This window comes from Arthrobacter sp. N1 (genome assembly GCF_048288285.1).
In the GTDB taxonomy this organism is placed as follows: domain Bacteria; phylum Actinomycetota; class Actinomycetes; order Actinomycetales; family Micrococcaceae; genus Arthrobacter_D.
Map to the genome: position 1 here is coordinate 451,120 of NZ_CP102608.1, position 228,036 is coordinate 679,155.

General features: G+C 69.2%; 194 protein-coding genes, 2 tRNA genes, 6 rRNA genes, 2 pseudogenes and 2 riboswitches (2 of these 206 cut by a window edge). Of the genes and pseudogenes, 119 read left to right on the forward strand and 85 right to left on the reverse strand.

Annotated features, from left to right (window positions below):
* The 12 genes from treS to NVV32_RS02230 form a co-directional block, all read left to right on the forward strand.
* Positions 1–185, forward strand: partial view of a maltose alpha-D-glucosyltransferase gene (gene treS, locus NVV32_RS02175; protein WP_055765119.1) — the end only. Its footprint begins 1,585 nt before the window's first position; only the last 185 of its 1,770 coding nucleotides appear in the window; the start codon falls outside the window, past its left edge; the stop codon is at positions 183–185.
* The gene (glgB, locus tag NVV32_RS02180; protein ID WP_422391212.1) at positions 182–4,003 is read left to right on the forward strand and encodes a 1,4-alpha-glucan branching protein GlgB; all 3,822 of its coding nucleotides are present in this window, start codon (positions 182–184) and stop codon (positions 4,001–4,003) included. The genes treS and glgB overlap by 4 nt, the downstream gene beginning before the upstream one ends.
* Before the next feature lie 463 nt (positions 4,004–4,466).
* Positions 4,467–6,003: ribosomal RNA gene (locus NVV32_RS02185) — 16S ribosomal RNA — on the forward strand.
* Between the two features lie 657 nt (positions 6,004–6,660).
* Positions 6,661–9,937, forward strand: a 23S ribosomal RNA gene (locus tag NVV32_RS02190).
* Between the two features lie 266 nt (positions 9,938–10,203).
* Positions 10,204–10,320: ribosomal RNA gene (rrf, locus tag NVV32_RS02195) — 5S ribosomal RNA — on the forward strand.
* The 16S, 23S and 5S rRNA genes sit together here, the layout of an rRNA operon.
* A 1,731-nt stretch (positions 10,321–12,051) precedes the next feature.
* Positions 12,052–12,453: a hypothetical protein gene (locus tag NVV32_RS02200; RefSeq protein ID WP_422391213.1), complete on the forward strand. Its 402-nt coding sequence runs from the start codon at positions 12,052–12,054 to the stop codon at positions 12,451–12,453.
* A 1,006-nt stretch (positions 12,454–13,459) separates the two neighbouring features.
* A 16S ribosomal RNA gene (locus NVV32_RS02205) occupies positions 13,460–14,994 on the forward strand.
* A 657-nt stretch (positions 14,995–15,651) separates the two neighbouring features.
* Positions 15,652–18,806, forward strand: a 23S ribosomal RNA gene (locus NVV32_RS02210).
* A gap of 269 nt (positions 18,807–19,075) precedes the next feature.
* Positions 19,076–19,192, forward strand: a 5S ribosomal RNA gene (gene rrf, locus NVV32_RS02215).
* Positions 19,193–19,482: 290 nt separating this feature from the next.
* Positions 19,483–20,049 carry a hypothetical protein gene (locus NVV32_RS02220; protein WP_422391214.1) on the forward strand — a complete coding sequence of 189 codons (567 nt, stop codon included), beginning with the start codon at positions 19,483–19,485 and terminating at the stop codon, positions 20,047–20,049.
* Positions 20,046–21,416 (forward strand): FAD-binding oxidoreductase, encoded by a 1,371-nt coding sequence (locus NVV32_RS02225; RefSeq protein WP_422391215.1) that lies wholly within the window; start codon positions 20,046–20,048, stop codon positions 21,414–21,416. Before NVV32_RS02220 ends, NVV32_RS02225 begins: the two co-directional genes overlap by 4 nt.
* Before the next feature lie 99 nt (positions 21,417–21,515).
* Positions 21,516–22,046 carry a hypothetical protein gene (locus tag NVV32_RS02230; RefSeq protein ID WP_422391216.1) on the forward strand — a complete coding sequence of 177 codons (531 nt, stop codon included), beginning with the start codon at positions 21,516–21,518 and terminating at the stop codon, positions 22,044–22,046.
* Between the two features lie 56 nt (positions 22,047–22,102).
* Here NVV32_RS02230 and NVV32_RS02235 read toward each other — a convergent pair whose 3' ends face one another.
* The 4 genes from NVV32_RS02235 to NVV32_RS02250 form a co-directional block, all read right to left on the reverse strand.
* Positions 22,103–23,464 (reverse strand): DUF4032 domain-containing protein, encoded by a 1,362-nt coding sequence (locus tag NVV32_RS02235; RefSeq protein WP_422391217.1) that lies wholly within the window; start codon positions 23,462–23,464, stop codon positions 22,103–22,105.
* A gap of 139 nt (positions 23,465–23,603) precedes the next feature.
* Positions 23,604–24,692, reverse strand: coding sequence for an ABC transporter ATP-binding protein (locus NVV32_RS02240; RefSeq protein ID WP_055769448.1), 1,089 nt, complete (start codon positions 24,690–24,692; stop codon positions 23,604–23,606).
* A gap of 130 nt (positions 24,693–24,822) precedes the next feature.
* Positions 24,823–25,605: a trehalose-phosphatase gene (otsB, locus tag NVV32_RS02245; protein ID WP_422391218.1), complete on the reverse strand. Its 783-nt coding sequence runs from the start codon at positions 25,603–25,605 to the stop codon at positions 24,823–24,825.
* Positions 25,595–27,094, reverse strand: a complete 1,500-nt coding sequence (locus tag NVV32_RS02250; RefSeq protein ID WP_082471370.1) for an alpha,alpha-trehalose-phosphate synthase (UDP-forming) — start codon at positions 27,092–27,094, stop codon at positions 25,595–25,597. The genes otsB and NVV32_RS02250 overlap by 11 nt, the downstream gene beginning before the upstream one ends.
* Positions 27,095–27,221: 127 nt before the next feature.
* Here NVV32_RS02250 and NVV32_RS02255 point away from each other — a divergent pair, with 127 nt between their 5' ends.
* Entirely contained in the window at positions 27,222–28,082 is an 861-nt protein-coding gene (locus NVV32_RS02255) for a DsbA family protein (protein ID WP_422391219.1), read from the forward strand.
* 90 nt (positions 28,083–28,172) lie between these two features.
* Positions 28,173–28,249, forward strand: a tRNA-Thr gene (locus NVV32_RS02260).
* A gap of 238 nt (positions 28,250–28,487) precedes the next feature.
* On the opposite strand, the pseudogene rsgA reads toward NVV32_RS02260, so the two are convergent.
* The 4 genes and pseudogenes from rsgA to NVV32_RS02280 form a co-directional block, all read right to left on the reverse strand.
* Positions 28,488–29,258, reverse strand: a pseudogene (gene rsgA, locus NVV32_RS02265) (ribosome small subunit-dependent GTPase A); the annotation flags it as partial.
* Positions 29,259–29,563: 305 nt separating this feature from the next.
* Positions 29,564–29,767 carry a hypothetical protein gene (locus NVV32_RS02270; RefSeq protein ID WP_422391220.1) on the reverse strand — a complete coding sequence of 68 codons (204 nt, stop codon included), beginning with the start codon at positions 29,765–29,767 and terminating at the stop codon, positions 29,564–29,566.
* Between the two features lie 118 nt (positions 29,768–29,885).
* Complete coding sequence (locus tag NVV32_RS02275; RefSeq protein ID WP_422391221.1) at positions 29,886–30,125, reverse strand: hypothetical protein; 240 nt, start codon at positions 30,123–30,125, stop codon at positions 29,886–29,888.
* Between the two features lie 94 nt (positions 30,126–30,219).
* A complete protein-coding gene (locus NVV32_RS02280) occupies positions 30,220–30,723 on the reverse strand; it encodes a metallophosphoesterase family protein (protein WP_422391222.1) in 504 nt (167 codons plus the stop codon).
* Positions 30,724–30,840: 117 nt separating this feature from the next.
* Here NVV32_RS02280 and NVV32_RS02285 point away from each other — a divergent pair, with 117 nt between their 5' ends.
* Genes NVV32_RS02285 through NVV32_RS02295 form a run of 3 tightly spaced genes read left to right on the forward strand, consistent with a single transcriptional unit; the run spans position 30,841 to position 32,594 of the window.
* Complete coding sequence (locus NVV32_RS02285; RefSeq protein WP_422391223.1) at positions 30,841–31,077, forward strand: hypothetical protein; 237 nt, start codon at positions 30,841–30,843, stop codon at positions 31,075–31,077.
* The gene (locus NVV32_RS02290; protein ID WP_422391224.1) at positions 31,077–31,454 is read left to right on the forward strand and encodes a hypothetical protein; all 378 of its coding nucleotides are present in this window, start codon (positions 31,077–31,079) and stop codon (positions 31,452–31,454) included. Before NVV32_RS02285 ends, NVV32_RS02290 begins: the two co-directional genes overlap by 1 nt.
* 24 nt (positions 31,455–31,478) lie before the next feature.
* Positions 31,479–32,594: an SDR family NAD(P)-dependent oxidoreductase gene (locus NVV32_RS02295; protein ID WP_422391225.1), complete on the forward strand. Its 1,116-nt coding sequence runs from the start codon at positions 31,479–31,481 to the stop codon at positions 32,592–32,594.
* Here NVV32_RS02295 and NVV32_RS02300 read toward each other — a convergent pair.
* From NVV32_RS02300 to NVV32_RS02310, 3 genes are all read right to left on the reverse strand, one after another.
* Positions 32,536–34,197 carry a catalase gene (locus NVV32_RS02300; RefSeq protein ID WP_422391226.1) on the reverse strand — a complete coding sequence of 554 codons (1,662 nt, stop codon included), beginning with the start codon at positions 34,195–34,197 and terminating at the stop codon, positions 32,536–32,538. The two genes, NVV32_RS02295 and NVV32_RS02300, sit on opposite strands and share 59 nt — an antisense overlap.
* A gap of 105 nt (positions 34,198–34,302) precedes the next feature.
* Positions 34,303–36,120: a thiamine pyrophosphate-requiring protein gene (locus tag NVV32_RS02305; protein WP_422391227.1), complete on the reverse strand. Its 1,818-nt coding sequence runs from the start codon at positions 36,118–36,120 to the stop codon at positions 34,303–34,305.
* Between the two features lie 4 nt (positions 36,121–36,124).
* Entirely contained in the window at positions 36,125–37,279 is a 1,155-nt protein-coding gene (locus NVV32_RS02310; RefSeq protein WP_422391228.1) for a Vms1/Ankzf1 family peptidyl-tRNA hydrolase, read from the reverse strand.
* A 166-nt stretch (positions 37,280–37,445) separates the two neighbouring features.
* On the opposite strand from NVV32_RS02310, the gene NVV32_RS02315 reads away from it, so the two are divergent.
* Complete coding sequence (locus tag NVV32_RS02315; RefSeq protein WP_055769480.1) at positions 37,446–37,655, forward strand: hypothetical protein; 210 nt, start codon at positions 37,446–37,448, stop codon at positions 37,653–37,655.
* Positions 37,656–37,783: 128 nt separating this feature from the next.
* Here NVV32_RS02315 and NVV32_RS02320 read toward each other — a convergent pair whose 3' ends face one another.
* On the reverse strand, positions 37,784–37,933 hold the full coding sequence (locus NVV32_RS02320) for a hypothetical protein (protein ID WP_422391229.1): 150 nt from the start codon (positions 37,931–37,933) through the stop codon (positions 37,784–37,786).
* 124 nt (positions 37,934–38,057) lie between these two features.
* On the opposite strand from NVV32_RS02320, the gene NVV32_RS02325 reads away from it, so the two are divergent.
* On the forward strand, positions 38,058–38,651 hold the full coding sequence (locus NVV32_RS02325) for a hypothetical protein (protein WP_422391230.1): 594 nt from the start codon (positions 38,058–38,060) through the stop codon (positions 38,649–38,651).
* Positions 38,652–38,766: 115 nt separating this feature from the next.
* Here NVV32_RS02325 and NVV32_RS02330 read toward each other — a convergent pair whose 3' ends face one another.
* Positions 38,767–39,801 carry an alkene reductase gene (locus NVV32_RS02330; protein WP_422391987.1) on the reverse strand — a complete coding sequence of 345 codons (1,035 nt, stop codon included), beginning with the start codon at positions 39,799–39,801 and terminating at the stop codon, positions 38,767–38,769.
* Between the two features lie 279 nt (positions 39,802–40,080).
* Between NVV32_RS02330 and NVV32_RS02335 the strand changes: the two genes are divergently transcribed.
* Positions 40,081–41,565: an MFS transporter gene (locus tag NVV32_RS02335; protein WP_422391231.1), complete on the forward strand. Its 1,485-nt coding sequence runs from the start codon at positions 40,081–40,083 to the stop codon at positions 41,563–41,565.
* A 110-nt stretch (positions 41,566–41,675) separates the two neighbouring features.
* On the opposite strand, the gene NVV32_RS02340 is transcribed toward NVV32_RS02335, so the two are convergent.
* The 3 genes from NVV32_RS02340 to NVV32_RS02350 all read right to left on the reverse strand — a co-directional run bounded on the left by NVV32_RS02340 (position 41,676) and on the right by NVV32_RS02350 (position 44,090).
* Positions 41,676–42,128 (reverse strand): hypothetical protein, encoded by a 453-nt coding sequence (locus tag NVV32_RS02340; protein ID WP_422391232.1) that lies wholly within the window; start codon positions 42,126–42,128, stop codon positions 41,676–41,678.
* Between the two features lie 103 nt (positions 42,129–42,231).
* Positions 42,232–43,086 carry an NAD-dependent epimerase/dehydratase family protein gene (locus NVV32_RS02345; protein ID WP_422391233.1) on the reverse strand — a complete coding sequence of 285 codons (855 nt, stop codon included), beginning with the start codon at positions 43,084–43,086 and terminating at the stop codon, positions 42,232–42,234.
* Positions 43,086–44,090, reverse strand: a complete 1,005-nt coding sequence (locus NVV32_RS02350; RefSeq protein WP_422391234.1) for an aldo/keto reductase family protein — start codon at positions 44,088–44,090, stop codon at positions 43,086–43,088. Before NVV32_RS02350 ends, NVV32_RS02345 begins: the two co-directional genes overlap by 1 nt.
* Positions 44,091–44,237: 147 nt before the next feature.
* On the opposite strand from NVV32_RS02350, the gene NVV32_RS02355 reads away from it, so the two are divergent.
* On the forward strand, positions 44,238–45,311 hold the full coding sequence (locus NVV32_RS02355; protein ID WP_422391235.1) for a lipid II:glycine glycyltransferase FemX: 1,074 nt from the start codon (positions 44,238–44,240) through the stop codon (positions 45,309–45,311).
* 45 nt (positions 45,312–45,356) lie between these two features.
* Positions 45,357–47,087 (forward strand): threonine/serine ThrE exporter family protein, encoded by a 1,731-nt coding sequence (locus NVV32_RS02360; protein WP_422391236.1) that lies wholly within the window; start codon positions 45,357–45,359, stop codon positions 47,085–47,087.
* Positions 47,088–47,105: 18 nt separating this feature from the next.
* Here the strand turns inward: NVV32_RS02360 and NVV32_RS02365 are convergent, their stop codons facing one another.
* Positions 47,106–47,936 carry a uracil-DNA glycosylase gene (locus NVV32_RS02365; protein ID WP_082471371.1) on the reverse strand — a complete coding sequence of 277 codons (831 nt, stop codon included), beginning with the start codon at positions 47,934–47,936 and terminating at the stop codon, positions 47,106–47,108.
* A 110-nt stretch (positions 47,937–48,046) separates the two neighbouring features.
* Between NVV32_RS02365 and NVV32_RS02370 the strand changes: the two genes are divergently transcribed.
* A complete protein-coding gene (locus tag NVV32_RS02370) occupies positions 48,047–48,349 on the forward strand; it encodes a DUF3263 domain-containing protein (RefSeq protein ID WP_055769498.1) in 303 nt (100 codons plus the stop codon).
* Between the two features lie 38 nt (positions 48,350–48,387).
* On the forward strand, positions 48,388–49,011 hold the full coding sequence (locus NVV32_RS02375; protein WP_055769500.1) for a LytR C-terminal domain-containing protein: 624 nt from the start codon (positions 48,388–48,390) through the stop codon (positions 49,009–49,011).
* 123 nt (positions 49,012–49,134) lie between these two features.
* Here NVV32_RS02375 and NVV32_RS02380 read toward each other — a convergent pair whose 3' ends face one another.
* Positions 49,135–49,764, reverse strand: coding sequence for a TM2 domain-containing protein (locus NVV32_RS02380; RefSeq protein ID WP_235498721.1), 630 nt, complete (start codon positions 49,762–49,764; stop codon positions 49,135–49,137).
* 352 nt (positions 49,765–50,116) lie between these two features.
* Between NVV32_RS02380 and groL the strand changes: the two genes are divergently transcribed.
* Positions 50,117–51,751, forward strand: coding sequence for a chaperonin GroEL (gene groL / locus NVV32_RS02385; protein ID WP_055769505.1), 1,635 nt, complete (start codon positions 50,117–50,119; stop codon positions 51,749–51,751).
* Positions 51,752–51,870: 119 nt separating this feature from the next.
* Here groL and NVV32_RS02390 read toward each other — a convergent pair whose 3' ends face one another.
* From NVV32_RS02390 to NVV32_RS02415, 6 genes are all read right to left on the reverse strand, one after another.
* Positions 51,871–52,161, reverse strand: a complete 291-nt coding sequence (locus tag NVV32_RS02390) for a WXG100 family type VII secretion target (RefSeq protein ID WP_055769507.1) — start codon at positions 52,159–52,161, stop codon at positions 51,871–51,873.
* 63 nt (positions 52,162–52,224) lie between these two features.
* Positions 52,225–53,766 (reverse strand): sensor histidine kinase, encoded by a 1,542-nt coding sequence (locus NVV32_RS02395; protein WP_422391237.1) that lies wholly within the window; start codon positions 53,764–53,766, stop codon positions 52,225–52,227.
* 51 nt (positions 53,767–53,817) lie between these two features.
* Positions 53,818–54,528 (reverse strand): response regulator transcription factor, encoded by a 711-nt coding sequence (locus tag NVV32_RS02400; protein WP_422391238.1) that lies wholly within the window; start codon positions 54,526–54,528, stop codon positions 53,818–53,820.
* Between the two features lie 59 nt (positions 54,529–54,587).
* A complete protein-coding gene (locus NVV32_RS02405; RefSeq protein ID WP_055769511.1) occupies positions 54,588–56,243 on the reverse strand; it encodes a DNA repair helicase XPB in 1,656 nt (551 codons plus the stop codon).
* The gene (locus tag NVV32_RS02410; RefSeq protein ID WP_422391239.1) at positions 56,236–58,650 is read right to left on the reverse strand and encodes a helicase-associated domain-containing protein; all 2,415 of its coding nucleotides are present in this window, start codon (positions 58,648–58,650) and stop codon (positions 56,236–56,238) included. The genes NVV32_RS02405 and NVV32_RS02410 overlap by 8 nt, the downstream gene beginning before the upstream one ends.
* Positions 58,651–58,748: 98 nt before the next feature.
* Positions 58,749–59,048, reverse strand: coding sequence for a hypothetical protein (locus NVV32_RS02415; RefSeq protein WP_055769515.1), 300 nt, complete (start codon positions 59,046–59,048; stop codon positions 58,749–58,751).
* 172 nt (positions 59,049–59,220) lie between these two features.
* On the opposite strand from NVV32_RS02415, the gene NVV32_RS02420 reads away from it, so the two are divergent.
* Genes NVV32_RS02420 through NVV32_RS02430 form a run of 3 tightly spaced genes read left to right on the forward strand, consistent with a single transcriptional unit; the run spans position 59,221 to position 61,618 of the window.
* Complete coding sequence (locus tag NVV32_RS02420) at positions 59,221–59,604, forward strand: cold-shock protein (protein ID WP_055769517.1); 384 nt, start codon at positions 59,221–59,223, stop codon at positions 59,602–59,604.
* Between the two features lie 9 nt (positions 59,605–59,613).
* Entirely contained in the window at positions 59,614–60,306 is a 693-nt protein-coding gene (locus NVV32_RS02425; protein ID WP_422391240.1) for a DUF3027 domain-containing protein, read from the forward strand.
* 34 nt (positions 60,307–60,340) lie between these two features.
* Positions 60,341–61,618 (forward strand): MFS transporter, encoded by a 1,278-nt coding sequence (locus tag NVV32_RS02430; protein WP_422391241.1) that lies wholly within the window; start codon positions 60,341–60,343, stop codon positions 61,616–61,618.
* 112 nt (positions 61,619–61,730) lie between these two features.
* Here the strand turns inward: NVV32_RS02430 and serC are convergent, their stop codons facing one another.
* A complete protein-coding gene (gene serC, locus NVV32_RS02435; RefSeq protein WP_055770660.1) occupies positions 61,731–62,855 on the reverse strand; it encodes a phosphoserine transaminase in 1,125 nt (374 codons plus the stop codon).
* Positions 62,856–63,104: 249 nt separating this feature from the next.
* Here serC and NVV32_RS02440 point away from each other — a divergent pair, with 249 nt between their 5' ends.
* From NVV32_RS02440 to NVV32_RS02470, 7 genes are all read left to right on the forward strand, one after another.
* Positions 63,105–63,803, forward strand: coding sequence for a metal-dependent transcriptional regulator (locus tag NVV32_RS02440; protein ID WP_055769523.1), 699 nt, complete (start codon positions 63,105–63,107; stop codon positions 63,801–63,803).
* Positions 63,804–64,146: 343 nt separating this feature from the next.
* A riboswitch (cyclic di-AMP (ydaO/yuaA leader) is annotated at positions 64,147–64,315 on the forward strand.
* 5 nt (positions 64,316–64,320) lie between these two features.
* Complete coding sequence (locus NVV32_RS02445; protein WP_422391242.1) at positions 64,321–65,187, forward strand: NlpC/P60 family protein; 867 nt, start codon at positions 64,321–64,323, stop codon at positions 65,185–65,187.
* 23 nt (positions 65,188–65,210) lie between these two features.
* Positions 65,211–66,113 (forward strand): NlpC/P60 family protein, encoded by a 903-nt coding sequence (locus NVV32_RS02450; protein ID WP_422391243.1) that lies wholly within the window; start codon positions 65,211–65,213, stop codon positions 66,111–66,113.
* A 227-nt stretch (positions 66,114–66,340) separates the two neighbouring features.
* Complete coding sequence (locus NVV32_RS02455) at positions 66,341–66,838, forward strand: HNH endonuclease (protein ID WP_055769529.1); 498 nt, start codon at positions 66,341–66,343, stop codon at positions 66,836–66,838.
* Positions 66,835–67,440, forward strand: coding sequence for a molybdenum cofactor guanylyltransferase (gene mobA / locus NVV32_RS02460; RefSeq protein ID WP_422391244.1), 606 nt, complete (start codon positions 66,835–66,837; stop codon positions 67,438–67,440). Before NVV32_RS02455 ends, mobA begins: the two co-directional genes overlap by 4 nt.
* Positions 67,441–67,456: 16 nt before the next feature.
* Complete coding sequence (locus NVV32_RS02465; protein WP_055769533.1) at positions 67,457–67,741, forward strand: DUF6457 domain-containing protein; 285 nt, start codon at positions 67,457–67,459, stop codon at positions 67,739–67,741.
* Positions 67,738–68,997 (forward strand): molybdopterin molybdotransferase MoeA, encoded by a 1,260-nt coding sequence (locus NVV32_RS02470; protein WP_422391245.1) that lies wholly within the window; start codon positions 67,738–67,740, stop codon positions 68,995–68,997. The genes NVV32_RS02465 and NVV32_RS02470 overlap by 4 nt, the downstream gene beginning before the upstream one ends.
* 75 nt (positions 68,998–69,072) lie before the next feature.
* Here NVV32_RS02470 and NVV32_RS02475 read toward each other — a convergent pair whose 3' ends face one another.
* On the reverse strand, positions 69,073–71,397 hold the full coding sequence (locus NVV32_RS02475; RefSeq protein WP_055769536.1) for an FdhF/YdeP family oxidoreductase: 2,325 nt from the start codon (positions 71,395–71,397) through the stop codon (positions 69,073–69,075).
* A gap of 88 nt (positions 71,398–71,485) precedes the next feature.
* Here NVV32_RS02475 and fdhD point away from each other — a divergent pair, with 88 nt between their 5' ends.
* Positions 71,486–72,313: a formate dehydrogenase accessory sulfurtransferase FdhD gene (gene fdhD, locus NVV32_RS02480; protein WP_055769538.1), complete on the forward strand. Its 828-nt coding sequence runs from the start codon at positions 71,486–71,488 to the stop codon at positions 72,311–72,313.
* Positions 72,314–72,427: 114 nt separating this feature from the next.
* Here the strand turns inward: fdhD and NVV32_RS02485 are convergent, their stop codons facing one another.
* Genes NVV32_RS02485 through NVV32_RS02495 form a run of 3 tightly spaced genes read right to left on the reverse strand, consistent with a single transcriptional unit; the run spans position 72,428 to position 74,715 of the window.
* Positions 72,428–73,192 carry an amino acid ABC transporter ATP-binding protein gene (locus NVV32_RS02485; RefSeq protein WP_422391246.1) on the reverse strand — a complete coding sequence of 255 codons (765 nt, stop codon included), beginning with the start codon at positions 73,190–73,192 and terminating at the stop codon, positions 72,428–72,430.
* Entirely contained in the window at positions 73,179–73,838 is a 660-nt protein-coding gene (locus NVV32_RS02490; protein ID WP_422391247.1) for an amino acid ABC transporter permease, read from the reverse strand. The genes NVV32_RS02485 and NVV32_RS02490 overlap by 14 nt, the downstream gene beginning before the upstream one ends.
* Positions 73,839–73,893: 55 nt before the next feature.
* Positions 73,894–74,715 (reverse strand): amino acid ABC transporter substrate-binding protein, encoded by an 822-nt coding sequence (locus NVV32_RS02495; RefSeq protein WP_422391248.1) that lies wholly within the window; start codon positions 74,713–74,715, stop codon positions 73,894–73,896.
* 218 nt (positions 74,716–74,933) lie between these two features.
* Here NVV32_RS02495 and NVV32_RS02500 point away from each other — a divergent pair, with 218 nt between their 5' ends.
* Positions 74,934–76,841: an ABC transporter ATP-binding protein gene (locus NVV32_RS02500; protein ID WP_422391249.1), complete on the forward strand. Its 1,908-nt coding sequence runs from the start codon at positions 74,934–74,936 to the stop codon at positions 76,839–76,841.
* Between the two features lie 3 nt (positions 76,842–76,844).
* Here NVV32_RS02500 and NVV32_RS02505 read toward each other — a convergent pair whose 3' ends face one another.
* The 3 genes from NVV32_RS02505 to NVV32_RS02515 all read right to left on the reverse strand — a co-directional run bounded on the left by NVV32_RS02505 (position 76,845) and on the right by NVV32_RS02515 (position 78,052).
* Positions 76,845–77,249: an NUDIX hydrolase gene (locus NVV32_RS02505; protein WP_422391250.1), complete on the reverse strand. Its 405-nt coding sequence runs from the start codon at positions 77,247–77,249 to the stop codon at positions 76,845–76,847.
* A gap of 66 nt (positions 77,250–77,315) precedes the next feature.
* Positions 77,316–77,392, reverse strand: a tRNA-Arg gene (locus tag NVV32_RS02510).
* 36 nt (positions 77,393–77,428) lie between these two features.
* On the reverse strand, positions 77,429–78,052 hold the full coding sequence (locus NVV32_RS02515) for a hypothetical protein (protein WP_422391251.1): 624 nt from the start codon (positions 78,050–78,052) through the stop codon (positions 77,429–77,431).
* A gap of 139 nt (positions 78,053–78,191) precedes the next feature.
* Between NVV32_RS02515 and NVV32_RS02520 the strand changes: the two genes are divergently transcribed.
* The 7 genes from NVV32_RS02520 (at position 78,192) to NVV32_RS02550 (ending at position 88,105) form a co-directional block, all read left to right on the forward strand.
* Positions 78,192–79,757 (forward strand): alanine/glycine:cation symporter family protein, encoded by a 1,566-nt coding sequence (locus tag NVV32_RS02520; protein WP_422391252.1) that lies wholly within the window; start codon positions 78,192–78,194, stop codon positions 79,755–79,757.
* Positions 79,758–79,874: 117 nt separating this feature from the next.
* The gene (gene pcrA / locus NVV32_RS02525) at positions 79,875–82,364 is read left to right on the forward strand and encodes a DNA helicase PcrA (protein ID WP_422391253.1); all 2,490 of its coding nucleotides are present in this window, start codon (positions 79,875–79,877) and stop codon (positions 82,362–82,364) included.
* Between the two features lie 166 nt (positions 82,365–82,530).
* The gene (gene sucC, locus NVV32_RS02530) at positions 82,531–83,697 is read left to right on the forward strand and encodes an ADP-forming succinate--CoA ligase subunit beta (protein ID WP_422391254.1); all 1,167 of its coding nucleotides are present in this window, start codon (positions 82,531–82,533) and stop codon (positions 83,695–83,697) included.
* A 10-nt stretch (positions 83,698–83,707) separates the two neighbouring features.
* Complete coding sequence (gene sucD, locus NVV32_RS02535; RefSeq protein ID WP_055769554.1) at positions 83,708–84,610, forward strand: succinate--CoA ligase subunit alpha; 903 nt, start codon at positions 83,708–83,710, stop codon at positions 84,608–84,610.
* Positions 84,611–84,957: 347 nt separating this feature from the next.
* Positions 84,958–86,385, forward strand: a complete 1,428-nt coding sequence (locus NVV32_RS02540; protein WP_422391255.1) for a sugar porter family MFS transporter — start codon at positions 84,958–84,960, stop codon at positions 86,383–86,385.
* 75 nt (positions 86,386–86,460) lie between these two features.
* Positions 86,461–87,516 carry a zinc-dependent alcohol dehydrogenase family protein gene (locus NVV32_RS02545; RefSeq protein WP_422391256.1) on the forward strand — a complete coding sequence of 352 codons (1,056 nt, stop codon included), beginning with the start codon at positions 86,461–86,463 and terminating at the stop codon, positions 87,514–87,516.
* Positions 87,517–87,649: 133 nt separating this feature from the next.
* The gene (locus NVV32_RS02550; RefSeq protein WP_152816841.1) at positions 87,650–88,105 is read left to right on the forward strand and encodes an SRPBCC family protein; all 456 of its coding nucleotides are present in this window, start codon (positions 87,650–87,652) and stop codon (positions 88,103–88,105) included.
* Between the two features lie 45 nt (positions 88,106–88,150).
* Here the strand turns inward: NVV32_RS02550 and NVV32_RS02555 are convergent, their stop codons facing one another.
* Positions 88,151–89,248, reverse strand: coding sequence for a VIT1/CCC1 transporter family protein (locus NVV32_RS02555; protein WP_422391257.1), 1,098 nt, complete (start codon positions 89,246–89,248; stop codon positions 88,151–88,153).
* A gap of 425 nt (positions 89,249–89,673) precedes the next feature.
* Between NVV32_RS02555 and NVV32_RS02560 the strand changes: the two genes are divergently transcribed.
* Positions 89,674–91,401, forward strand: coding sequence for a long-chain-fatty-acid--CoA ligase (locus NVV32_RS02560; RefSeq protein WP_422391258.1), 1,728 nt, complete (start codon positions 89,674–89,676; stop codon positions 91,399–91,401).
* Complete coding sequence (locus NVV32_RS02565; RefSeq protein ID WP_422391259.1) at positions 91,398–92,927, forward strand: AI-2E family transporter; 1,530 nt, start codon at positions 91,398–91,400, stop codon at positions 92,925–92,927. Before NVV32_RS02560 ends, NVV32_RS02565 begins: the two co-directional genes overlap by 4 nt.
* Before the next feature lie 172 nt (positions 92,928–93,099).
* On the opposite strand, the gene NVV32_RS02570 is transcribed toward NVV32_RS02565, so the two are convergent.
* Positions 93,100–94,638 (reverse strand): sodium:solute symporter, encoded by a 1,539-nt coding sequence (locus NVV32_RS02570; protein ID WP_422391260.1) that lies wholly within the window; start codon positions 94,636–94,638, stop codon positions 93,100–93,102.
* A 165-nt stretch (positions 94,639–94,803) separates the two neighbouring features.
* Here NVV32_RS02570 and NVV32_RS02575 point away from each other — a divergent pair, with 165 nt between their 5' ends.
* On the forward strand, positions 94,804–95,382 hold the full coding sequence (locus NVV32_RS02575) for a cupin domain-containing protein (protein ID WP_152816845.1): 579 nt from the start codon (positions 94,804–94,806) through the stop codon (positions 95,380–95,382).
* 5 nt (positions 95,383–95,387) lie between these two features.
* On the opposite strand, the gene NVV32_RS02580 is transcribed toward NVV32_RS02575, so the two are convergent.
* Complete coding sequence (locus NVV32_RS02580; RefSeq protein ID WP_422391988.1) at positions 95,388–97,196, reverse strand: amino acid transporter; 1,809 nt, start codon at positions 97,194–97,196, stop codon at positions 95,388–95,390.
* A gap of 397 nt (positions 97,197–97,593) precedes the next feature.
* On the opposite strand from NVV32_RS02580, the gene NVV32_RS02585 reads away from it, so the two are divergent.
* The 4 genes from NVV32_RS02585 to NVV32_RS02600 all read left to right on the forward strand — a co-directional run bounded on the left by NVV32_RS02585 (position 97,594) and on the right by NVV32_RS02600 (position 101,546).
* Positions 97,594–98,439 (forward strand): hypothetical protein, encoded by an 846-nt coding sequence (locus tag NVV32_RS02585; protein WP_422391261.1) that lies wholly within the window; start codon positions 97,594–97,596, stop codon positions 98,437–98,439.
* A 138-nt stretch (positions 98,440–98,577) separates the two neighbouring features.
* The gene (gene speB / locus NVV32_RS02590) at positions 98,578–99,579 is read left to right on the forward strand and encodes an agmatinase (protein ID WP_422391262.1); all 1,002 of its coding nucleotides are present in this window, start codon (positions 98,578–98,580) and stop codon (positions 99,577–99,579) included.
* Positions 99,579–101,270: a thiamine pyrophosphate-binding protein gene (locus tag NVV32_RS02595; protein WP_422391263.1), complete on the forward strand. Its 1,692-nt coding sequence runs from the start codon at positions 99,579–99,581 to the stop codon at positions 101,268–101,270. The genes speB and NVV32_RS02595 overlap by 1 nt, the downstream gene beginning before the upstream one ends.
* 72 nt (positions 101,271–101,342) lie before the next feature.
* Positions 101,343–101,546, forward strand: a complete 204-nt coding sequence (locus NVV32_RS02600; protein WP_422391264.1) for a DUF2945 domain-containing protein — start codon at positions 101,343–101,345, stop codon at positions 101,544–101,546.
* 52 nt (positions 101,547–101,598) lie between these two features.
* On the opposite strand, the gene NVV32_RS02605 is transcribed toward NVV32_RS02600, so the two are convergent.
* Complete coding sequence (locus tag NVV32_RS02605; protein ID WP_422391265.1) at positions 101,599–101,943, reverse strand: DUF3140 domain-containing protein; 345 nt, start codon at positions 101,941–101,943, stop codon at positions 101,599–101,601.
* A 137-nt stretch (positions 101,944–102,080) separates the two neighbouring features.
* On the opposite strand from NVV32_RS02605, the gene NVV32_RS02610 reads away from it, so the two are divergent.
* Positions 102,081–102,620 (forward strand): hypothetical protein, encoded by a 540-nt coding sequence (locus NVV32_RS02610; RefSeq protein ID WP_055769579.1) that lies wholly within the window; start codon positions 102,081–102,083, stop codon positions 102,618–102,620.
* Between the two features lie 112 nt (positions 102,621–102,732).
* Here NVV32_RS02610 and NVV32_RS02615 read toward each other — a convergent pair whose 3' ends face one another.
* From NVV32_RS02615 to NVV32_RS02625, 3 genes are read right to left on the reverse strand one after another with little or no spacing between them, the layout of a single operon-like run.
* Positions 102,733–103,869 (reverse strand): FAD-dependent oxidoreductase, encoded by a 1,137-nt coding sequence (locus NVV32_RS02615; protein WP_422391266.1) that lies wholly within the window; start codon positions 103,867–103,869, stop codon positions 102,733–102,735.
* Positions 103,862–104,593 carry a class I SAM-dependent methyltransferase gene (locus NVV32_RS02620; RefSeq protein WP_422391267.1) on the reverse strand — a complete coding sequence of 244 codons (732 nt, stop codon included), beginning with the start codon at positions 104,591–104,593 and terminating at the stop codon, positions 103,862–103,864. Before NVV32_RS02620 ends, NVV32_RS02615 begins: the two co-directional genes overlap by 8 nt.
* Complete coding sequence (locus NVV32_RS02625) at positions 104,590–105,834, reverse strand: type III polyketide synthase (RefSeq protein ID WP_422391268.1); 1,245 nt, start codon at positions 105,832–105,834, stop codon at positions 104,590–104,592. Before NVV32_RS02625 ends, NVV32_RS02620 begins: the two co-directional genes overlap by 4 nt.
* A gap of 35 nt (positions 105,835–105,869) precedes the next feature.
* Between NVV32_RS02625 and NVV32_RS02630 the strand changes: the two genes are divergently transcribed.
* Positions 105,870–106,817, forward strand: coding sequence for an SDR family oxidoreductase (locus NVV32_RS02630; RefSeq protein WP_422391269.1), 948 nt, complete (start codon positions 105,870–105,872; stop codon positions 106,815–106,817).
* Between the two features lie 122 nt (positions 106,818–106,939).
* Positions 106,940–107,614 carry a hypothetical protein gene (locus tag NVV32_RS02635; RefSeq protein ID WP_422391270.1) on the forward strand — a complete coding sequence of 225 codons (675 nt, stop codon included), beginning with the start codon at positions 106,940–106,942 and terminating at the stop codon, positions 107,612–107,614.
* 107 nt (positions 107,615–107,721) lie between these two features.
* Here NVV32_RS02635 and NVV32_RS02640 read toward each other — a convergent pair whose 3' ends face one another.
* The gene (locus tag NVV32_RS02640) at positions 107,722–108,420 is read right to left on the reverse strand and encodes a transglycosylase family protein (protein WP_422391271.1); all 699 of its coding nucleotides are present in this window, start codon (positions 108,418–108,420) and stop codon (positions 107,722–107,724) included.
* Between the two features lie 398 nt (positions 108,421–108,818).
* On the reverse strand, positions 108,819–110,036 hold the full coding sequence (gene fdhA, locus NVV32_RS02645; protein ID WP_055769592.1) for a formaldehyde dehydrogenase, glutathione-independent: 1,218 nt from the start codon (positions 110,034–110,036) through the stop codon (positions 108,819–108,821).
* Between the two features lie 207 nt (positions 110,037–110,243).
* Between fdhA and NVV32_RS02650 the strand changes: the two genes are divergently transcribed.
* Positions 110,244–111,035 carry an SDR family NAD(P)-dependent oxidoreductase gene (locus tag NVV32_RS02650; protein ID WP_055769594.1) on the forward strand — a complete coding sequence of 264 codons (792 nt, stop codon included), beginning with the start codon at positions 110,244–110,246 and terminating at the stop codon, positions 111,033–111,035.
* 17 nt (positions 111,036–111,052) lie between these two features.
* On the opposite strand, the gene NVV32_RS02655 is transcribed toward NVV32_RS02650, so the two are convergent.
* Complete coding sequence (locus NVV32_RS02655) at positions 111,053–111,529, reverse strand: hypothetical protein (RefSeq protein ID WP_422391272.1); 477 nt, start codon at positions 111,527–111,529, stop codon at positions 111,053–111,055.
* 225 nt (positions 111,530–111,754) lie between these two features.
* Between NVV32_RS02655 and NVV32_RS02660 the strand changes: the two genes are divergently transcribed.
* The 8 genes from NVV32_RS02660 (at position 111,755) to NVV32_RS02695 (ending at position 121,068) form a co-directional block, all read left to right on the forward strand.
* A complete protein-coding gene (locus NVV32_RS02660) occupies positions 111,755–112,018 on the forward strand; it encodes a YegP family protein (protein ID WP_235498725.1) in 264 nt (87 codons plus the stop codon).
* A gap of 151 nt (positions 112,019–112,169) precedes the next feature.
* Entirely contained in the window at positions 112,170–115,010 is a 2,841-nt protein-coding gene (locus NVV32_RS02665; protein WP_422391273.1) for an aconitate hydratase, read from the forward strand.
* 113 nt (positions 115,011–115,123) lie between these two features.
* Positions 115,124–115,789, forward strand: a complete 666-nt coding sequence (locus NVV32_RS02670) for a GntR family transcriptional regulator (RefSeq protein ID WP_055769601.1) — start codon at positions 115,124–115,126, stop codon at positions 115,787–115,789.
* Between the two features lie 77 nt (positions 115,790–115,866).
* Positions 115,867–116,835: a nucleoside hydrolase gene (locus NVV32_RS02675; RefSeq protein WP_055770677.1), complete on the forward strand. Its 969-nt coding sequence runs from the start codon at positions 115,867–115,869 to the stop codon at positions 116,833–116,835.
* 173 nt (positions 116,836–117,008) lie between these two features.
* Positions 117,009–117,848 carry an ECF transporter S component gene (locus NVV32_RS02680; protein WP_321166890.1) on the forward strand — a complete coding sequence of 280 codons (840 nt, stop codon included), beginning with the start codon at positions 117,009–117,011 and terminating at the stop codon, positions 117,846–117,848.
* A 2-nt stretch (positions 117,849–117,850) separates the two neighbouring features.
* Entirely contained in the window at positions 117,851–118,606 is a 756-nt protein-coding gene (locus NVV32_RS02685) for an energy-coupling factor transporter transmembrane component T (RefSeq protein WP_422391274.1), read from the forward strand.
* Positions 118,603–120,153 (forward strand): ABC transporter ATP-binding protein, encoded by a 1,551-nt coding sequence (locus NVV32_RS02690; protein ID WP_422391275.1) that lies wholly within the window; start codon positions 118,603–118,605, stop codon positions 120,151–120,153. Before NVV32_RS02685 ends, NVV32_RS02690 begins: the two co-directional genes overlap by 4 nt.
* A 54-nt stretch (positions 120,154–120,207) precedes the next feature.
* Positions 120,208–121,068: an alpha/beta fold hydrolase gene (locus NVV32_RS02695; RefSeq protein ID WP_422391276.1), complete on the forward strand. Its 861-nt coding sequence runs from the start codon at positions 120,208–120,210 to the stop codon at positions 121,066–121,068.
* A gap of 18 nt (positions 121,069–121,086) precedes the next feature.
* On the opposite strand, the gene NVV32_RS02700 is transcribed toward NVV32_RS02695, so the two are convergent.
* Entirely contained in the window at positions 121,087–124,386 is a 3,300-nt protein-coding gene (locus NVV32_RS02700; RefSeq protein ID WP_422391277.1) for an SNF2-related protein, read from the reverse strand.
* A gap of 161 nt (positions 124,387–124,547) precedes the next feature.
* Here NVV32_RS02700 and NVV32_RS02705 point away from each other — a divergent pair, with 161 nt between their 5' ends.
* Positions 124,548–125,849, forward strand: a complete 1,302-nt coding sequence (locus NVV32_RS02705; protein ID WP_422391278.1) for a cation:proton antiporter — start codon at positions 124,548–124,550, stop codon at positions 125,847–125,849.
* A 1-nt stretch (position 125,850) separates the two neighbouring features.
* Here NVV32_RS02705 and NVV32_RS02710 read toward each other — a convergent pair whose 3' ends face one another.
* Positions 125,851–127,041, reverse strand: a complete 1,191-nt coding sequence (locus NVV32_RS02710; RefSeq protein WP_055769616.1) for a benzoate/H(+) symporter BenE family transporter — start codon at positions 127,039–127,041, stop codon at positions 125,851–125,853.
* Between the two features lie 85 nt (positions 127,042–127,126).
* Between NVV32_RS02710 and NVV32_RS02715 the strand changes: the two genes are divergently transcribed.
* A complete protein-coding gene (locus NVV32_RS02715; RefSeq protein ID WP_055769618.1) occupies positions 127,127–127,678 on the forward strand; it encodes a helix-turn-helix domain-containing protein in 552 nt (183 codons plus the stop codon).
* Positions 127,679–127,723: 45 nt separating this feature from the next.
* Here NVV32_RS02715 and NVV32_RS02720 read toward each other — a convergent pair whose 3' ends face one another.
* Together NVV32_RS02720 and NVV32_RS02725 are read right to left on the reverse strand one after the other, a co-directional pair.
* On the reverse strand, positions 127,724–127,900 hold the full coding sequence (locus tag NVV32_RS02720; protein ID WP_235498926.1) for a hypothetical protein: 177 nt from the start codon (positions 127,898–127,900) through the stop codon (positions 127,724–127,726).
* Between the two features lie 57 nt (positions 127,901–127,957).
* Positions 127,958–128,274 (reverse strand): annotated as a pseudogene (locus NVV32_RS02725) (SDR family oxidoreductase); the annotation flags it as partial.
* 275 nt (positions 128,275–128,549) lie between these two features.
* Between NVV32_RS02725 and NVV32_RS02730 the strand changes: the two are divergent.
* Entirely contained in the window at positions 128,550–129,539 is a 990-nt protein-coding gene (locus NVV32_RS02730) for an LLM class flavin-dependent oxidoreductase (protein WP_055769620.1), read from the forward strand.
* 222 nt (positions 129,540–129,761) lie between these two features.
* The gene (locus tag NVV32_RS02735) at positions 129,762–129,965 is read left to right on the forward strand and encodes a cold-shock protein (protein ID WP_026533290.1); all 204 of its coding nucleotides are present in this window, start codon (positions 129,762–129,764) and stop codon (positions 129,963–129,965) included.
* Positions 129,966–130,068: 103 nt separating this feature from the next.
* Here the strand turns inward: NVV32_RS02735 and NVV32_RS02740 are convergent, their stop codons facing one another.
* Entirely contained in the window at positions 130,069–133,698 is a 3,630-nt protein-coding gene (locus NVV32_RS02740) for a TM0106 family RecB-like putative nuclease (protein ID WP_422391989.1), read from the reverse strand.
* 155 nt (positions 133,699–133,853) lie between these two features.
* Here NVV32_RS02740 and NVV32_RS02745 point away from each other — a divergent pair, with 155 nt between their 5' ends.
* From NVV32_RS02745 to NVV32_RS02785, 9 genes are all read left to right on the forward strand, one after another.
* Positions 133,854–134,327, forward strand: coding sequence for an Asp23/Gls24 family envelope stress response protein (locus tag NVV32_RS02745; RefSeq protein WP_055769630.1), 474 nt, complete (start codon positions 133,854–133,856; stop codon positions 134,325–134,327).
* Between the two features lie 88 nt (positions 134,328–134,415).
* Positions 134,416–134,598 carry a DUF2273 domain-containing protein gene (locus tag NVV32_RS02750; RefSeq protein WP_055769632.1) on the forward strand — a complete coding sequence of 61 codons (183 nt, stop codon included), beginning with the start codon at positions 134,416–134,418 and terminating at the stop codon, positions 134,596–134,598.
* Between the two features lie 5 nt (positions 134,599–134,603).
* A complete protein-coding gene (locus tag NVV32_RS02755; protein WP_422391279.1) occupies positions 134,604–135,023 on the forward strand; it encodes an Asp23/Gls24 family envelope stress response protein in 420 nt (139 codons plus the stop codon).
* The gene (locus NVV32_RS02760) at positions 135,020–135,580 is read left to right on the forward strand and encodes a DUF6286 domain-containing protein (RefSeq protein WP_422391280.1); all 561 of its coding nucleotides are present in this window, start codon (positions 135,020–135,022) and stop codon (positions 135,578–135,580) included. The genes NVV32_RS02755 and NVV32_RS02760 overlap by 4 nt, the downstream gene beginning before the upstream one ends.
* A gap of 57 nt (positions 135,581–135,637) precedes the next feature.
* Positions 135,638–136,243, forward strand: coding sequence for a hypothetical protein (locus NVV32_RS02765; RefSeq protein WP_055769638.1), 606 nt, complete (start codon positions 135,638–135,640; stop codon positions 136,241–136,243).
* Positions 136,244–136,304: 61 nt separating this feature from the next.
* Complete coding sequence (locus tag NVV32_RS02770) at positions 136,305–136,499, forward strand: CsbD family protein (protein ID WP_055769639.1); 195 nt, start codon at positions 136,305–136,307, stop codon at positions 136,497–136,499.
* A 117-nt stretch (positions 136,500–136,616) separates the two neighbouring features.
* Positions 136,617–137,075, forward strand: coding sequence for a DUF3817 domain-containing protein (locus NVV32_RS02775; RefSeq protein ID WP_422391281.1), 459 nt, complete (start codon positions 136,617–136,619; stop codon positions 137,073–137,075).
* 7 nt (positions 137,076–137,082) lie between these two features.
* The gene (locus tag NVV32_RS02780; protein ID WP_422391282.1) at positions 137,083–137,562 is read left to right on the forward strand and encodes a 2-polyprenylphenol hydroxylase; all 480 of its coding nucleotides are present in this window, start codon (positions 137,083–137,085) and stop codon (positions 137,560–137,562) included.
* Complete coding sequence (locus NVV32_RS02785) at positions 137,555–137,824, forward strand: DUF3253 domain-containing protein (RefSeq protein WP_422391283.1); 270 nt, start codon at positions 137,555–137,557, stop codon at positions 137,822–137,824. Before NVV32_RS02780 ends, NVV32_RS02785 begins: the two co-directional genes overlap by 8 nt.
* A gap of 104 nt (positions 137,825–137,928) precedes the next feature.
* Here the strand turns inward: NVV32_RS02785 and NVV32_RS02790 are convergent, their stop codons facing one another.
* The 5 genes from NVV32_RS02790 to NVV32_RS02810 all read right to left on the reverse strand — a co-directional run bounded on the left by NVV32_RS02790 (position 137,929) and on the right by NVV32_RS02810 (position 142,463).
* On the reverse strand, positions 137,929–138,075 hold the full coding sequence (locus tag NVV32_RS02790) for a hypothetical protein (protein ID WP_422391284.1): 147 nt from the start codon (positions 138,073–138,075) through the stop codon (positions 137,929–137,931).
* A gap of 215 nt (positions 138,076–138,290) precedes the next feature.
* Positions 138,291–139,283, reverse strand: coding sequence for a glycoside hydrolase family 43 protein (locus NVV32_RS02795; RefSeq protein WP_422391285.1), 993 nt, complete (start codon positions 139,281–139,283; stop codon positions 138,291–138,293).
* Positions 139,280–140,170: a carbohydrate ABC transporter permease gene (locus tag NVV32_RS02800; RefSeq protein WP_082471376.1), complete on the reverse strand. Its 891-nt coding sequence runs from the start codon at positions 140,168–140,170 to the stop codon at positions 139,280–139,282. The genes NVV32_RS02795 and NVV32_RS02800 overlap by 4 nt, the downstream gene beginning before the upstream one ends.
* Complete coding sequence (locus NVV32_RS02805) at positions 140,167–141,144, reverse strand: carbohydrate ABC transporter permease (RefSeq protein WP_422391286.1); 978 nt, start codon at positions 141,142–141,144, stop codon at positions 140,167–140,169. The genes NVV32_RS02800 and NVV32_RS02805 overlap by 4 nt, the downstream gene beginning before the upstream one ends.
* Before the next feature lie 5 nt (positions 141,145–141,149).
* Positions 141,150–142,463, reverse strand: a complete 1,314-nt coding sequence (locus NVV32_RS02810; RefSeq protein WP_422391287.1) for an ABC transporter substrate-binding protein — start codon at positions 142,461–142,463, stop codon at positions 141,150–141,152.
* A gap of 170 nt (positions 142,464–142,633) precedes the next feature.
* On the opposite strand from NVV32_RS02810, the gene NVV32_RS02815 reads away from it, so the two are divergent.
* Genes NVV32_RS02815 through NVV32_RS02825 form a run of 3 tightly spaced genes read left to right on the forward strand, consistent with a single transcriptional unit; the run spans position 142,634 to position 146,403 of the window.
* Positions 142,634–143,662 (forward strand): LacI family DNA-binding transcriptional regulator, encoded by a 1,029-nt coding sequence (locus NVV32_RS02815; RefSeq protein ID WP_422391288.1) that lies wholly within the window; start codon positions 142,634–142,636, stop codon positions 143,660–143,662.
* A gap of 42 nt (positions 143,663–143,704) precedes the next feature.
* Positions 143,705–145,540 (forward strand): glycoside hydrolase family 2 protein, encoded by a 1,836-nt coding sequence (locus NVV32_RS02820; protein WP_422391289.1) that lies wholly within the window; start codon positions 143,705–143,707, stop codon positions 145,538–145,540.
* Positions 145,537–146,403, forward strand: a complete 867-nt coding sequence (locus NVV32_RS02825) for a phytanoyl-CoA dioxygenase family protein (RefSeq protein ID WP_422391290.1) — start codon at positions 145,537–145,539, stop codon at positions 146,401–146,403. Before NVV32_RS02820 ends, NVV32_RS02825 begins: the two co-directional genes overlap by 4 nt.
* A gap of 109 nt (positions 146,404–146,512) precedes the next feature.
* On the opposite strand, the gene NVV32_RS02830 is transcribed toward NVV32_RS02825, so the two are convergent.
* Genes NVV32_RS02830 through NVV32_RS02840 form a run of 3 tightly spaced genes read right to left on the reverse strand, consistent with a single transcriptional unit; the run spans position 146,513 to position 148,666 of the window.
* Positions 146,513–147,541, reverse strand: a complete 1,029-nt coding sequence (locus NVV32_RS02830; RefSeq protein WP_055769655.1) for an isopenicillin N synthase family dioxygenase — start codon at positions 147,539–147,541, stop codon at positions 146,513–146,515.
* Between the two features lie 44 nt (positions 147,542–147,585).
* The gene (locus tag NVV32_RS02835; RefSeq protein ID WP_422391291.1) at positions 147,586–148,020 is read right to left on the reverse strand and encodes a YkvA family protein; all 435 of its coding nucleotides are present in this window, start codon (positions 148,018–148,020) and stop codon (positions 147,586–147,588) included.
* A 4-nt stretch (positions 148,021–148,024) separates the two neighbouring features.
* The gene (locus tag NVV32_RS02840; RefSeq protein ID WP_055769659.1) at positions 148,025–148,666 is read right to left on the reverse strand and encodes a TetR/AcrR family transcriptional regulator; all 642 of its coding nucleotides are present in this window, start codon (positions 148,664–148,666) and stop codon (positions 148,025–148,027) included.
* Positions 148,667–148,732: 66 nt separating this feature from the next.
* On the opposite strand from NVV32_RS02840, the gene NVV32_RS02845 reads away from it, so the two are divergent.
* From NVV32_RS02845 to NVV32_RS02855, 3 genes are all read left to right on the forward strand, one after another.
* The gene (locus NVV32_RS02845) at positions 148,733–149,608 is read left to right on the forward strand and encodes an ATP-binding cassette domain-containing protein (protein ID WP_422391292.1); all 876 of its coding nucleotides are present in this window, start codon (positions 148,733–148,735) and stop codon (positions 149,606–149,608) included.
* A gap of 3 nt (positions 149,609–149,611) precedes the next feature.
* Complete coding sequence (locus NVV32_RS02850) at positions 149,612–151,954, forward strand: YhgE/Pip family protein (RefSeq protein WP_422391293.1); 2,343 nt, start codon at positions 149,612–149,614, stop codon at positions 151,952–151,954.
* Between the two features lie 105 nt (positions 151,955–152,059).
* A complete protein-coding gene (locus NVV32_RS02855) occupies positions 152,060–152,380 on the forward strand; it encodes a putative quinol monooxygenase (RefSeq protein ID WP_055769665.1) in 321 nt (106 codons plus the stop codon).
* A 10-nt stretch (positions 152,381–152,390) separates the two neighbouring features.
* Here NVV32_RS02855 and NVV32_RS02860 read toward each other — a convergent pair whose 3' ends face one another.
* A complete protein-coding gene (locus NVV32_RS02860) occupies positions 152,391–152,945 on the reverse strand; it encodes a GNAT family N-acetyltransferase (RefSeq protein ID WP_422391294.1) in 555 nt (184 codons plus the stop codon).
* A gap of 149 nt (positions 152,946–153,094) precedes the next feature.
* Complete coding sequence (locus NVV32_RS02865) at positions 153,095–154,900, reverse strand: bifunctional metallophosphatase/5'-nucleotidase (RefSeq protein ID WP_422391295.1); 1,806 nt, start codon at positions 154,898–154,900, stop codon at positions 153,095–153,097.
* Positions 154,901–155,060: 160 nt separating this feature from the next.
* Here NVV32_RS02865 and NVV32_RS02870 point away from each other — a divergent pair, with 160 nt between their 5' ends.
* Positions 155,061–156,050, forward strand: a complete 990-nt coding sequence (locus NVV32_RS02870) for an alpha/beta hydrolase (RefSeq protein ID WP_422391296.1) — start codon at positions 155,061–155,063, stop codon at positions 156,048–156,050.
* A gap of 89 nt (positions 156,051–156,139) precedes the next feature.
* On the opposite strand, the gene NVV32_RS02875 is transcribed toward NVV32_RS02870, so the two are convergent.
* From NVV32_RS02875 to NVV32_RS02895, 5 genes are all read right to left on the reverse strand, one after another.
* The gene (locus NVV32_RS02875) at positions 156,140–156,520 is read right to left on the reverse strand and encodes a hypothetical protein (RefSeq protein WP_422391297.1); all 381 of its coding nucleotides are present in this window, start codon (positions 156,518–156,520) and stop codon (positions 156,140–156,142) included.
* A 165-nt stretch (positions 156,521–156,685) separates the two neighbouring features.
* Entirely contained in the window at positions 156,686–157,249 is a 564-nt protein-coding gene (locus NVV32_RS02880) for a dihydrofolate reductase family protein (protein ID WP_055769674.1), read from the reverse strand.
* Positions 157,250–157,492: 243 nt separating this feature from the next.
* Complete coding sequence (locus NVV32_RS02885; RefSeq protein WP_422391298.1) at positions 157,493–158,380, reverse strand: alpha/beta fold hydrolase; 888 nt, start codon at positions 158,378–158,380, stop codon at positions 157,493–157,495.
* Positions 158,377–159,228: an SDR family NAD(P)-dependent oxidoreductase gene (locus NVV32_RS02890; RefSeq protein ID WP_422391299.1), complete on the reverse strand. Its 852-nt coding sequence runs from the start codon at positions 159,226–159,228 to the stop codon at positions 158,377–158,379. The genes NVV32_RS02885 and NVV32_RS02890 overlap by 4 nt, the downstream gene beginning before the upstream one ends.
* Positions 159,225–160,739, reverse strand: a complete 1,515-nt coding sequence (locus NVV32_RS02895) for a flavin-containing monooxygenase (RefSeq protein WP_422391300.1) — start codon at positions 160,737–160,739, stop codon at positions 159,225–159,227. The genes NVV32_RS02890 and NVV32_RS02895 overlap by 4 nt, the downstream gene beginning before the upstream one ends.
* A 69-nt stretch (positions 160,740–160,808) precedes the next feature.
* Between NVV32_RS02895 and NVV32_RS02900 the strand changes: the two genes are divergently transcribed.
* Both NVV32_RS02900 and NVV32_RS02905 read left to right on the forward strand, forming a co-directional pair.
* Positions 160,809–161,894: an AraC family transcriptional regulator gene (locus NVV32_RS02900; RefSeq protein WP_422391301.1), complete on the forward strand. Its 1,086-nt coding sequence runs from the start codon at positions 160,809–160,811 to the stop codon at positions 161,892–161,894.
* Positions 161,872–162,852 (forward strand): LacI family DNA-binding transcriptional regulator, encoded by a 981-nt coding sequence (locus NVV32_RS02905; RefSeq protein ID WP_422391302.1) that lies wholly within the window; start codon positions 161,872–161,874, stop codon positions 162,850–162,852. The genes NVV32_RS02900 and NVV32_RS02905 overlap by 23 nt, the downstream gene beginning before the upstream one ends.
* A 130-nt stretch (positions 162,853–162,982) precedes the next feature.
* Here the strand turns inward: NVV32_RS02905 and NVV32_RS02910 are convergent, their stop codons facing one another.
* Complete coding sequence (locus NVV32_RS02910; protein WP_422391303.1) at positions 162,983–164,890, reverse strand: adenylyl cyclase; 1,908 nt, start codon at positions 164,888–164,890, stop codon at positions 162,983–162,985.
* A 233-nt stretch (positions 164,891–165,123) separates the two neighbouring features.
* Here NVV32_RS02910 and NVV32_RS02915 point away from each other — a divergent pair, with 233 nt between their 5' ends.
* Both NVV32_RS02915 and NVV32_RS02920 read left to right on the forward strand, forming a co-directional pair.
* Positions 165,124–165,438, forward strand: a complete 315-nt coding sequence (locus NVV32_RS02915) for a DUF6457 domain-containing protein (protein ID WP_055769682.1) — start codon at positions 165,124–165,126, stop codon at positions 165,436–165,438.
* On the forward strand, positions 165,435–165,830 hold the full coding sequence (locus tag NVV32_RS02920) for a pyridoxal-phosphate dependent enzyme (protein WP_422391304.1): 396 nt from the start codon (positions 165,435–165,437) through the stop codon (positions 165,828–165,830). The genes NVV32_RS02915 and NVV32_RS02920 overlap by 4 nt, the downstream gene beginning before the upstream one ends.
* Before the next feature lie 25 nt (positions 165,831–165,855).
* Here NVV32_RS02920 and NVV32_RS02925 read toward each other — a convergent pair whose 3' ends face one another.
* Together NVV32_RS02925 and NVV32_RS02930 are read right to left on the reverse strand one after the other, a co-directional pair.
* Positions 165,856–167,160, reverse strand: a complete 1,305-nt coding sequence (locus NVV32_RS02925) for an MFS transporter (RefSeq protein ID WP_422391305.1) — start codon at positions 167,158–167,160, stop codon at positions 165,856–165,858.
* 257 nt (positions 167,161–167,417) lie between these two features.
* Positions 167,418–169,832, reverse strand: a complete 2,415-nt coding sequence (locus NVV32_RS02930) for an FdhF/YdeP family oxidoreductase (RefSeq protein ID WP_422391306.1) — start codon at positions 169,830–169,832, stop codon at positions 167,418–167,420.
* 249 nt (positions 169,833–170,081) lie between these two features.
* Here NVV32_RS02930 and NVV32_RS02935 point away from each other — a divergent pair, with 249 nt between their 5' ends.
* From NVV32_RS02935 to NVV32_RS02970, 8 genes are all read left to right on the forward strand, one after another.
* Positions 170,082–170,657 (forward strand): MarR family winged helix-turn-helix transcriptional regulator, encoded by a 576-nt coding sequence (locus NVV32_RS02935; RefSeq protein ID WP_422391307.1) that lies wholly within the window; start codon positions 170,082–170,084, stop codon positions 170,655–170,657.
* A complete protein-coding gene (locus NVV32_RS02940) occupies positions 170,657–172,612 on the forward strand; it encodes an MFS transporter (RefSeq protein ID WP_422391308.1) in 1,956 nt (651 codons plus the stop codon). Before NVV32_RS02935 ends, NVV32_RS02940 begins: the two co-directional genes overlap by 1 nt.
* A gap of 197 nt (positions 172,613–172,809) precedes the next feature.
* Positions 172,810–173,826 (forward strand): LacI family DNA-binding transcriptional regulator, encoded by a 1,017-nt coding sequence (locus NVV32_RS02945; RefSeq protein ID WP_422391309.1) that lies wholly within the window; start codon positions 172,810–172,812, stop codon positions 173,824–173,826.
* A gap of 114 nt (positions 173,827–173,940) precedes the next feature.
* Complete coding sequence (locus NVV32_RS02950) at positions 173,941–175,248, forward strand: ABC transporter substrate-binding protein (protein ID WP_422391310.1); 1,308 nt, start codon at positions 173,941–173,943, stop codon at positions 175,246–175,248.
* 90 nt (positions 175,249–175,338) lie between these two features.
* Positions 175,339–176,295 (forward strand): carbohydrate ABC transporter permease, encoded by a 957-nt coding sequence (locus tag NVV32_RS02955; protein WP_422391311.1) that lies wholly within the window; start codon positions 175,339–175,341, stop codon positions 176,293–176,295.
* Positions 176,295–177,203 (forward strand): carbohydrate ABC transporter permease, encoded by a 909-nt coding sequence (locus tag NVV32_RS02960; protein ID WP_422391312.1) that lies wholly within the window; start codon positions 176,295–176,297, stop codon positions 177,201–177,203. The genes NVV32_RS02955 and NVV32_RS02960 overlap by 1 nt, the downstream gene beginning before the upstream one ends.
* A gap of 2 nt (positions 177,204–177,205) precedes the next feature.
* Complete coding sequence (gene yicI, locus NVV32_RS02965; protein WP_422391313.1) at positions 177,206–179,539, forward strand: alpha-xylosidase; 2,334 nt, start codon at positions 177,206–177,208, stop codon at positions 179,537–179,539.
* Positions 179,540–179,608: 69 nt separating this feature from the next.
* Positions 179,609–180,343, forward strand: a complete 735-nt coding sequence (locus tag NVV32_RS02970) for a glutamine amidotransferase (protein WP_422391314.1) — start codon at positions 179,609–179,611, stop codon at positions 180,341–180,343.
* Positions 180,344–180,355: 12 nt separating this feature from the next.
* Here the strand turns inward: NVV32_RS02970 and NVV32_RS02975 are convergent, their stop codons facing one another.
* The 3 genes from NVV32_RS02975 to NVV32_RS02985 form a co-directional block, all read right to left on the reverse strand.
* Positions 180,356–181,360, reverse strand: a complete 1,005-nt coding sequence (locus NVV32_RS02975) for a class C sortase (protein ID WP_422391315.1) — start codon at positions 181,358–181,360, stop codon at positions 180,356–180,358.
* 9 nt (positions 181,361–181,369) lie between these two features.
* Positions 181,370–182,860, reverse strand: a complete 1,491-nt coding sequence (locus NVV32_RS02980) for a SpaH/EbpB family LPXTG-anchored major pilin (RefSeq protein WP_422391316.1) — start codon at positions 182,858–182,860, stop codon at positions 181,370–181,372.
* 98 nt (positions 182,861–182,958) lie between these two features.
* Entirely contained in the window at positions 182,959–187,341 is a 4,383-nt protein-coding gene (locus NVV32_RS02985) for a prealbumin-like fold domain-containing protein (RefSeq protein WP_422391317.1), read from the reverse strand.
* Positions 187,342–187,784: 443 nt separating this feature from the next.
* Here NVV32_RS02985 and NVV32_RS02990 point away from each other — a divergent pair, with 443 nt between their 5' ends.
* From NVV32_RS02990 to NVV32_RS03005, 4 genes are all read left to right on the forward strand, one after another.
* Positions 187,785–189,086 (forward strand): CapA family protein, encoded by a 1,302-nt coding sequence (locus NVV32_RS02990; RefSeq protein ID WP_422391318.1) that lies wholly within the window; start codon positions 187,785–187,787, stop codon positions 189,084–189,086.
* A 484-nt stretch (positions 189,087–189,570) separates the two neighbouring features.
* Positions 189,571–189,756: a hypothetical protein gene (locus NVV32_RS02995; RefSeq protein WP_157365817.1), complete on the forward strand. Its 186-nt coding sequence runs from the start codon at positions 189,571–189,573 to the stop codon at positions 189,754–189,756.
* A gap of 132 nt (positions 189,757–189,888) precedes the next feature.
* Positions 189,889–191,103, forward strand: coding sequence for an NAD(P)/FAD-dependent oxidoreductase (locus tag NVV32_RS03000; RefSeq protein ID WP_422391319.1), 1,215 nt, complete (start codon positions 189,889–189,891; stop codon positions 191,101–191,103).
* Between the two features lie 102 nt (positions 191,104–191,205).
* Entirely contained in the window at positions 191,206–191,442 is a 237-nt protein-coding gene (locus NVV32_RS03005; protein ID WP_422391320.1) for a hypothetical protein, read from the forward strand.
* Positions 191,443–191,511: 69 nt separating this feature from the next.
* On the opposite strand, the gene NVV32_RS03010 is transcribed toward NVV32_RS03005, so the two are convergent.
* Positions 191,512–192,411, reverse strand: a complete 900-nt coding sequence (locus NVV32_RS03010) for a serine hydrolase (RefSeq protein WP_422391321.1) — start codon at positions 192,409–192,411, stop codon at positions 191,512–191,514.
* A 254-nt stretch (positions 192,412–192,665) separates the two neighbouring features.
* Between NVV32_RS03010 and NVV32_RS03015 the strand changes: the two genes are divergently transcribed.
* The 3 genes from NVV32_RS03015 to NVV32_RS03025 all read left to right on the forward strand — a co-directional run bounded on the left by NVV32_RS03015 (position 192,666) and on the right by NVV32_RS03025 (position 195,907).
* A complete protein-coding gene (locus tag NVV32_RS03015; protein WP_422391322.1) occupies positions 192,666–193,955 on the forward strand; it encodes a glycerophosphodiester phosphodiesterase family protein in 1,290 nt (429 codons plus the stop codon).
* Between the two features lie 138 nt (positions 193,956–194,093).
* On the forward strand, positions 194,094–195,095 hold the full coding sequence (locus NVV32_RS03020) for an acetamidase/formamidase family protein (protein WP_422391323.1): 1,002 nt from the start codon (positions 194,094–194,096) through the stop codon (positions 195,093–195,095).
* Between the two features lie 50 nt (positions 195,096–195,145).
* Entirely contained in the window at positions 195,146–195,907 is a 762-nt protein-coding gene (locus tag NVV32_RS03025) for an SDR family NAD(P)-dependent oxidoreductase (protein ID WP_422391324.1), read from the forward strand.
* Positions 195,908–196,046: 139 nt separating this feature from the next.
* On the opposite strand, the gene NVV32_RS03030 is transcribed toward NVV32_RS03025, so the two are convergent.
* On the reverse strand, positions 196,047–196,880 hold the full coding sequence (locus NVV32_RS03030) for an alpha/beta fold hydrolase (RefSeq protein WP_422391325.1): 834 nt from the start codon (positions 196,878–196,880) through the stop codon (positions 196,047–196,049).
* A gap of 96 nt (positions 196,881–196,976) precedes the next feature.
* Here NVV32_RS03030 and NVV32_RS03035 point away from each other — a divergent pair, with 96 nt between their 5' ends.
* Positions 196,977–197,555 carry a TetR/AcrR family transcriptional regulator gene (locus tag NVV32_RS03035; protein WP_422391326.1) on the forward strand — a complete coding sequence of 193 codons (579 nt, stop codon included), beginning with the start codon at positions 196,977–196,979 and terminating at the stop codon, positions 197,553–197,555.
* Here the strand turns inward: NVV32_RS03035 and NVV32_RS03040 are convergent, their stop codons facing one another.
* The gene (locus tag NVV32_RS03040; protein ID WP_152816910.1) at positions 197,556–197,849 is read right to left on the reverse strand and encodes a GNAT family N-acetyltransferase; all 294 of its coding nucleotides are present in this window, start codon (positions 197,847–197,849) and stop codon (positions 197,556–197,558) included.
* An 81-nt stretch (positions 197,850–197,930) separates the two neighbouring features.
* Positions 197,931–198,290, reverse strand: a complete 360-nt coding sequence (locus tag NVV32_RS03045) for an STAS/SEC14 domain-containing protein (RefSeq protein ID WP_152816911.1) — start codon at positions 198,288–198,290, stop codon at positions 197,931–197,933.
* Positions 198,291–198,420: 130 nt separating this feature from the next.
* Here NVV32_RS03045 and NVV32_RS03050 point away from each other — a divergent pair, with 130 nt between their 5' ends.
* The 6 genes from NVV32_RS03050 to NVV32_RS03075 all read left to right on the forward strand — a co-directional run bounded on the left by NVV32_RS03050 (position 198,421) and on the right by NVV32_RS03075 (position 204,552).
* On the forward strand, positions 198,421–199,179 hold the full coding sequence (locus NVV32_RS03050; RefSeq protein ID WP_422391327.1) for an SDR family NAD(P)-dependent oxidoreductase: 759 nt from the start codon (positions 198,421–198,423) through the stop codon (positions 199,177–199,179).
* Between the two features lie 97 nt (positions 199,180–199,276).
* A riboswitch (SAM riboswitch) is annotated at positions 199,277–199,390 on the forward strand.
* A 36-nt stretch (positions 199,391–199,426) separates the two neighbouring features.
* On the forward strand, positions 199,427–200,815 hold the full coding sequence (locus NVV32_RS03055) for an LLM class flavin-dependent oxidoreductase (RefSeq protein ID WP_422391328.1): 1,389 nt from the start codon (positions 199,427–199,429) through the stop codon (positions 200,813–200,815).
* A gap of 137 nt (positions 200,816–200,952) precedes the next feature.
* The gene (locus tag NVV32_RS03060) at positions 200,953–201,996 is read left to right on the forward strand and encodes a methionine ABC transporter ATP-binding protein (protein WP_082471384.1); all 1,044 of its coding nucleotides are present in this window, start codon (positions 200,953–200,955) and stop codon (positions 201,994–201,996) included.
* Positions 201,993–202,697, forward strand: a complete 705-nt coding sequence (locus NVV32_RS03065) for a methionine ABC transporter permease (RefSeq protein ID WP_422391329.1) — start codon at positions 201,993–201,995, stop codon at positions 202,695–202,697. The genes NVV32_RS03060 and NVV32_RS03065 overlap by 4 nt, the downstream gene beginning before the upstream one ends.
* A 98-nt stretch (positions 202,698–202,795) precedes the next feature.
* Positions 202,796–203,722, forward strand: a complete 927-nt coding sequence (locus tag NVV32_RS03070; RefSeq protein WP_055769715.1) for a MetQ/NlpA family ABC transporter substrate-binding protein — start codon at positions 202,796–202,798, stop codon at positions 203,720–203,722.
* A 176-nt stretch (positions 203,723–203,898) separates the two neighbouring features.
* Complete coding sequence (locus NVV32_RS03075) at positions 203,899–204,552, forward strand: SDR family oxidoreductase (RefSeq protein ID WP_422391330.1); 654 nt, start codon at positions 203,899–203,901, stop codon at positions 204,550–204,552.
* Positions 204,553–204,980: 428 nt separating this feature from the next.
* On the opposite strand, the gene NVV32_RS03080 is transcribed toward NVV32_RS03075, so the two are convergent.
* The 3 genes from NVV32_RS03080 to NVV32_RS03090 form a co-directional block, all read right to left on the reverse strand.
* The gene (locus NVV32_RS03080; RefSeq protein WP_055769719.1) at positions 204,981–205,526 is read right to left on the reverse strand and encodes a heme-degrading domain-containing protein; all 546 of its coding nucleotides are present in this window, start codon (positions 205,524–205,526) and stop codon (positions 204,981–204,983) included.
* 114 nt (positions 205,527–205,640) lie between these two features.
* The gene (locus tag NVV32_RS03085) at positions 205,641–206,633 is read right to left on the reverse strand and encodes a peptidase (protein ID WP_157365818.1); all 993 of its coding nucleotides are present in this window, start codon (positions 206,631–206,633) and stop codon (positions 205,641–205,643) included.
* 214 nt (positions 206,634–206,847) lie between these two features.
* Positions 206,848–207,804 carry a glycosidase gene (locus NVV32_RS03090; RefSeq protein ID WP_422391331.1) on the reverse strand — a complete coding sequence of 319 codons (957 nt, stop codon included), beginning with the start codon at positions 207,802–207,804 and terminating at the stop codon, positions 206,848–206,850.
* 236 nt (positions 207,805–208,040) lie between these two features.
* Between NVV32_RS03090 and NVV32_RS03095 the strand changes: the two genes are divergently transcribed.
* Together NVV32_RS03095 and NVV32_RS03100 are read left to right on the forward strand one after the other, a co-directional pair.
* Entirely contained in the window at positions 208,041–208,550 is a 510-nt protein-coding gene (locus NVV32_RS03095) for a hypothetical protein (RefSeq protein WP_422391332.1), read from the forward strand.
* A gap of 110 nt (positions 208,551–208,660) precedes the next feature.
* The gene (locus NVV32_RS03100; protein ID WP_422391333.1) at positions 208,661–209,530 is read left to right on the forward strand and encodes a Rieske 2Fe-2S domain-containing protein; all 870 of its coding nucleotides are present in this window, start codon (positions 208,661–208,663) and stop codon (positions 209,528–209,530) included.
* A gap of 64 nt (positions 209,531–209,594) precedes the next feature.
* Here NVV32_RS03100 and NVV32_RS03105 read toward each other — a convergent pair whose 3' ends face one another.
* Both NVV32_RS03105 and NVV32_RS03110 read right to left on the reverse strand, forming a co-directional pair.
* Positions 209,595–210,830, reverse strand: a complete 1,236-nt coding sequence (locus NVV32_RS03105; protein ID WP_422391334.1) for a saccharopine dehydrogenase family protein — start codon at positions 210,828–210,830, stop codon at positions 209,595–209,597.
* A complete protein-coding gene (locus tag NVV32_RS03110) occupies positions 210,830–212,389 on the reverse strand; it encodes an APC family permease (RefSeq protein WP_422391335.1) in 1,560 nt (519 codons plus the stop codon). The genes NVV32_RS03105 and NVV32_RS03110 overlap by 1 nt, the downstream gene beginning before the upstream one ends.
* Positions 212,390–212,488: 99 nt before the next feature.
* Between NVV32_RS03110 and NVV32_RS03115 the strand changes: the two genes are divergently transcribed.
* Positions 212,489–213,031 (forward strand): TetR/AcrR family transcriptional regulator, encoded by a 543-nt coding sequence (locus NVV32_RS03115; protein ID WP_422391336.1) that lies wholly within the window; start codon positions 212,489–212,491, stop codon positions 213,029–213,031.
* Between the two features lie 142 nt (positions 213,032–213,173).
* The gene (locus NVV32_RS03120) at positions 213,174–213,557 is read left to right on the forward strand and encodes a hypothetical protein (protein ID WP_422391337.1); all 384 of its coding nucleotides are present in this window, start codon (positions 213,174–213,176) and stop codon (positions 213,555–213,557) included.
* Between the two features lie 234 nt (positions 213,558–213,791).
* Here the strand turns inward: NVV32_RS03120 and NVV32_RS03125 are convergent, their stop codons facing one another.
* Together NVV32_RS03125 and NVV32_RS03130 are read right to left on the reverse strand one after the other, a co-directional pair.
* A complete protein-coding gene (locus NVV32_RS03125) occupies positions 213,792–213,968 on the reverse strand; it encodes an LPXTG cell wall anchor domain-containing protein (protein WP_422391338.1) in 177 nt (58 codons plus the stop codon).
* A 109-nt stretch (positions 213,969–214,077) separates the two neighbouring features.
* Positions 214,078–214,401, reverse strand: a complete 324-nt coding sequence (locus tag NVV32_RS03130; protein WP_422391339.1) for an NIPSNAP family protein — start codon at positions 214,399–214,401, stop codon at positions 214,078–214,080.
* Between the two features lie 252 nt (positions 214,402–214,653).
* Here NVV32_RS03130 and NVV32_RS03135 point away from each other — a divergent pair, with 252 nt between their 5' ends.
* Positions 214,654–214,950 carry a hypothetical protein gene (locus NVV32_RS03135; RefSeq protein WP_422391340.1) on the forward strand — a complete coding sequence of 99 codons (297 nt, stop codon included), beginning with the start codon at positions 214,654–214,656 and terminating at the stop codon, positions 214,948–214,950.
* Between the two features lie 77 nt (positions 214,951–215,027).
* On the opposite strand, the gene NVV32_RS03140 is transcribed toward NVV32_RS03135, so the two are convergent.
* The 3 genes from NVV32_RS03140 to NVV32_RS03150 all read right to left on the reverse strand — a co-directional run bounded on the left by NVV32_RS03140 (position 215,028) and on the right by NVV32_RS03150 (position 217,991).
* Positions 215,028–215,717, reverse strand: a complete 690-nt coding sequence (locus NVV32_RS03140) for a GntR family transcriptional regulator (RefSeq protein WP_422391341.1) — start codon at positions 215,715–215,717, stop codon at positions 215,028–215,030.
* Between the two features lie 5 nt (positions 215,718–215,722).
* A complete protein-coding gene (locus tag NVV32_RS03145; RefSeq protein ID WP_422391342.1) occupies positions 215,723–216,676 on the reverse strand; it encodes a hydroxymethylglutaryl-CoA lyase in 954 nt (317 codons plus the stop codon).
* An 82-nt stretch (positions 216,677–216,758) separates the two neighbouring features.
* On the reverse strand, positions 216,759–217,991 hold the full coding sequence (locus tag NVV32_RS03150) for a CaiB/BaiF CoA transferase family protein (protein WP_422391343.1): 1,233 nt from the start codon (positions 217,989–217,991) through the stop codon (positions 216,759–216,761).
* Positions 217,992–218,339: 348 nt separating this feature from the next.
* On the opposite strand from NVV32_RS03150, the gene NVV32_RS03155 reads away from it, so the two are divergent.
* The 3 genes from NVV32_RS03155 to NVV32_RS03165 are packed head-to-tail and all read left to right on the forward strand — an operon-like array spanning position 218,340 to position 223,072.
* On the forward strand, positions 218,340–220,436 hold the full coding sequence (locus NVV32_RS03155) for a hydantoinase/oxoprolinase family protein (protein WP_422391344.1): 2,097 nt from the start codon (positions 218,340–218,342) through the stop codon (positions 220,434–220,436).
* A 3-nt stretch (positions 220,437–220,439) separates the two neighbouring features.
* Entirely contained in the window at positions 220,440–222,311 is a 1,872-nt protein-coding gene (locus NVV32_RS03160; RefSeq protein ID WP_422391345.1) for a hydantoinase B/oxoprolinase family protein, read from the forward strand.
* Positions 222,311–223,072, forward strand: coding sequence for an isochorismatase family protein (locus tag NVV32_RS03165; RefSeq protein ID WP_422391346.1), 762 nt, complete (start codon positions 222,311–222,313; stop codon positions 223,070–223,072). Before NVV32_RS03160 ends, NVV32_RS03165 begins: the two co-directional genes overlap by 1 nt.
* Before the next feature lie 53 nt (positions 223,073–223,125).
* On the opposite strand, the gene NVV32_RS03170 is transcribed toward NVV32_RS03165, so the two are convergent.
* The 3 genes from NVV32_RS03170 to NVV32_RS03180 all read right to left on the reverse strand — a co-directional run bounded on the left by NVV32_RS03170 (position 223,126) and on the right by NVV32_RS03180 (position 227,439).
* Positions 223,126–224,679 carry an LTA synthase family protein gene (locus NVV32_RS03170; protein WP_055769751.1) on the reverse strand — a complete coding sequence of 518 codons (1,554 nt, stop codon included), beginning with the start codon at positions 224,677–224,679 and terminating at the stop codon, positions 223,126–223,128.
* Positions 224,680–224,878: 199 nt separating this feature from the next.
* Positions 224,879–226,432, reverse strand: coding sequence for a sulfatase-like hydrolase/transferase (locus NVV32_RS03175; protein WP_422391347.1), 1,554 nt, complete (start codon positions 226,430–226,432; stop codon positions 224,879–224,881).
* Positions 226,433–226,641: 209 nt separating this feature from the next.
* On the reverse strand, positions 226,642–227,439 hold the full coding sequence (locus tag NVV32_RS03180; RefSeq protein ID WP_422391348.1) for a nitrilase-related carbon-nitrogen hydrolase: 798 nt from the start codon (positions 227,437–227,439) through the stop codon (positions 226,642–226,644).
* A gap of 135 nt (positions 227,440–227,574) precedes the next feature.
* Here NVV32_RS03180 and NVV32_RS03185 point away from each other — a divergent pair, with 135 nt between their 5' ends.
* Positions 227,575–227,748: a hypothetical protein gene (locus tag NVV32_RS03185; RefSeq protein ID WP_422391349.1), complete on the forward strand. Its 174-nt coding sequence runs from the start codon at positions 227,575–227,577 to the stop codon at positions 227,746–227,748.
* Between the two features lie 26 nt (positions 227,749–227,774).
* A protein-coding gene (locus NVV32_RS03190) for a purine-cytosine permease family protein (protein ID WP_422391350.1) crosses the window boundary here: on the forward strand, positions 227,775–228,036 show its 5' portion. The gene runs 1,172 nt beyond the window's last position; the window shows 262 of its 1,434 coding nt (coding positions 1–262); its start codon is at positions 227,775–227,777; its stop codon lies beyond the right edge, outside the window.

A 228,036-nucleotide genomic window follows, 5' to 3' on the forward strand; every position in this document is an offset into this window, starting at 1 on the left:
GCGGCCTGCGCGATCTCTTCGGCGGAGCGATCTTCCCGGCCTTCGCCGAGGACGGGGAGATCACCCTGACGCTCGGCAGCCACGACTTCTTCTGGCTGCGTGTCCGGTCGGCACACTCCAACACCTCCTCGCCGCACACGCAGGCGATGCCTGTCATCCCCCTCCCGGAGGCCATCCGCTCATGACGACGCACACCCCCTTCATCCCGGAGATCCTGACCGAGTGGCTCCCGTCCCAGCGGTGGTTCCCCGCGAAGGGGCGGTCCGTCGAGGTGACCGTCGTCGGCGGTACCGTGCTGGAGGACCCGTCCGGCGACGCCGGGTTCGAGGTGCACTTCTTCGCGGTCGAGTCCGGCCCCCGCACCGACGTCGTCAGCGTGCCGATCAGCTACCGCGCCACGCCGCTGGACGATGCCGCCGCCGGGCTCATCGGCCAGGTGGAGCACCCCGCCCTCGGGACCCGCTGGGCCTACGACGCCACCCACGACGCGGACTTCGTCCGGCTCTGGGTCGACTTCATCCTGGCCTCGCGCTCGACGCCCGACGGGCGCCTCGACGGCGTCGTCGTCAAGGCGCCCGAGCACCAGGAACCCGGGGTCGCCCAGCCGGTGAAGGTGCTCCAGGGTGAGCAGTCCAACACGTCGGTGGTCTACGGCTCCGGCGCCGGCTCCATGATCGTCAAGTTCTTCCGGGTCCTGGCCGCCGGCGAGAGCCCGGATGTGCAGATCAGCGCACAGCTCACCGCCGGCGGATCCACGGACACCCCGGACACCTTCGGGTGGGTCACGGGGACGTGGCAGAAGGCGCACGGCGAGCCCGGCCGCCACGTCACGGGTCATGTCAGTGTCCTCCGGGATTTCGTGGAGGGCAGCACCGACGCCTGGCGGACCGCCTCGCTCGCGGCGGCCGAGGCCGCCGACTTCTCGGCGGAGGCGCGCGGCCTGGGCCAGGCCGTCGCCCGCATCCACCGCCAGCTCGACAGCGCCTTCGGCAGCCGCACCGCCACCCCCACCGAGGAGCAGGAGTTCAAGGACGCCCTCGTGCAGCGGATCCGCTGGGCCTGGGACGAGGCGGGCGACGCCGTCGGACCGCTGGCTGCCGAGGTCGACGCCGTCATCCGCGACGTCCGGAACCTCTCGGACATCCCGCCCCTCCAGCGCATCCACGCCGATCTCCACCTCGGCCAGGTGCTCCAGGCTCCGGACGGCACGTGGCTCGTGATCGACTTCGAGGGTGAGCCCCTGCGGCCGACCGCCGAGCGGAGCGTCCCCGACGTGCCGATCCGCGACGTCGTCGGCATGGTGCGCTCACTCGAGTACGCGGCCGCCTCCCGCGGGGCGGCCCCCGTCGGGTCCCCCGAAGCGCTCGAGACCGAGCAGTGGTCCTACGCCGCACGGCACGCCTTCCTCGAGGGGTATGCGCTGGAGAGCGGTGCGCCCGTCGAGACCGACGGCCCCCTGTTCCGAGCACTCTGGCTTGACAAGGCCCTCTACGAAGTGGTCTACGAAATCCGCAACAGGCCGGACTGGGTCGAGATGCCCGTCCGCGACGTCCGACGCGCCCTGGGTGCACAGCCCGGCGCGGACGCTACGAAAGCAGCTGACATGAAATCCTCGAAGAAGACAGGCCCCGAGAAGGGCGCCGGTGGCAAGAACCTGGCCGCGAAGGCCGCCAAGGCCGCGGAGGCCGTCGCCGGCACCGCGAAGGCCGTCGCGGACAAGGCCAAGGATGCGACGGCGGGTATCGCCGAGAAGGCGAAGGAGTCCGGCAACACGCCATCCACGCCATCCTCGCCTGCCGCCGGCGCTCCACCGGCGGTCGTCGAGCCCGTGGGTGTCGATACCGCCACCCTCCAGCAGGTGTCGGAGGGTGTCCACCACCAGCCTCACGCCGTCCTCGGCGCGCACCTCAGCGAGGACGGCGTCGTCACCATCCGGACACTGCGGCGTCTCGCCCGCTCCGTCGTCGTCGTCACCGGCACGGGACGCACGGAACTGACCCATGAGCACAACGGCATCTGGGTCGGCGCCCTGCCCGCGGAGAACCCGGGCCACGTGCCGGACTACCGGCTCGAGGTCACCTACGAGGGCGAGCCGGTCACGGTCGACGACCCCTACCGTTTCCTGCCCACCCTGGGCGAGATCGACATGCACCTCATCGGCGAAGGCCGCCACGAGACGCTGTGGACCGCGCTCGGCGCCCATGTCCGCCACTACTCGTCGGTGCTGGGCGACATCGAGGGCGTGTCGTTCGCCGTCTGGGCGCCGAATGCCCGATCGGTGCAGGTGATGGGTGATTTCAACGGTTGGGACGGCAGCGTCAACGCCATGCGCGCCCTCGGGAGTTCGGGGATCTGGGAGATCTTCATCCCCGGGGCCGGTGCGGGTACCTGCTACAAGTTCCACATCCTCGGCAGCGACGGGCAGTGGCGCGAGAAGGCGGACCCCATGGCGCGCGGCACCGAGATCCCGCCGCTCACCGGGTCCAAGGTGGTCGAGTCGACCTACAGCTTCGGCGACGACGAGTGGATGACGGCCCGTGCGGCGAACGATCCCCACAACGGCCCGATGAGCGTCTACGAGGTGCACCTCGGGTCCTGGCGCCAGGGCCTGAGCTACCGCGAGCTCGCGAAGCAGCTGGTGGAGTACGTGACCTGGCAGGGCTTCACGCACGTGGAGCTCATGCCGGTGGCGGAGCACCCCTTCGGCGGTTCCTGGGGCTACCAGGTCACCTCCTACTTCGCCCCGACCTCGCGCTTCGGCTCGCCCGACGACTTCAAGTACCTGATCGATGCGCTGCACCAGGCCGGTATCGGCGTCATCATGGACTGGGTCCCGGCGCACTTCCCGAAGGATGCGTGGGCGCTCGCGAAGTTCGACGGCGGCACCCTCTACGAGCACGGCGATCCGTTCCTCGGAGAGCACCAGGACTGGGGGACCCTGATCTTCGACTTCGGTCGTCGCGAGGTCCGCAACTTCCTCGTCGCCAACGCCCTCTATTGGCTCGAGGAGTTCCACATCGACGGTCTGCGCGTGGACGCGGTCGCCTCCATGCTCTACCTGGACTACTCCCGCGAGGAAGGGCAGTGGCGTCCGAACAAGTTCGGGGGCCGCGAGAACCTCGAGGCCATCTCCTTCCTGCAGGAGGTCAACGCCACGGCCTACAAGCGGGCCCCCGGCATCGTCATGGTCGCCGAGGAATCGACGGCGTTCGACGGGGTCACCCGTCCCACCAGCAGCGGCGGACTCGGCTTCGGGATCAAGTGGAACATGGGCTGGATGCACGACACCCTCCAGTACATCTCCGAGGACCCGATCAATCGGGTGCACCACCATGGCAAGGCCACGTTCTCGATGGTCTACGCCTACACCGAGAACTTCATGCTGCCCATCAGTCACGACGAGGTGGTGCACGGAAAGGGCTCGCTCCTGCGCAAGATGCCGGGCGACCGCTGGCAGCAGCTCGCCAATGTTCGCGCCTACCTCGCCTTCCAGTGGGCGCACCCCGGCAAGCAGCTGATCTTCATGGGCTCCGAGTTCGCCCAGGAAGCCGAATGGGCCGAGCATCACAGCCTCGACTGGTGGCTGACGGAGACGCCGTCCCACAAGGGTGTCCAGGAACTCGTGCGATCGCTCAACACGGTCTACAAGGACACCCCGGCACTGTACGCACGCGACAACGAGCCGGCCGGTTTCCAGTGGATCGACGAGAACGACGGCGAGCACAACACCCTGTCCTTCATCCGCTGGGACCATCAGGGCAATCCGCTGGTGTGCGTAGCGAACTTCGCCGGGGGTCCGCACGAGGGGTTCCGCGTGGGGCTGCCCTGGGCGGGGGAGTGGACCGAGGTCCTCAACACCGACTCGGAGGAGTTCGGCGGATCGGGCGTCGGGAACGACGGCTCCGTCACCGCGCACGAGGGTGCCCACAACGGCCAGCCGGCGTACGGAGACGTCCGCGTGCCGCCGCTCGGAGTGCTGTACCTGAAGCCGGCCACCGCCTAACCGGGGTTCGGCAGGGCAGCGGCGGATCATCTCGAGGGAGACGATCCGCCGCTGTTGTACTTCCTGACGATCCGGTGTTAGTGTTTATATCCGCGCTGATGAAGTCATCTGGTCGGCCGACAACCACAGAACCGAGGATCTCGTTCTTTCCGCATGGAATGGACCAGGGACGCGGGGAAAACGGGAACCGGCCGATTTGGAGAAACGGAAGCGGTGTGGGTAAGCTTGAAAAGTTGCTTCGGAGCGATAATGCAGCGGTTTGGTTGTGTTTGGTGCCGGTAGCTCCTGTTGTTTGAGAACTCAATAGTGTGCCAAGTTTGTTGATACCGATTGTTTTTTGATTGGTTGAATTTGCTGGTTGTCGCGCATTCCGTGTGTGGTGGCTGGTTTTTTTGGCTGGTTTCGAATTTTGTGCAGCGTGGTTCCTCGTTTTCCCGGGGTTCCGTGTTGTGTCTGTGAATCATTTACGGAGAGTTTGATCCTGGCTCAGGATGAACGCTGGCGGCGTGCTTAACACATGCAAGTCGAACGATGAACCTCACTTGTGGGGGGATTAGTGGCGAACGGGTGAGTAACACGTGAGTAACCTGCCCTTGACTCTGGGATAAGCCTGGGAAACCGGGTCTAATACTGGATACGACCTTCTGGCGCATGCCATGTTGGTGGAAAGCTTTTGTGGTTTTGGATGGACTCGCGGCCTATCAGCTTGTTGGTGGGGTAATGGCCTACCAAGGCGACGACGGGTAGCCGGCCTGAGAGGGTGACCGGCCACACTGGGACTGAGACACGGCCCAGACTCCTACGGGAGGCGAAAGAGTGGGGAATATTGCACAATGGGCGCAAGCCTGATGCAGCGACGCCGCGTGAGGGATGAAGGCCTTCGGGTTGTAAACCTCTTTCAGTAGGGAAGAAGCTGGCCTTTCGGGGTTGGTGACGGTACCTGCAGAAGAAGCGCCGGCTAACTACGTGCCAGCAGCCGCGGTAATACGTAGGGCGCAAGCGTTATCCGGAATTATTGGGCGTAAAGAGCTCGTAGGCGGTTTGTCGCGTCTGCCGTGAAAGTCCGGGGCTTAACTCCGGATCTGCGGTGGGTACGGGCAGACTAGAGTGCAGTAGGGGAGACTGGAATTCCTGGTGTAGCGGTGAAATGCGCAGATATCAGGAGGAACACCGATGGCGAAGGCAGGTCTCTGGGCTGTAACTGACGCTGAGGAGCGAAAGCATGGGGAGCGAACAGGATTAGATACCCTGGTAGTCCATGCCGTAAACGTTGGGCACTAGGTGTGGGGGACATTCCACGTTTTCCGCGCCGTAGCTAACGCATTAAGTGCCCCGCCTGGGGAGTACGGCCGCAAGGCTAAAACTCAAAGGAATTGACGGGGGCCCGCACAAGCGGCGGAGCATGCGGATTAATTCGATGCAACGCGAAGAACCTTACCAAGGCTTGACATGAACCGGAATGATGCAGAGATGTGTCAGCCACTTGTGGCCGGTTTACAGGTGGTGCATGGTTGTCGTCAGCTCGTGTCGTGAGATGTTGGGTTAAGTCCCGCAACGAGCGCAACCCTCGTTCCATGTTGCCAGCGGGTTATGCCGGGGACTCATGGGAGACTGCCGGGGTCAACTCGGAGGAAGGTGGGGACGACGTCAAATCATCATGCCCCTTATGTCTTGGGCTTCACGCATGCTACAATGGCCGGTACAAAGGGTTGCGATACTGTGAGGTGGAGCTAATCCCAAAAAGCCGGTCTCAGTTCGGATTGAGGTCTGCAACTCGACCTCATGAAGTTGGAGTCGCTAGTAATCGCAGATCAGCAACGCTGCGGTGAATACGTTCCCGGGCCTTGTACACACCGCCCGTCAAGTCACGAAAGTTGGTAACACCCGAAGCCGGTGGCCTAACCCCTTGTGGGAGGGAGCCGTCGAAGGTGGGACCGGCGATTGGGACTAAGTCGTAACAAGGTAGCCGTACCGGAAGGTGCGGCTGGATCACCTCCTTTCTAAGGAGCGCCTCGAATGTCCGTCCTCGTCCTGTGTGGTGGGGGTGGTGTTCGCAGGAGTCAGCCCATAGCGCGGGCGTTTGTTCCGCGGTGGGTGCTCATGGGTGGAATATCAACGGATAGGTGCCTGGTGGTGCCTGCTTAGCTGGTGAGTACGGATTGGTTCGTTCATGGTCTTGTTCTGGGGTTTCGGCTTCGGGGTGGGGTTCGTGGGTGTTCTGGTTGTGGAAAGCTCAGGTTGGTGGGTGGTATCGGGTTGATCGTTTGGCACACTGTTGGGTCCTGAGATAACAGGGCTCTTATCTGTCGTGGTGTTGTGTCCTTTGGTGGGCGTGGCCTTGGTGGTGGTTGTCTGTATGCGCTTCGGTGTGTGTGGGTGGCTGGTTGCTGGGGGTGTGTCTGGTGGGGGGTGTGGTGCCGGCGGGTGGGGGTTTGGTTGTTTCTGGTTTTCCTGCGCATGCCGTGCTTGTCCCTTGGTTGGGGTGGGTGTGGGTGTGTTGGGGTTGTTGGTTGAGAACTGCATAGTGGACGCGAGCATCTTAAAAAGAAGCAATTTCTAAGATAAATCTGGTTTCGAGTGGATGCGTGGTCTTTCCTTTTGGGGGAGGGTGCGTGTGTGTTCGGGCCTGGTTTTCTCGATATGTTTTTGATCTTAGTGGTCAAGTTTTTAAGGGCACACGGTGGATGCCTTGGCATCAGGAGCCGAAGAAGGACGTGGGAATCTGCGATAAGCCTGGGGGAGTTGATAACCGAACTTTGATCCCAGGATGTCCGAATGGGGAAACCCCGCCCGGCGCGCGAGTGACCGGGTGACCCGTATCTGAACACATAGGGTACGTGGAGGGAACGTGGGGAAGTGAAACATCTCAGTACCCACAGGAAGAGAAAACAATAGTGATTCCGTTAGTAGTGGCGAGCGAACGCGGAACAGGCTAAACCAGTGGTGTGTGATAGCCGGCGGGCGTTGCATCACTGGGGTTGTGGGACTTTCCGTTCCAGTTCTGCCGGACTGGTGAAATGAGTGCATGCGTATAGGTGAACGGGTTTGAAAGCCCGGCCGGAGAGGGTGTTAGTCCCGTAACCGTAATGCGTGATGCCGTTTGGAGAGGATCCCAAGTAGCACGGGGCCCGAGAAATCCCGTGCGAATCTGCCAGGACCACCTGGTAAGCCTAAATACTCCCTGATGACCGATAGCGGACCAGTACCGTGAGGGAAAGGTGAAAAGTACCCCGGGAGGGGAGTGAAATAGTACCTGAAACCGTGTGCCTACAAACCGTCGGAGCAGACTTGTTTCTGTGACGGCGTGCCTTTTGAAGAATGAGCCTGCGAGTTAGTGTTACGTCGCGAGGTTAACCCGTGTGGGGAAGCCGTAGCGAAAGCGAGTCTGAATAGGGCGACCAGAGTGGCGTGATCTAGACCCGAAGCGAAGTGATCTACCCATGGCCAGGTTGAAGCGACGGTAAGACGTCGTGGAGGACCGAACCCACTTCAGTTGAAAATGGAGGGGATGAGCTGTGGGTAGGGGTGAAAGGCCAATCAAACTTCGTGATAGCTGGTTCTCCCCGAAATGCATTTAGGTGCAGCGTTGCGTGTTTCTTATCGGAGGTAGAGCTACTGGATGGCTAATGGGCCCTACAAGGTTACTGACGTCAGCCAAACTCCGAATGCCGGTAAGTGAGAGCGCAGCAGTGAGACTGTGGGGGATAAGCTTCATAGTCGAGAGGGAAACAGCCCAGACCACCAACTAAGGCCCCTAAGCGTGTGCTAAGTGGGAAAGGATGTGGAGTTGCCCAGACAACCAGGAGGTTGGCTTAGAAGCAGCCACCCTTGAAAGAGTGCGTAATAGCTCACTGGTCAAGTGATTCCGCGCCGACAATGTAGCGGGGCTCAAGTACACCGCCGAAGTTGTGGCATTCACATATATCCCAAGCCGGAGACTTGTTCTCTTGGTTCAAGGGTGTGGATGGGTAGGGGAGCGTCGTGTGGGCAGTGAAGTCGCGGTGTAAACCAGCGGTGGAGCCTACACGAGTGAGAATGCAGGCATGAGTAGCGAAAGACGGGTGAGAAACCCGTCCGCCGAATGATCAAGGGTTCCAGGGTCAAGCTAATCTGCCCTGGGTAAGTCGGGACCTAAGGCGAGGCCGACAGGCGTAGTCGATGGACAACGGGTTGATATTCCCGTACCGGCGAAGAACCGCCAATACTGATCGAGGGATACTAACCGCCAGAAGCATGACCGCCCACCCTTGTGGTGACGTGGTTTTTTGTGGATCGCGGGACCTGATCTCGGGAGGTAAGCGTATTAACAGGTGTGACGCAGGAAGGTAGCCGAGCCGGGCGATGGTAGTCCCGGTCTAAGGATGTAGGGCGAACCATAGGCAAATCCGTGGTTCTGGTTTAGATACCGTGCTTGAGATCTGATGGGACCCCCGTATGGGGGAATTCGGTGATCCTATCTTTGCCTAGAAAAGCATCGGCGCGAGGTTCTAGCCGCCCGTACCCCAAACCGACACAGGTGATCAGGTAGAGAATACTAAGGCGATCGAGAGAATTATGGTTAAGGAACTCGGCAAAATGCCCCCGTAACTTCGGGAGAAGGGGGGCCCCAACTGTGATGGTGACTAGCTCACCGGAGCGGATCAGGGCCGCAGAGACCAGGGGGAAGCGACTGTTTACTAAAAACACAGGTCCGTGCGAAGTCGCAAGACGATGTATACGGACTGACTCCTGCCCGGTGCTGGAAGGTTAAGAGGACCGGTTAGTTTCACGCTTGCGTGGGACGAAGCTGGGAATTTAAGCCCCAGTAAACGGCGGTGGTAACTATAACCATCCTAAGGTAGCGAAATTCCTTGTCGGGTAAGTTCCGACCTGCACGAATGGAGTAACGACTTCCCCGCTGTCTCAACCATAAACTCGGCGAAATTGCAGTACGAGTAAAGATGCTCGTTACGCGCAGCAGGACGGAAAGACCCCGAGACCTTCACTATAGTTTGGTATTGGTGTTCGGTGTGGCTTGTGTAGGATAGGTGGGAGACTGTGAAGCGTGGACGCCAGTTCACGTGGAGTCATCGTTGAAATACCACTCTGGTCACTCTGGATATCTAACTTCGGCCCGTAATCCGGGTCAGGGACAGTGCCTGATGGGTAGTTTAACTGGGGCGGTTGCCTCCTAAAAAGTAACGGAGGCGCCCAAAGGTTCCCTCAGCCTGGTTGGCAATCAGGTGGCGAGTGTAAGTGCACAAGGGAGCTTGACTGTGAGAGAGACATCTCGAGCAGGGACGAAAGTCGGGACTAGTGATCCGGCGGCACATTGTGGAATGGCCGTCGCTCAACGGATAAAAGGTACCTCCCCCCCCCCCCCCCCCCCCCCCCCCCCCCCCCCCCCCCCCCCCCCCCCCCCCCCCCCCCCCCCCCCCCCCCCCCCCCCCCCCCCCCCCCCCCCCCCCCCCCCCCCCCCCCCCCCCCCCCCCGGGGATAACAGGCTGATCTTGCCCAAGAGTCCATATCGACGGCATGGTTTGGCACCTCGATGTCGGCTCGTCGCATCCTGGGGCTGGAGTAGGTCCCAAGGGTTGGGCTGTTCGCCCATTAAAGCGGTACGCGAGCTGGGTTTAGAACGTCGTGAGACAGTTCGGTCCCTATCGCCGCGCGCGCAGGAAATTTGAGAAGGGCTGTCCTTAGTACGAGAGGACCGGGACGGACGAACCTCTGGTGTGTCAGTTGTACTGCCAAGTGCACCGCTGATTAGCTACGTTCGGATGGGATAACCGCTGAAAGCATCTAAGCGGGAAGCCTGCTTCAAGATGAGATTTCCATACACCTAGAGTGTGAGAGGCCCCCAGCCAGACCACTGGGTTGATAGGCCGGATGTGGAAGCAGGGACTACAGACCTGTGAAGCTGACCGGTACTAATAAGCCGACAACTTACACCACACACCCCCCCACCCCGTGACCAGCAATGATCACAGGATGACCAAGGGGGTGAGTGAAGATCAAACATGCTACGCGTCCACTATGCGGTTCCCAACCAACAACAGGAACCACCACCACAACTCCATACAGCACAGTTGTCACAGTTGTAACCACAGACTTACCACCACCAACACCACCCGGACCACACCACCCCACACCCCTCACGGGCACCAAAGGGGGTGACACGGACCCCGGGCAGGACACTGGACGGACACGGTAAACAAAGTTACGGCGGTCATAGCGTGGGGGAAACGCCCGGTCCCATTCCGAACCCGGAAGCTAAGACCCACAGCGCCGATGGTACTGCACCCGAGAGAGTGTGGGAGAGTAGGACACCGCCGGACAACACTTCACAGGCTGAGGCCCCACACCACCAGGTGCGGGGCCTCACCCCATTAACCCCACACCCCCACAACCCCAACACCCACCCGGCCAGGCCAGGTTCGAAGGCCCACAGCCAGCCAGCCTGGCCGGCCGACCCGGGCACAGGCGCAACCGATCGCCCCGGGCACAGGCGCAACCGATCGACCCGGGCACAGGCGCAACCGATCGCCCCGACGCGGCCATGCCCTGACGCACGACGACGACACCACCACTACCCGCCCGGCCGCCTGCCGGCCCCATCGCTCGCCCGTCGAGTGACAGCACTGACGATCCGCAGGGTGCCGAGCCAGACCCGACCAACCGGCGGGAGGCCGACAGCGTCGAACCAGGAGTGGACTGACGATCCATAGGAGGCCGCCCCAGTCCGGACCAGCCGGCCCGTTCCCCGTCGGGAGATGCGGTCCGAGGTCACCAAGCGGCGGTAGGCGAAGCACTCGGTCGACCCGCTGCTGGTGCCCAGCCGCTCCTCGCTCGAGCCGGGGATTTGTCGTGAGCGTAGGCGCGCAGACGGCGGCTCATAGCCCGGGCAGGAGTGCGGCCAAGCGCGGTGTCACCACAGGTCACCACCGCTCGGCCAGCGTGCGGGCAGACCTCAACTGCGCGGACTGCTCACTGTTCAGCGGAGCTCCAGAGGTACCTGGCGCTCATTGATGCCGGCAAGCACCGATCAGCACCGAGGCACAGCCATGCTCCAGACCTTGCGCCTACCCGCAGTGCCGGTACTACCCTCCAGCCCGTGTTCGTCGCCGCTGAGCTACAACCTGTCCACGTCCAGCCGTCGAAGGCAGCACTACACTTATGGCGCCAACGCTCGGGAGGAACAGTCGACCTTTGGCTTGCGCAGCCGGCACAGCCGGCTATCGTCAGCATCGAGCCCCGTCGCAGCGTCCTGATCCTGGGAGACGTGGGCAGAAGTCGACAGACGACGTCACCAGGCGCCGAGCCGGCCCGCAAGCCGATCGAGCGCCGTTCGGAATCCACAGGCTGTGTTGGCGCTCACCGTCCATGCTCAAAGGTAGGCCGTCGGACATGGCAGCATCCTCGAGGAGCCCGGACGACAGTCCTCAATGTTGCGACGAGCTCTTCCTCATGTCGTGTTGCCAGGAAGACCCGGGGCATAGGCCCGTACGCCCTCGCCGCGGGGCGAGGGCGAACGTGGCGTTCGATCGCCTGCAATGCCACCGCAACATCATCTGCTTTCCCTCGTAGCGTGATGCAGATTCGGGGGTGTGGACGGCGAGGCCCATCGTCAAGGGTCAGCTCGACATCGAACAACCAGCGCGCATCCTGGGGCGACGACGACCCCACGACGCCATGGCGCAATTCGAAGGCTCAGAACGCCTGGATGTGGGTTTCAGGGGCGCTACGCTTCGCTCCTCGGACGCGAGAAGCATGCTCGTGCTGGGAGTCGACCTCGACGGGCTCGCCATCGACAGCGATGACCTGTTCTTCAAACGACTCATGGTGAGTGGGGTCGACGTCGCGCCGTTGGTCGCCGCAGATCTGCATTAGAAGTTCCTCGAGCGTGAACTCCAGAAGGCTCGGAGGCCTGGAGGGTTGCAGGACGGCTGGTGCAGTCATACCTCCTGGGCGAGTGATGATGACCGATACGCCGCAGTGCAGGGTCGACGCGCATGTGCAGGAAGAATGTTCACTCGCTGAGACCGTGCGTCATCTGATCCTGGCCAGCGATGCCTGGGCTTCGTAAGAGCGTCCTCGGCGTCGATCAACCATCTCGCGAGATCGAACTGATGTTCGCGGGAGCGGAGGAATCAGGTCTCGACATGTCGACCCTTGGCGACGGGGAGCCGACCTACGAGGAGGTGCCCGATGTCAGATCTGATCGACAACGACAGATCACGGAATTCCTCGCGCCAGCTGCGGCCGGGGTGCTCGACGAGGAGCTGAGCAACCCGCGGGGTGACGATTCGTGGATCCCGACAGCCGGCGATCGTCTTCGGGACATCCAGGACGAGGAGGAGGAGTGGGCGCATCTGCGGCACATCGGACGAGACCTGACTCAGCTCGGACAACCCTCCAGTACGGAGTGCGGCAGTTCTTCGTCCTGCGATCTCCCAAGAGGTCGAGACTGATGCGGATGCTCGGGCAACGATGGCGCGCAAGCGATCGTGCCGCACCATCCGACGCACGTCGACGCAGCGCTCCGTGGTGCCCTCGACGCGCCCTTGGCGATCCGAGCTGCGGCCACAGTGCTGCTCCGCTGCGACAACGGAGGCAGGTGAACACTCGCCTCTGCCTCCGGATAGGCGCCCCTTGCGCAGCCGGCGCCCACACCTGATGTCGGCGGGACGACGGGGTCTGCGGTATCGAGCATCATCTCCGAAAATGATGACGGGACGACGTGCCCCTGGACCAAGGGTGGTTAGTCGTCACACAGGATCGATCGCATACGCTCTCAGAGCCTGACTCGTGGGCGGCTGAACCTCGACAAAAGGCGCAGAAGTCTCGGTCGTGGTCCCAAGCCGGAGCCGGCTGGGAATGCGTCCGCTAGCGATCAGTGGGACGAAGGCACTCCACTGCCCACTCCTGGTGGCTGGTCATCGGGTACCCCTGGCCGAGGGAGCCCTTGAGTCCTTGAGTCCTTGAGTCCTTGAGTCCGTGATGCAGCTAACCCCAACCCGGTTTGCTCGACTGCCGGACGGCGTGTAATGTTTCATGAGTTGCCCCGGTGAGGGCAATCAACCCCTACAAAATGTGCGGTCGGTTCGCGCGCTCCAAATGGAGAACGAATTCGATCACTATTTGTCATGGGATTGCCGAGTCATATCCGTATTTGCAGGCAATAAGCCAAAGCGAAGGATTTGACAAGGGAAAAGAGAATGAAATAGGCTGTGAACACAACGGCGAAGGAAAGCGGATAGAGGCCGGAAACGGTATATCTCGCAAGTAATCGTACGTTCCTGTTGTTTGAGAACTCAATAGTGTGCCAAGTTTGTTGATACCGATTGTTTTTTGATTGGTTGAATTTGCTGGTTGTCGCGCATTCCGTGTGTGGTGGCTGGTTTTTTTGGCTGGTTTCGAATTTTGTGCAGCGTGGTTCCTCGTTTTCCCGGGGTTCCGTGTTGTGTCTGTGAATCATTTACGGAGAGTTTGATCCTGGCTCAGGATGAACGCTGGCGGCGTGCTTAACACATGCAAGTCGAACGATGAACCTCACTTGTGGGGGGATTAGTGGCGAACGGGTGAGTAACACGTGAGTAACCTGCCCTTGACTCTGGGATAAGCCTGGGAAACCGGGTCTAATACTGGATACGACCTTCTGGCGCATGCCATGTTGGTGGAAAGCTTTTGTGGTTTTGGATGGACTCGCGGCCTATCAGCTTGTTGGTGGGGTAATGGCCTACCAAGGCGACGACGGGTAGCCGGCCTGAGAGGGTGACCGGCCACACTGGGACTGAGACACGGCCCAGACTCCTACGGGAGGCAGCAGTGGGGAATATTGCACAATGGGCGCAAGCCTGATGCGCCGACGCCGCGTGAGGGATGAAGGCCTTCGGGTTGTAAACCTCTTTCAGTAGGGAAGAAGCTGGCCTTTCGGGGTTGGTGACGGTACCTGCAGAAGAAGCGCCGGCTAACTACGTGCCAGCGACCGCGGTAATACGTAGGGCGCAAGCGTTATCCGGAATTATTGGGCGTAAAGAGCTCGTAGGCGGTTTGTCGCGTCTGCCGTGAAAGTCCGGGGCTTAACTCCGGATCTGCGGTGGGTACGGGCAGACTAGAGTGCAGTAGGGGAGACTGGAATTCCTGGTGTAGCGGTGAAATGCGCAGATATCAGGAGGAACACCGATGGCGAAGGCAGGTCTCTGGGCTGTAACTGACGCTGAGGAGCGAAAGCATGGGGAGCGAACAGGATTAGATACCCTGGTAGTCCATGCCGTAAACGTTGGGCACTAGGTGTGGGGGACATTCCACGTTTTCCGCGCCGTAGCTAACGCATTAAGTGCCCCGCCTGGGGAGTACGGCCGCAAGGCTAAAACTCAAAGGAATTGACGGGGGCCCGCACAAGCGGCGGAGCATGCGGATTAATTCGATGCAACGCGAAGAACCTTACCAAGGCTTGACATGAACCGGAATGATGCAGAGATGTGTCAGCCACTTGTGGCCGGTTTACAGGTGGTGCATGGTTGTCGTCAGCTCGTGTCGTGAGATGTTGGGTTAAGTCCCGCAACGAGCGCAACCCTCGTTCCATGTTGCCAGCGGGTTATGCCGGGGACTCATGGGAGACTGCCGGGGTCAACTCGGAGGAAGGTGGGGACGACGTCAAATCATCATGCCCCTTATGTCTTGGGCTTCACGCATGCTACAATGGCCGGTACAAAGGGTTGCGATACTGTGAGGTGGAGCTAATCCCAAAAAGCCGGTCTCAGTTCGGATTGAGGTCTGCAACTCGACCTCATGAAGTTGGAGTCGCTAGTAATCGCAGATCAGCAACGTCGCGGTGAATACGTTCCCGGGCCTTGTACACACCGCCCGTCAAGTCACGAAAGTTGGTAACACCCGAAGCCGGTGGCCTAACCCCTTGTGGGAGGGAGCCGTCGAAGGTGGGACCGGCGATTGGGACTAAGTCGTAACAAGGTAGCCGTACCGGAAGGTGCGGCTGGATCACCTCCTTTCTAAGGAGCGCCTCGAATGTCCGTCCTCGTCCTGTGTGGTGGGGGTGGTGTTCGCAGGAGTCAGCCCATAGCGCGGGCGTTTGTTCCGCGGTGGGTGCTCATGGGTGGAATATCAACGGATAGGTGCCTGGTGGTGCCTGCTTAGCTGGTGAGTACGGATTGGTTCGTTCATGGTCTTGTTCTGGGGTTTCGGCTTCGGGGTGGGGTTCGTGGGTGTTCTGGTTGTGGAAAGCTCAGGTTGGTGGGTGGTATCGGGTTGATCGTTTGGCACACTGTTGGGTCCTGAGATAACAGGGCTCTTATCTGTCGTGGTGTTGTGTCCTTTGGTGGGCGTGGCCTTGGTGGTGGTTGTCTGTATGCGCTTCGGTGTGTGTGGGTGGCTGGTTGCTGGGGGTGTGTCTGGTGGGGGGTGTGGTGCCGGCGGGTGGGGGTTTGGTTGTTTCTGGTTTTCCTGCGCATGCCGTGCTTGTCCCTTGGTTGGGGTGGGTGTGGGTGTGTTGGGGTTGTTGGTTGAGAACTGCATAGTGGACGCGAGCATCTTAAAAAGAAGCAATTTCTAAGATAAATCTGGTTTCGAGTGGATGCGTGGTCTTTCCTTTTGGGGGAGGGTGCGTGTGTGTTCGGGCCTGGTTTTCTCGATATGTTTTTGATCTTAGTGGTCAAGTTTTTAAGGGCACACGGTGGATGCCTTGGCATCAGGAGCCGAAGAAGGACGTGGGAATCTGCGATAAGCCTGGGGGAGTTGATAACCGAACTTTGATCCCAGGATGTCCGAATGGGGAAACCCCGCCCGGCGCGCGAGTGACCGGGTGACCCGTATCTGAACACATAGGGTACGTGGAGGGAACGTGGGGAAGTGAAACATCTCAGTACCCACAGGAAGAGAAAACAATAGTGATTCCGTTAGTAGTGGCGAGCGAACGCGGAACAGGCTAAACCAGTGGTGTGTGATAGCCGGCGGGCGTTGCATCACTGGGGTTGTGGGACTTTCCGTTCCAGTTCTGCCGGACTGGTGAAATGAGTGCATGCGTATAGGTGAACGGGTTTGAAAGCCCGGCCGGAGAGGGTGTTAGTCCCGTAACCGTAATGCGTGATGCCGTTTGGAGAGGATCCCAAGTAGCACGGGGCCCGAGAAATCCCGTGCGAATCTGCCAGGACCACCTGGTAAGCCTAAATACTCCCTGATGACCGATAGCGGACCAGTACCGTGAGGGAAAGGTGAAAAGTACCCCGGGAGGGAGTGAAATAGTACCTGAAACCGTGTGCCTACAAACCGTCGGAGCAGACTTGTTTCTGTGACGGCGTGCCTTTTGAAGAATGAGCCTGCGAGTTAGTGTTACGTCGCGAGGTTAACCCGTGTGGGGAAGCCGTAGCGAAAGCGAGTCTGAATAGGGCGACCAGAGTGGCGTGATCTAGACCCGAAGCGAAGTGATCTACCCATGGCCAGGTTGAAGCGACGGTAAGACGTCGTGGAGGACCGAACCCACTTCAGTTGAAAATGGAGGGGATGAGCTGTGGGTAGGGGTGAAAGGCCAATCAAACTTCGTGATAGCTGGTTCTCCCCGAAATGCATTTAGGTGCGCTGTTGCGTGTTTCTTATCGGAGGTAGAGCTACTGGATGGCTAATGGGCCCTACAAGGTTACTGACGTCAGCCAAACTCCGAATGCCGGTAAGTGAGAGCGCAGCAGTGAGACTGTGGGGGATAAGCTTCATAGTCGAGAGGGAAACAGCCCAGACCACCAACTAAGGCCCCTAAGCGTGTGCTAAGTGGGAAAGGATGTGGAGTTGCCCAGACAACCAGGAGGTTGGCTTAGAAGCAGCCACCCTTGAAAGAGTGCGTAATAGCTCACTGGTCAAGTGATTCCGCGCCGACAATGTAGCGGGGCTCAAGTACACCGCCGAAGTTGTGGCATTCACATATATCCCAAGCCGGAGACTTGTTCTCTTGGTTCAAGGGTGTGGATGGGTAGGGGAGCGTCGTGTGGGCAGTGAAGTCGCGGTGTAAACCAGCGGTGGAGCCTACACGAGTGAGAATGCAGGCATGAGTAGCGAAAGACGGGTGAGAAACCCGTCCGCCGAATGATCAAGGGTTCCAGGGTCAAGCTAATCTGCCCTGGGTAAGTCGGGACCTAAGGCGAGGCCGACAGGCGTAGTCGATGGACAACGGGTTGATATTCCCGTACCGGCGAAGAACCGCCAATACTGATCGAGGGATACTAACCGCCAGAAGCATGACCGCCCACCCTTGTGGTGACGTGGTTTTTTGTGGATCGCGGGACCTGATCTCGGGAGGTAAGCGTATTAACAGGTGTGACGCAGGAAGGTAGCCGAGCCGGGCGATGGTAGTCCCGGTCTAAGGATGTAGGGCGAACCATAGGCAAATCCGTGGTTCTGGTTTAGATACCGTGCTTGAGATCTGATGGGACCCCCGTATGGGGGAATTCGGTGATCCTATGCTGCCTAGAAAAGCATCGGCGCGAGGTTCTAGCCGCCCGTACCCCAAACCGACACAGGTGATCAGGTAGAGAATACTAAGGCGATCGAGAGAATTATGGTTAAGGAACTCGGCAAAATGCCCCCGTAACTTCGGGAGAAGGGGGGCCCCAACTGTGATGGTGACTAGCTCACCGGAGCGGATCAGGGCCGCAGAGACCAGGGGGAAGCGACTGTTTACTAAAAACACAGGTCCGTGCGAAGTCGCAAGACGATGTATACGGACTGACTCCTGCCCGGTGCTGGAAGGTTAAGAGGACCGGTTAGTTTCACGCTTGCGTGGGACGAAGCTGGGAATTTAAGCCCCAGTAAACGGCGGTGGTAACTATAACCATCCTAAGGTAGCGAAATTCCTTGTCGGGTAAGTTCCGACCTGCACGAATGGAGTAACGACTTCCCCGCTGTCTCAACCATAAACTCGGCGAAATTGCAGTACGAGTAAAGATGCTCGTTACGCGCAGCAGGACGGAAAGACCCCGAGACCTTCACTATAGTTTGGTATTGGTGTTCGGTGTGGCTTGTGTAGGATAGGTGGGAGACTGTGAAGCGTGGACGCCAGTTCACGTGGAGTCATCGTTGAAATACCACTCTGGTCACTCTGGATATCTAACTTCGGCCCGTAATCCGGGTCAGGGACAGTGCCTGATGGGTAGTTTAACTGGGGCGGTTGCCTCCTAAAAAGTAACGGAGGCGCCCAAAGGTTCCCTCAGCCTGGTTGGCAATCAGGTGGCGAGTGTAAGTGCACAAGGGAGCTTGACTGTGAGAGAGACATCTCGAGCAGGGACGAAAGTCGGGACTAGTGATCCGGCGGCACATTGTGGAATGGCCGTCGCTCAACGGATAAAAGGTACCTCGGGGATAACAGGCTGATCTTGCCCAAGAGTCCATATCGACGGCATGGTTTGGCACCTCGATGTCGGCTCGTCGCATCCTGGGGCTGGAGTAGGTCCCAAGGGTTGGGCTGTTCGCCCATTAAAGCGGTACGCGAGCTGGGTTTAGAACGTCGTGAGACAGTTCGGTCCCTATCCGCTGCGCGCGCAGGAAATTTGAGAAGGGCTGTCCTTAGTACGAGAGGACCGGGACGGACGAACCTCTGGTGTGTCAGTTGTACTGCCAAGTGCACCGCTGATTAGCTACGTTCGGATGGGATAACCGCTGAAAGCATCTAAGCGGGAAGCCTGCTTCAAGATGAGATTTCCATACACCTAGAGTGTGAGAGGCCCCCAGCCAGACCACTGGGTTGATAGGCCGGATGTGGAAGCAGGGACTACAGACCTGTGAAGCTGACCGGTACTAATAAGCCGACAACTTACACCACACACCCACCCCCCACCCCGTGACCAGCAATGATCACAGGATGACCAAGGGGGTGAGTGAAGATCAAACATGCTACGCGTCCACTATGCGGTTCCCAACCAACAACAGGAACCACCACCACAACTCCATACAGCACAGTTGTCACAGTTGTAACCACAGACTTACCACCACCAACACCACCCGGACCACACCACCCCACACCCCTCACGGGCACCAAAGGGGGTGACACGGACCCCGGGCAGGACACTGGACGGACACGGTAAACAAAGTTACGGCGGTCATAGCGTGGGGGAAACGCCCGGTCCCATTCCGAACCCGGAAGCTAAGACCCACAGCGCCGATGGTACTGCACCCGAGAGAGTGTGGGAGAGTAGGACACCGCCGGACAACACTTCACAGGCTGAGGCCCCACACCACCAGGTGCGGGGCCTCACCCCATTAACCCCACACCCCCACAACCCCAACACCCAGCAGCCCGGCACCAGCCCGGCCAGGCCAGGTTCGAAGGCCCACAGCCGGGCAGCACCAACACGGCCAGGCCCAAAGGCCCACGGCCGGCTGACCCGGCAAAGTCCATGCCGCCGAGCCGCGCAGGATGCGGCACCCGATCCCACCCGGGCAATGCTGTGCCGCGGGGAGGTGCGGTCGAGGTCACCAAGCGGCGGTAGGGTCGGGGCATGAGTGGATTGTTCTCGCACGCCTCCGCCGACGGAGATGCGCCCTCGGACCGCCCGGACATCCGGACGACGGTCTCCGTGCCCGCCTCCGCCGACCATGCCTGGGCGGGACTCGTCGAGCACCTGCACCTTTGGTGGCCGGCGGATCTCCTGAGCCGGTGGGGAACCGACAGCTTCTTCGACCTCGAGGACAATGCGCTCGTCGAGACGTCGGCGGAGGATGACGAGAATGTCTGGGGCGAGGTGACGGACAGTGCTTCCGGGGAGTGGATGCTGCTCAGATGGCGCGCTGCCGGATCGACCACGACCACGGACCTGCGCCTGGGTGTCAGGGAGGACGCCGGTGTCCTCCAGCGGGCGCGTTCCGAGGCAGCCGCTGGGGACATATCCGGGTCCGGCGGAGCCGAGGTCGTCGACCAGGCGGAGGCGGATGGACCTGTCGAGACAACGCTGGACCTGACCCACAGTGGATGGACGCGCGCCGATCCGCATGACCTCTACGTTTTCTACCGTCAGTTCTGGCCCGAAGCCCTGGCGCGGTACCGCCGCTTCATGGGGGGATCATGACCGATGCATCAGCGCTGGGAGATCTCGAGGTCATCCTTCCCGGGCGCGTCTCCACCTCGTCCGCCGATCTGACGAGCTACTCGCGTGATCAGGGGCCGGTGCTCGAGCCGGCGCTTCCCGTCGCGGTGGTCCGGGCAGAATCCGTGGCCGATGTGCAGGAGGTGCTGCGGTGGGCCACTCGCCACAGGGTCCCGGTCGTCAGCCGTGGAGCCGGGTCGGGCGTGTCAGGCGGCGCCCACGCGACGACAGGGAGTGTCATCCTGTCACTGGAGCTCATGACGCGCATCCTCGAGATCAATCCCGATGACGAGACCGCCGTCGTCGAACCGGGCGTGGTCAACGCCGCCCTGAACGACGCCGTAGCCGGCCATGGGCTGATGTATGCCCCGGATCCGGCCAGCTATCGATGGTCGACGATCGGCGGGAATGTCGCCACCAACGCCGGTGGCCTGCGATGCGCCAAGTACGGGGTGACGCGTGACTCGGTCCTCGCACTCGACGTCGTCCTGGCGGACGGGACGCTGGTCAGGACCGGACACAGGACGTTCAAGGGTGTTGCAGGCTACGATCTGACGGCATTGATGACGGGCTCGGAAGGCACGCTCGGGGTGATCGTCGGGATCACCGTCCGGCTCCGCTACCTGCCGACGTCCGTCCACACCGTGGCGGCTTTCTTCGAAGACTTCACGAGCGCTGCGGCCGGGGTGCTCGCCATCGGACGGGCCAGAGTGCAACCGGCGATCCTGGAACTCCTCGACGGCAACACTCTCGAGGCGCTCGACGGCGCCCACGGGTCCGACCTTCGCCGTCGTGGGGGTTCCCTGCTCCTCGCGAGGACGGATGGGTACGGGGCGGCCGCGGAGGCGGAGCAGATCCGCGCAGTACTTCTCGGGCTGGGTGCACGCGTGAGCGACGAAGGCTCCGAGGAAGCGGACCGGCTGGTGGATCTCCGGCGGCACAGCAGGGGCGACGAGGTCGACGACCTGTACAGGGTGGGGGAGGACGTCGCCGTGCCCAAATCGCAGCTGGTCGGCTACGTCGCCGCACTGGAGGCGATGGCATCACGTCATCAGGTGCAGTTGAAGGTCGTGGCGCACGCCGGGGACGGAAACCTGCATCCCACCTTCTGGGTGGAACGACGGGAGGGGCCTCAGGCGCAGGAACGGCTGGAGTCGGCGCTGGACGAATCGGTCCGTTGCGCACTGGACCTGGGCGGCACGATCACCGGGGAGCACGGCGTGGGACAGTACAAGCGACGGTGGCTCGCCTGGGAGCAGGCGCCGGAGATCCTCGCGCTCCAGGCGCGGATCAAACAGGTCTTCGATCCTCTCGGCATCCTGAATCCGGGAAAGGCGATCGTCTCCTGATCGTTGCCTCGGGCTGCCCGAGGGACGCCCGGACGCGATGATACTGTTCAGGAAATCGGTGGAACACACCGTCACTTTCATCGCGCCACGGGGAGCAGCATGTCTGACAACAATCCAGGATCGCAGGGCAACTCGCCCTACGGTCAGCAGAACCAGCCACAGTACGGTCAGAACCAGCCGCAGTACGGCCAGAACGCCCCGCAGTACGGCCACAACGCGCCGCAGTACGGTGAACAGACTCCCACTGCCTACGGGCAGCAACAGGGTCAGTCACCCTACGGCCAGCAGGGTGGGAACAACTACCCGGGGCAGCAGGGCTACCAGGGGCAGGTCACCGAGAACCCGGGCAGGACGCTCGGCATCGTGGGCTTCATCCTCGCGATCCTGATCGCGCCGGTCGGCCTGATCATCAGCATCGTGGCGTTCGTGAAATCACGGAGGGCCAAGATGGGCAACGGGTTCGCCCTCGCCGGCATCATCATCGGCATTCTTTTCACGATCGGACTGGCCGTCCTCATCATCGGGTTCATCGCTCTGATTCCCGCTTTCACCGAGTTGGCCGAACTGTGCCAGGGCGTCCCCAGTGGAACCCAGGTCGAGTTCCAGGGGACGACGACGACCTGCCCCTGATCGATTTATGAGGAAGGGCCGGCAGCCGATGGCTGCCGGCCCTTCCTCGTTGCAGCCTAGTTGTCCCGGTACTCGGAGTCCTCATCGATGCCGATGGTGCGGGCGTCGGCGGTCAGCATGATCTCCGCCTCGTCACGACGGTGCCGTAGCTCGTCATCGAGGTAGGACTGCACGGCCTCCGCCATCGGGACGTTGCGGTCCTCGCGCTCCGACATGTACCAGCGGTGCTCCAGGACCTCGTGCACCACCTCCGCGGGCTCGAGCTTCCCGCCCAGCTCCCGCGGAACCGCCCGGACGATCGGCTCGAAGACCTCGTTGACCCAGAGGTGGGCGCTGAATTCCTCGTCGAGGGTCGGATTGTTGTCCGCCCGGTAGGCGTCCATGTCGTTGAGCAGGCGCCGTGCCTGGTTCTCCTGCGCGTCGAGGCCGGTCAGCCGCAGCAGCCTGCGACTGTGGTGCCCGGCGTCCACGACCTTGGGCTGCAGCTGGATCTGCGTCCCGTTGACGGCCGTCTTGATGGCATATTCCTCGACGTCGAAGCCGAGCTCGTTGAGGCGCCGGATGCGGGCACCTACGCGCCAGCGCTCCCCGAGCTCGAAGGACTCCTTCTCGGTGAGCTCGGTCCACAGGCGGCGGTAGCTGTCCATGATCAGCTCGCTCGTCGCCAGCGGATCCACCTTCTCCTCGATCAGTCCGCCCTCGGCGAGGTCCATCAGTTCACCGGCGATGTTGACGCGGGCGATCTCGAGGTCGTATTCGCGTTGACCCGTCGACAGTTCGGGATACAGTTCGCCGGTCTCCGCGTCGACCAGGTACGCGGCGAAGGATCCCGCGTCGCGGCGGAACAGGGTGTTGGACAGCGAGACGTCCCCCCAGTAGAAGCCGATGAGGTGCAGGCGGACGAGGAGGAGCGCCTGGGCGTCGATGAGACGCGTGAGGGTATCGCGGCGGAGCGTCTGGGAGAACAGCGCGCGGTAGGGCAGCGAGAACTTCAGGTGCCGTGTGACGAGGACGGGATCGAGTTCGTCGCCGTCGGGAGTGGTCCGGCCCGAGATGACGGCGACGGGCTCCACGCAGGGAACATCCAGCCGCTGCAGCTTGCGGAGCATGTGATATTCGTGCCGGGCGATGTGCTCGCTCGTCTCCTTGACGGCGATCACCGATCCGCCCAGATGTGCGAAGCGCACGATGTGCCGGGAGATGCCACGGGGGAGGGCTGCGAGTGCGCTGGCGGGCCACTGCTCCAGGGCGATGTGCCAGGGCAGGTCGAGCAGTTCGGGATCCGTCGCAGCGGCCGTGATGTTGAGGGACCCGAGGCTCGGGCTCTCCGACGACGCCGGGCGGAGCCTCGGGAGCTTGCCGGCCTGATCGTAGTCGGTCGGCTCGTCATGCCACTGGGCGTTCGAGGTCTCGGTCATGGTGTTGCCTCCGGGTCGGGGCGGGAAGGGGCCTGCGTCAAGCGTAGTTGCCACCGACGCGACGATGGCGTCCACCGAGCCCCAGAGGGTACCCGGCGGACGCCACCGTCGTCGTACTGGTCGGCTGGTCCGCGGAGGACTAGACCGTCTCGGCCAGGCGGAGGCCGCTGCTCGTGTCGAACAGGTGTACATGGCCCTGCTCGGGGCGGACGAACACGCTGTCACCCTTCATCGGCGGGCGGCGACCGTCGACGCGCACGACCATGTCGTGGTTCTTGCCGTCGAGCGTGGTGTGACCGTAGATGTAGGCGTCGGCGCCGAGTTCCTCGACGACGTCGACCTCGACGGGCAGTCCCTCACCGGTCGCGGACACGACGAGGTCCTCGGGACGGACACCCAGCGTGACGGTGTTCCCTGCCGCGGCGTCCAGGACGCTGCCGGGAACCGGGTAGACGATGCCGCCGAAGATGACGCCACCGTCGGCCACGGGCAGCTCGAGGAGGTTCATCGCGGGAGAGCCGATGAAGCCGGCCACGAAGACGTTCTTGGGACGCTCGTAGAGGTTGCGCGGGGTGTCGACCTGCTGCAGGATGCCGTCCTTCAGCACGGCGACGCGGTCTCCCATGGTCATGGCCTCGACCTGGTCGTGCGTGACGTAGACCGTGGTGACGCCGAGGCGGCGGGTGAGCGACGCGATCTGCGTACGGGTCTGCACGCGGAGCTTGGCGTCGAGGTTGGAGAGGGGCTCGTCCATGAGGAACACCTGCGGGTTACGCACGATGGCGCGGCCCATGGCGACACGCTGCCGCTGGCCACCGGAGAGGGCCTTCGGCTTGCGGTCCAGGTAGTCCTCGAGGTCGAGGAGCTTGGCGGCCTCGCGGACGCGCTCGGCACGCTCCTCCTTAGAGACGCCCGCGATCTTCAGGGCGAAGCCCATGTTGTCGGCGACCGACATGTGGGGGTAGAGCGCGTAGTTCTGGAAGACCATCGCGATGTCGCGATCCTTCGGGGGGACGTCGGTGACGTCACGGTCGCCGATGAGGATGCGTCCGGAGTTCACGTCCTCGAGGCCGGCGAGCATGCGCAGCGAGGTGGACTTCCCGCAACCGGAGGGGCCGACGAGGACGAGGAATTCGCCGTCGGCGATGTCGATGTCCAGCTTGTCGACGGCGGGCTTCTCTGTGCCCGGGTACAGGCGCGTTGCCTGGTCAAACGTTACCGTTGCCATGGTGGTGGTTCCTTTTCACGGGCAGGTACGTGCCCGACGATCCGTAGTGAATGGAAGAGTATTCAGTTGTGGTGCGCGACCCGCCAGCAGTACCGGTGACGTTGGTCACGCTTGGAGCAGTATGACACGTTCAGCTGATCGGTGCACGGCATGTGCGCAAGGACACCAGTTCCTCGAGCACCTCGGAGAAGTCCTCGGGCGTCGCGACGGTGAACGGCGCGGACGTCCGGCCCGGGCCGATCCTGATGCCGACGTCGCCCGGGCGGAGGGTGAGTTGGGCGTGCTCGTCCGTGACGTCGTCGCCGGCGAACAGGAGTGCGGTCGCTCCCGTGGTCTCCCGGAGCAGAGCCAGCCCCTGGCCCTTGTCCGCTCTGATGACCGAGACCTCGAGCACGCGCTTGCCGTCGGTGACGCTGATGTCCCCGAGCGGCGCGAGGCCGGCACGGGCAGCTGTCACGGCAGCATCGGCGACGTCGTCGGCCGCTGTTCTCGTGTGGAGGACGACCCCGGCGGGCTTGAACTCGATGCGGGTACCCGGATGCGTTGCGACAGTGCGTTCGACGACGTCGACGGCCCGGGCGAGAAGCCCGGCCTGATCCGCGGTCAGGGCGAGGGCCACGCCGTCGGGCCCCGTCCACGTCTCCGCCCCGTGGCTGCCGATCAGCAGCATGTCCTCGGACGGTTCTGCCACCACGCGCAGGCTGTCGAGGGCTCGGCCCGAGATCAGCGCCGTCGTCGTGCCCGGCAGCCCAGCCAGCGCTCGCAGCGCAGCGGCCGACGCCGGGAGGGCGCGTGCGTCCTCCGCCCTCTCGACCAGGGGTGCGAGGGTCCCGTCGAAGTCGAGGGCGACGAGCAGCCGGGGCGTGGCGGCGAGCGACGCGAGGGCGGAGAGCAGCTCCGGCTCAAGCGCCATGACCCGCACTTCCCGCGTGCAGGGCGTTGAGGAAGGCCTGAGACCAGCGCTCGACGTCGTTGTGGACCACCTGGCGGCGCATCAGCCGCATGCGCCGCATGGCCTCCGTCTTCGGCATGGAGATCGCCGTGACGATGGCGGTCTTCAGGCCGTCGATGTCGTGCGGATTCACGAGGATGGCCTGGCGGAGCGTATCCGCGGCGCCCGCGAATTCGCTGAGCACCAGCATGCCGGTGTTGTTCGTGCGCGCCGCCACGTATTCCTTGGCGACGAGGTTCATGCCGTCCCGCAGGGCGGTCACCAGCATGACGTCGGCGGCGAGGTACAGGGCCACCATCTCCTCGACGGGATAGCTGTGGTGCAGATAGCGGATGGCGGTGTTCTTCATGGTGTCGTGGGTGCCGTTGATGCGGCCGACGGCGCCCTCGATGTCCTCGCGGAGGATCCGGTACTGCTCCACCCGCTCGCGGCTGGGGCTCGCGACCTGGATGAGGGCGGCGTCCTCGACCGTGATCGCGCCGTCCTCGAGCAGCTCGCCGTACGCCTTCAGGCGATGGCCGATGCCCTTGGTGTAGTCGAGGCGGTCCACGCCGAGGAGGATGTGCTGCGGGTCGCCGAGCTCGCGCCGGATCTCGCGGGAGCGCTCGATCACGTCGGGCCGCTGCGCGAGTTCCGTGATCGACGCCGTGTCGATCGAGATGGGGAACGCCTCCGCGCGGGAGACGTAGGCAGGGGTGCCGTCGTCGCCCTCGGGGACCTGTACCTGCTGGGCCTTGATGGTGTGGCCCTTGAAGCGGCGGACGCACCGCAGGAAGTTGCTCGCGTCGCTGGGACGCTGGAAGCCGATGAGGTCGGCGCCGAGGAGACCCTCGATCACCTGGCGGCGCCACGGGAGCTGCGCGTAGATCTCGAGGGGGGGGAAGGGGATGTGGTTGAAGAAGCCGATCTTGAGGTCCGGCCGGGCCTGCCTCAGCATCTTGGGCACGAGCTGCAGCTGGTAGTCCTGGACCCAGACGGTGGCGCCCTCGGCCGCGACGGACGCCGTCGCCGCAGCGAAGCGCTCGTTCACCTTCCGGTAGGAGTCCCACCAAGTGCGGTGGAACTCCGGCGAGGCGATGACGTCGTGGTAGAGCGGCCACAGCGTGGCGTTCGAGAAGCCCTCGTAGTAGAGCTCGACCTCCTCGGCGCTGAGCGGCACGGGGACGAGGCGCATATTCGCCTCGTCGAAGGGCTCGAGCGTCTCGTCGGACGCGCCGTGCCAGCCGACCCAGGCGCCGTCGGCCTTCGCCATGACGGGCGCCAGTGCCGTCACCAGGCCTCCGGGGGACCGGCGCCAGGAGCTCTCCCCGTGCTCGTCCACCACGCGATCCACGGCGAGCCTGTTCGAGACGACGATGAAGTCGAAGTCCCCGAACCGGCCGTCGGTCGGGAAAGAGGGCTTCACGCCAGGTGTCGTGGACGGTTGTGCTGCGCTCAAAACTGGCTCCATCGCAGAAGGGGGATCTCCCGCCCGACTCTATCGGGTCGGGCAGGAGTCGGCCGGGGACGTGAGCTGGGCGGAAGCGCTCAGGTGCGGTCGATAGCATGGCCTCCCAGCACACCGACGAAGAGGACCGATGGCGCCCGCACCCGGACACAAGCCGACCAAAGCCCAGCGCGCCGCCGCAACCCGTGAGCGGGAGCGGGTGGCTGCGGAGGAGCAGCAGCGGAAGGACCGCCGCAACGGGATGCTCGCCAAGTGGGGTGTGGTGGTCGCGGGACTGATCGTCGTCGCCCTCATCGCGGTGGTGGTCATCAACACTGTGCGCGGCCGGATCCCCGACGCCGGGCCGGCGCCCCAGGGCGGCAATGCCCAAGGTGGCATCACGCTCCTGTCGAGCACCGACACGGCGCCGACGGGGACCGACACGGTGGACGTCGCGACTCTCCCCGCCGAGCCCGCAGCGGAGGGAGCCATCCCCGAGGGCATCACGTCCGTCACCAACGGTCCCCTGCAGGTGGTGGCGTACGTGGACATCAACTGCGTGCACTGCGCGGACTTCGAGGCACGGCATTCCGAGCAGATCCTCTCGTGGCTGGACGCCGGCGAGATCACGTTCGAGTACCGCACCGTGGCCTACCTCGACCGCAACAGCAGCACCGAGTACTCCTCCCGCGCCGCGAACGCCGTCGCCTGTGTGGCCGACTCCGCGCCCGAGGCGTACTTCGACGTCAACCAGCGCCTGTTCGCGCACTACGAGCAGGGAGAGCTCGACGACGACGGCCTCGTGGCGCTCGCCGCGGACGCAGGCGCGGGGGACATCTCCGCGTGCGTGGAGGAGGGGACCTTCCGCCCATGGACGAAGTTCGCCACGGCTGCGGCTCAGGCGGCTGCCGTCGGCGGCACGCCGACGGTGTTCGTCAACGGTGCCGCGGTCCCGAACGCCGTCGAGGACTTCGAGACGACGGTCCAGGAGGAACTGGACGCCCGCAGCTGATTTCCGGCGGTGGCGGGCCTGGGCTACCCTTGTTGAGCGCTCGACTGCCCTCCAGCCAGGGGTGACGGCGCCCGCTGGCCCGGCCAGTTCGCCTCCTTAGCTCAGTTGGCCAGAGCACCGCTCTTGTAAAGCGGGGGTCGTCGGTTCGAATCCGACAGGAGGCTCCACACCCGCCTGCTGTTCCTCCCGCGAACACGCCCGATGCGCGGAACGCCGCCGGCGCTCACCCCAGCCCTGCCGGTGCTCCTTGCCCCGAACGGCGTCGCGGACTGCACGCTCGAGGGACCGGTCATGGGATCGTCGCTCGGGCGGGTTCTGCCGGCGGTGGAGGCTGTCGAGTTCGCGCTGCATCTTCCGGTAGCTCCGCCACCGCCGCTCCTCGAGTGCCCCGGACAGGAGGGCGAGCTGGACGGCGCACCCGGGTTCGGCATCGTGCGCGCAGTCTCGGAACCTGCAGGAGGCGAACAGGTCCTCGATCTCGCCGAAGACCTCGGCCAGTCCGTCCTCGGCGTCCCAGAGGGCGAACCCCCGGAGCCCTGGTGTGTCCATGAGGACGGCGCCGTCGCCGATCGGTACCAGCTCCCTCGCCGTCGTCGTGTGCCTGCCGCGGCCATCGCCCAGCCTGACCCGACCCGTGTCCTGCACATCCCGGCCGACGAGCGCATTGACGAGGCTCGACTTGCCGGCACCCGATGGCCCGAGGAGGGCGAGGGTGCGCCCCGCACCGACGCGGGCTCGCAGGTCATCGAGGCCGTCTCCGTCCTCGGCGGACGTGGTGAAGACCTCCGCGCCCCGCGCACGCTCCACCGTGTCCGCGACGACGGCATCGAAACGGGAGCTGAGGTCGGCCTTGGTGAGCACCACGAGGGGGACGGCGCCAGAATCCCAGGCTGCGACCAGCGTCCGCTCCAGACGGTTCGCCGACAGCGCCCGGTCCAACGGGACGACGACACCCACCAGATCGACATTGGCGCCGAGCAGTTGCGCCTCCGCGAGCGGATCGTGGGCGCGTTTGCGCTGCAGGACCGCCCAGCGCGGAAGGACGCCGACGACGCGCGGATCCTCACCGCCGGAGACGGCGACCCAGTCGCCGGTCACGAGGGACTCGTGCGCCTGCACCCCGAGCAGGCCCTGTTCAGTGGCGAGGAGCAGGCGGGTGCGGTCCGCGCGGACCACCCGGGCGGGGGAGGCGGCCGGTGCAGCTGTGGACGGGAGATGGAGGGAGAAGAGGCGGGCGACACGGTCCGTGTAGCCGTACTGCTGAAGAGGGTTCAACGGAGATCCTCCGGGGAAGCTCCCCGGGCGCGGCTGGCCTCAGGGCTGGAGCGCAGGAACCGGGGAGGTGACGACGAGGGGGGTGGGGGCGGTGGTCGACGCGCCGACAGTGACGTTCTCCATGACCCACCTCCTGTCGTTCCCGAGGGACCCGTCCGGGCCCGCGAGAGCCCAGTGTAATCCGTTGCCGATCCGGACGACAGAGGTCAGGCCGATGTCCTGTCGGTCTTCTCCACCGACCGGCGCGCGGTCCTGCGCCTCGCGTCGCCGAGGTCCCGCCGGAACTTCTCCTCGTCCACGGCTGTGTTGCGGCTCATGCCCATAACCCAGACGACGATGACGACGGTGGCGAGAAGCCATACGGCGGCACCGGCGGCGACGAGGAGGGCGATCTGCAGGACAGTCATCATGCTCCTCTCGTCATCGGACAGCGGGCGTCGCTTCGTCGCGGGTGCTCCATTGTCCCAGAGTGGCGCCGGACTGTCAGGTCGCCACCCCCGGCGGTGGATACCGGACGCCGAGGGAGGATCAGCTGCGCTGATCGGGGCCCTGCGCCTGGACCTGCTCGGCCTCGCGCTTTTCGGTCCCGGTGGCCAGGACCAGCAGGGTGAGGGCCGCTGCGGCGAGCATGACGCACATCATCGCCACCTGGTCTCCGCCGAGCAGGCCGACGAAGGGGCTGACGAGACCGGCCACGCCGGACTGCAGAACGCCGATGACTGCCGCCGCCGTCGCCGCCCTGTGGCCGTAGTGGTGCAACGCGAGCACGGAGGCGTTGGTCGGGTCACAGACACCGCGCGGGCGCGCGGTCGGCCCGGCGAACAGCTGCGGTGAGCGCAGATCGCAAGGGCCGAAAAGCTGGTCAGCGCGGTGGCAGGCGGTGCGTCGTCACGCTGACTGCGCCGTCATCGACGACGGCGGTCATGTAGGTGCAGAACGGTTGGCGACGGCGGTCGGTGGGCGAGCCCGGGTTGAGGAGCCGGAGACCGCCCGGCGCCGTGGTGTCCCACGGGATGTGGCTGTGGCCGAACACCAGGACATCGGTGTCCGGATGGAGCGCCGCCATGCGGGCTTCCCGGCCCTGGCTCTGGCCGGTCTCATGGACGACGGCGAGCCGCACGCCCTCGAGCTCCGCCCGGGCGACGAGGGGGAGGCGCGAGCGGAGGTCGGCGCCGTCGTTGTTGCCGTAGCAGGCGATGAGTCGCCGGGCCCTCTCCTCCAGCTCGTCCAGCAGCCCCGTCCCGGTCCAGTCCCCTGCATGGACGACGACGTCGGCCGAGTCGACGGCGTCCCACACCTCGTCAGGCAGCACCCTGGCCCGCTTCGGCAGGTGGGTGTCGGCGAGGAGCGTCAGGCGGAGGACCATGGTGCCAAGTCTGCCGCGGAATCCGGCACTCAGGCACCCGTGACAAGCCGGGGACCCTATGGCAAGCTTCCGTAAGCACGCTTACTAATCACGGTCCGGACCACGAGGAGGCAGACCATGCGGATCGACAAACAGCAGATCATCGACCTGCTGAAGAGCCAGGGCGAGGACGACCACGCCGATCAGGCACAGTCCGAGCTGCCGGATCAGGTGGACCCGGAACAGCACGCGGACCTGCTCGCCAGGTTCGGCATCAACCCGACGGACCTGCTGGGCAAGATCCCGGGTCTCGGCGGTTTCGGGGGCCAGGTCGGCGCGGTGAACCGTCACCGCCACGAGGCAGGGAGACAGTGATGGAAACAGGACAAGCGGTATGGATCATCGTCGCGATCGTGGTCCTTCTGGCGATCATCGCCGTCGTCGCCGTTCTGGCGCGGAAGCGGGGGGATGCCGAGCGGACGCGGCAGCAGGACAAGGACCGCCACAGGGCGGCCGAGATGCGCGAGCAGGCGAAGGCCACGGAATTGGACGCCCGTGAGCGCGGGGCCAGGGCGTCGATGGCGGAGGCCGAGGCGCAGCGCGCCGAGGTCGAGGCGGAACGGCTGCGGCAGCAGGCGCAGGAGCGACAGGCCGATGCCGACGGGCTGCGTGAGAAGGTCACCCTTCACAGCCAGGAGGCCGACGCGCTGGACCCCGATGTGTCGACGGACAAGGATCGGCGCGGCCACTGAGCCGACCATCGGGAGGGAAGATTCATGACCGATACGCTGCGCGTGGTCATCACCGGGGCATCTAGCGGGATCGGGCGGGCAACCGCCCGTCTGTTCGCGGAGGAGGATGCCCGGCTGGTCCTCGCCGGACGTGACGCCTCGACGCTCGAGGACGTCGCGGCCGAGTGCCGCAGCTTGGGGGCGACGGCGATCACCCTCCGCACGGACGTCTCCTCCGCCGAGGAGGTCGACCGCCTTGCCGACGCGGCTGTCGAACGGTTCGGCGGAATCGACGTCTGGGTGGGTAATGCCTCCCTGTACAGCTTCGGTACGTTCGAGCAGACACCGCCCGAAGTTTTCGACCGGCTCCTGTCCGTCAACCTCTCCGGACAGGTGTACGGGGCGCGGGCAGCGCTGCGCGTCTTCCGGCGCCAGGAGCACGGAGTGCTGGTCTCGGTGGCCTCCGTCTACTCGAGGATCACGTCGCCGCTCGTCAGCCCCTACGTCACCAGCAAGTTCGGCCTGCTCGGCTTCCTCGAGGTGCTGCGGATGGAACTGGCGAGCGCACCTGACATCCATGTCTGCGCCGTACTCCCCGCAACCATCGACACGCCGATTCACCAACATGCCGCGAACCATACCGGCCGGGCCGTCCGGCCGCTCCCCCCGGTCACCGATCCACTCCGGGTGGCACGGGCGATCGTGCGGGTCTCGCACGCACCACGCCGGCTGACCCAGGTGGGTCGGGTGCAGTCGTTGTTCGTCCACGCCCGTGCCCTCGCCCCCGCGGCGTACCAGGCCGTCGTGGCCCGCGCCTACCCTGCCCTCGCGCTCACGCGGGACGCGGCCCCCGTCTCGGACGGCACTGTGTTCAATCCGGATCGTCACTCCACCGGCGTGACCGGGGGGGTGGCGCTGGTTCCCCCGGCTGCGGCGCACTGCCGGCGAGGCCGCCCGACGACGCTGAAGGGCGGGCCACCCGCCCTCGGCTGGTCTCGCCGTTGCGGTCCCGTACCATCCGCCCGCGCAGCAACAGAAAGGCGCCGGCAGGATGCGCCGACGCCTTCCTCCGCGCGGTGCCCGCCCATGTCACGGATGACCGTCAGCGGCTCACCACCACGTGCTCGTTGGGGACGCAATGGGTCATGGTCAGCCCCGTGACGTCACGGGGCCCGTTGTTCCCGAGGTTCTCCAGGCGGGCGAGCTCGTCCTCCGAGAGGGTCTGGCCCGCGAGCGGAGGCAGGTCCTTCACCTCGTCCAGGCCGATGCCGAGCCCTTCCCCGACGCGGGCACCCAGTTCGTCGTCCACCAGGTGGAAGTGCCACACCATGCGTTCCTGCACGGCGCGCGCGGCCTGCCCGATCAGGGTCACGAAGTTCCCGACCAGGTCATCCTTCTCCCACTGCTCGAGCAGTTGGTAGCGCTGACCGGCCTGCAGGTAGTCGTTGGTCAGCGGTATCCGCCTGCGCGTCAGCCGACCGGTGATCTCGGGGCCCTGGTCGTCGTGCGTGGGGTACTCGCCCTCGCGGAGTCCACCGGTGATCGAGGGCTCGTAGGTGACGTGCGGATTCTGGCCGGGCCCGAGGTCCGTCCCGTAGGACATCTGGCCACCGCGCTGGTTCGTGTGCACCGCTGCGTTCTTGGCGGAGTTCACGGGCAGCTGGAGGTAGTTCGGTCCCACACGGTATCGCTGGGCATCGCTGTAGCTGAAGGTCCGCCCCACGAGCATCTTGTCGTCGGAGAAATCGAGTCCGTCGACCAGCACGCCGGTGCCGAAGGACAGCTGCTCGTTCTCGTTGTGGTGATCGGCCACGTTCCGGTTGAGCGTCATGGTGCCCACGAGCTTCGGCTCGAAATCCTGCTCCGGCCAGGTCTTGGTGTCGTCGAGCGGGTCGAAGTCGAGTTCCGGGTGGTCGCCGTCGTCCATGAGCTGGACGTACAGGTCCCACGTCGGGTACTCGCCACGCTCGATGGCTTCGTAGAGGTCCTTCGACGCATGTCCGAGATCGGTGGCCTGGATGGTGGCGGCGTCCTCCTCGGTGAGGCTCTTCACGCCCTGGTGCGGCTGCCAGGTGTACTTCACGAGCTTCGTCCCGCCCCCGGCGTCCACCCACTTGTACGTGTTGACACCGAATCCCTGCATGTGGCGGTAGTCCGCGGGGATGCCGCGCGGGCTGAAGAGGTTGACGAGCATGTGCATGGACTCCGGGGTCTGCGACATGAAGTCGAAGATGCGGCCCGGCTCCTGCCGGAAGGTGACGGGGTCCGGCTTCAGCGCGTGGATGACGTCCGGGAACTTGATGGCGTCGCGGATGAAGAACACGGCGAGGTTGTTGCCCACCAGATCCCAGTTGCCGTCCTCGGTGTAGAACTTGACCGCGAACCCGCGGGGGTCCCGCGCGGCTTCCGAGGAGTCACGGCCACCGATGACGGTGGAGAAGCGGACGGCGACCTCGGTCTTCTTGCCCGGCTCGGAGAAGAGCTTCGCGCGGGTGTAGGCGGCGATCGGCTCGTCTCCCCACCGGCCGGTGGCCTCGAACTCACCGAAGGCGACGGCGCCGCGGGCATGGACCACCCGCTCCGGGATGCGCTCGCGGTCGAAGTGGCTGATCTTTTCGAGGAACTGGTAGTTCTCGAGGGTGGCGGGGCCCCGCTCGCCCACCGTGCGGGAGTTCTGGTTGTCGTAGACCTGGTGGCCCTGGCGGTTCGTCAGGACGGCACGGTCATCGCCCTCGGCGGGTGGCTGGCCGGCGACATCGGTCATGGGGTTCTCCTCACAGCGGACTCTGGTCGTTTCGGGCAGCGGGGATGCCCTGCCGGCTCCCACGTCCGCTCTCGACGCTACCCAAGCCACTGATGCACAGCAACCTTAGTAATTGTCCGCGACGCCCTCGATCTCGGCGTAGCGACGGAGGAGGGCAGCGGCGCCGCCACCGGGTTCGGCGTCGACCGCCCGGTGCATGGACGCGAGCTTCGCCGCGCCTGCCGGGAACGGCGGCAGCAGGGGGACGTCCGGATCCGTCACGACGTCGATGACGAAGGGCTGGTCCGCGGCGAAGGCCCGGTGCCACGCCTCAGCGAGGTCCGCCGGATCCTCGACCCGCACGCCGTCGAGTCCCAGCAGCTTCGCGTGCGCGGCGGCGTCGACGGCGGGCAGGGCCTGGCTGTCCTCGAAGCGGGGTTCAGCTTCCATCTCGCGCTGTTCCCACGAGACCTCCGAGAGATCCCGGTTCGAGAGCACGCACACGACGAAGCGCGGGTCCGCCCAGCCGCGCCACAACCGCGCGACGGTGACGAGTTCGGCCAGCCCCGCCATCTGCAGCGCGCCGTCGCCGAGGAGCACCACAACGGGGCGCTCGGGGCGTGCGAGCTTCGCGGCGATACCGTACGGCATGCCCGCACCCATGCAGCCGAGGGTGCTCGACAGATGTGCGGGCACGCCGCGGGGGAGGCGCAGCTGGCGCGCGTACCAGTAGACGCAACTGCCGACGTCGACCGCCACCTGCGCATCGCCGGGCAGTGCATCGCTGAGCTCGCGCACGACGCGCTCCGGGTTGACGGGCCGGGCAGGGGTCAGGGCGCGTTCGAGCGCTATCCGGTGCCACCTCTCCACCTGCTCCTCGACCTCGGCACGGTAGGAGTGGTCCTGCTGGCCGTGCAGGAGGATCAGCAGGGCCCCGAGTGTCTCGGCCGCGTCCCCGTGGAGCGCCACCTCCACCGGGTAGCGGTTCCCGATCGCCTTCGGGTCGATGTCGATCTGGACCGCGCGTGCCTGCCCCGGGGCAGGGTAGTACTCCGTCCAGGGGTCGTTGGAGCCGATGATGAGCAGGGTGTCGCACGTATCCATGAGGTGCGCGCTCGCCGTGGTGCCGAGATGGCCCATCGTGCCGGTCACGAACGGGAGCGACTCGTCGACGAAGGGCTTGCCGAGGAGGCTCGTGGTGATGCCCGCGCCGAGGCGTTCGGCGACGGCGACCACCTCCTGCTGTGCATGCGCGGCCCCCTGCCCCACCAGGAGCGCGATCCTCCGGCCGGCGTTCAGGACGGCGGCGGCGTCGAGCAGGTCCGCCTCGCGCGGCGCGACGCACCCGAGGGACCACACCGGCGACGACGGGACCACGCCGTGCTCGTGCGGCGTGGACGGCGCTGCCTCCTGCTGGAGGTCGTGCGGCAGGATCACGACGGCGGGTGACCGGGTGGCGAGCGCGGCCTTGAACGCACGGTCGAGGACCATGGGCAGCTGCTCGGCGTCCGTGACCTGCTGGAGGAAGTCCGAGGCGACGTCCTTGAACAGGCTGGGCAGGTCGATCTCCTGCTGGTAGGCCGAGCCGAGGACGGTGCGGCTCTGCTGGCCGACCAGTGCGACGACGGGAACGCTGTCCATCCGGGCGTCGTACAGGCCGTTGAGCAGATGCACCGCCCCCGGTCCCTGCGTCGCGGTGACGACGCCCACCCGGCCGGTGTACTTCGCGTGCGCCACAGCCATGAAGGCGGCCGCCTCCTCGTGGCGGGCCTGGACGAAGGCGGGGCCCCCTGCCCGGCGCAGTGCGCCGAGCAGGGGATTGATACCGTCTCCGCTGTAGCCGAAGATCCTGTCGACGTGCCAGTCCCCGAGTCGGCGCACCACGAGGTCGGCGACCGACCCGGACGTCTCCGTCCCGGCCCGCTGTGAGGAAGTATCCGCCATGGTGTCAGGCCGCTGTCGGTGCGGCGGGTCCGGTGGGCCAGCGCAGGAGCGCAGCGATGGGCTTCTCCTCGAGCGCACCGGACGGGTACATCGTCACCTGCGCATCGGTGAGCGCGGCGGCCCGGAGGAGCCCGGCGACCGCCGGCACCTCGCCCAGCACGCCCGCTCCGGCGGTGTCGGCCTCGGAGGTCGCGACCCAGGGTGCTGCGTCGAGTGCGAGGAGGGTCTCGCCGTCCCAGGCCGTGGTCTCGAGGAGGAGGACTTCGACCTGCGCCTGCTGCAGGGCCGTGATCACGGCCCCGCGGCCGACGGCGGACGTCCGTGTCCCCTGGCCCTCTTTCTCGGCGAGGCGTTCGAGGAGCGAGTGCTGCTGATCCGCCATGGTGCGTGCCACGAGCTGCTGGACCTGCTCGAGGAAGGTCTCCTCGTCGGCTCCGTCCGCGCGGGTGTTGCTCTCGATGACGCCGAGCTTCGCGGCGGACTCCTGCGACACCTCGTCGGCCACCAGTTGGCGTGCCCGGATGTCACCGGCCACCACGATCAACTGTGCATCGTGCTCCGCGGCGATCCGATCGATCTCGGCGGCGACCTCGCGGGAGTTCATCTTCCAGACCTTCTCCGCATGCTGCTGCATGCGGCGGTGCCCCCAGCCTCCGCTCCCCAGCTTGCGGGTGTGCATCGTGTCACCCTCGACCTCGGAGGCGGGGGCCCCGGAGGTGATGTGCTGCTCGTCGCCGTCGGCGTACCGCAGGTAGATCTCGCCGCCGTGGTGCCCCACCTCCGCCACCAGGTAGGCGAAGTCCTCGGGGGTGTGGCGGACGAGCGGCGTGAGGTCGGGTACGGGGCCGGTGTCGGTCACCGTGAGGCCGACGAGGTCGCCGGGCAGGAACTCGTCGACGACGGCTTTCCCGCCGTTGACGAGGAGGTAGCGCGTCACCGGGTCCGGCAGTCCCTTCGCCGTCGTGCCGAGTGCGGCGACGGCGGCGTCGATGTCCTCGGAGGGTGCTCCCGCAGCCTTCATCTCCTGGGCGATGCTGCGGGGAAGGATCTCGTCGTTCGCCAGGCCGTCCACAGTTCCGGTGCTGCCGTCCACATAGATGGTGGTCCAGGGACCGGGCAGTTCGAACAGCTGGGCATGGTCTTTGAGTACGTGCGTCACGAAGGTCCCCTGTCGTGTCGGTATCGGGCCGGCGGCCGAGCGCCGGAAATACTAAGGACACTTATGGTCTATCACTCCGTCCGAGCGGTGAGAAGGGTCGATTCGTCCTCGGAGGGGCTTGAAATTGCCTCGGCACGCGTGGGTGGTGGCGGGTAGCGTGGAGGACATGCTGACCGTTCCCGAGAATTTCCCGCCCGCCTACATCCGCTTCCTCGAGGCCCAGGACGAGGGCTTCGCCGAGACCGTGCTGATGGTCATGAAGCAGTCCGTCGCGGAGGGCAAGCACGGCATCCTCATCAGCGACCAGGCTGTCGACCGCGGCGCCGAGACGTCCAAGGAGATCCCGTTCGGCGAGATCGTCGTCGGGACCCGCTGACAGCAGGGTTCCGGGCGCAGAGGCCCAGGCCGGCACAGTGGGCCCGGGGACTGCCGCTGAGCCCACAATGAAGGAAGCGCCGGTCGATGACCGGCGCTTCCTTCGTCCGCTGTTCGTCGCGGGAGCCTCTAGCTGCCCCCGCCGGTCTTCTCGTCGGTGTCCGCGCCCTCGGCGGGCTCCTCGGAATGCACGCGGATGTCTGCCGTATCGGCGTCCGGGTCGCCCTCGGCAGGTGCTTCGTTGTGGATGCGGTCGTCGTCGCTCGGCTTCTCTGACATGCATTCGTCCTCTCGGTTCGGGGGAAGATCAGCTCCCTCACCGCCAGTGTACGGACCTGTGCGAACGGGCATCACCGGCAGGAACTCCATGGCGGAATGTGGTCAGCATGCTTACGATCGAACCATGGAGTCGAACACCGCCACGGACACCGACGTGGTCATCGGCACGGAGGGCGGAGGGGCCAGCGGTGGGGCTGCGGGGCCGCCGACCGCGGGAACGACCGCCGGGGCGGCCGGATCGCGGACCGCCGATGCCCCCGGCATGGTGCACCGTCGCAGCCGGATCGCGGGAGGCGCAGCCGCAGGGCTCGGCTCCGTCGCCCTCGGGATCGTGGCGCATTCCGTGTCCGACGGCGTCCTGCCGAGTCCTTCCATCCTCGCCGGGCTGACGTCGCTCGCGGTGCTGGCTGCCACCCTCGTGGTGCTCGGGCGCCTCCCGGGCTGGGCCGTGCTGCTCCTGCTAGGAGCCGGCCAGCAGGTCCTGCACTGGCTGCTCGGGGGGCTCGCGGTCGCGCCCTCCTCGACCGTCGCGGGACCGGCTGATCATCACGGAGCCGATGTGCCGGTGGGGGCCGGGGGTCCCGGTGGCCATTCTCCGGAGGTGATGCTCCTGCTGCACACCCATCTGGCGGCAGCCCTGCTCGTGGGCTGGTTGGTCCTGCGTCACCGGGCCATCGGTGCCTGGTTCCGGCAGCGGACGTCCACCCGGCAGCGGTGACCATAGGCAGGAGGCGCACCCGCCGCGGGCGGGAGCGCCTCGTCCTGATCGCGCCGTCACCGAGAGTTGCAGCGAAGATGCCTGCAACCCTCCGTGAGGATCGCCCTGCAGATGCCTAGTTGGCGTTCACCGAACCGTCGTAGAACGGGTAGTCGGTGTAGCCCTCGGCGCCCGTCGAGTAGAACGTCGAGGGGTCGGGCTCGTTCTCCGGCAGGTTCTCCCGCCAGCGCCGGGCGAGGTCCGGGTTGGCGATCGCGGGACGACCGACGACGACGGCGTCACCGATGCCGTCCTCGAGGATGGAGATCGCCTCCTCGCGGTTCGTGATGACGCCGAATCCGCTGTTGATGAGGAACGGACCACCGAAGCGCGTCCGCAGGTCCTGGACGAACGCACCGGTGGGCTCGGCGTGCAGGATGCTGAGATAGGCCAGGCCGAGTGGGGCGAGCGCGTCGACGAGCGTCCCGTAGGTCGCATGCACGTCGGCGGCCTCCGTCTCCAGGGCGTCCTGGATGTTGTGCTCCGGCGAGATGCGCAGGCCCACCCTCTCGGCGCCGACCGCCTCGGCGACCGCGGTGACGAGGTCGATGACGAACTGCGCCCGCTTCTCCGGCGAGCCGCCGAAGGCGTCGTCCCGCTGGTTCGATCCGGGTGAGAGGAATTCGTGCAGGAGGTAGCCGTTGGCGCCGTGCAGTTCGACGCCGTCGAACCCTGCGACCTCGATCGCCTGCCGGGATGCGGTCACGAACTCCTCGATGATGTCGGGAAGCTCCCCGGTGGTCAGGGCGTGGGGGACGGGGTAGGGCTGCTTGCCGGTGCTCGTGCGCGTGGTGCCCTCGATGGCGATCGCGCTCGGCGCGACCACCTCGTACCCGCCGTTCGTGTCGGGGTGGGTGACGCGGCCGGCGTGCATGACCTGGGCCACGATGCGGCCGCCGTCGGCATGGACGGCGTCGGTGACGCGCCGCCACCCGGCGAGCTGCTCGTCCTCGACGAGGCCGGGCTGGCCGGGGAAGCCCTGGCCGGCGTGGCTGGGGTAGGTGCCCTCGCTGACGATGAGTCCCAGCGAGGCACGCTGGCGGTAGTGCTCGACGACGATGTCGCCGGGGATCCCGGCGTCGCCCGAGCGGACGCGGGTCAGCGGTGCCATGACGACGCGGTTGGGGAGTTCGAGCGTGCCGAGGGTGAGCGGGGAGAACAGCTTCACGGGTCCTGCTTTCTGCGTGGGGGGGGTGTCCTACCCGTCGGTAACCGGGCTTCGCCTGGTGCTATTCCATCTGTGGTGCGTGTCACGGAGGTGCGGGCGGGACTCCCCGGCCCCGGCCGTCCGACCGGCGGAGGGGTGATGGTGCCGGGGCGACGACGGTGCGACACTGTGCGTGTTCCCGCGGCCCGGCGGGACATGAGGTCGATGAGGCGTTGATGCGGCATGAGTGAGATCCGGATGAAGACTGCGGCGGGTCGGTGGATCCTGCTCGCCACGGTGCTCGGGTCCGGCATCGCCGGCATCGACGCGACGGTCGTCAACGTCGCGCTCCCGACCATCGGCGCCGAACTCGGCACGGACTTCGCCGCCCTGCAGTGGATCGTGACGGGCTATACGCTGACGCTCGCCTCGTTCATCCTGCTCGGCGGATCCCTCGGGGACAGGTTCGGGCGCCGGCGCATCTTCGTCGTCGGGGTCATCTGGTTCGCCGTCGCCTCCCTGCTCTGCGGGCTGGCGCCCGACGCCGGCCTGCTCATCGCTGCCCGGGCGCTGCAGGGGGTGGGCGGCGCCCTGCTCACCCCGGGCAGCCTCGCCATCATCCAGGCGAGCTTCTCGGGTGAGGACCGGGCGCGGGCCATCGGAGCGTGGTCGGGCCTCGGCGGGGTTGCGACGGCGATCGGTCCGTTCCTCGGTGGCTGGCTCGTCGAGAGCGTGTCCTGGCGCTGGATCTTCCTCATCAACGTGCCCATCGCGGCGGCGGTCGTGTGGATCGCCGCACGCCACGTGCCGGAGACGCGCGACGCCGACGCGACCGGCGGTCTCGACGCGGCCGGGGCGGTGCTCGGTGCGCTCGCGCTCGCAGGGACCACGTATGCCCTGATCGAGGCGCCCGCACAGGGAGCAGGCGCTCCGGCGGTCCTCGGCTCGGGCGTGCTGGGGCTCGTCGCCGCCGCCGCGTTCCTCGTCGTCGAATGGCGTGCCGAGCACCCCATGCTGCCGCTGCGCATCTTCGCCAACCGGCAGTTCAGCGCAGCCAACGCGGTCACGTTCCTCATCTACGCGGTGTTCGGCGGGATCTTCTTCCTGCTCGTGGTCCATCTGCAGGTCGTCGCCGGATTCAGCCCGGTCGCATCGGGGACGGCGATGCTGCCCATCACGGCGCTGATGCTGGTGCTCTCGCCGCGCGCCGGGGAGCTCGGCTCACGCATCGGACCGCGGATACCGATGGCGGTCGGGCCGCTGGTGTGCGCGGTCGCACTCGTGCTCATGGTGCGGATCGGTCCCGGGGCGTCCTACCTCGTGGACGTCCTGCCCCCGGTCCTCGTCCTGGGACTCGGGCTGTCGCTCCTCGTGGCCCCCCTGACGTCCACGGCACTCTCCGCAGTGCCGGAACGCCAGGCAGGCCTCGCCTCCGGCGTGAACAACGCCGTCGCCCGGGCCGCCGGCCTGATCGCGATCGCCGTCCTGCCCGCCGCCGCCGGCCTGACCGGCGACGCCTACAGCAACCCTGCCGTCTTCGAGGCGGGATTCGACACCGCCTGCATCATCGGTGCCGTGGTGCTCGTCGCAGGCGGTGTCCTCGCGGCGCTCACCATCCGGAACACGCACACCCCGGAGACCGAGCATCCGAGCCACTGCGCCGTGGACGGACCGCCGGCCGCCCCTGCCGCCCTGCACACCGGACATCCGGGCGGCAGCGGGAGCTGACGCCCATCCCGACCCGGATGCCGGCCCCATGCCGGACGACGAAGCCCCGGACAGGTGTCCTGTCCGGGGCTTCGTGCGTGGTGCTGGTGCTGGTGCGACGGGACCGTCCGCTAGCGGAGGTCCTCCTGGTCCATCGCGTTGAGCGGTGAACCGCCGCGGTTGGCGGGGTCGTCGCTCGCATCGACGTCGTCGTCCTCCATCATGCCGAAGTCGACATCCGCCGCTGCCTCGCCGAGCAGGGGCTCCTCCGGCGGGTACTGCTCGTCCCCGTGCTCGTAGCGTGCCTCGGCGGTCTCCTCGCGCAGCGTCTGGTCGCTGAGCGCGCCCTCCTCGCCCACTCCGGCCACGCCGTTCTCGTCGGCGCTGGACTCCGTGACCCCGGGCTCGTCCTGCAGGAGGGGATCCTCCTGCCAGCGGTCCGGGTTCAGCTCCGCCGCATCCTGGTAGGCGTCTGGCTGGCCCTCGAGGACCGGGTCGAAAGCCTCGGGCGCCAGCGAATCGTTCGGCACCTCGGGCTCTTCGCCCACGATGGTCAGTTCCTCATCGGGAAGGTTCTCTGTCATCTTCTTCGCCTTTCGTCGGTGCTGCGCATCGTTCGATTGTCAGCCTACTGATGAAGTGGTCCGGGCGACAGTTGGTGCCGCAGCCCGGACCTCCGGTGCGGCTTCAGGCGTGATCGCGCCAGCTGTGCCGTGGGGCGTATCCCAGGATCCGCCGGGCCTTGTCGATCGACAGGAGCGTCTCGTTGCCGCCCACCTCCCGGGTCACCTCGACGCCGGGGAAGACCTCGGCGGCGAGGTCGGCGCTCGGCCGTCCCATCACGGTGTCCGCGGCCGCGATGATGAAGCGGTCGAAGCCCGGCGCCGCATTCTCGAGTGCCCTCTGCACCGCCTGCGCGCCGTCACGGCCGTCGATGTACCCCCAGAGGTTCCACTTCCGGCTCGACGGGTCCGCGTCGAAGGACGGGAACTCGGCATAGTCCTCGGGATCCATCACGTTGGAGAACCGCAGGGCCGTGATGCTGAGCGCAGGGTCCCAGCGCGTCAGTTCGATGGCGAGCTGTTCCTCCAGGTGCTTGACGAGGGAGTAGGTGCTCTCGGGGCGGGCCGGGTACTCCTCGTCGACCGGGATGTACGGAGGAGGGGTGTCGAACGGCAGTCCGAGCACGGTCTCGCTGGAGGCATAGACGATCCGCTTGATGCCGGCGCGCCGGCACGCCTGGAAGACGTTGTACGTGGACGTCATGTTGTTGTGGAACGTGGCGGCGTCCGCCTGCAGGCCGGGTGCAGGGATCGCGCCGAGGTGGACCACGGCATCCAGTGCGTCGTACTTGTCGTCGACCCCCTGGAGGGCATCGGCGACCTGCCCGTAGTCGCGCAGGTCGATCCGGAGGAAGGACGGGCTGCGCTCCCCGTGCTGGTCCAGTTCGACGACGGTGTGCCCGGCCTCGCGGAGGCCACGCACCACGCTGCGCCCGAGCTTGCCGTTGGACCCGGTGACGGCGACCGTGAGGGGCGCCATCAGACCGGCCTGGTCTCGGGTGACTGCGTCCTGGCGACGTCGCTCTCCGCGAGGCCGCCGATGGCCTCGTCGATGGCCTTGAGGACGTCGTCCTCCAGCTTCACGCCTGCGGCGACCGCGTTCGATTCGACCTGCTCGGGACGCGACGCGCCGATGATCGCGGAGGCGACGTTCGTGTTCTGCAGCACCCAGGCGATCGCGAGCTGCGCCATCGTCAGACCCACGCCGTCGGCGATCGGGGCCAGCTTCTGCACGCCCGTGAGGACCTCGTCGCTCATCCAGCGCTTGATCATGTCGGCGCCGCCCTTGTCGTCCGAGGCGCGGGTGCCCTGCTCGGGCTGCCGGCCGGGCTGGTACTTGCCGGTGAGGACGCCCTGGGCCACGGGGGACCAGACGATCTGCGAGATGCCGAGCTCCTCGGACGTCGGGACGACCTCGCCCTCGATGACGCGCCACAGCATCGAGTACTGGGGCTGGTTCGAGATGAGCTGGAAGCCGAGGTCCTTCGCGAGGGCGTGTCCGTCGCGCAGCTGCTGCGCATTCCATTCGCTGACGCCGATGTAGAGGGCCTTGCCCTGCCGGACGATGTCCGCGAACGCCTGCATCGTCTCCTCGAGGGGGGTCTCGTAGTCGTAGCGGTGGGCCTGGTAGAGGTCCACGTAGTCCGTCTGCAGGCGCTGCAGCGAACCGTCGATCGACTCCATGATGTGCTTGCGCGAGAGTCCGACGTCGTTGTGGCCCTTCGGTCCGGTGGGCCCCCAGACCTTGGTGAAGATCTCGAGGGACTGGCGCCGCTCGCCCTTCAGTGCCTCGCCGAGCACGGTCTCCGCAGCCGTGTTGGCGTACACGTCCGCGGTGTCGAAGGTGGTGATGCCGACGTCGAGCGCGGCGCGCACGCACTGCGTCGCGACGTCGTTCTCCACCTGCGAGCCGTGCGTGAGCCAGTTGCCGTACGTGATTTCCGAGATCTTGAAGCCGCTGTTTCCGAGGTATCTGAAGTCCATGGTCCTGATGCTAACCACCCTGATCACCCGCCGTACAGGCTTGACCGTTTACCGAGGCAACTTCTCGTCACGTGACGGGGACGCAACGATCCCAGCCGGTAGACTTGGGGCCGTCCTTTGCTAGCCGCCCACCGTGAATGAGGAATCTTGGCAGACTTCAGCGCCCGCTTCGCCACCGGAGCAGAGCAGCAGGACTGGGATTCCCTCGTCACGGCGAACCCGGGCGGGGGCAACATGCTGCAGTCCATGGCGTTCGCGGAGGTGAAATCGCACCACGGGTGGCGGCCTCGCTTCGTGGTCATCGACGGGGCCGGCTCCACGAGCCACGTCCTCGTCCTGGAGAAGAGGGTGCCGATCGTCGGGGCGCTCTGGTACCTCATCAAGGGTCCCGCGGTGACGCAGCCGGAGCACGTCCCGGCGGCGGCACGGGCTGTCGCCGATCTGGCGCGCCGCGAGAAGCACCCCGTCTTCGCGCTCAAGGTGGAGCCGGACCTCGTCGACGGCCCTGAGCTGCGGGAGACCTTCCGGTCCGCCGGGCTCGTGAAGACCTTCAACCTGCAGCCCAATGACAGCACCGCCGTCCTCGACACATCACCGGAGTCCAACCAGCTGCTCAGGAACCTGCATTCACGCGGGCGCAACGCGGTGCGCCGGGCACTGCGCGAGGGCGTCGAGGTGCAGCGCATGGAGCCCACGGAGGACACCTTCCGGGCCATGTACTCCCTCATGTCGCACGTCGAGGACAGGTCGGCCGCGCGCATGCGGTCCTTCGAGTACTACAGCCGGTTCTGGCAGAACTTCGTGGATGCCGGGCAGGGCCGCTTCTACTTCGTCCACGAGGACGGCGAACCCTCGGTGGGAGCCTTCGTCATCAACTACGGCTCGAAGGGCACCTACAAGGACGGCGGATCACGCCCCGGCCGGACGCAGTACGGTGACTCGCACCTCGTCCAGTGGACCGCGATCAACGACCTCAAGGACGAGCACGGGATCGTCGAGTACGACTTCTGCGGCACGCCGCCGAGCGACCGGCTCAAGGACACGACCCACCCGCACCACGGACTGGGGCTCTTCAAGACGAGCTTCACCAAGACGGTCACCGACTACGCCGGCTGCTACGACCTGGTGGTCAGCGGCTGGAAGTATCGTGTGTGGAACACGATCGCGGAGCGCGCGGCCCGCCAGATCCACTGGCGCCGCACCCACCAACCCTTCTACTGAGGAGTCCCGCGGACCACCGCGGCACAGCATGCATGAAAGGCGGCCGTGAAAGACGGTTCCACCCCCGGGGACGGCCGATCGCCGGCCACCAATCCTTCGCCCGTGGCGGAGGCCCTGCCCGTGATCCGGCGCCCCTTCGACCCGACGGACGAGGAGAAGCGGAAGCTGGGTCGTGCGGCCGGAGAGGCTGCGGCAGCAGGTTCACCGGGGTCGGTGCAGCGGACGTCGCAGGACGGCGGTTCCAAGGGCGTCAAGGGTCGGACGCGCGCACCGTCGGACGGCAGGACCGGTCGGCAGGGGCGCCAGCGTCCGCCGGCCACCCGTCCCACGGACGCACTCCCCACCACGCCCCAGACCCTTCCGCCGTCGAGCCGGTCGAACGCCGCTGCCCGCAGCATGCTGCGCCGACTGGTGCAGGGCGAGGCCCCGCCCACCCAGGCCATGAGCATCGTCGAGCGCCTGGCCGGGAGTCCGTACGCGAACCCGATGATCCAGGCCGGCGGCCCGGATGCGAGCGCGCGGAAGGCTCTGGACTTCGCGCTCAACCTGGCCGAGACCATGTTCCGCTACGGGGCGGGAGCGCTCGAGGTCGAGACCAGCATCATCGCGGTGACGGCCACCTTCGGCCTGGACAACATCGAAGTGGACATCACCAACCAGTCGGTGGTGCTCAACTACTCCGCCGAGGGCCAGACGCCCACCACCGTGCTGCGCGTGGTCAGGTCCTGGACCAACAACTACGCGGGGCTGACAGCCATCCACCGGCTCGTGTCCGACATCGCGGACGGCGGTGTCTCCCGCACCGAGGCCGCCCAGCGCCTCGACGAGATCACGCACCGGCCCAAGCCGTTCCCCCGCTGGATGGTGACGGCCGCCTTCGGCATCTTCTCCGCAGCCATCGTCGCGTTCGTGGGCGGTACGCTCCTGGGCTCCCTCGTCGGCTTCGTCAGTTGCATCCTGGTCGATCTCGTCAGTCGCAGACTCGGCGAGTGGCGTGTGCCCGAGTTCTTCTCGGTCGCCACGTCCTCGGCGCTCGTGACGCTCATCGCCATGCTGTTCTGGTGGCTGCAGGTTCCCATCGCCCCGGCGTTCGTGGTGGTGGGAGGCATTCTGCTGCTCCTGCCGACGGGCCGGCTCGTCTCCGCCACCCAGGACGCCATCAACGGGTTCCCCGTCACGGCTGCCGGCCGGTTCCTCTCGGCCGTCCTCGTGTTCGCGGCCCTCGTCGCCGGGATCGCCGTCGCGCTCGTCGCCGGGAGCGCCCTGGGGATCCCCCCGCTCGAAGTCCTCGAATCCTCCGGCTCGCAATACCCCTGGCCCGTGGTGGCGGTCCTGATCTTCGTGGCGGTGGCGATGATCTGCATCGCCGAGCAGACGGACGTCAAGCTCGTGATCCCGACCTCGCTCGTGGCGGTCGCCGGTTACCTCCTGCTCATCGGGGCGACGTCCGCAGGTGTCGGGTACCGGCTCGCCCCCGCACTCGCCGCCGTGGTCATCGGGGCGCTCTCGCGCGTCGTCGCGCTCCGGCTCGGGGCGCCGCAGCTGGTGGTGGCCGTCCCTGCCGTCCTGTTCCTGTATCCCGGGCTGACCATCTTCCGGTCCATGTACATGCTCACGCTGGACGCCGACGTGGTCAACGACGGCGCCCTCGGACTCTTCAACGCCCTCACCGTGGTGCTCGCGATCGCGGCCGGCGTGGTCCTCGGCGACAACCTGGCGCGTCCCTTCACGCGCAAGCTCGGGTCCACCGAACGGCAGCGGAACCGGCGGCGCTGAGCGGTTCTCCCTCGCCCTTCAGATCCCGCTGCGGGTCCCCGTGGTGCGGGACCAGTCGACGGGACCGGCGCCCTGCTGCGTCAGGAGCTCGTTGGCGCGGGTGAAGGGCCGGGAGCCGAAGAAGCCGCGCGACGCCGAGAGCGGGCTCGGGTGCGCGGACTCGACCGTCGGCGTCGCGCCCAGCAGGGGCTTCAGCCGGAGCGCGTCCTTACCCCACAGGATCGCCACCAGTGGACCGCCCCGCGCGGCGAGGGCACGGACGGCGGCGTCCGTCACCTGTTCCCAGCCGAGCCCCCGGTGGGAGGCCGGTTCACCCGCGCGGACGGTCAGGACGCGGTTCAGCAGGAGCACTCCCTGCTCGGCCCACCCCGAGAGGTCCCCGGACGCCGGCACGCGGGCTCCGGTATCGGCGGAGAGCTCGCGGTAGATGTTGACGAGACTGCGCGGGATCGGCCGCGTCGCAGGATCGACGGCGAAGCTCAGGCCGACGGCGTGCCCTGCCGTCGGGTAGGGGTCCTGGCCCACGATGACCACACGGACGGCGTCGAGTGGGGTGCTGAAGGCCCGGAGGATGTCCCCTGGTTCCGGCAGGACGCGCTGCCCCGCGTCGAGATCGGCGGCGAGGGAGGTCGCGAGTGCGTGGAGTACCGGCTCCACGGGTTCGAGCGCCGCGGCCCACCCGGGGTCCACGAGCTCCCGGACCGGCGTGGGGGCCCCGAAGGGGAAGGCGGCCTCGTGGGGGGAGGGGGCGGGGGAGTGCGCGGGCGCGGCCGGCCCCGTCCGACGGTCGCGGCGGGGGGCCGGATCCACGGGAGGGAGGTCGAACAAGGTGCCGTCGTCGTGGGTCATGGGTCCATTCTGGCCCGCCCGACCGGTGCCTCCCGCTCGAATGACACGGGTGTAATTCCCCACTACCATGGGGTGATGCATGGGCACTGTGACGGAAGGCGGTAGCAGACATGGCCGAGCCGCAGCGGCACGTCGATGACGGGCCGACCGAGGGCCGCACACTCGAACTGGGGGATCGCGAGCAGCGCATGCTCGCCCTCGAACGCGAATGGTGGAAGTACGCCGGAGCCAAGGAGCAGGCCATCCGCGACCTCTTCACCATGTCCGCCACGCACTACTACCAGCTGCTCAACGCGCTCATCGACACCGAGGCCGCGTTGGCCCACGATCCGATGCTCGTGAAGCGGCTCCGCCGCCTGCGGTCGACCCGCCAGAAGACCCGGTCGGCACGCCGCCTGGGCGCGGACATCTAGACCACACCGGTCTCCACGAGCGAAGGACCCTCCCGCCCATGACAGAGCACCCGCGCGACGAGTTCGACAGGGTCCCGGAGACCTCGGAGCGCCAGGGTGTTCATCGTGAACGGCTAATCCCCGCCGGGTCGGGCGGTCTCGCCCTGAAGATCACCGTCGGGATCCTGGCCCTGCTGATCGGCCTCGGCGCCTATCTCATCCTGCCGAGACTCGGGCTCGTCGGTGGCGATGCTGCGGGAACTCCGGCAGCCGCCACGAGCCCCTCACAGGAGCCGGCAGTCGCCCCGTCGGGTTCCACAACGCCCGCCGACGGTGCCGCGGACGGCAACCCACCGACGGAGGCCGACGGCGCATCGACCTCCCCGTCGGACGACGACGAAGACGGCGTCGACCGGACCCGGACCGTCAACGTCCTCAATGGCACCGGCTCACCGGGACTCGCCTCGGTCGCCGCCGGACGCCTGGCCGAGGAGGGGTGGGGCTCGGTCCTCCCCGGGAACTGGGCGGGAGCCCCCGTGGACTCGTCCGTCGTCTTCTACAACGGCGAAGAGCAGCGGATCGCCGCCGAAGCCGTGGCGGAGGACCTGGGGATCACGGATCTCGTCGACAGCGCCGACGTCTCGCCGGACGTCTCCGTGGTGCTCGGCCCCGAGTTCCGGTAGATCCACCGGGGAACCTCGAGGGTCCGCTCCAGGCACGCTCGCGTGGTCCGGGGTGCCGTGGACGACGGGTTCGTCGTCGGGACCACCCGCTCCGAGCGGCTGCGCCGCCCGGAGCCGTGAGGGTCAGTCCTTCAGCGGGATGCCCTGCGCGTCCCGGCGGAACTGCTCGGAGCCGACCAGGATCATGATGCCTTCGATGAGTCCCCAGATCCCCGCGGCGATGGCACTGAGCCCGAAGGTGAACAGGGCCCCGACGGTGGACATCAGGATCTGGATGACGCCGATCGTCGTGAAGCCGAGATAGAAGCGGTGGATCCCGAGCGACCCGAGGAGGATGCCGAGCACGCCTGCCACCACGCGGGACTTCTGCGGTGCGTAGGGCTGGCCGAACGGCCCCTGGTTGTAGCCGCCCTGGCCGTAGGGTGCCTGCGCGTAGGGCGCCTGCTGGTACTGGCCCTGGGGATAGGGTCCCTGCTGCTGCTGCGCGGGCGGGTACGGTGACGGGGCCTGGCCGTAGCCGGGCGAGGTGGTGCCGCCGTCGTAGGTTGGCCGCGCGTCACCGGACTGGCCATAGCCGGGCGAGGTGGCGCCGCCGTCGTAGGCCGGCCGGACATCATCGCTCTGGCCGTAGCCGGGGTAGGGCGGCGTATACGGATCTGCCGGGGCCGGCACGCCTGCAGGCTCGCGACCCGTGCTTCCTGCGCCCTGCTCGTTGTGCTCCCCGTTGTCCGGGCCGGTTGCTGACGTCGACACGATGCCTCCCATGGCTTGTTGTCCGCCCAACCTATGCCCTGAGGGGAATCCGCGCTACGGCAGGCGCTGCCACCGGCTCGACCGGGCGGCGCGGAGGCGTCCGGGAGGCCCTGTGCGGGCGTCCCGACAGGTTGCACTCGGGGGGTGGGAGTGCTAATTATTGAGTTAGCACTCGCGCGCGCAGACTGCTAAGGATGCGCGTGGTGGGTGAAGCAGGCAAACCTCTGTGGTGGGGGTGGTGCCCCGGGCGTGAAAGAGATCGTCCGAGTACTGCCCGGCCGTCGCGGGCACCACACGCAGGCAAGCATTCATGTGCTGAAATGCAACCGTCCCCGAAAGGACCTACGCCATTATGGCCAAGATCATTTCTTTTGATGAAGAGGCCCGCCGCGGCCTCGAGCGAGGCCTCAACATCCTCGCTGATGCCGTCAAGGTAACGCTCGGCCCCCGTGGCCGCAACGTCGTCCTCGAGAAGAAGTGGGGCGCCCCCACCATCACGAACGACGGCGTCTCCATCGCCAAGGAGATCGAACTCGACGATCCGTTCGAGAAGATCGGCGCAGAGCTCGTCAAGGAAGTTGCCAAGAAGACGGACGACGTCGCCGGCGACGGAACCACCACCGCCACGGTGCTCGCCCAGGCACTCGTCAAGGAAGGCCTGCGCAACGTCGCAGCCGGAGCGGACCCACTGAGCCTCAAGCGCGGCATCGAGAAGGCTGTCAAGGCCGTCACCGATGAGCTCCTCGCCTCCGCCAAGGAGATCGAGACCAAGGAGCAGATCGCCGCCACCGCCTCCATCTCGGCCGGTGACAAGCAGATCGGTGACCTGATCGCCGAGGCGCTCGACAAGGTGGGCAAGGAAGGCGTCATCACCGTCGAGGAGTCGAACACCTTCGGCCTCGAGCTCGAGCTCACCGAGGGCATGCGCTTCGACAAGGGCTACATCTCGGGCTACTTCGTCACCGACGCAGAGCGCCAGGAGACGGTCCTCGAAGACCCCTACATCCTGATCGTCAACTCGAAGATCAGCAACGTGAAGGACCTCGTCGCGGTCCTCGAGAAGGTCATGCAGTCCGGCAAGCCGCTGCTGATCATCGCCGAGGACATCGAAGGCGAAGCCCTCGCGACCCTCGTGGTCAACAAGATCCGCGGCACCTTCAAGTCCGTCGCCGTCAAGGCCCCGGGCTTCGGTGACCGCCGCAAGGCCCAGCTGGCAGACATCGCCATCCTCACCGGTGGCCAGGTCATCGCCGAGGAGGTCGGCCTCAAGCTCGAGACCGCCACGCTCGATCTGCTCGGTACCGCGCGCAAGGTCGTCGTGACCAAGGACGAGACCACCATCGTCGAGGGTGCCGGCGACGCCGACGCCATCGCCGGCCGCGTGGCCCAGATCCGCGCCGAGATCGAGAACTCCGACTCCGACTACGACCGCGAGAAGCTGCAGGAGCGCCTGGCCAAGCTGGCCGGCGGCGTTGCCGTCATCAAGGCCGGAGCCGCAACGGAGGTCGAGCTCAAGGAGCGCAAGCACCGCATCGAGGACGCTGTCCGCAACGCGAAGGCAGCCGTCGAGGAAGGCATCGTCGCCGGTGGCGGCGTGGCCCTCATCCAGGCCGGCGCCAAGGCGTTCGCCACCCTCGAGCTCACGGGCGACGAGGCGACCGGTGCGAACATCGTCCGCGTGGCCATCGACGCCCCGCTCAAGCAGATCGCCTTCAATGCCGGCCTCGAGCCCGGCGTCGTGGTCGACAAGGTCCGCGGACTGCCCGCAGGTCACGGTCTCAACGCCGCGACCGGCGAGTACGAGGACCTGCTGGCCGCCGGGGTCAACGACCCTGTGAAGGTCACCCGCTCGGCCCTGCAGAATGCAGCGTCGATCGCAGGCCTGTTCCTCACGACCGAGGCCGTCGTGGCCGACAAGCCGGAGAAGGCAGCTCCTGCCGGCGGCGGCGACGACATGGGCGGCATGGGCGGGATGGGCGGCTTCTAGCCCCCACCCACCGCTGATCGCACCTGCGCAGCACGAGAGGGCGGCACTCCCGGAAGGGGGTGCCGCCCTTTCTCGTTGCCGGTGCCGCGGCGTCGTGCTCCCGCGTGGAAGGGAGGGCGTCAGCTCATGAACATCCGGGCATTGCTCAGTTCCGCCTCCACGTACTGCTGCGTCGCAACGTTCAGCGCCTCGTTGATCCCGGTGAGGGATTCCTCGACCTGCTGCTGTGTGGCCCGCCACTGCACGATCAGGTGCTGGAAGTTGGTGGCGGCCTGGCCCGTCCAGAGGCCCTCGAGTTCCCGCAGGCCCGCCTGCATGGAGTTGACCTCTGCCTGAAGCCTGGAGATGGTGCCCTGGACCTGGCTGCTCTTCGCGGCCAGGCTGTCGGTGTCTACGTTGAAGAATGCCATGCTGTGCTCCCGTGTGCTCGCGCTTCCTTGACCCCCATGACGCTAGGGCAGGACGCTCCGGGATCAGGGGCCCTCAGGCCTCTTGTGGACAACCGGTCCGACGGGCGGCTCCTGTGGAGGAGAGAAGGCGTGCCGCTCGGCGGGTGCCTCCGAGGCGCCGGCCAGGGGCCCGCTGACCGCCGTACCACCGGGGAGTTCCTGCCCGTGGTCCCCGGTGGGACCGGCTGGTGTGTGGGGCAGCCGGATGCTCAGCGTGGCGCCGCCGCCGGCCGTCTCCTCCAACCGCACCGTCCCGTCGTGCTGCGCGACCAGGGCCGCGACGATGGCGAGCCCGAGGCCCGTCCCGCCCGTCTCCCTGTACCGCGAGGAATCGGCGCGGTAGAAGCGTTCGAAGACCTTCGCGGCGTCATCCTCGGAGATGCCCGGACCGTGGTCGCGCACCTCGATGACGGAGTCGCTGTGTCCGTGCAGGACGGGCGCCACGCCGACGGCGATCTCGATCGGTGATTCCTCCGGCGTGTAGCGCAGCGCGTTGGTCATCAGATTGGCGATCACCTGGCGCAGGCGGGCCTCGTCACCTGCGGTCGGGGCCGATCGGGGGGTACCGCCGTCGAGCCCGATCACCGTGATGGAACGGTCGTGGGCCGTGGCACGTGCATCGAAGGCGGCGTCGTGGGCGAGCACCTTGAGATCCACGGGCCTGACCTCCAGGGGGCGCTGCTCGTCGATCCGCGCGAGGGTGAGGAGGTCTTCCACGAGTTGGCCCATGCGGATGGCCTCGCTCTCGATCCGGCCCATCGCCGCGGCGATGTCCTCGTCCTTCTGCAGGGCGCCGTGCCGGTACAGCTCCGAGTAGCCGCGGATCGTCACGAGGGGCGTGCGCAGTTCGTGGGACGCGTCGGAGACGAAACGCCGCATCTTCGTCTCCGACGCCGTGCGTGCGGCGAAGGCCCGCTCGATGTGGGAGAGCATGGCGTTCAGGGAACGGGAGAGGCGGCCGATCTCCGTGGCGGGCCGCTCGACGGCGACGCGCCGCGAGAGATCCCCGGCCGCGATGGCCGCCGCCGTGCGCTCGACGCGCGCCAACGGGGCGAACTGGCGGGTCACCGCGACGAACGCGATCAGGGAGGCAAGGGCCGTCGTGACGAGGCCGGAGGTGAAGATGATCTCGGTGGCCTCCTGCAGGGAGTCGTTGACCGTGTTCAGGCGCGTGGCGATCGCGACGTAGTTGTCCGCATTGCTGAAGGGGATGACGCGCACGCGCCAGTCCTGGCTCCCCTGTTCGGTGCTCGGGACGTCGAAGCCGTCCTGGTCGAGGTCGGCGATGCGCTCCCTGGTCAGGCCGGTGAGATCGGGCAGGTCGCCGCTGACGTCCGGCTGGTTCTCCGCGATGACCTGACCGTCCGCGTCGAGCAGCGCGCCGTAGTACCGCAGCACGGCGCCGTCCGACGTCTGCTCGGGCAGGTAGAGCTGGGCGGTGACGAGCCGGATGTTATTCCCGAGTTCCTGGTCGAGGCGGTTCACCAGCCCGTCACGGAGGAGGGACACCGTGGCGAGGCCCGTGATGCCCACCGTGACGATCATGAGCAGCATGATGATCGCCACCAGCTGGGATCTGAGCGACGCCGCGCTCCACCGCTTACCCAAGGGGCAGCGCTACCGCTTGTCGGCGTTGCGGAGCAGGTAGCCCACGCCGCGCTTGGTCTGGATCAGGGCGACGGCGTCCGGGTTCCTGTCGATCTTGCGGCGCAGGTACGAGATGTAGGACTCGACGATCGAGGCGTCGCCGTTGAAGTCGTACTCCCAGACGTGGTCGAGGATCTGCGCCTTCGACAGGACACGGTTCGGGTTCATCATGAGATAGCGCAGCAGTTTGAACTCGGTGGGGGAGAGGTCGATGACTTCGCCTCCGCGCCTGACCTCGTGCGCGTCGTCGTCGAGTTCGAGATCGTCGACGCGGATCACGGCGTCGTCGTCCTCGAGGGGATGCGTCCGGCGCAGGACGGCGCGGATGCGGGCGACGACCTCGTCCAGGCTGAAGGGCTTGGTCACGTAGTCGTCACCGCCGACCGTCAGCCCGGTGACCTTGTCCTCGGTGTCGTCGCGCGCGGTCAGGAAGACCACGGGGAAGTGCCGGCCGGCGGCGCGCAGGCGCCGCGTGACGGTGAAGCCGTCCATGTCGGGCAGCATGACGTCGAGGACGGCGAGGTCCGGGTTGTGCAGTTCGGCGGCGGCGAGGGCATCGCGGCCATTACCGGCGGCGACGACCTCGAAACCCGCGAACCGCAGGGAGGTCGAGAGGAGTTCGCGGATGTTCGGTTCGTCGTCGACGACCAGCAGTTTCGCTTCGGGGCCAGTTTTCTTCACGCACACAGTATCCGCAGGTTCCCTGTGAGTTGTCTGGACCCATCCTGCGAGCAACCTGCTCACTCACTGGGCTTGGTGTCACCGATCGACGCCGCATCGAGGATGCGATAGGCATAGCCCTGCTCCGCCAGGAAACGCTGGCGCTTCGCGGCGAAATCCTGGTCGAGGGTGTCGCGGGCGACGACGGTGTAGAACCGGGCCGCGCGCCCGTCCGCCTTAGGCCGCAGGAGCCGCCCGAGCCGCTGGGCCTCCTCCTGCCGGGAGCCGAAGGACCCCGAGACCTGGATGGCGACCGACGCCTCGGGGAGGTCGATGGAGAAGTTCGCGACCTTGGACACGACGAGCACATGAATCTCCCCGGACCGGAAGGCGTCGAACAACCGCTGCCGCTCCTTGACGGTGGTCTCGCCCTTGATCACGGGCGCGTCGAGGCGTGCGCCGAGGTCGTCCAGCTGGTCGATGTACTGCCCGATCACGAGCAGCTGCTCACCCTCGTGCGCGGCGACGAGGCGCTCCACGACGTCGGACTTCGTGTCCGACGTCGCGCACAGTCTGTACTTGTCGCCGTCCTCCGCCATCGCGTAGGCGACGCGCTCGTCGCGCGGCAGGTCCACCCGGACCTCCACGCAGTCGGCGGGTGCGATGTAGCCCTGGGCCTCGATGTCCTTCCACGGCGCGTCGTAGCGCTTCGGCCCGATGAGTGAGAAGACCTCTCCCTCCCGGCCGTCCTCGCGCACGAGCGTGGCGGTGAGGCCCAGCCGGCGGCGGGCCTGCAGATCCGCAGTCATCTTGAAGATCGGTGCGGGCAGGAGGTGGACCTCGTCGTACACGATCAGCCCCCAGTCGTTGGCGTCGAGGAGCTCGAGATGCGGGTACAGCCCGCCCCGCTTCGTCGTGAGCACCTGGTAGGTGGCGATCGTGACGGGTCGGACCTCCTTGACGGCGCCGGAGTACTCGCCGATCTCCTCTTCCGTCAGGGACGTCCGCTTGAGCAGCTCGTCCTTCCACTGCCGCGCGGAGACGGTGTTGGTGACCAGGATGAGGGTGGTGGTCTGGCTCGTGGCCATCGCGGCGGCGCCGACGAGGGTCTTGCCGGCACCGCACGGCAGGACGACGACGCCCGACCCGCCCGACCAGAAGTTCTCGACCGCGAGCTTCTGGTAGGGGCGGAGCGTCCAGCCGTCCTCGGCCAGGACGATCGGGTGCGGCGTGCCGTCGACGTAGCCCGCGAAGTCCTCGGCCGGCCAGCCCAGCTTGAGCAGCAACTGCTTCAGCTGGCCGCGCTGGGAGGAGTGCACGACGACGGTCTCGCCGTCGATGCGCGGACCGAGCAGCGGCTGGATCTTCTTCGCGTGCAGCACCTCCTCGAGAACGGGGTAGTCCGTGGTGCGCAGGACCAGCCCGTGCTGGGGGTCCTTCTCGAGGCGCAGGCGGCCGTAGCGCGACATCGTGTCCTCGATGTCGATGAGGAGGGCATGGGGGACCGGGAAGCGCGAGTACTTCAGCAGGGTGTCGAGCACGCGTTCGGCATCGAGTCCGGCCGCCCGGGCGTTCCACAGGCCGAGCGGGGTGAGGCGGTAGCTGTGCACGTGCTCGGGCGCGCGCTCCAGTTCCGCGAAGGCGGCGATCGCATGGCGCGCCTCGGTGGCCTGCTCGTGGTCCACCTCGAGCAGGATGGTCTTGTCACTCTGGACGATCAGCGGGCCGTCAACCATCGGATGGGCTCCCTTCGAGGATCTCCACGTCCATGACGCGGTGTACGGATACGACTTTCTCCACCTGGTTCTCGGGATCGAACACGCGCAGGCGGCCTCCCGAGACGGACAGGGGAACGAGGATCTGGCGCACGTGATTCCCCTCGCTGTCCGCCGTGCCGAGCCGGATACGGCTGCGGGACCTGATGGCGGCCCGCAGCGTCTCCAGGCCGAGCAGTGTCTCGCTGTCCGACGCCGCCGCGTGGTCCGCGGCTCCCGGCCGGGCCGAACGGAGCGTCGCCAGCTGTGCGGAGATCTCCTCCTCGGCGACCGACCAGGGGTTGAGTCGCGAACGCAGCTGCTCCGGGGGCATACGGAACTGGCCGGGCTCCCGGTCGGTATCGGTCCGCGGGGCGGTGGTGGCCGCGGAACCGGTGGCATCGGTGGCGGGGGAGAAGCCGAGATCACGCAGGAGTGCGACCAGTTCCTGCGGTGACGCGGCCGAGACCAGCACGGTCGGGGCGATCTGTACGATCCCCAGCACCGCGGCGCGGGGATCGGCAAGGACGGTGGCCGCGACGGCGTCGTCCTCGGTCCTCACGTAGCTGCCGGCACGCCCGACCCGGAGGCTCCCGTACCGGGAGGCGGTGTCCTCGACGAGATAGGTCAGCGCCTGCGGGATCTCGGTGGCCGAGTGCAGGGCGAGGAAGGCGAGGATGGAGGGTGCGTCCTCACCGGCGTCGAGTGCTCCGCGGATGGAGTCGGCGGAGAAGCGGTAGGTGGTGGCCGGCCCCTGACCCTCCGCGGTGGACATCCGCAGGAGCCCTCGCGCGACCTCGGGCTCCAGGTAGCCGGGCGCGACCGCGGTGAGGTCGGCCTGCAGGACCACGTGGGAGACAGGGGTGGGCAGGGCCTCGCGCACGGCCCGGGCGGCCTCCTCGAGCCGGCCCTCCGCGACGAGCCGACCGGCGTCCGTGAGTGCGCCGTCGCCGGTGAGGCCGAGCGACTGCGCCTCGGCGAGCATGCCGGGAAGAAGGCGGGTGAACCGGCGCTGCAGGCGGGGCTGGTGCCAGGTCGCGAGGGCGATGACGGCTTGGTCCGTGAGCACGGGCAGCCGGGGGGCGGACGGTTCCGCGCCGCCGGCCACCGACAGCTCGGTGGCCGCGGACAGCAGTCGCTGGCGCACCATCGGCGCATCGGGCCGCGACGCCTCGGCGGCGAGCGTGTTGATGCCCGTGCCGTCCGGCAGCCGGGATCCGACGAGGGCCGGGGCGCGGTCGACGGCGAGCCACCCCTCGACCAGCAGGAGCCACTGCTCGTCCCGTCCGAGCGCCTCCCAGGCGTCGAGCCGTGACGCCTTCCATCTCGAGTCGTCCGGGTCCAGTGTCAGGAGACCGACGGCGGCAGCGAGTTCCAGCAGCCATGCGGCGTCCGCTTCGCCCGCGCGCAGGGCGTCCCGCACCCGGCGCAGTTCGCGGACGCCGACCCCACCGGACCGGAGGGTGGTGACGGGGGTGGTTGCCACCGAGCCGAGGAGCGCGGTCATGAGCCGGAGCGTCTCGGCGATGGCCCCGAAGGAGGCGTTGTCCCGGAGCGCCGGCCGGGTGGTGCGCTCGACCTCGAGGGGTGGTGCGACGTCGAGAGTGGTGAAGACGGTGTGGCCCCGCAGGGCGATCCCCACCCCGCGCGGCAGTTCGACGTGCAGTGCATCCAGGGGCGCGAGGAGGCAGCGATCCAGCAGCCACCGCACGGCCGGCGTGGCCCCGCCGTTCGGGGTGGTGTCGGTCGCCGTCGAACCCACCGGCGCATCCCGAAGTCTGACCAGCAGCGCGGAGGCTCCTTCCGGTGCGTCGGCGAGGACATCCTGCCAGGCCGCGGGCTGCGCTGTGATGCTGTCGATGATCCGTGCCGCGGCGGCCGACGTCAGGTCCTCGCTCGGGGAGTCGGGTGCGAGCAACGGCACGGCGCCGACGAGCGCCGGACCGAAGCGGGGGACGGTACGGGCGAGGGTGCGGAACGGGCGTCCGAGCCCTGCCGGGTACGGGCCGAGGGCGTCCGCCAGGGCGCCCACCGGGAGCAGCCCGCCCTCGGGAGCCACGGCCAGGAGGGCGCGTTCCACCAGCCCGGACAGGATGGCCTCCAGCGCGTCGCCGTCGGAGCCGGGCAGCGCGGCGGCCAGGGCGTCGCGGTCGACGCCTCCGCCGGCGTCCTCGCTGAGGACCGTGACGGTCTCGAGGACCTGTAGCTCCGGCCGGTCGACGTTGTCGAGGGCACGCTGCAGGCTGGCACGCGTGGAGGCCCGTGCCGCGAGCGCGGCGAAGTCGGGCACCGCGGGAAGGATGAGGTCGGGCCGGCGTGTGAGCAGTCGGCGCAGGTCGTCATCGCTCCGGCGCGCCAGCTGATCGGCCAGTGCTCGGATTGCGGACATCCCTCCAAGGCTACCCGGCGCCCCCGACAGAGCTGGGCGCGGGCAGCACGCCCGCTGCGTGCAGGACGCCGTGAGGGGGACCGGCGCCGGAGCCGGCGTCAGGACCGGCGCCGCGCCAGGGCGGACAGCACCACGAGGGTGGCCATGAGGAGGAACGCGATGGGCAGGCAGAAGTAGGACGCCAGGACGAAGCCGGGCCATACCGTCCCGCCGAGGAAGGCGGTGAGGAGGATCGCCGCGAGCGCGATGAGGCCGATCACGGCGCAGGCGACGGCGGCCACGGAGAGGACCAGTCGTCCACGACCGGCGGGTCCGCCGGGAACCTCGCCGTCGCGCTCGGCAGGGACGCCGACCGACCGCCGCGCGGGGGCGTCCTGGGCTGGTTCATCAGGGATCATAGCCGTCCAAGACTACAAGAACCACGGCCGGGGAGCTGCCGGAGAAGCTATATCCTAGGAGACACAGACTTCCCCGGCGGCGGCAGCCCGCCCCGGCACCAGGCGGTGCACGGACCCGGGACCACCACCGCAGGCGCTGGCCGCCCGGTTCAGCTAAGAAGAGGTAGACGACGTGCCCATCGGCAAAGTCAAGTGGTTCGACGTGGACAAGGGCTTCGGTTTCGTGGCCACGGATGACGGCAAGGAAGTATTCCTGCACGCCTCGGCCCTGCCCGCCGGCGTCAGCGAGGTGAAGGTCGGCACCAAGCTCGAGTTCGGCGTCGCCGACGGCCGCCGCGGACTGCAGGCGCTCTCCGCTCGGATCCTGGAGCAGGCCCCGTCCGTCGTGAAGGCGACCCGCAAGAGCGCGGATGACATGGCGGTCATCACCGAGGACCTCATCAAGCTGCTCGACGCCGTGTCCAACGGACTCCGCAAGGGGCGCTACCCGGAGAAGGCCCACGCGACGAAGGTGGCCGCGGTTCTCCGAGCGGTGGCCGACGACCTCGACGCGTAGGCTTCGACCATGACCACGACCAACCCGGACACCGCCGGCGGCGACGCCCCGGCCGGCGACACCACGATGCCCGACGACGGCGACGCCGTCCTCCAGGTGCCCGTGGAGGCGCCGAAGAAGCCGCGTGCATCTCGTCGCATCCCGAAGTCCGACGCCGTGCTCGAGGCCGCGGTCGAGCGTGCCCGTGCGGCTGTGCTCGAGGTGGCCCCGGAGTCCCAGATCGGCCGGCACGTGTCCGCCGTGATCGAGGGCGAGCGCCTCGTCACCCACCGCTTCGAGGCGTTCATGCCGGGATACGGCGGGTGGCAGTGGTACGCGAGTGTGGCACGCGTGGCGAGGAGCAAGGACGTCACCGTGTGCGAGGTGGGCCTGCTGCCGTCCGCGGCGTCGCTCCTGGCGCCCGAGTGGCTGCCCTGGTCCGAGCGCGTGCGTCCGGAGGATTCCGCGACGGATGACGCCGGCCTGCCGGAGGGAGCAACTCCCAACGCGGCGCCGCTGGAGGGCGTAGCCGGTACGGACGGGGCAGCGGAGGATTCCGCGGGCGGGGCCCCTGGTGCATCGGGTCCTGCGCCGTCGGCCCAGCGCGGGGACGACGACGTCGTCTCCGGGGTGGGACCCGCACCGACCGACACCGCAGCCGGAGAACCCTCGGCCACGGAGGACGGATCCGCCGCCTCCACGGGACAGCCCGACGACGAGTGACCGCCGTGGGTCGCCGGGGCGGGGAGGAAGGAGCATGAGCACCTTCCGCTCGCTCGGCATCCACAACTACAGGCTCTGGTTCATCGGCGCGCTGATCTCCAACATCGGTACCTGGATGCAGCGGACCGCCCAGGACTGGCTGGTCTACGACATCCTCACACCGCAGAACGCCTCGGCGCTCGGGATCGTGATGGCCCTCCAGCTGGGGCCGCAGCTCGTCATCGCGCCGTGGGCCGGACTGATCGCCGATACCGTCGACCGCAGGAAGCTCCTCGCCACCACGCAGATCGCCATGGCGCTGCTCGGCATCGGGCTCGGCCTCATGGTCCTCCTCGACGTCGCCGTCCTCTGGCACGTGTACGCGTTCGCGCTGGCGCTCGGCGTCGTCTCCGCCTTCGACGCCCCCGCACGGCAGGCGTTCGTCTCGGACCTGGTGCGTGACGACTACCTCCCGAACGCCGTCGCCCTCAACAGCGCATCCTTCAACGGCGCCCGCCTCATCGGCCCCGCCGTCGCCGGGCTGCTCACGGCGGGGGTCGGACCGGGCTGGGTCTTCATGATCAACGCCCTGACGTTCGGAGCGATGGTCTACGTCCTCCTGGTGATGCGCGCCTCCGAGCTCAACAGCCAGCCGCGGCAGGCGCCCGGCAAGGGCCGGATCCGCGAGGGCTTCCGTTATGTGCGGCGCCGCCCGGACCTGATGATCGTGATGCTGGCGATCTTCATCGTCGGCACCTTCGGGCTCAATTTCGCCGTGTTCATCGCAGCGATGGCGAGGACCGAATTCGGGCAGGACGCCGGTGTGTTCGGGGTCCTCTCGTCGGTGATGGCCGTCGGTTCGGTGGCCGGCGCCCTGCTCTCCGCCCGGCGGGAACGGCCGCGGCTCAGGTTCGTCTTCGGGGCCTCTGCGGCCTTCGGCCTGGCCTGCGTGCTGGCGGCCCTGGCCCCGAACCTCTGGCTCTTCGGGCTGGCACTGGTGCCGGTGGGACTGTTCGCGCTGACCCTGATGACCAGTGCCAACGCCTATGTCCAGACGACCACGGACCCCGGCATGCGGGGGCGCGTCATGGCCCTGTACTTCGCGATCTTCCTCGGTGGCACGCCGCTCGGGGCGCCCGTGGTCGGCTGGGTGTCCGACATGTTCGGGCCCCGCTGGAGCCTCGGCGTGGCCGCTGCATCCGGCCTGTTGGCCGCCGGGGTGGGCATCTTCTGGGCCTGGCGCTACCACGAGGTGCGGTTGCGGTACGACCGCTCGGCACCCCGGCGCCTGCGTCTCGACCACGAGGCGGGCGCTGCGGACTCCGGGGCGTAGGCGGAGAGTTCCCGCCAGTGTCCTGCATGCTTCGTCCGGCAGCTGCCGGAGGCGCGGCACCGGCGGTCCGGAGGAGGTGCTCCACGACGGCTGGAGAGGCGGTCCTGCCGGTCTAGAGGAGGTGCTCCACGACGTGGTCGATGCACGCGATCAGCGCGGAGACGTCGTCGGGCTCGATCGAGACGAAGGTGGCGATGCGCAGCTGGTTCCGGCCCAGCTTCCGGTAGGGCTCGACGTCGACGACGCCGTTGGCGCGGAGGATCGCTGCGATCCTCGACGCATCGACCGCGTCGTCGAAGTCCACGGTCACGATGACGTTCGAGCGGTCCTCGGCCCGGGCGACATAGGGCTCGGCGATCGGGGAGGCCTCCGCCCAGGCGTAGAGCCGGCCGGCTGAGTCCGCGGTGCGGGCCGCAGCGAAGGGCAGGCCGCCCTGGCCGTTCAGCCACGCCACCTGGGCGTCGAGCGTCACGAGGGTCGAGAGGGACGGCGTGTTGTACGTCTGGTTCAGCCGCGAGTTGTCGATGGCCGTCTGCAGGTTCAGGAAGTCCGGGACCCAGCGGTCGCCCGCCGCGATGCGTGCGGCGCGCTCCAGGGCGGCGGGGGAGAAGAGCCCGAGCCAGAGTCCGCCGTCCGAGGCGAAGTTCTTCTGCGGGGCGAAGTAGTAGACGTCCGCCTGCGAGACGTCGACGTCGAGCCCCCCGGCCGCGGACGTGGCGTCGACGACCACGAGTGCGCCGTCGTCCGCTCCCGCCACCCGGCGGACGGGTGCGGCCACGCCCGTGGAGGTCTCGTTCTGCGGCCACGCGTAGGTGTCCACGCCGGCCTCGGCCACGGGATCGGGACGGCTGCCCGGCGCGGACGTGATGACACTCGATTCCTGCAGGAACGGTGCCCGGGTGGTGGCCGAGGCGAACTTCGACCCGAATTCCCCGAAGGAGAGGTGCTGCGCCCTCGCGTCGACCAGGCCGAACGTCGCCACGTCCCAGAACGCCGTCGAACCGCCGACGCCGAGGACCACCTCGTAGCCGTCCGGGGCGCCGAAGAAGGAGGACAGTCCTTCGCGCACACGCCCGACCAGGTCGCGCACCGGCGCCTGGCGGTGCGAGGTGCCGAGGAGCGTTGGTCCGGCGGCGACGAGCGCATCGATCTGGCCGCTCCGCACCTTCGACGGACCGGCACCGAAGCGGCCGTCGGCGGGCAGGAGGTGGTCGGGGATGCGGGGCGCTTCGCTCATGGGGTGCTCCAGCTGATCGGCGGGGGTATCGCCCTCATTCTGCCCCAGCAGCGGGTTGCCCTCCATTTGTGAACGGATGCCCGGGGCCCCTCCGCGCCCGCCGGCGACCCCCTCGGCGGGAATCCCCGGAGCGGTCGCATGGGTTAACCTTGGGAGGCATGGGGCGGAACCGGCTGTGGCGGCCGCGGTGCCCCACCCGCGTGAGGCATTCCAGCCGCGCACCCGCACCGCACCAAGGAGCTGACCCGCATGACGGACCTCATCGACACCACCGAGATGTATCTGCGGACCATTCTCGAGCTCGAGGAGGAGAACATCGTGGCGCTCCGTGCGAGGATCGCCGAACGGCTGCGCCACTCCGGTCCGACCGTCTCCCAGACCATCGGGCGGATGGAGCGAGACGGCCTCGTGGTCGTCTCCGGTGACCGCCACCTCGAACTCACCGAACTCGGGCGGCACCGGGCCACCGGCGTGATGCGGAAGCACCGCCTGGCCGAGCGCCTGCTCAGCGACGTGATCGGCCTCGACTGGGCGTACGTCCATGACGAGGCCTGCCGCTGGGAGCATGTCATGAGCGAGCGTGTCGAGCGGCGGCTGTACGAACTGCTCGGCCAGCCCTCGGAGTCGCCCTACGGCAATCCGATCCCCGGTCTCGAGGCCATCGGCGGCATCCGGTCGGAGCTGTTCACGGACGGCGTCGTCACCCTGCTCTCGGCCATGGGTACCTACTCACCCGACAAGCGGGTGACGCTCGTCCGTCTCGCCGAGCCCATCCAGGTCGATCCCGAACTCCTCACCCAGCTGGACGAGGGCGGATTGCGCCCCGGTGCGGACCTCGCGCTGGAGTCCGTGGGCGGGTACGTCTCCGTGCGTGTCCCGGGCGTCGAGGGAGCCCTCGAGCTGCCCCCCGAGGTCGCGTCGCACGTCTTCGTGTCCGTCGCCGCCTGACGGCTCCACCACCGGTCCCTGACGGCTCCACCACCGGTCCCTGACGGCTCCACCACCGGTCCCTGACGGCTCCACCACCGGTCCCTGACGGCTCCACCGCGGGTCCCTGACGGCTCCACCGCGGGTCCCTGACGGCTCCACCGCGGGTCCCTGACGGTGCTTGGCCCCGGACCGTCACGGCGCCGGCACGGCGGTTTCTTCGCGCCCGGGCGGGCCTCGGATGGTCGCCGTCACCAAGAACATACCGTTCCGTGACCGGAACGTGACATAGGGTGCTTTCTGTTGTAGCCTTCATCTCGTGCCAAATTCGCTCTAGATCCGGCACCCTCCTGCAAATCGCCTAGCTCTGCCATTGCCGGAGGTCCGTCCGCACCATCGCATGGCAGAGGCGGGGGAACCAATTTCGGGTTTCTGCACAGAAATCCTTGGGGTTAAGTCGCTTGCTCACGCAGCGGCCGGGTGACTCCCATCCGAATCCGACAGCTCACCTCGCAGGCGTTGGGAGAGGCAATCCACCGTGTCCACCAGCTCTTCGCTGGGCCGCCACCGCGCGCCCAAGACGGTCAGCCCGCTGACCACCCTGTCGACAGCAGTCACATCCAACGCCGGTTCCGTCGGCCGCCAGGCAGCCGTCATCGTCGCCGCCTCGGGCCTGGTCCTCACGGCCGGCCTGCCGGCCCACGGCGTCACCATCGCGGACCGTGAGGTCCAGTCCTCCGCAGCCCTGACCATCAGCCGCGTCGTCTCCGCCGAGGTCACGGTCCCGGCCACGGCGAAGGTCACGTTCGAGCGGGTCGCCGTCGAGGTCACCCCCGCCCCCGAGCCCATCGAGGAAGCCCCCGTCGTCGAGGAAGCCCCCGATCCCGTCGTCGCGGCCCCCGCACCCGTCGCCGCCGTCGAGGCACCAGCACCGGTCGTTCCCGCTGTGGAGGTTACGGTCGCAGCAGCACCCGTGGCCGCCGTCGCCGCGCCGGTCGCCGCGCCCAGCGCCCCGGTCGCCGCAGCGCCTGCAGCCGCCGCACCTGCTCCTGCCGCTCCGGCGCCCGCAGCCCCCGTGGAGCAGCCCGCTCCGGCATCCGGTGTCGCCGCCGGACTCGTGGCCTCCGCCTACGGTCAGATCGGCGTCGCGCAGGACTGCACCGCCATGGTCGAGACCGCCCTGCGCTCCGTCGGCAAGTCCGTCGGAGACCTGGCCCCGGGCCAGTTCTTCCAGTTCGGTGACGTCGTCGGCACGCCCGCCGCGGGCGATCTCGTCATCACCGGCGGCCATGTCGCGATCTACGTCGGCAACGGCCAGGTCATCAGCGGTGGCCTCAACGGCATGAACACCGACATCCACAACCTGTCAGACCTTCCCGGCGCAAGCTTCGTCCGCGTCCGCTGATCACCACACACGGAGAATCCCTTATGACTTCACGCACCACGATCGCCCGCCACCGCTCAGAAGCGCAGACCACTGCCGGCTTCTCCGCCCTCGCCGCAGCAGTCACCACCAACGCCGGCGGCATCGGCCGCCAGGCCGCCGTCATCGTCGCGGCCTCAGGCCTCGTCCTCACCAGCGGTGTCGCGGCCAACGCCGCCGACCTGCAGCCGCAGCGTGAGGTAGCCACCTCCAACGTCTCGGTCTCGTCGGTTCGCGCGGCCGTCGTCGCCTCGAACTCGTCCGTCGTGTCCTTCAACATGACGCCGGTCAAGGTCAAGGCCAAGCCCGTCGTCAAGACCCCGAAGGCCCCCGTCGTCGTGGCTCCCGTCGTCGAGCAGGTCGCCGTCCCCGTCGTCGAGACCGCACCCGTCGTCGAGGCAGCACCGGTCACCGCGGCAGCTCCCGCCGCCCCCGCCGTCGCCGCCCCGGCGGCCGTTGCGCAGGCTCCCCAGGCTGCGGCCGTCGCCGCTCCCGCCGTCGCCCCGGCTCCCGTCGCGGCACCTGCACCTGCACCGGCGCCCGTCACCGCCCCCGCTCCGGCACCCGCGGTGTCCTCCGGTGTCGCCGCGACCATCGCCGAAGCTGCGAAGGGCCAGCTCGGCGTCATGCAGGACTGCACCCGCCTGGCGAGCAATGCCCTCGCCGCCGCCGGCATCAACTTCCACGGCTGGCCGGCCGGGTACCTGTCCCTCGGCCGCACGGTCAGTGCCGGCGAGGCCATCCCGGGTGACCTCATCTACTACGCCGACGGCGGCATGGGCATGGCCCACATCGCCGTGTACATCGGTGGCGGTCAGGCCGTCCACGGCGGATTCAACGGCAACACCACGGTGATCGCGCCCGCCGAGCTCGGCTCGGGCGGCGTGTACATCCGCGTCGGCGGCTGATCGGCCACCGAGCAGGACGGAAGGACCGGCGCATCGCGCCGGTCCTTCCGTGCATCCGGCACAGGACTGCCGGGACCACCAGCTCGCGACACGTCACGTCCCGATCGGCGCCGATTAGCCCCCGTCCTGCGCCCGGCTTACCCTTGCAGTGTCAATCCGAAGCTCTTCTCCCGTACCCCGGGATGGCACCCGGTTGCGGGGAACAGGTCAGCAAAGAGGAACGTGCCATGCGCACTCTTGTTCTGAATGCAGGGTATGAACCACTGGCGGTGGTCACCTTCCGCCGGGCGCTGGTGCTCGTGCTCACAGGGAAGGCCAGCGTGGTGGCCGAGGACGACGAGCCGATCGTGGGCCCCACGGAGATCCTCGGACGGCCCTCCGTGATCCTGCTCAACCGATACGTGAAGGTCCCGTACCGGTACGACGTCTCGGCCACGCGGCGGGGGGTCCTCCGTCGCGACAACCACCTCTGCGCCTACTGCGCGCGGCCGGCATCGACGATAGACCACGTGATGCCGCGCTCGCGCGGGGGCCAGGACACGTGGGAGAACCTCGTGGCCTGCTGCCTCACCTGCAACAACGCCAAGGGTGACAAGACCCTCTCCAGCCTGGGCTGGAGCCTGCGGATCGTCCCCCTCCCGCCGCGGGGGCCGCAGTGGCAGATCCGCGAGCTGGAGAAGCCGGCCCCGCAGTGGAACGAGTTCCTGTCCCAGCGGGCCGCATGACGCCCGCTCCCGTGCGGTTCGACGCGATCGTCCTCGCCGGCGGCAGGTCCTCCCGCCTGGGCGGCGTGGCGAAGGCCGGACTGCTCCTGGGCGGCCGGACCCTGCTCGAGCACACCTGCTCGGCGCTGGTCGACGCGGACCACCTGGTCGTCGTCGGCCCGGACACGGAGCCCGGTGCCCTGGCCGGTGCGCCGACCATCGTCCGGGAGGATCCGCCCTTCGCGGGGCCGGCCGCGGGACTCGTGGCCGGTTTCACCTCGTGGCGGGCGCCGCGAGCGCCCTGGTGCGTCGTCGTCGCGTGTGACATGCCGAGGGTCGCGGACCTCCTCACGATCCTGCTGGCCGAGGCACGGGCAGAAGACGGGCAAGCTTCCCTCGTCGCGCTCGACGGCGGCCGCGACCAGCCGCTCGCCGCCGTCTACCGGAGCGCGGACCTTGCGGCAGCGATCGACGGCGTGCTGGCGTACGGAACTGCGCAGGATCTCTCGATGCGCAGCCTCCTTGCTAGTGTGAGGACCAGACCGGTCCCGGTTCCGCCGGGCACGACGCACGACGTCGACACCTGGAGTGATGCACGAGCGCTGGGCGTCGATGTCCCCTGAACCGCCCGGAGGGCTGATGGACGATCGCCAGAGACTGCTGCAGGAATGGACGGAGACGCTGCTCGCCGCGTTCGAGATCGAGGGGACGCACGTCGACATCGACGCCGTCCTGGAGCTCGCCGGCAAGGCGGCCCACGGCGTGGTCCGTCCCGCAGCTCCGTTGACGACCTTCGTGGTGGGGTACGCAGCAGGCCTGGCCGTGGGGAGCGGGCAGGCCGAGGAGCAGCTGGCCATCAGCTCCGCGATGGCGGTGGCCGACTCGCTCTGCACGGATGCGGCTGCCGACGGCGGGACCGCATGAGCGAGGCCGCCGGAGCACACGACGTCGACTGGACGGAGGCACGTCGCCTGGCGCACGGTGCCGGGATGCCGCTGCCGTTCCAGACGGTCCCCCTCGCGGACGCCCTCGGGCAGACGCTGGCCGAACCCGTCCATGCGCTCCAGGCCATCCCGCACTACGCGTCCTCCGCCATGGACGGCTGGGCCGTGAACGGCGACGCCCCCTGGACGCTGGTCAGCCACGCGGTTCCCGAGGAGCACCCCCGCGGCAGGCCCGCACCGCACGCGGATTCCGGGGAGGTGTCCCTGGCGCCGGGCGAGGCGACCTTCATCCTGACGGGGGGTGTGGTGCCGCAGAACGCGCGGGGTATCCTCCGCACGGAGCATGGATCCATCCGCGGTGACGTCCTGGACCGCAACGAGGCCGCGCGTGCCGACGAGCCCTCGCAGTACGAGCACGTCCGGCCGGCGGGGGAGGAGGCCGAGGCGGGCTCCGAGGCCATCCCCGCGGGGGTGGTCCTCAACCCGGCGCAGATCGCCCTCGCCGCGGTGTGCGGGCATGACACGCTCGCGGTGCTCCGGGCGCCGCGGGTGTCCCTGCTCATGACGGGCGATGAGGTCATCGAGCACGGCCTGCCGCACGCCGGACAGGTACGCGACACCTTCGGGCCCCAGCTGCCCGGCTTCGTCGCGATGCTGGGCGGCCATGTCGACGTGGCGGGCCGCGCGAAGGACGACCTCGACGACGTCATCGCCGCCATCAGCGCCGAGGCGACCGACGAGTTCTCCCTCGCACGTGCTTCCGGGGACGTACTCATCACCACCGGTGGGACCGGGAGCTCCTCCGCGGACCACATCCGCCGTGCCCTCACCGAGCTGGGCGCCGAGCTGATCATCGACGGCATCGCGATGCGTCCAGGCCACCCGACGCTCCTCGCACGCCTGCCGGACGGCCGTTTCCTCGTGGGGCTGCCGGGCAATCCGCTCGCCGCGATGATGGCCATGCTCACCGTGGCCGGACCGTTGCTCGCAGGCCTGCGGGGCTCGCCCCTGGAAGAGCCGGTCACGGTGACCAGTGCCGACGCCTTCGGACCCCTGCGGGGCAGGAGCCGCCTCGTGCCGTACCGGCTCGAGGGCGGCCGCGCGGTGCCGAGCACACACCAGCGCTCGGGCATGCTGCGCGGACTCGCCGCGGCCGACGGCGTCCTCGTGGTGCCTGCGGAGGGTTGCTCGGCGGGCGACGCCGTCCCCGCCCTGTCCCTGCCCTGGCTGGCCTGAGGCCGGACCGGGGCCGCGGCGGTCAGGCCGGGACGAGGTCGGACCGGGGCCGCCCGCCCCGGTCCGACCCGCCCGTCAGGCGGCCTTCTCGACCCGGATGATCACGGATTTGGACGTCGGCGTCCCGCTGATGTCCGCGGTCGAGTCCAGCGGGACGAGGACGTTCGTCTCCGGATAGTACGCCGCCGCGCACCCCTTCGGCGTCGAGTAGGCCACCACGCGGAAGTCCTCCGCACGCCGTTCCACGCCGTCCGACCACTCGGAGACGAGGTGCACCATGTCGCCGTCGTCGAGCCCGGCCTCCGCGATGTCCTGTGGGCTCAGGAACACGACGCGGCGCCCGTTGTGGATGCCGCGGTAGCGGTCGTCCTTGCCGTAGATCGTGGTGTTGTACTGGTCGTGCGAGCGCAGCGTCTGCAGGATGAGCCTGCCCGCGGGTACCTTCGGGTACTCCAGCAGGTTCGCGGTGAAGTTGGCCTTGCCCGTGGCGGTGGTGAAGGTGCGGCTGTCGCGGGGACCGTTCGGCAGCACGAAGCCACCGGGCTTGTCGATGCGGTCCTCGAAGTCGTCGAAGCCGGGCACCACGGCGCTGATGTGCTGCCGGATGACGCGGTAGTCGGCCTGCGCGGCCTGCCAGTCCAGCTGCGGGGCGTTGTCGCGGAACGGGCTGTCCTCGCGGGCGAACAGGCGGTCGCCCAACTCGCAGACGATGGCGATCTCCGACCGCATCTCGGAACTCGAGGGCTTCAGGCGGCCCGTCGACGCATGGACCGCACTCATGGAGTCCTCGACGGTGACCCGCTGGTCGCCACCCGACTGGGTGTCCCGGTCCGTGCGGCCGAGAGCCGGGAGGATGAGGGCCCGGGTGCCGGTCACGAGGTGCGAGCGGTTCAGCTTGGTGGAGACCTGCACGGTGAGCCGTGTGTTCCGCAGCGCCTGTTCCGTGACGTTGGTGTCCGGGGTCGCCCGGACGAAGTTGCCGCCCATGCCCATGAAGACCCGTGCCTTGCCGTCGCGCATCGCCCGGATCGCGGCCACGGTGTCGAACCCGTGCCGGCGCGGGGAGGCGAAGTGGAAGCGCTTGTCGAGGGCGTCGTGGAACGCCTCGGGCATGCGCTCGAAGATCCCCATGGTGCGGTCGCCCTGTACGTTGGAGTGGCCGCGGACCGGGCAGACCCCGGCTCCGGGCTTGCCGACGTTGCCCTGCAGCAGCAGCACGTTGACGACGTCGCGCAGCGTGGACACCGAGTGCTTGTGCTGTGTCAGGCCCATGGCCCAGCAGACGATGGTGCCGGGTGAGGCGATCATGCGGTCGCCGACCTTCGTGATCTCGGCCCTGGAGATGCCGCTCGCCGTCGTGATCTCCTCCCAGCTGGTCTCCCGGAGGCTTGTCAGGTAGTCCTCCAGCCCCAGCGTGTGCTCGGCGATGAAGGCATGGTCGAACACCGTGCCGGTCGCCTCCTCGCGCTCGAGGAGGTGCTTGCCGAGGCCACGGAACAGCGCCTGGTCGCCGCCGATGCGGATCTGCAGGAAGTCGTCCGCCAGGGCCGTGCCGCCGCCGAAGCGCGTGCCGAGCAGCCCCATGGGGTTCTGGGGGTTCTCGAAGCGCATCAGGCCGGCTTCGGGGAGGGGATTGATCGCGACGATCGCCCCGCCGTTCTTCTTGGCCTTCTCCAGCGACGTGAGCATGCGGGGGTGGTTGGTGCCGGGATTCTGCCCGGCGATGATGATCAGCGGCGCCGTGTCGAGGTCCAGCAGGGACACCGTGCCCTTGCCGACGCCGAGCGTCTCGTTGAGCGCGGAGCCCGAGGATTCGTGGCACATGTTCGAGCAGTCGGGCAGGTTGTTGGTACCGATGCCGCGGACCAGCAACTGGTACACGAAGGCTGCCTCGTTCGAGGTACGTCCGGAGGTGTAGAAGACGGCCTCGTCCGGGCTGTCGAGCGCCGCGAGCTCGTCGACGATGACCTGGTTCGCCTCGTCCCAGGACACGGCGCGGTAGTGGGTGCCGCCGTCGTCGAGCAGCATGGGGTGCGTGAGGCGCCCCTGCTGGCCGAGCCAGTAGTCGTCCCGCGTCATGAGGTCCTCGACGGAGTGCTCGGCGAAGAACGTCGGCGGGACGGTGCGGCGCGTCGCCTCCTCGGCGACGGCCTTGGCCCCGTTCTCGCAGAACTCGGCGGTGTGCCGCTTGTCGCCCTCCGGCCAGGCGCAGCCCATGCAGTCGAAGCCCTTGACCTGGTTCACCGCGAGAAGGGTCTGCGCGCTGCGCACCGGCCCCATCTGGTCCATCGAGATCTTGAGGGAGTTGATGACGGCGGGCAGTCCCACCGCCCGCGTCTTCCGAGCTCCCACGGTCAGCTGGGACTCGTCGATATTGTCCTTCGGGGCCTTTGTTGCCACGTGTGCACATCCTCGTGTCGTCGTCGACACACCATGTGGTGTCTGGGGTCAACTAACCTCATCATAGGGCCGAGGTAAGGAGAGCCGAATGAACCGGGTCACACAGCGCCGCCGCATCACGAAGTTCCGCATCGGGGCACCGACCGGTCGCCGCGAGGATGTCCTCGCCGGGGAGGAACCCCTGGAGATCAGACTCGGGGGCAGCGCCTTCACCGTCACCATGCGGACCCCGGGGGACGACTTCGACCTCGTGGCCGGCTTCCTGGTCTCCGAGGGCGTGGTCTGGGAGCCGGGCCAGCTGCCCAGCCTGCGGTACTGCGCGGGCGTGGACGACGACGGCCGGCAGACCTTCAACGTGGTCGAGGCGCAGCTGCGTCCCGGCGTGGAGCTCCCGGACACGGCGATGGAACGCCATGTCTACACCTCCAGCTCCTGCGGCATCTGTGGGACGGCGTCGATCGACGCCGTCCGGAAGTCCTCGCGGTTCGACCTGCACGAGGACACCGCGCCCGTGGACCTCGGGATCCTCGCGTCGCTGCCCGACCGCCTGCGGGAGAACCAGAAGCTGTTCGACCGTACCGGAGGCGTGCACGCCGCCGGACTCTTCACCGCCGAGGGCGAGCTCCTGTGCCTGCGCGAGGACGTGGGACGCCACAACGCCGTCGACAAGGTGGTGGGCTGGGCGCTCCGCGAAGGCATGCTGCCGCTGCGGGGCACCGTCCTGCAGGTCTCGGGCCGGGCGTCCTTCGAACTCGTCCAGAAGGCGCAGCTCGCGGGCATCCCGGTGCTCGCTGCCGTCAGTGCGCCGTCGTCCCTCGCCGCGGACCTGGCCGACGACGCCGGACTGACGCTCGTGGGCTTCAGCCGCGGGACGTCGCTGAACTGCTACTCGCACCCGGAGCGCATCTCGGCCTGACCGGGCCGCCCGCCGCCCGACGGGCCCGTGTCGGCCCGACGGGTGCAGGGCATCGTGCAGGGCATCGCGCAGGGATCCGGCCGGCCCCGCCGCGGGGAGGCCGGCCTCGGCCGCCTAGAACGGGTTCAGCAGGCGCTGCACGAAGCGCCGCGTCCGTTCCTCACGCGGGGTGCGGAGCACCTGGTCGGGATGGCCGTGCTCGACGACGACGCCGCCGTCCATGAACACCACCTCGTCCGCGACCTCGCGGGCGAAGGCCAGCTCGTGCGTCACGATCACCATGGTCCACTTCTCCTCCGCGAGCTCCTTGATGACCGTCAGCACCTCACCCACCAGCTCCGGATCCAGGGCGGACGTCGGCTCGTCGAAGAGCAGCAGGTCCGGCTGCAGGGCGAGGGCGCGAACGATCCCGACGCGCTGCTGCTGTCCGCCGGACAGGTTGAAGGGATGGTCGTTCCGCTTGTCGGCGAGGCCCACGCGGTCCAGGAGCCGTTCGGCGTCCGCGACGGCGTCCTTGCGGGCACGCTTCTGTACCCGGACCGGACCCTCGATGATGTTCTCGAGCACCGTCATGTGCGGGAAGAGGTTGTAGGTCTGGAAGACCATGGCACTGCGATCGCGGAGCGAGAGGGCCTCCTTCCGTGACACCTTCGCGCCGAAGTCCACCGACGGCCCGTCGCGGAAGGCGACCGTGCCGCCGTCGGGCGTCTCGAGTCCGTTGAGGCACCGCAGCACGGTGGTCTTGCCGGACCCGGACGGTCCCACGAGCGCTGTCACCTGCCCGTCCGCCAGGTCGAGGTCGATGGATTTCAGCACCTGGTTGCCGCCGAAGGACTTCTGCAGGCCGGTGACCGTCAGCAGGGCATCAGTGGGCGACATAGCGGTCCAATCTCTTCTCGAGGGCGGACTGGCCGCTGGACAGGACGAGGCAGAACACCCAGTAGATCGCTGCGGCCTCCATGTAGAGCAGGAGGAACTCCTGCGAGAAGGAGGCGATCTGCTGGGCTTCGCGGAACAGCTCCGTCACGAGGATCAGCGAGGCCAGGGAGGTGTCCTTGACGAGGCTGATGAACGTGTTGGACAGCGGCGGCACGGAGACCCGCGCGGCCTGCGGCAGGATGATCCGCCGCAGGGTCAGGTTCCGGGACATCCCGATGGTGTGCCCGGCCTCCCACTGGCCCTTCGGCACCGAGAGGATCGCCGCACGCACGATCTCCGCCGCATAGCCTGCGACGTTCAGCGAGAAGGCGATGATGGCACTCGGCCAGGGGTTGATCGTCAGGCCGATGGACGGCAGGCCGTAGAAGATCACGAACAGCTGAACCAGCAGCGGCGTGCCACGGATGACCGAGACGTACAAACGGGCGATCGCCGAGAGGACGGGTTGCCCGCTGATCCGCATGAGGGCGACGACGAGGGCCAGGGCCAGCCCGAGCGCGAACGAGGCGAGGGACAGCGGGATGGTGCCCGTCAGTCCGCCGGAGAGCATGGGCCAGAAGGACGTGCGCAGCAGCTCCCAGTCCATCAGTCAGCCCCTCCGCGTCGCGCTGACGATCGCCGCCACGGGCCGTGCGCCGGCATCACTCGCTGACGTCGGAGCCGAAGTACTTCTCCGAGATCTCGGCGAGCGTGCCGTCGGCGCGCAGCTCCTCGAGCGCGGTATCGATCGCGTCCACGAGCTCGGTGCTGCCCTTGCGGACGGCCACGGCGCTCTCCGAGGTCTCCTCGGTGGTGGCCGCGATCTTGATGTTCTCGTTGCTGTCGGTCTTCTGGTAGTCCAGGTAGGTCAGCTCGTCGTTGATGGTCGCATCCACGCGGCCCTGCTCGAGGAGCGTGATGGACTGCGCCCAGCCTTCGACGGGCTCCACGTTCGCGCCGCTCTCCTTCGCCAGGTCGTTCCAGTTGCTCGTCAGGGACTGCGCCGTGGTCTTCCCGGCCAGGTCCTCGAAGGAGGAGATGTCGCCGTTGTCCGCGGTCGTGACGATCACGCCGGCGCTCACCGTGTAGGGCTCGGAGAAGTCGTAGGTCTCCTTGCGCTCGTCCGTGATGGAGACCTGGTTGGCGATGACGTCGAAGCGACCCGCCTCGAGGCCCGCGAAGATCGCGTCCCACTGGGTCTCCTGGAATTCAGCCTCCACACCCATCTTCTCCGCGACGGCGGTGATGACCTCGACGTCGTATCCCGTGAGGTCGCCGCTGCCGCCCTCATGGAAGCTGAAGGGCCGGTAGGTCCCCTCGGTCCCGACGGTGAGGACGCCGGAGTCCTGGATCTCCTGCAGCGAGGAGGGTGCGGCGGACTCGCTCGCCCCGCCGTCGGATGCAGGGGTCGACGACGAGCCGCATCCTGCGAGGGCGAGGGTGAGCGCTGCAGTGGCGCCGAGGACGGACAGGCGGTTCTTCATGGGATTCCTTCGATCTGGTGAGGCGATCACGGCGGTAGGGAATGGTGGGGACCGACGAAGGCTTGAACCCTACGTACGTCCGCTCCACCCGGCCGGGACCGGAGTCGAACACTACTGGGGTCAACACCGGGGCACGCACTTATTGTTCCGAAGTATTGCGGCGGGGGTCCAGGAACCTGGGACCGGAGCCGGGACTGGCATCCTTGGAAGGAATGGCTATGAGCATGGAAGGCGCGGCCTGGAGCTCGCTCTACAAGATCTCCACGGCGAAGGACGGCCGGCACGGATTCTCGAAGGAGTCGGTCCGGCGCATCCTGACCTTCGCCGTGCCCTACCGCTCGAAGCTGATCATCTTCATCGTCCTGTCGGTCGCCGGGGCCTTCCTCGCCGTCGCGACGCCGGTACTCGCCGGGCAGGTGGTGGACGTCATCGTCGCGCAGGGTGAGGTCCGCACCGTGGTGTGGCTCGCCGTCGTCATCGCGATCGTCGCCGTGGCGGATGCCGCCGTATCCCTCGTCACGCGCTGGTACTCGTCCCGGATCGGCGAGGGCGTCATCCTGGATCTCCGCACAGCGGTGTTCAACCATGTGCAGAAGATGCCGATCGCCTTCTTCACGCGCACCCGCACCGGTGCCCTCGTGAGCCGCCTCAACAACGACGTGATCGGCGCGCAGCAGGCGTTCAGCGGGACCCTGTCCGGTGTGGTGACGAACCTCGTGGCGCTGATCCTCACGCTCGCGGTGATGCTGAGCACGTCCTGGCTCGTCACGGTGCTCGCCGTCGTCATGCTGCCCATCTTCCTCGTCCCCGCGCGTCGCATGGGCAGCCGCCTCGCAGCCCTCCGGCGCGAGGCCGCGGACCACAACTCGGCCATGAGCACGCAGATGACGGAGCGCTTCTCCGCCCCCGGTGCCACGCTGGTGAAGCTGTTCGGCAGGCCGGACGAGGAGGCCGAGGAGTTCCGCGTCCGCGCGGCCCGCGTGCGGGACATCGGCGTGCGGACCGCGATGCTGCAGTTCGTGTTCTTCACGGCCCTCATGCTGGTGTCCGCCCTGGCGCTCGCGCTCGTCTACGGTCTGGGCGGCTTCCTGGCCCTCCAGGGGCAGCTCGACACCGGTGAGGTCGTCACGCTCGCGCTCCTGCTGACGCGCCTCTACGCGCCGCTCACCAGCCTGGCGAACGCCCGCGTGGAGATCATGAGCGCCATCGTCAGCTTCGAGCGCGTGTTCGAGGTCCTCGACCTCGAGCCGCTGATCCAGGAGAAGCCCGACGCCATCGGCGTGCCCGCCGGTCCGGTCGCCGTCGAGTTCGACGACGTCCGCTTCGCCTACCCGTCCGCGGACAAGGTGTCGCTGGCCTCGCTCGAGGAGGTCTCGACGCTCGATACCCGCGGCGGGGAGGAGGTGCTCCACGGGATCTCCTTCCGTATCGAGCCCGGCCAGACGGTCGCGCTCGTGGGCACCTCGGGAGCCGGGAAGTCGACCATCGCGCAGCTCCTGTCCCGCCTGTACGACGTCGACAGCGGTGCCGTGCGGCTCGGCGGCACGGACGTGCGGGACGTGACGTTCGCGTCCATGCGGCACACGCTCGGCATGGTGACGCAGGACGGGCACCTCTTCCACGAGACCATCCTGTCCAACCTCCGCCTGGCACGCCCCGAGGCCACGGAGGGCGAGGTGTGGGACGCCGTCCGCCGCGCCCGCCTCGAACCGCTCATCCGATCGCTGCCCGACCAGCTGGACACGATGGTGGGGGAGCGCGGCTACCGGCTGTCCGGCGGTGAGCGCCAGCGCATGACCATCGCCCGCCTGCTCCTCGCCCAACCGCGCGTCGTCATCCTCGACGAGGCGACGGCGGCTCTCGACTCGACGTCGGAGGCGGCAGTGCAGGCTGCCCTCAGCGAGGCCCTCGAGGGGCGCACCGCGATGGTGATCGCGCACCGGCTCTCGACGATCCGCAGTGCGGACCTGATCCTCGTGGTCGAGGACGGCACGATCGTGGAGCGGGGCTCGCACGACGAACTGCTGGCGCAGGGAGGCCGGTACGAGGAGCTGCACCGGACGCAGTTCGCCGTGCAGAAGAACGTGGCGGCGGAGGAGGAGCCCGAGGCTCTCACCGGCGTCTGACGGTCATCCCCGCAGTGACAGGAGGGCGGGGACCACGTAGTCGGTGAGCAGCGGGGCGAGGTCGCCCCGGAGTCCCGCTGCACCGAGGTCGAGCCAGTCCAGCTCCTCGATCTCGGCCGCAGGCCGCGGCTCGCCGGCCAGGGGGCACAGGAAGACCGTGGCGACCAGGCGGGTGTCCGCCTCGTTGGCGGCGGGCCCCGACCATGTCCCGAGGAGTGTCAGCTCCTCCGGGCGCACGGTCAGTCCCAGTTCCTCCTGCAGTTCACGGGAGCCCGTCCGGGCGGGCGTCTCGTCCGGCTCGGGCTTCCCGCCCGGCTGCATGAACACGGACGTCCCACGCTTGCGGACCAGCAGCAGGCGCCCGTGGGCGTCCAGGAGGCAGAGGGCCGTGACCGTGATGACGGGCATGACGTGCACCGCGGGTCCCTTCGACGCAGAGCGAGGACGGGCAGGGAAGCCCGTCCTCGGTCGTGGTGGTGCCCCTGGCCGGAATCGAACCGACGACCTTCCCTTTAGGAGAGGGACGCTCTATCCTACTGAGCTACAGAGGCGCGGGATCGGTGGAGCACCGATCCGGCGGTCCCAGCTTACCCGGTCCGCGCGGTCGTGTCCGCGCCGGGGACACCCCGCAGCCGCCGCGGCAGGAACACCGCAGCCGCCCCCGCCATGAGGCTGAGGGCCAGCAGGATCCACCGGGACACCGTCAGCACCGAGGCCAGCGCGACGGCGCCGGGTTCGGGGACGGCCTGGGCCAGCACCGTGTCGATCGCGACGTTCTCCCAGAGGTCGGCCACGGTGAACAGGATCACGGGCGACCACAGCAGCCACCGGAGCCACCGCCGCCCGACATTGAGCTGGACGAGCAGGAGCCAGGCGAACGCGAAGATCAGGGGGAAGAGCGTGCCGGCCGTTCTGTGCAGGTAGCTCAGCTGGCCCCGGGCGTCGTCGTCCATCGCCCCGCGCAGGCGCTCCACGTAGCCCGCGTCGTACCCACCCACGAGCATGTCCGGCATGGTGAGGCCGTCGGAGAGCTGCGTCATCTGGCCCAGCGTGAGCAGGTGGAGGTACCAGAAGAGGAACAGGGAGGCCACGGCGGCTGCGACGAGGACGAGCGAGCCGTTGTCCTTCCGGCTCCCGCCGCTCGGGGGAGCCACCGGCACAGGAGTGCCGGTCGCATGCTTGCGTGCTATCTGCGCCCTGGTCTTCGCCACCGTCCCAGTATGGGCGACGCCGGAGGACAACCACGCCGGGCTGTGAACACCATGTGAACTGCGTTGCGATCGGATGACGTTCCCCCGCCGGGAGCTCGTTGTGATTGCCTTCACACCGGAAAAGCGGTTCATTGGTGGGATGCATATTCACTCCGCACTCCCCATGGCGACGGTCACCGAGGACGTCGGATGGCTCGCCGCCATCGACGAGGCGATCAACAACGCCTTCGCGAGACCCACCGAGATCTTCTCCAGCATCGTGTTCTTCCCAATCACGATCGGCGACGTCAGCTTCCCCGCCGTCGTCGCCTGGCTCATCCTTGCCGGGATCATCTTCACGATCTACTTCGGGGTGCCCCAGCTCCGCGGCCTCAAGGTCGGCTACGAAGTCGTGCGTGGGCGTTACTCCTCCAAGGACGATCCGGGCGAGGTGCCGCACTTCCAGGCGCTCACCTCGGCCCTCTCCGGGACGGTCGGGCTCGGCAACATCGCGGGCGTCGGTGCGGCCATGGCCCTCGGTGGCCCGGGCGCCACGTTCTGGATGATCTGCGCCGGCCTGATCGGCATGGCGACCAAGTTCGCCGAGTGCACGCTCGGCGTGAAGTACCGCGAGGTCCATGAGGACGGCACCGTGAGCGGCGGTCCGTTCAAGTACCTGCCCATCGCCTTCCAGAAGCTCGGTCGCATCCCGGCCAAGATCCTCACGGGGATCTTCGCGGTCGCGATCCTCATCTTCGGCATCGCCGGCGGCAACATGTTCCAGGCCAACCAGACCTTCGCCCAGGTGCAGAATGTCACGGGCGGTGCGGACGGCTTCCTCGGCAGCGCCGGCGCGGCCCTCATCTTCGGGCTGGTCCTCGCCTTCTTCGTGGCGATCGTCATCCTCGGCGGCATCAAGTCCATCGGCGCCACGACGTCGCGCCTGGTGCCCGCGATGGGCGGCATCTACGTCCTCGCCTGCCTCTTCGTGATCATCGCGAACATCGACCAGGTGCCCGGCGCCTTCGGGGCGATCATCACCGGTGCCTTCAATCCCCAGGGAATCGCCGGAGGCATCCTCGGTGTCCTGATCGTCGGATTCCAGCGGGCCTCGTTCTCCAACGAGGCAGGCGTCGGTTCCGCCGCCATCGCCCACTCCGCCGTCAAGACCCGCCGTCCTGTGAGCGAGGGCTTCGTGGCCCTGTTCGAGCCGCTCGTCGACACCGTGCTCATCTGCACCATGACGGCCCTCGCGATCGTCATCGCCGGTGCGCCGAGCCTGCAGGCGGGCATCGATCAGGTGCAGAGCGGGGGAGACACGCCCGACGGCGTCATCCTGACCTCGGACGCCTTCGCCACCGTGCTGCCGTGGTTCCCCATCGTCCTCGCCATCGCCGTCGTCCTCTTCGCCTACTCGACCCTGATCACGTGGTCCTACTACGGACTGAAGGCCTGGGAGTTCCTCTTCGGCCGGGGCAAGACGGCGGAGATCACCTACAAGATCGTGTTCCTGTTCTTCACGGTCGCCGGCTGCGTACTCACGTTCAGCCAGGTCATCAGCTTCGCCGATGCCGCACTGTTCGTCTGTGCCTTCGTGAACCTGCTCGGCGTCTACTTCCTGCTCCCCGTGATCAAGCGGGAGATGCGGGAGTACCTCGCGGACCGCAAGAGTGGCAAGCTCCTCATCCTCGGGATCGAGAAGGACGAGCTCCGGGCGGAGAAATAGCCCCTCCGCCCGCTGTACGCACCGCCCCCGCAGGGTCTCCCGGCGGGGGCGGTGCCGCGTGCGGGGCCTGCCGGGCCGGGCGGACTGTCGGGGTCACGGCCTAGACTTGGAGGCATCATGGACATGCTCTTCGATCCCTACGTCTCCCCTCCCACCCCTGCCGAGAAGAAGCGGGCACGCGAGGCCGCGATGGCCACCGCGGTGCCGCGTGCGGGGACGGGTCCGGCCTCGGGAGACCCTGCCGCGGACCACGTGCCGGCGCGCGCGGGAGTGGACGAGCAGCGCGCGCACGAGCTCCTGCTGGGCATGAATCCGCAGCAGGAGGAAGCCGTCAAGCACGGCGGCTCACCCCTGCTCATCGTCGCGGGTGCCGGGTCCGGCAAGACCCGCGTGCTGAGCCACCGGATCGCCTACCTCCTGGCCACGGGCCGTTCGCATCCCGGCCAGATCCTCGCCATCACCTTCACCAACAAGGCCGCGGCGGAGATGCGGGAGCGCATCGAGGGGCTCATCGGGGACGTGGCGAAGCGCATGTGGATCTCCACCTTCCACTCCTCCTGCGTCCGCATCCTGCGCCGCGAGGCGGCTTCCGTGGGACTGAACTCCAACTTCTCCATCTACGACTCCGCGGACACCCTGCGCCTCATCACGCTCGTGGCCAAGGGGCTGGACCTGGACCCGAAGAAGGTTCCGCCCAAAGCCATCCAGCACAAGATCTCCGCCCTGAAGAACGAACTGGTGGACGAGGAGTCGTTCGCCTCGACGGTGAACCTCGCGGATCCGTTCGAGCAGGCCGTCGCCGAGGTGTACACGGGATACGCGCAGCGCATGCGCCAGGCCAACGCCATGGACTTCGACGACCTCATCGCCCAGACCGTCTACATGTTCAGGGCCTTCCCCGGCGTCGCGGACTACTACCGGCGCCGCTTCCGCCACGTCCTCGTGGACGAGTACCAGGACACCAACCACGCGCAGTATGCGCTGGTGCGGGAGATCGTGGGGGTACCCGGCGAGTCCACCGACGATCCCGCGGAGCTCACCGTGGTGGGCGACTCCGACCAGTCCATCTACGCGTTCCGCGGGGCGGACGTGCGCAACATCGTCGAGTTCGAGAACGACTACCCGAGCGCCCGCACGATCCTTCTCGAGCAGAACTACCGCTCCACGCAGAACATCCTCAGTGCGGCGAACGCCGTCATCTCGCGCAACCCGAACCGGCCCGAGAAGCGCCTGTGGACCGCCGAGGGCAGCGGCGAGAAGATCGTCGGCTACGTCGGCGAGAACGAGCACGAGGAAGCACGCTTCATCGCCGAGGAGATCGACCGCCTCCAGGACGAGGACGACCTGCGCCCCGGTGACGTGGCGGTCTTCTACCGCACCAATGCGCAGTCGCGGTCCATCGAGGAGATCCTGTTGCGGGTCGGGCTGCCCTACAAGGTGGTGGGCGGCACCCGCTTCTACGAGCGCAAGGAGATCAAGGACGCGCTCGCGTACCTCCGCGTCCTCGTCAACCAGGACGACGTCGTCAACCTGCGCCGCGTGCTCAACGAGCCGAAGCGCGGCATCGGCGATCGCGCCGAGTACGCCATCGCCGCCCTCAGCGAACGGGAGCGGATCAGTTTCATGGAGGCGCTGCGGCGCGCCGACCAGGCGCCCGGCATGGCGACGCGATCGGTCAACGCCGTGACCGGGTTCGTCAAGCTCATCGACGACCTCGCGGAGGTGGCCGCCGGCTCGGGCGCGTCGGCGGCCCTCGAGGCCGTTCTCGAGCAGACCGGCTACCTCGAGCAGCTGAGGACCAGCAGCGACCCCCAGGACGAGTCGCGCGTCGAGAACCTCGCGGAGCTCGTCGCGGTGGTGCGGGAGTTCGAACGCGACAACCCGGAGGGCACCCTGGGGGACTTCCTCGAGCAGGTGTCACTCGTCGCGGACGCCGACCAGATCCCCGACGCCCCCGACGGGTCCGCGGCCGACGTCCAGCGTGCGGTCGAGGAGGCCCGCCGGCAGGGGGTGGTCACCCTCATGACCCTGCACACGGCGAAGGGGCTCGAGTTCCCCGTGGTCTTCCTGACCGGCATGGAGCAGGGGATCTTCCCGCACCAGCGCTCGGCCACGGATCCGAAGGAGCTGGCCGAGGAACGCCGGCTCGCCTACGTGGGTCTCACCCGTGCGCGCCAGCGCCTCTACATCACCCGCTCCGAGGTCCGCAGCATGTGGGGCCAGAGCCAGTACAACCCGGCCAGCCAGTTCGTCGGCGAGATCCCCGAGGAGCTGATCCACTGGAAGCGGGAGGGTGCCGCGAAGCAGTCGTGGGGTTCGTCCGGCGGGAGCACGAGCGGTCCGCGGTTCAGCGGCTCCTACTGGGGAGCGAGCGGAGGAGGCTTCGCCGGCGGGAGCGTCGCCCCTGCGAAGGCGATCGGCCGCGTCCAGCCCCAGAAGGAGGTCGTCTCGGTCGCCGTGGGGGACCACGTCAACCACGCGAGCTTCGGCAACGGGACGGTGCTCGCGGTCGAGGGCGCGGGTGACAAGACGGTCGCGAAGGTGCGCTTCGACGCCGGCGAGAAGAGGCTGCTGCTGCGCTACGCGCCCCTGACGAAGGTGGCCTGATCCCCGGAATCCCGTCCTTTTCGGGGATACCAGAACAAGCCCGAATTCTACAAAAGATAGAAGTGTGGCCTTACTCACTAAACCGATAGTCTGGAAAAGGCCCTCGGGTCGAGGGGGCTAAAGTTCCCTCTTGTAAACCTACTTCGACGTAGAAGGACTCTAGCCCGTGGACCTGTTCGAATATCAGGCGCGCGATCTCTTCGAGGCACACGGAGTTCCCGTGCTCGCCGGAATCGTTGCGCACACCCCAGAAGAAGCAAAGGCGGCAGCCGAGAAGATCGGCGGCGTCGTCGTAGTGAAGGCCCAGGTCAAGGTCGGTGGCCGCGGCAAGGCCGGCGGCGTCAAGGTCGCGAAGACCCCCGACGAGGCCTTCTCCTACGCTTCTGACATCCTCGGGATGGACATCAAGGGGCACACGGTCCACAAGGTAATGATCGCGCAGGGCGCGGACATCGCCGAGGAGTACTACTTCTCCGTCCTGCTCGACCGGTCCAACCGCAACTACCTGGCCATGTGCTCGGTGGAGGGCGGCATGGAGATCGAGCAGCTCGCCGTCGAGCGGCCCGAGGCGCTCGCGCGCATCGCCGTCGACCCCGCGACCGGCATCGACCAGGCCAAGGCCGAGGAGATCGTCGACGCCGCCGGGTTCGCGCCCGAGCTGCGTGAGGATGTCGTCCACACGATCCTCAAGCTCTGGGACGTCTTCGTGAAGGAGGACGCCACGCTGGTGGAGGTCAATCCGCTCGTCAAGACGGGCGCAGGGGACATCCTCGCCCTCGACGGCAAGGTCACCATCGACGAGAACGCCGAGTTCCGCCACGCGGACCACGCCGCGCTCGAGGACAAGGACGCCGCCGATCCCCTCGAGGCCAAGGCCAAGGAGAACGACCTCAACTACGTCAAGCTCGACGGCGAGGTCGGCATCATCGGGAACGGTGCCGGGCTGGTCATGTCCACGCTCGACGTCGTCGCCTACGCCGGCGAGGCCCACGGCAACGTGCGGCCCGCGAACTTCCTCGACATCGGAGGTGGAGCGTCCGCCGAGGTCATGGCCGCCGGCCTCGACGTGATCCTCAACGACTCGCAGGTGAAGAGTGTCTTCGTCAACGTCTTCGGCGGGATCACCGCCTGCGACGCCGTGGCGAACGGGATCGTCAAGGCCCTCGAGATGCTGGGCGACGAGGCCAACAAGCCTCTCGTCGTGCGCCTCGACGGCAACAACGTCGACGAGGGACGCCGGATCCTCGCCGAGGCGAACCACCCGCTGGTGACCCTCGCCGACACCATGGACGAAGGCGCCGACAAGGCCGCCGCGCTGGCCTACGGAAAGTAAGGGAACACCCGTGTCTATCTACCTCAACAAGGACTCCAGGGTCATCGTGCAGGGCATCACTGGCGGTGAGGGAACCAAGCACACCGCCCTCATGCTGAAGGCCGGCACGCAGGTCGTCGGCGGCGTCAACGCCCGCAAGGCCGGGACCAGTGTCACGCACGGCGACGTCACGCTGCCGGTGTACGGCACGGTCGAGGAAGCGATGAAGGAGACCGGCGCCGACGTGTCGATCGTCTTCGTCCCGCCCGCCTTCACGAAGGACGCGGTCGTCGAGGCGATCGAGGCCGGTATCGGCCTCGTCGTCGTCATCACCGAGGGTGTCCCGGTGCAGGACTCGGCCTCCTTCTGGGCGCTCGCCCAGTCGAAGGTCGACGCCGACGGCAACCAGGTGACGCGCATCATCGGCCCGAACTGCCCCGGCATCATCACACCCGGGGAGTCCCTCGTGGGTATCACCCCGGCGAACATCACCGGCAAGGGCGGCGTGGGCCTCGTCTCGAAGTCCGGCACCCTGACCTACCAGATGATGTTCGAGCTGCGCGATCTCGGCTTCTCCACGGCGATCGGCATCGGCGGTGACCCCGTCGTCGGGACCACCCACATCGACGCCCTCGCCGCGTTCGAAGCCGATCCCGAGACCAAGGCCATCGTCATGATCGGCGAGATCGGCGGGGACGCCGAGGAGCGCGCCGCCGAGTTCATCAAGGCCAACGTCACCAAGCCGGTCGTCGGCTACGTGGCCGGCTTCACGGCACCCGAGGGCAAGACGATGGGCCACGCCGGCGCGATCGTCTCCGGCTCCGCGGGAACTGCGCAGGCCAAGAAGGAAGCGCTCGAAGCAGCAGGGGTGAAGGTCGGCAAGACGCCGTCCGAGACCGCCAAGCTCCTCCGCGAGGTCTACGCGACCCTCTGATCCATGCTCGTCCGGCAGCCTCCCCCGCACACCCGCGGGGGAGGCTGCTTCGCGTTCAGGGCAGGTTCGGTGCAGGTTCGGTGCAGGTTCGGGGCAGGTGCACGTGCAGGAGCACGCGCGTGGGCAGGGGCAGGTTCGGGGCAGGTTCGGGGCAGGGACACGTGCAGGAGCACGCGCAGGGGCCGGGGCGGTGGCTCAGGCGTCCGCCGGTGTCAACGTGGATCCAGGGCTCCTCGCGGCTGCAGACCGGGCGTGCAGGAACTAGCGTGGGCACGCAGGGCGCGCAGCCCTCACGGCTTCAGGCGGCAGCACACACCACCACGACACACGCAGGAGATGCACGGACGATGAGCGGCGCGACGAGGAGCAGGGCGGTCGACGCGGCGGAGGCCGGCGGCGGCCGGCAGCGGAGGTACCTGCGCCGCGTCACCTGGGTGGCCACCCTGGGCGGCCTGCTGTTCGGTTTCGACACGGGCGTGATCAACGGCGCGCTGCCCTTCATGGTGGACGACCTCCGCCTGACCCCGGTGACCGAGGGGCTCGTGGCCAGCTCGCTCGTGTTCGGCGCCGCGTTCGGCGCGCTCGCCGGCGGACGCCTCGCGGATGCCTACGGGCGCAGGAGGATGATCATCATGCTCGCCGTGGTGTTCCTCGTCGGGACGCTCGGCACGGCCCTCGCGCCGGACGTCACGGTCATGGTCACCTCGCGGCTGGTGCTCGGACTGGCGGTGGGTGGCGCGTCCGTGATGGTGCCGATCTTCCTCGCGGAGCTCTCGCCGGCCGCGCGCCGTGGGCAGACCGTCACCCGGAACGAGCTCATGATCGTCACGGGCCAGCTGATCGCCTTCAGCACGAGCGCCTTCCTCGGCACCGTGTTCGGGGACAGCCACGGGATCTGGCGGTGGATGCTGGTCCTGGCGACCCTCCCCGCGATCGGCCTGTGGATCGGCATGTACTTCGTCCCGGAGAGCCCGCGCTGGCTCGCGGCGCACGGGGCCTTCGGGTTCGCCCTGAGGGCGCTGCAGCGACTCCGCCCGCCGGCTGCCGCCCGCATCGAGTACGAGGAGGTGAAGGCCCTCGCCCTGGAGGACCGCGAGAAGGACAAGGCCGGGATCCGTGATCTGCGCGAGCCGTGGCTGCGACGCATCGTCGTGGTCGGGCTCGGCCTCGCCGTCATCCAGCAGATCACCGGCGTCAACTCGATCATGTACTACGGCACGCAGATCCTGGTGGTCGCGGGCTTCGGTACCCAGGCGGCGCTGACCGCCAACATCGCGAACGGCGTCATCTCCGTCGCCGCGACCTTCGTCGGCATCTGGCTGCTCGGCAGGGTGGGGCGCCGACCCATGCTGCTGGTCGGCCAGATCGGGACGACGGCGGCACTCCTGGCCATCGGGCTCGTCTCGCTGCTGGTGCCGGAGGGAACCGCACGGGGGTTCCTCGTCCTTGCGCTCACCGTGACCTTCCTGGCCTTCCAGCAGGGCGCCATCTCGCCGGTCACGTGGCTCATGCTGTCGGAGATCTTCCCGATGCGGCTGCGCGGGCTCGGGATGGGAGTCGCGGTGTTCGTGCTGTGGATGGTCAACTTCGCCGTCAGCCTCAGCTTCCCGATCCTCATGGATGCCATCACCATCTCGAACACGTTCTTCGTGTTCGTGGTCCTGGGTGTCGCGGCGATCGTCTTCGCCCGGCGCTACATCCCCGAGACGCGGGGACGCACCCTGGAGGAGATCGAGCGCCGGTTCAAGGAGGACGCGGGCAGCTCCGTGCGATAGGGCGAGCCGCCCGTGGCTTGTAGTGTGGCGACGGGGGACCACCGATTGCGTCAGGCAAGCTTCCAGGAGGACATCATGCGCGCCACCATCATCCACGGGCCCGGCGACATCCGCGTCGAGGACCGCGACTACCCGACGATCATCCGGTCGACGGACGCCGTCGTCAGGGTCACCGCGTCCTGTGTCTGCGGGTCGGACCTGTGGCCCTACCGCGGCGTCCGCCCCACGAAGGAGCCGAAGGCCATCGGCCACGAGTTCGTCGGCGTCGTCGAGTCGGTGGGCGACGACGTCCGCGACCTCGCCGTCGGCGACTTCGTGATCGCGCCCTTCGTCGACAGCTGCGGGACGTGCCCCCAGTGCCTCAACGGGGTCACCGTCGCCTGCGACCACCTCGCCGGCTGGGGCAGCACCGACGAACACGGTGACTTCCTCCAGGGTGGCCAGGGGGAGGCCGTGCGTGTCCCGCAGGCGGACGGGACGCTGCGCAGGGTCGACGGCGTCACCGAGCCCGACGCGGCCCTGACCGCGAGCCTCCTCACCCTCTCCGACGTCATGTCCACGGGCCACCACGCCGCCGTCTCGGCGAACGTGGGACCGGGCAGCACCGTCGTCGTCGTCGGTGACGGCGCCGTGGGACTGTGCGGGGTCCTCGCGGCCAAGCGCCTCGGCGCGGAGCGCATCATCGCCATGTCGCGGCACGCGGACCGGCAGGCCCTCGCGCGCGAGTTCGGCGCGACGGACATCGTGGCCGAGCGGGGCGACGAGGGCGTGGCGAAGGTCCGCGAACTGCTCGGCGGAGTGCTCGCCGACTCGGTGCTGGAGTGCGTCGGGACCAAGGAATCGATGGACCAGGCGCTGCGCAGCACGCGGCCGGGCGGCCACCTCGGGTTCGTCGGCGTCCCCGCCGGTGGTCCGGAGCTCCCCATCGGTGTGCTCTTCGCGAAGAACATCACGGTAGGTGGCGGCATGGCCCCCGCGCACACCTACATCCCCGAACTGCTGAAGGACGTCCTGGCCGGGACCATCAACCCCGGCCGCGTGTTCGACGTCGAGATGCCGCTCGAGGACGCCGCGGAGGCGTACCGGGCCATGGACGAGCGGCGCGCCATCAAGGTGCTGCTCAAGCCCTGACCCGCACGATCCACCGGAGGGCCCGTCCGTGGACGGGCCCTCCGTCGTCGTCGGACGGCGCGCGGGCCCACTGTCCGCCGGTCCCCTCCGTCCGACGGCGTGCCCCGACCCGGCGACCGGGCAGAATGGGGGCATGACACCCACGCCCTACCTGATCTCGCGCGAGCGGCTCATCGACGCCCCTGCGGACCGCATCTTCGAGGTGCTGGCGACGCCGGCCCTGCACAGCGTGATCGACGGTTCGGGAACGGTGCGCGGGGAGCAGCCCAACGGTCCGGCCCGGCTGTCCCTGGGCGCGAGATTCGGGATGGACATGCGCATGGGGGCCTCCTACAAGATCCTCAACCGGGTGGTGGAGTTCGAGGAGGGGCGCCGCATCGCGTGGCGGCATTTCTCCGCGCACGTGTGGCGCTACACGCTGGAGCCGCGCGGTACGTCCACGCTCGTGCGGGAGGAGTGGGACGGCAGGGCCGTGAGGTGGCGTTTCGTCTTCCGCCTCACGGGCTTCACCCGGCGCCACCCGGCCAGTATCGAGGCCACGCTCGGACTCCTCGAGGACCATGTTCTGCAAGAGCGGGACGCGGCCTGATGCCCACGCGGGCCGCGTTCCCGGCAGGGCTACGGGGCCGGCCCTCTAGGCGATCGACGTGCCGAAGAGCAGCCCGAGGAGATAGGTGACGCCCGCCGCGCCCAGTCCGATCGCCAGTTGCCGCAGCGCCAGCCGCAGCGGCGAGGCTCCGGACAGCAGGGCGACCACGGCGCCGGTGGCCAGCAGCGCGAGTCCCACCAGCACGCAGGCGACGACGACGGCGGTCGGCCCGGCCAGGCCCACGAGGTAGGGCAGCACCGGGATGATGGCGCCCGAGGCGAAGAAGCAGAAGCTCGACGCCGCCGCCCCCAGCCCGGTGCCCACCGCCTCGTGCTCGTCGACGTCGTCCTCGGCCTCGGGCCGGAGCGAGAAGCTGGGGTCGCAGTCGCAGCTGTAGAGGCCGAGGCGCTCCGCCGCGCGGTGCTCCGCCGCGGCGGGCGTCATCCCGCGGGCCCGGTACACCAGTGCCAGCTCGTTGGCCGCGATATCGAGTTCCTTCGCGGCGGTCAGCGTGATCTGCGTGGGACGGGTGGCGGAGAGCAGCTCCCGCTGGGACCGCACGGAGACGTACTCCCCGGCGCCCATCGAGAGTGCGCCGGCCAGGAGCCCTGCCAGTCCGCTGACCAGGATGAACGCGGTGGACGCGCCGGTGGCACCGATACCCATGATGAGGGCGAGATTGCTGACGAGGCCGTCGTTGGCGCCGAAGACCGCAGCCCGGAAGTTGCCGGAGAGCCTGTTGCGGCCGCGGGTCGCCAGCCCGCGGACCACCTCCTCGTGGATCTGCTCGTCCGCCACCATCGCGCTGGTGGCCGAGGGGTCCGTGGCGTAGGGGGAGCGGCCCTCGGCGCGCTGGGCCAGCGCGAGGACGAACACGGAGCCGAAGCGCCGAGCGAGCACCCCGAGGATCCGGTTGCGCAGGGACGGTCGGAGGGGCCGGCCCACCTCGTGGCCCAGCAGTGCGAGCCAGTGCGCCTCGTGCCGGCCCTCGGCGTCGGCGAGCCCGAGGAGGATCTCGCGCTCCTCGCCGGTCCTGCGGCGGGCGAGGTCCCGGTAGGTCGCGGCCTCGCCACGTTCGTCGGCGAGGTACTGCCGCCAGCGTCGGATGTCGTCGCGGGAGGGGGAGTGGTCAGGGGATGTCACGCGGTGCTCCGGATTCTCGGGTGCGTGCGCACGTCGGCCGGAGCGGGAGGCTTCGGCCGGGTACGCAGGGGCGTCGGTTCGGCCGAAGGTCTCGCTCGCCGGATGAACCGGTGGATAGCCGGGCGCCGTTGGCGCCAGTATGTCGACAGGCCGCACATCCTCGCGGACGCGGAGCTACTCCCCTTCGACCGACCATCCTACCCGAGCGTCACCTGCTGCGTCCGCGCCCGGCCTGTCCGGGGGCCGTCGGCCGCGAGTGGCGCGAGTGCCGCGGGCGCCACGGACGACACGGACGGTACGGACGGCACGGACGGCACGGACGCCAGCGACACCGCGACCGCGGTGGGCCCGGTAGGGTCGGGAGGTTCGGGTACCGTGGCTCGACGAGCCGCGATACAGTCGGAGTTAGAACAGGAAGCAGGCTTATGGATCTGGCAGCCCGGCCCTGGGTGGCGAGCTACGCACCCGGCGTGCCCCCGACGTTCGATGTTCCCGAGGGCACGCTCACCGACCTGCTCGAGACGTCGGTGCGCACCTACCGCACGGGGACGGCCCTCGAGTTCTTCGGTGCGGCGACGAGCTACCGCGAGCTGGGCGACGCCGTCGACCGCGCCGCGGCAGGCCTGCGGGCCCTCGGCATCCGCGCGGGTGACCGGGTGGCCCTGGTACTGCCCAACTGCCCGCAGCACATCATCGCCTTCTACGCCGTCCTGCGCCTCGGGGCGATCGTCGTCGAACACAACCCGCTCTACACCGACCGCGAGCTGCGCCACCAGTTCGAGGACCACGGTGCCACCGTGGCGATCGTCTGGGACCGGGTGGCACGGCAGATCCAGCAGCTGCCGGCCGACATCCCGGTGACCGCGCTGGTGACGGTGGACCTCGTCAGCGCCATGCCCGTGTCGCGACGGCTGGCCCTGCGCCTGCCCATCCGCCGGGCCCGTGAGGCGCGGAGGGCGCTGACGACGACGAACAGGCCCACCGGTCCCCGGAAGGTCCTCGGCTGGGGCGAACTGCTCCGCCACCGACCCCTCCCGCACAAGCATCCGCGTCCGTCCGCGACGGACACCGCCGTCCTGCAGTACACCAGCGGGACGACCGGGGTGCCCAAGGGCGCCGTCCTGACGCACCGGAACCTCCTCGCCAACGCGGCCCAGGGCCGGGCCTGGGTCCCCGGTCTCGAGGCAGGGCGCGAGACGGTCTACGCCGTGCTCCCCATGTTCCATGCGTACGGGCTCACGCTCTGCCTGACCTTCGCGATGAGCATCGGCGCGAAGCTCGTCCTGTTCCCCCGGTTCGACGTCGACCTCGTCCTGGCCGCAGCGAGGAAGAGCCCGCCCACCTTCCTGCCCGCCGTCCCGCCCATCTACGAGCGGCTGGCAGCAGGAGCGGCCGCCCGTGGCGCCGACCTGCGCAGCATCCGCTTCGCGATCTCCGGTGCCATGAATCTCCCCGATTCCACCGTGGAGACCTGGGAGGCGGCAACCGGCGGCTACCTCATCGAGGGCTACGGACTCACCGAGACCTCCCCCGTGGCCGCCGGCAACCCGATCGGCCCGACCCGCCGTCCGGGTACCGTCGGCGTCCCGTTCCCGGGCACCGACGTGCGCATCGTCGACCCCGACGATCCCGGCGCCGACCGCGGGCCCGGTGAGGCGGGCGAGCTCCTCCTCCGTGGACCGCAGGTGTTCCAGGGCTACTGGCGCAAACCCGACGAGACGCACGCCGCGCTCCTCGACGGCGGCTGGTTCCGGACGGGGGACATCGTCCGGATGGACGAGGACTGCTTCATCACGATCGTCGACCGCATCAAGGAGCTGATCATCACGGGCGGCTTCAATGTCGCCCCCTCCGAGGTGGAGGACGCCCTCCGGGCGCATCCGGACGTCACCGACGCCGCCGTCGTCGGACTGCCCCGCGAGGGCGGCGGCGAGGACGTGGCCGCCGTCGTCGTGCTCGCCGACGGTGCCGCACTCGACGTCGAGAGCCTTCGCTCCCACTGCCGTGGCGCGCTCGCGGCCTACAAGGTCCCCCGCACCATCGTGCAGGCCGAGGACCTGCCCCGATCCCTGATCGGCAAGGTCCTCCGGCGCGAGGTGCGCACCCAATTGCTCAACGATGGCCCCCGTGCCGAAGGAAGTGACAGTCGATGACCCAGCACACGCAAGCCCGGGCGGGGACGCCCGCCCCGAGAGGTCCGTGGCGCGACAGCCTCGGCAACGCCAGCATCCGTGCGGGCCAGGTGCTCATCCTCCTGGTGCTCGCCGTCGTGGCGATCTACGCCCTGATCCAGGTGCGGCTCGTGGTCATCCCGATGCTGCTGGCGCTCATCCTGGCCGCCGCGATCGGGCCCTTCGTCAACTGGCTCCGGCGCAAGGGCTGGGGCGCCTCCCTGGCCACAGCCGTCTCCTTCCTGCTGCTCCTGCTGCTCTTCGGCGGACTCATCACGGGCATCGTCTTCGCCGTGATGGGTCAGGCCGGTGAGCTCGTCTCCAGTGCCACCGAAGGCTTCGACCAGCTCTACGCCTTCGCGCAGAACGGCCCCATCCCCATCGACGACGCGCAGATCCAGCAGGCCCGTGACTGGGTGGTGGACTTCGCGACCTCGAGCACCGTCGGCGCGGGTGCCATCTCCGGGCTGAGCGCAGCCGGCAACTTCTTCGCCGGGGCGCTGCTCATGGTGGTCATCCTCTTCTTCTTCCTCAAGGACGGCGAGAAGATCTGGGCCTTCATGCTCCGGGCCTTCAAGGGCCGCCGCCTGGTCAAGGCCCGGCGGGTGGGCTACAGCAGCATGTTGGTCCTCGGCGGCTACGTCCGCGGGACGGCGATCGTCGCGCTCGTGGACTCGGTCTTCATCGGGCTGGCCCTGCTGCTCCTCGGGGTACCGCTCGCCCTGCCACTGGCGGCGATCGTCTTCATCGGGGCGTTCATCCCGCTGGTCGGGGCAACCCTCGCCGGCGTGCTCGCCGCGCTGATCGCCCTCGTGGCCAATGGGCCGTTCGTGGCCCTCATGGTGATCATCGCGGTGATCGTGGTCAACCAGCTCGAGGGCAACTTCCTGCAGCCCGTGGTCATGGGGCGCACCCTGCAGGTGCACGCCCTCGTGATCCTGGTCGCCCTGACGGCCGGGACCATCCTCGCCGGGATCATCGGCGCCATCCTGTCTGTCCCGGTGGCCGCTGTCGGCTGGGCCGCCATCAAGGCGTGGAACCAGGAGAAGGACGAGAACATCACCGACGAGGAGGTCGAGGAGGCCGAGAAGCTGACCGCCCTCGACGAGACCGGTCATGGCCTGAGTTCCACGCCGAAGGAGGAGCACGCCCGCAAGAAGGAGGAGGCGGGGATCGCCGTGCACGAGGCGGACGAGAGGCCCGCGACGCACGAGCGCAGGGTCGAGGGTCAGGGCGGCGACGACGAGCCGGAGAGCGGCATGGCCGGTGATCCGCATGCCCCCGCGTCGGGCAGCAGCGCGACCGCGGGTTCGGCCGGGACGCCCGCCGCGACGGCCGCGCACACGTCGGCCGGCGCACCCTCTGCGACCCCGGCCGGTGCCCCTGACGGACGTCCGTCCGGCGCCCCCGACGCGAGCACCCCGACCGGGGAGACCGCGGGCGAAGGCGTCGACGGGCGGCGCGGTCGGCGCGGTCGCAGGGGAGGCTCGTCGACCCCGACGGGCTGACAGGCCGCTCCGGCCACGTACCGGATCGTGGTGGATCCACGAACGAGGAAGGGCTTCCGACCACCGTCGGGAGCCCTTCCTCGTCGTCGGGTGCGTGGTGCCCGGAAGGCGACACCGGCACCCGACGGCGTCCGGACGCCACGTTCCCGGTGCGGGAGCACAGGTGGCGAGGTCAACGGACCGGCACGGGGGCGTCCTCCGGCACCTCGCCGGCCACGCGCCGGTCCCAGGCCCCCATCACCCGGGGGTCCGTCGGCCGGGTCGCGAGGGACACCACCGCGTACACGAGGAGCGAGGCGCCGAGCCCGTAGTAGATCGGGTAGTTCGAGTAGATACCGTCGTACCGGACCTCCGCCGTGATCTCCAGGTAGGTCATCACCCCGAGGGTGACGAGGGTGCCCGCAGCCATCGACGCTCCCGCGCCGATACCGTTGCCGCGGCGCCACACGAGTCCGCCGAGGATCGCGACGAGCAGCCCGCCCACGAGGATGTCGTAGGCGATGGTCAGCGCGGCGACGACATCCTGCACCACCACGGCGAGGGCGATCGTGACGATCCCCAGCCCGAGGACCCACCAGCGGCTCGAGGCGACGTCGTGCTCCGCCGTCGTGCCCTCCCCGGTGGCCCCGGTGGCCCCGGTGGCCCCGGTGACGTCGTGGTCCGTCGCGCCCCTGCCGGACCACCCGGCGACGAACGGCACGACGTCGGTGCGCGCGACGGTCGCCGCGGCGATCAGGGCTCCCGACGCCGTCGACATCATGGCCGCGACCGCCGCGGCGAGGACCAGTCCGCCCACGCCGATCGGCAGGACGTTGAGGGCGACGTCCGCGTAGACGTCGTCGCGCGACTCGATCGCGGGGACGATGACGCTCGCGCTCATGCCGATGACGGCGCCCGCGACGCCGTAGAGGATGCAGTACACGCCCGCGGCCGAACCGCCCCAGCGGGCGACCACCGGTGTCCTCGACGTGAACACGCGCTGCCAGATGTCCTGGCCGATCAGCAGCCCGAGCGTGTAGACCACGAAGTAGGTGATGATGCTCTGCGCGCCGATCCCGGTGATGCTGAAGAACTCCGCCCCCGCCCGGTCACGGATGCCGTCGAAGCCACCGGCGGCGGCAAGGGAGAAGGGCAGCATGAGGGCGAAGACGCCGATGGTCTTGATGACGAACTGCGCCATGTCCGCGAGCGTGATGGACCACATCCCGCCGATCGTGGAGTAGATCAGCACGATGGCTCCGCCGACGGCGATGGACAGCGCACGGTCCCAGCCGAAGAGGACCACGAAGATGGTGGCGTAGGCGCCGGTGGACGTGGCGCAGAGCATCAGGGTGTAGGCGAGCATGACGATCCCCGAGACGCGCGTGGCACGGTGGCCGTAGCGCAGCGTGAGCATCTGCGAGACCGTGTAGATCTTCAGCTTCTGGATGGTGGGGGCGAAGAGGAGGCTGAGCAGCAGCACGCCGGTGCCGATCGCCACGACCAGCCACATGCCGGAGATGCCGTACTGGTAGCCGAGGCCCACGCCCCCGACCGTCGAGGCTCCACCCAGGACGACGGCGGCCATCGTGCCGGTGTAGAGCAGGGGGCCGAGGCGGCGGCCCGCCACGAGGTAGTCGCTGGCATTGCGCGTCCGGGACTTCCCCCACCAGCCGAATCCGAGCATGGCGACGAGGTAGGCGACCACGATGGCGATGTTGAGTGCTTGCATGGGAGTCCTTCGACGATCGACCGGGCGGGATGCCTGCTGGGCAACCGATGATGCCCAGTAAGCTACTCGTGACGCGAGTCACGCGTCAATCGTCGCAGGGCCGTGTGACATCACGATGACCGCCGTGTGACGGCTATGCTCGATCGCCCCGAGAAGAGGACCCGCATGAAGGCGCTGCCCGTCGAGCCCACCAACGCGCCCGTCGCCATCGGATCCCGCATCAGGGCCGCGCGGCAGGGGCAGCGGATGACGATCGAGCAGGTCGCGGACGCCACCGGCCTCACCAAGGGATTCCTCAGCCGGGTGGAGCGGGATCTGACCTCGCCCTCGGTCGCCTCCCTCGTGACCCTCTGCCAGGTGCTGTCCATCTCGATCGGGGACCTGTTCCTGGTGCCGGAGACGCACCTGACCAGGCTCGACGACGCCCCGCGCATCAGCCTCGGCGGTCAGGGCATCAACGAGCGCCTCATGACGGCGCGGTCGGAGCGGCGGCTGCAGATGATCCGCGCCGTCGTCGAACCCCGTGGCCGGGGCGAGGACGAGCTGTACTCGGTGGACTGTGAGGTGGAGACCCTTCACGTGGTCTCGGGGCGGTTCGTCCTCATCTTCCCCAATGAGCGGTATGAGCTCGAGGCGGGCGACACCGTGACCTTCCCCGGCCGCGAACCGCACTCCTGGCTCAATCCCGGCGACACCGAGGCCGTGGTGCTCTGGACCCTCGTGCCGGCGGCGTCCGGCTCGTAGCGGCCTCAGCCGACATGCACCCAGGGCCGCTTGGTGACATCCGGCTCGGCGCCGCGCAGTACCTCCCGAGTCACCGGAGCGATCTCGCCCTCGCCCGTGAAGAGGAACTTGAAGAGGTTCGCCACGGGATCGCCCTCCGTCCATCGGAAGTAAACGTGCGGCATGAGGCCGGTGACGTCGCGGATGTGCAGCATGACGGCAGCGATCGTGTTGGGCACGTTCGAGCTGTGCACCTCCAGGATGCGGTAGCCATGGCGGACGACGCCGCGCACCCGCAGCTCGGTCTCGAAGTCGGAGGAGTCGTCGACGGTCACCTCGATGAACAGGGGCCTGGATGCCACCGGGAAGTGCGATACCGCGCATGCGTGCTGGAGCTTGTGCCGGTATGCCGCGCTGCTCAGCCGCTTCGGTTCGTGGGCGATCAGGAGGATGTCGCCGTCGTCCTGTGCACTCACGAACGAGAGCGCGGCCTCGTCCATCCTGATGCTCGTGGCCCGCAGCTCGAAGGCGCGGCGTGACCGGGAGACGAACGAGATGACGATGATCCCGAGGATGAAGAACAGGGCGATCTTCAGGCCGTCGGGCCGTTCGATCATGTTCACCGCCGTCGTCAGGACGAAGACCACGGTGGCGATGCCGAACCCGAGGGTCAGGCCGCGCTGGTGCTTGCGGTGGGCGGACAGCGTCACGGCCACGGAGGCCGAGGTGATGAGGGCCAGGACGCCGGTGGCGTACGCGCCGCCCTGCGCCTCGACGTCGGCCCGGAAGAAGAACGTGACGATGATCGCGATGAGCGTGATGACCAGGACGAGGGGGCGGACGGCCTTGGCCCAGGCCGGTGCCATCCCGTAGCGCGGCAGGTAGCGCGGGACGAGGTTCAGCAGGCCGGTCATGGCGGAGGCGCCCGCGAACCAGAGGATGCTGATCGTCGAGATGTCGTAGGCGGTGCCGAAGCCGTCGCCGAGGTACAGGTGCGCGAGGTAGGCCAGGGCCCTGCCGTTCGCCGGACCGCCCTCCTCGAACGCCGCGGCCGGGATGAGCAGGGTCGTGACGAAGCTCGAGGCGATGAGGAAGCCGCTCATGATGAGCGCCGCGGATGTGAGGAGCTTGTGTGCGCCGGCGATCCGACCGGCCGGGTCCTCCTCCGTGTCGCCGGGCCTGCCGTCGATCTGGGGCATGACGACCACGCCCGTCTCGAAGCCCGAGAGGCCGAGGGCGAGCCGCGGGAAGATGAGGACGGCGAGGCCGACCATGACCAGCGGGTTGCCGTGCTGGGTGGTGAGCGCCGTCCACCAGTTGGTCACGACGCCGTCCTGCGCCATGATCTGTCTGACGGAGACGATCACGACCACCAGGTTGAGGACGAGGAACACCGCGACGATCGCCACGGCGATACCGATGGCCTCGCGGAAGCCGCGGAGGAAGACCGCCGAGAGCAGCACGAGGAAGATCACGGTGATGAGGATCTCCTGGCCGTGCAGCCATGAGGGGGCGAACGGGTTCTCGACCAGGTGGGCGCTGGCATCGGCCGCCGAGAGCGTCATGGTGATGAGGAAGCTCGTCGCCGCGAAGCCGAGCAGCACGAGCACGAAGATCTTGCCGCGCCACTTCGGCAGCAGCTTCTCGAGCATCGCGATCGACCCCTCCCCGCGGGGGCTCTCCGAGGCGACGCGCTTGTACACGGGCAGGGCGCCGAACAGGGTCACGGCCACGAGGATCAGGGTGGCCAGGGGGGAGAGGACGCCGGCGGCAGCTGCCGCGATGGCCGGCTGGTACCCGAGGGTCGAGAAGTAGTCGACGCCGGTCAGGCACATCACCTTCCACCAGGGCTGCGTGCGATCCGTCTCGGGTTGGTGCGCGGTGGGCTGGCTCGACTCGTTGAGGAGCCAGCGCTCGAGGTTCTTCCGGCCCTGATCACGGGTGCGGGCGGGAGTCTGGAGGTGTACGGATGAGCTCACTGCATCACGGTAGGCCCGTGCGGGCGCTCATCGGGGCGTCTTGATGGATCCTTAACGGGTGGGTCCGGGAGCGGTCGTGCGGTGCGTCGCCCCGTCCCCCCGGTGGCAGTTCGGGGCCGCACCAGGATCGTCATTGAACTGGTGCCGGGCCGGGACCGGGAGGAGCATCGAGCCGCCGGAGCGGGCCCTGGTGTGGAATCGACGGACTGCCGCTCGTGGGTCCGCAGAGCGCGACTCACGGGGGACGACAACCATGAAGAACACCAGCCTGCTCACTCTCGCGCTGGCCGCAGCGCTCGGACTCGCAGGGTGCGCGGCGCCCGCCACCGAGGCAGGTCCGGGGACGACGGCGACGGCGACCACCCCCTCGGCGACGGCGACCACCTCCTCGGCGACCTCGTCCACCTCCTCGGCGACCTCGACCACCCCCTCCGCGGCCTCGTCCGCGTCGCCGGGGCCGTCCGCGTCGTCCTCGCCGACCCTCCCTGCGGACGACGGGACAGGGGCTGCCTCCGCCACGGCGGCGCCCGAGGTCGGGCCCTCCCTGGCCGACCCGTCGTCATCGCTGTTCACGACGTCGGACGGACTGTATTCCTTCATGCTGCCGGCGGGCTGGACCACCACGCCCCTCGAGCCGAGCACCGCCCCCGACTACGGTGTCCCGCTCAGCAGGACCGCCTACAGCATCCTGGATGGCGAGGGCCGGGAGATGGCCGTCTTCGCGGGCGGAGTGCCGGGTGATGGTGCCGCCCTTCCCAGTCCCGGACACGTGCCGCTCGACGCCGAGGAGCTCCCCGCGCTGTCGGCGCAGGTCGACAAGGTCGAGCTTCCGGTGAGCTACGTGTTCGACCACTACCAGGATCCGGTCACCGGGGAACGGGTGTACCTCGCGCGGTACCATCTCGGCCCCGTCCCCGAGGACGGGCTCTACGGCGTGCCGCTCGGTCTGCTCCCGTTGGGGGAGAACGGGCTCGTCGTCTTCACCGCCACGTTCGGTACCGATCGCTTCCCCACCCCCGCGGACGCCGAGGCCTGGCTGGGCACGGAGGAGTACGCCGGGCTCCGCGGGATGTTCACCAGCCTGACCTACAACGGCTGACCGCACCGGGAGCGGATGCGTGCCCTGATCCGGACCGCATACCTTGACCGCCGGTGCCGCCCAGCAATAGCCTTATGCAAAACCTTTGATGCATATTGGGCAACTCCGCCGGGTGCGGGCCCGGATGGGACGGACACTGTGGAAGAACTGCGCGTCACGGGAGGCGGTCGGCTCGGACCCATCGACTCCTCCCGCATCCCCCGGTACGCGGGAGCGGCGACCTTCGCCCGCCTGCCCCGGCTCGACCAGGTGGACCGGACGGACATCGCCGTCGTCGGCGTCCCCTTCGACTCCGGTGTCTCGTACCGGCCCGGCGCCCGCTTCGGCGGCAACCACATCCGCGAGGCCTCGCGCCTCCTGCGGCCCTACAACCCCGCCCTCGACGTCTCGCCCTTCGAGCGCGTGCAGGTCGCCGATGCCGGTGACATGGCCGTGAACCCGTTCAACATCGGCGAGGCCATCGAGACCGTGCAGCAGAACGCGCTGGACCTCACCGCCGACGGCGCCCGCCTGGTCACGCTGGGCGGCGACCACACCATCGCCCTGCCGCTCCTCAGGGCTGCCGCGGAGCGCGCGGGTTCGCCCGTGGCCATGCTGCACTTCGACGCCCACCTGGACACCTGGGACACCTACTTCGGGGCGGAGTACACGCACGGTACACCGTTCCGCCGGGCGGTCGAGGAGGGCATCCTCGACACCGAGGCCATCTCGCACGTCGGCACCCGCGGGCCGCTCTACGGGGTCCGCGACCTCGAGGACGACCGGCGCTTCGGCTTCGGGATCGTGACCTCCTCGGACGTCTACCGGAAGGGCGTCGACGAGATCGTCGACCAGCTGCGCCAGCGCATCGGGAACCGCCCGCTCTACGTGTCCGTGGACATCGACGTCCTCGATCCCGCGCACGCGCCGGGTACGGGCACCCCCGAGGCCGGCGGTATCACGTCGCGGGAACTCCTCGAGATCCTGCGCGGGCTCCGCGGGCTGAACCTCGTGGGCGCCGACGTCGTCGAGGTGGCCCCTGCCTACGACCACGCCGAACTCACCGGTGTCGCCGCATCCCACGTCGCCTACGATCTCGTCACCCTCATGGCCGACACCCTGACCCCCGCCACGCCCGCCCCGATTGCCGAGGACCACTGATGGAGATCACCGACGGCGCCGCCTCCGCGCCTCCCACCCGCCTCACCGGCCAGCGGAACGGCGGGGACCTCGTCGTCGAGACCCTGTCCGCCCTCGGCGCCACGACGGTCTTCGGCATTCCAGGACAGCACGCGCTGGGGCTCTTCGACGCCCTCTCGCGCTCCGACCTCCGGTTCGTCTCCTCGCGCGTCGAGAACAACTCGGCGTTCGCGGCCGACGGCTTCTCCCGGGCCACGGGGGACGTCGGTGTCCTCTTCCTCTCGACCGGACCCGGCGCCCTCACCTCGCTGGCGGGCCTGCAGGAGGCCTACGCGACCGGCGTGCCGATGGTCGTCGTCGCCAGCCAGATCCCCCTCGAGGGTCTCGGGGCCCGACGGAAGGGCATGCTGCACCAGCTCGACGACCAGAAGGCGTCCGCCGCGAACGTCACCAAGAGCCAGCGGCTGATCCAGCACGCCTCCGGTATCCCCTCGGCGATCCAGGACGCCTGGACCGAGGCCGTGTCCTCCCCCCAGGGGCCCGTCTGGATCGAGGTCCCCCAGAACGTGCTGCTGGACCCCGTGATGGTGCCACGGGTGGAGGACGCGCTCGCGGAACCGTTCGACAACCCGCCGCGCATCGAGCTCACCCGCGAGGCCCTGACGTGGCTCAGGGGATCCAGGCGCCCGGCCATCGTCGCGGGCGGCGGCGCGCGCCGTGGCAGGGCGGAGTCCTGGCTGCTGTCCATCGCCGAGAAGCTCGGCGCCCCCGTGGTGTGCTCGCCCGGCGGCAACGGCGCGTTCCCCTGGACGCACGAGCTGTCCCTGCAGTCGTGGGTCGAGGACCGCCACGTGACCGAGGTGCTCGAGGACGCGGACGTCCTCCTGGTGGTCGGCTCGTCCCTGGGCGAGGTGACGTCGAACTACTTCACCCTGGAGCCGCGCGGGCGCATCATCCAGATCGATGCCGAGCCCCGCGTGCTGGAGTCCAACCGGCCGGCACTCGGGATCAGGGCTGACGCCGGGCAGGCGCTCGCGGCCCTCGACGAGGCACTCGAGCCGCTGCCCAGGGACCGGGAGCCCGGGTACGACGCCGTCGCGCTGGTGGCCGATACCCTCGCCCGGGTCGCCGCACGGCTCGAGGGCCAGGACCTCGGCAAGGAGCTCGCCTTCATGCGGGATCTCCGCGAGGCCGTCCCTGCAGGGATGCAGACCTTCTGGGACATGACCATCTCCGCGTACTGGGCCTGGAGCTGCTGGGACGCGCGTGAGGGTCAGTTCCACTCGGCCCAGGGTGCCGGCGGTCTCGGCTTCGGCTTCCCCGGCGCGATCGGGGGTGCCGTGGGGCTGGAGTCCCGTGGCCTGCCCGCTCGCGTCCTGGCGGTATCCGGTGACGGGTCCGCCATGTACTCCATCGCGGAACTCGCCACCGCGCGGCAGCACGACATCCCGGTCACCTGGCTGATCGTCGACGACGGCGGCTACGGGATCCTCCGCGAGTACATGGAGGGGGCTTTCGGCAAGGCGACGGCCACCGAACTCGCGCGGCCGGACTTCGTGGCGCTCGCCGAGTCCTTCGGGGTGCCTGCGCGACGAGTGGGTCCGGAGGGGATCGGCGAGGCGCTGCGCGCGAGTCTCGCAGGCGAGGGGCCGAACGTCGTGGTCGTGGAGACGCTCATGCGGCTGTTCGCACCCACGCATCTTGATCAGTAGGCTTCCCTTTTCCGCCGGGTGGTGGCAGTGTCGGAGGCACTGCTCGAACCACGGCCCCGAGGAAGGAACGCTATGACATTCAGCAAGGGCGACAAGGTCACCTGGAACACGTCGCAGGGCGAGACCGAGGGCAAGGTCGTGGAGAAGCACGACGAGGAATTCACCTTCGACGACCAGAAGTTCAAGGCGTCGAAGGACGAGCCCTACTACACGGTGGAGAGCTCGAAGTCCGGCAAGCAGGCCGCGCACAAGGAAAGCGCGCTGTCGAAGAAGTAGCCGGCAGCCGCACGCGAGGGGGCTCCGCTTCGGCGGAGCCCCCTCGTGTGTCTCACGTCAGGGGATCGTGGCCCCAGTTCATCAGCGAGTAGCGCCACTTGGAGGACTCGATGTCCTTCTTGGACGGCTCCTGCGCGAGATGCCGGTGCACGTAGCCGACCACCTTGTGCATGTGTTCGACATCGTCCGTCGTGAGGTCGTCGCGCTTCGTGTTCAGGATGTCGATGATGCGCTTGCCGGACTTGTGCCCCACCGATTCGCCGGCGCCCGATTCCTTGTAGCCGACCGCCTGGGACTCCTCGGTGTCCAGCCAGGCCGTCAGCTGCGAGGCGCTCATGTTCACCGCGTCCTTCCACTGCGGCCAGATCTCGTCCAGGTCCTTCGCGTCGTCAGCCATCAGCAGTCCGCCTTCCGTAGCAGTTCCGGGAGAATGATCACACCCCGCCGTTATTCGGGAGCTTCCGATAGCTTATTCCTAAGCATGCTGATAAATGTAGAGGGTAGGTCGAACCAACACCGAAGGAGCTTCACATCATGGCAGGAAACCTTTTGGCACGATCCGCCCACGATCTCGGTGCCGCAGCCTGGTTCGGCGGGACCCTGATGGGCGCCGTCGGACTCAACGGTGCAACGGGCAAGGCGAAGGACCCCAAGGAGCGCACACGCCTCTCCGCCCTCGGCTGGGCCAAGTGGACCCCGGTGCAGGTCGCCGCGTTCGCCGTGCACGCCGTCGGCGGCATCGGCCTGATCCTCGGCAACAAGGGCCGCGTCGCGTCGCAGGACTCGGTCGGATCCAACACGGTCTGGAAGTCGATCGTCACGCTCGCCGGCATGGCACTCTCGCTCTACTCCGGCATGCTCGGCAAGAAGGTCGGTGAACTGTCCGAGCAGGGCGGTGAGGGCGCGACCGAGCCCCGTCCCGGTGCCAGTGACGAACTGGCCAAGGCCCAGTCGCAGCTCAAGACCACCCAGTGGCTGCTGCCCCTGATCAGCGGCATCGTCGTGGTGATGGGTGCGAAGCAGGGCGAGATGCAGCGCCCCACGAACGTCAAGAAGGGCCTGCTGAAGAAGTAGTCCCGGACACCGGAAACCCCCGCACCTGGACGTCCACCCCGTGGTGGGCTCGTCGCTGGTGGCGGGGGTTTCGCCGTCTGGCAGCCGGTGATGCCTCCGGCCGCACGGGCGCCTACTGCATGGTGAAGGCGCGCGCCACGCCCGTGTGCACGGCGTCGTTCCGGATGAGGGCGGCGAGGACCGCATTCCGGGGGCGCAGGAGAGGCCTGGGCAGCGGACGCCCGAGGGCCATGTTGAGGTGTGCCTTCCGTCGGGCGAGCGCGGCCTGGGCGCGGCGCTCCTTCTCGTACTCCGCGAGCCGCGCGCCGACGTCGTCCCCGTCCCTCAGCGACGCCGCGATGATCGGGACGAGCCGCACCGCGTCGAGCCAGCCGAGATTCATGCCCTGCCCGCCGATGGGGGAGACCTCGTGTGCGGCATCTCCGACCAGGACCGTGCGGCCCGCGACGAAGCGCTCGGCAAGCCGGGACTGCACCTCGAAGGCGCTCAGCATCGAATTGGTCGTCGCGTCGACGGCCACACCCGTCCGGTCGCGGATCAGGGCCGTCAGATGCTCCGCCGTGGGACGATCCACCGGCGACCCGAGGCGCACCACCCAGCGCCGGATGCCTCCGGGCAGGGGGAAGGACTCGACGATCCCTCCCGTCTCGAGGTACAGCACGGCGTCGTGGCCGTCGTCCGTCCCGTCGAGGAAGTCCCCCATCACATAGCAGTCGGGGTAGCGGCGGGAGGGCGCGCGGATGCCTGCGCCGTCCCGGACGGAGCTGCGCGCCCCGTCCGCAGCGACGATGATTCTCGCCTCGAGCACGATGTCCTCGCCCTGGCTGCGGACGACCGTGCGGACGTGGTCGCCGTGCTCCCGCGAGGAGAGCACGGCGACGCCGCGTCGCACGGTACCGGGGAACTCCTCCTGGAGCCTGCGCTCGAGGATCTCCTCCGTGACGGCCTGCGGGACGGCCAGCACGTACTTCTCCTCGCCGGGCAGGGTCGAGAAGGAGACGGTCCCGACATGGCGACCGGCACTCCTGGCCACCCCGTCCCGGATGAGCACGCCCCGTGTCCGCAACTCCTCGGCGATCCCGCCGGCAGCGAGGGCGCGGAGGGCGGGAGGATGGATGCCGATGGCGCGGGAGTGGCTGCTGCGGTCCGCGCGCCGTTCGAGGACGACGGCGTCGAGCCCTGCCTGCCGGAGGAGCAGCGCCGTGTAGAGACCGACCGGTCCGCCTCCGACGACGATCACGTCATGCATGCCGCACCCCGGGGGTGGTGGCACGACGGTCGAGGACGAGCCGGTTGATGAAGGGGGCGGCGGTCCGCACGGTCCAGGCCGGCCGGTCCGCGACGGCCGCGCGCAGCTCCTCCGGCGTGTAGCTCCGGCGGATGGAGGTGAGCCCGTCCTGCCGGATGTAGGAGCCGGGCAGCGGGAGCGTGCCCACCGAGAAGAGGGCGTAGCCCACGGGATGCCGGGCGATGTCGCTGTGGATGGCCACGCGCCGCGTCAGCTGCTCGGTGTCGTCGATCAGGCCCCGGAACTGCGCCGGATCGAGGTGGTGCAGCACGTGGTTGGAGACGACGGCGTCGAAGACAGCGCCCTCGGCGACGAGTTCGTCGCTGAGGGCCCTGCGGAAGGACAGTCCGCGGATCGGCGGCCTCGACGTCGCATAGGCGTGCGCACGCGCGTCGGGATCGATGGCGGTCACCTCGAGGGAGATGCCGTCGAGCGCAGCCCAGCGCGCCAGCGCGCGGGGGACGTCACCTCCGCCGGAGCCGATGTCGAGCAGGGTGTTCGGCCGCTCCGTCGCGAAGGCGGGTCGCAGCACCTGCGTGTACGTGCGGCGCCAGCCGGAGACGGCCGCGTTGACGACACCGAACTGCGCGTAGGTCCGATCGAGGATGGCCGGATCGCAGTCGGGCCGGTCCATCTCCTCGATGGCGTGCGGGTCCCGCTCCGCGAGGAAGCCGCGACGGTTCATGCGCCCGCTTGGGTGAGGATCGGTTCCAGGTCGGCGGGGACGTCCGCGTCGTCGGGTGCGAGGCCCACCGAAGCGCCGTCGGCCACGGCGCCCGTCCCCGCGTCGGAGCGGGTTGCGCCGATCCTCGTGAGGAGGGCCGTCTCGACGGTGAGTCCCGGACCGAAGGCCATGGAGCAGATGCGGTTGTTGCCGTCCGAGGCGGGCTTCTCGAGGATGTTCTTCAGGACGAACATCACCGTGGCGCTGCTCATGTTGCCGTAGTCACGCAGGGTCTCGCGCGCGGGGACGAGCTGCTGCTTCGACAGGCCGAGCTTCGCCTCCACCTTGTCGAGGATGCTGCGGCCGCCGGGGTGGATGGCCCAGTGCTCGATCTCCGCGTAGTCGAGCCCCTGCAGCGAGGCATCGCGCGCCAGCAGTGGCTCGAGGGCTCCGACGATGTGCTCGTCGATGATGTGCGGCACATAGGTGCCGAGCACCATCTCGAAGCCCTCGTCACCGATGTTCCAGGCCATCGATTCCTCTCCGACGGGCGTGAGGACCGTCTCGAAGTGGTCGAGGGTGAGCGCCGGACCGTCGAGCGGGAGGTCCCGTGCGGAGATGATGGCGGCCGCCGCGCCGTCCGCGAAGAGGGAGGAGCCCACGATGGTGTCGGGGTTGTTGGAGGACCGCACATGCAGTGAGCACAGTTCCGCGGAGATCACCAGCACCACGGCCTCGGGATCCGCCTCGCAGAAGGCCTTGGCGGATCGGAGGGCAGGGAAGGCCGCGTAGCACCCCATGAAGCCGAGGTGGTAGCGCTGGACGGACGGCTTCAGGTCGAGGGCGCGGACCACCTTGTAATCCGGCCCCGGTGCGAAGAACCCGGTGCAGGAAACGGTCACCACGTGGGTGACGTCCGACGCCTCGATCCCGGTGGCGGCGTCGAGCGCCTTCCGTGCGGCCTCGACGAAGAGTCTGGTCCCCTCGGTCGCGTAGACCTCGTTGCGGGTCTTGGTGCTGGGGCTGAGGATGCGGAGCTCCTCCCGGTCGAAGAACACCGGGTCCTCGAACGTCTCCTCCAGCGTGAGCTCCCTGACCGCGGTGTACCGGGTCTCGATCCCCGAGGAGTCGAAGGCGGCCCCGACGAGGCGCTGTCCCAGCCGGGTGAGGCCGGGCTGGGCTGCGAAGACGTCGCGGACCTCGGGCTGCACCATGATCGTGTCGGGTACAGCGGTTTCGAGGGATCTCAGGATCACTGTCATAGGTCCATTACTAGAGGACTGACGCGACAAATTCAATGACAGTAGGCTTAGTGTTCACCTCGGCCACCATCGTCAGGAGCACCATGGGCAACGATCCGTCAGGCACCCTCGACCAGAAAGATCCGCGGGGCCCCGTCACGGACGCCTCCACGGAACTGCAGGAGTACCCCGGCTTCACGGAGCGCATGGATCCGCGCCCGGACCACGGGGAGGACAGCTACGCGGGGCACGGGCGGCTCGCCGGTCGCAGGGCCTTCATCACCGGCGGTGATTCCGGCATCGGGCGGGCCGTCGCGCTCGCCTTCGCCCGCGAGGGCGCCGACGTCGCGATCGGCTATCTGCCCGAGGAGGAGGAGGACGGCGCGAGTTGTCTCGACCTCATCCGCGCGGAGGGCCGGACCGCGCTCGCCGTTCCCGGTGACCTGCGCGACGAGGCCTACGCACCGTCCGCGATCGATACCGTCCTGGCCGGCCTCGGGGGTCTCGACATCCTCGTGAACAATGCGGGCTTCCACATCGCGCAGCCGAACGGCCTGCCCGACATCGATGCCGACCAGCTGCGCCGGACGTTCGAGACCAACGTCTACGGCACCGTCTGGCTGACCCAGGCGGCGTTGCCGCACCTCACGGAGGGCGCCTCGATCATCAACACCACCTCGGTGCAGGGGTACCACCCGTCCACCAGCCTGATGGACTACGCGGCCACGAAGGCTGCGCTCAACAACCTGACCTTCAGCCTCGCCGGCCTGCTGGGGGAGCGCGGGATCCGGGTCAATGGGGTGGCGCCGGGTCCGATCTGGACACCGCTGCAGCCCGCGACCACCACGAGCGAGAAACTCGAATCGTTCGGCGAGGGCACGCCGCTCGGCCGCATGGGCCAGCCGGCCGAACTCGCCGGAGCGTACGTGTTCCTCGCGTCCAACGACGCCCGTTACGTCTCCGGCGAGATCCTCGGGGTGACCGGGGGCAAGCCGCTCGCCTGACGTGAGTACCTCTGCGGGGAAAGCCCGGCCGGGACCAAGCCGGAGCCGCGTGTGCGCCGAATCACAGCTACCAGCGCCGGAGGCATGACGTCCGGCCTTCGGCTGACATGGATGGGTTGAGCGTGAAACTCCTGACTGCACCACCCCGCAGGCACCGCACGGCCCTGTTCGCCGTGGCCCTCACCGCGTCCCTGGCGCTCGCGGGCTGCGGGGGCGTCGAGGAGAATCCGCTGGGCGTCAATACGCCGACGGCGGGGCAGGCTGCCCCTGCGGACCAGGGCACGCCCGGCGACGGTGCGCAGGCCGCGCCCGTGCTGAACGACCTCGGGGACGACCCGCTCAACGTGGGGATCGACGGGGCGGAACTGTGCGGCGTGCAGCCCGACGACAGCCGCCTGAGGTACACGGTGATGCTCCACAACCCGACGCTCGAGACGTTCACGTTCGGGGAGATGAAGCTCGGTGATCCCCAGGGCCTGAACATCCTCTCGTCGATGGTGCAGACCGCGAACAGGGAGGGGCACCATCACCCGTCCCCGGACGGCGGGGCGCATGGGGAGCACACGGCGACCCCGGAGCCGACGGCCACGCAGGAGCCGATCGGGCCGCCCGTCCCTGCGGCCGGATACCGGTTCGAGCCCGATGCCCACGTCAACATCATCGTCACGGTCGAGCTCGCCGAGGGAGTCACCCACGGCAGCGCGGACAACATCCTCGTGGCCTTCTCCACCCCCGACCGCGACTACTCGGTGGCCCACAACCTCAAGATCGACGTCGACGCCAGCTCCTGCAGCTGACCTACGCCCGGAACGCGGAAAAGCCCCCGACTCCAGAGGAGCGGGGGCTTTCTCGTCGACCTGGGCCGGGCGTCCATGGCATGGACGCCCGGCGGCGGTCGGCCGGACTAGGCCGGGAGCTGCAGGACGTGACCGGTGAAGATCAGGTCCGCGTGGATGACCGTGTCGGTGTTTGCGGCGAAGAGTGCCTGCCAGCCGCCCTCGACGCCGAGCTTGTCGGCGATGGTGCTGAGGGTGTCACCGGACTGGATGGTGTAGGTCTCGCCGCTCAGGGCGACGGGAGCCGCGACCGGAGCCTGGGCAACGGGTGCCGCGACCGGTGCCTGGGCAACGGGTGCCTGGACGACCGGTGCCTGGGCAACGGGCGCCTGGGCAACAGGGGCCTGGACGACGGGCGCCTGCTGGAGCTGGACGGGGGCGGGGGCCGGAGCGGCCTGCGCCGGGATGCCGCCCGGGTTGGCTCCACTGTTCAGACCGAGCTGGGCCGAGCAGGAGGGCCATGCGCCCCAGCCCTGGCCTGCGAGGACATTCTCGGCGACGGCGATCTGCTGCTCGCGTGAGGCGTTCTGGGGTGCACCCTGGCCGCCGAAGGCTGCCCAGGTGGAGGGGGTGAACTGCAGTCCGCCGGAGAAACCGTTGCCGGTGTTGATGCCCCAGTTGCCGCCGCTCTCGCACTGCGCGAGCGCATCCCAGTCGCTGGCGGGGGCGGCGTTGGCTGCGCCGGCTGCTGCACCGAGGCCGAGGCCGGTGAGTGCTACTGCTGCGAGCCCACGACGGGCGCTGGTGCTGAAGGTGTGTGTATTCATGGGGTGACGATGCTCCGAAAGGCCACCCGCACTAGGTCCGTCCCCGGACTTCTTCGCGCCGCTGCTCACCTTGACTGTATAGAGGTCAGGTTCGGCAGCCGCCTGTTGAGCAACGAGCGGTGGAGGGGCGGCGCCGGGCATAGATCGCTGCTCGATTTTCGGCAGCTTTTTCGCTTCCCCGGACGGGGAACTCCCTCCACCGTAAAGTAATTTTCATTCGTTGCCAAACCGGTACGGCGTGGCGCTTGACATCGGTTCAAAATAAGGGAAAGAAACTGGCCCTCGTGAGGATCCTGTGTAACACTGTGGCCCCTCCATCGCCGCGGGGCAGGGGAGAGGCCCCGGATCCGTGATCCGGGGCCCCTCCGGAACCAGTGGGGACGGGACGTCCCGGCTGGTCAGGCCGCTACGTAGCCGTGCGGATCGAGGACGTACTTCGTGGCGGCCCCGGCGTCGAACTCCTCGTAGCCGCGGGGTGCCTCCTCGAGGCCGATCGGCTTGGCGTTGACGGCCTTCGCGATCGAGACGCGGTCATGCAGGATGGCCATCATGAGGCCCCGGTTGTACTTCATCACCGGGCACTGCCCCGTGGTGAAGGACAGGGACTTCGCCCAGCCCGTGCCGAGACTGATCGACAGCGAGCCCACCTTCGCGGCGTCGTCGACCGCACCCGGATCGCCGGTGACATAGAGGCCGGGGATGCCGAGGGCGCCGCCCGCCGCGGTGACGTCCATGAGGGAGTTCAGGACCGTCGCGGGAGCCTCGGTGGACGACCCCGAGCCGTGTCCCCGTGCCTCGAAGCCCACGGCGTCCACGCCGCAGTCCACCTCCGGCACGCCGAGCAGCTGCTCGATCTGGTCCCGCGGGTCGCCCTTGGAGACGTCGACCGTCTCGCAGCCGAAGCTGCGGGCCTGTGCCAGCCGGTCCTCGTTGAGGTCACCGACGATCACGACGGCGGCGCCGAGGAGCTGCGCCGATGCCGCGGCAGCCAGCCCCACGGGCCCCGCCCCGGCGACGTAGACGGTGGAGCCGACGCCGACGCCCGCGGTGACGGCGCCGTGGAAGCCGGTGGGGAAGATGTCGGAGAGCATCGTCAGGTCGAGGATCTTCTCGAGTGCCTGGTCCCGGTCCGGGAACTTCAGCAGGTTCCAGTCCGCATACGGCACGAGGACGTACTCCGCCTGGCCGCCGACCCATCCGCCCATGTCCACGTAGCCGTAGGCGCTGCCCGGCCGGTCCGGGTTGACGTTGAGGCAGATACCGGTCTTCCGCTCCTTGCAGTTGCGGCACCGGCCGCAGGCGATGTTGAAGGGGACCGAACAGATGTCGCCCTTCTTGATGAATTCGACATCACGGCCCACCTCGACCACCTCGCCCGTGATCTCGTGGCCCAGGACGAGGTCGGCGGGCGCCGTGGTGCGGCCGCGCACCATGTGCTGGTCCGATCCGCAGATATTGGTGGTGACGGTCTTGAGGATCACGCCGTGGTGCACCGAGCGTCCGACATTGGCCGGATTCACCCCCGGTCCGTCCTTCAGCTCGAATGTGGGGTAGTCGATGTCGATGACCTCGACCTTCCCTGGTCCCTTGTACGCAACAGCTCTGTTACCGCTCATGGAACATCCTTCTTCCGTGGTGTGCTCAGTGCACCCGGAACCCCGGGTGCCGGAACCGTTCGCCTCGCTGGGCCGCGCGGCACCCGGTAGTGCCGAACCTACACGTCGGGGGGTCGCACGGACGTTGCATGGGCCGGTGCGCTCCCCGGCCGGTGCGGCGGGCCGGCCCCCTTGTCCGCGCGGATCATCCGGGAGAGGGTGGGAGGCATGACCGACACCGTGCTCATCACCGGCGCCACCTCGGGGATCGGGGCCGAGTTCGCCCGTCAGTACGCGGCGCGCGGCTGCGCCCTCGTGCTCGTCGCGCGCGCCTCCGGCCCCCTCGAGGACAGCGCGCGTGAGCTCCGCACGCGATGGGGGGCCGACGTCGAGACCATCGCCGCCGACCTGCTCGACGACGACGGCCTGGCCCGGGTGCTGGCGCGGCTGGGGGCCGGGCGGCGGGATCCCGGCTCAGCCGAGGACGAGGGCCCTGCTCCCGTGTCCGTGCTGGTCAACAACGCCGGCTACGGACTGGTGCGCCCGTTCGCCGACAATCCGCTCGACGACGAGGTGCGCCACCTCCGCATCCACGTGGAAGTGCCGCTCGCCCTCGCCCATGCAGCGCTGCAGTCCATGCGCCCGCGGGGCGCGGGAACCATCATCACCGTCGCCAGCGTCGCCGGGTTCACGCCGAGGGGCACCTACGGCGCAGCGAAGGCCGCGATGATCAGCTTCAGCAGGTGGGCGAACCTGACCTACGGGCCCGAGGGGATCCGCGTCACGGCCGTCTGTCCAGGGTTCGTGCACACCCGGTTCCACCAGCGCATGGGCGCCGACAAGAGCAGCGTCCCCGGGCCCCTGTGGCTCGACGCCGGACTCGTGGTCCGCGAGGGGATCCGGGACGCGGAAGCCGGCAGGGCGGTCTCCGTCCCCAGCGCGCGCTACAAGGTCATCACCACCCTGGCGAAGGTGGCGCCGTCGTCCCTCGTCGCGCGGCTGGCGCAGCGAGGGCGGTAGCGCAGCCGACAGGCCGCTCAGCCCGCGGAGCCCCCGCTGTCCCACCGATCGGGCTCGGCCGCCGCGTCCTCCGGGTGGCCGTCCTCGGCGGGGTCGTCCGGCGTGCCGTCGCCGTTGAACGCTGCCGGTACCGTCCCGGCGCTGTGCGTTCCCTGCTCGTCGCGGATACTCGCCGACCGATGCGCCGACCCACCCGCGGACGGGTCCAGCACCGCCTCGCGCCGGTCCGCGTCGGGTCGGCCGTCGTTGCCGCCGCCGTCGTAGCCGCTGCCGGCTGATCCTTCACCAGGTCCTTCACCAGGTCCTTCACCGGATCCGGCGTCGTCGGCCTGCGTCGGTGCGCCGGTGCCGTTCCCCGGCTCGGTGATGCCCGTGTGGGACGGCGCCGCCGACTCCTTCTCGCGCGGCGGGACAGGGGCGGCAGGGCCGAGGGGATGCTCTGCGGGAAGGATTGCGCCGTCGGGGTGTCCGGCGGAACTGCTCGGCTCGGTCATGATGCTCCTTCTGCGGACCGCCCTTCGCCGGGGCGTCCGCCCGGGTCGTCGGAAGTGTGGGTGGCATCGGGAACACTACGTGAGGGAAGCCACCCTGTGCAGGAGTGTGTCGCCGATGTCCAGCCCCTGAGGTGCCGGGGATCCGGGCTCGAACCCGAACGGTCGGTAAGTATGCTGAGGAGTGGGGTTCGCAGAGTGGCGAGCCCCGTACAGGGAGGTAGAACGATGGCTGGGTACTTCAAGCTGGTTGATGCGCATGACGACGGGTACAGGGTGAAGCTGACGGCCCCTGACGGGACGCTCGTCGCGGTCTCCACCTTCTACGCCTCCAAGGAGGAGGCGATCGCGGGGATCGAACTCATCCGCGAGATCGCCGGCACGGGACCGATCGTGGATCACAGCAGGGACGAGTCACCCGATCAGGACGAACTCTTCCTCGGCCTCCAGGCGGCATCGCGGCGGAGCGACGCCGTCCCGCACGACGCCTGACGTCTTCCCGGGACGCCTGCTGCCGTCCCGCACGGCGCCTGACGTGATGGGCAGGCGAGGCCGGGCGACACGGTGTACGACTGTATACATTGACGCCGATCGTGGAATAGGATGGACGTATTCCACCATCTCTCTGAAGGGAGCCGACGTCATGACGACTGCGGACTCATTCGGCGCGAAGGGCGTACTCGATGTCGCCGGCGCTGACTACGAAATTTTCAGGCTCAGTGCCGTCGAGGGCGCCGAGAACCTCCCGTTCAGCCTCAAGGTGCTTCTCGAGAACCTGCTCCGCACCGAGGACGGTGCGAACATCACCGCGGATCACGTCCGCGCCCTCGCGCAGTGGGATGCGGCAGCGGAGCCGAGCACCGAGATCCAGTTCACGCCCGCCCGCGTCATCATGCAGGACTTCACCGGCGTCCCCTGCGTCGTCGACCTGGCGACCATGCGCGAGGCCGTCGCCGATCTCGGGGGAGACCCCAAGCGGGTCAACCCGCTGGCTCCCGCCGAGATGGTCATCGACCACTCCGTGCAGATCGACGCCTTCGGCAACGCCGGCGCCCTCGAGCGCAACATGGAGATCGAGTACCAGCGCAACGGCGAGCGGTACCAGTTCCTCCGCTGGGGCCAGACGGCGTTCGACGACTTCAAGGTCGTCCCGCCGGGCATGGGGATCGTCCACCAGGTCAACCTGGAGTACCTGGCCCGCACGGTCATGACCCGCGAGATCGACGGCGTCCTCCGGGCGTACCCCGACACCTGCGTCGGCACCGACTCGCACACCACCATGGTCAACGGCCTCGGGGTACTCGGCTGGGGCGTCGGCGGGATCGAGGCCGAGGCAGCGATGCTCGGCCAGCCCGTCTCCATGCTCATCCCGCGCGTCGTCGGCTTCAGGCTCACCGGTGAGATCCCTGCCGGCGCCACCGCCACGGACGTGGTCCTCACCATCACCCAGATGCTGCGCAAGCACGGCGTGGTCGGCAAGTTCGTCGAGTTCTACGGCGAGGGCGTCGCGTCCGTGCCGCTCGCGAACCGCGCCACCATCGGCAACATGAGCCCGGAGTTCGGCTCCACCGCCGCCATGTTCCCCATCGACGACGTCACCCTCGACTACCTGCGCCTCACCGGCCGTCCGGCGGAGAACGTCGCGCTGGTGGAGGCCTACGCCAAGGAACAGGGTCTCTGGCACGATCCCTCGCGCGAGATCCGTTTCTCCGAGTACCTCGAGCTGGACCTCTCCACGGTCGTGCCCTCGATCGCCGGACCGAAGCGCCCACAGGATCGCGTGGAACTCTCGAAGTCGAAGGACCAGTTCCGTGAGGACCTGCGGAACTACTCCAACGATCCCGACCTGGCGTTCGCCCCGGGCGGTACGGTCGACGAGTCCTCGCAGGAGAGCTTCCCCGCGTCGGACTCGCCGAGCTTCACCCCGGGAACGACGTCGTCCGTCACCGACGAGAACGAGGAACCCCGCGAGACCGTCGGAGCGGGTGCCCCGTCGACCCGGCCGTCGAAGAAGGTCGCGGTCACCATGAAGGACGGCCGCGAGTTCGAGCTGGACCACGGCGCCGTCAGCATCGCGTCGATCACCTCCTGCACCAACACGTCCAACCCGTCGGTCATGCTCGCCGCCGCGGTGCTGGCGCGCAACGCCGTCGAGAAGGGCCTCGTGTCCAAGCCGTGGGTGAAGACGTCCGTGGCCCCCGGGTCCAAGGTCGTCACCGACTACTACGAGAAGTCGGGCCTGATCCCGTACCTCGAGAAGCTCGGTTTCTTCACGGTGGGTTACGGCTGCGCCACCTGCATCGGCAACTCGGGTCCGCTCGAGGACGAGATCTCGCAGGCCATCCAGGACAACGACCTCGCCGTCACCGCCGTCCTGTCCGGTAACCGCAACTTCGAGGGCCGCATCAACCCGGACGTCAAGATGAACTACCTGGCCTCGCCGCCGCTGGTGGTCGCCTACGCCCTGGCCGGCACCATGGACTTCGACTTCGACAACGAGCCCCTCGGCCAGGACGAGTCCGGTACCGACGTGTTCCTGAAGGACATCTGGCCGAACCCGGTCGAGGTCCAGAAGGTGATCGACGAGTCGATCGACGAGGACATGTTCACCTCGAGCTACGCCACGATCTTCGAGGGCGACGAGCGCTGGCAGTCCCTGCCCACACCGGCCGGCGACACCTTCGCCTGGGACCCCGAGTCCACGTACGTGCGGAAGCCCCCGTACTTCGAGGGCATGCAGCGCGAGGCGAGCCCGGTCGAGGACATCGCCGGCGCCCGCGTGCTCCTGAAGCTCGGCGACTCGGTCACCACCGACCACATCTCGCCGGCGGGTTCGTTCAAGTCGGACACCCCGGCCGGGCGCTACCTCACCGAGAAGGGCGTGCAGCGCAAGGACTTCAACTCCTACGGCTCCCGCCGAGGCAACCACGAGGTCATGATCCGCGGCACGTTCGCGAACATCCGCATCAAGAACCAGCTCCTCGACGGCGTCGAGGGCGGGTTCACGCGGGACTTCTCGCAGGCCGATGCGCCGCAGGCCGCCGTGTACGACGCCGCGGAGAACTACCGCGCCGCGGGTACGCCGCTCGTGGTCCTCGCCGGCAAGGAGTACGGCTCCGGTTCGTCGCGTGACTGGGCGGCCAAGGGCACCGCACTGCTCGGCGTCAAGGCCGTCATCGCCGAGAGCTACGAGCGCATCCACCGCTCCAACCTCATCGGCATGGGTGTGCTGCCCCTGCAGTACCCCGAGGGGCAGAACGCCGCATCGCTGGGGCTCACCGGCACGGAGACGTTCGCCGTCTCCGGTGTCACCGAGCTCAACGAGGGCCGCACGCCGGGCACGCTCCACGTGACCGCCACCCCGGCCGAGGGCGGCAGCGCCGTCGAGTTCGACGCCGTCCTGCGCATCGACACCCCGGGCGAGGCGGACTACTACCGCAACGGCGGCATCCTGCAGTACGTGCTGCGCCAGCTCGCGAGCTAGCGTCCGCGCGGCCCGGGCCGGGAGTCGTCCTCCCGGCCCGGGCCGTCCGCAGGGCCGCCGGTGTCCTCGGCCCCACTCCCATCCGAACCTTCCAGCCGACCCGAGGGGGCGCCATGGCCGAGTCCGTCGAACTGTCGGCGCGCGTGGACGGCGACGCCATCTTCCGGGTGCTCCGCAGCGAGATCCTCGCCGGCGTCCACCCACCGGGGACCGCCCTGCGAGAGGTGGTCATCTCGGAGCGCTTCGGCGTCTCCCGCACGCCCGTCCGTGAGGCCCTCAGCCGGCTGCAGCACGAACGCCTGCTGGAGCGCGCCGCACGGGGGCTGCAGGTTCCCCAGATCGATGCGCAGGAGGTCATCCAGATCTACGACCTGCGCGTCATGCTGGAGGAGGAGGCCGCCGGCCAGGCCGCCCTCAACCGCGGAGCGGCCGACCTCATGCGCCTGGAGGCGCTGCTGGAACGTGACCGCGCCGTCGTCGACCCGGACGACACCACCAAGGTGACCAACAACCTCGAATTCCACACCTCCCTCTGGTCCGCCGCACGCAACCCCATCCTCATGGACCTCCTGCAGCGGCTGTCCACGCACCTGATCCACACCCCCCGGTCCACGCTGTCGGTCGGCCACCGGTGGCAGGAGGTGCTGCTGGAGCACGAGGCGCTGATCAGTGCCATCGCGGAGCGCCGCAGCGACGACGCGCGGTCGATCGCCCGATCGCACATGGAGACCGCGCGGACCCTCCGGCTGCAGCTGCTGCGCACCACCGCGGCGGACTGACCGTGCCCGACCAGCGCCCTGCCCGACAGCGCCTCCTGCTCGACGTCGACACCGGGATCGACGACGCCGTGGCGCTGATGTATCTCCTGGCCACCCCCGGTGTCTCGGTGGAGGCGATCACCTGCACCGCCGGCAACGTCGGCGCCCGCCAGGTGGCCCTCAACAACCTCGCGCTCCTCGAGCTCTGCGGGCACGCCGGTGTGGAGGTGGCCATCGGGAGCGAGGTGCCGCTGGAGATCCCCCTCGTCACCACCGAGGAGACGCACGGCGACCAGGGCATCGGGTACGCCGAACTGCCGCCGCCGCGCGGGCACATCTCCGGGCGGCACGCCGTCGACGTCTGGCTCGAGGCGGTGCGATGCCACCCCGGGCAGATCACGGGCGTGGTCACGGGGCCCCTGACCAACCTCGCCCTCGCCATCCGGGCGGAACCGCAGCTCCCGATGCTCCTGAAGGGGCTCGTGATCATGGGCGGCGCCTTCAACTACCCCGGCAACACGACGCCCGTGGCCGAATGGAACACCCACGTGGACCCGCATGCCGCGAAGGAGGTGTACGCCGCCTACGAGGGCCTTCCCGAGGCGAAGCTGCCGATCGTCTGCGCGCTCGAGACCACGGAGCGGATCGAGTGCACGCCCGCCCACGTCGACGCCGTCGCCCGGGCGGCCGGGGCCGGGCCGGAGGTGCTCGAAGCGGACGGACCCCCGGGCACACGCAGCCGCAGCGGCAACGCCGTCGTCGCCTGCCTGTCCGACGCCCTCAGGTTCTACATGGAGTTCCACCGGCTCTACGACCAGGGGTACGTGGCGCACCTGCACGATCTCTTCGCCGTCATGGTCGCGGCGGGTGAGGCCTCCTTCGAGGAGCGGCTCGTCACCGTCGACGTCGAGACGGAATCATCCCTGACCATCGGCCAGACGGTCGCGGACCTCGCGGGGATGTGGCGGCGTGCGCCGAATGCGCGGATCGTGACCGGCAACGATCCCGAGGCGGTGTTCGACCTGATGGTCCGGCGGCTCGCGGACCTGGCGAGGATGCACGGCTGACCCCCCTCGCAGGGCAACCGGCTCAGAGGCCCGCAGGAGCGCCCCGAGGACCCGGCAGCCCGGCGGGGAGCGCACACCGGCCGGTACACTGGGACCTGCCCGGCGCTGCTGCGCCGGCTGCGCCGAGGTGACATGAGGTGCTTCCCCCTCCTCCGTAGCGCCCAAGGATTATCGTGAGCTCATCCCTGACCCTCCCCGCCGATCGCACGACCGAGCGGCCCCGACGCCTGCTCCTCGCGCTCGGCGGCGCCCTCATCGTCGCGACGTACCTCTTCCTCGTGATCGTCCAGCCGACGGAGATCGCCGGCGGGATGGGCAGCGCGGCGTCCCTCGTCTCGCTCTTCGGCTTCCTCGGCGGCGGCGCCCTCCTGGTCGGCGGGATCCTGCCGATGCTGACCACCAGCTCCCTCGTCATCATGCCGCTCGGCATCGCCCTGAACATCGCGATCGGCCAGGTGGCAGGGTCGCTCGGGCTGCAGATCTACCTGGACGCGATCGGCACGGTGCTCGTCGCCGTCCTCGCCGGTCCCGCAGCGGGTGCCGCGACCGGTGCGCTGAGCAACGCCGTCTGGGGGCTCTTCAATCCCTTCGCGCTGCCCTTCGCAGCGGGAGCCGCACTCATCGGCCTGCTCGCGGGACTGGCGGCCAAGCACGGCGCGTTCCGGCGTGTGTACCTGGCCCCCGTCGCCGGCCTGGTGGTCGGCGCGATCGGAGGCCTCGTGGCCGCTCCCGTCGCGGTCTTCATGTTCGGCGCGGCGGGCACCTTCGGCACCAATGCCATCATCGCCGTCTTCCGGTCCATGGGGGACAAGCTGCTGGTCGCCGCCACCAAGCAGGGACTGCTCTCCGACTCGCTCGACAAGATCGTGGTGTTCGTCGTCGTCGCCCTGATCGTCTACGCCCTGCCGCAGCGCGCCGTCCGGCAGTTCCCGTTCGCACGGACCCACCGCGTCCTGGGCGCCAGGAGCGGACAGCGCGCCATGACGACGGCCGGAGCCGGCTCGGTCCGCTGACCATGCCGCGCCGCCGGATCCTCAATCCCCTGACCGAGCTGCTCGCAGCGGTCCTGCTGGTGGTGCTCGTCCTCGTGGTGAACCGGTGGGAGTTCTCCCTGGCGGTGCTGCTGCTCGTCGTCGTGCCCGCCGTCCTGACCTCCGGCAGGGTGCGGCAGATCGGCCTCGCCGTCCTCCTGATCGCCGGTCCGCTGCTCCTCTCCTCGCTGCTCCTCCACGGCCTGTTCTTCCCCGAGGGGAGGACGGTCCTGCTCGACCTCGGCCCCGCACGCGTCACCCGGGAGGGACTGGCCTTCGCCGCCGTCATGGGACTGCGCATGAGCGTGTTCACCGGGGTGCTGCTGACGGCCGCCATGACACTCGACGTGCCCGAGCTCCTCGCCACCATGACGCACCGTCGGTGGAACCGGAAGCTCGTGTTCGTGGTGGGTTCCGCCGTCGGGCTCATCCCGCACGTCGCCCTCCGTGCCCAGCAGATCACGCGGGCACAGCAGGCTCGCGGCCTCGTCCTGGGGCGCGGCCCCGTGGCGCGGGTGCGGGCCCTGCTCACGGTGACCACGCCGCTGGTCATCGGCCTCCTCGTCGACGCCTCGGAGCGGAACCGCATGCTCGGGGCGCGCGGCTTCTCCTCGCCGGGCCCGCGCACGAGCTACCTGCCCGACACGGACACGCCCCGCCAGCGCGCCGCACGCCGTGCGATGGTCGTCGGCGTCGGCTTCTTCTCGGTGCTCTGGCTCGGATCCGGGGTGCTCGCGTGATCCGGGTGCAGAGCAAGTCCTTCGCCTACGACGACGGCGTGCCACTGCTCTCGGGCGTGACCGTCACGGTGGAGCCCGGGGAGTACCTCGTTGTCGCGGGCAGCTCCGGATCCGGCAAGACGACGCTCGCGCGCCTGCTCGCGGGCGCGGTGGGGTCCGATGCCGGCGCAGTCTTCCGCGGCTCCCTCACCCTCGACGGCGAGACCGTCCACTTCGAGGGTGGTCCCGCCGATCCGCGGATCGACCCGGCGGTGTGGAGTGCCTCGGTCGCGTTCGTCGCCCAGGGCGCGTGGGGCCAGCTGTCCATGATGTCGGCGACCGTGGGCGAGGAGATCGCCTTCGGGCCCTCCAACCGCGGCGTCCCGCACGAGCGGCTGCGTCGGGAGGTCGACGACGTGGCGGCGGCCCTGAAGCTGACCGAGCTCCTCGACCGCGACCCGCGACGGCTCTCGGGTGGACAGCTCCAGCGGACCATCATCGCGGCAGCGGTGGTCCAGCGACCCCGCGTACTGGTGCTCGACGAGCCGTTCCAGGGCCTCGACGCCGGGGCGGCCGCGGACGTGGCCGCGGCGATCGACGTCCTGCGCGCCGGCGGGACCGGGGTGGTGGTCTGCGCCCCGATGCTGCCACGGACCGCCCCCGAGGGCGCCCGGATCATCGCGCTCGACGGCGGACACGCCGTGTTCGACGGGCTGCTCGCCGAGGCGCGGTGGGCGGGCCTGCGGCGTTACGGCATCGGGACGGACGGGGACGCGCCGCGGATCGGCGCCGCCAGAAGGCGCGGGGCACCGACCACCGCGGGACGCACCCTCGTCACGGTGGACGACGTCGTGGTCCGCTATCCGTCACCCGGCGAGCCAGGCGGACCTGGGCGCGGGGAGCGCCGCGGCCGCCGGCGCCCGCCGGGTCCCGGGCGCACCCCCGCCGTCCTCGACGGCGTCAGCCTCCAGGTCCGTGCGGGTGAGATCCTCGCCGTCCGCGGGTCGAACGGATCCGGCAAGACGACGCTCCTGCAGGTGCTCAACGGGCTCCGCCGCCCGGAGAGCGGGCGGGTCACCGTGGACGGGATGCCGATCCTGCGCCGGCCCACCGGCACCCTCGCCGGCGTGGTCGGCTATCTCTTCCAGGACACGGACCAGCAGCTGTTCGAGCGGACGGTCCTCCGCGAGGTGTCCTACGGGCCCAGGGCGGCGGGCCTGCGACGGGTCGATGCGCTCCGTCGTGCCGCCGACGCGCTGGAGGCCGTGGGGCTCTCCGCGGTCGCGGACATCCACCCGTACGAGCTGGCGTTCGTGCAGCGCCGGCTCCTGGCTCTCGCGTCCCTCATCGCCGCGGGCCCGTCCGTCTGGGTCCTGGACGAGCCGACGGGAGGCCTCGACGAATCCGCGCGGACGGGGCTCGCGGCCCTCCTGGTCCAGCACGCGCAGGGCGGCGGTGCGGTGGTGATGGCGACGCACGACGCCGCGTTCTCCGCCGCCGTCGCGCACCGCACCCTCCGGCTCGAGGCCGGCCTGATCCAGGAGGACAGGCCGGACCCGGGCTCCTGATCCGTCCGAGAACCGGCCGCCCCACGGGAGCCGGACTGTGCCTAGGGTGGACGGATGGACGTTCTGCAGGAGAGACACCGGACCATCAGGACGGCCGGGGCGGAGCTCGCGGTCTTCGAGTACGGGCTGGACCCGCAGGAGGGCGTGCCCTCCGTCCTCCTGGTCCACGGGTATCCCGACGACCACCGCGTGTTCCTCCCGGTCCTCCGGGAACTGGCCCGCACACACCACCTCATCGCCTTCGACACGCGGAACGCCGGCCGGTCCCGCCCCGTCGCGGACGGTGGCTTCACCCTGGCGGAGCTCGTCGACGACGTCTTCGCCGTCCTCGATGCGCTCGGGACGCCGTCGGGCATCCGGCTGGTCGGCCATGACTGGGGGTCCATCCAGGGCTGGGCCGTCGTGCAGGACGAACGCGCCGACGGTGTGGTCCTCGACTACACCAGCATCTCCGGGCCCGACCTCCGCCACTTCTCCCGCTGGCTCCGGAGCCGGTTCGCGCAGGCCGGGACGGTCCCGCAGGGTCTCGCCCAGGTGCTGCGCAGCTGGTACGTCGGCGCGTTCCAGCTCCCCGTCCTGCCCGAGCTGTTCTGGAAGCACGTGATGACGCGCCGCTACGAGCTCGCCGCGCGACGCACCGTGGGCGCGGACCCGGTGCGCGGACTCGCCCTCTACCGGACGAACATGGGCGGTGGGGCGCGGCCGCCCCGGCGCCGCCGCGTGACGCTTCCCGTGCACGTGGTCGTGCCGCTCGGCGACCCTTTCCTCTCCCCGCACCTTGTGGACGGTCTGGAGGACTGGGTGGAGGACCTCACGGTGACCACCGTGCCCGGTGGCCACTGGTGGATCGCCGCGCGGCCGCGCGCCTTCGCGGAACTTCTCGACCCCCGGCTGCGGAGGCAGGGCGAACCCTGACGGGTTCGGGTGGGAGGACTACGCCTCCAGCAGCCCCCGGATGTCCTCCGCGGTGAGCGCTGAACTGAACACGGCGTCGTCGTCCATCACCGAGGTGAAGAGCTTCGCCTTCTGCTCCTTGAGCTTCATGACCTTCTCCTCGATGGTGCCCTTGGACACCATGCGGTAGACCATGACGTTCTTGGTCTGGCCGATCCGGTGCGTGCGGTCCACGGCCTGCGCCTCGGACGCCGGGTTCCACCAGGGATCCAGCAGGAAGCAGTAGTCCGCCTCGGTGAGGTTCAGCCCGAACCCGCCTGCCTTGAGACTGATCAGGAAGACAGGCGCGTCCCCCTCCTTGAAGGAGTCGATGACCTCGCCGCGGCTGCGGGTGGAACCGTCGAGGTAGGCGTACGGGATACCGCGGGCGTCCAGCTGCTCGGCGGCCTTCTTCAGGTAGGACGTGAACTGGCTGAAGACGAGGGCGCGGTGCCCCTCGGCGATGATGTCGTCCAGGTTCTCGAAGAGGACCTCGAGCTTCGCGGACGGGACGCCCTCGTGCTCGGGATCCACCAGGGAAGCGTCGAGGCTGAGCATGCGGAGCAGCGTCAGCGACCGGAACACGATCATCCGGTTGCGGTTCATGTCCTCGATCAGGCCCAGGAGTTTCTGCCGCTCGCGCTGGAGGTACGTCTCGTAGATGTGCCGGTGCTCCGGGTGCAGCTCCACCTCCAGGACCTGCTCCTGCTTGGGCGGGAGGTCCGAGGCCACGGCCTCCTTGGTGCGCCGCATCATGAGTGGCCGGATGCGCTTGCGGAGCCGGACGAGCGGGCGGTTGTCGCCGATCTTCTCGATCGGCGTCCGGTAGTCCTCGGTGAACTTCCGCGGGGAGGGGAACAGCCCCGGTGCCACGATGTTGAACAGGGACCACAGCTCCATGAGGTTGTTCTCCATGGGCGTGCCGGTGATCGCGAGCTTGAAGGGGGCGTCGAAGTCCTTCGCCGCCTGGTGCACCTTGGACGCGCGGTTCTTGACGAACTGCGCCTCGTCCAGGACCAGGCCGGACCACGTGAGCTCCTGGTATGCGGGGAAGTCGAGCCGGAAGAGCGTGTAGGACGTGATGACGACGTCGGCGTCGCCGACCTGGTCGCGGATGGTCGAGCCGGAGGCGCCCTGCGTGTCGGTGATCGACACGACCTTCAGCCCCGGCGCGAACCGGTGCGTCTCGTTGGACCAGTTCGGGACCACGGAGGTGGGCGCGACGACGAGGAACGGCTCCGCCGGCGCGGTGCTCTCCTTCGCATGGACCATCAGGGCCAGTGCCTGGAGCGTCTTGCCGAGACCCATGTCGTCCGCGAGGACGCCACCGAGCTGGTGCCGCCACAGGAAGGCGAGCCAGCTGAAGCCCTCGGCCTGGTACGGGCGCATCTCGGCGACCAGGCCGGCGGGCGGCGGGGTGGCGGCGACGTCCTCGAGGGTGAGCAGGCCGCTCACGGCGTCGCGCCAGGACTGCGCCTGCTCCGTCTCCTCCGCGAGGTCCTCGAAGTCCGCCCAGAGCCCGGCCTGGTAGCGGCTGATCTGCAGGCCCGAGTCCGGGTCCCACTCGGCGAGGGACCGCGCCTCCTCGATCAGGTCACGCAGCTGGTCGAAGACGGGCTGCTCGAGGGAGAGGTAGGTGTTGTCGACGAGCTTCAGTTTCTTCCGGCCCTGCGCGAGGGCGCGGAACACCGAGTCGAAGGGGATGGTGCGGCCGCTCACCGTGACCATGACGCCGAGGTCGAACCAGTCGCGGTCGTCGGTCTCGACCGTGCTGATGCGCAGCGTCGGGGTCTCGGTCAGTTCGCGGTAGTCGGGCTTCTCGCCGACCACGTCCACGCGCATCCCCTCGACCTGCAGCAGCCGCGGCAGGGCCTCCTCCGCGAACTCGACGGCCTGCATGTCCTCGAGCCTCAGGTCCTTGAGTGGGAGGGCGCCCAGGGCGGCGCGTGCGGCGCCCGCGAGGGCGTCCTCGGCGTCGGCGTCGCGGTAGCCGTCGTCACTGCCGGGGCCGCCCCGGCGGAAGGGCCGGCGCTGCACGGCGTCGCCCAGCGGGTAGTCGAAGTGCCACCCGAGACTCACCGTCCCGTTGTCGCCGTAGGCGGTGGTCAGGACGAGCACGGGGGGCTGGATCTCAGGGAGGTCCACGGTGCCGTCGCTGCTGGCCACCTGGATGGACTGCCGGAGCTTCGGGTAGTACTCCTGCAGGAAGAGGGAGGTCTCCTCCTCCGGTACCACGACGGGCCGGCCGCGCTGCAGCAGCTCGATGTCCTTCGTCGTCAGGCGACGTGAGGTCGGGGCCAGCGTGATCGCGTCACCGGGGGAGACGGTGTAGATGCCGTGCGTGCTGATGACATGGGCCGTGTCGGAGGGGTGGGGCAGTCCGTCGATGTCGAGGGCCGGGCACAGCTGCAGGCCGCCCTCCTCCGTTCTCGTGGCGTCCAGCTTGAGGGTGGCCCGTCCGGCGAGCTCGATCGAGACCGACTTCTTCGAGCCGACGAAGGCGATGCCGAGACGCTGCGCCTCGTCCAGCAGCTGCCAGAGGAGCGGGTTGCTGAAGTCGTCGAGGTACAGCCAGGAGTCGTTGTTGCCGAAGTAGTTGACACCCGTGCCGCGGTGCAGCGCGGGGAACTGCGAGAACCAGCGGTGCTGGTCGGCGTCGAGCTTCAGTCCGTAGGTCTGGTAGCTGATGCTGCCCCAGGACAGGTTGTTCTTGATCCACTTGCCCTTGCCGTTCTGGCTGACCGGCCGGACACCGAGGCGCGTGTTGAGCATGCGCTGGCCCTGGCGCTCCGCGGCGGACCCCCAGCGCTGCACGGCCACCTCCGGTGTCCGGAGCTCGAACTGCAGGCCGAGCTGCGTCAGGGGGGCTGCGCCGCCCGGCGCGGCCTCGGTCTCGGCGTCGAGCAGGTCCGTGAGCGAGGCCTGCCAGCCCTCCGGTGGTCCGGGGCGGGACGCCGGGCGGGCGCCGAGCTCACGCTCGTGCTGCGCCAGGAGGTTCTCCGTGTTGCTCTGCAGCGCGGTGGCCGCCACGTGCTTGCAGTCGGCGCCGACGGGGCAGCTGCAGAAGTTCTCGAGCGGACGGAAGCGGCCGTCGCCCTTGACCCCCAGCCGCAGCTTCGTCCGGTAGTCGTTGGGCGCCGAGCCGCGCACCTTGCCGGTGAGCAGCTTCGCGTCGGCGTCCCAGGCGAGGGAACTGACGGCGCCGTCCTTCGCGTAGGTCTGCCCGCGCTGGAAGGCCGCGCCTCCCACGATCCGGATGATGTCGGTGACATCGACCATGGGGTGGGAGGAATTGGGCATAATTCCATGCTCTCACGTGGCGGTGACGCTCCCGGGCCACGAGGCATCCTGTTCACCAGGGGCAGGACCGGCGGTGCGTCGGGCGGCTCGACCGGAGCCGGCGCTGCCCTACTGTTGGCGAGGGGACTGATCATCAACGGGGTGGGCGGAAGAGGGCGTACGTGTTCGAGGCAGCGAGCATCATCTATGCAGCGGCAGGACTGGCGGTCCTCGCGGCAGCTCTCCTGCCACGGCTGCTCATGCGGGCCCCCGTCTCGATGCCGATGGTGTTCCTCGCCGCGGGGATCCTGGTCTTCAGTGTCGGCAAGGACCTCCCGAGCCCCGACCCCGTGGCCTACAGCGACGTCACGATCCACCTGAGCGAGATCTGCGTCATCATCTCGCTGATGGGCGCCGGCCTGGCCCTCGACCGGAAGGTGGGATGGCGTCGCTGGTCCACGACCTGGCGACTCCTCGGCATCGCGATGCCCCTGTGCATCCTCGTCCTGACGCTCATGGGCCTGTGGCTGCTGGGCCTCGGGCTGGCCTCCGCGCTGCTGATCGCGGCGGCGCTCGCCCCGACCGATCCCGTCCTCGCCTCCGAGGTGCAGGTGGGGGAGCCCTCGGAATCCGAGGAGGACCTGGAGGCGGAGGACGAGGTGCGGTTCGGACTGACCTCCGAGGCCGGCCTCAACGACGGCCTCGCCTTCCCGTTCGTGTACCTCGCCATCCTGATGAGCACGGTGGGCATGTCGCCGGCCGCGTGGGGCGTGGAGTGGATCCTGCTCGACGTCCTCTGGCGCATGATCATCGGCTGTGCCTTCGGCTTCGGGATGGGCAAGCTGCTCGGCCGCATCTTCTTCCGCACGCCGATCAAGAGCGTCCGCCTGGCCAACTACTCCGAGGGGTTCGTCGCCCTCGCGGCGACCTTCCTCACCTACGGACTCACGGAGTCGGTGGAGGGCTACGGCTTCATCGCGGTCTTCGTGTGCGCCGTCACCCTCCGCGCCGGAGAGCAGACCCACGGCTACCACGGTGTGCTGCACAGCTACATCGAGCAGCTCGAACGCCTGCTCACCGTCGTGGTGCTGGTCCTGCTGGGCGGGGCCGTGGCGCGAGGCCTGTTCGAGGGCCTGCGACCGCTGGAAGTGGTGGTCGCCGTCGCGTTCATCCTGCTGGTGCGGCCCGTCACGGCGTGGATCAGCCTGGCCCGGGGCAAGACCGGCCCCTGGGAGCGCCGCACGCTCGCCTTCTTCGGGGTGCGCGGCATCGGGTCCGTCTACTACCTCAGCTACGCCCTCTCGAAGGGCGAGTTCGGCGCCGACGAGAGCACGCTGTGGCGCGTCGGGGGGCTCGTGATCGTCATCTCGATCGTCATCCACGGCATCACGGCCGCGCCCGTCATCAACGCCCTCGACCGCGCGCGGCAGCGCAAGGCACGGGAGCAGGGCGACGAGGCGCAGGCGCCGAACACCCCCGTCTGATTCATCGCCGGGAGGCGGTGCGCTCCAGTGCGGCCCGGACCACGAGGCCCGCGAGGAGGGCCCAGAACGCGCCGCCGATGCCGAGGATCGAGAGGCCCGATGCGGCCAGCAGGAAGGTCACCGCGCCGCTCATCCGGCCGGTCGGGTCGCTGAACGAGGAGGTCACCGCCGTCGCCATGGTGCCGATCAGGGCGAGCCCCGCGACGGCCTCCACGAGTCCGGCCGGTGCGGCGCCCACGATCACGACGAGTGCCCCCGACACAGCCGCAAGGACCAGGTAGGTGATGCCGGCGGTGAGGGCCGCCACCCACCGGCGCCCGCGATCGGCCCCGGCCCCGTCCCCGGCCGAGAGCGCGGCGGACAGCGCGGCGAGATTCACGGCGTGCCCACCGAAGGGTGCGACGACGGCGGTCCCGACGCCGGTGACGGCGAGTGCGGGACGCCACGGCGCGCGGTAGCCGAAGGACGAGAGCACGGCGACGCCGGGCAGGTTCTGCGAGGCCATGGTCACGACGTACAGCGGCAGGGCGATGCCGATGATCGCGGCAGGGTCCAGCACCGGCACGGTGAACGCGAGGGACGGCACCAGGGATTCGGGCGCGATGACCACGCCGTCCCGCACGATCTGCACCCCGATCACCGCGAGAGCCGCGACGAGGGCCAGCGGTACCGCCCACTTCGGCGCGAGCGCCGAGGCGGCGAGCCACACGAGGATGACCGGCAGGACCAGCACCGGGATGGTGCCGATCGACCGGAACGGAGCCAGGCACAGGGGCAGCAGGACCCCGGCGAGCATCGCCTGCGCGAGGTGCTGCGGGATCCGCGCCACCAGCCTCCCGAGCCAGGGGACGGCGCCGGTCAGGGCGATCAGCGCGCCCGTCACGAGGAAGGCGCCGACGGCCGCCGGCCACCCGCCCGCCGGGACGGCCGCGCCCGCGAGCAGCGCCGCCCCGGGGGTGGACCAGGAGAGGGTGACCGGGATGCGGTAGCGGAGGCTGAGCAGCACGATGCCGAGGCCGACGACGGCGGTCAGTGCGAGGAGCCCGGACGCCGCCTGGGCGGGGCTCGCGCCCGTGGCCCTGAGCCCGGCGAGGACGACGGCGAACGACGAGGTGAAGCCGACGAGGGCCGTCACGATCCCGGCCAGCACGGGTTCGCCGAGTCCGGACCTCACTGACGTCGCGGTGTGCACCCGGGCCTCCTGTCGCCGCACCGGGGCCTGGAAGGCCTGTCCGGCGGGTGTTCTGTATATGGAACAGCCAGCGTAGGATGCTGGCATGCCCGAGGACAACCCCCGCGCGGATGTGTCGCCCAGAGCGGCCGTGGCCCGCCGCATCACCGCCCTCCGCCAGGAGCGGGGCCTCTCCCTGACGGCGCTCGCGGCCCGGGCGGGGATCGGCAAGGGCACGCTCTCGGAACTCGAGGCCGGGACGCGCAACCCGACCCTGGAGACGCTCTACGCGCTGGCCGGACCGCTCGGGGTCCCCCTGACCGGCCTCGTGGGGGAGGAAGCCGGGCACAGCGTCTCGGACGGCGTCGTCGACGCACGCCTGCTCTCGGTCCGCACGCACGACGACGGCGGCACCACGGAGGTCTTCTGGCTCACCCTCTCGTCCGGACGGACGAGGATCAGCCCACCGCACCGCAGCGGCACGGTGGAGCACCTCCGCCTCGTCCGCGGCTCCGCGTCGGCGGGGGAGAAGGGCTCGGAGCGGGAGATCGGGCCAGGAGTGTCGATCTCGTGGGCCGGGGACGTGGCGCACACCTACACGTCCCCGCACGGCGCGGAGGGCGTCCTGGTGATCGAGACGCCCGGCAGGACGGGATAGGAGCAGCGCCGGTGGCTAGGCGGTGCGCCTGCTCCGGACGCCGGGTCAGGCGATGCGCGCCTGCTCCAGGCGCCGCTGGATGACCTCGAGCTCGTCGCTGAGGGCCTGCAGGCGGGCGGTATTCTGTTCGACGGCCAGCTCGCGGACCAGGAGGTCCTGGCGCGCGCGCAGTGCGGTCTCGTCCATCGGCTGGTCTGTGGTCGGCTGGTCGCTTGTCGGCATGGTTCCAGTCAAGCAGACGGCCCGCCCCTGGCGCCGAGATGGCCGGCGGTGCGGCTGGAGCGGTGTGACGTGCGCTCCCGTGATCCCGCCGTCCACCCTGAACCGGCCTGCCGTGACGAAGGATGCATCCTCCGCGGCGAGGAGCGCCCTCGCCGCGGCCGCTCGTCGGGCCAGTCGGGCTCGGCGAACCGGCCCAGCGGCACGTGCACGAGCCGGCGCTACGCCTTCTCGGCGTCACCCGCGAACAGCTCCCTCAGCAGCGGGGTGTTGGCCGGCCCGGGGCACAGCGCGTCGACGCGGATGCCCTGCCGGGCGAATCCGACGCCCGGTTCCCGGCTCACGGACAGCACGCCGCCCGTCGATGCGGAGTAGGAGACCGAGTCCTTCCCCTGAGCCTGGAGGGGGGATGGCGTCGTTGCAGCAGCGTCGTTGCAGCAGTGTCGTTGCAGCGGGAGTGGACGCTCGTGAGGTCGACCTCCTGCACACGGCGCGGACGAGAGTGCGGTCGGCGGCACGGACGGCACGCTCCTCCAGGCCCCCACGCGCCCCGCGTGCGCTGCATCGTGGAAATAGATGTGCCCGGGCAACCGTTCCCTTCACAGGCCCATGGCTCCCATCGTCCTGGGCGGCACGCATCGAGAGGCACTCCATGACCATTCCCCTGTCCATCCTGGACCTCGCCCAGGTCGCCGAAGGCTCGACGCCGGCGGAGACGTTCGCGTCGAGCGTCCTCCTCGCGCAGCACGCCGAGGCGTGGGGCTATCGCCGCGTCTGGTACGCCGAGCACCACAACATGGGGAGCATCGCCTCCTCGGCGACGAGCGTCCTGATCGCCCACGTGGCGGCGCACACCTCGACCATCCGGCTCGGGTCGGGCGGCGTCATGCTGCCCAACCACTCGCCGCTGACCATCGCGGAGCAGTTCGGGACCCTCGAGAGCCTCCACCCGGGGCGGATCGACCTGGGGCTCGGGCGTGCACCCGGGAGCGACCAGAACACGGCGCGGGCCCTCCGCCGGGACCCCCTGTCCGCGGACAGCTTTCCCCAGGACGTCCTGGAGCTGCAGGGCTACCTCACGGGTGACACGCGCGTTCCCGGAGTGCAGGCGACACCCGGCCGTGGGACCGACGTGCCGCTGTACATCCTCGGGTCCTCGCTCTTCGGGGCGCGGCTCGCGGCCGCCCTCGGCTTGCCGTTCGCTTTCGCATCGCACTTCGCCCCGCAGGCGCTGCTGGATGCTGCCGCGATCTACCGCAGGGAGTTCAAGCCCTCCGCGCAGGCGGAGAAGCCCCACTTCATCGCGGGGGTCAACGTCATCGCCGCGGACAACCAGGGGGATGCCCACCATGAGTTCCACGAGGCGATGCTGCGTCGGGTCACGCTCCTGCTCGGCCGCGGCCAGACCTTCACGCGCGAGGAGTCGGAGGCGATCCTCGCGTCCCCGGGTGGACAGCAGATGAGCGAGATGGCCCGCTACAGCGCCGTCGGGACACCCGGGGTGGTCCGGGACTACCTGGAGCAGTTCTCCGCGCGGGTGGAGGCCGACGAACTCATCGTCGCCACGCAGGCGGGCACCACCGAGACGTGGTTGCGGTCCTTCGAACTGCTCGCCGGAGCCATGCATCCGGTGGCGGTCTAGGCCTACCAGAAGGTCCCGAAAACAGAAACCTTCAGCTCCCTGCTTGCCAGAACCCTACAAGGTTTGGTTAAGTGGGTCTCGGTTGTAGTGTTGCGCATTTGTATTTCGCGCGGTTTAGCCCTCGCGGGACAAGCCGCGTCTCTGAAAAAGCGGACAAGCACGCCGCGACTGGGGCGTTCCGAAAGTCGGAGCGCGTCTGAATTTCAGAAGGATAAAACAAAAATGGCAACAGGTACCGTGAAGTGGTTCAACGCTGAAAAGGGCTTTGGATTCATTGCTCCCGACGACGGAAGCGCAGATGTGTTCGCACACTTCTCCGCCATCAACGCAAGCGGCTACCGCTCGCTTGATGAGAACCAGAAGGTCAGCTTCGACACCGAGCAGGGCCCCAAGGGTCCCCAGGCGTCGAACATCCAGCCCCTCTAAGGCTCGGATCTTCCACTAGATCTTTTCGCGAGAAGCAGGTCGGACCCCGGTCCGGCCTGCTTCTTCGTTAACGCCCTCTCCGTCGACCGCCGGTCGTGGCGACCTACCGTCGATCCGCGGGTCCGGCCGCTCCGTCGCACAGGCCGATGAACGCACCGAGCTCCTCCAGGGCGGCGGGGGTCGAGGGCATGTGGTGGGTCAGCCGGGGTGAGCGCACGATCACGGCTCGCCACTGTCCGCGCGAGACCGCCACGTTGATCCTGTTCCGGTTCAGCAGGAAACCGATGCCCCGCGGTGCCTCGGCGGCGGACGACGCGGCCATGCTGACGATCACCACCACGGCCTGCTGACCCTGGAACCGATCCACCGTCCCCACCCTCACCCGCGGGTACCCGGCAGCGGCCAGCGCCCCGTGGACGAGCTGCACCTGTGCGTTGTAGGCGGCGACCACCAGGAGGTCTGCCTGGCCCACCGGCCGGGCCGGTGCCCCGGCGTCAGCGACCCACGGCAGGCCGAGGTGCAGCTCGACCTGACGGACGACCTCCGCCGCCTCCTCGGGGGAGGACGTCGCATGATCCGTGTGCTCGACCAGTACACACCCGACTCCCGGCGCCACTCCGCCGAGCAGCCGCGACCCCGCCGCCGGCGCCGTGGAGAGCCGGCCCTCGTAGGCGAAGGTGGAGACCGCACGGCACAGAGCCGGGTGCATCCGCCAGGTGTCCGCGAGGAAGTAGCCGAGATCGGCGGGCAGGGTGGCGTGTCCGTCGGAGAGCCAGCCGAGCGCCGATTCGTCGACCGGCTCGGGGTGGGTTCCCTGGGTGACCTGCGGAAGCTGTTGCGGATCCCCGAGGAGCAGCAGCCGCCGGGCTGCCTGCGCGACCGCCATCGTGTTCGCCAGCGAGAACTGCCCGGCCTCGTCGATGACGAGGAGATCGAGCGATCCGGGCGGCACATTCTTCCCGGTCATCGTCCAGGCCGTCCCCCCGATGAGGCACCCGCCGTCACCGGACACCAGGCGTGCCACGTCCGTGTCCGAGCGCTGCCCCCACGGGAGGTCGGCATCCATGTCCTTCGGCTTCTTCGCCACACGCCCGGGCGGGACGCCGGCGTCGACGGCGCGGCAGAGCAGGTTCTCGACGACCGCATGGGACTGCGCGACGACGCCGATCTTCCAGCCGTCCGCCACCAGCCGGGAGATCACGTCCGCACCGACATGCGTCTTGCCCGTCCCGGGCGGCCCCTGGACGGCGAGGTAGGACTCCGACAGGCGCAGCAGGGCAGCCGTGATCGCCTCGGCGTACCCACCGTCCCTGGGACGGACGGCGGGCAGAGGGCCGCCGTCGAGGAGCCGGGGTGGCACGCGACGCAGGAGGTCCAGGGCGGGTCCGGCGGGGATGTCGGGCAGGGCGCGGCCCACGTGGGCGGCCAGGTCGAGCAGAGCTGCCTGGATGGACCCCGTCATGATCGGCTGGTCCGGTGCCAGTGCCACCGGCAGCTCACTGCGCTCCGGTGCACCGCGCCTCAGTTTCTCCCGGACGGTAGCCGTGGTCAGGCCGGTTCCGTCCTCGGCGAGCTCCACCACCTCGACCCCGAACCACCCGCCACGGCCGGGACCAGTGCTGTCCGTGCTGTCGGCGTCCTCGGGGACTGGGGCGTCGTAGAGGGTGAAGTACGAGCCCCCGGCCCGGAAGTCCGCGCCCGCCTCGAGCCGTGCGGTGACCGACAGGGTGCGCACGGGGTTGGACCGGGCCGTGGGCTTCTCCCAGTCGCTGATCACGTCGACGGTGCGGAAGGGCATCACCTCCCTGGACTGCTCCCACTCCGAGGTCGGTGCTCCGAGGCGGTCGAAGTGGGCCCACCAGAACTGCTTCCGCTCACGCCGGTGATAGCCGACGGCGGCGGCGACCAGGGCCACCGCACGCGGACCGGGCTCCATGGCAGCGGCCGGAGTCAGGCCCGCGAGATAGTCCTGGAGCTGCGTCTCCTCGGCCTCGGGTGGAGCCTGGGGAACGGCATCGGCAGCAGCATCGGTGCTGCTGCCGCCGGCGGGGTCCATCCCGGGTGAATCCGGACCAGCACCGGACGCGGACCGCGACGCCTCCTCGGACTCGGGTGCGAGCCCGAGGAGCCAGTCCCGCAGCTTCAGCGTGGAGAGGCAGTCGTAGCGGTTGTAGTCGCTGATGTCCTCGAGGATCGCCGCAGCCTCCTCGGCGTCACCGGCGTCGCGCGCGGTGCAGTAGGCGGCGTAGGCGACCACGGAGGCGCCCGCGTCCGTCACGTCCCCCGCGCGGAGGGTGGACCCCATGTACAGGGGTTCGAGCTTCTTGATGCTGTAGGACCGCTCGGAGATCCGGAGGCTGTGCCGCACGGTCTCGTAGAGATCCACCAGGACCCCCTCGCGCAGCAGCGTGTCCACGGCGTCCTCACCGATGATGTGCTGGAGCGAGAGCCGGCGCAGGGCGCTCTTCTCATAAGCGGCGTAGTGGTAGATGTGCAGGTCGGGATACTGCCGGCGCCGCTCGTCCACGTAGTCGAGGAACTGCATCAGGGCGGTACGTTCCTCGGCCCGGGAGTGGGCCCAGAAGGGCCGGAAGGGTGGTTCGGCGGAGGCGCCCGGCCCGGCGGCGGGCTGCTCGACGACGCCGAACAGGTACTCGAGGCCCCACCGCCCGTCCGCCGGGTCCTGCCACAGGGGATCGCCCTCGACGTCGAAGAAGATGTCCCCGGGGCTGGGCGCGGGGAGGGCGGCGAGGGTGTGCTCCGGCAGGATCCGGTAGGAGACGGAGTGCTCCGTCCCCTCAGCGTCCCTGGAGGAGACGCTGCCGTCCACGGCTCCCACACCGGTCTGCAGCCGTGCCTGGTCCCGCAGCCGGGTGAGGGACGCGTCGTCCGGTCTCGCGGGCATCGCCGCCAGCTGGTCGATCGTGGTGATGCCCTCACCCCGGAGCCGCGCCCGGCGGTCGCCGGTCATCGAGGCGACGAGCAGCAGGTCCCGCGCGGCGACCACCTGCTCGGCGCAGTAGTCGCACCGACCGCAGGCCGAGTGCCCGCCTTCGCCCCATGCCACCGGCGCTGACCCGCTGCGGTGCGCCTCGACGAGGTCGAGGAAGCGCGCCCGGCGCTCCCGGAAGACGGGCAGCAGGTCCGTGAGGCTGTGGGTGCTCCTCGACCGGTCACCGAGCACGAGTGTCACCTCCGGCGACGTCGGGATGCCGGCTGCCTGCAGCTGGTCCCCGTAGGCGGCGAGCTGCAGCAGCGCTCCCACCTTCGCGTGCCGGGCGAGCTTCGTGTCCCAGACCGCGTACGCTCCGTCCGCCTGGCGCACCAGGAAATCGGAGCGGCCGTGGAACGTGCCGTCGAAGAACGCCGCCTGGAACACCACCGACGCCCCTGAGCCGAGGGCGGTCAGGGACTCCTCGTGCTTGGCCGTGAGGGTGGCGCGATCCATCGAGTCCGCAGGTTCGACGTCGTACACGCCCCGCGGATTACCCGGCGACCAGATGCCGTGGTCGGCCACGAGCTCGTCGAGGATCCTGTGCTCGTGGACGTCGCCGAGGACGGCGGCCCGCTGCAGCATCCCGTCCGGGGCGCAGGAGGCCCGCGGGGCGCGCCCCAGCTTCTCGTCGAGGACGCGCAGCAGGCGGTAGCCGCACTCCGAGGCGGTGACGAGGTCCGTCGCCGAGAACACCAGGTCCCGCCGGTCGGAGCTGCCGTCGGCGTCGAGCAGGAACATGCGCCGGGTCCTTTCGTCGGGAGCGGCCAGTGGATCACGCACCTCCGACCTTCTGTGACGCAGGTCTCGGAACTGGTGCGTGCGGATTGCGGTAGATGGGACGACTTACCTGTGTACGACGCAGCTGAACGCAACGACAGTAAAGGATACGCATCATGGTCGAGACCGCTACCGCCCAGAAGTCCACCACCGGCTCCGAGTCCGCAGCGCCCGTCCGCAAGGGCCCCCTGCAGACCGACAAGGGCAGCACCACCATCGCCGAGACCGTCGTGCAGAAGCTCGCCGGTGTCGCCACCCGCGAGGTGCCCGGCGTCTTCGCGATGGGCAATGCAGCCCGCCGCGCCTTCAACCAGATCACCGAGCGCATCCCCGGCTCGCAGACGAACGTCAGCGGCGGAGTGAGCGTCGAGAAGGGCGAGCGCCAGGCCGCGATCGACGTGAGCATCGTCGTGGAGTACGGCAGCTCGATCGTCGAGGTCAGCGAGAACATCCGTCGCAACGTCGTCAACTCGGTGGAGCGCGCCACGGGGCTCGAGGTCCTCGAGGTCAACGTGAACGTCACCGACGTGCACCTGCCGGGTGACGACGACGAGGACGACTCGTCCAAGAGCGGCACCGAACTCGAGTAGCACCTGCGGCTCCGACCGTGCGGCGGGAGTACCCGCCGCACGGTGCACGGACCGACACCCCCCTCAGCCCACCAGACAGGACAGCATCATGTCGCGCAGCACCATCGGATTATTCGCAGGTCTCCTGCTGGGGATCGTCGCCGTCTTCGGCGGTTTCCTCCAGTTCATCGCCGTCGTCTTCTTCGCGGCGGTGGGCCTGCTCATCGGCCGTTACCTCGAGGGCAGGCTCGACGTCCAGGACCTGCTGAGCCGCCGCAGCTCGAAGGGCTGAGCGCCATGAGTACGCTCGCGGGCCCTGCGCCCGGTGTCCTCGACCCTGCCGGAATCATGCACGGCGACCCCGCCACGAGGGGAACCCTCGTCACCAAGGAGAAGGTCCTGCGGAAGATCGCCGGACAGGCCGCCTCCGAACTGCCGTTCATCGGCGGACGGAGCGGAGGACTGCTCGGCCTCGGCGCCTCCGGCGACCTCGACGCCCGCCCGCAGGCCGAGGTCGACCTCGACGGGACCACGGCCTTCGTCTCGCTGACCGTCGCGATGCTCTACCCCACGCCGCTGCGTGCGGGTACCGAGCAGCTGCGCAGTCACGTCACGGAGGTCCTTGAGCGCACGACGGCGGTCCACGTGGGCCGTATCGACGTCACCATCGTCTCCCTCGAGACCGGCACGGCCGGTAGGGGAAGGAGCCTCGAATGAGCAGCACACCCACCCGGACGCTGAGGCGCCGCCCCAGCCGTACCGTCCCGGCCACCGTCACGGCGCTGGTCCTGGTCCTCGGCGGGGCCGCGCTCGCGTGGGCCGGTATCGCGGGACTGACCGGTGACACCACCCTCGCCGAGGGCTCGCTCGCGGCGGGTTCCGGTCTCGCCTGGGGCTCGCCCGCCCTCTACGCAACCGTCGCGGTGTTGGCGGTCCTCGGGCTGGTGCTGCTGTTCGCGGCCCTGGTACCCGGGCGACGCACGCTCCTGACGGCCGGATCCACATGGGGTGGACCCGAGGGGACGACGACGGTACTCAGCCGATCGGCGGTGGAGCGTTTCGCCGTCGCACGGGCGGAGCAGATCGATGGCGTCTCGTCGGCCAAGGGCAGTCTCCGGGGCGCCCGGCTGAAGCTGTCCGTCACGACCTATCTCCTGTCCACAGGTGATCTTCAGCAAACGGTCAGGAACGCCGTCCAGTCTTCAGTGGACGACCTGGGTCTGGAATCCGCTCCACGGGTCCGAACGAGCATCCGGACGGAGCACGATGACTGACCCGACGACCGACCTTCATCTGCGCACCCAACCCACCGCTTCGGAAAGGACACGGCCATGAGGCAGTCACCCGCCGCTCTCAACCGATCCTGGCTCGCCATCATCGGTGTGCTGCTCCTGCTCGGTGCCGCCGCACTCGTCGTGGCCACCGCAGGACTCCTCGACACCGTGATCCCCGGCGCGGCCGCTCCCGAGAACGGGACACCACTGCTCGCCGTCGACCCTGCGGCGACCGCCGCGGCACCCGCCGTCCTCGGTGGCGCCGCCGGCGTCGGCGTCCTGCTGGCCCTCCTGGGGCTGGCCTGGCTCGCGGCGCAGGTCCCCAGGCGTCGTCGGACCCGGACCTACCGGCTCCACGGAGCCGAGGACAACGGGCTCGTCACGATCAACCCGGCCGTCCTCGAGGGAGCACTCAACGCGGACATCGAGCGCCTGCCGGGCGTGGAGAAGTCGCGGAGCGTGCTGCGGGGGAGTTCCACCGCGCCGGACGTCACCATCCGCACCACGGTGGACCACCGTGCGTCCATCGGCGACACGGTACGCTCCATCCGCGGTGGCGCGGTCGAACGCCTCGCCGGATCGCTCGAGGCGATGCCCCGGACCGTCGCCATCATCGTCGACGTCAGCACCTCGACGTCGAGGACCAGGAACGTTACGCAGTAACGCCCGTCCCGGGATTTCCCGGGATCGGAGAACACCAGCAACCCAGCGGAAGGACACGCACATGAGCTTCATCGACAAGGCGAAGAACAAGGCCGAGGAACTGTCGGGCAAGGCCAAGGAGGCCGTGGGCGACGCCACCGACAACCACGATCTGAAGGCCGAGGGCCAGGCGGACCAGGCGTCGGCGACGACCAAGCAGGCCGGCGAGAACGTGAAGGACGCCGCGACGAACGTCAAGGACGCCTTCAAGTCCTGATCCTGTTCGGCTGAAGCCCCGGAGTGGACGGCTCCGGGGCTTCTCCGTGTCCGGCGTCGGGCACGGACGGGGCGGGATGGAAGAATTGGCGGTACCCACCTGAACCAGGAGCAGACCATGAATCCCCGCACGCTCTTCCGTACCGTCGCCGTGGCCGAGGCGGTGACCTGGGCCTTCCTCCTGCTGGGCATGTTCCTCAAGTACGTCACGCGCACCACGGAGGCCCTCGTGCCACCCGCGGGTGCCGTCCACGGCTTCGTGTTCCTCTGCTTCGTGGTGACCACGGTCTTCATCTGGATCAACCAGCGCTGGTCGGTGATGACGGGCCTGCTCGGCCTCGCTTCCGCGATCGTCCCCTTCGCGACCGTCCCCTTCGAGCGGTGGATCGAACGCCGCGGCCGGCTGGGCGGTGGGTGGCGCCTGGCCCCGGGTGCCGAGGCACCCCGGAATCCCGCGGAGCAGGTGCAGGCCTGGGTGCTGCGGAGCCCGCTCGTGGCCCTGCTCGTCGCGATCGTCGGGATCTCGGTCGTCTTCACCGTCCTGCTGCTCGTCGGCCCGCCCGGTTCGTCGAGCTGAGGCCGGCATGCTGGATCTCGCGGACACCACCGACGACGAACGCTTCTTCCTCCACAGCGGGCGGCGCTGGCGGAAGACCGATCCCAGCCTTCCCGCGGATGTGCGGGCCCGGCTGATGTCCCACCTCGGCCGCGGCCGCTCGGGCGTCCGCACCAGTGCCAAGGGTGACGACGGCGCAGCACTGCCGCGCGCGCGGCGGACCGTGCAGCTCGCGAAGGAGGGACTCGGCGAACGCGGGACCGCCTGGTGGGACCAGACCGCGGCCGAGCGCGAGGCCCGCTGGACCGCCGCCCTCGAGGAACTCGATGCCCTGCACCCGAAACGGCCCGAGCCGGCCGACCGGGTGGATCGCGCGGATCGGGCCCAGCAGTCGAACCACAGTGAGCACCCGGAGCGGGCCGAGCCTCCGAAGCAGCCGGGCCGCGCACAGGGCCGGACCGGGAAGCGCGACGGCGGTTCGGCCCCGCAACATCCCGGGCATGCCTGATCACCCGTCCGAGAGCGAGCTCCGGGCGGAGATCCTCCGCATCGCGGAGCAGCGCGGGCCGGAGAAGACGCTGTGCCCGTCGGACGCGGCGCGGAGTATCGGCGGCGGGACGTGGCGGGACCTCATGCCGGCCGCCCGCCGGCTGGCCTTCGACCTGGCCGCGGAGGGGCGGGTGGAGGTCACGCAGCACGGCGAGGGCGTGGACCGCGATGCCCGCGGTCCCATCCGGATCCGCTGGGTCGGCCCGCCCGGATCGGCGTGACCCTTCCCGGGCGGGCGCTCGGCGGGACGGCCGGGACGTACGGAAGCCGCCGTCGGCACCGGTAGGCGCCGACGGCGGCTTCCCGCCACACTGCCGAAATGCGGCTACGAGGCCTTCGCCGTGCTCCGGCGGACGGCGTAGGTTCCGCCCGCCGCGGCCACGAGGACCAGTCCGCCGCCCAGGGCGATCATGCCGGTGGTGTTCGACGAGGCCTCCCCGGCCACGCCGGTATCCGCGCCGCCGGACAGCATGGCGCCCCCATCTGGGTCCTGGCCAGGGTTCCGCAGAGCGCGGGGGAGGTGGCGCCCAGGGGGAGGTCCGTCGCAGCCGGCGCCGTCCCCACCGAATCGGTCTCGGCCGTGCAACCCGGGGTGCGCCCCCGGTCCTCATCCTGACGCGGGCCGGCCGCGTGGCACAGCGGCCGGCGGACCCGGTGCATGCCGTGACACCACCCGGATCGCCCGTGTCACTCCTGCGTGAACTGCAGGTCGGAGCCCTGCCACTCGACGGGTTCGGCGTGCATCGACCGGTAGGTCACCGCGGCGTCCCAGCTGTGGAAGAGCAGGTAGGTGGTGCCGTCGGGTGCCGTCGCGAGGTCCTGCCCGCCCGGCCCGATGTAGCGGTCCCCGCCGAACGAGTCGGAGGAGAGGATGGGCTCGGGGGACTTCTCCCACGGGCCTTCCAGTGCCGGGGCGGTTGCATACCCCACGTTGTACGAGCTGTCCCCGTAGAAGTTGCTGGAGTACAGGAGGGCGAAGCCGTCGTCGCGCGGGACCACGGTCGGCGCCTCGACCAGCAGGCCCTCCCAGTCCAGGGTCTGCTTGACGAGCTTCGTGGTCGGTCCTGCCAGCGCCAGGCCGTCGGCCGAGAGCGGTGCCGCCTGGATCCAGGTGTCCTTGTCGCAGCAGTTGCCGTCGTTCTTCCAGACGAGATTCAGGCCGGTGTCCGTGGCGAACGTGCTGGCGTCGATCGCGCCGCCCTCGTCCTCCGGGCACACCAGCATCCGGTCACCGGCCACCGTGAAGGGTCCCGCCGGATCGGTGGACGTCGCCGCGCCGATGCACTGGAGGGCGGGCTCGAAGTTCGTCGTGGTGAAGTACAGGACGAACTGCCCGTCCGCCACCTCGGTCACCTCGGGCGCCCAGGTCTTGCCCGGGATGGTCCAGGACGGCAGCTCCGGCAGGGCGTCGTCGTCGAGCATCTCCCACTCGAGGAGATCGGTCGACGTCGCGACCTGGACGTTCTTCCGGTTGCCGGCGGAGGCGTAGGCGTAATAGACGCCGTCCACCTCGAGGATGTCCGGGTCCGCGAACTCCTCGTCGAGAACCCGGGTGGGGTTCGCCTCCTCGGCCGGGGCGGCGTCGTCGGGAGTGTCCGACGGCGAGCAGCCGGCGGTCGCTGCGGCGAGCGCACCGACCGCCAGCAGGCCGAGGACCCGGCGCAGGAGCGGAGGGATCACCCCTTGACCCCGGACCGTGAGACGCCCTCGATGATGAAGCGCTGGAGGAACACGAAGAGCGCGAGGACGGGAAGGCTGGCGATCACGGCACCGGCCATGAGGAGGTCGTACCGGACCGCGTTCGCCGACTGCAGCGTCGACAGGCCGGGGGGCAGCGTCTGCACCTCGGGTGTGAAGAGCACGTAGACGGGCCACAGGAAGTCGTTCCAGTTGCCCAGGAAGGCCAGCAGTGCGAGCGTCGCCATGGCGGGCTTGGCGAGCGGCAGGATGATCCGGGTGAACATCTGGAAGCGGTTGGCGCCGTCGATCCGCGCCGCCTCCTCCAGGTCGTCCGGCAGCGAGATGAAGAACTGCCGCATGAAGAACACACCGAACGCCGAGGCCGCCGTGGGCACGATGATCGCGATCAGCGAGTTCAGCCAGCCGAGTTCGCTGACGAGCAGGTAGTTCGGGATGACCAGGATCACCGGGGGGACCAGCAGGGTGGCGACGATGACCGCGAAGACGATCTTCTTCCCACGGAAGTTCATCCGTGCCAGCGGGTACGCGGCCAGCGACGCGGTGACCACGACGAGCGCGGAGTGGATGATCGCGGCCAGCATGCTGTTCGCGAACCACCGCAGGACCGGCGTGTTGGTCCCTGGCGCGAGGATCTCCTTGTACGCGTCGAGCGAGAAGGGATTCGGGATCCACGACGGCGGGATCGCTGTCGCCTCGCTCCGCGTCTTGAACGACGTCACGATCATGAAGATGAGCGGGCTGACGAAGATCAGCGCCACCAGCGCGAGGAGGACGATTTTCAGGACGGTCCGGGGCTGGAGCCTGCGCTGCGGCTTCTCCGCAGGGCCGGCGCCCCGTGGGGTGCGTGTCTCGACACTCGAGCTCATCGGGCGTCCTTCCGTTCGCGGAACAGCCAGAAGACCACGAGGCTCAGGCAGATGAGGAAGAGGGTCAGGACGTAGCTCATGGCGGCTGCGCTGCCCATCTGGAAGTTACGGAGGCCCGTGTCCGCGATCTGGTAGATCGCGGTGCGGGTCTCCCTGCCCGGGCCGCCCTGGGTGATCAGGTAGGACTGCCCGAACATGTTCACCGACGCGATCAGCGTGGTGAGGGTCACGAAGGACAGCACCGGCCGGAGTCCTGGCAGCGTCACATTGACGAACTGCTGCCACGGACTGGCCCCGTCCATGCGGGCGGCCTCGTAGAGCTCCGAGGGGATGTCCTGCAGGCCGGCCAGGTAGATGACGGCATTGAAGCCGAGGGTCCACCACACGGTCACCCCGACGAGGGCCACCCAGGCGGCCGGGGTGGAGGTGGTCCAGGCGATGTCGTCCGGCAGGCCGATCAGGCCGAGGTAGTAGTTGACGAGGCCGATGTTGTTGTCGAGCAGGTAGCGCCACATCACGGCGACGACGGCGACGCCCAGGACGTAGGGCGCGAAGTAGATGGCGCGGAAGAAGTTGCGGCCCGGGAACTTCTTCGCCATGAGCAGTGCCACGGCGAGCGGGATGGTGAGCAGGAGCGGCACGCTGAACAGGGTGAAGATGCCGGTGGCGCGCATCGATCCCCAGAAGTTGGTGAACTGCCCGCTGCCGGACCGGAAGAGCTCGGCATAGTTCTCGAGGCCGACGAAGGGCTTGAGCGGGCGCGTGTAGTCCCAGGTGTGCAGGCTGATCCAGGCGCCGAAGACGATCGGGACGAGCACGAAGGCGATGAACAGGACCAGGTACGGGGCCAGGAAGAGCCAGGGCGTGGCTGCCGCCTGCTTGCGGATCTCACGGGACGGCGACGCCGTCCCCGACGGGCGGGGTGCCCCCTTGCGTGCGGGGGCACCCCCTTCTCGTTCCCTCAGCGTGGTCATGGTGCTTACTCCCCGAACGACGCTTTGTTCTCTTCCATGAGCTTCGAGGCGTTGTCCGCTGCCTCGGTCATGGCGTCCTCCGGCGACTCCTCGCCGAGGACGGCCTTGCTGACGGCGACCTCGAGGGTCTCCGTCTGCACGGCCCCGATGCCGGGGACGGCCGGGAGGAACCGCATGGAGTCGATCTGCTCGGCGATGGGGGCCTGGGGAAGGCCCTCGAGGGCGCCGGCGGCACGGACGGACTCACGGGCGGGGATCATGCCCGAACCGGCCCATTCGGCCGAGTTCTCGCTCAGCCACGCGATGAACACCTTGGCGGCGTTCTGCTTGTCCGGGTCCGGCTGCGCCTGGCGGGGGAGGAAGAAGTTGTGCGAGTTGGCCCAGACGGCCTGCTCGTCCCCGATGGTGGGGATGGGAGCCGCCGCGTACGGCAGGCCGGACGCGTCGAGGTCGTTGACCTGCCAGATGCCGTCCCAGGTGATCGACGTCTCGCCGTTCTTGAACGCGACGTACTGCGAGTCGATCGCCACGGACGAGGGGCTGTAGCCGTCCTCGACGATGCTCCGCTGCCAGTCGATGGCCTCGAGGCCTTCCGGCGAGGCGAAGTTGGCCTTGGATGCCTCGGCGTCATACGGTTCGTTGCCGTACTGCCACTGGAGCGAGAGGTTCATCAGGTGGCTCGGCCACAGGGTCGGCATCCAGAACGGGTTCTCGTAGCCGGCGGCCTGGAGCTTGGTGAGCGCGTCCTCGAAGGACGCGGCGTCGGTGGGGGCCTCGGTGATCCCGGCCTTCTCGAAGTGCTCCGTGTTGTAGTACATGGCCAGGGAGTGGACATCCAGGGGGATGCCGAAGCGCTCGTCCTGGTAGACGCCTGCGTCCCAGACCTCCTTGGTGAAGTCGTCGCCGCTCAGTTCCAGCGTCTCCGCGAGGTCGTCGACCGGGACGATCACGTTGCGCGCGGCCATCGTGGAGAGCTGGTCGAGGTGCATGACGCCGACGTCCGGTCCCTCGCCGGCCGTCACGGCCGCCGGGAGGCGCTGGTAGAAGTCCGCCCACTGCATGGTGTTCGAGCTGACCTTGATGTTCTCGTGCTCGGCGTTGAAGTCCTCGATCATCTGTTCCATGAACGGTCCGTCGCCGCCCGTGAACCCGTTCCAGAAGGAGAGTTCCACCGCGGGTCCGGTGTATTCGCCGGTGAACTCGCTGGCGGCCTCTTCGCCACCGGAGCCGCCGCATGCGGTCAGTCCGAGCAGCGCGACGGCGCCGATGGCCGTTGCAGCCCTCAGGCGCCCGCGCAGGGATCGCTTCGTATGGATCATGGTGTCCTCCTCGTTGAAAACGTGCACGCCGCGTAGTGAGTGGCGCGGCGTGTGACCGAGCTTACAGCGCTGTAAAAAAACTGTCCAGAGTCCCTTTCCGGTCCTGTTCCGGAGGCGACGGGGCAGATTGCCACCCGTCCTAGACTTGGGGTGAGCCCGAGGAGCAGCAGATGAGAAAAGTCCGACTCGCCGATGTGGCAGCGGTCGCCGGCGTATCGATGAAGACGGTGTCGAACGTCGTCCACGACTACCCCCACGTGACGCCCGAGATGCGGCGGAAGGTCCAGCAGGCCATCGACGAGCTCGGGTACAAGCCCAATCTCACCGCGCGGCGCCTGGCGACGGGGAAGACCGGCATGATCGCCCTGGCCATCCCCGAGATCGACCACCCCTACTTCTCGGAGCTCTCCCGGTACATCGCGGAGGAGGCGAGCGCACGCGGCTACCGGGTGCTGGTCGAGCAGACCCTGAGCAACCCTGCCGCGGAGCGCGCGGTGCTGAACGACCGCGAGGCCGGGGTGGTGGACGGCGTCATCTTCCACCCCGTCAGCATGAACTCGATGGAGGTCGCGAGGCTCAAGCGGGACGTCCCGGTGGTGCTGCTCGGTGAGTCCACCATGCCCGTCACCGCGGACCACGTGATGATCGACAACGTCGTCGCGGCCCAGGAGGGCGTGGCGCACCTGCTGGCGCAGGGCAGGCGGCGGATCGCCTTCCTCGGCGTGGTCGAGGGCGACGTCACCGGATCCACGGACCAGCGGCTCCTCGGCTACCAGCAGGGCCTGGTCGACGCGCGCATGCCGCTCGATCCCCGGTTGATCCTGTCGGTCACCGACTTCACGCCCGAGGAGAGCGCCCGCGCGGTCCGGGATGCACTGGCGGCGGGACTCGGCTTCGACGGCCTGGTCTGCCGTGACGACCGCTTCGCCACGGGTGCGCTCTACGCCCTCCGGACCGCCGGCGTGCGCGTGCCGGAGGATGTCGCCGTCGTCGGCTGGGACGACACCGAGCTGGGACGCTGGGCCACGCCGACCCTGACGTCGATCGCCCCGGACAAGCGTGAGCTGGCCGCAACCGCCCTGCAGCTCCTGGGCGAGCGGATCGACGGGTACCAGGGCATCGGCCGCCACCGCATCGTGTCCCACTCGCTGATCGTGCGGGAGAGCGCCCCGGTCGCGGCAGCCGTCCTGTCATCGTGAGGTTGTCTTTACAGCGCTGAAAATCTGCGGCAGGATATCGGCATGCGGAATCCAGATGTGTCGACGGCCAGCCTCCAGGACGGGACCTACCCCCGGCCTCAACTCGTCCGCCGCCGGTGGGCGGATCTCGGGGGGGAGTGGGACTTCAGGTACGACGACGAGGATGCCGGCGTCGCCGACGACTGGTTCGCCGGGGCGACGCCGTTCCCCCTGACCATCACCGTCCCGTATCCGCCGGAGTCCGTCCGCTCCGGCGTCAACGACACGACCTTCCATCCCGTGGTCTGGTACCGGCGGACCCTCACCCGGGCGGACTTGGTCGAGAGCGGGAGGTCCGCAGCGGACGACCGTCTGCTGCTGCACTTCGGTGCCGTCGACTACCGGGCCACGGTCTGGATCAACGGCGCCCTCGTCGGGACCCACGAGGGCGGCCAGAGCCCTTTCAGCTTCGACATCACCGATCATGCGGCCGCCGCCGCCGAGCTGTCCCTGGTGGTGCGCGCCGAGGATGATCCGCACGACGTCGCCCAGCCCCGCGGCAAGCAGGACTGGCTGGAGGACCCCCACGTCATCTGGTACCACCGCACCACGGGCATCTGGCAGCCGGTCTGGCTCGAATCCGTGCCGGCCGCCTTCATCGAGGGCGCCGTCTGGGAGCCGGACGTCCCGAAGGGATCGGTCCGCCTCGAGCTCGAACTCTCGCCGCAGCGGCACACCGCCCGGACCGTGCGCGTGGACCTCAGCTATGCGGGTCATCCGCTCGGCAGCTACACGGCATCGGCCGCGCAGCCCCGTGTCGTCCTCGACTGCGTCATCCCGCACCAGGCCAACGGCCAGGCCTACGAGTCGCTGCTGTGGTCGCCGGAGGATCCCCGCCTCATCGACGCGACGGTGGCCCTGCTCGACGGCGACGGGTCCGTCGTCGACGAGATCTGGTCCTACTTCGGCCTGCGCAGCGTCGGTACCGCCGGGCGCCACTTCCTGCTCAACGACCGCCCCTACTACGTCCGCTCCGTCCTGGAGCAGGGCTACTGGCCGGAGTCGCTCCTCGCGGCGCCCGACGCGCACGCCCTCCGTGAGGAGGTCCAGCTGATCAAGGACCTCGGCTTCAACGCGGCGCGCCTCCACGAGAAGGTCGAGGACCCGCGCTTCCTGTACTGGGCGGACCGGCTGGGCCTGCTCGTCTGGGGCGAGATGGGCAGCACCTTCGAGTTCTCGCCCACCGCCATGGAGCGGGTCTCCCGCGAGTGGGTCAGCGTGGTCCAGCGTGACAGGTCGCACCCCTGCATCGTCACGTGGGTGCCGCTCAACGAGAGCTGGGGGGTGCAGCAGATCGCCCACAGCGCCGAGCAGCGCCACTTCGCCCAGGCCATGTACCACCTCACCAAGGCCCTCGACGGCTCCCGACCCGTCATCTCCAACGACGGCTGGGAGCACGTGGAGTCCGACCTCTTCACGGTCCACGACTACGCCACCACCTACGAGGACCTCCATGCGAGCTACCGGGATGCTGCCGCGTTCGACGCCGTGGCCCGGGGAGTGGGACCGGCGGGCCGCCGGCTGAGCGTGCTGCCGGACCTGCCCCGGACGGAGCCCGTGATGGTGTCCGAGTTCGGCGGGATCCTCTACGCGCCGAACAGCCCCATCGAGACGTGGGGCTACTCCACGGCGGACTCCGACGAGGACTTCGCCCGGCGCCTGCAGGCGCTCTTCTCCGCGCTCTACGACAGCCCGGTCCTCTCGGGCTTCTGCTACACCCAGTTGACCGACACGCTGCAGGAAGCCAACGGACTGACGGACGAGAACCGGAAGCCGAAGCTGCCGGTGGCCGAGATCCGGAAGATCGTCATGGGACCGACCTGGAGGGAACGCGCATGAGTGACATCGCAGCAGGGACGCCGCCCCGGGAGATCCCGGTACCGGAGGGCGCGTCCCCGGAGGCGACCGCCGCCGCGCAGGGGCTCTACACCCGCGGGGTGATCGCGCAGCAGGGCGCCTTCACGCGCGAGTGGGCCGCGGGGATGCGCGAGGACACCGATGCCGCCCTCGCCGAGGCACTCGCGCGGCCGGACGGCGCCGTGGGCCGTGGCCCGAAGCGACACTACGTGGAGATCCACCCGGAACAGCTGCGCGGCTGGGTGGATCTCGTGGACCACCCGTGGGTCCGCATGGTCAGCGAAGCAGTGCTCGGCCCGGACTACGAGATCGTGGAGCTCGGGTTCGACGTCCCCGGGCCCGGGGCGGTCAATCAGCCGTGGCACCGCGACTTCCCCATGCCGGCGGAGACCAGGGAGCACGGGCGGCTCACCTCGCTCGCCTTCAACCTCACCGCGGTGGACACCGAGGAGGACATGGGGCCCTTCGAGGTTGCGCCGGGGACGCAGTGGGACCTGCCGGAGGGCTTCGACCACGAGATGTTCCCGCCGAAGTCCGCCTACCCGCGGTACGAGGCCCTCGCCGAGCGGAAGTATCCGCGCATGGGTGACATCTCGGCGCGCTCCGCGCTGACCATCCACCGCGGCACGAAGAACGAGTCGCAGAAGTCCCGGCCGGTCCTGGTGCTCGGCGTCGACGCGCCGGGAGGCGGGAACGCGGAACACCACTCCATGGCCGTGACGAAGCCGTTCTTCGACGCACTGCCGGAGCGTGTGCGGCGCCACGTGGTGTGCCCGGTCGTCGACGAGCTGACGCCGATCACGCAGAAGCACTCCATCGAGGGCCTCATGATGGGCGAGGCCTGACAGCCTCCCGGAGTACGACGACGACGGCGGCACCCCCGTGGGTGCCGCCGTCGTCGTTCCCGTGCCCCGTGCCGTGGCGGGTCGATCCTCCCTCCGGACGACGCCCGGCCTACCGGCGGGCGAGCTCCGGATGGTGGAGCTCGGTGACGTCCGGGTGCGCGCGGACGCGTCCCTTCAGGACGTTCGAGCCGTACGAGGACAGCATGGGGTTCTCGGGGTCGTCCGAGATGCCGCGGGCGGCGGCACGCAGTTCCGCCGTCAGCGGTACCGGCTCGATCACGGCATCCAGGCGGGGCGACCAGAAGAACGGGATGGCGTAGCGGTCGACGCCGGGGGCGGGCGCGGTGACGCGGTGGACGGTCGCTGCGAGGTAGCCCTCGGTGGCGACCTCGAGCATCTCTCCGAGGTTCACCACGAGGGCGCCCGGGATCGGCGTGACGGGGACCCACTGCCCGGTCCCGTGCGGGAGGACCTCGAGGCCCCCGACGGCGTCCTGCAGCAGAAGCGTCACGAAGCCGTAGTCGGCGTGGGAGCCGACGCCCTGCGAACCGGCGCCCTCGACCACGCCGCCCACGTAGTGCACGAGCTTCGCCATCCACGCGGGTGAGCCCTCGAACGGCCCCGCGAAGTAGTCCTCCGGCAGGTGGAGGGCGACGGCGATGGCCGAGAGCAGTTCAGCGCCGACCCGGGACATGAGGGCGGCCCACTCCATGGCCCGGACCTCGAGCTCCGGCAGTGCCTCGCGCGGCCACAGGTTCGGGCCCTGCAGGAGCCAGTAGGGCTCGTCCGCGGGGTGGTCGGTGACGGGCTCGCGTTCAGGGGAGAAGTCGATCTGCTCCCGGGCGTCCGGTCGGCCGCGCGTGATCTCGGTGCCGAGTCCGGCGTAGCCGCGGAAGTGCGGTGAGGTGCGGTTGAGGATCGTCAGGCGTTCCTCGAGCGGCAGGGCGAAGAAGCGGCGGGTGATGTCGAAGAGGTCGTCGACCTGCCCGGGCGCCGCGCCGTAGTTGACGATGTGGAAGAAGCCGACGGTGTGGGCGGCGTTGCGCAGTTCCTCGATGAAGCCGGGGGTGAAGGAGCCATCGGTGGAGCGTGCGCTGCTGAGGTCGAGTGTGGGGATCTGCCCCGGTGTGTGCTGCATCTGCAGGAGATTACGCCTCGGCGAAAGACGCGCCCGCGTTTCCGTTACGCCGTATTGCGATCCTCACCCGGGTCCCTGAGACCGGCCAACGCGCGCACCAGGCGGAGGCCGCCGTCGGACCCCGGCCAGTGGCGCCGCAGTGCGTCCGGGCCCGCGGAGCGCACCACCGCGCGGAGCACGACGGCGATCAGGACGAGGTCGTCCGCGTACCCGACGACGGGCAGGACGTCCGGAACGAGGTCGATCGGCAGCAGGAGGTAGGCGAGCAGCCCCAGGAGCAGCAGGCGGCTCCGCCGAGGCAGTGCACGGTCCGCGGCGAGCCGCCGGACGAGCCGGAGGATGTCCGGGGCGAGGCGCAGTGCGTCGGTCAGCGAGAGCACGTCCGGGTGTCGCCGTGCGTAGACCGCGAGGCAGGCGAGGAAGAGGGCGTAGGCCAGCACCAGGGCGACGACGACCGACAGGACGGCGTGCCGGTCCACGGGTTCAGGCCGCCAGGGCGGCGCGGAGGACGGCGGAGATACTGCCCGTGATCTGCTCCTCCGTGACAGCCTCCGGATCGGCTGCGCACTCCACGGCCATGCCGTTGATGGTGGCCAGCAGGATCGTCGCGAAGACGGTGTAGTGCTCCGGGTCGGACGGCGCGCCGAACGGTGCGGCCCGCTCCGCGAGGGTCGTGGCGAGCAGTGAGCGGCGGTTGCGCCGGTGCTCCCTGAACACGGCGCCCACGTCGGGATCGCGACCCGCCTGGAGTGCGAACTCGACGACGAGCGCATGCCACCGCTGTTCGCGCAGGACGCCGCGGGCGAGATGACGGGCTGTCCGCGCGATCGTCTCGTCGAGCGAGGTCAGGTGGTCGAGCTGGCTGAGGACGTCCGCGGCGGTGTCGGCGAGGCGTTCGCCCAGGAGGGTCGCGAACAGCTCCTGCTTGGACCCGAAGTTCGAGTAGACGGCGCCCTTCGTGTAGCCGGCGCGCTCGGCGATGGTGTCGAGCCGGGCTGCGACGTAGCCGATCTCCTCGAAAACCTCCAACGCGGCCGCGAGCAGTCCCGCACGCACGTCCTCCCGGCGCGGCCGGCGGCGTGGTCGTCCGGCCGTGGTGTCCGGCATGTCCTTCTGCGTGGTCATCTGCCCTCCTGCCAAGACGATACCATTGGTACTGAATACCCAAAGTATTGAAAGTCGAAGGATGCCATGACCCTCTTCCCGCTCGCGCACCGGCCGGATCCCTCCGCGGACGCGCCCCCGGCCGTCGTCGTCGACGGCCTCACCCTGCAGGCAGGGAAGCGCACCGTCTTCGGGGGCATCTCCTTCACCGTTCCCGCCGGTGTCCTCGCGGTCCTCGCCGGCCCGTCCGGCACGGGCAGGACCGCCCTGGCGCTCGCACTCGCCGGCCGGCTCGCGCCCTCCGGCGGCCGCCTCTCGGTGCTCGGCCTCGCCCTCCCTCGCCGCGCCGGTGCCGTCCGGCAGCGGGTCGGGATCGCAGCCAACGCCACGGTGGCGCCGCTCGACGAGACCCTCACCGTGCGGCACCACGTGGCCGAGGCACTCACGCTCGCCGGCCCCTGGTGGAAGCCCGCCGCCTCACCCCGGCAGGTCGACAGGACGATCTCCGCGGCCAATGACCTGCTCGGCGCGCTCGAGGACGCCTTCGGCGATGATCCCGCTGCCGCGTCCCTCCACCAGGCCAGGCTCCATCGCGGCGAGCTGATCCGGGACACCGCGCCGATCGCGCGTTTCACCCTCAGCCTGCTCCTCGCGCTCATCCCCTCTCCCGACCTGCTCGTCGTCGACGACGTGGACCAGCTCCGCACCGTCGGGGAGCGGCGGGCCGCCTGGGCAGCGCTGCTCACCGTCGAGCGCACGGCCCGCGCCGGCTCGGGCGCCCTGACCGTCGTCGCCACCTGCCAGGAGCGGCGTGAACTCGACGACGTCCTCGACCCGACGCATCGGGTGAGCGCCCTGCCCCTTCGACCCGTCGTCGTGCAGGTCCTGGCGACTCCCGCAGCGCCCGCCCCCACTCCAGCGGCCTCCCTCGCTCCCTCGGAACCCACCCCAGAAACCAGGTGACGCGTGTTCTCCCTGATCCGCACCGAACTCTCCCGCTTCCGCACCACCCTGCTGTCCAGGGCCGCGCTCATCGTGATCGCCGTCATCCCCGCCCTCTACGGCGGGCTCTACCTCGCGGCCAACTGGGATCCGACGGGCAACCTCGAGCACCTGACGGCCGCGGTCGTGAACGAGGACCAGCCCGCACCGGCCACCGGACCCGACGGCTCGGACACCACGGTCTCGGCCGGCGAGGACCTCGCCGCCTCGCTGACCTCCTCCGGCGACGCCGGCTTCACCTGGGTCGCGGTGACCCGGGCCGAGGCGGAGGACGGCCTGCAGGACGGGACCTACGCGGCAACCCTCGACATCCCGGCCGACTTCTCCTCCCGCCTCGCCTCGCTCGGTGGTGACTCACCGGATCAGGCGATGCTCGACATCACCACCGACGACGCCGACAGCTTCATCGTCGGCCAGGTGGGCAACACCGTGGCCGCCACCCTGCAGCGCCAGGTGCAGTCGGGCGCCACCGAGGACTACCTCGACGGCATCTACCTGGGCTTCTCGTCCCTGCACGGGAAACTGGTGGAGGCGGGCGAGGGCGCGGACAAGCTCGCCGACGGCGCCCGCAGTGCGGACGAGGGATCCGCTTCCCTCGTCGTCGGCCTGGGGGACATCGTGGACGGGACCGCGCAGCTGTCCACCGGCAGCGCGCAGGTCGCCGCCGGTGCCGCGGACCTCGCGGCCGGGTCCGGTGAACTCTCAGGTGGCCTGGCCGGCCTCGACGCCGCCACGGCGGACCTCGTCCCGCAGTCCCGGCAGCTCTCCGACGGTGCGGCCGCGGCCTCCGCCGGCGCGGCGACCCTGCGCGACGGCGCCGCACAGCTGGCTACCGGAGCGCAGTCCGTCGCCGACGGCGCCACGGCACTCGCCCCGTCCGCCTCCGCCCTCGCGGACGGCACCCGGCAGGTCGCCGACGGCGTCGGTCAGGTGGGGCAGGGTGCCTCGGCACTGTCCGCAGGTGCCGGCCAGGTCCAGGGCGGCGCCGAGCAGGCGGCCGCCGGGTCGAGGTCGGTGGCGGACGGGCTCGCCCGTCTGCAGCAGACCTTCGACGCGCTCACCGACGCCGAGCGACTGGCGGCACTCCAGCAGCTCGCCGCAGGAGCGGACGCCGCGGCAGTCGGGTCGGAGCAGGTGGCCGCCGGTGCCGGGACCCTCGCGTCCTCGGCGTCGGACCTCGCCGCCGGCGCGGACGCCGCGGCCACGGGTGCGTCCACCGCCGCCGACGGAGCGGGGAGCCTCGCGACGGGCGCGGGGCAGCTCTCCGCCGGCGCCACCGACGCGTCGGCTGGGGCCGCGCAGGTCGCCCGGGGCGCGGCGGACCTGGCCGACGGAGCGGGGCAGCTCGAGGCCGGCACCGCGACGCTCGCCCGGAACACCCCGGCCCTCCGCGACGGGATCGTCGCGGCGTCCGACGGTGCGGATACGCTCGCTGCCGGAGCGTCGACGCTGAGCACGGGTGCGGGCGACGTCGCCGGCGGGGCAGCAGTGCTGGCCGACGGGTCCGGCGAGGCCTATGACGGCGCCACGAGCCTCGAGGGCGGGCTGGGCTCCCTGTCGACGGGCTCACAGGACCTCGCGGCGCAGCTCGGCGAGGGCGCCGGCCAGGTGCCGGACCACGACGACGCGGAGCGGGCCGAGCTCGCGTCCGTGGGCGCCTCACCCGTCTCGATCGAACGGACGCACGCCAACGCGGTGGACGCCTACGGCGAGGGCATGGCGCCCTACTTCATCCCCCTGGCGCTCTGGGTCGGCGGGATCGTGACCTACACCGTGCTCCGCGCCGTCTCGCCACGGGCCCTGGCCTCCTCGGCGGCATCCTGGCGCGTGTCCGCCGCCGGGTACCTGCAGGGCGCGCTGTTCGCCGTGCTCCAGGCCGGGGTCCTGCTCGCGATCCTGCTGGCCGGCCTCGGCCTGACCACGCCGCACCCGGTGGGCCTGATCGCCTTCACCGTCCTCACGGCGCTCGTGTTCACGGCGATCCACCAGGCGCTCGTCGGGCTGCTCGGCGGGGTGGGGCGGCTCGTGGCGCTCGTCCTGCTGATGCTGCAGCTGACCTCCGCCGGGGGCACCTATCCCGTCGCGACGGAGCCCGGCTTCTTCCAGGTCCTCAGCCCGCTGCTGCCCATGACGCACGCCGTCACCGGGCTGCGGCACCTCATCGCGGGAGGCGACACCGGCATCGTCTGGGCGTCCGTCGCCCAGCTGCTGATCGTCTTCGTCCTCGCCGCCGCCCTCTCCGTGTACGCGTCGCACCGGCGTCGTTCGTGGACCCTGGAGAAGCTCCACCCCAGCCTGTCGATCTGACAACAGTCCTCCACAGGTGTGCCGTCCGCCTGCGGCGGCCGGCCCGGAGCTTATAGGTTGGAGGGGCATGTCCGAGCAGTTCCTCCACCAGGAAGGCACCATCCCATGATCTTCATCGTCGTCAAGTTCACCGTGAAGCCCGAGTGGAGCGACCGCTGGATCGACCTCACGCGTGACTTCACCGAGGCCACCCGCCGCGAGCCGGGCAACCTCTGGTTCGACTGGTCACGCAGCGTCGAGGACCCCAACCAGTTCATCCTCATCGAGGCGTTCCAGGACGACGCGGCCGAGGCACACGTCAACAGCGACCACTTCTCGCAGGCCATGAAGGACATGCCGCAGGCGCTCGTCGAGACGCCGGAGATCATCAGCGAGCGGATCGCCGCCGAGGGCTGGGGCCGCATGGGCGAGCTGACGGTCGAGTAGCGCCCGGACGTCAGACGGCGTCGGGCGCCACCGCGGGGAGGGCCTGCTCCATGATGAAATCGTCCTCGAAGCGGTCCCCCAGCCGGAAGCGCTTGGTCCCCACCACGTCGAAGCCGTGCTTCCGGTAGAACCGGAGGGCGCGGGCGTTCTCCTGGTTCACGCCGAGCCAGATGCCCGGGAGGCCGGACCCGGCGGCGTGCTGCAGCGTGGCCTTCATCAGGGCCGATGACGAGCCGCTGCCGTGCAGGTCGGGGTGGACGTAGAACTTGCTCAGTTCCGCCGTCGGAGTGAGCGAGAGGGCCGCGAGCACGTCCGCGTCCGACGGCTGATCCAGGACCACCATGCTCCAGCCCATCACCCGGTGCCCCTGGCGGATGCACAGGACGGTGTGCCCCGGCCGGGCGAGCACCTCGGCGAAGCGCTCTTCCGAGAGGTGCGTCTCGATGTGCCGCTGGATCTCCTCCGGTGGGGAATCGGGCGGGCAGGCCAGGGGGAACGTGACGGCGGCGCAGACGGCGAGGGCCGCCGCGTCGGCGACGGTCGCCGTCGTGATGTCGATGCTCATGCACCAAATCTAGGACGAACGGCAGCAGGACGCGGACACCGGGTCCACGTCCTGCTGCCGTTCGTCCCGCTCCGTTCGTTCCGGTCCATTCGTCCCGGTACTGCGGACGCACGGCACCGGAACGCCGGGGGCGGCGCCGCCGTGAGCGGCTACTCGACGACGGGCAGGCCGTCGCGGGTGAGCTTCCAGTTCTCCTCGAAGAACGTGCTCGGATCGATCGTGCCCTCGGCGATCAGGTAGTCGATGAGCAGCTGACGGATCTCCGTGGTCTGGTTGACGAGGACCGGAGCCGTGGCGATGTGCGGGAAGTTCCCGCCGCCGGACTGCCGGTAGTTGTTCGTCGCCACCGCGAACCGCTGCGCGGGATCGATCGGCGCACCGGCGTAGCTCAGGTCGACGATGCGCTGTCCCACGGGCCGGCTGATGTCGATGTCATAGCTGACGCCGGACATCATGTCGTAGTTGTAGTCCGGCGTGCCCGCGGCATTGGTCAGCGTGGCCGGGTCCACCGGAGCGCCGACGGCGGTCTGGGTGAAGTACTTGGCCGAGTACTCGAGGTAGTCCTTGACCTGGGCGCCGGTCATCTCGACGCCGAAGAGGGTGTTCGGGAAGACGTACAGGCCGGCCATGTCGCGGATGGTGACGGGCCCCTCGGGGATCACCGCCGCGCGGTTGAAGGGCGCGACGATGGACAGGACCGGCAGGTCGGCGTTCGTGGTCCCGTCGAGGGCCGTGTCGACGGCCCTGGCCTGGACGTCGTTGACGAAGTCCATGACGGCGGTGTCGCGGAAGCGCGAGTCGGCCGCTGACATGGTCTCCGTCGCCGTACCGATGGCCGTGTTGACGTGGTCGATCGTCGTCCGGTGCTGCTCGGCCGCGATCGCCGAGATCTTCGGGTCGGCAGGCACGGTGTTGGAGTTCAGCAGCTCGGAGTTCGCCGACGCGACGTCCCACTGGCCCCGTACCTTGACGAGCTCGAAATCCATGACGGACAGGCGCATGCCCCAGTTCTTCGGCTCGGTGAGCAGGACCTGCTCACCGGTCTGCCGGTTGGTGACGAACCGCTCCGGGATCTCCTGGTGCTCGTGACCGGCGAGGATCGCATCGATGCCCGGCACCTGCTCGGCGATCAGCGTCGACGCGTTCTCGATCGGCAGGTCGCCGCCGTAGGAGGACGTGCCCGAGGGGCCGGAGTGCGAGCTGACCACGACGACGTCCGCTCCCGCGGACTTCATCTCCGGAACGTACTTCCTCGCCTGCTCCACCATGTCGAGGAACTCGAGCTGCCCGTCGACGTTGTTCCTGTCCCAGATGGCGCTACCGGGCGTGGTCAGCCCGAGGATGCCCACCTTGATGGGCTTCTGGCCCTTGAGCTTGAGCGTCTTGATCACGTAGGGCGTGAAGGCGTCCCCGCCGGTGGTCGCGTCCTTGACGTTGGCACCGAGCAGCGGGAAGTCGAGCTGCTCCTCGTAGGTGCGCAGGAGCGGCAGCCCGTAGTTGAACTCGTGGTTGCCGAGCGTGGTGGAGTCGTAGCCCATGGCGTTCATCGCGGCGGCCATGGGGTGCATCTCGCCGGTCTCGTCCACCGGCTGGGTGGTGGCGTAGTAGTCCGTGAGGGACGTTCCCTGGATGGTGTCGCCATTGTCGATCAGCAGGGTGGACCCGGCGCCGCGGTCTGCGCGGACCTGGTTCACGAGCGTCGAGATCTTGGCGATTCCGACGTCGTTCCCGGCGGCGTCGTCGTAGTCGGCGTTCTTGAAGTAGTCCCAGTTCTCGATGTAGCCGTGGAGATCGCTGGTGCCCATGACGGTGATCGAGACCGTGCTGTCCTTGGGTCCGCCCTTGCCTCCGCCGGGTGCGGCGGTCGCTGCGGGTGCGAGGGTGAGGGCGGCGGCGCAGCCCACGGCGATGGCCGTGAGTGCGCGACGGTGCCCTCGGTTGAGGCTGTGTGACACGGTGAATCAGCTCCTGTTGGTGTGCGGTGGCGTCAGCATACCGGTGACCGATGACACACTGGTGACCGGGACATGGCGGCGGATGAACGCCCGATGTCCGCCGCCGAGGACCGGCGGCGGACCGGTCCCCCCACCCGCTCGAGGTCAGGGAGGACCATCAGTGACGACGACGCCGGAGCATCAGGACGAGTACCGCGAGGACCTCCTGGGCGCAGGATACGAAGCGCGGACGCTCCCGCTGGCGAGCGACGACGAGGGCGAGGTGGTGGCGACCCTCGTCCGGCGTCGCGCCGCGGGGACCTCGCGCCGGGCGGTCCTGTACGTGCACGGCTTCGTGGACTACTTCTTCCAGACGAACCTCGCCGATGCCTGGCTGGAGGCCGGGTTCGACGTCTACGCACTGGACCTGCGCAAGTACGGCCGGTCGCTCCGCGAGCACCAGACGCCGAACTACATCACCGCGCTCGAGCACTACGACGAGGAACTCGACGCTGCTGCACGCATCATCCGGGAGGACGAGGGCCATGACGTCCTCGTGGTGATGGGGCACTCGACCGGTGGCCTCATCACCTCGCTGTGGGCGCACCGGCGGCGCGGCCGGGGGATCGTCGACGCGCTCGTGCTCAACAGCCCCTGGTTCGACCTCAACGCGAGCGTGTTCCAGCGCACCGTCGGGACCGCCGCGGTCCACCGGATCGGCGCGCTCAAGCCGCGCACCGTCGTCGGCACGCTCGGGTCCGCGTACGGGCGCTACCTCCACAGCGGCAGCGGAGGGGAGTGGACCTACGACCTCGCGTGGAAGCCGCACGGCGGGTTCCCCGTGGTGGCCGGGTGGCTCGCCGCCGTCCGACGCGCCCACGCCGAGCTCAACCGCGGGCTCGCCGTCGACTGCCCGGTCCTCGTGGCCTGTTCGGACGCGACGTCGAACCCGGTGAAGGAGCCAGCCAGGATCTCCTCGACGGACGTGGTGCTCGATGTCGCGCACATCGCTGCCCGGTCGCCGCGCCTCGGGCGCCACGTCACGCTGGTGCGGATCCGTGGGGGCATCCACGACCTGGCGCTCTCGCCCGAGCCGGCCCGCTCGGAGTTCTTCACGGAGCTCGCGCGGTGGCGGGACACGTATGTGCCGGAGGCCGGCACCGCGCCGTGATCCGTTCCCTGCCGCGAGCCGTTCCGTGCGGTGAGGTCAGGTGAGGGGGTGGGTCGTGTCGTGAGGTGACGCCGGACGACGGCGGCGGCTCAGGCGAAGCGGCGCATCGCGAGGCGTTCGGCGAACGCCTGCTCCTCGCACAGCGACGAATGCGCCAGGGTGAAGATCCGGGCGTCGGACCGCAGCTGCCCGATCAGGGCGAGCGCCGTGCGGGCGTCCAGGTCAGCGGCGAGCAGCAGTGCCGCCGTCGCCTGGACCCGCCCCGCGCCGGCGGTCGCCGCGGCGCTCCGCAGCCCGGCGACGGCGTCGTGCCACTGGGTGGGATTCGCACTCCGGAAGGAGCGCTCGATGACGAGGATGCGCTCGTCGAGCAGATCGGTGAAGCGCGAGACGAACGACGCCGCTGCGCGCGGCGAACCGATGTCGGCAGCAAGCCGGGAGACTGCTGCCGTGTCGATGATGGGCTGCATCTCGGGTCCTTTCGAACTGTGCGGACCGACGGGTGGACAGGACTCGGGAGGGCCTTGTCCAGGTCCCCACCGGGATGCCCAGTCTTGCGCGGCTACTTGAAGCTGGGGCGCAGGAATACTCGGGTTTTCATCAAGAAGCGGAGGGGACCGTCCGCCGACCCGCCTTCATCGACCGCCGCGGTCGACGTCGTAGGTCAGCACGGCGAACTGTCCCTGCTGCTCCACGGTGCGCAGGACGAGCCGGTCCGCCCCGACCCGGAGCGGCAGCAACGGCGCCCCGCCGGCGAGCGCGGCGGGTGCGACGGCGAGCTGGATCTCGTCCAGCAGCCCGGCGGAGAGGAACTGGCCGGCCAGGTCGCCGCCGCCGACCACCCAGATGTCCCGCGCGCCTGCCGCTTCGCGGATCCGGTCGATCGATGCGCGGACGTCACCGGAGACGAGCCGCACGTCGGCGCCCTCGGGGATCGGCAGGTCCCGGGAGGTGAAGACGAACGTGGGGCGCTCGCCGTACAGCGTCGGCCACTTCCCGGGGTCCTCGATCAGCCCCTCGAAGGCGAGCACCCATGCGTAGGTCGTCGACCCCTCCACCAGGACACCCACGGAGTCGAGGAAACGCTCGTGGTGTTCCGGCGGCGGGGGCTCCACGGCGAACAACCAGTCCAGCGAGTCGTGCTCGTCCGCGATGAAGCCGTTGATCGAGGTGGCGGTGGAGAAGATGATCCGGGTCATGCGTCATTGCACCACGCAGCTCCGACGATCAGCACCCACGGCCAGGCGTCGCCAGGCGCCGGGCTGCCCTTCGCCGCTGGTCGGCCCGAACCCGTGATGAACCTGCACCGGCGGGCGTGCCCGGCTGCGCTCCCTCCCACCGACCGGACGCTCCCAGTGGGAACAGTCCATCCTTCCGGCTGACGACCCCTCCGGTGAGTGGGAGGGACAGCGGCGCCGGGGCGGGCGTGGGCCGCCGTCGGCCTAGGCCGCTGCGGCGTGGACCCGTCCGACGAACTCGCGCACCAGGGCGTCGAACTCCTCCTCCCGCTCGATCTGCGGCATGTGACCGCAGCGCTCGAACAGGTGGAACTCCGCGTGGGGGAACGCCGTGCGCGCGTGATCGAGGTGCGAGGCCGGCAGCACGCGGTCCTCGTCGCCCCACACCACGAGCGTCGGCTTGTGCTGGGCCGCGACGGTGCGCAGCAGCTCGGTCCGCCAGCGGCGGCGCACCCCGCGGAACGTGCCGAGGTGGCGGGCGACGGCGAGCAGGACGTCGTCGTGCACGGGGTTGCCGCCGACCTGCTGGGCGTGGTCGAGGCGCTCCTCCGTGACGAACCGCTTGTCGAAGAACAGGGCGCGCTCGGTGCGGTAGGCGGCCTTCCGGGACTTGTCCCGCATGAGCCGCCGGCCGAGGGGCCGGATGGCGAGCAGCCGCAGCGCGATGGTGACCTCCTTGCCGAAACCGGCGCTGTTCACGAGGACGAGGCTGCGGACCCGTGCCGGTTCCAGGGCACTGATCTTCAGGGCCACGGCGCCGCCCAGCGAATTGCCCACCACGTGCAGCGGCCGGTGCTCTCCGAGGGTGTCGAGCCCGGCGATGACGAAGCGGGCCATCGATTCCATGGAGTACCGGCCCTCCGTCCGCTCGGACAGACCGAACCCCGGCAGGTCCAGGCTGATCACGCGGTGATCGGGGGCAAGCCGTCCGTACAGCCCCTCCCAGTCCTCGAGGCTCCGCCCGATCCCGTGGATCAGCAGCACGGGGGGTCTGGTGCGGTCGCCGTCGTCCCGGTAGCGCACCCGCACGCCGTCGACCACCAGCAGGCCGTCGTCGTGCGTGGCGGACCGCTCCACGCGGGCCCCGCTCACCGGCGGATCTTCCGGGCCAGCCGGGCGAGCTTCGTGGCGCGGCGCTCCAGGGTGCCGAAGGACATGGGCGCCACACGGGCGACGACGTCGGGGATCTTCGCGCTGAGGCCGATCAGCAGGCGGGGCTTCCGCGCCTTCACGGCCTCGAGCATGAGCTCCGCGGCCTTGTCGGCGGGGAAGGTGAGGAGCTTGTTGAACTCGTCCTTCGCCTTCCTCACGTCGACGTCGCTGAGGTTCCCGCCGATCCGCGCGTTCAGCGCGATGCCGGTCCGGATGCCGCCCGGGTGCACGGAGGTGATGCCGATGCCGCGGGGCAGCAGCTCGTTGCGGAGGGCTTCGGTGAAGCCACGGAGGGCGAACTTGCTGGCGGAGTAGGCCGTCTGGCCTGCGGGACCCACCAGGCCGAACAGGCTGGAGACGTTGACGATGTGCCCGCCGGGCTTGATCCGCGGCAGCAGGTGGTGCGTGAGCAGGACGGGCGCATGGAAGTTGATGGCCAGCACCCAGTCGAAGTCGTCCATGCTGATCTGGTCGAAGCGTCCGGCCAGGGCCACGCCTGCGTTGTTGATCAGCAGGTCGATGCGCTCCGTCGCTGCGAGGAGGTCAGCGGCCACCCGCTCGACGGCGTCACGCTCGGCGAGATCGGCCACGAACGTCCGCACGCTGCTGCCCGGGAAGGTGGAGCGGATGGAGGAGGCGACGGCGTCGAGCTTCGCCGCGTCCCGGTCGACGAGCAGCAGGACGCTCCCGCGTTCGGCGAGACCGCGGGCGAGGTGCTCGCCCATGCCTCCCGCTGCTCCGGTGACGACGGCGGTGGCGCCGGTGAACTGGAAGGGCTGGATGCTCACGCGTGGATCTCCTGGAGGTCGGGGGCGGGGGTGCCGCTGGGGGGTACGGGGGTGTCGAACATCATGTTCTTCGAGAGTCTGCCGCGCAGGGCCGTCGGGGCGTCGAGCAGGTAGTTCTGCCGCATGATCCACGGCTGGCGGTCGCCCTGCTTCGGGAAGGCGGACACCGCGCGCTGCACGTAGCCCGAGGTCAGGTCGAGGATGGGCCGGGCCGTCATCGCGCCGTCGACCGCCGGGGCGCCGTAGCGGTGGCCGTGGCGGTCCAGGTACCGGATGAGGCGGCAGACGTAGCGCGAGCTGAGGTCGGCGCGCAGCGTCCAGGACGCGTTGGTGTAGCCGACGCAGAGCGCCAGGTTCGGGACGCCGCTGACCATGAGCCCCCGGTACACCCAGGAGTCGCCGAGGTGCACCGGCCGGCCGTCGACCGTGAAGCGTGCGCCACCGAGGGGCAGCATCGAGAGACCGGTGGCCGTGACGACGACGTCCGCGTCGAGTTCCCGCCCCGAGGCGAGGCGGATGCCGGTCGGGGTGAAGGTGTCGATGGTGTCGGTGACCACGGATGCCGAGCCGGACTTCAGGGCCTTGAAGAGGTCGGCACTCGGCGCCACGCAGAGGCGCTGGTCCCACGGGTTGTAGGCGGGGGTGAAGTTCTCGCGGACCGAGGCCTCGTCACCGAGGATCCGCTCGGTCTGGGTGCGGATGAGCTTCTTGGCGAGTTCGGGCCGGCGGCGGCAGAGCTGGTAGAAGGCCTGCGTGAACAGGACGTTCTTGGCCCGGGCCAGGTGGTGCGCGGGGCCGGCGGGGAGACGGCGGCGGACGGCGTCGGAGAACGTGTCCCGGCTGGGCACGGCGGTGACGTAGGTAGGGGAGCGCTGCAGCATGGTGACGTGGGCGGCCTCCTTCGCCATGGAGGGGACGAGGGTGACGGCGGTGGCGCCGCTGCCGATCACCACGACTCGCTTCCCCGCGTAGTCCAGGCCCTCGGGCCAGAACTGCGGGCGGACGATCTCGCCGGTGAAGGAGTCGAGGCCGGCGAAGGACGGCTCGTGGCCGCGGTCGTAGTTGTAGTAGCCGCTGCACAGGTAGAGGAAGCCGCAGGTGAGCTGCCGGCGTTCCGTGCCGCCGTCGTCGTCCGTGACATCGAGGTCGAGGGTCCAGCGCGCGTCCTCCGAGGACCAGGCTGCCCCGACCAGCTTCGTGCGGAAGCGGATGCGCTCGCGGATGCGCGGATCCTCCGCGGTCTCGCGGATGTAGGAGAGGATCGAGGAGCCGTCGGCGATCGCCTTGGCCTCGGTCCACGGGCGGAAGGGGTAGCCGAGCGTGAACATGTCGCTGTCGGAGCGGACGCCCGGATAGCGGAAGAGGTCCCACGTGCCGCCGATCGCGCCCCGGGCCTCGAGGACCGTGAAGCTCTTGCCGGGCAGGCCGGTGGCCACGCGGTAGGCGGCGCCGATACCGGAGAGCCCGGCACCCACGATGACGACGTCGAGGTGCTCGAGTTCTGTTTCCATGCCTCCATCCTTCCGTCTTACGCTGCACACCGCTTGACTTCGTGCGACAGCTATTTACCCTTGGACGACATGGGCTCTGTCATCCGCTCCGCCGGCATGCGCGGCTTCCGCGACGTCGTCGAACAGTTCGGCGGCGATGCCGAAGCGCTCGCAGCGCAGTTCGGGGTGCCGCTGGACGCGCTCGACGGCGACGACGTGCTCGTGTCCGACGTCGCGATGGCCCGCCTGCTGGAGGGGGCGGCGCGCGCGCTGCCGTGCCCGGACCTCGGCCTGCGCATCTCCGCGTACCAGGACATCGGGATCCTCGGCCCGCTCGCCGTCGCGGTCCAGAACTCACCGACCGTGGGGGCGGCGCTCGAGTGCGCGTCGCAGTTCCTGTTCCTCCACAGCCCCGTGCTGCGCTTCACCCTCGTGGCGGATCCGGAGGGGCGGCCGGGTGATGTGGGCCTCTGCTACGGATCCTCGGAGGGCACGCCGCCGCGCCAGGCCACGGACGCGATCCTCGCCTTCTCGCACCGCATGGTCCGTTTCCTCCTCGACGGCCCGTACGGACTGCATTCGGTGCACCTCTCGCACCTGCCCAGGGCTCCCGCCTCCCGCTACACGGAGTTCTTCGGCGCCGAGGTGCGCTTCGGTCAGGCCGCCTCGCTCCTGCGGGTGCCGCGGAGCCTGCTCGACCGCCCGCTCGCCGGCGTCGACGACACCCTGCGGGAGATCGCCCTCGACTACCTCCACAGCCACTTCCCCGAACCGGGCCGCGTGGTCGCACCCCGGGTCAGGAACGCCATCGACCGCATGCTCGGCAGCTCGCCGCCGCGCATCGACTCCGCCGCCCGGCTCCTCGGCATGCACGCCCGGACCCTCCAGCGCCGGCTGGCCGGCGAGGGCACCAGCTTCGAGTCCCTGCTCGACGACGCCCGCCGCGACGCGGCGCTGCGGCTCCTCACTCGCACGGACCTGCCGCTGCAGCAGGTCGCGGGGCTCGTGGGACTGTCGGAGCAGTCGGCGCTGACCCGGTGCGTCCGCCGGTGGTGCGGCACGACGCCGAGTGGTGTGCGGGCGGGCAGCGCGGGAGTCCCGGAGGCCCCCACCTACACTGACAGGCAAGGATTCACGGCCGGAAGGGGGAGCGGTGGCAGGGATCACGAGCGCTGACGTGGCCCGCGAGAGCGGCGTCTCCCGCACCACGGTCAGCTATGTCCTGACAGGGCGCGACGGCGTCAACATCTCGGAGGAGACCCGCCGCCGGGTCCGGGAGACCGCCACCCGCTTGGGGTACGCGCCGTCGGCCGCAGCCCGGGCGCTGCGCACCGGGCGGAGCGACCTGGTGCTCTGCATCCTGCCGGACTGGCCCGTGGGGCCCGTCATCGAGACCCTGCTCGACGAACTGGCGGACGAGCTCTCCGGCCGCGGTCTCTCCGTGCTCGTGCACCACGGACGCGGCGCCCGGCCACTCTCGGACCTCTGGCGGGCCGTGACCCCGCGGGCCGTGATCGGCTTCGCGCCCTTCGCGGAGGACGATCTGCTGGCCATGCGTCAGGCCGGCATCCAGGTGCTCGGGACGCTCGGCGAGGACCGCCAGCCCGATCCCGATCTGCCGTCCGAGAGCCAGCTGCGGATCGGTGCCCTGCAGGCGGAGTGCCTGACGGTCCGCGCGACCCGGCTCGGGTACGCCTGGCCGGCCGACGCACGTCTCGCGGTCTTCGCCCGTGACCGCCTCCGCGGGGTCCAGCGGATCTGCGCCGAGCTCGATCGTCCCGAGCCCGTCGTCCTTCCCGTCGGACTCGACGTCGAGTCCGCGGCCGAGGCCGTCCGGGCCTGGCGCGGGCTCGGCATCACCGGCATCGCGGCCTACAACGACGACGTCGCCCTCGCGGTCCTCGCCGGGATGCGGGCCGAGGGCCTGTCCTGTCCTGACGACTGCGCGGTGGTAGGCGTCGACGACGTTCCGGCCGCACGGCTCGCTGCTCCTGCGCTGACGACGGTCTCGCAGTCCATCGAGGTGCAGGCGCGGTATCTGGCCGCCCTCGTACTGGCCGACCTCGACGGCGCGGCGGAGAAGCCGGGCCCTCCGGGCCACGGCCTGCATCTCGTGGAACGGGATTCCGCCTGACCCTGCGTACCGGGGGTGACGTAGCCGGGTAGGGCGACCTACGTGTGCCGCCACTCCCGACAGGTGCGGACGCATGCCACACACAGGAAGGGCCGGCGCAATGGCCCGGCCCTTCCTGTGGTGCGACGCGCTACGGGTAGCGCACCAGGTAGCTCGGGGTGCCCGTGTTCGCGTTGCTCACGGGTGCTCCGGTGTCGTTCACCACGTGGTCGATCGTGCCGGCACCGAGGTTGACGGTCAGCACGTGGTTCAGGACGACGCCGGCCGTGTCCGGCACCTCGAACCCGCGGGTGGCGTGGATGGTCGGGTCCACGTTGGTGAAGATGTACGAGCCGCCACCCCACAGGGTGTGCTGCTTCACGCCGTCGGCCACCTTGTAGCCCGCCCAGCCGAGGACGCCGTCGTGCTGCCACGCCGCCTGGTTGGGCGGGTCGTAGGGCAGCTCGTTCTGGTAGAGCACGGTGCGGCCGCGCTCGCCGTTCCAGATGGTGTTGTACTCCTGGTAGTGCTCCACGAACAGGCCCGTGGCCGTGACGTCGTCGCCGTTGATGATGACGCCGTTGCGGCCCGTGCTGACGTCCCAGCCGAACGCTCCCTCGTTGCCGTGGTCCGCGCGCCACACCCAGATGTGGTCGATCAGCACGTTGTCGCTGTTGACCTCGAGACTGGTGTCGGCCTTGCCCACGTGCGGGCCGCCGATGCGGAAGTAGACGTCGCTGAGCGTCGTCGGGTTCGCCGGATCGTTCTTCGTCGCCCCGTTGTTGCCGTTCTTCGTCCCGATCTGCAGGAGGACGGGGGAGTTGACGGTGCCGCCGTCGATCGTGACACCGGCGATCACCACGCCCGGCACATCGGCGACGCGCAGGGGGACGGCGCCGTTCACGGCGGTCAGGGTCGCGTGCCCGAGGCCGAGCACCACGGTGTCGGCCCGCTTCACCCGGATGGTGTCGGCGATGTCGTAGACGCCCGGCGTCAGGAGGAGATGCTTGCCGCGGGCCAGGGCGTTGTTGATGGCCTGCACGGAGTCGCCCGGGCGGGCGACGAAGAACTCGGAGAGCGGGACGGTGCGGCCCGGCGTCACGCCGTCACCCCACGAGATGCCGCGGGAGTTCGTCTCGGCCGAGGGCACGCGCACGCTGTAGGCGCCGCTGCCGTCCGCGAAGAGGTAGGGCTTCTCGCGGCTGACCGGGGTCTCGTCGAGGGTCGTGTACGGGGGCGTGGGGAAGCCCTCGTCGGTCGGCGCTCCCACGGTGCCCGAGAACACCTGGTTCCAGACACCGTTGGACCAGCTGTCGATCTCCGCGTTGCGCGTCAGCCACTGCTGCTGGGAGCCGTTGACGATGTCCCCGGCCTTCGAATCGGCGAGGTAGCCACCGCTCGCGAACTGCGGACCGGCCGTGCAGTAGTCCATGAGGGATAGCGTGCCGCCGGAGACGTTCACGCGGCGCAGGGAGACGGCCTGCGACACCGCCCAGAAGTTCGCGGTCGCCCGGCAGCCGTCCTGGCCCGCCCCGTTGACCTGCAGTGTCAGGTTGGAGAGCGTGCGCCAGAAGTTGTTCAGCGCGATGCAGTTGCTCGTGCCGTTGTCCTCGAGGCAGCGGTTGTAGACCTCGATCTTGCCGTTGATGGTCACGTCCGACGGTGACGCGCCGAGTCCCGCGACCTCCGTGTAGTAGCCGACCTTGAACTGCAGCGGCTCCGCGTCGGTGCCGTAGGTGCCGGGCAGGAACAGGAGCGCCTCGCGTCCGGTACCCATCTCGTCGTCGATCTGGCGGGCGTTGACGGCATCGACCTCGGCCTGGATCTCGCTGACCGGCATGCTCGGATCGAAGATCGTCACGTTCGGGCCGAAATCGGGTGCCGACGACGGCGGGGCCTTCTTCGCCGTCACCGGCGTGCTCTGAGCCGGTACCTGTGCGGGGGTGGTGGGTGGGGCGGCGATCGCGGTGGCTCCCGTGCTGGTGGCCAGGAGCACGGATGCTCCGAGCAGTGCTGCGAGCCGGGTGCGTCCGGTCCTGGTGGGGCGGGGGATGGTCATGCTGAACGGTTCCTCTCCGTCGAGGTGGTCCTGCCGGGGCGGCGAAGCGAGCGTGGTGAATCGTGTCACTAGGCCGTGAGGGTATTAGATCCCCGGAGCGTGGTGAAGTCAAGGAATGCCTCGACAGCACCGCAGGAGATCAATCGTTGAAGGGGTGCGCGGCCGGTGGTAGAGCTTGGAGGAGCGACGCCGGCGCGGACGGCACGTCGACAGCCCCGACCAGAGGAGAGACCATGGCAGCGCCCGACGACGAAGAACGCAGCCTCAGCGAGTGGAGCCGGACCCTGGCACAGGCCCTGCAGGTCCTGGACCTCGAGGTCGATCACCCGAGGATCGTCGAGGTCGCCGAGCGATCCTCGCGCCTGCTGACCCCCCACGCCGGCGCCATCAGTGCCTTCATGATCGGCTACGCGGCGGGCACCGTGACCACGGACGGCCGGGACGAGACGAGCGCCGCCGTCGAGAAGGCCGCGAAGACCGTCCTGACGGTCATCGAGAAGGACGAGGAGACGAGCGAGGAGGAAGGCTGGACGGGCTCCGCCCAGTGACGACCGCGGAGCGGCCGGAGCAGACACCGACCCGCGCCCGGCTCGGGTCCTGGCCGACGCCCCTCGAGCCAGCGCCCCGCCTGGCCGCCGCTCTCGGACCGGATCCCGGCGACCTGTGGATCAAGCACGACGACCTCAGCGGCTTGGGTGGTGGAGGCAACAAGGTCCGGAAGCTCGAATGGACCGCCGGCACGGCCCTGGCTCGCGGGGCGGACGTCCTCGTCACCACCGGCGCGGCGCAGAGCAACCATGCGAGGCTGACCGCGGCGGCCGGGGCGAAGCTCGGCGTCGACGTCGTGCTCGTGCTCACCGTGACGGACGGGACCGTCGTCGTCCTCGAGCGGTTCCGGCTCGTCGGCCTGGCGCCGGCGAAGGCCGGGCAGCACCGCTGATCTGCCCTACTGCGGGAGGCCCCGGTCAGACGCCGGCCGGCGCCGCCGATCGGGACCGTGGCAGGCGCGCGAGCGTCCAGGCCAGCAGGACAGCCACCAGCACGGCCGCGGCCAGCCCGAGCCCCGAGTAGCCCATCAGGACGAGCGCCGGTCCGGCGAGGGCTCCACCGGTGGCACCGGCGAGGTTCATGAGCAGGTCGGAGGTGCCTTGGACGGGCGCGCGCTCGCCGACGTCGACCGCTCCCGCCAGCAGTGCCGACGCCGACACCACGCTCGCCGACCAGCCGAGGCCGAGGAGGATCAGGCTGACCGTCACGGCCACCTCCGACTCCGCACCCCGCCAGGCCACCAGCAGGGCTGCCAGCAGGAGGATCTGCCCGCAGAGGATCCCGCGAGCCGCGCCGGCGCGGTCCGCGATCCAGCCGAACACCGGTGACAGCGCGTACATCCCCGCGACGTGCAGGCTGATCGTCAGTCCGACGACGGACAGGCCGGCGCCGTGATCGTGCAGATGGACGGGCGTCATGGACATCAGGGAGACCATCGCCGCATGGCTGACCATCAGGGTCACGACGGCGAACCGTGCGCCGCTGTTACCTGTCAGGACCGCGAAGCCCCGCCGCTTCAGGGGCGCCGGGGCATCGGCGCGACGATCGGCCGCCTGGCGCCTGAGCGCGGTCAGGAGGGGATCGGGCCGCAGCCCCACCGTGTACACCAGGGCTGCCGCGACCTGGGCGGCCACGGTGAACACGAATCCGCCGCTGAGCGCGGGGATCCCGAGGAACCCGGCGACCACCTGGCCGGGCTCGAACAGGTTGGGACCGAGGACGGCGCCGATGGTGGTGGACCAGACCACGAGCGAGAGGCTCCGCCCGCGCGTCGATTCGGTGGCGAGGTCCGTGGCCGCGAACCGCGCCTGCAGGCCGGTCGCGGATCCCGAACCCAGCAGGACCAGTGCGACGAGCAGCAGGGGGAAGAGGGAGAGGTACGCCGCGGTGATCGCGAGCAGCGCCCCGCAGCAGGCGATGAGGGAGCCCGTGGCGAGGGAGACGCGTCGTCCCCGCCGTTGGGCGAGGGTGGCGAGGGGGACGGCGGCCGCAGCGGCTCCGAGTGTCGCCATCGTGGCAGCCATGCCGGACCACGCGCTCGATCCGGACGTCTCGGCGGCGAGGAGGGCGCCGAGGGACAGCGTGGCACCCGCACCGAGTCCGCCGAGGATCTGGGCGACGACGAGGACGCGGACCACATGCCGCTGGGCGACATCGACCCCGGGGGCCGTCGCCGGTGAATCGTCGTGCCGCCGGTCAGCGTGCCGGTTGTCCTGCCGCATCCGCCCGCTCCTCCTGGTCGCCGTGACCGGAGCAGTCTATCCGCGACGACAAGGCCCGTTGCGGCAGCGGCGCCGGCACGGCGGCCTGCGCATCGGAGCGCCGACCGGCCAGGCCAGGCACGGCAGACCTGGCGCACCGACATGCACATCCGGGAGCGCCGACCTACCCGGCCCGCCACGGCAGAGCCGGCGCAGCGAGCACGACGTCCGGCCGCCGTCGGGTCCCCTGAAGGACCTCCGACGGCGGTCGGGTCGGGTCAGGCGTTCGCCGCCTCCGCCACCTTCGCGGGCGTGGCGTCAGTGCCCGTGAAGCCGTCCGGCTCCGGCTGGGGTGCCGGAGCGGTGGCGGCGACATCGTGCTCGGTGGGAGCCGTGTGGGAGCTGGGCTCGAACCGTACGATGATCTGCTTGGAGATGGGGGTGTTGCTGCCCTGCGCCACGCGGTCGAGCGGCACGAGGACATTCGCCTCCGGGTAGTACGCGGCGGCGCAGCCGCGCGCGGTCGGGTACGAGACCACGCGGAAGGCCCGCACCACGCGGTCTATGCCGTCGTCGTACACGCCGCGGATGTCGACGTTCTGGCCGTCCTTCAGGCCCAGTTCCCGGATGTCCTCCGGGTTGATGAACACCACGTGGCGGCCCTTGTGGATGCCCCGGTAGCGGTCGTTGTGGCTGTAGATGGTGGTGTTCCACTGGTCGTGGGCACGCAGCGACTGGAGGATCAGCGTCCCCTCCGGGCGTTCGAGGTACTCGAGGTCGTTGACGGTGAGCACCGCCTTGCCGGTCGGCGTGTTGAACGTGCGCGAGTCGCGCGGACCGTTCGGCAGGATGAAGCCGCCCTCCTGGCGGATCTTCCGGTTGTAGTCCTCGCAGCCCTCCACCACGTGGGCGATGTGGTCGCGGATGAGGTCGTAGTCCTTCTCGAAGCCCGCCCAGTCGGCGTCGATCTTCCCGTCGATGGTGGCGCGCGCGAGCCGGCTGACGATCGCCGGTTCGGAGAGGAGGTTGTCCGAGACCGGTTCGACGCTGCCCCACGAGGGGTGGACGGCGCAGACCGTGTCCTCCACCGAGACGAACTGCTCGCCGGTCTCCTGGCGGTCGATCTCCGTGCGGCCCTTGCAGGGGAGGATGAGCGCCTCCTTGCCGGTGATGAGGTGGGAGCGGTTGAGCTTGATGGAGATCTGGACCGTCATGTCAGTGTTCTCGAACGCCTTCTCAGCGACCTGGGTGTCCGAGATGGCCGAGACGAGGTTGCCGCCGAGGGCCACGAAGGCCTTGATCTCGCCGTCGCGCATGCGCTTGATGGTCTCGACGGCGTCGGCGCCGTGCTCGCGCGGTGGCTCGAACCCGAACTCCTTCCCGAGGGCATCCATGAACGTGGGCGGCATCTGCTCCCAGATGCCCATGGTGCGATCACCCTGCACGTTGCTGTGCCCGCGGATGGGGGAGGCGCCTGCCCCGGGCTTGCCCATGTTGCCGCGCAGCAGCAGGAGGTTGATCATCTCCTTGATGGTCGCCACGCCCTTCTTCTGCTGCGTGATGCCCATGGCCCAGGTGATGATGACCTTCTCCGCGGCGATGTAGCGCGCGGCGAGCTCGTCGATCTCCTCCGAGCGGAGTCCCGTGGCTTCGAGGACCGCGGTCTCGTCGAGCTTCAGGAGGTAGTCGCGGAGCTCGTCCAGCCCCTCGCAGTGCTCCTCGAGGAACGCGTGGTCGAGGACGGTGCCCGGGTTCTTCGCCTCTGACTCGAAGACGCGCTTGGATACGGCCTGCAGGAGCGCCATGTCTCCACCGAGCCGTACCTGCAGGAACTGGTCGGCGATCTCCGTCCCCTTGCCGGCTACCCCCCGGACCTTCTGCGGGTTCTTGTAGCGCTTGAGTGCCGCTTCCGGGAGCGGGTTGACGGCGACGATCTGTCCACCGTTGCGCTTGCAGTTCTCGAGCTCGGTGAGCATGCGCGGGTGGTTGGTGCCGGGGTTCTGGCCCATGACGATGATGAGGTCGGCGTTCTCGTAGTCATCGAACGTGACCGTGGCCTTGCCGATGCCGATGGTCTGCCCCATGGCCCAGCCGGAGGACTCGTGGCACATGTTGGAGCAGTCGGGGAGGTTGTTGGTGCCGAAACCCCGGACGAACAACTGGTAGAGGAACGCGGCCTCGTTGGAGGTGCGGCCACTGGTGTAGAAGGCGGCCTCGTCGGGGGAGTCGAGGCTCTTGAGCTTGCTGCCGACGATCTCGAAGGCCTCGTCCCAGCTCACCGGCCGGTAGTGGTCCTCCCCGGCAGGCTTGTACACGGGTTCGACGAGGCGTCCCTGCATGCCGAGCCAGAACTCCGAACGTTCCCGCAACTCGCTGATCGAGTGCTCGGCCCAGAACTCGGAGGAGATGATGACGGGTGCGGCCTCCCACGTGACGGCCTTGGCGCCGTTCTCGCAGAACTCGAACGTCTTGCGCTTGTCCGGGTCCGGCCAGGCGCAGCTCGGGCAGTCGAAGCCGTCCTTGTGGTTCATCTTCAGGACGGTCCTCAGGGTCCGCTCCACCCCCATGTGCTCGATGGCCGGCTTCATGGAGTGGTACACACCGGGGATTCCCGCGGCCCATTCCTTCGGCCGTTTCCCGACCCGGAGGTCCTTCTCGTCGAATTCCTCGACCACGGGTTCCTTGCGCGTCATGGCGACCGTCCTTCTCCGCGGCCCCGGCGGGGGCCTTCCTCGGCAGGGGGGGGTGACCTGCCTCGCTTGTCGGGCTTGTACGTCAGGCCTAACAGTGTTGCGGTGCAGGCCGCAAGCCTCGGGGTGCCCCCTGTCCATGGCTTGACGTGCTCTCCGCCGTCCGTGACACCATTTGTTTAGTTGACCTAACGAAACGGGAGGAGTACCGTTACTTAGAGCAACGAACTATAAGAGGGTCTGGAGTCCGCGATGTCGGTAGCGCAGCACACCGCTGCAGAGCTGGTGCACAACATCTTCGACCTGCAGCGAGCCCTCCGGGGTGTCACCACGGCAGGCATGAAGTACTCGGAGCTGGGGCCGGCGCACACCGGTGTCCTGTTCTTCATCGGGGAGGGTGGTCCGCTGAGGGCGTCTGCGCTCGCAGCACGCCTCGGCATCGGGCCGTCCGCCCTCAGCAGGCAACTCGCGGACCTGGAGCAGTTCGGCTTCGTGGTCCGCAGCCCGGATCCGCTGGACGGCCGGGCCTGCCTGCTCTCGCTGTCCGAGGACGGCCAAACCTACCTCGCCGACACGTACGAGCGACGGGCCGAGACCCTGCGGGAGATCCTCGCCGACTGGACCGAGAGCGAGGCGGAAGCGGCGTCGACCTCGGTCCAGCACCTCACCGAGGCTTTCCGGACCGCGACCGCGCAGCACGGCGGGGGAGCGCACGCAACGACCGCCGATCCCCGCCGCTTCCCCCGCACCACCACCGAATCGAGCACGGGCAACGACGGCCGTCACCACCTGGACCCCGCGTCCGAGAGCACGAAGGAAGATCACTGATGGCCATCCACTCCGCCACGGCGCCAACGGCAGAGGCCGTACCGCAACCGGCGCCGCACCAGCACAAGGCCGCCGAGCCCATGAGCCACAAGCAGATCCTGCAGGCCCTCACCGGCCTGCTGGCGGGCCTGTTCACCGCGATCCTCAGCAGCACGATCGTCGCGAACGCCCTGCCCACGATCATGAGCGACCTCAACGGCTCGCAGACGGACTTCGCCTGGGTCATCACGGCTGCGCTGCTCGCCAACGCGGCCACCACGCCCATCTGGGGCAAGTTCGCCGACCTGTTCGACAAGAAGATGCTCGTGCAGGTGAGCATCGTGATCTTCGTGCTCGGCTCGGTGCTCGCGGGCTTCGCACAGACCATCCCGTTGCTCCTCACCGCCCGCGTCATCCAGGGCGTGGCGATGGGCGGGCTCACAGCACTGGCACAGGCCATCATCGGCACCATCATCGCCCCGCGTGAGCGCGGCCGGTACTCCGGCTACATGGGTGGCGTGATGGCTGTCGCGACGGCGGGCGGACCGCTCCTCGGCGGATTCATCGTCGACTCGCCGCTGGGCTGGCGCTGGACGTTCTTCGTCTGCGTCCCCCTGGCGATCATCGCCCTCGTGCTGCTGCAGCTGACCCTCAAGCTCCCCGACACGCGCCGCAAGGCGCGGATCGACTGGCTCGGATCCATCCTCCTGACCGCCGGCGTGAGCCTGCTCCTCATCTGGGTGTCGTTCGCGGGCAAGGAGGGCTACTACGCGTGGTTCTCCCGTGAGACCGCCCTCATGGTGGGCGGCAGCGTGATCCTCCTCGCGCTCCTCATGGTGGTCGAGACCAAGGTGGCCGAGCCGATCATCCCGCTGAAGATCATCTCCGAGCGCACCACGGCCCTGGCCATCGTCGCCTCGATCGCCGTCGGGATCGCGCTGTTCGCCAGCTCGAGCTATCTCGGCCAGTACTACCAGGTGGCCCGCGGGGCCACCCCCACCGAGGCGGGCCTGCTGACCCTTCCCATGATCGCGGGCAACCTGATCGGCTCCATCGGCGCCGGGCAGCTCGTCACCAAGTACGGCAAGTGGAAGCGCTACCTCGTCGCGGGTTCCCTGTTCCTCATCGCCGGTCTCGGCCTCGCCGGCACCATCGACCACCTGACGGAACTCTGGCTCGTGGGCATCTACACCTTCGTCTTCGGCCTGGGCCTCGGCCTCATGCTGCAGAACCTCGTCCTCGCCGTCCAGAACACCGTGGCGGTCAAGGACATCGGCTCGGCCAGCGCCTCCGTCGCCTTCTTCCGCTCCATGGGTGGAGCGGCGGGAGTCGCCGTGCTCGGTGCCGTCCTCGGCACGCAGGTCACCACGAAGACCACGGAGGGACTCGCCGCGGCGGGCGTCCCCAGCACGGGCGGTGCGGCAGGCGGCTCGCTCGACCTCGTCGACCTGCCTGCGCCGATCGCCGAGATCGTCCGGGCGGCCTATGGGGACAGCACGGCGCTGATCTTCACGATCACGGCGGTCATCGCGGTCCTCGGTCTCATCTGCGTCCTGTTCATCAGGGAGACGCCGCTGCGCCGCACCGTCGACTTCGCGCAGGCCGCCCCCGCAGGTCCCGCGGCGTCGATGTCCCCTGCGGCCACGGGCACCACGCCCGCCGTCGCCGGCGGCTCGGCGGACACCGCGACGACGCAGGCCGACACCGCGACGACGCAGACCGACACGGTGACGGCGCAGGCCACCGCGGCAGCGGGCCGTCCCGTGTCGCCGGTCATCGCCGGCCACATCACGGGGACGTCGTCCGGCGACGGCGCGACCACGGCCGAGGACGCCGATGTCGTGGCAGTGCAGCCGTCGCACGGCCGGCACAGCGCCGGGCCGGTCGCGATCCTGAAGTCCGACGTCGACCGCGTGGCGCGCGAGCTGTCCGAACTCGAAGCGGGATCGTCGGCACGAGCGGGCGCCGAGCGCTAGCCCGCAGTGTGGACGGAGAGGCCATCGGGGTGACCCGGTGGCCTCTCGCCGTCCCGGCCCGCGCATTTGTTCGCCTTCCCCACAAAACCCCTTGTCCTCGCCGGGGATGTGACGTAGCGTACTTCCCACCGGCCGTCGAAACGTTTAGACGATCCACCCGGTCCTGAACGATCCGTCCCGCAGACATCGGAGTCAGCATGGCCAACATCCACGACGTAGCACGCGTCGCCGGTGTGTCCATCAGCACCGTCTCCTATGCGCTGAGCGGGAAGCGGCCCATCGGCGAGAAGACCCGCCTGCGGATCGACGAGGCGGTCCGCGAGCTGGACTACATGCCGAATGCCGCCGGTCGCATGCTCGCCGGGACGCGCACCAGGATCTTCGCCCTGACGGCCCCGCTCAGGAGTGACACCTACGCACCCGCGCACATGGCCTTCGTGCTCGCCGTCGTCACTGCCGCCCGCGCCTTCGACTACGACGTCCTCCTGCTGACCGAGGATGAGGCCGTCGACGGGTTGCGCCGCGTCTCCTCGAGCCGCCTCGTGGACGGCATCATCGTCCTCGACGTGTCCGTCGAGGATGAACGGGCTGATCTCGTGCGGTCGCTCGGCGTGCCGGCTGCCCTCATCGGCGTGCCGGGTGACGCGGCGGGGCTGGTCTGCGTCGACCTGGACTTCGAGGCCGCGGCTGCCCTGGCCGTCGATCGCCTCGTCGATGCGGGTCACGCCTCCGTGGCGTTGCTGGGCCACCCCTCGGCCGTGTACGAGCGCGGTTCCAACTTCCCGGTGCGGTTCCGGGACGGGTTCCTCGGGCGGGCCGCGGAGCGCGGCGTCGCGGCGTCCTTCTCGATGGTCGAGAAGGACGCACCGGAGATCCGCCAGGCGGTCTCGGCGATCCTCGATGCCCACCCCGCCGTGACCGGGCTCGTGGTGCACGCCGAGGAGGGTGTCCACACGACCATCCTCGAGGCCGTCGCCGGCCGCGGCCTGTCCATCCCCGCCGACCTCTCCGTCATCGCCGGGGTGCCGACCTTCGACACCTCCTCCTTCACCCCGCCGCTCGACGTCATCCCGTTGATCCCGGCGGATTCCTGCTTGCGCGCCGTCGAGCTGGCTGTCCAGCAGCTCGAGGGTCCCATCGAACCGCGCGTCGAACTCGTCGCGCCGAAATACCGCGACCACGGTTCGGTCGCGGCACCCCGCCCGGGCGGCTAGCGCCGGGCTCCTGTCCATCCACCAGATCCACCTCGATCAGGGCTCGACCGAGCTGCTGTCGAAACGTTTCGACCAAATCGCCGACGATCGGCGGTCTCTACAAGGGAGTAGGCAATGAACAGAAGCAGATTGATCCTCGGTGCAGCAGTCACGGCCGCCGCACTCGCCCTGTCCGGATGCTCCGGCTCGGGTTCCGGTGCTGAGGGAGCATCGGGCGGCGAGGGTGACACCCTCAAGCTCTGGCACTTCGAGAGCGACACGAGCGCCATGGGTATCGCCTGGGACGAGGCCATTCGCGTCTTCGAGGAGGAGACCGGCGCCACCGTCGAGTTCGAGGAACGCAGCTTCGAGCAGATCCGCTCGACCGCGAGCCAGGTCCTGAACTCCGACGAGGCACCGGACCTCCTCGAGTACAACAAGAGCAACGCCACGGCGGGGCTCCTCTCGAGCCAGGGCCTGCTGACCAACCTGGACGACGCGGTGGCGGAGTACGGCTGGGACGACAAGCTCGCGCCGTCCCTGCAGACCACCGCGAAGTACGACGAGCGCGGCATCATGGGCTCCGGCAGCTGGTTCGGTGTCCCCAACTACGGCGAGTTCGTGGAGGTCTACTACAACCAGGACATGTTCACCGAGGCGGGCCTCGAGGTCCCGACGACCCTCGACGAGTTCGAGGACGTGCTGCAGGCCTTCACCGACAAGGGCGTCACGCCGATGGCCGAATCCGCGGCCGAGTACCCGCTGGGCCAGCTCTGGTACCAGCTCGCACTGACCCAGGCCGATCGCGGCTGGGTCGAGGACTACCAGCTGTACAAGAACCCGGTGGACTGGCAGGGGGAGGAGGTCTCCTTCGCCACCGAGACGGTCAAGGAGTGGACGGACAAGGGCTACATCTCGCCGAACGCCACGGGCTCGACGGCGGAGGACGCGGGCACCGCGTTCATCAACGGCACCAACCCGATCTTCTTCTCCGGCAGCTGGTGGCACAACCGGTTCACCACCGAGGCCACCGGCTTCGAGTGGGGCACCTTCCTCTTCCCCGAGGCGGAGCTGGCCCCGGGGTCCGCGGGCAACATGTGGGCCGTGCCGGAGAACGCCGCCAACAAGGAGCTCGCCTACGAGTTCATCGACATCACCATGCGTCCCGAGATCCAGAACCTCATCGGCAACAACGGCGGCGTACCCGTCGCCGCCGATCCGGCGGACATCACGGACGAGAAGAGCTCCGAGCTGATCGCGAACTTCAACGAGCTCACGGAGAAGGACGGCATCGCCTTCTACCCGGACTGGCCCACGCCCACCTTCTACGACGAACTGAACGCAGGACTCCAGGAGCTCATGAACGGCACCATCGCGCCGGAGGAGTTCCAGGAGCAGGTCGGCGAGCAGTACCAGGGCGGTGTCGACGACATCGTCGGCTGACCCCGCATCCCCGCCGCGCCTGCCGGACCCTCACCGGTCCGGCAGGCACGGCGGCCCCCGCAGAACCCCCTCCCTGGAAGGTGCACGCCCATGGCGATCGCAACCCGGTCGAAGGAGCGCGCGAAGCGCCCGACCACCAGTCTCATCCCCGGCTCGAGCCGCAGCTCCTTCTGGCCCTACCTGGTGCCGGGACTCGCGCTGCTCACCCTCATCATCGTCATCCCGCTGCTGTGGAACGTCTATCTGACCTTCACCTCCTATCGCGGCATCCGGCCCCCCGAGTTCATCGGGCTCGAGAACTGGGTCGAGCTGTTCGGCGACACCACGTTCTGGACCTCCTTCCGGAACTCCGTCGCCATGATCATCGCGATGGTGGTGGTGCCCACGGTGGTGGGCCTCGTCCTCGCCGCGATGCTGTTCGACCTGATCGGCCGGAAATTCGGGGGCCGCCTCGCGAGCTTCCTCCGCGCCACCTACTACCTGCCGCAGATCCTGCCCGGCGTGATCGCGGCGATCGTGATCGGCTGGATCCTCCGCCCCGAGAACGGCGCCCTCAACCAGGTGCTCGCAGCCGTCGGGCTCGGCGGGCTGCAGGGCAACTGGCTCGGCGATCCCGATACCGCGCTGCCGAGCATCATGGTGATCATGGTCTGGGTGCAGCTCGGCTACCCCGTGGTGATCTTCATGGCCGCGCTGCAGCGCGTGGACCCCGGACTCTACGAGGCTGCGGAGCTCGACGGCGCCAACTGGCTCCAGCGCTTCCGCGCCATCACGGTGAGCATCATCCGGCCCGAGATCTTCGTGGTCACCCTCACCTGCGCGATCGCCGCGCTCAAGGTCTTCGGTCCCATCTACGCCCTGACCGGCGGCGGCCCGGGCACCTCGACGATCGTGCCCGCGTACTACGCGTACAGCGAGTTCTTCCAGTCCCAGCAGGTGGGTTACGGAGCAACCATTGCCACCGCCCTGACGGTGGTCATCGCCGTCGTCAGCATCATCTTCGTCCTCGTGCAGACGAGGTTCGAGCGCAGTGAGGAGGCACGCTGATGGCCATCACCGACACCCCCGCCGGGACGACCGCCCGCGCAGCCCTGCAGCAACCGCCCCGGCAGCGACCGCGCGGCGGGCGGGCCCGGAAGACGGCCGGCGACTGGCTGATCCTGCTGGTGGCCGTCCTGATCGGGCTGCTCATCGCCGTCCCGTTCCTGCTCATCCTCGCCAACTCCTTCAAGTCCCCCGCGGACTACGCGACCGGCGGGCCGCTCTCCCTGCCGACCTCTCTCTCCTTCGACGGCATCACCGCGTTCTGGGAGCGGGTCGACTTCCCGCGGAAGCTCTGGAACAGCTTCTTCATCAGCGCCGTCGTCGCCGTGGTCGCCGTCGGGATCTCGATGTTCAACGCCTTCGCGCTCGGGATCGGGCGGGTGCGCGGCCGCACCTGGCTGGTGCTGCTGATCCTCCTCGCGAACATGCTGCCGCAGGAGGTGCTCCTCTACCCGCTCTACTTCATGTTCCGCGAGGTGGGCCTCTACGACAACGTGTGGGCCGTGATCATCATCTTCACGGTCATCCAGAGCGCCTTCGGCACGTACCTCCTCGCCTCCGTGTACGGGACGTTCCCGAAGGAACTGCTCGAGGCGGCCTCGCTCGACGGAGCGAGCCGCTGGCAGATCCTGTGGCGCGTGATCTTCCCGATCTCGCGACCCACGCTGAGCGTGCTGCTCATCTTCTTCTTCATCTGGACGTGGAACGAGTTCCTGATCCCGCTGACGTTCCTCGTGGGCAACGACAACCAGACCGTCCCCGTCGCCATCACCGTCCTCCAGGGCGACCGCCTCATGGACGTCACCACCACGAGCGCCTCGGCCCTGCTCGGGCTCCTCCCCACGCTCATCTTCTTCCTCATCTTCCAGCGCACCCTCACCCGGGGCATCACAGCAGGAGCAGTCAAGTAACCATGAAATTCACCGACGGATTCTGGCATGTCCGCCCCGGCGTCGATGCGCAGTACGCACAGGAGGCCTACGACGTCGAGGCGGTCGGCGACCACCTCGTGGTGTCCGCACCCACCAAGGTCATCGAGCGCCGGGGCGACACCCTGAACCGCGCCCTGCTGACCGTGACCCTGAGCAGCCCGCTCGACGGCGTGATCGGCGTCCGCATCGAGAACCACCGCGGCGACACCCCGCACCGCGGCTTCGAGCTCGTGGGCGCGGAGCAGGGTGCGGGCACCGCGACGGCGGACGACGACGGCGGCGTGCTGACCGCCGGGCCGCTCGCCGCGCGCATCACCCGCGGAGCGCCCTGGAACCTCACCTTCGAGGCGGACGGCCGGGTCCTCACCTCGAGCGGGCACAAGTCGGTCGGCCGCATGGGCCTCGGGAGGGACGCTCCGGTCACCACCGAGCCCGCGGGCGTCGCGGGAGTCACGGAGACCGGGCGCGCGCCGTCGCCGTCTTACCTGCACGCCCAGCTCTCGCTCGGCGTCGGCGAACTGGTGTACGGCCTGGGGGAGCGCTTCGGGCCGTTCGTGAAGAACGGCCAGACAGTGGACATCTGGAACGCCGACGGCGGCACGTCCAGCGAGCAGTCCTACAAGAACATCCCGTTCTACCTGACCAACCGCGGCTACGGCGTCTTCGTGAACCACCCCGAGCACGTGTCCTTCGAAGTGGGGTCGGAGGCGGTGGAGCGCGTCCAGTTCTCGGTGCCCGGCGAGGCGCTCGAGTACTTCGTGATCCACGGGGCCACGCCGGCGGAGATCCTCGAGCGCTACACGCGGCTCACGGGCCGGCCCGCGCAGGTGCCGGCGTGGTCCTACGGGCTCTGGCTGTCCACGAGCTTCACCACCGACTACGACGAGCAGACCGTCGCGCACTTCGTGGACGGCATGGCCGAGCGCGGGCTGCCGCTGAGCGTCTTCCACTTCGACTGCTTCTGGATGCGCGAGTTCAACTGGTCGGACTTCGAGTGGGACTCGCGTGTGTTCCCCGATCCCGAGGGCATGCTCGGGCGCCTGCACGAGAAGGGCCTGCGCATCAGCGCGTGGATCAACCCGTACATCGGGCAGCGCTCACGCCTGTTCGACGAGGCGGCGCAGGCGGGCTACCTGGTCCGGCGCAACGACGGCACGGTGTGGCAGTGGGACCTGTGGCAGGCGGGCATGGGCCTGGTGGACTTCACCAACCCGGACGCCACCACCTGGTTCCAGGACAAGATCCGCACGCTGCTCGGGCAGGGCGTCGACGCCATCAAGACGGACTTCGGGGAGCGCATCCCGCTCGGCGTCCGCTGGCATGACGGTACACCGGACGGCACCATGCACAACCTCTACCCGCAGCTCTACAACAGGGCGGTCTTCGGCGTCCTCGAGGAGGTGCGCGGGCCGGGCGAGGCAGTGCTGTTCGCCCGCTCCGCCACCGCTGGCGGCCAGCAGATGCCCGTCCACTGGGGCGGCGACAACTCCTCCTCCTTCGAGTCGATGGCCGAGACCCTGCGCGGTGGGCTCTCCCTGGCGCTCAGCGGCTTCGGGTACTGGAGCCACGACATCGGCGGGTTCGAGGGTTCCCCCGACCCCGCGGTGTTCAAGCGCTGGCTGGCGTTCGGGCTGCTCTCGAGCCACTCCCGCCTGCACGGCTCCACGAGCTACCGCGTGCCGTGGGCGTTCGACACCGGCGAGGAGCCCGCGGGCCAGAGCGCCGTGGACGTCACGAGGACCTTCGCGCGCCTGAAGCTGTCCCTCATGCCCTACCTGTACGCCGTCGGGCTCGAAGCGCACACCCGGGGTACGCCGTTCATGCGGCCGATGCAGCTCGCGTTCCCCGAGGATCCCGCCGTCGCGCACCTGGACCGCCAGTACATGCTGGGTCCCGATGTCCTCGTGGCTCCGGTGTTCTCGGCGGCCGGGGAAGTGGAGTACTACCTGCCCGCGGGCACCTGGACCCAGCTGCTCACCGGTGAGGTGGCCGCCGGGGGAGCGTGGCGGCGCGAGGTGCACGGCTTCGACACGCTGCCGCTCTGGGTGCGCGAGGGAGCGGTCCTCGTGACGGGGAGCACGTCCGACCGGCCCGACTACGACTACCTCGAGGATCCCCTCGTCACGGTCTACCCGGGTGCGGCCGACGGCACCGCCGTCCGCGTGGTCACACCGGACGGGTCCTCGGGGGAATTCCGCGTGTACCGCTCCGAGGACGGGTATCGCGTCTCGGGTCCGCCGGGCGTGGCCTTCCGGGCGCGACGGGCGGGTGCCGCGGAGGTGGCGTCCGACGGCGGCAGCGTGGAGCTGGGGTAGGAGTCCCCCCACCGGGGCCACGCCCGGCTCCGCGCCGGCGGTTCGCGGGGTGGCCAGTAGCATCGAGGGGTGAAACCCTTCCTGCTCCTGGCCACCCGCGCCGAGGACTTCGCCGCCGACGCCGAGTACCGCAGCTTCCTCCGGTTCGGCGGGCTCGCGGAGGGCGAGCTCCGGCGCATCCGTCTCGAGTCCGGGCCGATGCCCGAGCTGGACCTCGCGGACTACTCCGGCATCTTCCTCGGGGGGAGCCCGTTCAACTCCTCCGATTCGGAGGAGTCGAAGAGCGCCGTGCAAGTGCGCGTCGAACACGAACTGGGGGCGCTGCTGGACCGCGTGGTCCCTCAGGACTTCCCGTTCCTCGGAGCCTGCTACGGCGTCGGTACACTCGGCCGGCACCAGGGCGCCGTCGTCGACACCACCTACGCGGAGCCGATCGGCTCCGTCGAGATCACCCTGACGGACGGGGGCGCGGCGGATCCGCTGCTGGCCGGGCTGCCGCCGTCGTTCGCCGCCTACGTGGGACACAAGGAGGCGTGCGCGGCGCTGCCGTCCTCCGCCGTGCTGCTGGCCTCCTCGCCCACGTGTCCCGTGCAGATGTTCCGGGTGGGACAGAACGTGTACGCGACGCAGTTCCACCCGGAACTCGACGTCGAGGCGCTCGTCGGACGGATCAGCACCTACCGCCACGCAGGCTACTTCCCCCCGGAGCAGGCGGACGAGTACATGGAGCGTGCCCGCGCGACCGTCGTCGACCAGCCCGAGGCGATCCTCCGCGCGTTCGTCAGCCGGTACGCGCGCAGGTGAGGCGGCTCCGACTCACGGTCGACGGCCGCGGACCTGCAGCTGCACCGGCCGTGGTGGCCGCCCCGATACCCACACATACGTGGTGGTAGCGACGACGACGCCGCCGGCGATGTACATCCACCACGGGAAGCCGGGGATGTCGGGAGCGTCCCCTGCGGCGTCGATGTCGGCCTGGGGGGTCGGTGAGATGCGTTCGCCGGTGACGAGGATACGGTGGCTGTTGATGCCCAGCGGCGTGCAGGTGACGAGGGTCATGAGATCCTCACCGGGTTGGATGAGGAGACTCTCCGTGTCCCGGGGGTCGACGACGAGGGTCTCCACGACGCGGTAGGCGAGTGTCTCGCCGAAGACCTCGATGGTGAACGTGTCGCCCACCTGGACGTCGTCGAGGTTCGTGAAGAGCTCCGAGGTCGCGAGGCCCCGGTGCCCGGTGATGACGGAGTGGGTCGAAGGGCCGCCGACAGGAAGCGCCGTGCCCTCCAGGTGGCCGATCCCGCGCTCGAGGACGTCGTCGCTCGTCCCGTGGTAGATCGGCAGGTCCACGGCGATCGAGGGAATCCTGATCCGCGCCATGAGGCCCTCGGAATCGCCCCTGAGCATCGAGCGGTAGTCCTCCTCGTTGCCGGAACGGGGATCCTGCGCCAGCGGGAGCCGCTCGTTCGCGGCCACGTCGGCCCCGCTGCCGCCCAGGCTCTGGTTGTACCTGCGCGCATCGGCAAGCCTCTCCCTGAGGGTCTCGGCGCCGAGGTCGTTGATGCCCTGGGTCAGTTTGTCGATCTCACGCGACTGCTCGACGGAGCTGAACCAGCCGGCCGCCGTGGGGTAGAGGAGAAGCGCCGCTCCGGCGATGACAGCCAGGGCAACCAGCAGGGGGAGCAGTCGCAATCGCCACCCCCGGCGACGTTCCCGTGCACGGCGCGCTCGCGTGAAGTTCGTGGCGTCGATGGACGCCTCACTGTTCTTCCCCGGGACGTCGGAAGGCGGGGCGCCCTGCTGACGCCCCGCCTTCGACTTCACGCTGCTACGTTACGCCGTGGCCGGCACAACGGACGCGCGGCGCCGCGCGGCGACGATCGCGGTTCCCAGGGCGAGCGCGAGCAGGCCCGTCCCACCGACCGTGAACCAGAGGGCACCGTCACCACCCGTGAGGGGCAGTGCGAAGGCCGGAACCTGGTCGTGCTCGAATTCGACGTAGTTCTGGACAGGGGCGGTGGTCGAACTCGGGCCGGCGACGACCTGCGTCTGGACCTGGTTCGGAGCGGGGATCTGGAATCCGCCCGGCGGCGTGATCTCACGGACGTAGTAGTTGCCCGGCGTGATGATCGGGATCGCGACGAATCCGTTCGCGCCGGTCGTCCAGTTCTGGATGCCGTCGATGAACACGGCATTCTGGCCCAGGTTGGCGTCGTTCTGGTTGAGGAACACCTGGTACACGGCACCTGCGAGGGGTGTCCGCACCCCGTTCTCGCTCTGGAACGAGAACACGGTGAGCTGGCCGATCGGGGTGCTTCCGGTGACCGTCTCGGTGCTCCCGTTCACGACGCTCGTGGCCGTGTTGGTGATGATGCCGCGGGCGGGGATCGTCACTGCGCGGCTCAGCACGGTGAGCGTCACGTCGCCGTTCGGCAGCGACCTGAGTCGGGTGAGGCCGGCGGGGGTGAACGAGGCGGTGAGATTGCGCGTGGCCTGGTCGTAGGTGAGCGTGTACTCGGTTCCGGCGGCGAAGTTCTGGACGACGCCGGCTGCGTTGGTCACCTGCACGCTGGTCGGGGCGATACCTGTCGGACCTGACTCCAGGTATTCGAGTTCCACCGGGAGGCTGTCGGTGAGCGTGAAGACGTCGAGGGTGTCACCTGCGGCCAGGGTCGGGATGCCCGAGTTGATCGCCCAGCGGATGAGGTCAGGGTTCCTCGCCTCCACCGAGTTGGCAGGTGCCGGGACGCGGGTCTTCGTCAGATCGGTCACGGAGTTCTTGGGATAGGCGTGCACGTCGTAGATCCACTGGTTCGACGGCGCGCCACCCGGCCCCGTCGGGAACGGCAGCGTGACGAGGAACGGTGCAGCCGGGTTGGTGGCGCCTGTCGGCAGCACGGTCTCGGTCACGAGGTAGAGCCCGACGGGCAGGGTGTTGAAGACCGCCACACCGTTGGTGCCGGTGGTCGCGGTGAAGGTGTCGGGGAGGGTAACACGCGAGGCTGCCGTTGCCGGGGTGAGCGAGGAGACCTGCGTCCAGCCCTCCGGTGTCGTGAGATCGACACCCTGGACCAGTGCAGCGGTGAAGGTGGCGCCGGCAAGCGGCGTGCCGGGGACGGAGACCTCCTGGCCGGTGCCGATGTTCTGGCCGTTGTCCGCGCCGAGCGCGAACTTGTGGATGGTCAGGGTTCGGGGCGTATCGGGATTGATGTTGCCCGCCTGGGTGACGGCGGTCGCCGGGGAGACGGCGACGAACGCTGCCGCCGTGCTCAGCGCCAGCACGCCGAGCGCGGCCGAGAGCCGCCGGAGGATGGGAATGGACACGAGATATCTCCTATGAGTGAGGTGATGCGAGGGTGAGACCAGGAACTGAAGGTCAGGATCAAGAGCAGGAACAGCGGACAGGAAAGTGAGTGTGCGCATCAGCGGAAGGCGCCCCGCATCCGTCGACGGCTGTTCCACGCCATGAGGGCGAGGGCCGCGACGAGCAGCGCTCCTCCTCCGATGTAGAACGCGTCGGCGCTGGTACCGCCCGTGAGCGGCAGCGTGGTCGGCGCCACCGGGGCGTTGACGAAGCGGTAGACCGCCGTCTGGCCCGCTGGTGGAGCGGAAATGGTTCGTGCGGCCACCGGGACCCAGGTCGAGCCGGACAGGCGCTCGAGACGAAGTTCCTGGTAGGCGAGCTTGCGGGTGAGGTCGGTGGCGGCTTCCGACAGCGTGTAGCCGTGGCCCGGCCGCACGTCGAAGGTGCTCGCGGGGTTCCCGGATGCGACGTACTCGGCGCCGGGCCGGGTCTCCGTCGTGAGGGTGGCACCCGGCAGGGCGGCTGGGGTCGCCGTGACCTTCCAGTCCGCGGCCTGGAACCCCGGCCGCGGGTCGATCACCTGTTTGAGGATCGTGAGGGCCGCCGTCGCGTTCGTGACGGTGCAGGTGATCGCGGCACCGGCTGCCGGGGTGACGTCTCCCGACGCCGTGACGGTGACGTTGGCACCCGCTGGGGTGCGGCACCGCCAGGTGCCGGTCTGCACGTAGGTGGGCGGACCACCTGCTTCGGCCAGTCGGTAGGCCGTGCCCGGGGTCACCGGGACATTCGACGCCGCACCCGATCCGGAGCGCCCGGAAGGGCCGGGCAGGGCGCCGGCGGGGCCCGTGGCGCTGAGGGTCCAGTCGGTCGGCAGCGCGGAGCCGAACGTCACCTCCTTCACGAGCGTCAGGAACGCCGTGGGCCGGTTCACCAGGGCGCAGTCGATCGCCGCACCGGGAGCTATGCCCGTGAGGCTGGCGCTGACGGTCTGCCCCGCGGCAGCGTCGGCCGGCGCGAACGTGGTCGGGACGGCGCTACCGTTCACCGTGCAGGAGCCGCTGACGAAGGCGAAGCCCTCCTGCTGGACCTCCGACACCACGAGGGTTGCCCGTGACGCCGTCGACGCGTACAGCACCTGCCAGGTCGCCTGCCCTGCGGCGTCGGTCTGCTGTCTGGGGACCTCGCTCGGCAGGGCCGTCGCGCTACCCGTGGTCGCCGTCGCGGTCGTCCCCACGGTCCAGTCGACCCCGGGGCGGGTGAGGCCCGAGGCCTCCCGGATGGTCTTCGTGATCCGTACACTCGTCTCGGCGACGGGGCCGGGAGAGTTGACGAAGGTGCAGACCACGTTGACGCCCAGACCACTGGGCATCGTGACGGTACCCGTGGTGGCGTTGCCGGCAGTCAGTCGCACCCCGCCCGCGAAGCAGTCGTAGGAGGCCCTGTAGCTGGTGAGTGCCGAGCCGGAGCCGGCGGCCATGGTCTCGGAGATGGTGATCGTGCTGCCGGCCGCCGCAGGGAAGGGACCGAGCTGCTCGGCCTGGCGCCCGGTCGCGGCTCCGGACGTCGTCGCCGACGCGATGGTCGACAGCGGCGACCCGGTGGCCGCGGTCAGTGTGAACTGATCGCTCGTGGCCTGACGTGCCACCACGTTCTTCTGGACCGTGAGGGTCGAGGGCGTCGTGCAGCCGGCGAGGTCGGTGGAGTTGACCAGGACGCGCGGTGTACCCGGGACACGCTCACCCGTGGTGGCGTCGAACTCGTAGGCACTCCCCGCGTTGCCGATGTAGAGGGTACCGCGCGGCGAGAATGCGACGCCATTGGCGGCGGCGAAGGGCGCGTCCGTGCCGGTCAGCGGTTTCGGCGTCGATTGGCTGACCGCCAGCGCGCCGCCGTTCGCCGCGGCGAGCGTCGCCCTGGAGATCGTGTAGACCGTCGCAGACGTCGTGGTGGTGCTCGCAGGCGCTCCGACCACGTAGAGGTTGCCGACGGCATCGAAAGCCATGTCGCCGTTCGCCGATGCACTGGCAGCAGCGAAGGAGCCGACGTACGCGAAGCGGGTGGCGGTCGGGTTGCTCTCGGTGAAGCTCCAGATGTGGAACCGGCTGTTGTTGAACTTCCCGAAGAGATAGCGGCCACTCGAGAGGTCGACGGCACCGGCGACGATCGCGCCGTCAACCACTGTGCCGCCCGTGGCCACGGTGGTGTACGACGTGGTGGGGAGCTTCACGAATCCGCCGCCCGGGGTCCATTTGAGGACCGAGAGGACGTCGGTGGAGTCTGCCGACCTGTCGAGCGCGTACGCGAGAGAGCCGCCCGCGCCGACACCGAGTGCGTTCGCCGATGTGACGCTCGCCCAGGTTCCGATGGACGCGGGAGCACCTCCTGCGGCGATGTCCGCCTGCTCCAGCGTGCCGGTGGCCGTGATCGAGTAGAAACGGTTGGTGTCGCAGAAGAGGCGCTGGGTCTGCACCGTGTTCGTGAAGGTGCAGGTGACCTCCGCCCCGGCCTCGGCAGGGATGGTGATCGTGCCCGCGGCTCCTGCCCCGGAGGCGATCACGGTGCCGGCGCGGGTGCACTCGTAGGCGTTGGAATAGCCGAGACCCGCGTTGTTCGCCGAAGCCTCGGAGATCGTATAGGTGGCGCCCGGGCGCACGGTGGCGCGCGTGATCTGCGCCGACTGCACCCCGGTGGCCGTTCCGGTGGTGGTGGCCGACGCCAGGGTGCTCGTCCCCTCCCGGAGTGACAGGACGAACTGATCGGCCGGCGTCGTCCGCGTCGGGAGGTTCTTGCGGACCGTGATGGTCGTCAGGGGATCGACCACGAGGTCGATGGGCGCCGAGGGGACGAGTCCACTGGCGCTCACTGTCCCGCTGGAGAACGTCCCCGGCTGCGCTGCGACGACGGCGACCTGGATCGTGCACGAGCTGCTGCCGGCGGCGAGGTCCCCGCCGACGGACGTGATGCTTCCCGACCCTGCCGCGGCGGTGACCGCGAATACCGTTCCCCCGATGTCCCTGCACGTGCCTCCGATGGCCGGGGCCGTTGCCACCCTGAGCCCTGCCGGGAGTGTGGCGGCGAAACCCCAGTCGGTCTTCGCGTAGAGATCGGCGGTGTTGGTGATCGTGTAGGTCAGGATGGTCGGCGTCGTCGCCGTTGTCGGCGTTGGGTCGTAGGCGACATCCAGCGCAGGCGTGACATCGAGCACCCTGACGTCGTCGACACCGAAACCGCCGCCCGTACCAGCCTGGGAGTTGACGAGCTGCACCCTCGCGGAGGAGATCTGCGCAGGCGTCAGGAGCGCGGTGTTCGTGCCGGTGAAGGTCGCCGCTCGAACGGAACCGGTCAGCACGGGATCGGTGGCGCCGGCAACCGGGGCGAGAGCCGGTGATGTGTAGAAGACATTGCCTGTGCCGGCGCAGGGGACGACCGGGGCAGCGAACCCGGTCAGGAGAGTGACAGGTGTCGCGGCTCCGGTGACCAGGTTCAAGGCGAGCGAGGCATTGCTCGTGCCGCACCGCGTGCCCGCAGCATCCATCGCGAGTGAGTAGTAGCGGGCGTTCGGAGCGCCGAGACCGATCCCTGCAGTCGACTGGAGGACCGTTGTGCCGCCCGCGACCGTGGTGTACGGCAGCGACACGAGCGCGTGGTTGCTCCGTGTGGTGGCGGTGGAACCGTTCGCCGCCGCGGTGGCGGAGCCGCCGGGTACGCCGGCCTGGACCTGTCCGAGGACGTCCGCGATGCGTCTGGCTTCCCGGGCTGCTGACGACCCTCCGGTGGTCTGGGACGGGCAGAACGCGGTGTTCGGGTAGGGCGCTACGTAGTTGAGGAGGATCCCCGTGCAGTTCGTCCCGGTCGCCCACCCGCTCGAGATCGTGTACCGATTCGCGGCATAAGCGGTGATCCCGCTGGGAGCGTTCGTCAGTCCCTGCTCGAAGGTGTCGATCCACGCCGGGCGGGGGGACTCGGGTACTCCGGCGGCCAGGAGTCCGACGTCGGCGGACCTCCCGAAGGACTCCATGCGGGCCACGCCCGACGGCGCCTTGCTGTCCCCCGGCGCAGGCTCGTCGATTTCGGCGGTTTCGGCGCTGTCGTCCGGAGCCATGCCGGGGTCGGCGCCAGGTGCGGGTTCCGGCACAGGTTCCGGTGAGGGGGCGGGCGCTGGAGCGACGGACTCGTCCGGCTCCGGCTCCGGCTCTGCGGACGGTGGTCCGGACGTCGGCCCGGACGTCGGCGTGGCCGCCGGGCTCTCGACACCGGAGGAGCCCTCGGGAATCGGCGGGGCGGGCGCCATCACGCCCGCCTCCTCGACGGGTTCGGGTGGCGACGTGGCTTCCCCGGACAGGTGGGCGGACACCGCGTCTGCCGGGCCGGGTGGCTGGGCTGCAGCGGGTCCCCAGCCGCCCGAGACGATGACGAGTGCGACCACGGCTGCGACGATGCCGAGGGGACGACGGGATCCCGAGCGGGCAGCGTCGGGCTTCGGTCGCTTCGGCTTGTCCACGGGGACGGTGCGCCTTCCGGTGACGGGGTCGGGGGTCGGTGACAGGGGCCGGCGCGAGAACCATCGGGGGCGCGCTGGAAGGACAGGCGAGACCGAAGGACGCCGAGACCGGGACCGAGAATGAGACACAGATGAAACCCCCACGCGCACGCTAGGGGTCATCCGACAGCCCGGGCAAGGCATCGACTCCGTCTTTCCGGCATCCTGCGGATCTCCTGAGCATCGGGAGCCGGGGAGCCGGGGAGCCGGGGAGCCGGGGACGGGAGCCGGAGCCGGTCAGATGCCGCTGGTCGGCCGGAGGCCGTCCGATGCGAAGTGACGGCGCCATGGTGTTCAATGGCGGCTACGGAAACAGACCGGCTGGCTCCGCCGTTCATCCCCGGAGCATCGAGGCCGGTCCGGCCCGGCGTCGACGCCGGGCCCGCACCCTGGAAGGTGGTGGCGTGACATACGGACCGATGACAGGAGAGCGCCGGCCGTCGCGGGTGGGCCCTACGGCCCCGGCCTCGGCGCTCCTGGTGGCGGCGCTGGTGCTCGCCGGCTGCTCGTCCCCGCCGAGCGGCACCGATGAACCGACATCGGGCGCCACGACCGCCACGCCATCGTCCTCCGGGTCCGCCCGTGCCTCGGCCGGTCCGGCGCCGAGCCCGTCGGCGACAGTGTCCGCCGGACCAACCGCTGATGCACCGGCGGCGATCGCCTGCGACGGCTGCCTCGACGTCGTCGTCAGCGGTGATCTCCTGGTGCACCCGCAGCTGTGGGACCAGGCGGCCGTCGATGCGGCCGTCACGGGGAAGGGCGCGCTGGACTTCGAGCCACTCCTCGCCGGCCAACGGCCCTACCTGGCGACGGCGGACCTCGCCATCTGCCATCTCGAGACGCCGGTCGCCGGTCCCGACGGCCCCTTCAGCGGCTATCCGCAGTTCAACGTCCCGCCCCAGATCCTGACGGCAGCGGCCGACGTCGGCTACGACGCCTGCACCTCCGCGAGCAACCACTCGATCGACGCGGGAACCGAGGGGCTGCTGCGGACCCTGGCGGCGCTCGACGCTGCCGGGCTCGAGCACACCGGGTCCTATGCCACGGAGGAGGACGCGGCGAAGGTGCTCATCCTCGACCAGCCCGAGGCGCGTGTCGCCGTCATCGAGGCGACCTACGGCCTCAACGGGCTCGTGCCGGACCAGCCATGGCGCGTCGACATGCTCGACGCCGACGTCATGATCGCCAAGGCCCGAGCAGCCCGAGCAGCCGGGGCAGACGTCGTGCTCGGCGCCGTCCACGCGGGCGACGAGTACGTGCCGACGCCGAACGCGCAGCAGGTGGAGATCGCCCATGCACTGGCCGACAGTGGAGAGTTCGATCTCCTCTACGGACACCATGCACACACTGTCCAGCCGATCGAGAAGTACAACGGCACGTGGATCGTGTACGGCCTGGGCAACGGCGTCACCGAACTCTCACCCGTGTACGACGTCAACAACGAGGGGATCACCGTCCGGGCGAGTTTCAGCAGGGACGACGCCGGCGCCTGGTCCGTCTCGGACCTCGTCTGGCTACCGTCACTGATCGAGCGTGACCCCTACCGGTGGTGTGCGCTGGCGCCGGACCGTCCGCCGGGGGAATGCTCGTCGCCCGAGCGGGAGGCTGCCTCACGGGAACGGACGCGATCGGTCGTCGAGTCGCTCGGCGCCCGGGAGGACGGAGCGCGGCCATGGGACCTGTCCGAGGAAGCGGGCTCCCGATAGGCGTCACGACGGGCGGTGCCACCGCCCGTTGCGGTGATCCTGAGCGAACACTGCGGGTCACGGGGGCTGGCCCTTCCTAGACTGATGCCATGGGGACAGGGACACGGTGATGCCGGGCGATGACGACCGCCCTCGTTCTTCCATGGACGAACCAGGCGCCCGGCGCGCGGCCGAGACCGCGGAGTTCCTCCGCCGGGAACTGACCCACGCCCAGGTCGAGCTGTATCGGTTCGAGCGGTCACGGTTGCAGCCCGTCGGAGGAGCTCACCTGGCCTGGCCCGGAGCAACCGGTCGGGCCACACCGTCCGGTAGCGCCAAATCCTCCGGGCGCACCCCATCGTCCGGGCGCACCCCATCGTCCGGTAGCACCCCATCGTCCGGTTCGCATCCTGACGGCACCGGCACCGGCACCGGCACCGGCACCGGCTCTTCCGTCGCGGCTGCGGCCCCCGTCGTCGTTCCCGCCGCGCCCCGACGTCGGAGCGTGCGCACCCTCCATGTCGTCGGACGTCGGCGCGGCACCGGGCTCGCTGTATGGCTGATGATCCTCTACCTCCTGCTGACCGTGCTGTCCCTCGCACCGGCGGACGAGAACGGCGCCCGGCCCGCCCACGGGCCGAGCGTCGTCGGACACGCAGAAGGTCCGTCCGGGGACCTTCCTGCGCACTGACGGATCTTCCCTGCCCGGTGTCGGTGACGGGCGGTACTGTCGGGAGGACAGGCCGCGCAGGGTGAAACGGAAGAGGTAGCTGTCATCGGTTCCAGGACGAACGCCGCGCCCGCGGGCCGCACGGTCCCCGTGGTGCCCACCGCCGGGGAGAAGCGCCACCACCAGGTCCTCATCATCGGCGGAGGCAACGCGGGTGTGTCCCTCGCCGGGCGCCTCCTGCGGTACCACGTGAAGGACGTCGCCGTCGTCGAGCCGCGCAGCCGCCACCTCTACCAGCCCCTGTTCTCCCACATTGCCGGCGGGACGGCTGATGCGTTCGAGGCCGTGCGGTTGCAGTCGGCGGTCATGCCCCAGGGCGTGGTCTGGATCCAGGACAAGGCCACGGACGTCAGCACCGGCACCAGCACGGTGCTGCTCGAGTCCGGTTCCGCCGTCACCTACGACCACCTGGTCGTGTGCCCCGGCATCCAGAACGATTGGACCTCCATCCCCGGACTCAAGGAGGCGATGGAGGGACCGTACGGCGGATCGAACTACGAGTACGAGCTGGCCCCGAAGGCCTGGAAGCTGTTCAAGGACCTGAAGCGCGGAACCGTCGTGTTCACGCAGCCGCCGGGTCCGGCATCCTGTGACGGCGCCGCCCAGAAGCCGATGTACCTCGCCTGCGACCACTGGCGCCGGCAGGGCGTTCTCGGGGACATCCGCGTGGTCCTCGCCGTCGCCACGCCCACGATCTTCGGCATGGACATCATCGACGAGGAACTGAATCGCAAGATCGACGAATACGGCATCGAGGTCCGGTACAGCACCGAACTCGCGTCCGTCGACCCGTCGGGCCGCACCGTCGGGCTCACGAACACCGAGACCGGAGCATCCGAGACCATCGCCTACGACGTGCTGCACGCCGTTCCCCCGCAGTCCGCTCCGGAATGGTTGAAGACCACCGACCTCCCGGCCCCCGGCAATCCCGGCGGTTTCGTCGAGGTGGATCCCCTCATCCTCCGGCACCCCCGTTTCCCGGCCATCTGGTCCCTCGGCGATGCCGCGTCCACCCTGAACTCGAAGTCCGGAGCCGCCCTCCGCATGCAGACGAAGGTTCTCGCGAAGAACCTGAAAGCCGTCCTGAAGGGCAAGAAGCCCACCGCGCAGTACAACCAGTACTCGGCCTGCCCGTTCGTGGTCAGCAAGAACACCGTGGTGTTCTCCGAGTTCGACGACAAGTACGCGCCCATGCCGACCGTGCCGGGCTGGGACAACCTGGCGCGTGAACGGCGCCTCACCTTCATCGCCGAGCGGGTCCTGCTGCCGAAGGTGTACTGGAACCTCATCCTGCGCGGACGCGCCTAGGAACCACCGACGCCCGGCGTTCCTCCGATACAGGGCCAGGGCGGCAGCAGGGCCGTAGGCTTCAGCCATGACCAGGGGGAAGCAGTCAGGCAGGGCCGTGCGGTGATCGAGGTGATCGGACTCGTCGCCAGGATCGTGTTCGAGTTGGTGATCGAGTCCTTCCCGTATTGGGGGTCCTCCGACCGCAGGACCTACCGGAGGTACCGGCGCGAGCTGCCAGCGGGGGAGAAGCTCCTCACCCGGAGGGAATGGCGTGCCGCCGAGCGTCCGGTGGGACCGCGCGGGCGGGCGACGGACCCCGAGGGCCGAACCGATGACCGGGCGCACGGGCAGGAGTAGGCCGGTGGCCACCGGCCAGGACTCCCGTCCGGCCGGAGGCCCGGGGCGAGGCTCGTGCCTCGCCGATCCTCAGCTGCCCGTCTGGAACAGGGCGGCCTCGGCGGTCCGGGTCACCGCGCGGATGAGCTCGGTCTGCTCGGACGTGCTGCCCTCCTCGGGTGCCTCCGTGTAGACCACGAGGGCGACGGTGGATCCGCGGTAGGTGAGGAGTGCCGCGTCGTGGAGCTCGCCGGCGACCTGCCCGTACTTGTGCTGCACCAGGACGTCGGGGCGGGACCCGGCCGGGATGAGATCCTCCTCGTTCGTATCCTGCATGTAGCCGAGCAGCTCCGTGGTGTGTTCCTCGTCGAGGAGTTCACCCGCGGAGAGCCGACGCAGCACGAGGGCCATGTCCGCGGCGGTCAGCAGATTCTCCTCCGGGTCGTACTCCACACCGAGCGACGAGGCATACGCCGTGAGCTCGGAGTGACCGACGGCGTCCATGAGCAGGAGCCACGCGTCATTGCTGCTGGTGTTGACCATGGCCTGGAGCTGGAAGGCGGCATCGTAGTCGCCGAGTGATTCGTCCAGGCGGGCTTCGCCTGTCTCCACCCGGTGGTAGTAGGCGGCCGCGGTGATGATCTTCGCCGTACTGGCGGCGAAGAACGGATCGCGGTCCCCGAACGTCCGCGTGGCCCCGCCCGAGACATCGGCAAGGGCTACTCCGACGCGGTACCCGCCCGCTTCGTCGAGAATCGCTGCCAGGTCCCGGTCCAGCGACGGCGGCGCGGCAGCCACCGGTGCGGTGGGGGCGGCGACCGGCTCCGGCACGCCCGATCCATCGTCGCCCGACGACCGGATGAGGGGCACGAGGACCGCCACGGTGGCGAGCGTGAGGGCGGTGGCTCCCCACAGGGTGCGTCTCCGCCGGACCCGGGTCGAGGGTCCCCGCCGTGCGATGACGTGACCTCCGGGACGGCCCTGCATCATCCTGTCCCTCCTTGCGGCGGCGCTGGGTCGTGTGACCACGGGCTGAGCGCACCTCGATCACGTCCGGCCGATCGTCTCCGCCTGCTGCAAGCCTACTGACCGGTACGGCCCGCGCCGGGTACATCGGGGCGCGTCCCCGTCAGGGCTTCATCGCCCGTTCATCCTGCGTTGCGGGCCATGTCCGACGGGAGCGATTGGATCGGACCGGGGCGCTGACCGCTCCCGTGCCTGTTCCCGATCGAAGGACGTCCTCCATGTCTTCCCGTTCCACCCGTTCCACCCGTTCCACCCGTTCCACCCGTGCCACCCGTGCCACCCCCGCAGTGGTCACCGCCGCCGTCGTCGGCCTCTCGCTCCTCGCCCTGCCCGCCCCCGGCGCGCAGGCAGCACCCAGCGCGCATCAGCGGGAAGAGCGGGTCGCGCCCGGACATCAGCCGGCGGGCCCCATCCTCGTCGGCCACCGCGGCGCCGGCGGCACGGCTCCCGAGAACACCGTCGCCGCCTTCAAGGAGGGACGGTCCTCGAAGGCGGACTTCATCGAGATCGACGTCCAACTCAGCGCCGACGGCGTGCCCTTCCTCTTCCACGATGACACCCCCGCCCGCACCACGGACGTGGAGGACGTGTTCCCCGGCCGTGCTTCGGACCCCATCACCTCGTTCACCTGGGCCGAACTCCAGCAGCTCGATGCCGGCTCGTTCTTCGACGAGCGCTTCGTCGGCGAGCGCATCCCGCACCTCGACGATGCCGTCGATGTCGCCACCCGCACCACGGGCGTCTACATCGAGATCAAGAGCCCCTCGAAGTCCCCGGGCATCGAGCAGCTGGTTGCTGACCAGCTGCTGACCGATCCTTCGTGGCGGAAGCTCGTCGCCGCGGACAAGGTGCAGGTGATCGGCTTCGACGTCGCCTCCAACCGCCGGTTCGCGGAGCTCGCCCCGCAGATCCCGCTGCAGCAGCTCACCGGAGCGGTGCCCGGCGACGCGGAGCTCGCTGCTCTGGCGGGCTTCGTCGATTCGGTCGGCGCCAACTACCGGACGCTCACCGGCGCCGACGTCGATCGTGTGCATGCGGCCGGCCTCGCCATGAGCGCCTACACCGTCAATTCGCCGGAGGCCGTCCAGGCCGTGGTCGATCTCGGTGTGGACGCGGTCACCACGGACTTCCCCGTCCAGAACGGCCGTTACCTGCGCGGGCTCCCGGTCTTCCCGGGTGCGGGCCTGGAGATCAGCGGCGCCGTGAACAACCCGCCGGGAGACGACGTCCAGCCGGAGAACGGTGAGTACGTGTCGCTGCGGAACGTTTCCGGAACAACCGTCGATGTCAGCGGATACTTCCTCCGGGACGCGGCCAACACCATTCTCCGCGTGGGCGAGGGGTACGTGCTGCAGCCTGGCGCGGAACTCCGCGTGTACACCGGGCCGGGGACGGACACGGCTGCCGCCTACTACAACGGACTGCCCGCCTCGGTGCTCAACAACACCGGGGACTCGCTCGGACTCTGGAGCGCGGACCTGCGCCTGCTGGACGTCTTCGCCAACTGACCCGGCCACCACCGCCGGTCATTCGACGGCTGTGCACCCGCAGCGCCGTCGAGTGTCCCGGCCCGGGGCGCCGGATGCAGGGATCGATACCCGCACCGGACCCTTGTCGGGGTCGGGGCCGCCCCGTAGCATCCGGTCATGGAGATCATCGAGTACCACCCGCGGCGGGACCAGCTCGTCTACACCTTCGGCGGCAGCGCCCCCGTGCTGAGGGTGCAGCCGGGTACCGCCCTCCGGCTCTGGTCCGAGGACGCCTTCAACAACGCCCTCACCTCGATCGACGACGTCAGCGGGGAGAAGGTGGACCTCGACTTCGTCAACCCGCAGACGGGGCCGTTCTACGTGGAGGGCGCGGAACCGGGGGACACCCTGGCCCTCCACATCGCCGATCTGACGCCGGCCCGGTCCTACGGCGCCTCGGCCACCATCCCGTTCTTCGGCGGCCTGACCAGCACGGACCGCACCGCCACGCTCCAGGACCCGCTGCCGGACATCACGTGGATCTACCACGTGGACACCGAGCGGCGAACGGTGGGCTTCCAGTCGCGACGCGGGGATTTCGAGGTCGCACTCCCGCTCGAGCCGATGCTCGGGACGGTCGGGGTGGCACCTCCCGGAGGCGAGGTGCGGTCCAGCCTGGTGCCGGAACGGTTCGGCGGCAACATGGACGCACCGGACGTGAAGGCGGGCACCACGGTGTACCTCGGCGTGAACGTCGAGGGTGCCCTGTTCTCGATCGGCGACGGCCACTACCGGCAGGGCGAGGGTGAGGCGTGCGGCACGGCCGTCGAGGGGGCCATGCATTCGACCATCATCGTGGACCTCGTCAAGGGCGGTGCGCCGGCGTGGCCGCGCATCGAGACCGACTACCACTGGGGCGCCGTCGGCTCCTCGCGTCCCATGGAGGACTCGTGGCGGATCGGGCAGGTGGAGATGGTGCGCTGGTTCGGTGATCTCTTCGGCCTGCACCAGCTCGATGCCTACCAGCTGCTGACGCAGACGGCCCTCGCGCCGATCGCCAACGCCGTCGACGCGAACTACAGCGTGGTGGTCAAGGCGCCCAAGGCACTGTTCCCCTCCGCCGACGCCTACGGGGGCCTGCACGCACACCTCCGGCGCCAGGCCGCAGACCTGCGCTGACGTCCCGCGCCCGGACACCCGTCCGGCGCCAGTCCGACCGAAGGAGCACCATGGACCTGCAGCTGACCGGCACCACCGCCCTCGTGACCGGAGGCACGAAAGGCATCGGCAGGGCCATCGTCCGGTCCTTCGCCGAGGAGGGGGCGAACGTCGCGTTCTGCGCACGGGACGCCGGGGAGGTCGCGGCGACCGAGCAGGCGTTCGCGTCGTCGTCGGGCCGCGTCGGCGGCTCCGTGCTCGACGTCGGCGACGGGGTGGCGGTTGCCGCCTGGGTGGACGCCGTGGCGGGTGACTTCGGGGGGATCGACGCGGTGGTCAGCAACGTCAGCGCGCTCGCGATCGAGGACACGGAGGAGAACTGGGAGGCGAGCCTCCGGGTCGATCTGCTCGGGACGGTGCGCCTGGTCAAGGCGGCCCTCCCGCACCTGGCGAGGAGTTCGACGCCGTCGATCACGGCGATCTCGAGTGTGTCCGGCCGTGAGGTGGACTTCGCCTCCGGACCCTACGGCACCGTGAAGTCGGCGCTGATCGCGTACATGGCGGGCCTCGCCTTCCAGCTCGCCGGGCAGGGCATCCGGGCGAACACCGTCTCTCCCGGCAACACCTACCACGAGGGCGGTGTGTGGGAGAGCATCGAGGGCGGTAACCCCGAACTCTTCGCCACCGCGATGGGCCTCAATCCCACAGGCCGGATGGGCACGCCGGAGGAGGTGGCGGACGCCGTCGTCTTCCTCGCCAGTCCCCGGTCCAGCCGTACCACGGGCGCCAATCTCCTGATCGACGGCGGCCTCACCCGCGGCATCCAGTTCTGACGAAGCACGACGGGCAGACCGGAACGGATGCAGGGCGGGGTACTCCGGTGGCCCGGACCGGAATCAGCAGGCCTGGCCGTGGCACCGAGGGGGACGTGCGCCGGTCACGGGACCGGCGCACGTCCCCCTCGGTCAGGGCCTACGTGGCGAGGAACGGGAGGAGGATCTCGTTGATCTCCGTACCGTGGGTCCAGAGCATGCCGTGGGGCGCACCCTCGATCTCGACGTACTCGGCGGCGGGCAGGCGCTTGGTGAACTCGCGTCCCGTCGCATCGATGGGCAGGATGCGGTCGTCGGTGCCGTGCGCGATCAGGGTGGGGACGGTGATCTTCTCGATGTCGGCGCGGAAGTCCGTCAGCCAGGAGTCGACGACGGCGAAGGACGCGTACCAGGACGAGCCCGAGGCCACGTTCCAGGCGTTGCGGAGGGCTTCCTCGCTCAGGCGGTTGCCGAGGAAGGTGTCGGTGTTGAAGAAGTCGTTGTAGAAGTTCGTGAACCAGGCGTAGCGGTCCTCTATGGCGGCGGAGCGGATGCCGTCGAACACGGTCGAGGGGACGCCCGTGGGGTTGTCGTCGGTCTGCAGCAGGAACGGTTCGAGCGAGGCGAGGAAGACGGCCTTGGCGACACGGGCCTCGCCGTAGGTCCCGATGTACCGGCCCACCTCGCCGGTGCCCATCGAGAATCCGACGAGTACGGCGTCGTTGAGGTCGAGGGTCTCGAGCACCGTGTTGAGATCGGCGGCGAAGGTGTCGTAGTCGTAGCCGGTGGTGGGTTTGCTGGACTGGCCGAAGCCCCGGCGGTCGTACGTGATGACGCGGTACCCGGCGTTCAGGAGGGCCGCGGTCTGCTTCTCCCAGGAACCACCGTCCAGCGGGTAGCCGTGGATGAGGACGACCGGCTGGCCTGCGCCGTGGTCCTCGTAGTAGAGGTGGAGGTCCGTGCTGTTCTCGGTGCCGACCTTGATGAAACCCATGATCCGATCCCTTTCCTCGAGCGGTGAGAACGGTCGTTCTCTCCTGCTGCTCACAGCGTATAGAACGATCGTTCTCAAAACAAGTAGAATGGCTGGATGACTTCTGACGACGTGCGGACGCGCATCATCGCGACCGCCGATGACCTCTACAACGCGCGCGGCATCCAGTCCGTCGGCATGGACGAACTGCGGACGGCCGCCGGGGTCTCGCTCAAGAAGCTCTACCAGGAGTTCCCCTCGAAGAGCAGCATCGTCATGGCCGTCCTCGAGCGGTGGCACGCGTCATGGACCGAAGGGCTGGACGCGCGGGTACGGCAGGCCGATGCACCGCGGGACCGGCTGCTGGCGATGTTCGACTACCTCGCCGAGTGGTTCGGGCAGGACTCGTTCCGCGGCTGCGGCTTCATCAACAGCTTCGCGGAGCTGGGTGCCGTGAGCCCCGACGTCGCCGAGTACGCCCGCAAGCACAAGGAGTCCTTCCAGGTCTACGTCGGCCACCTGGCAGCGGACGCGGGAGCGCCGTCGGATCTCGCCCCGCAGCTGTCGATCCTGGCCGAGGGTGCACAGACGACGGCGGCGATCGCCCGCACCTCCGACGCCGCCGGCCATGCACGGAGGGCTGCCGAGGTGCTCGTCGACGCTGCGCTCATGCGCCCGTCACGTCGTGCCGGCTGATCAGCCGACCAGGTCGCGGTACTCGGGGTGGTCGTCGATGAACGCCGCGACGAACTCGCACTCGGGCACCACCGTCAGGCGCCGGTCCCGTGCGTCGTCGAGCGCGTGGCGGATCAGGGTGCTGCCGACGCCACGGCCCTCCAGGTCCTCGTCGACCACGGTGTGCGTGAAGACGATGGTGTCATCGGAGAGCTCGTAGGCGGCGATGCCCGCCGGATCGCCGTCGAGTGCTGCCTCGTAACGGCTCTTCGCCTTGTTGTCGGTGACGGCCACGTCTGGATGCTCGCTGCTCATGGAGTCACTCTGGCACCCGCGCCGACAGGCGGTCAACGACACGACGCTGGGCGTGCGCGGCTCCTCCCCTGGCTCCGGGAGCTAGGCCGGAGCGTGCGACGAGCTCGATTCGAGGAGCCAGGCGACGGCGTCGGTCTCCGAGGTGAAGTACCGGGTCGCGGTGGGGGAGCGGTGGGAGAAGCCCGACATCACTTCGTCCACGACGTCCTGGCCGACCAGCGCCACCCTGGAGAATCCGCGGTAGCTGCTCATCCCGATCCGGGCCTCGGGCGTGATGCCCGTGATTCCGTGCATGTGGACGAGGAGCGGCAGGGCCGTCGGTCCGTGGAACTCGGCGAGGGCCGCGGCCGCGGCGACGGCGTACGGGTGGGTGATCTCGACACCGCGTCGCCAGCGCAGTCTCAGGATCCCGCGGTCGAAGTTCGCGGTGAACGGGTCCATCGAAGTCCTTCGATCGGCGGCTGGGGGCATTGATCAGCCAGCGTAGCAAGACGCACCCCCGGATCGCTTCGACCGTCCACAGGTGCCCATTCCGCCGTACGGGGGCCGTGCAGGTTGTAGCCTCCTGTCCATGACACTGAGCATTCTGGTGACCGGGGCCAGTCGAGGTATCGGCGCAGCCATCGCCCTGGACCTGTCCGGGCGGGGGCACCGCATCGCCGTGCACGCGGGGCGGGACACGGCGGCGGCGGAGGCCGTCCGGGACGGACTCCCCGGAGCGGGTCACACCGTCGTGGTCGGCGATGTCGGTGATCCTGACGCCTGCCGGCGCATCGTCGACAGTGCCGTCGACTCCCTCGGCGGAATCGACGTGCTGGTCAACAACGCGGGCATCTTCGAGGCGCATCCCGTCGACGGCACGTCCTTCGAGGAATGGCAACAGGCCTGGCGCCGCACCCTCGACGTGAACCTGCTCGGTCCGGCGAACCTCGCGTGGCTCGTGGCGCAGCACCTCGTCGGACGCCCCGCAGGTCCGGAGGGCGGGCGCCTCATCAGCGTCGGGTCCCGGGGCGCCTACCGCGGTGAACCCGCCACGCCCGCGTACGGTGCGAGCAAGGCGGGGCTGCACGCACTGACGCAGTCGCTCGCCGTCGCCCTCGCGCCGCACGGGATCCTCGCCGCCGCCGTCGCGCCAGGCTTCGTCGAGACCGACATGGGCAGGACCGTCCTCGACGGTCCGGGCGGGGACGCGGTGCGCGCGCAGAGCCCGTTCAACCGCGTGGCGACGCCGGAGGACATCGCCCGGACGGTGGGCTGGCTCGCCACCGACGCGCCGCTCTGGGTCAGCGGGACCGTGGTGGACGCCAACGGGGCGTCCTACCTGAGGTGAGGCCGGCCCGGCGGGCCGTCCACCACATTGCCTCGTGACGTTCTGTGACGACGGCCGATGGACGCCTGCAGGGCCTCGCCCTTAGGCTCGGGAGCAGAATCAAGAGTTCCAACGCAAAACCCTGGTTTGTTGGACGGCAACCCTCTCGCTGTAGCGGGGTGCCCCAGGTGAGGATTCGGCCCGTCATGCACCGTGCGGGCAAGTATGGCGCTTCCTTCCGGCAGTGCCCCGGACACGAGGATCCTTCATGACCTCTGCACCCCGCCGTATCCGCTTCAATGCCTTCGACATGAACTGCGGGGGCCACCAGTCGCCCGGTCTCTGGCGGCACCCTGAGGACCAGTCCTGGCGCTACAAGGACCTGCGCTACTGGGCGGACCTCGCGCAGACCCTGGAGAAGGGCCTGTTCGACGGCATCTTCATCGCGGACGTCCTCGGCACCTACGACGTCTTCGGCGGCTCCAACGAGGCGACCCTGCGCCAGGGGACGCAGACGCCGGTCAACGACCCTTTCCTGCTCGTCTCCGCGATGGCCCTCGTCACGGAACACCTCGGCTTCGGCGTCACGGCCGGCACTGCCTACGAGCACCCGTACCCCTTCGCGCGGCGCCTCTCCACCCTCGACCACCTGACCGACGGCCGCGTGGGCTGGAACGTCGTCACCGGCTACCTACCCTCCGCGGCCCGCAACATGGGCCACGAGGACCAGCTGGAGCACGACCAGCGCTACGACCACGCCGACGAATACCTCGAGGTGCTCTACAAGCTCCTCGAAGGCTCCTGGGAGGACGACGCCGTGGTCCGGGATCGTAGGACCGGCGTCTTCACCGATCCGGCGAAGGTCCACGAGATCCAGCACGACGGCACGTTCTTCACCGTTCCCGGCATCCACCTCAGCGAACCGTCGCCCCAGCGCACCCCCGTCATCTACCAGGCGGGGGCCTCCCCGCGGGGTATCGCCTTCGCGGCAGGCAACGCGGAAGCGGTCTTCGTCGGCTCGCCCACGAAGGCCCTCCTGAAGGACGCCGTCCACAGGATCCGCGACGCCGTCGAGGCCGAGGGGCGCGACCGCTACTCCGTACGCATCTACACGATGCTGACCGTCATCACGGACGAGACCGAGGAGAAGGCGCACGCCAAGCACGCCGACTACCAGCAGTACGTCAGCTACGAGGGCGCGCTCGTCCTGCTCTCCGGCTGGCTGGGCATCGACCTCAGCGTCTACGACCCCGACGAGCCGATCGGCACTGTGCAGTCCAATGCCATCCAGTCCGCGGTGGCGAACTTCCAGAAAGTGAACGACGACGGCCTCCCCTGGACCGTCCGCGACATCGCCGCGTGGGCCGGTATCGGCGGGCTGGGGCCGAGGGTCGTCGGGTCCGGCGCGCAGGTGGCCGACGAGCTGCAGTCCTGGGTCGAGGAGACGGACGTGGACGGGTTCAACCTCGCCTACGCCATCACGCCGGGCTCCTTCGAGGATGTCATCACCCATGTGGTGCCCGAGCTGCAGAAGCGCGGCGCGTATCCGACGGCCTACGCGGAGGGGACGCTCCGCCAGAAGCTGTTCGGCAAGGGTGACCGGCTTCCCGCCGAGCACCGCGGTGCAGGCTACCGGCTCCAGCCCGCCCGCCCCTGACGCACCCGTCCCGCCGCACCTCCGCGACACCCCGCTCCCGCTCGCCCCTGGCGCACCCGTCCGACCGCACATCCACGGCGCCCGCGACGCTTGCACTCCAGCCCATCCCGACCCGCTCGACCTTCCCGAGGAACCCCATGATCTCGCTGAGACACCTGACCAAGACCTACGGCCGCGGCGACGCCGCCGTCACCGTGCTCGACCACCTCGACTTCGAGGTGCCCACCGGGCGGATCGCCGCCGTGGTCGGCCCGAGCGGTGCCGGCAAGAGCACCCTCGCGCAGTGCATCAACCTCCTCGAACGCCCCACGTCGGGGTCCGTCGTCGTGAACGGTGAGGACCTCTCCGGCCTGCCCGAGAAGCGCCTCCGCGACGCCCGGCGCCGGATCGGCACCGTCTTCCAGTCCTCGAGCCTGCTCAGCCGCCGCACGGCCGCCGAGAACATCGCCCTGCCCCTCGACTTCCTCGGAGTGACTCCGCAGGAGACGAGGAGCCGGGTCGGTGAACTGCTGGAGCGCGTGGGACTCACCGACAAGGCGGGCCACTACCCGTTCCAGCTCTCCGGCGGGCAGGCCCAGCGCGTCGGCATCGCCCGGGCGCTCGCGCTGCGTCCCTCCATCCTCCTGGCCGACGAAGCCACGTCCGGGCTGGACCCGGACACCACGCGCTCCGTCGTCGGACTCGTCCGCGAACTGCGCGACGACCTCGATCTCACGGTCGTGTTCATCACCCACGAGATGGACACGGTGCGGCAGGTCGCCGATACCGTCGCCCGGCTCGACCACGGGAGAATCGTAGAGCAGGGCAGCCTCGTGAACCTGCTGACCTCGCACGGCTCCCGCCTCGGGCGCTCGCTGCAGCCCCGTCGCGGCCACGCGGGACCGGAAGCCGGCACGCGGACCTGGTTCGTCACCTACGATTCCACCACCGTGCCCGGCGACTGGATCCAGCGCGTGACCGCCGACCTCGGCGCGAGCGTGCACCTCCTGGGGGCGTCGGTCGAGACCGTGCACGGCGTCAACACGGGCAGTGCGACGCTCGGCATCGGAACGGACGACGACGCCCGCGTCGTGGCGGCGCTCGCCCGGTGCGGACTGAGCGGCACTCCCGACCACTCCGCCGCATCCTTCGGTCCGACCGACGAGCGGATCCTCGCCGGAGCCCTCGAGGACGCGGCATGAGCGCCGTCGTCCTGCCGCGCGCCGACGTCCCCCTCGGGGACCTGCCCGCCCTCCTGCTCCCCGCCTACGGGCAGACCGTCACCATGGTGGGCATCGTCATGGCCGTGGTCCTCGTGATCGGGACCCCCCTCGGTGTGCTGCTCCACAACGCGGCTCCCGGCGGGCTCCACGAGCGCCCGGCACTGCACACCCTGCTCAGCTGGATCATCAGCATCGGCCGGTCGCTGCCCTTCCTCATCCTCATGGCGGCGATCGTGCCGTTCACGCGCTTCGTCACGGGTACGAACATCGGCATCGCCGCAGCGGTCGTGCCGATGTCGCTCGCGGGCATCGCCTTCTTCACGCGTATCGTCGAGAACGCCCTGCGCTCGGTGCCGCCGTCCATCATTCAGGTGGCACGGGCCGCGGGCGGGTCCCACCTCCAGATCATGCGGTCCGCGCAGTTCGGGGAGGCCGTCCCCGCGGTGATCGGCGGCCTCACCATCCAGGTGATCGCGATGATCGAGTACTCGGCCATCGCGGGCACCATCGGTGCCGGGGGCATCGGCTACGTCGCCGTCACCTACGGCTACCAGCGGTTCGACAACACCGTGATGCTCGCGACGATCGTGATCCTCGTCGTCACCGTCGCCCTCGTGCAGGTGGCCGGCGACCGCCTGGTCCGGTTCACCACGCCGCAGAAACGGCTCCAGCGCGCCTGACGCCGCGGCGTCGTCGGCTCCATCCCGCTCCACCGCCACCCGGTTCCCCTGCTCCACCCGACACCGCGCCCTCCGGCGCGCCCAGAAAGGCCTCCACCATGTCCGAGAACACCCCTTCCCCCTCCGCCGGCACACCGACCCCCGAGGCCGATCACGGCTTCACGCTCCGCACACGGCGCAGGGCCCCGTGGATCGCGGGAGGCGCCGTCGTCGTGCTCGCGGCCGGTGCCTTCATCGCCGTACCGCTCCTGAATCCCGCGGAATCCGCAGCCGAGACGGAGGGCGCCACCCTCCTCGTCGCCACCGCCGAGGGGAACCACGCCGAGCAGGCGCTCATCGAGTTCATCGACCGCGAGGTCGCACCGAAGTACGGCATCGACATCGAGTTCACGGGGCTCAGCGACAGCAACACCATCAACCGGGCGGTGAGCGAGGGCGAGGTGGCAGCGACCGTCTACCAGCACGAACTGTGGCTCGGGCAGGTCCTCGAGGCCAACCCGGACTTCCGCGAGACCGCGGTGGCGCCGGTGTTCCGCTGGGGCTTCGGCATCTGGTCGGACAAGTACACGAGCGTCGACCAGATCCCCGACGGCGGCACCATCTCGCTGTACTCCGACCCCGCCAACGAGGCCCAGGGGCTGTGGCTGCTCGAGCGGGCCGGCCTGATCACCCTGAAGGACGGCGTGGACAAGTGGGCGGCCACCCAGGACGACATCGCGACCAACCCCAAGAACCTCACCTTCACGCTCCTCGACTTCGGGGCGCAGTCGAGGGCGCTCCCGGACCTCGATGCCGCCGTCGGCTACACGGAGTACTACACCGCGGCGAAGGTACCCCTGGAGAAGCAGATCTTCGCGCCGGCGGCGCCGGACGAGTTCGCCTCGCAGCTGACCGTCGGCACCGACTACCTGGAGACGGAGAACATCCAGAAGCTCACCGAGGCCTTCGCCGACCCTGCCGTCCAGGAGTTCCTCACCACGGACCCGAGCGTGAAGGACCTCCTGCTGCCGATCGACGCCTCCTGAGCGCTGCGTCCGGGGACCGCGCGTCCCACCGTGCCAGAGCCCGGGCGCGGGAGGCACGGCGTCCGCGTGATGGGGATACGGGTGCGCTCCGGGCTGAACCCCCCGGAAGCGGTGGCTTCGGCGCGGGGTGGGGACTAGCGTCGGGACCAGACAATCAATCGATCGAAGGAGTTCCCATGTCACGCGTAGCCATCATCGGCGGGCACGGCAAAGTAGCGCTGCACCTCACGAAGATCCTCACGGACCAGGGCCACCAGGTCAGCTCGATCTTCCGCAACCAGGACCACGCCGCCGACGTCGAGCAGGCAGGCGCCACGCCCGTCGTCGCCGACCTCGCGGAGCTCTCGGTGCAGGACATGGCGGACGTCTTCAGCGGGCACGACGCCGTGGTCTGGTCCGCCGGATCCGGTGGCAGCAGCCCCGAGGCCACGTACACCATCGACCGCGACGCCGCGATCCGGTCGATGGACGCCGCCGAGCAGGCCTCTGTGGGCCGGTACGTCATGGTGTCCTACCTCGGGGCGGGCAAGGACCACGGCGTGCCCGAGGACAACAGCTTCTTCCACTACGCCGAGTCGAAGGCCGCCGCCGACGAGCACCTGCGCAACTCGAAGCTTGCCTGGACCATCCTCGGTCCCGGCTCCCTGACCACAGATCCGGGGACCGGCACCATCGAGGTGTCCGACAAGCCCCAGCAGGATTCGGTGCCCCGCGAGGACGTGGCCCACGTGGCCGCCGTCGTGCTCGGGGACCTCGGGACGGTGGACCGGACCATCCAGTTCAACAGCGGTCCGACGCCGATCGCCGAGGCGATCGAGGCAGCCATCTAGGGCGCGCACCACCGAACGATGACGGCGCCGGGCCTGGTCCGGCGCCGTCGTCGTGTGCCGGGCCTGTGTGTTCCGGGCTTGGTCGCCGCGTCCTTCCCGCATCAGCCGGCCTGGCTGCCCTGTGACTGGCGTCGCGACGGGGCAGGCCGCAGCGGGTAGACGCCGCTGCTTCGTGCATGCCTTTCACGCCCCGAACCGCGTGTCACGGCGCGACACGCCGCGAAGGACCGGCCTACCGACCGAAAGGCGTGCACGAAGGCACACCCGGAGGCTGATTCGGGGCGGGTGGGACGACGACGGCGGCCGAGAGGCCGCGCGCGAGAGCGCACCCCGGAGGTTGACTCGGGGCGGGCGGACGGGCGGACGGGACGACGGCGGCGGCTGGGAGTGTGCGCACGAGGGCATACCCCGGGCGGGGAGGAACCCGGTTAGAGCCCGTCGGCGGCGTGGAAGGTGCGGAGCGCCTCGACCACGAGCTTGTGGTCCTCGAGTTGCGGCAGGCCGGACACCGTCACGGTGGCCACCGGTCCCACCCCGCGGATGTACAGGGGGAAAGAGCCGCCGTGGGCCGCGTGGGTCGTCGGGTCCACCATCGGGTTGCCCTCGAAGCTGCCGCCGTTGCGCCGTGCCCTCAACCCGACGAGCAGTGACGGCACCAGGTAGCGGGCAGCGGTGCGGCTCTTGGCGTCGAGCCAGAAGTCGTTGTCGGGTGTGGCGCCGTCGAGCGCGGCACGGAAGAGGATGTGGTTCGGTTTGCTGATGCCGATGGCGATCGGCAGGTTCCGGCCGACCCCCATCTGGACGAGGAGCTGACCGAGCGCCACCGCGTCGTCGTTGGTGAAGCGGGTGAACTGGAGCTCGGCAACCTCTCCCTCGACCTTCGCGATGAGCGCTTCGAGTGCTTCCGCGGGCTGGTCGCCGCCTCCGTCGGGATCGAACGGACGGAGGACTGTCGAGGGGGCATCATTGCTCATTGGCCAAATCTACGTGGTCGGGAGTGGTCGGCGGAATCGCCGGCGGCGGACGATCTCCGGTGGTCTTGACACCGCGCGGAAGCGGCGTCCGTGCGGCTCGGACGGCGGGCGGGGTCAGTGTCCGGGCGCGCAGGGTCCGGACCCGAGGAGCGCGAGGCCGGCCCGGTCTCCCGGGCCGAAGGACACCAGCCCGGTGTTCGCCGCGTACATCAGCTCGCGCGGATCATCCACGTGGTCGAGCCCGACGACATGGGCGAGTTCGTGCATGAGGGTCGCGCGGACGAGGTCCCTTCCCGCGGGGTACGCCAGCATCCCGGTCGCATCGGGTGCGTCGATCTGCACCTGCCCACCGACATAGACGAGCGGCTCTCCGGGGACGTACGCGTACTCACTGCCACCCAGTCCGGCGATGTCGCCGGCGAGCTGGGGAATCTCCGCGGGGCTCGTCCAGGTGATGAGGACGGGGGCCCAGGTCCGGCCGTAGAGCTCTGGCTGGTAGAGGTCGCGTTCCTCGGACGGCCCCTCCGTCGTCAATCCGTCGTCGACGAAGTGCAGCCCGGTGGCCGCGGACACCTCCGCCACGGCTTCCTGCACGAGCCCTTCCGTCCCCAGCGGCGCATTGTCCGGGCGGACGACGTAGTGCACCGGGCGGCACGGGTCGACAGCCACCCAGTCCTGCGACTCGGTGGGCGACGGGAGGAGCTGATAGGCGCCCGATGCCGGAACGAGCGGTGGTACGCCGAGCGGACTGTCCTGTGCCTCGACGCCCCGGGGTGGCACATTCGCTCCGGGCAGGTAGGGCAGGGCGATCGGCAGGACGAAGCGATCGAACAGCGACGGCGTCGCGTACAGGAGGGCGAGGAGCAGGACGACCCCGATCGCGGCGGTGGAGGACCGGGTTCGGGACGCCCGCCGTCGTGATCCTCGGAGCCCGGCCCGCCTGCTCCGCCGGGAGTCGGTCGCAGGAGCGCGCCATGGGTGAGGATCACTCGCCACGCCCACGGCGTCGTCCAGCGCCCACTGCGGGACCCTGCCCGAGGGTGAGCGCCGCAGCTTGCCGGCCCCGTCCCTGCGCTCGTGGTACCAGTCCCGATCCATCGCACCCATGTGCAGCCCCCATCCTGTCCCTCCCATGCTGAGGGAGGTCGTGGACGTGGGCGGACGGCAGGGCGGGTCCTTGGGCAAAGCTGCGGCAAGGCTGAGCGGAACGACGTCGGCCCCGCCTCCTGCTGTGCGGCAGTGATCCGCGCGATCCCGGGAACGACGACGGCCCCGCCTCCTGCCGCACGGGCAGGTGACGGGGCCGTCGGCCGGGATCGGCCTAGGAGGTCGTGATGTCCCTCGTGGCGTAGTCGAAGCGGAACGTGACCGACGTGTCCGAGAGCAGGTGCAGTTCGTGGTTGGCGCCGTCGCGCACGCCGAACCGGCCGTAGTTCTCGTCCCAGCCGCCGTTCACGAGGATCTTGAACTGATAGGTGCCGGCGGGCAGCTGCAGCGTCTGCTTCCAGAGGTTCTCGGTCGGCTCCCACACGAACTGCAGCTCGCGGAGGTCCGTGCTCCAGTGGCCCGCCTCGCCGAACAGCGGATCGAAGTCGCCGGAGAGTGCGACGGACTGCGGCTGACCCTGCCAGGCCTCGTCGGCCGGGGTGCCGGTCGGTACCTGCTCGGTGGCGACGTCGGGGGAGACCTCGAGGGTCGGGGCGACGTCGGGCGGGGTGGGGTCCTCGGAGTTCGTGGCGTCGGCGGGGGCGAGGTCCGCCATGGTCTCCGAGATGTCCGACTCCTCGGCTGTCGCGGGCGGCTCCGATCCCTCAGCCGACGCCGTCACGCCCGCCTCCGGGTCGGCCTGGACGGCCTGCGCGTCCTCGCCGAGGGACTCGGGGGACTGCGGCGCGTGCGTGACGGCCGGGGCCTGCTCGGGCACGGGGGCGCCGCTGATCATGGCGTTGATGAACTGGTCGGGATCGGCGAACGCGTGGACCGCGCGGATGCCCTCGTCGGTCGCCGTCCAGCCGGAGCGGCCCTTGACCAGCCAGCCGGCCTTCACGAGCTTGGCCGTCGCCGTCGTCAGGGCCTTGTACCCGCGGGGGACGCCGCCGGAGAGGAGCTCTGCCTCCTTGGCGTCGAAGGGGACTGCCGCCACAGCCTGCGACATCACGTCGCTGGGCGCGACGCTGTTCCCGGCGTCCTGGTGCTCGGCGAGCAGGGCGAGGGTGGTGCGCAGGCGGACGTTGGTGCTGTTCCGGGGGGCGATGACGATCTCCTTCGTGGTGTTCATACGGCGTGCTGCGGTCCATCATGACCGCGGGTCCCCGCGCGCGGTGAGGAATCTGCGGAGCGCATGCTCCTACCCAGGCGGATCGCGGCGTGCTAGGACTGCGGACGGCAGCACATTGATAGTATCGAAGGAACCCCGCCCGGTGCGCCCCGGGGCGCCGGATGACGGCCCGACATCCGGGGGCGACGCCGTGGACCCGGCCGCGCCATCCGGTGGGACGGTGCTAGGTTCGCGGGATGGCAACCAGACCAGCGATCAGGACGAGACCCGGCACGACGACGGCGCCCACCTCGCTGCCCCGCACCATCGCGCGCTTCGTGCTCGGGGCGTTCCTCCTGTTCGCGGGGACCGCCCATCTCACCGTCGCCCGGTCCGAGTTCGCCGCGCAGGTGCCGTCCTGGCTGCCGCTCGACACGGAGGTCGTGGTGATCGCGTCCGGCGTCGTCGAACTGCTCCTCGGTGCGGCGCTCGTCGCGCTCGGGCGGTACCGGGTCGTCGTCGGGTGGGTGGTCGCCGCGTTCTTCGTCGCGATCTTCCCGGGCAACATCGCCCAGTACGTCGAGGGTGTGAGCGCTTTCGGCCTGGACACCGACGCGGCACGCCTGACGCGGCTGTTCTTCCAGCCCGCGCTCGTTCTCTGGGCGCTCTGGTCCACGGGCGCCTGGCGGGACCGTGCGGTCCTGAGCCGGACCGGGCGGAGCCGGATTGGGCTGAGCCGGACCGGGCGGAACCGTCCGCGGCCCTAGGGTACGCGGCCTGATCCGGCAAGAGCCCACCACCCGCCGGTATTCGTCAGTATGCTTCCCATGTCAGCTGGTGGTGTTCGCCGCCCGGACCTGCGATATGGGAGAACTCCATGAAGACACTCCGTCCCCTCCAGTCCATCGACAAGCTCGAGAACGCTGCCGCACTGGATCCGGTGGCCAACAGGGTCCGTGACGTGGTGCAGGCCGTGCTCAAGCCCGGTGCCCTGCGTGATGTCCTGCACGGTGTGCCCATCGGCCACCCGCTGCACCCCCTGATGATCCTCGTCCCGACCGGAAGCTGGCTCTCCGCGGCGGTCCTGGACCTGATCCCGGGATCCAACAAGGCGTCCGCCGTCCTCATCGGCACCGGTGTCGCCAGCGCTGCCCCCACGGCGCTCGCCGGCTGGGCCGACTGGTCCGAAGGCCACGAGCAGCAGCTGCGCGTCGGGATCGTGCACGCGACCGCCAACCTGATCGCCGTCGGCCTGTACACCGGCTCGCTCCTCCAGCGGCTGCGCGGCAGGTCCGGCAAGCTGCTCTCCTACACGGGCCTCGTGGTTGTCTCGGCCGGTGGCTTCCTCGGTGGGCACATGTCCTACCGGCAGTCGCTCGGCGCCAACCACAACGAGGACGTGCCGCACCGCATCGAGGCCGGCTGGCACTCCATCGGGTCCCTCGAGGAACTGCAGGAGGGCATGCTCGAGAAGCGCGTGCTGGGCGAGATCCCGCTCGTCGTCTTCCGCCGGGGCAGCGAGGTCTCGGTGCTCTCCAACACCTGCAGCCATCTCTCCGGGCCGCTGAACGAGGGCAAGGTCACGGTCGACGACGGCGATCCGTGCGTCGTCTGCCCGTGGCACAACAGCGGGTTCTCCCTGAAGACCGGTGAGGTGGTGCAGGGTCCTGCGACCTCTCCTCAGCACTCCTTCGCGACGCGGGTGATCGCCGGCCAGGTCGAGGTGTCGCTCCCCAACGCGGGCTGACGTCCGCGCTCGGTCGGATCCCGACGGCGGCGCGGGCGGAAGCGCTCGCCGCCGTCACCCCGGGTCAGGCCGCGTCGGCGTCGCGCTCCTCGAGGCCCCACGGCGAGCCGTAGCCGGCGGGGGCGTCGGCGGCGAGCAGGTCCAGGAACGGCTGGGCGTCGAAGGCCTCCGGGCCGAGGACGCCCGATCCGCTCCAGGTACCGGAGGCCAGGAGTTCCAGGGCGATCACCGGGTTGACGGCGGTCTGCCAGACCACGGCCTGCGAGTTGTACTCCGCCATGGACCACGCGTTGTCCACGACGTGGTAGAGGTACACGGCCCGGGGGGCGCCGTCCGTCCCGGTACCCGTCACGTGGACCCCGGCGCAGGTCTTGCCCTTCATGCGGCTGCCGAGCGTCGCCGGATCCGGCAGCGCGGCGGCCACGACGTCGCGTGGCGCCACCGACACGCCCTTCACGTCGAGGGGTGCGGTCGAGTCCAGCCCGAGGGTGTGCAGCGTCCGGAGCACCGTGATGAATTCCTCGCCGAGCCCGTACTTGAAGGTGACCCGGCGGGCCTTCGTCCAGCGCGGCATGAGGATCACTTCCTCGTGCTCCACGTTGACGCATTCCACCGGGCCGATCCCCTCGGGGAACTCGAACACTTCCGGCTCGCTGAACGGCGCGGTGGTGAACCAGCCGCGGTCCCGCTCGAAGATCACGGGCGGGTTCAGGCATTCCTCGATCGTGGTCCAGATGGAGAACGACGGCGCGAAGTCGTACCCCTCGACGGTGAGGTTGGCGCCGTCGCGCACGCCGAGTTCCTCGATGGAGGAGAAGAGGTGGTCCTCCGCGTAGCGGGCGAAGACGTCGGAGAGGCCCGGCTCCACGCCCATACCGACGAGCGCGAGGCGGCCGGCGGCCTCCCATTGCGTGGACGCGGCGAACTGCTCGTCGCCGAGCATCACCCCGGTCTGCTCGTGCGGGTGGTCCGGGTGCGGTGTGGACAGGCTCATCGCCATGTCGAGGTACGTGGCGCCCGCCTCGAAGCAGCCCTCGAAGATCGGCATCACGAAGCGCGGGTCCACGGCGTTGAGGACGTGCGTGATGGCGTGCTCGCGGACCACGGCGGCGACGGCGGACGACGACGACGCATCGATCTCCGCGGAGACCAGCCGGGGGTCGCCGAGTTCGTCGACGAGCGCCTGCGGGCGGGCGGGGTCGTAGTCGGCGATCACGAGGGCGTCGAAGAACGGCCGCCGGACGGCGATCCGGGCGGCGGCCGAGCCCACGCCGCCCGCGCCGATGATGAGGATGCGCATCAGGAGAGTCCTCCGTCGATGGAGCGTCGGTAGATGTCAGGGGAATCGGGGACCAGGACGGGGGAGTCCTCGGTGAGGGTCTTCCCGGCGAAGAACGGGCGGGAGGAGGGGCGGGTGCGCCAGAGCAGCATGAGGGCCAGCCCGAGGGCCAGGGACCCGATGCCCACCACGAACGTCCCACCGATGCCGAACAGGACGCTGTACCCGTAGTCGACGTCGGCCATGTCGATGGCGGACTTGATGAAAGCCGCGGTGAGCATCAGGGCCCCGAGCAGGGGGAGCAGGAAGCGGAAGACCACGTTGTGCCGGGAGTCGAAGAGCTCGCGGCGGAAGTACCAGACGCAGGCATAGCCCGTGATGGCGTAGTAGAAGGCGATGGCCAGGCCGAGCGAGAGGATCGAGTCGGCGAGGATGTTCTCGCTGATGATCGTCATGACGATGTAGTACGCGATCGCGGCGATGCCCATGACGAGTGTGGAGAACGACGGCGTCCGGAACCGGGGGTGGACGATGGCGAAGCGCTCGGGCAGGGCCCGGTACACGGCCATCGACAGTGTCCCGCGGGCCGTCGGGAGGATGGTGGTCTGCGTGGAGGAGACGGCCGAGACCAGCACGGCGATCACGAGCAGCCAGGACCACGGGCCGAGGACCACGTCCTTGAGTGCCAGGAAGACGTCGTCGGCGTTGGCTTCGTTGCCGAGGCCCACGCCGTCCTCGCCCACGCCCGCGTACATCATCGCCGCGACGGTGACACCGACATACGTCACCAGCAGCAGGACGGTCGAGATCAGGGCGGCGCGGCCCGGAATGCGCCGGGCGTCCTTCGTCTCCTCGTTGAGGGCCAGGCACGCGTCCCAGCCCCAGTAGATGAAGAGCGCCAGGAGGATCGCCTCGGTGAAGCCCTCGACGCTCTCGAAGGCGAAGGGGTTGAACCAGTCCGCCGACGGCGCCGTCGTGTTCTCCGCGGTTCCGTTGGCCACACCCACCAGTGCGAAGACCACGAAGAGGGCCAGCGCGAGGTACTGCACGGCCAACAGGATGTTCTGGAGGCGGGCACCGATCTCCACGCCGCGATAGCTCACATAGGTCATCAGGGCGATGAACACGACGCCGGTCGCCGTGACCACGAGCGGATCCTCGGCGAGTGACCCGTCCCCGACGAGCAGCCAGAGGTAGATGCCGCCGATCTGCGCGAGGTTGGCCAGCACGATGATCCCCGCGACGGCGACGCCCCACCCGGCCATCCAGCCGGCCCAGGGGCCGAAGGCCTTCGTCGCCCAGGTGAAGGACGTCCCGCAGTCCGGGACGGCCTCGTTGAGTTCACGGTAGGCGAAGGCGACGAACAGCATGGGGATGAACGCCACGATGAAGGCGATCGGCGCCTGGGCGCCGACGGCGAGGACCACGAAGCCGAGGGTGGCGACGAGCGAGTAGACCGGGGCTGTCGAGGCCAGGCCGATCACCACCGAACCCCACAGTCCGAGTGTCCCGGCGGCGAGCCCCTTGCCCTGGGTGTGGGGGTCGCCCGAAAGGGTGTGGTCGGCGGGGCTGAGCGGCATGGCGACCTCGACTCCTCGGCGGCGTCGGTCCTCCGACACCGTGATGCAGCACACTATACCGACCAGTCGGTTTTCTGACCAGCCCCTAGACTTCCCCTCATGCGCCTCGCACCACGGACCCCCCAGCGACTGCTCGACGCCTACGAGGACCTGCTGGTGACAGAGGGGGAGCGCGGTGCGACACTCGATGCCATCGCGCAGCGCGCCGGCGTCTCCAAGGGCGGGCTGACCTACCATTTCCGCTCGAAGGACGAGCTGACCGCAGCCCTCTTCGACCGGTTGCGCCTCCTCGTCGAGGAGGACCTCGGGATCATGCGCGCGGCTCCCGCCGAGGCCGCGCGGTACTACATCAGGAGTTCGCTCGACATCTCGAGCCCCCTCGAGCGCTGCAACGTCGCGGTGACGCGGCTGGCACAGGGTTCCAACTCCGGGGCCAACGAGCTGCTCGCCTGGTGCCGCGTCCAGTGGTTCGACGTCCTGCTGCAGGCCCTCGGCGACGAGGACATGGTGCACCTGGTGATGCTGCTCGGCGACGGCATCTACTTCACCGCTTCGCTCAGCGGGACGGGCGCCATGCCGTCGGAGACCGATCCTGCGACGATCGACCGCATCATCGGTCTGATCGACACCATCACGCCCTGATCCCGGGGCTGGACGTCCCGCCGGGGACTGCGGGACCGGGGTATCCCTCCGATCGTCACACGCAGGGCGAGGCGCGTTCACCCGGACGCCATGTTCGGTTCGTAGACAGGGATGGACCCGTCCGTCCTGACCCGGGAGCAGCATGCCGTCACCCACCTCCACCTCTCGCATCACCGCCCGGCGCGCGGCGATGCACCGCACCGCCGCGCGAGCAGCTGCCGTGCTCGCGGTCGTCATCGTCAGCGGCGCGGGCCTGCTCGCGCTCCCGGCCAGCGGCGCCGTCGTTCCGGCCGTCAGCTCCTCGGGCCAGGCCGCTGTCCTGACGCTCGGGGACATGGGCTACAACGGGAGCGTCGGGTCGGATGACCGGTCGGACGACGACGTGGTGTTCAGTCCGACGGGCGAACTGGCGTCGACCGGGGCGAGCGGACTCCTGCTGGCAGCAGCGGGCGTCGTCTTCGCCCTCCTCGGCGTCCTGCTCCTGGTCCTCCGGGGCCTGACCCGGGGTGACGCCACGACCGCCTGATCCTTGACCCGCGACGTGGACCGGCCGAGACCGAACCCGAGGGTGCAGAGGGCGCGATGGTGCGTCGTGCTGCGGCACTGCGAACTCCGCGGCGACGTCGATCCGCCCGTAGTTCTTCCAGCGCCTCGCGGGGGTGTGGACGGTGGTGTGGGTCCGGGTCCTGCGTCGCCGTGGCCCCGGACACGACGATGCCCGGCACCGAAGGCGCCGGGCATCGCGATGAATGGGGATGGGTCAGTTCGTGGCCATCCGGCGGCGGACGACGAAGGCGCCGCCGATGACGGCCAGCACGAGGCCGCCGCCGAGGGCGAGGGCCGCGGAGTCGTCGCCCTGCGGGGCCTGGGCGACGCCGGTGTCAGCGCCACCGACGGGCATCTGGCCCATCTGCTGCGGCACGGTCGGCGTCGTCACGGGCGGGGCGACCGGGGTGTTCGCAGGTGGCGGCTGCTCACATGAGGCGGGGACAGCTGGCCTCAGGAAGAGGTTGCAGAGCGCAACTACATGGCCTATGCGGTCAGGGTTACGGCTTGAGGAGCACCGGCACCAGATCGGTCGCGTCGAGCATGACGGCCTCGATCTTCTCCGTCAACGAACCGTCGATCTCCGACGCCGCCTTCGCATCGATCCACCGCTGGTCGGTGCCGAACGCCGTCCAGTTCGCCTTCGGGTCGCCGTCGTGCCGGAGGAGGTAGATGAGGACCTCCGGATTGTCGACGGGCGTCCAGTAGCCGAGGCTCGTCATGTTGTGCTCGGTGAAAAGGTCGATGGTGACGGAGCGGAAGCGCTCCATCAGCGCGTCCATCCTGCCGGGTGTCGCGGTGTAGGTGCGCAGTTCGTAGGTCATCCCCCGATCCTGTCGCAGAAGGAGTTCTACGTCGAGCCGGTCGCTGAAGGATGGGACTCCCTGCCCCGGCAGTGTTGCCTGAGGCCCCCGTCCTTCCCCCGGTGGTCCGTGCTGAGTAGAGTTCGCCGCACGGGCCCCCGTGGGCTCGTCGGGAGCAGACCTGCGCTGGGCAGAGTCGTGGTGTGCGACCACTGTTGGACGTGTGTCTGCGACCTGGAAGCAAGGACACTTCTCCAGAGATCGAGGCACGTCATGTACAAGACATCACTGTTCGGCGCCGTCGTGTGCGTCGTCGTACTGGCAGGTGCGGGAGCCGCTCCTGCGTCGGCTCAGGGCCAGGTGGAGCGAGGCCCCGCGCACGCCAATTCCATCTGTTCGTACTCGGGCCAGAATGACGAACCCGACGCGGACTTCCCCGAGGGCGGGCGGGTCCAGTCCTACGGGCAGCTGGTCAGGGCCGGCCTGAAGGCACAGGTCCCGAGCCCCGGGATGCTGTGCAACGGGCACCTGTTCCCCTTCCCTGAAGGGTTCGGGCCGGAGGTTCCCTAGTCCATCGACACGTCGGCCCTCGGTCTCGGGGCCGGTGTGCCGGCACTGCGGACCAGGCAGCCTCGGACGCGCGGGACCTACCGCGTCGAGGGGTTCGCGCCCGCCGCGTTCCGCGCCGCGAGGATGTGGGTGCGCATCACGGCCTCCGCCCACTCGCCGTCGCGCGCCTGCGCCGCGGCCACGAGCTCCGCGTGGTGCTGCATGGACCGCCGTAGCGCCTCGCCGCTGTACTTGCGGAACGTGTGCGCGACGACGGCGGGCCGCATGACGGCCTGCAGCGCCGTCGCGACGTGCCGGTTGCCGCACCGCTCGATGAAGATCCCGTGGAACGCCGCGTTGAGGGCACTGAGCCCCTCCATGTCGCCGCCGTTCGCGACCACGGCCTCCATGCGCGCCGACAGCGCTGCGAGCTCGACGACGTCCTCGTCCGTCAGGTTCGGTATGGACAGCAGGACGGCGTGCGGCTCGAAGCCCGCGCGGACGTCGTACAGGCCGGCGACGTCCTCGGGCGAGAAGTCGACCACCTGCGCGCCCTTGTTGCGGCTGAGTTCCACGAGCCCCTCGGCCGCCAGCCGGCTGAGCGCCTCCCGGATGGGGGTCCGGCTGACCCCGATGCGTTCCGCCAGGTTCGCCTCGCGCAGCCATGACCCGGCGGCCAGCTCCCCGGAGGCGATCATCGACCGCAGCCGCCCGTACGCGCTCTCGTCCCGCGGGGCGTCCGTCAGCGGTGCGGGGGGAGCGGGTGCGGCAGCGGCAGTCGTCTCCATGCCTGTCACGCTATCGCGTCGGGCCAGGACGCGGCGGCCAGTGCGGCGCGGGTACCGCCCCTCGACACGAAGGACGACGACGCCCGCCCGGTGAGCTCGACGATCCGTTCCGAGGCCAGCATGTACCGGTCGAGGTCGATGCCCGTGGTGATGCCGAGCCCGTCGCACAGGTGCACGAGGTCCTCCAGCGCGGCGTTGCCCAGCACCGATGGGTCGCCCGGGAACCACAGGTCCCCGCCGAGCCCGGCGAAAGATCCCTCGAGCCAGGTGGCGCCTGCGAGCATCGCCGCGAGCGCGTTGGCGGGCGCGAATCCGTTGCGGTTGTGCAGGTGCACGCCGACATCCAGCCCAGGGTAGAGGCGCCGCACCTCGGCGATGCCGTCGTACATCTCGCCCGGCTCCTCCTCGCCCGAGGTGGCCGCCAAATACACGCCGTCGGCCCCGGCGTCCACGGCGGCACGGACGACGCGCAGTCGTTCCTCCCGCGTCACGGGTCCGCGCGCGGGAGCGAAGAAGGCGCAGGCGACAGCGACGACGAACCGGATGCCCGCCCGGTCGGCGAGCGCCCCGATGCGCTCGACGTCGGCGAGGATCTGGTCGACGGTGAGGCGCTGGTTCCGGAGGCTCACCTCCTCGTCGGCGGACACGACGACGACGAGTTCGTCCAGTCCGCAGTCCACGGCCCGTTCGGCGCCCCGGAAGTTCGGCGCGAGTCCGCGGTACCGGACGCCGTCCATCCTGGGGACGGCGGCCATGACCTCGGCGGCGTCGGCGAGCTGCGGGAGGACTTTCGGGTGCGCGAAGCTGACGGCCTCGATCTCGCGGACCCCGGCATCGATGAGGATGTGCACCAGCTCCACCTTCTCCGCCGTCGGCACCATCGCGGGCACCGACTGCAGGCCGTCGCGCAGCCCCACCTCCACGAGCCGGATCGAGGACGGCAGGCTCGGGAGACTCATGCGAGCCACGGTGTACGCGGGGCGGTGGGGATGGCGCCGTCGATCCCGACGTCGGTGGCCCGGTGGTCCGACGGTGACGTGCTCATGCGAGCCCCCGCCCGCGCAGGGAGGCGAGGGCGGCGTCGTCGACCCCCACCTCCGCGAGGACCGCGGCCGTGTGCTCCCCGAGCGCCGGCCCGGGCCAGCGGACCGTACCCGTGGTGCGGCTGAGCCGGGGGAAGACGTTCTGCTGCGCGACGGGGCCGAGGACGGGATGCTGCACCTCGGTGATGGACTCCCGCGCCAGGTACTGCGGGTCGGTGAGCATGTCGACGGGGCGGAAGATCTTGCCGGCGGGGACACCGTGCGCCTCGAGCGCGGCCTCGAGGACGGCAGCGTCCTGGGTGGAGGTGTAGCCGCCGATCAGGGCGTCGAGCTCGGCCTGCCGTTCCCCGCGGGCGCCGTGCGTCGCGTACCGGGGATCCGTGGCGAGATCCGGCTGCCCGATGGCTGCGGCGAGCCGCCCGAACACCGTGTCCTGGTTGGCGGCGATCAGCAGCCAGGAGCCGTCCGCGGTCGGGTAGACGTTGCTCGGCGCGACGTTCGGGAGGATGGCGCCGGTCCGCTCGCGCTGGTAGCCGGAGATCTGCCACTCGGGGACGAGGGACTCCATGACACCGAGCACCGCCTCGTAGATCGCCGAGTCGACCATCTGCCCGCGGCCGCTCACCTCGCGCTCGCGGACCGCGGCGAGCGCCCCGATGGTCGCGAACAGGGCCGCCAGCGTGTCCCCGATCGAGATGCCGACCCGCGAGGGCGGCGTCGAGGGATCGCCGACCACGTAGCGGAGGCCGCCCATGGCCTCACCGATGGCACCGTACCCGGCCCGCTGCGCGTAGGGTCCGTCCTGGCCGAACCCGGAGACGCGCACCATGATGAGGCCCGGATTCAGGGCGGCGAGGTCGGCGTACCCGAGGCCCCAGCGCTCCATGGTGCCGGGACGGAAGTTCTCGATCAGGATGTCCGCGCCGGCGATCAGCTTCCGTGCGAGGTCCTGGCCCTCCGCCTCGCGCAGGTTGAGGGTCACGGACCGCTTGTTCCGCCCCACCACGGACCACCACAGGGACTGCCCCTCGGGGAGCTGCCGGCCCCACTGGCGAAGGGGATCACCCTTGGCCGGGTCCTCGATCTTCACGACGTCGGCCCCGAGGTCACCCAGCATCTGGCCGCAGAACGGTCCGGCGAGCAGCTGTCCCAGCTCGACGACGCGGAGGCCCGCGAGAGGCCCGGTCGACGCCGGAGGCTGGTCGGGGGAGGGAGTCTCACTGGCGGTCATCGGCAGGCCTCCGGGGCATCGGGATGTCCGGACAGGGTGGCCGAACGTATACAACTTCGCATCAAAGGGACGATAAAGCAAGGAGATATCCGTCTTTTTCGAAGAAGTTGTATGCAACCCATTGACTCTCCCGCCCGGCGCTCCTACGCTTTCACCAGCGGACGGCGTGACGCACGCCACTTCGTGCCGGAGCCCCCCCCCTCTCCTGCACGGGTTCGAGCGACACCACCCGTCCGCGAGTGCACCACCAGCCCTGCGCGACGCGCCGCGTCCCCCATCCGGCGCGTCGCGCAGCCCAGGGCCCCGTCCAGGCAGCACCCTGATCCACCCCCACCCAGAGGAGACCTGATGGCGTTTCGGCTCGGCGTAGACGTGGGCGGCACGTTCACGGACATCCTCCTCATCAATGAGGCCACCGGCGAGACCCACCGGTACAAGACGGCGTCGACGCCCGAGGACCAGTCCATCGGGGTGCTCCACGGCATCGAGCAGGCCTGCCGCGCCGCAGGGGTCCCGACGTCGGAGGTGACGGAGGTGCTCCACGGCACCACCGTGGCCACGAACGCGATCCTCGAGCACAAGGGTGCCCGCGTGGGCCTCGTGACCACCAAGGGTTTCCGGCAGGTGCTGCAGATCGCCCGGTCCTTCGTGCCCGGCGGTTTGGCCGGCTGGATCATCTGGCCCAAGCCCGAGCCCCTCGCCGACCTCGAGGACACGGTCGAGGTGAACGAGCGCGTCACCACCAGTGGCGAGGTGCGCATCGAGCTCGACGACGACGACGTCCGCACCCAGCTGCGGAAGCTCAGGAAGCGCGGCATCGAGGCCCTGAGCATCAGCCTGATCAACTCCTACGCGAACGCCAGCCACGAGGCGCGGATCGCCGAACTCGCCGCCGAGGAACTGCCCGGCGTCCCCGTCTCCGTCTCCTCGGTGGTGCTGCCCGAGCTCCGCGAGTACGAGCGCACCATCACCACCGTCGCCAACGCGTACGTGCAGGGCCAGGTCTCGCGCTACGTCGGCAACCTCGAGGACAAGCTCATGGCGGCCGGCATCGAGGGCCACCTCTCCATCCTCAGGAGCGACGGCGGACTCGTCTCCGGGAAGGTCGCCGCCGACAACCCCGTGTCCCTGCTGCTCTCCGGCCCGGCGGGCGGCGTGACCGGCGCGGTCTGGGCCGCCGAGCAGGCCGGCTTCAAGAATCTCCTCACCTTCGACATGGGCGGTACGTCCACCGACGTCGCGCTCGTCCAGGACCTCACGCCGCGGATCGGCCGCGAGACGACGGTCGGTGACCTGACGGTCCGCGCCACGTCGGTGGACGTCCGGACGGTCGGCGCCGGCGGCGGTTCGATCGCCCACGTCCCGCAGCTGACGGGCGCGCTCCGGGTGGGCCCGCAGTCCGCGGGCGCGGTGCCCGGTCCGGCGTCGTACGCCAAGGGCGGCAGCGAGCCCACCGTGACGGACGCGAACGTGGTGCTCGGTTTCCTGCCGTCCCAGCTCGCCGGGGGTGAGATCGGCCTCGACGTCGAGGCCGCCGGCACTGCCGTGAAGGCCATCGCGGAGGCGATCGGACTCGACGGCGTCGAGAGCGCGGCCGAGGGCATCATCGACATCGTCAACGAGAACATCTACGGCGCCCTGAAGCTCGTCTCCACGCAGCAGGGCTTCGACCCGCGGGACTTCGCGCTCGTGGCCTTCGGCGGTGCGGGTCCGCTGCACGCCAACGCGCTCGGCAAGCTCACGGGTGCGTGGCCGGTGATCATCCCGCCGTCGCCCGGTGTGCTGTGCGCCTACGGTGACGCGACCACGAGCCTCCGCGACGAGTCCGCCCGGACCCTCGTGCGGCGCTTCAGCGAGCTCGACGATGCCCAGGTGCGCGGTGTGCTGGAGGACCTCGCGGCGACGGCGAAGGAGTCGCTCCTCGCCGCGGGCCTCGCGGAGGAGGACCTGACCGTCACCTACTCGGCGGACCTCCGCTACCACGGGCAGGGTTTCGAGATCCCCATCCCGGTGGACCTCCGGACCTTCCGGGACAGCGGCGACGACGGCGGCCTGACGGCGCTGCGGGCCTCCTTCGACACCGAGCACGAGCGGCTCTTCGCCTTCCTCCTCGACAACGAGCACGAGCTGGTGACGGCCCGCGCCACGGTGAGCGGACCACGTCCGCAGGTCGCGAGCGTCACGCTCGACGCCGGACCGGCCGACCCGCTGCCGGCGCTTCGCAGCACGCACTCCATCTTCGTGGGCGGTGAGCACCACGAGGCCTCCATCTACGACCGGCACCTCCTGAAGGCCGGGAACGTGATCACCGGTCCCGCGGTCGTCGCCGAGATGGACTCCACCACGCTGGTGCTCCCGGGGCACGCGGCCACGGTGCATCACCACGGGAGCCTGCTGATCAGGCCGATCGAGAACGACGCAGCAGCAACCACGAGTGAGGACTGACCCATGGCCCAGCTGATCGAGACCGCCACCTCGGAGCTCACCGCGGTGGACGTGGACGTGGTGACGCTCGACCTCATCGAGAACGCGCTCCGCAGTGCCCGCTACGAGATGGACGAGACCCTCTTCCGCACCGCGCTCTCCCCGGGCATCCGCGAGCAGCACGACGAGTTCCCGCTCATCGCCGATCCCGAGGGCAAGATGATCGTGGGACAGTTCGGGCTCTCCATCCCCGACTTCCTGGCGAACTTCAGCGGCACCATCGAGGAGGGGGACGTCCTCATGACGTCGGACCCGTACTCGTGCGGGGCGGCGATCAGCCACGCGAACGACTGGCTCGTGGTCATGCCCATCTTCTTCGAGGGGCGGATCGTCGGGTGGGCGTCGCAGTTCGGGCACATGACCGACGTCGGCGGGAAGACCCCGGCATCCATGCCCACGGACGCGCGGACCATCTTCGAGGAGGGCGTGATCATCCCGCCCTTCAAGCTCTACCGGAAGGGCGAGCGGGACGACACGGCGCTCGGCATCATCCTCAACCAGGTGCGGAAGCCGGACTGGAACCGGGCGGACCTGAACGGGATCGTCGCGGCGTGCCGGACGGCGTCGCGCCGGGTGCAGGAGATGTGCGCGCGGTTCGGGGTGGACACGTACACGTCCGCACTGAACGCCCTGCTGGACCGGAACTACCGGGCCATGAAGGCGCTGCTGGCGCTGGTGTTCGAGGAGGGCAAGCCGCTCTCCTTCACCGACTACATCGACGACGACGGCCGCGGCTACGGTCCGTACGAGCTGACGATGACCATCACGCGGACCGGCGACAAGGTGCTGATCGACCTCACCGGCAGCGCCCCGCAGGCGCAGGGGCCCATCAACTACTACATCAACGAGAACCTGATCCGGATGTTCTTCGGCATCTACATGATCACCGTCGCGGACCCGCAGATCCTGTGGAACGACGGCTTCTACCCGCTCGTGGACGTCGAGATCCCGGAGAACTCGTTCTGGAAGCCGGCCTACCCGGCGGCGCTCAACGGCCGCAACCACGGCATCGGCCGCCTGTTCGACCTCTTCGGCGGGCTCCTCGGCCAGGCCAACCCGGACCTGCTGAACGCCGCCGGCTTCTCCTCATCACCGCACTTCATGTACTCGGGGAACTACAGCGAGGGCGAGCGGAAGGGGGAGTGGTTCCAGCTCTACTCGATCGGGTTCGGCGGGATCCCCGGCCGTCCCGTGGGCGACGGTCCCGACGGCCACTCGCTCTGGCCCTCGTTCGTCAACATCCCCTGCGAGTACCTCGAGAGCTACTACCCGCTCATCATCGACCGCTGGGAGACCATCCCGGACAGCGGCGGCGCGGGCCTGCACCGTGGGGGCAACGGGGTCGACGTCGCCTACCGGTTCCTGGAGGCCGGCACCATCGCCATCCACGACGACCGCTGGCTGACCTACCCCTGGGGCGTGAAGGGCGGCGAGCCCGGCGCGCGCGGGACCAAGTGGATCGACCGGGCGGACGGCAGTCGCGCGGTGCTCGCGTCCAAGGTCCACGACGTCGCCGTCGGCACGGACGACGTCCTCCACTTCGTGACGTGGGGCGGGGGCGGCTGGGGCGACCCGCTGGCCCGCGACCCCGAGCTCGTCTGCAAGGAGGTACGGCGCGGCCTCGTCACGCAGGCCGGTGCCCGCACCTACGGAGTGGTGTGCGATGACGACGGCGACCTCGATGCTGCTGCAACGTCCTCGCTTCGCGCCTCGATGAGCGAGGGTCGTCAGGAGCCGTTGCCGCTGTTCAACCGGGGCGATTCCATGGAGAACCTCCTGGCCAACAGCCTCGTCGAGACCGGGCTGCCGGCACCGACCCCACCGCTGGCGGTGTAGTGGCTGCTGCAGCCGACCCCTCCGGTTCCACGCCTGCGGGGTCTGGGGAGTCGCCGCCGTCGGGCTCGCTCTCGGGGTCACCCGCCGCGGGGGCCGGCGATGTATCGTCCGCCGGGTCGTCCGCCGGGTCGTCCGCCGGGTCGTCCGCCGGGTCGTCCTCCGGGTTCTCCTCCGGCTTCGACGGGACGCTGACACCGGGGCCGCGCCGCGCGGTCATCGCCGTCGATCTCATGCGGGCCTACTTCGACGACGCCAGTCCGCTGTGCCTGCCGTCGTCGTCGTGCCTCCACGGAGCCGCAGCCGTCCTGGCAGCCGCACGCGCGGCCGGGTATCCCGTCTTCCACACGGTGGTGCGCTTCGACGACGCCGCGCACGGGGGAGTGTTCCTCCGGAAGGTGCCCGCGCTGCAGCTGCTCATCCGGCCGAAGCCGGGAGGGGTGCCGCCCCTGGGCGAACTCATGCCCGACGTCGCGCCGCTCGAAGGGGAGACGGTGCTGGTCAAGCAGTCGGCCAGCGCCTTCTTCGGCACCGACCTGGCAGCGCTCCTCCACGAGGCACGGGTGGACACCGTCATCATCATCGGCGTCAGCACGAGCGGCTGCGTCCGGGCGACGGCGGTCGATGCGATTCAGCACGACTTCGTGCCGATCGTCGTCCGCGATGCCGTCGGCGACCGGGACGACGCAGTGCAGCGGGCCACGCTGTACGACCTGCAGGCCAAGTATGCCGAAGTGGTGGGGCTCGACGAGCTCACCTGGTGAGGCGGCTCTCCCCGGCCGGTCACTACGGCCGGCAGGTCAGCGGGGGCGGAGGATCAGGACGTGCCCTCGGCCGCCCACGCCCTCGCGTAGAACGGGAGCGAGAGCGAATCCAGGAGGATGTCGTAGGCCTTCGGAGCCAGGGCCTGGGACGAGTTCGCCGGGATCTCCGGTGTGAAGACCGAGACGCCGAGCCCGGCCGCACCGTCCTGCAGCGTCAGCCCGGCGGCCTCGAGGAGCGTCGGGTACAGGCTGAACTGGTCCGCGTTCTGGCGCAGCGGGACGGGCCCGCTGCCGCCCGGGATCCAGATCCGGTTGAAGATGGAGCGTGTGGGATTGCCGTCCAGCTGCTCGTGCAGCGGATCGGTGGGGGGTGATCGCCGGAGGTGGTCGCCCACGATCACCACGGCGGTGTCCTCGAGATAACCCTGGTCCCTCATGTGGTTCACGAGCCCTGCCACCTGGGCCACGGAGCACGAGTTCACGGAGAGCACGTCGATCTCGGTGTCGACCTGGCAGTAGTCGTAGATGTGGGACGGCTCGTGGGTGTCGAGCGTCAGCATCGAGAGGTTGAACCGCTGTCCGGTCCGTTCCGACTCGGCGTGCAGCCGGTCGACCTCCAGCTTGGCCTGGTTCATCAGGCTGCCGTCGCTCAGGCCCCAGTCCTCACGGAAGGCCTCGGGCGGTTCGTCGGAGGCACGCCAGTCGTTGAGGTCCTTCACGTCGGTGTAGCCGTGCGTCCGGAGGTAGGTCCCCTTGCCGGCGAACGCGGCGTTGGCGCCGGTCAGGAACACGCTGGTGTAGCCGTGATCCTTCAGCACATCGCCCGAGCAGGTCAGGCCGCCGAGATAGGTGGGGGTGTCGGTGCCGAGGTCGTTGGTCAGGGGCTCGCTCGCGGCGGCGCCGGTGGCCTTCAGCGGTACCCCGCACTCGGACGCGACGATGCCGGACATGGTCCATCCGCCACCGCGGTACTGCCGGAGGGATCCGGTGTTCACCCAGCCCTCGGACGGCTGGGTCACCTCCTTGATGGGAGCGAAGGCGTCCTTCTCGAACAACCGCTCGTCCTCGAGCGTGGCCTCTCCCGATTCGAGGTAGACGACTACGAGGTTCCGCGCATTCTCGTCACTGGTGACGACCGGCTCCACGTAGTAGTCGCCGAGGTCGGCGTCGGAGTTGGCCGCAGCGATGTAGTCGGCCACGCCCACGGTGTTGGCGAACGCCGTCGTACCGCTCACGACGACGACCCCCACCAGGGCGACGGCCAAAGCCCGGGTCCTGGCGGCGGACGCCGCCCGGCGCATGTGGCGACCGGGCAGATCACGGGGGTGGCGCCACCGGTAGTGCAGGAATCCTATGGCCGCGCTGATCAGGATGGGGGCGACACCGATGCCGAAGATCCCTATCCAGACGATGGAACCGCCACCGCCCTCGGTCTCCACGGACACGAGGTTGAGCATCATCTGGCTGACGGAGATGTCGCCCCAGTAGTGGCGGATGCCGAGGCCGGCGATCAGCAGCACGAGGCCCGCCCACAGCAGGAGGTAGAGCAGCGCGTAGGCCAGGGCAACAGCGATCGGTCGGGCCGACTGTCGAATGCTCCAGGACATCGCTCCACCTCCTCTTCGATATGTCCGCGGACATCGGCTCGCCACAGTGGCAGAACTCTCGGGGGACCATCGGATCCTAGTGGCGCTGCGTCGTTCGTTCAACAACCGTTCGAGTGTCGTTAATCATCTGTTAGCTCCGCAGGTGACACGAAGGCATCCGGTGCGCAGCCATCCGGACTTTCCCGCCACGGGAGCGTGCCTACGGTGCCACAGCTTCGTCCGCCCACGCGTCGGAGTAGAAGGACGGCGAGTTCGAATTCAGGAGCTCGGCGTAGAAGTTGTCGTCCAGCGCCTGCGCGGAATCCACCGGGATGTCCGGCGAGAAGGCCGAGACGCCGACGCCGGCCTCGCGGTCCTGGAGCGTCAGGCCCGCGGCCTCGAGCATCGTCGGGTAGAGGTTCAGCTGGTCGATGCCGGAGCGCGGTGTGAGCTCGGCGCCGCCCGGGATCCAGATGCGGTTGAAGATGGTGCGGTTCTCGTGGCGGTCCAGCTGCTCGTGGAAGGCGTCGCCGGCGCTCATGTGCTTGAGGTGATCGCCCATGATCACCACGGCGGTGTCCTCGAGGTAGCCCTGTTCCTCCATGTGGTCGACGAAGCCGGCCACCAGCTCCATGGAGCAGGCGAACACCGAGGTGACCTCCTGCTCCGTGTCGACCGAGCAGTAGTCGTACACGTGGACCGGCTCGTGGGTGTCGAGCGTCAGGACGGAGAGGTTGAACGGCTGGCCCGTCTGCTCCGACTCCGCGTGCAAAGCATCGAGCTCCTCGCGGGCGTTGGCGAGCAGGCGCTCGTCGCTGAGGCCCCAGTCCGGGCGGAAGTCCGCGGCGGACTCGCCGACGGCGCGCCACTGGGCGAGGCCCTTGATCGAGGAGTAGCCGTGGCCCCGGAGGAAAGTGTCCTTCGCGGCGAACGAGGAGTTCGCGCCGCCCAGGAAGGTGCTGGTGTAGCCGTGCTCGCCCAGTACGTCGCCGAGGCAGGTGGCGCCGCCGAGGTAGGTGTCGACGTCGCTCTCCGGCACGGCGGCGCGGCCGCTGCTCTCGTCCGATGCGCTGCCGCCCTTGAGGGGGATGCCGCACTGGGTCCCGACGAGGCCGGCCATGGTCCAGCCGCCGCCCTGGTACTGCTGGAGGTCCTCGATGGTCTGCCATCCGTCGGCGGCCTGCGTGACGTCCTTCAGCGGAGCGAAGGCGTCCTTCTCGAAGAGCTGGTCGTCGGCGAGGGTCTGCTCACCGGACTCGAGGTAGATCAGGACGAGGTTCCGCTTGTCCTCGTCGCTGGTGACGACGGGCTCGGCGTGGAAGTCCTGGATGTCCCAGTCGGAGGTCGACGCCCGGATGTAGTCGGCGACGCCCACGGTCGTGGAGAACGCCGTCGTGCCACCGACGACGACGGCCGCCACCAGGGCGGTGGACACCGCGCGCTTGACGAGGGGCCCGCGGGACGGGCGTCCGCCGTCGTCCGCCTGGCGGCGCTTCCGACGCCGGAGGAACTGGACGAGCGCGATGCTGCCAGTGATGAGGAGGGGCGCGACGCCGATGGCGAGGACGCCCCGCCACAGGAAGTCACCGCCGCCGTCCGTCTCGACGGACACGAGGTTGAGGCGCATCTGGCCGACGGAGATCTCGCCCCAGTAGTAACGGATGCCGGCGGCGGCGATGAGGAGGGTGAGGCCGGCCCAGATGAGCAGGTAGACCAGCAGCCGTCCGACGACGACGCCGACCCGTCGGGTCACGCCGGGGATTCGGGACTGCATGGCAACACCTCACGTTCCAACCATCAGGTGCCTGCCGGGCACCACTGACGTCCGACCTCTCGCAAAGGGTGGACAAGACCAGTGCCCTAGGGTACCCGTTCAACCTTGGTTCATCCTGTGTTCACGGGTTCGGTGGTATAACCGGTGCCCGAAGTGGAAGCGGGATCGTCAGGTCGACGGCGTCGGATCGAGCCGACGGCGTCGCCCGATCAGGCGTAGAGGTCCGGGCGGCGGCAGGTCAGGTAGGTGTTGAGCTCCCGGGCGCGGAGGACCTCGGCCCGGGACACCTCGGCGATCAGGAGTTCGTCACCCTGCCCGGCGAGGCCCAGGAAGGTGCCGTACGGACTGGTGATGCAGCTCATCCCGGTGAAGTCCGGAGCGGTGTGGTTGGCGTAGGCGATGTAGAGGCCGTTCTCGAGGGACCGCGCCGGCACCAGGAGGGTCGAGATGCGCTCGGCGTTGTAGGTGGCGTGTGCGGGGCGATGGCCGACGTCGCCCGTGGCCGGGACCGCCGTCGGGATGAGGAGGAGATCGGCACCACGCTGCGCGGTGTTCCGTGCGTACTCCGGGAACTCGATGTCGTAGCAGATGCCGAGGGACACCGTCAGGCCCAGGAGAGGCACGAGTTCCGGGATGTCACTTCCCGGGAGGAAGACCGACTGTTCCTCGGCGCCGAAGAGGTGCGCCTTCCGGTAGCGGGTGAGTTCGGCTCCGCGGTGGTCGAACAGGGAGGCGCTGATGTACCGACCATGCGCTGTGGCGTCGACAGTCGAACCGACGACGGCGATGCCGTGGCGCCGCGCGATGGAGGAGAGCCCAGCGCGGATGCCCGGCCCGTCCGAATCGGCCACGCGCTCGGGGGCGTAACCCGTCGCGAACAGTTCCGGGGTGACGAGGATCTGGACCCCCTGCCCGGCAGCCCGTGCGGCGGCGCCGTCGATGCGGCGCAGATTCTCCTCGACGGCACCGGCGGTCCCGGTGACCTGCAGTACTGCCAGAACCGGCATGATCCGTCCCTCCGGGTACGACCCCGGACCTGTGGTGCAGGCCACATGAACCGGGATAAAACCATTGACAGCCCTCATGATAGGCACAACGATTGAGCCGAACCGAATGACATTCGATTATTGGAGGCGGTATCAATGGACTCAGCAGATGCGGTACCCGAGGACGGTCTGCACCGTCGGCTCACCGAGATCTCGCACGAGGAGCAGGGGCACCCCTCCCGCGCCGCGCTCTCGGCGAGGGACCTCGTCCTTTACATCGCGGTGACCCTCGGGATCACCGTGATCGGCTTCCTGGTCCTCGCGCTGTGAGCGGCAGCACCAGCAGGGACGGGGCTGTGGAGGCGGACACTTCCAGTGGATCGCTCGGGTCGCTTCCGCTGCTGCGGAAGGAGCGGATCTGGAACGGCGCCGATTTCACCGGTGTGAACATCAGCCTCGCCATCGCGACGTGGGCGTTCCTGGTGGGCGGGTCGACGGCGCTGCTCGTCGGCTTCCAGCAGGGCATCGCGGCGATGGTCATCGGCAACGCGATCGGGCTGGGCTTCATGGTCCTCGCGAGCGTCGTCGCCAGCCAGCGCTACGGCGTGGAGCAGTACA

What these genes read in the sequence shown, in the direction of transcription:
- otsB (WP_422391218.1), bottom strand. Translation starts at nt 25,605, where the DNA reads ATGGCGCTTGAGCCGGAGCTGCTCTCCGCCCTCGCGTCGCTCGCCGCC.
- NVV32_RS02200 (WP_422391213.1), top strand. Translation starts at nt 12,052, where the DNA reads ATGCCTGGGCTTCGTAAGAGCGTCCTCGGCGTCGATCAACCATCTCGC.
- NVV32_RS03060 (WP_082471384.1), top strand. Translation starts at nt 200,953, where the DNA reads ATGATCTCGCTGAGACACCTGACCAAGACCTACGGCCGCGGCGACGCC.
- NVV32_RS02270 (WP_422391220.1), bottom strand. Translation starts at nt 29,767, where the DNA reads ATGATGACTGTCCTGCAGATCGCCCTCCTCGTCGCCGCCGGTGCCGCC.
- NVV32_RS02670 (WP_055769601.1), top strand. Translation starts at nt 115,124, where the DNA reads ATGGCCGAGTCCGTCGAACTGTCGGCGCGCGTGGACGGCGACGCCATC.
- NVV32_RS03120 (WP_422391337.1), top strand. Translation starts at nt 213,174, where the DNA reads ATGCCGTCACCCACCTCCACCTCTCGCATCACCGCCCGGCGCGCGGCG.
- NVV32_RS02565 (WP_422391259.1), top strand. Translation starts at nt 91,398, where the DNA reads ATGACCCAGCACACGCAAGCCCGGGCGGGGACGCCCGCCCCGAGAGGT.
- NVV32_RS02915 (WP_055769682.1), top strand. Translation starts at nt 165,124, where the DNA reads ATGGCAGCGCCCGACGACGAAGAACGCAGCCTCAGCGAGTGGAGCCGG.
- NVV32_RS03175 (WP_422391347.1), bottom strand. Translation starts at nt 226,432, where the DNA reads ATGCAGTCCCGAATCCCCGGCGTGACCCGACGGGTCGGCGTCGTCGTC.
- NVV32_RS02650 (WP_055769594.1), top strand. Translation starts at nt 110,244, where the DNA reads ATGACCGACACCGTGCTCATCACCGGCGCCACCTCGGGGATCGGGGCC.
- NVV32_RS02490 (WP_422391247.1), bottom strand. Translation starts at nt 73,838, where the DNA reads ATGGACTGGGAGCTGCTGCGCACGTCCTTCTGGCCCATGCTCTCCGGC.
- NVV32_RS02900 (WP_422391301.1), top strand. Translation starts at nt 160,809, where the DNA reads ATGGGCTCTGTCATCCGCTCCGCCGGCATGCGCGGCTTCCGCGACGTC.
- NVV32_RS02755 (WP_422391279.1), top strand. Translation starts at nt 134,604, where the DNA reads ATGAGTACGCTCGCGGGCCCTGCGCCCGGTGTCCTCGACCCTGCCGGA.
- NVV32_RS02730 (WP_055769620.1), top strand. Translation starts at nt 128,550, where the DNA reads ATGACCATTCCCCTGTCCATCCTGGACCTCGCCCAGGTCGCCGAAGGC.
- NVV32_RS03030 (WP_422391325.1), bottom strand. Translation starts at nt 196,880, where the DNA reads ATGGGTTTCATCAAGGTCGGCACCGAGAACAGCACGGACCTCCACCTC.
- NVV32_RS02810 (WP_422391287.1), bottom strand. Translation starts at nt 142,463, where the DNA reads ATGATCCATACGAAGCGATCCCTGCGCGGGCGCCTGAGGGCTGCAACG.
- NVV32_RS02655 (WP_422391272.1), bottom strand. Translation starts at nt 111,529, where the DNA reads ATGACCGAGCCGAGCAGTTCCGCCGGACACCCCGACGGCGCAATCCTT.
- NVV32_RS02505 (WP_422391250.1), bottom strand. Translation starts at nt 77,249, where the DNA reads ATGCCCGTCATCACGGTCACGGCCCTCTGCCTCCTGGACGCCCACGGG.
- NVV32_RS03050 (WP_422391327.1), top strand. Translation starts at nt 198,421, where the DNA reads ATGACACTGAGCATTCTGGTGACCGGGGCCAGTCGAGGTATCGGCGCA.
- serC (WP_055770660.1), bottom strand. Translation starts at nt 62,855, where the DNA reads ATGAGCGAAGCGCCCCGCATCCCCGACCACCTCCTGCCCGCCGACGGC.
- NVV32_RS02675 (WP_055770677.1), top strand. Translation starts at nt 115,867, where the DNA reads ATGTATCTCCTGGCCACCCCCGGTGTCTCGGTGGAGGCGATCACCTGC.
- NVV32_RS02595 (WP_422391263.1), top strand. Translation starts at nt 99,579, where the DNA reads ATGGAGATCACCGACGGCGCCGCCTCCGCGCCTCCCACCCGCCTCACC.
- NVV32_RS03070 (WP_055769715.1), top strand. Translation starts at nt 202,796, where the DNA reads ATGTCCGAGAACACCCCTTCCCCCTCCGCCGGCACACCGACCCCCGAG.
- NVV32_RS02930 (WP_422391306.1), bottom strand. Translation starts at nt 169,832, where the DNA reads ATGACGCGCAAGGAACCCGTGGTCGAGGAATTCGACGAGAAGGACCTC.
- NVV32_RS03055 (WP_422391328.1), top strand. Translation starts at nt 199,427, where the DNA reads ATGACCTCTGCACCCCGCCGTATCCGCTTCAATGCCTTCGACATGAAC.
- NVV32_RS02335 (WP_422391231.1), top strand. Translation starts at nt 40,081, where the DNA reads ATGAGTGAGATCCGGATGAAGACTGCGGCGGGTCGGTGGATCCTGCTC.
- NVV32_RS02520 (WP_422391252.1), top strand. Translation starts at nt 78,192, where the DNA reads ATGCATATTCACTCCGCACTCCCCATGGCGACGGTCACCGAGGACGTC.
- NVV32_RS02750 (WP_055769632.1), top strand. Translation starts at nt 134,416, where the DNA reads ATGTCGCGCAGCACCATCGGATTATTCGCAGGTCTCCTGCTGGGGATC.
- NVV32_RS02895 (WP_422391300.1), bottom strand. Translation starts at nt 160,739, where the DNA reads ATGGAAACAGAACTCGAGCACCTCGACGTCGTCATCGTGGGTGCCGGG.
- NVV32_RS02410 (WP_422391239.1), bottom strand. Translation starts at nt 58,650, where the DNA reads ATGTCCGCAATCCGAGCACTGGCCGATCAGCTGGCGCGCCGGAGCGAT.
- NVV32_RS02765 (WP_055769638.1), top strand. Translation starts at nt 135,638, where the DNA reads ATGAGGCAGTCACCCGCCGCTCTCAACCGATCCTGGCTCGCCATCATC.
- NVV32_RS02315 (WP_055769480.1), top strand. Translation starts at nt 37,446, where the DNA reads ATGCTGACCGTTCCCGAGAATTTCCCGCCCGCCTACATCCGCTTCCTC.
- NVV32_RS02230 (WP_422391216.1), top strand. Translation starts at nt 21,516, where the DNA reads ATGTCTGACAACAATCCAGGATCGCAGGGCAACTCGCCCTACGGTCAG.
- NVV32_RS03080 (WP_055769719.1), bottom strand. Translation starts at nt 205,526, where the DNA reads ATGAGCAATGATGCCCCCTCGACAGTCCTCCGTCCGTTCGATCCCGAC.
- NVV32_RS02665 (WP_422391273.1), top strand. Translation starts at nt 112,170, where the DNA reads ATGACGACTGCGGACTCATTCGGCGCGAAGGGCGTACTCGATGTCGCC.
- NVV32_RS02780 (WP_422391282.1), top strand. Translation starts at nt 137,083, where the DNA reads ATGCTGGATCTCGCGGACACCACCGACGACGAACGCTTCTTCCTCCAC.
- NVV32_RS02685 (WP_422391274.1), top strand. Translation starts at nt 117,851, where the DNA reads ATGCCGCGCCGCCGGATCCTCAATCCCCTGACCGAGCTGCTCGCAGCG.
- NVV32_RS02940 (WP_422391308.1), top strand. Translation starts at nt 170,657, where the DNA reads ATGGCCATCCACTCCGCCACGGCGCCAACGGCAGAGGCCGTACCGCAA.
- NVV32_RS02950 (WP_422391310.1), top strand. Translation starts at nt 173,941, where the DNA reads ATGAACAGAAGCAGATTGATCCTCGGTGCAGCAGTCACGGCCGCCGCA.
- NVV32_RS03040 (WP_152816910.1), bottom strand. Translation starts at nt 197,849, where the DNA reads ATGAGCAGCGAGCATCCAGACGTGGCCGTCACCGACAACAAGGCGAAG.
- NVV32_RS02805 (WP_422391286.1), bottom strand. Translation starts at nt 141,144, where the DNA reads ATGACCACGCTGAGGGAACGAGAAGGGGGTGCCCCCGCACGCAAGGGG.
- NVV32_RS02640 (WP_422391271.1), bottom strand. Translation starts at nt 108,420, where the DNA reads ATGAATACACACACCTTCAGCACCAGCGCCCGTCGTGGGCTCGCAGCA.
- NVV32_RS02605 (WP_422391265.1), bottom strand. Translation starts at nt 101,943, where the DNA reads ATGGCTGACGACGCGAAGGACCTGGACGAGATCTGGCCGCAGTGGAAG.
- NVV32_RS02225 (WP_422391215.1), top strand. Translation starts at nt 20,046, where the DNA reads ATGACCGATGCATCAGCGCTGGGAGATCTCGAGGTCATCCTTCCCGGG.
- NVV32_RS02390 (WP_055769507.1), bottom strand. Translation starts at nt 52,161, where the DNA reads ATGGCATTCTTCAACGTAGACACCGACAGCCTGGCCGCGAAGAGCAGC.
- NVV32_RS03010 (WP_422391321.1), bottom strand. Translation starts at nt 192,411, where the DNA reads ATGATGCAGGGCCGTCCCGGAGGTCACGTCATCGCACGGCGGGGACCC.
- glgB (WP_422391212.1), top strand. Translation starts at nt 182, where the DNA reads ATGACGACGCACACCCCCTTCATCCCGGAGATCCTGACCGAGTGGCTC.
- NVV32_RS02715 (WP_055769618.1), top strand. Translation starts at nt 127,127, where the DNA reads ATGCCCGAGGACAACCCCCGCGCGGATGTGTCGCCCAGAGCGGCCGTG.
- NVV32_RS02425 (WP_422391240.1), top strand. Translation starts at nt 59,614, where the DNA reads ATGACCACGACCAACCCGGACACCGCCGGCGGCGACGCCCCGGCCGGC.
- NVV32_RS02740 (WP_422391989.1), bottom strand. Translation starts at nt 133,698, where the DNA reads ATGTTCCTGCTCGACGCCGACGGCAGCTCCGACCGGCGGGACCTGGTG.
- NVV32_RS02825 (WP_422391290.1), top strand. Translation starts at nt 145,537, where the DNA reads ATGAGTGACATCGCAGCAGGGACGCCGCCCCGGGAGATCCCGGTACCG.
- NVV32_RS02820 (WP_422391289.1), top strand. Translation starts at nt 143,705, where the DNA reads ATGCGGAATCCAGATGTGTCGACGGCCAGCCTCCAGGACGGGACCTAC.
- NVV32_RS03090 (WP_422391331.1), bottom strand. Translation starts at nt 207,804, where the DNA reads ATGAACACCACGAAGGAGATCGTCATCGCCCCCCGGAACAGCACCAAC.
- NVV32_RS02285 (WP_422391223.1), top strand. Translation starts at nt 30,841, where the DNA reads ATGCGGATCGACAAACAGCAGATCATCGACCTGCTGAAGAGCCAGGGC.
- NVV32_RS02875 (WP_422391297.1), bottom strand. Translation starts at nt 156,520, where the DNA reads ATGCAGCCCATCATCGACACGGCAGCAGTCTCCCGGCTTGCTGCCGAC.
- NVV32_RS02320 (WP_422391229.1), bottom strand. Translation starts at nt 37,933, where the DNA reads ATGTCAGAGAAGCCGAGCGACGACGACCGCATCCACAACGAAGCACCT.
- NVV32_RS02625 (WP_422391268.1), bottom strand. Translation starts at nt 105,834, where the DNA reads ATGACAGTGATCCTGAGATCCCTCGAAACCGCTGTACCCGACACGATC.
- NVV32_RS02845 (WP_422391292.1), top strand. Translation starts at nt 148,733, where the DNA reads ATGACCCTCTTCCCGCTCGCGCACCGGCCGGATCCCTCCGCGGACGCG.
- NVV32_RS02430 (WP_422391241.1), top strand. Translation starts at nt 60,341, where the DNA reads ATGAGCACCTTCCGCTCGCTCGGCATCCACAACTACAGGCTCTGGTTC.
- NVV32_RS02300 (WP_422391226.1), bottom strand. Translation starts at nt 34,197, where the DNA reads ATGACCGATGTCGCCGGCCAGCCACCCGCCGAGGGCGATGACCGTGCC.
- NVV32_RS02615 (WP_422391266.1), bottom strand. Translation starts at nt 103,869, where the DNA reads ATGCATGACGTGATCGTCGTCGGAGGCGGACCGGTCGGTCTCTACACG.
- NVV32_RS03065 (WP_422391329.1), top strand. Translation starts at nt 201,993, where the DNA reads ATGAGCGCCGTCGTCCTGCCGCGCGCCGACGTCCCCCTCGGGGACCTG.
- NVV32_RS02470 (WP_422391245.1), top strand. Translation starts at nt 67,738, where the DNA reads ATGAGCGAGGCCGCCGGAGCACACGACGTCGACTGGACGGAGGCACGT.
- NVV32_RS02775 (WP_422391281.1), top strand. Translation starts at nt 136,617, where the DNA reads ATGAATCCCCGCACGCTCTTCCGTACCGTCGCCGTGGCCGAGGCGGTG.
- NVV32_RS02570 (WP_422391260.1), bottom strand. Translation starts at nt 94,638, where the DNA reads ATGCAAGCACTCAACATCGCCATCGTGGTCGCCTACCTCGTCGCCATG.
- NVV32_RS02240 (WP_055769448.1), bottom strand. Translation starts at nt 24,692, where the DNA reads ATGGCAACGGTAACGTTTGACCAGGCAACGCGCCTGTACCCGGGCACA.
- NVV32_RS02855 (WP_055769665.1), top strand. Translation starts at nt 152,060, where the DNA reads ATGATCTTCATCGTCGTCAAGTTCACCGTGAAGCCCGAGTGGAGCGAC.
- NVV32_RS02790 (WP_422391284.1), bottom strand. Translation starts at nt 138,075, where the DNA reads ATGCTGTCCGGCGGCGCGGATACCGGCGTGGCCGGGGAGGCCTCGTCG.
- NVV32_RS02815 (WP_422391288.1), top strand. Translation starts at nt 142,634, where the DNA reads ATGAGAAAAGTCCGACTCGCCGATGTGGCAGCGGTCGCCGGCGTATCG.
- NVV32_RS02305 (WP_422391227.1), bottom strand. Translation starts at nt 36,120, where the DNA reads ATGGCGGATACTTCCTCACAGCGGGCCGGGACGGAGACGTCCGGGTCG.
- NVV32_RS02350 (WP_422391234.1), bottom strand. Translation starts at nt 44,090, where the DNA reads ATGGACTTCAGATACCTCGGAAACAGCGGCTTCAAGATCTCGGAAATC.
- NVV32_RS03135 (WP_422391340.1), top strand. Translation starts at nt 214,654, where the DNA reads ATGTACAAGACATCACTGTTCGGCGCCGTCGTGTGCGTCGTCGTACTG.
- NVV32_RS02620 (WP_422391267.1), bottom strand. Translation starts at nt 104,593, where the DNA reads ATGAACCGTCGCGGCTTCCTCGCGGAGCGGGACCCGCACGCCATCGAG.
- NVV32_RS03020 (WP_422391323.1), top strand. Translation starts at nt 194,094, where the DNA reads ATGGAGATCATCGAGTACCACCCGCGGCGGGACCAGCTCGTCTACACC.
- NVV32_RS02585 (WP_422391261.1), top strand. Translation starts at nt 97,594, where the DNA reads ATGAAGAACACCAGCCTGCTCACTCTCGCGCTGGCCGCAGCGCTCGGA.
- NVV32_RS02660 (WP_235498725.1), top strand. Translation starts at nt 111,755, where the DNA reads ATGGCTGGGTACTTCAAGCTGGTTGATGCGCATGACGACGGGTACAGG.
- NVV32_RS03085 (WP_157365818.1), bottom strand. Translation starts at nt 206,633, where the DNA reads ATGGGTGCGATGGATCGGGACTGGTACCACGAGCGCAGGGACGGGGCC.
- NVV32_RS02580 (WP_422391988.1), bottom strand. Translation starts at nt 97,196, where the DNA reads ATGTGCCTGACCGGCGTCGACTACTTCTCGACCCTCGGGTACCAGCCG.
- NVV32_RS02440 (WP_055769523.1), top strand. Translation starts at nt 63,105, where the DNA reads ATGACGGACCTCATCGACACCACCGAGATGTATCTGCGGACCATTCTC.
- NVV32_RS02575 (WP_152816845.1), top strand. Translation starts at nt 94,804, where the DNA reads ATGAAGGCGCTGCCCGTCGAGCCCACCAACGCGCCCGTCGCCATCGGA.
- NVV32_RS02500 (WP_422391249.1), top strand. Translation starts at nt 74,934, where the DNA reads ATGAGCATGGAAGGCGCGGCCTGGAGCTCGCTCTACAAGATCTCCACG.
- NVV32_RS02935 (WP_422391307.1), top strand. Translation starts at nt 170,082, where the DNA reads ATGTCGGTAGCGCAGCACACCGCTGCAGAGCTGGTGCACAACATCTTC.
- NVV32_RS02880 (WP_055769674.1), bottom strand. Translation starts at nt 157,249, where the DNA reads ATGACCCGGATCATCTTCTCCACCGCCACCTCGATCAACGGCTTCATC.
- NVV32_RS02840 (WP_055769659.1), bottom strand. Translation starts at nt 148,666, where the DNA reads ATGACCACGCAGAAGGACATGCCGGACACCACGGCCGGACGACCACGC.
- NVV32_RS03045 (WP_152816911.1), bottom strand. Translation starts at nt 198,290, where the DNA reads ATGGACCCGTTCACCGCGAACTTCGACCGCGGGATCCTGAGACTGCGC.
- NVV32_RS02800 (WP_082471376.1), bottom strand. Translation starts at nt 140,170, where the DNA reads ATGAGCTCGAGTGTCGAGACACGCACCCCACGGGGCGCCGGCCCTGCG.
- NVV32_RS02415 (WP_055769515.1), bottom strand. Translation starts at nt 59,048, where the DNA reads ATGATCCCTGATGAACCAGCCCAGGACGCCCCCGCGCGGCGGTCGGTC.
- NVV32_RS02860 (WP_422391294.1), bottom strand. Translation starts at nt 152,945, where the DNA reads ATGAGCATCGACATCACGACGGCGACCGTCGCCGACGCGGCGGCCCTC.
- NVV32_RS03170 (WP_055769751.1), bottom strand. Translation starts at nt 224,679, where the DNA reads ATGTCCTGGAGCATTCGACAGTCGGCCCGACCGATCGCTGTTGCCCTG.
- NVV32_RS02220 (WP_422391214.1), top strand. Translation starts at nt 19,483, where the DNA reads ATGAGTGGATTGTTCTCGCACGCCTCCGCCGACGGAGATGCGCCCTCG.
- NVV32_RS02760 (WP_422391280.1), top strand. Translation starts at nt 135,020, where the DNA reads ATGAGCAGCACACCCACCCGGACGCTGAGGCGCCGCCCCAGCCGTACC.
- NVV32_RS02250 (WP_082471370.1), bottom strand. Translation starts at nt 27,094, where the DNA reads ATGGAGCCAGTTTTGAGCGCAGCACAACCGTCCACGACACCTGGCGTG.
- NVV32_RS03025 (WP_422391324.1), top strand. Translation starts at nt 195,146, where the DNA reads ATGGACCTGCAGCTGACCGGCACCACCGCCCTCGTGACCGGAGGCACG.
- NVV32_RS02600 (WP_422391264.1), top strand. Translation starts at nt 101,343, where the DNA reads ATGACATTCAGCAAGGGCGACAAGGTCACCTGGAACACGTCGCAGGGC.
- NVV32_RS02770 (WP_055769639.1), top strand. Translation starts at nt 136,305, where the DNA reads ATGAGCTTCATCGACAAGGCGAAGAACAAGGCCGAGGAACTGTCGGGC.
- NVV32_RS02485 (WP_422391246.1), bottom strand. Translation starts at nt 73,192, where the DNA reads ATGTCGCCCACTGATGCCCTGCTGACGGTCACCGGCCTGCAGAAGTCC.
- NVV32_RS02735 (WP_026533290.1), top strand. Translation starts at nt 129,762, where the DNA reads ATGGCAACAGGTACCGTGAAGTGGTTCAACGCTGAAAAGGGCTTTGGA.
- NVV32_RS02455 (WP_055769529.1), top strand. Translation starts at nt 66,341, where the DNA reads ATGCGCACTCTTGTTCTGAATGCAGGGTATGAACCACTGGCGGTGGTC.
- NVV32_RS02550 (WP_152816841.1), top strand. Translation starts at nt 87,650, where the DNA reads ATGACACCCACGCCCTACCTGATCTCGCGCGAGCGGCTCATCGACGCC.
- NVV32_RS03185 (WP_422391349.1), top strand. Translation starts at nt 227,575, where the DNA reads ATGGACTCAGCAGATGCGGTACCCGAGGACGGTCTGCACCGTCGGCTC.
- NVV32_RS02785 (WP_422391283.1), top strand. Translation starts at nt 137,555, where the DNA reads ATGCCTGATCACCCGTCCGAGAGCGAGCTCCGGGCGGAGATCCTCCGC.
- NVV32_RS02695 (WP_422391276.1), top strand. Translation starts at nt 120,208, where the DNA reads ATGGACGTTCTGCAGGAGAGACACCGGACCATCAGGACGGCCGGGGCG.
- pcrA (WP_422391253.1), top strand. Translation starts at nt 79,875, where the DNA reads ATGGACATGCTCTTCGATCCCTACGTCTCCCCTCCCACCCCTGCCGAG.
- NVV32_RS02955 (WP_422391311.1), top strand. Translation starts at nt 175,339, where the DNA reads ATGGCGATCGCAACCCGGTCGAAGGAGCGCGCGAAGCGCCCGACCACC.
- NVV32_RS02325 (WP_422391230.1), top strand. Translation starts at nt 38,058, where the DNA reads ATGGAGTCGAACACCGCCACGGACACCGACGTGGTCATCGGCACGGAG.
- mobA (WP_422391244.1), top strand. Translation starts at nt 66,835, where the DNA reads ATGACGCCCGCTCCCGTGCGGTTCGACGCGATCGTCCTCGCCGGCGGC.
- NVV32_RS02610 (WP_055769579.1), top strand. Translation starts at nt 102,081, where the DNA reads ATGGCAGGAAACCTTTTGGCACGATCCGCCCACGATCTCGGTGCCGCA.
- NVV32_RS02235 (WP_422391217.1), bottom strand. Translation starts at nt 23,464, where the DNA reads ATGACCGAGACCTCGAACGCCCAGTGGCATGACGAGCCGACCGACTAC.
- NVV32_RS03145 (WP_422391342.1), bottom strand. Translation starts at nt 216,676, where the DNA reads ATGAGTCTCCCGAGCCTGCCGTCCTCGATCCGGCTCGTGGAGGTGGGG.
- yicI (WP_422391313.1), top strand. Translation starts at nt 177,206, where the DNA reads ATGAAATTCACCGACGGATTCTGGCATGTCCGCCCCGGCGTCGATGCG.
- NVV32_RS02945 (WP_422391309.1), top strand. Translation starts at nt 172,810, where the DNA reads ATGGCCAACATCCACGACGTAGCACGCGTCGCCGGTGTGTCCATCAGC.
- NVV32_RS03035 (WP_422391326.1), top strand. Translation starts at nt 196,977, where the DNA reads ATGACTTCTGACGACGTGCGGACGCGCATCATCGCGACCGCCGATGAC.
- NVV32_RS02450 (WP_422391243.1), top strand. Translation starts at nt 65,211, where the DNA reads ATGACTTCACGCACCACGATCGCCCGCCACCGCTCAGAAGCGCAGACC.
- NVV32_RS03155 (WP_422391344.1), top strand. Translation starts at nt 218,340, where the DNA reads ATGGCGTTTCGGCTCGGCGTAGACGTGGGCGGCACGTTCACGGACATC.
- NVV32_RS02405 (WP_055769511.1), bottom strand. Translation starts at nt 56,243, where the DNA reads ATGGTTGACGGCCCGCTGATCGTCCAGAGTGACAAGACCATCCTGCTC.
- NVV32_RS02280 (WP_422391222.1), bottom strand. Translation starts at nt 30,723, where the DNA reads ATGGTCCTCCGCCTGACGCTCCTCGCCGACACCCACCTGCCGAAGCGG.
- NVV32_RS02630 (WP_422391269.1), top strand. Translation starts at nt 105,870, where the DNA reads ATGACAGTAGGCTTAGTGTTCACCTCGGCCACCATCGTCAGGAGCACC.
- NVV32_RS02545 (WP_422391256.1), top strand. Translation starts at nt 86,461, where the DNA reads ATGCGCGCCACCATCATCCACGGGCCCGGCGACATCCGCGTCGAGGAC.
- NVV32_RS02345 (WP_422391233.1), bottom strand. Translation starts at nt 43,086, where the DNA reads ATGGCGCCCCTCACGGTCGCCGTCACCGGGTCCAACGGCAAGCTCGGG.
- NVV32_RS02720 (WP_235498926.1), bottom strand. Translation starts at nt 127,900, where the DNA reads ATGCCGACAAGCGACCAGCCGACCACAGACCAGCCGATGGACGAGACC.
- NVV32_RS02910 (WP_422391303.1), bottom strand. Translation starts at nt 164,890, where the DNA reads ATGACCATCCCCCGCCCCACCAGGACCGGACGCACCCGGCTCGCAGCA.
- NVV32_RS03160 (WP_422391345.1), top strand. Translation starts at nt 220,440, where the DNA reads ATGGCCCAGCTGATCGAGACCGCCACCTCGGAGCTCACCGCGGTGGAC.
- NVV32_RS02375 (WP_055769500.1), top strand. Translation starts at nt 48,388, where the DNA reads ATGACAGAGCACCCGCGCGACGAGTTCGACAGGGTCCCGGAGACCTCG.
- NVV32_RS02560 (WP_422391258.1), top strand. Translation starts at nt 89,674, where the DNA reads ATGGATCTGGCAGCCCGGCCCTGGGTGGCGAGCTACGCACCCGGCGTG.
- NVV32_RS03115 (WP_422391336.1), top strand. Translation starts at nt 212,489, where the DNA reads ATGCGCCTCGCACCACGGACCCCCCAGCGACTGCTCGACGCCTACGAG.
- NVV32_RS02960 (WP_422391312.1), top strand. Translation starts at nt 176,295, where the DNA reads ATGGCCATCACCGACACCCCCGCCGGGACGACCGCCCGCGCAGCCCTG.
- NVV32_RS02495 (WP_422391248.1), bottom strand. Translation starts at nt 74,715, where the DNA reads ATGAAGAACCGCCTGTCCGTCCTCGGCGCCACTGCAGCGCTCACCCTC.
- NVV32_RS03130 (WP_422391339.1), bottom strand. Translation starts at nt 214,401, where the DNA reads ATGACCTACGAACTGCGCACCTACACCGCGACACCCGGCAGGATGGAC.
- NVV32_RS02465 (WP_055769533.1), top strand. Translation starts at nt 67,457, where the DNA reads ATGGACGATCGCCAGAGACTGCTGCAGGAATGGACGGAGACGCTGCTC.
- groL (WP_055769505.1), top strand. Translation starts at nt 50,117, where the DNA reads ATGGCCAAGATCATTTCTTTTGATGAAGAGGCCCGCCGCGGCCTCGAG.
- NVV32_RS02330 (WP_422391987.1), bottom strand. Translation starts at nt 39,801, where the DNA reads ATGGCACCGCTGACCCGCGTCCGCTCGGGCGACGCCGGGATCCCCGGC.
- NVV32_RS02290 (WP_422391224.1), top strand. Translation starts at nt 31,077, where the DNA reads ATGGAAACAGGACAAGCGGTATGGATCATCGTCGCGATCGTGGTCCTT.
- fdhA (WP_055769592.1), bottom strand. Translation starts at nt 110,036, where the DNA reads ATGAGCGGTAACAGAGCTGTTGCGTACAAGGGACCAGGGAAGGTCGAG.
- NVV32_RS03095 (WP_422391332.1), top strand. Translation starts at nt 208,041, where the DNA reads ATGGCAACCAGACCAGCGATCAGGACGAGACCCGGCACGACGACGGCG.
- NVV32_RS03105 (WP_422391334.1), bottom strand. Translation starts at nt 210,830, where the DNA reads ATGCGCATCCTCATCATCGGCGCGGGCGGCGTGGGCTCGGCCGCCGCC.
- NVV32_RS03180 (WP_422391348.1), bottom strand. Translation starts at nt 227,439, where the DNA reads ATGCCGGTTCTGGCAGTACTGCAGGTCACCGGGACCGCCGGTGCCGTC.
- NVV32_RS02295 (WP_422391225.1), top strand. Translation starts at nt 31,479, where the DNA reads ATGACCGATACGCTGCGCGTGGTCATCACCGGGGCATCTAGCGGGATC.
- NVV32_RS03110 (WP_422391335.1), bottom strand. Translation starts at nt 212,389, where the DNA reads ATGCCGCTCAGCCCCGCCGACCACACCCTTTCGGGCGACCCCCACACC.
- NVV32_RS03100 (WP_422391333.1), top strand. Translation starts at nt 208,661, where the DNA reads ATGAAGACACTCCGTCCCCTCCAGTCCATCGACAAGCTCGAGAACGCT.
- fdhD (WP_055769538.1), top strand. Translation starts at nt 71,486, where the DNA reads ATGAACCGGGTCACACAGCGCCGCCGCATCACGAAGTTCCGCATCGGG.
- NVV32_RS02540 (WP_422391255.1), top strand. Translation starts at nt 84,958, where the DNA reads ATGAGCGGCGCGACGAGGAGCAGGGCGGTCGACGCGGCGGAGGCCGGC.
- NVV32_RS02255 (WP_422391219.1), top strand. Translation starts at nt 27,222, where the DNA reads ATGGCGCCCGCACCCGGACACAAGCCGACCAAAGCCCAGCGCGCCGCC.
- NVV32_RS02925 (WP_422391305.1), bottom strand. Translation starts at nt 167,160, where the DNA reads ATGCGGCAGGACAACCGGCACGCTGACCGGCGGCACGACGATTCACCG.
- NVV32_RS02340 (WP_422391232.1), bottom strand. Translation starts at nt 42,128, where the DNA reads ATGACAGAGAACCTTCCCGATGAGGAACTGACCATCGTGGGCGAAGAG.
- NVV32_RS02370 (WP_055769498.1), top strand. Translation starts at nt 48,047, where the DNA reads ATGGCCGAGCCGCAGCGGCACGTCGATGACGGGCCGACCGAGGGCCGC.
- NVV32_RS03075 (WP_422391330.1), top strand. Translation starts at nt 203,899, where the DNA reads ATGTCACGCGTAGCCATCATCGGCGGGCACGGCAAAGTAGCGCTGCAC.
- NVV32_RS03140 (WP_422391341.1), bottom strand. Translation starts at nt 215,717, where the DNA reads ATGGAGACGACTGCCGCTGCCGCACCCGCTCCCCCCGCACCGCTGACG.
- NVV32_RS02745 (WP_055769630.1), top strand. Translation starts at nt 133,854, where the DNA reads ATGGTCGAGACCGCTACCGCCCAGAAGTCCACCACCGGCTCCGAGTCC.
- NVV32_RS02830 (WP_055769655.1), bottom strand. Translation starts at nt 147,541, where the DNA reads ATGCAGCACACACCGGGGCAGATCCCCACACTCGACCTCAGCAGCGCA.
- NVV32_RS02700 (WP_422391277.1), bottom strand. Translation starts at nt 124,386, where the DNA reads ATGCCCAATTCCTCCCACCCCATGGTCGATGTCACCGACATCATCCGG.
- NVV32_RS03015 (WP_422391322.1), top strand. Translation starts at nt 192,666, where the DNA reads ATGTCTTCCCGTTCCACCCGTTCCACCCGTTCCACCCGTTCCACCCGT.
- NVV32_RS03150 (WP_422391343.1), bottom strand. Translation starts at nt 217,991, where the DNA reads ATGACCGCCAGTGAGACTCCCTCCCCCGACCAGCCTCCGGCGTCGACC.
- NVV32_RS02365 (WP_082471371.1), bottom strand. Translation starts at nt 47,936, where the DNA reads ATGACCCACGACGACGGCACCTTGTTCGACCTCCCTCCCGTGGATCCG.